The following is a 188,541-nucleotide window of genomic DNA, read 5'->3' on the forward strand; positions in this document are numbered from 1 at the left end:
CGCCGCGGATAGCCGACGGCCGCCTCGACGGCCGCGGCGCCCAGCACCAGCCAGGGGTCAGCGGCCACGCCCGACGATCTCGATCAGCGGACCCGAGGCGCCGCTCACATAGCGGGCCTCGATGTCATAGGCGGCGGCCAGGACGGCGGGCGACAGGGCCTCGCCAGGCGGGCCGTCGGCCAGGATCCTCCCCTCCGCCATCACCACGATGCGGTCGGCGATGCGGGCGGCCAGCGACAGGTCGTGCAGGGTGAGCACCACGCCGCGGCCTTGATCGTGGGCCATGGCGCGGAACAGGGCTCCGGCGTCGAGCTGATGGCCGGGGTCGAGGCCGGTGAGCGGCTCATCGGCCAGCAGCCATTCGGGGTCGCCGGCCAGGGCGCGGGCGATCAGCACCCGGCCCCTCTCGCCGCCCGAGAGCGTGGTGACGTCGCGCTCAGCCAGGGCCTCGACCCCGGCGGCGGCCATGGCCCGGTCGATGGCCGCGGCGTCCTCCAGGGAGAGACCGCTGGCGCCAATGAAGGGGGTGCGGCCGAGGCCGACCAGGATGCGGGCCTCCACCGCCCAGGCGATCTCCGGCGTCTGGGGGATGAAGCCGATGCGCCGGGCCCGGGCGCGGGGGGCCATGGCGAGCAGCTCGGCGTCGTCCAGGCGCACCTGACCCGACAGCGGCTTGCGCAGGCCGGCCAGGCAGGCCAGCAGGGTCGACTTGCCCGCGCCGTTGGGGCCGAGGATGGCGGTGACCGTGCCGGCCTCGAAGCCGGCGGCGACATCGTCGACCGCCAGCTTGTCGCCGAGCCGGACGCTGACCGCATGGGCGCTGAGCCGGCTCATGCGATCCTCTTTCGCAGGGAGAGCAGCAGGGCGAAGAAGAACGGCCCGCCCAGCACCGCCATGGCCACGCCCAGCTTCACCTCGCCGGCGGCGGGCGTCAGGCGCACGGCGATGTCGGCGGCCAGGACCAGGACCGCCCCGCCGATAGCGCTGGGAATCAGCAGGCCGCCGGGCCGCGCGCCCACCAGGGGCCGCAGCAGATGGGGCACGATCAGGCCCACGAAGCCGATGACCCCGGTCACCGCCACGCTGGCTCCGGCCGTGAGCGCGACGCCGATGGCCAGTAGCCAGCGGGTGGCGGTCATGTTGATCCCCAGCGAGCGGGCCCCGGTCTCGCCGAGGGTGAGGGCGTCGAGGCCGCGGCCGATCAGCAGCAGCAGGCCACAGCCCACGGCGATCAGCGGCAGGGCCATCTGGACCTCGGCCATGCTGCGGTCGGCCAGCGACCCCATCAGCCAGTTGACGATCTCGTTCACCGCCCACGGATTGGGGGCCAGGCTGAGCGCCAGGGCCACGCCGGCTCCAGCCACGGTCTGCAGGATCACCCCGGCGAGGATGAAGGTGACGATGCTGGAGGCCGAGCCGGAGAGCCCCAGCAGCAGCAGGACGGCGATCAGGGCCCCGGCCATGGCGGCCGCGGCGATCACCCAGGGCTGGGAGGCGCCGGCCCCAAGATAGAGGGTGAGGACAGCTCCCAAGGCGGCCATGGACGAGACGCCGAGCGCGCCGGGATCGGCCAGGGGATTGCGGGTGTAGCCCTGCATGGCTGCTCCCGACATGCCAAGCGCCGCGCCGACCGCGACGCAGAGCAGGGTGCGGGGCAAGCGCAGCTCGAACACGATGGCCCAGCGCGGATCGCCGGGGTCGGTCCAGTCGCTGAGCGGCACCCAGACCCGGCCGGCGGCCATGCTGACCAGGGACAGGACGATCCCGAGGGCGACGAGGGCGGTGAGGATGGTCAGGCGCCTCATCCCCGGGCCTCCAGGGCCTGGGTCCGCGCCAGGGCCATCATCCTGGCGGTCTCGATCAGGACGGGGCCGCCGCAGAACATCAGCCGCTGCGGAAAGTCGGCGCGGTGCATGCGATGCGCCACCCGGGCCAGGGCCGGATGGGTCAGGACCCGGTCGGCCCAGCTCGGCGCGCCGGGCTTGGCGCGGCCGGCCAGTAGGACGTCGGGCGGATCGGCGATCAGCTGCTCCAGAGGCACATTGCCCGTGCGGGTCAGGCCATAGCGGGTGGCGGCGTTCACGAAGCCGGCGCGACGCATCATCTCGTCCACCAGGGTGCCCGGCGCCGAGGCGAAGCCGTTCGACTGGTAGATCAGGGCGCTCAGCCGCGGCTGGCCGGGCGGCGGGGCGGCGTCGGCTATGGCCTTGCGGATGCGGGCGACCAGGGCCTGGCCGCGAGCCGGCCGGCCAGCCGCGTCGGCGACCTGGGCCACCTGGCGGAGGCTGTCCTCAACGTTTTCCGGCACCGAGAACAGCTCGGCGGGAATGCCGAGCCGCGCCAGAGCGGCGCGGGTGGCGGGCGACGAATGGCGCGCCGCCAGCACCAGGTCGGGGCGCAGGGCGACCACCTCCTCGGCGGTCTCGTAGGTGATGGGGAAGCTGGCCCCGAAGGCCGGGACGCTTGAGGAGAGCGGGTCGCGGGAATAGTGGCTGAGCGCGGCGATCTGGGCGCGGTCGGCCACATGGACCAGGATCACGTCCAGGCAGGGATTGAGCGAGACGATGCGGCGCGGCGTCGCCCGCCCCGCCCCGCCCAGGGCGACGACGGCCCCGGCGGCGAGCGCCGACCTGCGGGTCAGCATCCAGCTCAAAAGTCGATCCCGCGCTGGGCCTTGATCCCCTGATCGAAGGGATGCTTGACCAGGGTCATCTCGGTGACCAGGTCGGCGATGGCCAGCAGCTGCGGCTTGGCGTTGCGGCCGGTGATGACCACGTGCTTGTCGCGCGGGCGGGCTTCCAGGTCGGCCACGACCTGGTCGATGTCCAGATAGTCATAGCGCAGGGCGATGTTGAGCTCGTCGAACAGCACGAGATCGAGCTTGGGGTCGGCCAGCATCTCCAGGGAGACGGTCCAGGCGGCCTCAGCGGCGGCGATGTCGCGGGCCCGATCCTGGGTGTCCCAGGTGAACCCCTCCCCCATCACCTCGTAGCGGACCTCATCGGGAAAGCGCTTGAAGAACTGGCGCTCGCCGGTGACCCACTTGCCCTTGATGTACTGCACGATGCCGACCTTCTGGCCCCAGCCGAGCGCACGGGCGACCATGCCGAAGGCGGCGGTGGACTTGCCCTTGCCGTCGCCGGTGTGGACGAGCAACAGGCCCGGCGCTTGGTCGGTCTTGGTGGCCATCAGGGCCTCGCGCTCGGCCTTCAGGACCTTCATCGCCTGGCGGTGGGCGGCGTTCTTGTCGTCTTCGGGCGTGGTCATAGGGCCTCCAACGCCGCGGCGAGCCGCGACCAGGTCTTGGGCAGACCGAACCTGAGCCAGGTCGGTTGATCGGGAAAGGGGCGGGTGAGCACGCCCTGCTCGGCCAGGCGGGTGAAGCGGGCCTTTGCGTCGGGCGCGGAGGTCAGACGGAAGAGCGACGTCCCGCCCAGAATCTCGAAGCCGGCGGCGGTGAGCATCGCGTCCAGGCGGGCGGCGTCGCGGGCCAGGCGACGGATCGTGCGCTCGCGCCAGGCGACGTCGGCATAGGCGGCGGTCCCGGCGGTTATGGCCTCGGCGGCCACCGGCCAGTCGCCGAACTGGGCGCGCACCCGGGCGGTCAGGTCCGGTTCGGCGATCACGAAGCCCAGGCGCACCCCGGCCAGGCCGTAGAACTTGCCGAAGGAGCGCAGGACGACCAGCCGCCCGCCGGCCTGGGACGCGACACTGAGTTCCGGCGCGGTCTCGCCGAAGGACTCATCGACGATCAGCCAGCGGTCGCCCGCCGCCAGGCTCTCGTGGCGGGCGCCGTCGGGATTGTTCGGATTGACCACAACCACCGCCTCGGCATCGGTCGCGGCTATCTGGCCGGCCGAAATCGCCTCGATCTTGGCCCCGGCCAGCCGCCAGGCCTCGGCGTGGCCGCCATAGGCGGGCGAGACCACGGCGACCGACCGGGCGTCCAGCAGCCTCGGCAGGGCGCGCAGCCCCGCCTCGGCGCCGGGCGTGGCGGCGACCCGGTCGGGAGCGACCCCGAAAGCGCCGGCGGCGGCGGCCTCCAGGGCCGCGACCGCCTCGGGATCGGGCAGCCGCGCCAGATCGGCGGGGGTCGCCCGCGCCCCCTTCCAGGGACGCGGGTTGATCCCGGTCGACAGGTCGAGCCAGGGCGTGGGCGCGTCCGGAAAGGCGCGCTTCGCCGCGGCCAGCCGGCCGCCGTGGCGGAGGAAGACCTCCGCGGCCAGGTCAGAACCGGGCGCGGACACCGACATAGGCCCCTCGCCCGGGGGAGCTGTAGTTGCGGGTGGTCTCATACTCGTCGTCGAAGGCGTTCTCGACCCGGCCATAGACCTCCAGCGCCTCGGTCAGGGGATAGGACGCCCGCAGGTCCAGCAGGGTGTAGCTCTGCAGGACATAGGTGTTGCCGACATTGTCGAAGCTGTCGCCCACATAGCGGATGGCGCCGGTGAGCGCGGCGTCGTTCCCCCAGGTGTAGGTGGCCTGGATATTGGCCTGGCGCTCGGGCCGGCGGGTGAGGCGCTTGCCGCGGTTCACGTTACCGGGCGAGGCGTTCTCGGTGTCGGTCCAGGTGTAGTTGGCGCTGAGTTGCAGCGGGCCGAGATCGGCCGAGCCCTCCAGCTCCACACCGTGGGCCTTGGTGCGCGCGGTGTTGTTGTAGACGCCGGAGCGGCGGACCCCGTTGCGGAAACAGAGCGGATTGGTGGTGGCCGCCGTGCAGGAGAAGAAGTCGATCTGGTTCTCGGTCTCGCGCTGGAACCAGGTGGCCGAGGCCCGGAAGCGGTCGGCGAAGCGATGCTCGATCCCGGCGTCCCAGCCGTCGGCCTCCTCGGGCGCCAGGGCCAGGTTGCCGAAGTCGCTATAGAGCTGGAACAGGGTCGGAGCCTTGAAGCCCTGGCCGAAGCTGGCGCGCAGGATGGTGTCGCCGTCATTGAGCGACCAGGCCGCGGCGAGCTGGCCCAGCGTCTGGTCGCCGAAGGTGTCGTGGCTGTCGCGGCGCAGACCGGCGGTGAGGGTGAGGCCATCGATCACCTCGCCCTGGACCTGAGCGTAGACCCCGTCGATGCCCGCCTTGCCGCGCACCGGGGGCGGGTTGGGCGAGAACGCGCTGGGCGAGACCGTGCGCATCTTCGCGTCCTCGGTCTCGGCGCCGAAGGTTGCGGTCCAGGCCTCGCTGATCGTCCAGACGCCCTGGTACTCCCAGCGCCGGTTCTCGCCGCGGGCGTCGAAGGTGACCGGCGTGACCGCCTGGTCGGGATTGAGGTTCTGGCGGTCGGTGCGGGTGTAGCCGTAGGCGACACGGTTCTTCAGGGCGCCGTCCAACAGGTCGAAATTGACCGCGGCGTAGCCGACGAAGTCCTCGGTGGTCCCGTATTCGGGAGTGTCGTTGAAGGTGAAGGCCGGCGCCGGAAAGCCGTCGAAGTTGTTCTTCCCCCTGGAATAGACCGCGCGCAGGTCGAACGACAGGTTGTCGGTGGCCTGGATCTCGGCGCGCCCGCTGACGCCGGTGTTCTCGTAGCCGTCCGTCTCGGACCCCCGGCGATAGGCGGAGTCGCCATCGGTGTTGTAGCGGCCGGCGGCCAGCCGCCAGGCGAGGCGCTCGCCCTTGCCGCCCAGCGCGGCGCGGGCATAGGCCGTGCCCCGAGCGCCGGCCTCGAGCTGGACCGAGCCCTCGAAGGGCTCGACCGCCTGGGCGGTGATGATGTTGACCACACCGCCGATGGCCTGGCTGCCCCACAGGGTCGACTGGGCCCCGCGCAGGATCTCGATGCGCTCGATGTCACCGGCCAGCATATTGGCGAAGTTGTAACCGCCGCCGGCCTGGGACGGGTCGTTCAACTTCACCCCGTCGACCACGACCACGGTCTGGTCGGTTTCGGCCCCGCGGATGCGCAGCGAGGTCGCGCCCCCGATCCCGCCGTTGCGCGAGACGCTGACGCCGGGGGTCTGGGCCAGCAGGGTGGAGACGTCGGCGACCTGGCTGGAGGCGATGTCCCCGGCGTCGAGGACCGTGACGCTCTGGCCGACCCGGTCGGCCTGCTGGGGCGAGCGGTTGGCGGTGACGATCAGTTCGCTGACGCTGGCCGCGGCGATGGGGCCGACCTGGGCGAGCGCGCCGGTGGACAGGCCGCACAGCAGCGCGGTGGTGGATAGCAATAGGGTCTTCATTCGGGTTTCCCCCTGACACGTGACGACGAGCCCGCGCTTGCACGCGGACCAACGGACGTCGTCTCTCGGGAATACTCCCCGTTCGTACGGCTCCACCGGCCGGACGAAGGACGACCGCGTCAGGCAGGTCTCCTGGCTCACGGGTCACAGCCGTTGCGCGCCGCCTTCCCAGACAGATGTCCAGTGGCTAATGACGCGCGGGCTCGCCGCTCACAGTTGCGGGGACAGCCCAGGTATCTCACCTGAGTTCCCTATTAATCCCCTCGCGGGGAACCTGTCGCAGGGCCGCCATTAGGCTCTGCCATGCGGAGCGTCAATCGTCATGAGCCTGACCCTGGTCCTCGGCGGCGCCCGATCCGGCAAGACTTCATATGCCCTTACGGAAGCAGGAAAACGGCCGGCGGAGCGGCGCGTGATGGTCGCCACGGCCGAGGCCCTGGACGCCGAAATGGCCGAGCGCATCGCCCGCCACCGGGCCGAGCGCGGCGGCGCCTGGGCGACCGTCGAAGCGCCGCGGGAGCTGGCGGCGGCGGTGCGCGAGTTGAGGTCCGGCGAGGTGGCGGTGATCGACTGCCTGACGCTCTGGCTGACCAACCTGATGCTGGACGAGGCCGACCTCGGCGCGGCCGTGGCCGAGCTCGGCCTGGCGCTGAGGGCCAGCCCCGCGGAGCTGTTCGTGATCTCCAACGAGGTCGGCCAGGGCATCGTGCCCGACAATGCGCTGGCCCGACGGTTCCGCGACCAGGCCGGCTGGATGCATCAGGCGGTGGCCGCGGCGGCCGACCAGGTGGTGATGGTCGTGGCGGGACTGCCGCTCGTCCTGAAGGGGTGATCGCATCTCCCTTGGCGGGCGAGCGCGATTGACTCTTAACGAGTGTTAACACACGGATAGCTGGTGGGTGGCTAGGGGCCGAGTCTGGGCCGTTCGCCTGCTGTCCGCTCTGAGTGCGAGAGCGTCTCCCAAGCTTATCGGTTTCAGCAAGTCAGGGGCTATCCGTGCAGACACGCATCCTATCCTTCGCGGCCGCGATGGCGGGCGCGGCCTTCCTGGCCGGTCAGGTCCAGGCGTCTGAGAACTTCGACGGCCCGGTGCTCACCGGCCCGACTCAGGCGGCGGACACCTGGTACACGGACCGCTACGCGCCGGCCGGCTTCGACAGCGGCGTGGCGTTCGACGGGCGCCAGGTCCTGGAGGTCGACATCAGCGCGGCCGACAGCGCGAGCAATCGTCCGGCCGCCTTCAGCAGCTCCTTCTACAACACCCAGGGCCGCAAGCTCGACCTGGCCGACGGCGCCACGTCCATGAGCATCGAGCTTTATATCGACAGCACCTGGGCCAGCGAAAGCCGCCGCATGGCCGGCTTCTGGGGCACGGCCTTCGACGGGGCGGACGCGCTCACCTCCTATCCGATCATCTCGTTCCATGGCACGGACGGTTTCCAGGGCTGGAACGGCGCCTCCTATGTCACCTTTGGCGTGCCGACCGGCTTCGCCTACGGGACCTGGGCGACGCTCAGCATCTCGCTGCAGGGCGACAACTGGCTCTATCAGGTCGGCGACAAGACCCTGCTGGTGGACGCCAACGGCAGCGCCGACCTCGGCAATGTCATCCTGCAAGCGCACAATACGCAGGAGGGCGCGAACTACAGCGTCCGCTGGGACAACCTGATCACGGGCGGCGTGGTCCCAGAGCCCGCCACCTGGGCGATGATGATCACGGGCTTCGGCCTGAGCGGCGCCATGCTGCGTCGCCGCCGCGCGACGGCGATCCTGGCCTAGGACCAACCGCAAGACCGATCGACGAAACCCGGGCGCCTCGCGGCGTCCGGGTTTTTCGTACGCCTAGAGCGCCACGGTCAGTTCGAATCTGAGGCCGCCCTCGGTCCAGTCGAAGCTTGCCGAGCCGCCGAGCTGGCGGGCGAGGTCGGAGATCAGCTTGGAGCCGAACCCCTTGCGCGTCGGGGCGCGCACCAGCGGTCCGCCGATCTCGCGCCAGACCACCCGCACGACCTTGTCGTCTTCCAGGGCCCAGTCCACATGGACCTCCCCGGCCTCGGCCCCGAACGCCCCGTACTTGCTGGCGTTGGTGGCCAACTCGTGGACGACCATGCTGAAGGGTTGAACCTGCTGGGGCGATAGCACCACCGCGGGGCCCCGTAGGTGATAGGCGTCGGCCTTGCCCACCGTGGCGAGCTCCTCGGCCAGGACGTCGGCCACCAGGGCTCCCTCCCAGCGGCGGCTGGCGAGCGTCCGCTGGGCGCGGGCGAGCGCACTGACCCGGCCCATGACGATCTGCTTGTAGCGCGCGACATCGCCGGCGCGGGTCAACTGCATGATCGACTGGACCACCGCCAGCATGTTGCGCGCCCGGTGGTCGACCTCGCGCATCAGCAGCTCGCGGGCGGCTTCATTGCGCTTGCGGTCGGTGATGTCGGTCAGGGTGACGGCGATTCCGCCGCCGTGCATGGGCGCGATCCGCAACTCCACCACACGGTCGGGCCGCAGGCGCGAGGGCGTTTCGAAGACGGTGGTCTCCGCCTTGTCCATGGCCGCCGCGCAGGCGTGCTCGAACGGCGTGCCGCGGCCTTGCGGGAAGACATCCCACATGACCTTGCCCAGCAAGGCCTTGCTGGAAACGTTGAAGTAACGCTCGGCGGCGCGGTTGAAGAGCACGTAGCGCCAGTCGCGATCCAGGGCGTAGAAGCCGTCGCTGACGCTTTCCAGCACCGCGGCCAGGCGCGCCTCGGTCTCCGACGGCTCCGGCGACTGCATGACGCCCATCTCAATCCCCCTCGCCCCCTGGGGAACATGGGAATCGACAGCTCGCGTCGACGAGTCCCCCCGGTTTGAAGCGCCGAGCGGCGACTCTAGTTCCGCGTGCGACAGCTTCAACCTCGGGCGGTCTTGGCCTGGGGCGTGGTTTGGGGCGTGGCTTGGGTCTGGGGCGGATCGAAGGAGCGGCTGGTCTCCAGGGTCTTGAGGCGCGCCGCGAACTCGGCCGACAGCCGCCAGCCGAAGCCGCGGACCGTCTCGATCGCGTCGGCGCCCAGCTTCCGGCGGATCCCGTGGATGACCACGTGCACGCCCGATAGAGTGCGGTCGGCGACGTCGTCCAGCCGCGGCAGGGCCTCGTCGAGCGAGTAGACGTCGAGCAGCCGCGGAAAGGCGCCCTTGAGCGCCGCGATGATCGCGATCTCCTGCGGTCGTAGGCCCACCATCCAGGGGGCCACCTCGATCGCCTCGATATGCACGGCGCGGAGCTGAGTGAGCAGGACGTCGATCTGCGCCCTGGCCTTGCCGAGCTCGTCTTGGAGCTGGCGAACGCGCGGACGGCGCGGCTCCTGGTCTGGCGGCAGTCTCAAATCCGCACCTCGGCGTAGGCGGCGGCGACGGGGGTGTGGAAGGGCAAGGCCTCGCCTTGCGTCAAGTAGTTCGGCATCGGAACCTTGAGGCTAGGGGGGTGGCTGAAGGTCGCCCGAACCTAGCCTCCGATTCCAACCGCCGCCTTGGGGCGGTTCGTCGCACTGGGTCGCCACGATCTTGACGTATTGTTAAACTCGTTGCAGCCAAGCCTTTCCGAGCTTGGGTTTGCGCCCGCTCGCCTGGCCGAATCCACCGCCGGGCCGCACCAAAACTGCGTCAATATGTCGGGAGGCCGACACCGGTGGCGCCAGCCTCCGCCCCTCTAGCGCTTGCTAGGGTTGATCAAGTACTTCTCTCCAGTTGCACGGCGATTATAGGCGGCGATTATTTCGGGGTTGAGGGCCTCGGCCAGCGACACCTCATGCGAGTAATGGCTGGCGAAGGTGGTCTTCAGTTCGGCGGCGACTCGCTCGCGCAGCTTCTGGGCCGCCTCGGGACCGATCTTCATCAGGAACGGGGTCAACAGCCAACCGCCCAGCCCCCAGGCCATGCCGAAGCCGCGATTGAGCTCGGTGGGCCGGGTGTCGAGGCCGCCATAGATATAGACCTGCTTGTGGACCGAGGAGCCGTAGCGGCTGTAGGTCGTGGCGGTCTGGTTGGCGGCCGCCTCCATGCCGCTGAGGATCTGGCCGGCCAGCTTGCCGCCGCCGATGGCGTCGAAGGCCAGGGTCGCGCCGGTGGCGACCAGGGCCTTGATCAGGTCCTCCATGAAGCTGGGCGCGCTGGAGTCGACCACGTGCTTGGCGCCGATGGCCTGCAGGATGGCCGCCTGTTCCGGGCTGCGGACGATATTGACCAGGCCCACCCCCTCGGCGAGGCAGATCTTGTTCAGCATCTGGCCGAGGTTGGAGGCCGCGGCGGTATGGACCAGGGCGGTGTGGCCCTCGCGACGCATGGTCTCGACCATGCCGAGCGCGGTGAGCGGGTTGACGAAGCACGAGGCGCCGTCGGCGGCCGTGGCGCCCGGCGGCAGGACCAGGACGTCGGCGGCTTTCAGGCAGCGGTATTCCGCGTACATGGCGCCGCCCAGCATGGCGACGGTCTTGCCCAGCAGGTGTTGGGCGTCGGCGCCGGCCTTGATGACCACGCCGGCGCCCTCATTGCCGACCGGCATGGACTCGTCGAGCCGCCCGGCCATGGCGCGCATGAAGGCGTCCGGGATCTTGGCGGTGACCACCGGCTGCTCGGCCGTACCGCTCGCCACGGCGGTGGACATGTCGGCGGCGCCCAGCAGCAGGCCGAGGTCGGAGGGGTTGATGGGCGAGCCCTCGACCCGGACCAGGACCTCGTCGGCGGCCGGCTCCGGGATCGCCACCCGCGCCAGAGATAGCTCAAGTTCGCCGCTGGCCTTGACCAGTGAGCGCAGTTGCAGGCCCGTGTTGTCGTTCGCCATGTGGCGTCTCCCATCCCGTGTTTCGTTGCGCGCAAGAGAGCGCGTCGCACCACCCGCCGCAATGCGGGGTTTTCTGTTGGGCGGATGAGAAAGCTTGGGATGGCGCGCGTTGGCGGCGGTCGAACGGGCCTTCCGCGCCAGCGCAGGTCAATCGGTCCCCGGGGCGGTGCGATCACACACGAAGCCGTCCGCGAGCGCCGCGGCCATCACGGTCGAGGCCGCCGCGCCTCGGGCCTCGGCGTGACGAGCGAGGAAGGTCATCGCCGCCCCACGCAGATCCTCGGCGGTCACGTTCGCCGGAGGGCAGAAGGTCCTGAGTTGCGGGGGCGCGCCAGCCTCGGCGGCCAGGATCTGGTCCGCAGACCCGACGACGTAGCCCAGGCAAAGAGCCGACCGCAGATCCGCCAGGTCGTCCGCCGGATCCGGCCGGCAATGCTCGTAGAGCTGCTGGCCATCGAGGAACCCGCGCAGGTCGGGAACGGGCGATGTGGAGATCACCCCGGTGGCGAGCATGACGAGCCAGTTCACCCTGCCACCCGTCGGCCCGGCCTTACGCCCTCCGCCAGCAGGCGCGCCCAGATCTCCTCGGCGGTCTCGGCGAAGTGGAAGAGGTCGAGGTTGGGCGCGTCGATCATGCCGTGGGCCAGCAAGGACTCGAAATTGATCACCGAGTTCCAATAGGCCCGGTCGACCAGGACCACGGGGATGGGCGGACTCTTTCCCGTCTGGCGCAAGGTCAGGATTTCGAAGAGCTCGTCGAGCGTCCCGAAACCGCCCGGGAACACCACCAGGGCGTTGGCGCGCATCGCCAGGTGCATCTTGCGCATGGCGAAGTAGTGGAAGCGGAAGGTCAGGTCCGGCGTGCTGTAGGCGTTGGGGCCCTGCTCCTTCGGCAGGGTGATGTTGAAGCCGATGGACGGAGCCCCGGCGTCGTCCGCGCCGCGATTGGCCGCCTCCATGGCGCCGGGCCCCCCTCCGGTGGCGATGACATTATCACGCTGCCCACCGTCGGGCCGGAGCGCCCCGCCCTCTTCCGACGCCAGCCGGCCGAACCGCCGCGCCTCCTGATACCATCGGCGCTGGTCGGGGCTTCCCGTGTCGCTGATGCGCGCGCTGCCAAAGACGACGATCGTGGATCTCACGCCCCAGGCGCGAAGCGCTTCATCGGCCTTGGCGAACTCGAGCAGGAACCTCACGCCGCGCATGGAGCCGCCCAGCAGGAACGGCTGGTCGAGCGCGGCCAGGGTGTAGGAGGGCGAGGCCCGTTGCGCCCGATTGCCGCGCAAATCGGTTGTCGGGGCTTGAGGTTCGAGATCCGCTGGCATCGGGACGCCTAGTGGGAGACCAGGAGGGCGGTCGGCGGATCGTTCATGAAGTCGCGGCTGACGCCGCCGAGGATCCGCTCGGCCAGCCGCGTGCGGCCATAGAGTCCCATGACCAGCAGATCGGCGTTCCATCCGTTCACCTGGCCGCGCAGCGTGTCGCTGACCGAGGCCTGTTCCGACGTCTCCACGAAGACCTCGACCTTGCAGCCGCGCCTCTCGAAGCGTTGCTGCATGGCCGAGACGTCCGTGCGGTCGAGCCGCGGCGACACCATGGCCACGGCCACCCGGTCGGCGCCCGAGATCAGCGGCCAGGCGTCGCGCAGGGCGCGGGCGGCCTCGCGGCCGCCGTTCCAGGCGACCAGGACGCGGCGTCCGACGCTGGCCGGCTCCGCCGCGTCGGGCAGCACCAGCACCGGCCCCCCGCAGCCGAACGCCAACTCCGTGGGCGAGACCTGGAAATCGCGTTGCGACGTCCGCCCTGGCCCGACGACGACCAGGTCCGCGCCACGCGCGCAATCGATGAAGCGCCGGGTCAAATCCTGCTTGAGCCGAAGCCAATCGCAGCCGACCTGGGCGGTCTGGGCGGCGGCGGCAAGCCAGGCCCGGGCCTGTTGCTCCGCCCGTTTGACAGCCGCCCCGTGGGCCTCGAGCGCGGCGGTCAGCAGCGCCGGCGGAATCCAGGCCCCTCCCGCCGCGGTGCTCGGCATGGCGAAGGCGGGCTCGAGGAAGACCCCCGTGACGTGGCCGCCGAAGGCCTGGGCCAGGCGCGCGGCCTGGTTGCAGCGATCTTGGGCGGCCGGATCGGCGTCCACCTCAACCAGAATGTCACGATAGGTCATTGAACCATCTCCTTGCCGCGCGAGGATGGCGTGGGGTCAACGGCCCCGCTTTGATCGTCCTCAACGGCTGGCGGTCACGGCGTGATCGCCCTTCAGGATGCGGACCAGGGCGCCGAGGCGACCCGCCGGAATTGCGAGCGCCATCGGACCTCCGAGCCGGCAGGGCGCCTTGATCGGCGTCAAGGCCGCTCGTCGCTCGGAAAGCCATGCTGTGCTTGCGTTCCGAGGAGCCTTCCATGGTCAAGCCCGCCCATGCCTGGGCTGTCACAGCGGTTGTTGTCCTGGCGGCGGCGGCGGCGGCGCTGGGCCTGGCGTCGCGACCGCAGGCCGTCAGCCCCACTTCGCTCCGCCTGTCGCCGCGGACGGTCACGATGCCGGGTTTCGGCCGCGAGGAGATGCTGGGCCCCTCGGAAATCGAGGATCTGACCGAGTATGTCCTGGCGCTCTCCATGCGATCGACGGACAGCGCCGCGGTGCTGCGCGCCCTCCCCCTCTACGAACGAAACTGCGCCGCGTGCCATGGCCTGGCTGGCGAAGGCGACGCAATGACCGGCACGCCGGATCTGACCGACGACGTGTGGGTCAACGGCGGCGCGCGTGAGGAAATCCGCGACCAGATCTGGCGCGGCGCTGACGGTCGGGGCCCGCGACGGCAAGCCCGTTCGAGCCCCGCGCCACACCTGCCCTAAGCTTCGCCTGCGGCCCGGCGAAGCCCGGGCCGCCCACGGTGGTTGAAGCGCCTACTTCGGGGCCGGCGCCGCGTCCTTGGACATCATCGTCTCGCACTGCTTGTGGAGTTTCTCCATCTCCTCCGGCGAGAGCTTCTTGCCTTGCGGCCAGGTCGGAGCGCCGGTCTTGTCGCGGCCGTGATCATGCGGCTGCGTCGCCGCCATCTTGGAGGCCATCACGGCCTTGCATTTTTCGTGCATGGTGTCGGCGTCGGCGGCCGGCGTCGAGGCCGCGGGCGGCGTTCCCGCAGTCGTCGGATGATGACCCGCGTGGTCCTGTTGGGCGAGGGTCGGCCCGGCGGCGAAGGCCGCGAGGCTGGCGACAGATATGAGTAGAGCGCGCATGGCAGATCTCCTGGGTGCGAGGTCGCCCAATGTGGCGCGTTCCGCGCTTTGAGCCTTGCGATGCGTCAAGCCGTTCCAAGCGAGCCATCGGAAAGACACCGAACCCCGACCAGACAACCGGGCTTCGGCCGCGCCGGGAACCGCCGCCGGGTCCGGGGGCCGGGTCCGGCGCTTATCGCGGCTGCGCCATGGCGCTTGATGTCGGTCAAAGCCGGCGACGCGCCTCGCGATAAGGTTTCATCAGGCTGACGCTTTCGCCAGCCACCGCCGAGGGTCATTCGATGACCGCCACACCTGCCGGGCCGCTTCGATCGATACTGATCGCAAACGACAGAGGTCGAGCCGCGCTCGGCCCGTCGCCTGGCGGGAATTCGGAAATGGCCAAGTACGACTGGAAACGCCCCGCCCTCCTCGCCGCCGGTTCGGCCGCGCTCATCCTGGTGTTCTACCTGCTCCGCGAGCATCGCGGCCACGCCCTGGGCTACTTGCCCTACCTGATCCTGGCGGTGTGTCCCTTGCTCCACCTGTTCCATGGCGGACATGGCCGAGGAGAAGATTCCCAATGTCCGTGAACCAAACCTCGCCGCTGGCGATGCGAACCCCGGTCGGTCGGCCCCCAGTCCGGCGCGGCAGGACGATCCGGTCCAAACTCCGTCGGCTGCACGTGCGGATCTGCCGCAAGATGCGGCCGGTCTTCGAGGTCGCGGCGTTCTTCGGCGCCGCCTTGTCGGCGGTCTTCGAGCTGTTCTCGGGTCGCCTGCCGAGCTTCTCGGCGACCGAAGTCTCCTGCCCCCCGGAGCCCCCGGAGCCCGAGCCGCCCGCGACGGCCGACAGCCCGCTCGCCCCCTTCCCGATTCACGACTAGCGCCATCAGGCCTCGAGCGTCAGCTCAACGAGGCCGACCGCCACGAGCACGCGGCCGGACTCGAAGAGCGCGTCCAGGAAGGCCTTAGTCGGACGGCTGGGCGCGCCAGAACGCCAGACCGATCAGAGCGATCGCGGCGGCGGCGATGACGACGGCGGTCGCCGGGTGCTGCCTGGCCTGATCCACGGCCTGGCCGGTCAGGTCACGGGACTGCCGGCGGGCCTCCACCGTGAAATCGCGGGCCGCGCGCTGGAGCTTGGCGGACACCCGGGCGAAGTCATCCCGCGCCTCTTCGCTGATGGCCTCCCCGGCCTTCTTCAGTTCGTGACCGATGTCGTCGAGGGCGTCATCGAGGTCGTTGGCGATCCTCTTGGCGACGGACTTGCTCATGGCGCGGTTCCTTGCTGCTGTGCGGCTTCAGGAGACCGAAGCCGGCGCGGCGGCGCCTTGACCACTGTCAACGGGGACCTCCAGGGCCGCGCGCAGGCGGCGGATCAGGGCGCTGCGGGCCTCGTCCGAGCCGGCGAGTTCGATACGCTCGCCGAGATCGAGCAGGAAGGCGGCGCGCTGGTTGTGCCAGTCGGGGCGCGAGACGGCCGCGGCCGCGAGCCGCGGCTTGCCTTCGGTGTCGGCTATGGCCTGGCCCTTGAGGATGACGTAGCACTCGTCCAGGGACGGGATCGCCAGCCGGTCCTCGGCGAAGCCCGCCGCCGCGAGCCGGTCCTTGAGGCCCTCGAGCGCCGGCGGCTCGCCGTGGGCCAGGAATACGCTGCCGCCCACGGGCGCCCGAGCGTTCGCCCAGGCGACGAGACCATCGGCGTCGGCGTGGCCCGAATAGACGTCCAGGGACCGGATCCGCGCCAGCACGCGGACGTCCTCGCCCTGGATGCGCACCCGCTCGGCGCCCTCCTCGAGGATCCGGCCCAGCGTGCCGACGGCCTGGTAGCCGGACAAGAGCACCGTGGCCTGGCGCTGCCACAGGAGTCGTTTCAAGTGCTTGCGGACCCGACCGGCGTCGCACATGCCGCTGGCCGCCAGAATGATGTGCCAGCCCTTGAGCCGTTCGAGCCGGTCGCTTTCCCAGGGTTCGCGCAGGAACTTCAGCCGGTCGTTGGCGTAGAGGCCCTGGAACGGATTGACGTCGGTCGCTCGGTTCCAGCCGCGGCGACGGAAGACCTCGGTGGCTTCGATGGCGAGCGGGGAGTCCAGGAAGATGTCGGCCTCCGGCGCGTGGCCATCGGCCATGATCGCCAGGATGTCGGCCAGCAGCTCCTGCGAACGCTCCACGGCGAAGGCGGGGATCAGCAGCGGCCCGCCGGCGGCGTGGGCGGCGTTGAGTTCCTGCGCCAGCATCTTGCGGCGGGTGGCCGGATCGACGAGCAGGCGGGGCCGGTCGCCGTAGGTCGACTCCAGCACGAGATGGTCGACCCCAGCCGGCCCTTCCGGGTCGGACGAATAGTCCCGGCCGCCCGGCCCGATATCGCCGGAGAACAGGATGGTGACCGGACCTTCCTCGGTCTCGACGCGCACCTCGATGGAGGCCGCGCCCAGGATGTGGCCCGCCTCCCAATAGGTCGCGGTCACGCCGGGCGCGACGGCGACGCTCTCGCCCAGCTTCACCCGCTCGAAGAGCTCGGTGGTCCGGACGGCGTCGCGCACGGTGTAGATCGGCTCGACCTGGTCGCGGCCGCGCCGCTGGTTGCGGCGGTTGAGCTGGCGGACCTCGCTTTCCTGGATGCTGCCGGCGTCGGGCAACATCACGCCGCACAGGTCGCGGGTCGCCGCCGTGGCGAAGATCGGCCCCTCGAAGCCGGCCTTCATCAGCTTGGGCAGCAGGCCCGAGTGGTCGATATGGGCGTGGGTCAGCAGCACGGCGTCGATCTTTGACGCCTCGAATGGAAACGGCTCGTAGTTGAGCGCCTTGAGGGTCTTCGACCCCTGGAACATGCCGCAGTCGACAAGCAGCGTCGCACGCCCGGTCTCGAGACGCGCGCAGAATCCGGTCACGCATCCGGCGGCGCCATGGAAGGTGAGTTTCAGGCTCATGTGGACATCTCCTGGGTGAGCGCGGCCGCCAGGATGGGCGCCATCGCTACGGCGGCGAAGGCCTGGACCACCGCGCTCATGGAATGATCCGGTAGCCGTCGTCCTCGCAGGCGGCCTCGCAGGCGAAGGTGAAGTCGGAGCGCTCCGAGCCGTGGATGCGGAAGAGCGGCTCGCCGCGCGACACGCTCGCCCCGGCCTTGCGCAGCAGGTCCACGCCCGCGCCGGTGTCGGTGGGAGCGCCGGCCAGCCGGGCGATGGAGGCGATCCGCAGGCAGTCGATCTCATGGATGCGGCCAGCCTGGCCGGCGCAGACGACGTGGGTCATGGCGCCGATCCCGGGTGGCTTGGGTGACGGACCCTGGGCGGCCATGATCTCGTCCATCTTGCGGGCCGCCGCGCCCGAGGCGAGCAGCTCGCGCGCGCGGCGTTCGCCCTGGCCGCCCTGCAGGGCCGGATCGGCCTCGAGCACGCGCCCGGCCAGCATGACGGCCTTTTCGGCCAGGTCGGCCGGGGCCTCGGCCCTGCCCTCCAGGACGGCGCGGACATCGCGCGCCTCCAGGGCCGGTCCGACCCCGAACCCGATCGGTTGGACCGTATCGGTCAGCAACACCTCGATCCCGAGACCCAGGCGGCCGGCCACGTGCTCGAAGAGCTTCTTCAGGCGCAGGGCGGCACGCCGGTCGCGGATCTTGGCGGTCGGTCCGACCGGCACGTCGAGGACAAGGTGCGTCGCGCCGGCGGCGAGCTTCTTGGAAAGGATCGAGGCGACCATCTGTTCGGGGGTGTCGATGGAGAGCGGGCGTTCCACGGCGATCAGCACGTCGTCGGCCGGCGATAGGTTCACCCGGCCGCCCCAGACGATGCAGGCGCCGCAGCGTTCCACGACGTCGCGCATCTCGCGCTCGTCCAGGTCGACCCGGGCCAGGACCTCCATGGTGTCCGCCGTGCCCGCCGGGGAGGTGATGGCGCGTGAGGAAGTCTTGGGCATCCACAGGCCGTGCGCCGCCACGATCGGCGCCACGATCAGCGAGGTGCGGTTTCCCGGGATCCCACCGATGCAATGCTTGTCGACGACCACCGGGCGGCTCCACGCCAGCCGACGACCGGCCACGACCATGGCTTCCGTCAGCGAGAGAACCTCGTCGGCGGTCATGAAGCTGGCGCAGCTGATCAGGAAGGCGGCCACCTCGATATCGGACCAGCGATGGTCGGCAAGGTCCCGGGCGATGGCCCGGTATTGCGCGTCGGTGAGCACATCGCCCGCCACCTTCGCGGCCACCGCGCCCAAGGTGCGCGACGGCGGCGCCGGGGTGACCTGAACCAGGGCGCCGGGCGCGGCCCCCAACCGGCGAAGCAGCGGTTGCGGCAGGCCGACCTCGTCGCGCCCGACCAGACCCACATCGTCGCAGATCATGCAGGTGGCCAGCAGGCGGCGACCTCCAAGCGCGATCTCGACCTTTCGCACCCCGGCGAGGCGCTCCGGCCGCACGACCGCGCAGCCGCGCGCCAGCACCACGACATTCTCGCGAACGGTGTCGAGTGGCAGCGGGCGCACCCGCAGGCCAGCCTGCGCGGGAGACGGACCCTTGGCCGTTGGCGGGGCTTCGGCGCGCATCAGCGGGCGATCCGCGCCGCCTGCAGGGCTTCGCGCAACACTTCCTCGGCCAGGCTCGACCTGTCGCGCGGCGCGTCGACCTCGATGCGGCGCGCGGTCTTGGGATCGAGCTCGGCGCGCAGCACGCCCAGCGCGCGGGCCGGCGCCAGCAGCACAAGACGCTCAAACAGCCCGGCCTCGGCCGCGGCGTCCAGGGCGCGGGCGACGCGCGTGAGGAACCGGCGTTCCTGGATTTGGTTCAGCGGCTTATCCCCGCCGCCGTGCTGGCCGAAGCCCGCGCGGTCATGCACCGTGGCCCGATGGGCGTTCGCCGCCGGGCGGTCCTGATTGTCGGCCTCGATGGCGTATTGCGGCAAGGGATGCAGCGGGCCGCCGCGCACGCGTTCCTCGAACACCCGCGCCTGGCGCCCGTCGGCGGCGACGACCCAGGTCGTGACGTCTTCCATCATGGGAACCTCCATCCTTGAGGCGACGATGGAGACCGCCTGTCAGGCGCGCTGTGACGACGATCAAACCCAGGCGCGAGAGTCTGGGTTCCTATCGGCGCGCCCTCGATTGCAGGAGACCCTCCATGAGACACGCGCTGATCATCGCCCACCCCAACCCCAAGAGCTTCACCCACAGCGTGGCGCGCGCCTACAACGCCGCCATCACCGCCCGGGGCCATGAGGCGGTCGAGCGCGACCTCTACGCCATGGGCTTCGACCCATGCCTGAAGCGCGAGGAGGTCCCAACCGGCCGAGGCTACCAAACCAGCCCGGACGCGGCGGCTGAACGCGCCAGGCTCGCCGATATCGATGTGTTCGCCCTGTTCTATCCGTGGTGGTTCAATGCGCCGCCCGCGATCCTCAAGGGCTATGTCGACAGGATTTTCAGCACGGGCTTCGGCTACCGCCCGACGTTCGGCGGGTCCGAGCCCCTGCTCACGGGCCGCAAGCTGATCAGCTTCAGTTCCTCGGGCGCGCCCGACAGCTGGGTGCGCGAGACGGGCGCCCTGAACAACCTGATCGCGGGCTTCGATCGGCACCTGGCGGGGGTCTGCGGCCTGCAGTTCGTCGACCACGTGCATCTGGGCGGGGTCGTCCCCGACATCACCCAAGAGTCGGTCGAAGACATGCTCGCCGAGGTCCGGGCCGCAGTCGCCCAGGCGTTCCCGCAAGTCGGGGTCCCGGCCTCCGTATGACTACCTAGGGGGTGCTGCTTAGGGAGCGTTCCCGAATTTCGAGCCGACCGCCACGGGCCTAGCCATAGGTCAACAGGAGGCTCGACATGACCTATATCCAATCCTTCGACGACACCCGCGCTACCCCCGTCGCCGCCGAGGCCGGTCCCGATGACCTGATGTCGCGCATCGGCGTGCGGATGACCTTCGCCAAGGACGAGGAGATCTACGGCCAGGGCGAGAACGCCGACCTGATCTATCGGGTGATCAGCGGGACCGTGCGCACCTCACGGTTCATGCCCGACGGACGCCGACCGATCGGCGACTTCTACTATGCGGGCGACCTTTTCGGCCTGGAGACCGGCGGCGAGCACGACATGGCCGCAGAGGCGCTCAGCGACTGCACGATCCTCGTGGCCAACCGGCATGCCCTGCGCGGCGCGGGCGGAGAGGACGAACTCAAGCGGCTGGTCTGGGAAGCGACTGTTCGCGACCTGGAAAGCGCCCGCCAACACCTGACCCTGCTGGTGCGCAAGACCGCCTGCGAGCGGGTCGCGAGCTTCCTGCTCGGCCTGGCCAATCGCCGCCGGGGCGGCCACGTGGAGCTCGCCATGGGGCGGCAGGATACGGCCGACTATCTGGGCCTGACCATCGAAACCGTCTCACGGATGATCACCCAGCTCCAGGCCGCCAAGGTCGTGGAATTCAAGGGCAGCCGGCTGTTCCGGATTTGCGACGCCCAGGCCCTGCAGGAGATGGCTGCGGGTTGACCGCCGTCAAGGTCGCCCGCCGCCGGGCGCATGAGCATGGACTGTCCGCAGGCTGCGGGCCGACGAAAAGGGCGAAGGCCATGGAAGATCGCAAGCTCAAGGAACGGGTCGAGCACGAGCTCGAGTGGGATCCAGCCATCGACGCCAGCCGGGTGGGTGTCACCGTCAAGGACGGCATCGTCACCCTGAGCGGACATGTCCCCAACTACGTCCAACGCATCGCCGCCGAACGAGCCGTGAAGCGCGTGAAGGGCTTCCGCGGCCTGGCCCAGGATCTGGAGGTTCGTCCCCCCGATGGGATGGGCGCGCCTGATGACGAGGTCGCGGCCAGCGCGCTCCGGACCCTCGATTGGAACGTTTCGGTGCCCAAGAACGCGGTCCAGGTGCGGGTCGATGACGGCCACATCATCCTCGCCGGCGAGGTGGACTATGACTACCAGCGCAAGGCCGCCGAAGAATGCCTGTTGGGCCTGCGCGGCGTCGTGCGGCTGACCAACCACGTGACCGTGAGGCCCCGGGGGGCCGCGCCGGACCTGAAGCATCGGATCGAGGAAGCGTTGGATCGGCAAGCCCACCTGGACGCCGGCAAGATCGTGGTCCTGGTCCAGGACGGCAAGGTCCGCCTCGAGGGCAGCGTCCGCGCGCCCTATCAGCGCGACATCGCCAAGGCCGCCGTATTGGCCGCACCCGGCGTCACCGCCGTCGACGACCACATCAAGATCGGCGCCTGAGGCGCGACCCACGCCGACCGCGCCGCGGCCGGTCCTCCAGGGAGGCATCCGTGACCTTCACGAGCATTCTCGTCCATGCCGAACCCGAGGTCGCGGCCTCGCCGCGCCTGGCCTGCGCGGCCGCCGTCGCCGAACGCTTCGACGCCCTGCTGATGGGGGTCGGCGCCGAGCTCCTGCAATCGACCGCCGTCGCAGACCCCTTCGGCATGCTCGCCATGGAATGGCAGGGCGTGATGCGCCAGCAGCTGGAAGACAATCTGAAGACCGCCGAACAGGCCTTTCGCCGGCACGCCGGAAATCTGCGGACCGACTGGCGCACGCTCTATCAGCCGCCCACGGAGGCCCTATGCCATACGGCGCGGGGCGCGGACCTGATCGTGGCGGGCGGCGCGCCCCTGACGGGCGCCGACTATTGGCGACAGGCCGATACGGCGGAACTCGCCATCCGCGCCGGCCGCCCTGTCCTCGTGGCGCCCCCAACTCACCGGACGTTCCATGGGGACCGCATCCTCGTGGCGTGGAAAGACACGCGCGAGGCGCGGCGCGCGCTCGCTGACGCCATGCCGTTCCTGAAGCGCGCCGAGGCGGTCGTGGTCATGGAAGTCTGCGCGGAGGATCGGCTTGAGGCCGCGAATTTCCATACCTCCGAGGTGGTCGCCCACCTCAAGCGCCATGGCGTGGAGGCCAGCGCCAAGGTCGAGGTCGAAGCCGATGAACGCGCCTGCGTCGAGCTCAACATCCAGGCCCAGGCGATGGCGGCCGACCTGATCGTGGCCGGCTGCTACGGCCACAGCCGGATGCGCGAGTGGGTGATGGGCGGCGTGAGCCGCGGTCTGATCCACGCCCCGGAGGGGTTCGTGCTCCTGAGCCACTAGCCCAGTCCCTAAGCCGGCGGCGCCATGACCACTCGAAACCTCGACGCCCTGTTCCATCCCGGGGTCATCGCCCTGGTCGGCGCCAGCAATTCGCCAGGCTCCGTGGGCCAAGTGCTATCGCGGAACTTGTTGGAAAGCGGCTTCGCCGGGCCGGTGCTGCCAGTCGCCCTGAACGCCTCCGCGATCCGGTCCGCCGTCGCCTACCGATCCGTCACCGATCTGCCGCTGACGCCGGATCTGGCTGTGATCGCCACGCCGGCCGCCACGGTTCCCGGCCTGATCGCCGAGCTCGGCGCCCGAGGATGCCGCGCCGCGGTGGTGATCAGCGCAGGCTTCGACACGGGCCTCCGCCAGGCCATGCTGGACGCCGCCCGGCCGCATCTCCTGAGGATCGTGGGGCCCAACTGCCTCGGCTTCATCTCGCCGATGGTCGGGATCAATGCGAGCTTCGCCCACCTGACCCCGGCCGCCGGCGGACTGGCCTTGATCTCCCAGTCCGGCGCGGTGGCCGCCGCGGCCCTCGACTGGGCCCACGGCCGCGGCATCGGCTTTTCCCACATCCTGAGCATCGGCGACGCCGCGGATGTCGATGTCGGCGATCTCCTCGACTATCTGGCGCTCGATCCCGAGACCAAGGCGATCCTGCTCTATGTCGAGAGCCTCTCCGACGCCCGGAAGTTCATGACCGCGGGGCGCATCGCCGCGCGCGCTAAGCCGGTGGTGGTCGTGAAGGCCGGGCGCAGCGCTTCGGGCGCCAAGGCGGCGTTCTCGCATACCGGCGCGCTGGCGGGGTCTGACCTGGTCTACGACGCGGCCTTCCGGCGAGCGGGGATGCTGCGGGTCGGCGACCTGCGCGAACTCTTCGACGCGGTCGCGGCCCTGGGCGCGGGCCTCAAGGTCACCGGGGATCGGCTGGCGATCCTGACCAATGGCGGCGGCGCGGGCGTCATGGCCGCCGACGCCCTTGAAGCGCGGGGCGGCCGGTTGGCCGAGCTGTCGCCGGCCACCCTCGAACGGCTGAACGCCGCCGCGCCGGCCAACTGGTCGCACGCCAATCCGGTGGACATCCTCGGAGACGCTCGAGCGCCCGTCTATGGCCGCGCCCTCGAGGCCCTGCTGGCCGAACCCGCCGCCGACGCCATCCTTGTGATGAACTGCCCCACCGCCGTGGGCGACAGCACCCAGGCCGCCGACGCGGTGATCGAGACCCTGCGCGCCGACCGCTCGCATCGGCCGGTGCTCAGCGCCTGGTTGGGCCAGACCGCCGTGGCGGAAGGTCGCCGGCGTCTCTCCGCGGCCGGCGTACCAGCCCATGAGACCCCCGACGAGGCCGTTCGCACCTTCATGCAGCTGGTGGAGCATCGCGGCAACCAGCAGGCCCTGCTGCGCACCCCCGCCGCGCCGGCTGGGCCGGCGTGCGATCACGCCGCGGCCCGCGCGGTCATCGACCGGGCCCGCGCCGAGGGCCGCACCGCGCTCACCGACCCCGAGGCCCGGGCGATCCTGCAGGCCTACGGCGTGCCGGTCCTGCAGAGCCTGCAAGCCGATGACCCCGCCGCCGCGGCCGCCGCGGCGGCCACTTTCGCCGGACCCGTGGCCCTGAAGATCCTGTCGTCCGACATCAGCCACAAGTCCGATGTGGGCGGCGTCGCCCTTGACCTGCAAGGTCCCGCCGCGGCGGAGGCCGAGGCCCGGGCGATGCTGGCGCGCGTCGCGGCGGCCCGACCGGAGGCGCGCATCCAAGGCTTCGTCGTCGAGCCCATGGCGCGCGGCGCTCACGCGCTCGAACTGCTCGCCGGCGTGGCCCAGGACGCCGCCTTCGGGCCGGTCATTGTCTTCGGCGCGGGCGGGGTCGCGGTGGAGGTGGTCGCCGACCGCGTGATCGGCCTGCCGCCCCTCGACGAGGTGCTGGCCAAGGACATGATCGCGCGCACGCGGATTTCACGCCTGTTGGCGGGCTATCGTGATCGCCCGCCGGCCAATCTGGACGCCATCGCCGACGTGCTGGCGCGGCTATCGCGGCTGGCGGTCGACCTGCCGGAGATCGCCGAGCTCGACATCAACCCCCTGCTCGCCGACGCCGAAGGCGTGCTCGCCCTGGACGCGCGCATGGCGTTGCGGCCGATCGGCGCCCAACCGGTCCGGACCGCGATCCTTCCCTATCCAGAGCACCTTCGCCGCGAATTGACCGCCGACGGCGAGCTCCTCGTCGTGAGACCTGTGCGACCCCAGGACGGACCGGGCCTGGCCCACATGGTGGAAAGGAGCGCGCCGGAGGATGTCCGGCTGCGCTTCCGCGCCGGTCTCCGCACCCTGCCGCACGGCTGGCCCGAGCGGCTCTCGCAGATCGACTATGACCGGGAGATGGCGCTGGTGGCCGAAGCGCCCGACGGCTCGATCCTCGGTGTCGCGCGCCTGGTGGGCGATCCCGAAGGCGATACGGCGGAGTTCGCGCTCATGGTGCGCAGCGACCGCCAGGACCATGGTCTGGGCCGCCTGCTGCTCGGCGCCCTGCTGGAGCATGCGCAGGCGCGAGGACTCCAGGAAATCTGGGGCGATGTCGCTCTCGAAAACGCCCGCATGCTGGCCATGGCCGCCGTGTTCGGCTTCGAACGCCACACCGCCAAGGGCGATTTCAGCCGGGTTCGGGTGGTGAAGACGCTGGCTGCGCGGGCGCCGGTTCACGCGGACGCCTGACCTCCGGGATTCCCCTTAGGGGGTGCTCCCGAGTTTCGGCCAACACCTCGCCGATGTACCTCCGCGACCTTCATGGTTCGCCGAATAGGCTGAGGAACAGTATGAACGCGTCCAGCCCGACCCATCAGTCCCCGAATCCCGCCTGGAAGGTCGCGGCTTGACCCAGGCGCAAGTGGCGGCCCGCGGCGACCGGCCCAGGGTGCTGCTGGTCGATGACGACGCCGCGCTTCGCGCGGCCCTGCAGTTCGCCCTCCAGCTTGACGGCCTGTCGGTGGAGACCTTCGCCAGCGCGGAGGAACTGCTCGATAAGGCCGACGTAACGGGCGTCGGATGCCTGGTGCTCGACCAAAATCTCCCCGGGATGAGCGGCCTCGAACTCCTGGCCGTCCTTCGCCGTGGGAACGTCACGGTCCCGGCGCTGCTGATCACCACCCACCCCGCAGCCGCCTTGCGCCGCGAGGCCAAGGCGGCCGACGTCGAGATCGTCGAAAAGCCGCTGCTGTCCGACGCCCTCCTGCGCTCCGTTCTCACCCTCGTGGCGCCCCGACCGTGACCGAAGTCTGAGCCTGAGATGTCCTTCCACCCCGAACCCGAGAATCTGGGCGCCGGCGTCGGACCGCCAAGTACGGCGGCTGAACGTCAGCGCTCGGCGAACCGCCTTGCCGCGACCGGTCTTGGCGCCTACCAGTTGAGGCCATGAAGGATTCCGCCAGAGCCGCAAACCCCGCCGCCCAGCGCCGCGCGCCGCGGTGGGCGGGATATGCCCTGGCGGGCGGCACGAGCATCGCGTCCTTGGCCCTGCACCAGGCCCTGGGGCCGATTTTCGGGGACCAGGTCGTCTTCCTGATTTTTGTACCGGCCGTGATCGTCAGCGCCGCGCTGGGCGGCGCCGGGCCGGCCCTGGCCGCGACCGGGTTGGGGCTTGGCGGAATGCTGATCCTTCGCTGGGCTGACATCCTGGGGAACGCCGCCAGTTCCACCAACGCCGGTCTGTTTCTGGTGATCGGGGCGGCGATCGGTTTTGGCGGTTGGCGGTACCATCGCGGCCGGCGCGAGAACGCCGAGGCCCTGGCCCATCTCGAGGACCGCGAGGCGCACCTGCGCTCGATCCTCGCCACGGTGCCCGACGCCATGGTGGTCATCGACGACCACGGGATCATGCAGTCCTTCAGCGCCGCGGCCGAGCGGCTGTTCGGCTGGACCCCGGACGAGGCGATCGGGCGCAATGTCTCCATGCTGATGCCCTCGCCCTACCGCGAGGGCCACGATAGCTACATCACCCGGTATCTCACGACCGGCGAGCGGCGGATCATCGGTATCGGCCGCGTGGTGGTGGGCGAGCGGCGCGACGGATCGACCTTTCCCATGGAGCTTTCCGTGGGCGAGATGGCCACGACGCCCCGGTTCTTCACCGGATTTATCCGTGATCTCAGCGAACGACAGGCGACGGAACGGCGGCTGCAGGACGTGCAGTCGGAGCTCGTCCATGTCTCGCGCCTCACCGCCATGGGCGAGATGGCTTCGGCCCTGGCGCACGAGCTGAACCAACCACTGTCGGCCATCGCCAACTATGTGAAGGGCTCGGTGCGTCTTCTGGAGGCGGAAGATCCCGATCGCGGCATGATCCGCGACGCGCTGGCCAGCGCCGGCGACCAGGCGCTGCGGGCCGGCCACATCATCCGGCGCCTCAGGGATTTCGTCTCCAAGGGCGAGGCGGAACCACGCATCGAGAGCCTGCCCAAGCTGCTCGAGGAAGCCGGCGCCCTGGCCATGATCGGGGCCAAGGAACGCGGCGTGCGGCTGCAGTACCTCATCCATCCGCAGGTGGAACTGGTCCTGGCCGACAAGGTTCAGATCCAACAGGTCGTGCTGAACCTGATGCGCAACGCCATCGACGCCATGGAGGACGCGCCACGACGGGACCTCACGGTCTCCGCCCGCCTCGCCAAGGAGGGTGTGGTCGAGATCGCGGTCACCGATTCCGGTTCCGGCATCAGCCCCGAGGTCGCCGAACAGCTCTTCCAACCGTTCTTCACCACCAAGGCGCAGGGCATGGGGGTTGGGCTGTCGATTTCGCGTACAATCATCGAAGCGCATGGCGGACGAATCTGGGTCGAGCCTGGTCCCGACGCTGGGTCGGTGTTCCGATTCACGCTGCGCGCGGTGACCGAAGGGGAGCTTGTCGACGGTGACTGAAGCCGTAGTGCATCTGATCGACGACGACGAGGCCGTGCGCGATTCGCTGGCCTTCCTGCTTACGACAGCCGGGATCGCCTCCCGGACCTATGAGTCGGCCGTCACCTTCCTCGACCAGCTGGCGGGCGCGGCTCCCGGCTGCGTGGTCACCGACATCCGCATGCCGGACATGAACGGCCTGGAGCTCGTTCGCCGGCTGAAGGACCGCGGCGCGAGCCATCCGATCATCGTGATCACCGGCCACGGCGATGTTCCGCTCGCCGTCGAAGCCATGAAGGCGGGCGTGGTCGACTTCCTGGAGAAACCCTTCGACGACGACGCCCTGCTCGGTTCGATCCGGGCGGCGCTGGCGATCGGCGGTCAGGCGACGCAGGCGAGCGAGGAGCGCCGCAAGTTCGAAGCCATGCTCGCCGCGCTCTCCCCACGCGAGACCGAGGTGCTGAAGGGCGTGCTCGCCGGCAAGCAAAACAAGGTCATCGCCTTCGAACTCGGCATCAGCGCGCGCACCGTCGAGGTCTATCGCGCCAACGTCATGACCAAGACCTCCGCCGGCAGCCTCTCGGAACTGGTGCGCATGGCCCTGCTGGCCGGCGGCCTTTGAGGCCCGTCAAAGCGGCGCGGCGCGGCGTGGGTAATCTGAACTCCCAACCGCACCTTCCGCCGACCGACCATGTTGAACCGCGTTCATCCCAGACCGACAGTCCTCCTGGTCGATGACGACGCGGCCTTGCGCGCGGCCCTGAAGTTCAATCTCGAGATCGAGGGCTTCGACGTCGAGACCTGCGAGAGCGGCGAGGCCCTGCTGTTGCGGAGCCTTCCGGCCGGGCCCGCCTGCATGGTGCTCGACTACAATCTTCCTGGGATCACCGGCCTGGAGGCGCTGGTCCAGCTTCGGGACCGGCAGGTCGATATTCCGGCGCTGATCATCACCAGCACCCCGTCCCTGCATGTGCGCGAGAGGATTCGGGCGGCCGGCGCGCGCCTCATCGAGAAGCCGTTGCTGGGCGACGCTCTGGTGGGTGGCATCCACGATGCGCTGAAAGGTTAGGTCCCCGCCGCGCCGTGACGTTCCATCGCCGCGAGCCAGCGCCGCCGTACGCGGGGCTCGGCCGTCTCCACGCCGCCGATAAGGTCGTGCCGGATCGGCTTGAAGCCCGATATCCATAGGACGCCCTTCTCCAGGCTTTTCAGACCGTGAGCTCCGAAGATCACCCGGAAGATCATGGTCGGCATGCCCATGGTCACCACCACACGCGCCGACTTGCCCTTGAGCAGGCCGGTCGGCGTCCCCCCGGGCGGGCTCAGGGCGACCCCATAGCGGAAGACCTGTTCAAGGAAACCTTTGAGGAGGGCTGGAGGCCCGCCCAGCCACAGGGGGTGAAGGATCACCAGGTGGTCCGCCCAGCGGAGCGCATCCTGCGCCTCGCGGATGACAGGGTGCGCGGCCTCGGACATGAACTCGTCCCTCGTGCGCACCAGAGGAAAGTCCAGGGCCCCGACATCAATGCGCCGGATCCGATGGCCCGCGCTGCTCGCCCCGCGGACATAGGCGTTGGCCAGCGCAGCGCAGAGACGTTCGCCGCGCGGATCGGGATGGCCGTTGAGAACCAGGATGTTCTTGGCCACTAGAGCGCCCTCGAATGGCGACCCTCGGCCGCCGCGAAATAGCTGTCGAACACCGCGCAGATCGTGCGAACCACCAGCCGCCCGGTCTCGGTGACGCGCACGCGACCGCCGTCGCAGATGACGAGCCCGTCGCGCTCGAAGGCCCGCAGCCGCGCGAGTTCACGGCTCAGTTCGCCCAGCTCCCGGTTGTGCCGCTCGCAGATGTCGAAGAGGTCGACCTGGAGTTCGCACATCAACCGCTCGATGATCTCGCCGCGGAAGCGATCCTCGCGGGTCACCGCCACGCCGCGCGCGACCGGCAGTTGGCCCTTGGCGACCATTTCGCGCCAACCGAGCTCCGGAGTGACGTTCTGAACGAAACCCTGAGGCAGGCTGCCGATCGCCGAGGCGCCGAGGCCCAGCAGGGTCCCTGCCCCGTCGGAGGTGTAGCCCTGGAAATTGCGCCGCAGGCGGCCTTCGGCCTGGGCCCGCGCCAGGTCGTCGCTCGGCAGGGCGAAGTGGTCGAGGCCGATCCGGACATAGCCTTCGGCGGCGAGCCGCTCGGCGGCGGCTTCGCTCTGGTCGAGCCGCTCAGCGGGACCGGGCAGCGCCGCCTCGTGGATGAGTTGTTGGTGGGTCTTCATCCAGGGCACGTGGGCGTAGCCGAACAGGGCCAGGCGCTCGGGGCGCAGAGGCAGCACCTGATCGAGGGTGGAGAGGGTGTTGGCCACGGTCTGATGCGGCAGGCCGTACATCAGGTCGAGATTGATCGAGGCCACGCCGGCCTCGCGCAGCCAGCCCATGCAACGCGCCACCTCTTCAGGGCTGCCCTGGCGATTCACGGCCTCCTGCACGCGCGGCGACAGGTTCTGCACGCCGAGGCTGGCCCGGTTCAGGCCGTGACCGGCCGCGGCCTGCACCCATTCGCGGGTCAGGCCCGGGGGATCGATCTCGGCGGCGACTTCGAGTCCCGGCAGAAGGCGAAACATCCGCCCGAGCCCACCGAACAGCACGGCCAGTTCGTCGACCGTCAGCATGTTCGGCGTCCCGCCGCCGAGATGGATCGCGCCGGCGTCGAGCTTCCCGGGCAGCGCCTGTTCCAGCAAGGCCGCCTCGTCCATCAGATAGCCCACATAATCGGCCACCGGCCCGTGGCGGCGCACCGCGCGCGTGTTGCAGCCGCAGTACCAGCACAGGCGCGAGCAGAAGGGGATGTGGACATAGATCGAGACCGGATCGGCCGTCGGCAGGTCGCGCAGCCAGGTCCGATAGACGGCGGCGTCGACGGCGGGCGTGAACTGAACCGCGGTCGGGTAGCTGGTGTAGCGCGGCGCGCGTCCGTCGTACTTGGCCACCAGGTCGGCCAGGGCGGGCGCGGGGGAATAGGTCGACTGGACGGCGGTCACGGATGGCTCCTGTATCAGGCCGCCAGCTTGGCGACCTGGCCCTCCGGCGCCGTGACATCGGTCAATCGCCGGTCAGGGGCGCGTCCTCGGGGTCCTTGGCCAGGATGCGTTCGGCGTCCCCGGCCGGATCGTCGTACTGGCCGTTCGCCAGCGTCCATCGGAAGGCTGCGAGGCCGAGCAGGGCCAGGAAGACCGAGGCCGGCGCCAGGAAGATCAGGATGTCCATCGCCGCCCGCCTCCGCCGCCCATGCGCAGGGCGTTGAGCGTCACGGCGAGGGAAGAGCCCGACATGGCCAGGGCCGCGACGAAGGGGTTGACCAGGCCCGCCATGGCCGCTGGGGCGGCGATCAGGTTGTAGGCCGCCGCGAAGCCGAAGTTCTGCAGCGCCCGCCGCCGCGCCGTGCGCGCCGTGTCGATGGCCGTGACCACCGCGGCGAGCCCCTCGCCCGAGAACACCAGGTCCGCCGCGTTCTGGCTGGCGTCCAGAGCCGTTCCCGGCGCCATGGCGGCATGGGCGTTGGCGAGCGCGGCGGTGTCGTTGAGCCCGTCGCCGATCATCAGCACGCGCCGGCCCTCGGCCGTCCGCCGCGCCACGATCTGCGCCTTCTCAGCCGGGGTGAGACCCGCGCGCCAGGCGGTCACCCCGAGGGCCTCGGCGACGCGTCGAACCGGGTCGAAGCCGTCGCCGGAGAGGATCTCCACGCTTAGTCCTCGCGCCAGCAGGGCCCGGACCGTGGCGCCGGCGTCCGCCCGGAGCTGATCCTGGAAGACGTAGCGGATCTTGGGCTCGCCCTCGATCGCCAGCCACAGTTCCGTCTCGCTGGGCCCCGCGCCAGTCACGCCTACGAAGGCGGCCCGGCCCAGGCGGGCTCGCCGACCGCGGATGAAACCCTCGACGCCTTGTCCCGGGGTCTCGATCACCTGGTCGGCCAGGATCGTGGGCCCAGCTTCCCGAGCGAGCGCGCGAGCCAACGGATGGGCCGAGGCCCGCGCCAGGGGCGCGGCCATGGCCACGGCCGCGGGGACCGGATCGACGAGGCATGGACGCCCTTCTGTCAGGACGCCGGTCTTGTCGAGGATGACATGGTCGATCTCGGCCAGCCGCTCCAGGGCGGCCCCGGACTTCACCAGCACGCCGCGGCGGAAGAGCCGCGCCGAGGCGCTGACCTGCACCGCGGGGACCGCGAGGCCGAGCGCGCAGGGACAGGTGATGATCAGGACGGCGACGGCCCGCAGCAGCGCCTCGCGCGGTCCCATTCCCAGAATCATGCCGCCGGCGAAGGTCATCGCAGCGGCGCTGTGGACCACCGGCACATAGAGGGCCGCGGCCTTGTCCGCGAGCTGGACGTAGCGGGAGCGTGACTGCGCGCCGGCCTCCACCAGCCGCGCGATGTCGGCGATGGCGGAGTCCTCGGAGGTGGCCGTGGCCAGCAGGCGCAAGGTTCCCGTGAGGTTGAGAGCCCCGGCCCGGCACCTGTCGCCGACGCGGGCCAGGACCGGCGCCGTCTCACCGGTGAGCAGGGCGTTGTCGAGGGACGATTGGCCCGCCTCGATCCGACCATCCACCGGAATGCGGTCACCCGGCCGGACGAGAAGGAGATCGCCGGGCACGATGTCGCCGATCGGTCGACGATGTTCCTGGCCGTCGGGGCTGATGACGGCGGCGGCCGGCGCCTGGAGCGCCAGGATGTCGCCAGCCGCGCTGCGGGCCCGGGCGCGCAGGCGATGATCCAGCCACCGGCCGATGAGCAGCAGGAAGAGCAGCGAAACCGCCGCGTCGAAATAGGTGTCGGCGCCGCCCAGCACGGTCTCGACGAAGCTGATGGCGAGGGTCAGCAGGACGCCGATGGAGATCGGCACGTCCATATTGGCCCGGCCGGCCTTGAGCGAGCGCCAGGCCGAGGTGAAGAACGGCATGCCGGCATAGACCGCGCAGGGCGCGCCGACCGCCGCGCTCATCCACTGCATCATGGTCCGCATCGCCGGACCCAGTTCCTGGCCGAACAGCCCCGCCCAGATCGGCACGGAGAACATCATGGCGTTGCCGGCCCCGAAGGCGGCCACGCCGAGCGCCATGGCCAGGCGACGGCCCTCGGCGTCGTGCGCCGCGGCGGACTTGGCCGGATCGAAGGGCGTCGCGGGATAGCCCAGGCGATCCAGGGTCTCGATCACGAGCGCGGGGTCGCCGCCGCCGTCCGCGAACCCGACCGAGAGCTTGCCGGTCGTCAGGTTCATGCGCGCGGAACCCACGCCGGCGAGCGCCCCAACCTGACCCTCGATCTTCGAGATGCAGCCGGCGCAGCGGGCGCCTCGGACCAACAGGTCGAGGCGTTCGCCGCCGCCCGGATTGTGGCGCAGGAAGGCCGAGAAGTCCTGTCTCGGCGTGAACTCGGACGTCAGGGCCATGTGAGGCGACGCTCCGCTTCGAAGGGCTGCGCCCCGGTGGCCGCGAACCGAAGGTCCCAGACGCCCGGCGCGGGCGTCGCCGCGGCCGCATAGCGTCCCGGTGAGACCTCGGTGAAGGTGAGGACGATGCGTCCCGCCTCGGTCGCTGGCCGCTGCAGCTCGCCCGACAGAGCCAGGCCGCGGATCGGCCGGCCGGTCTGGTCGACGATCTCGACCTCGACTTGACCCTGGGCGGGCGCGGCCAAGGCGCGCCAGCCAAGCGCGGACTGGGCTTTCAGCCGGGCGACGGAGCGGTTGTGCCGCAGACCGTCTTCATAGGGCGTCGCCGAGACCTGGCCCGGGAAGGTGCGATAGGCCTTGATCACGAAGATGCCGTCGACGGCGATCACGATGCCGAAAAAGGCGACCACGACGATGAGGACGTGCCAGCCGGTCACCCGAAAGCCGGCGGCGGGAGGGGCTGGATTCATGGCGTGTTCGCGGCTCCCGACAGGAAGGTGGTCTGGGCGCGCGCCTCGGCCTTTGAGGTGCGCACGACAAAGCTCGCGGGGAGGTTGGGCGCGCTGAGGGCCTCGGGCGGCAGGGTGACGAACACCCGCAGCGCCCGGACCTCGTTGGCCGGCGCCACGACGGTCAGGCTGGCGCCGTTCGAGGCGGCGGCCGGGGTCTTGATCCTGGCGCCCGCGGGGCCGTCGAAGCCGACGATCACGGTCTCGTCCTCGAAGCCACGATTGACGATCTTGAGCGTGTAGCCGTTTCTCACCGCTCCATCGTGCAGGCGCACGAACACCGGATTGCGGTCGCGCAGCACGTGGAGGTCGAGGGTTGTCCGGACGCTGAACCCCCAGGCCATGGCGCCCGACACGGCGGCCAGGGCGACTCCATAGAATATGGTCCGCGGACGCAGCAGCTTGTAGATGGCCGGCCGGCCGGCGGCGCGCGCCTCCACCGCGGCATCGGTGTCGAAGGCGATCAGGCCGGTGGGACGCCCGACGCGAACCATGATCTCGTCGCAGGCGTCGATGCAGAGGCCGCAATTGATGCACTCGAGCTGCGGCCCGTTGCGGATGTCGATCCCCATGGGACAGGCGGTCACGCACTGGGCGCAATCCACGCAGTCGCCCCGGCCCGTCCAGTCGGCGCCCTTCTTATGCGGGCCGCGCGGTTCGCCCCGATCGTAGCGATAGGTGACCTGCAGCGAATGCTCGTCGAGCATCGCCCCCTGGATGCGCGGCCAGGGGCACATGTAGATGCAGACCTGCTCGCGCATGAACCCTGCGAAGACGTAGGTCGTGAAGGTCAACAGGGCGCAGAAGATGTAACCGGTGAGCGGCCCCTGCCCGATCCAGAAACTGCGGATCAGGGTCGGCGCGTCGTGGAAGTAGAAGATCCAGGCGCCGCCGGTGCCGAAGGCGATCCCCAGCCAGACCGCATGCTTGCCGATTTTCCGCCAGGCCTTGTTCAGCGACCAGGGCGCCGCGTCCAGCCGCATGCGCGCGTTGCGGTCGCCCTCGAACAATCGTTCCACGTGAATGAACAGGTCGGTCCAGACCGTCTGGGGACAGGAATAGCCGCACCACAGCCGCCCGAAGAGCGCGTTGCTGAGGAACAGGGCCAGGGCGGCGAGCACCAGCAGGCCGGTCAGGAAATAGACCTCCTGCGGCCAGAGCTGGATCCAGAAGAAGTAGAACCGCCGGCCCGCGAAATCGACCAGCACCGCCTGGTCGGGCAGGCTTCCCGGCCGCTCCCAGCGGATCCAGGGCGTGACGTAATAGATGGTCAGCGTCGCGATCAGCAGCGCCCACTTGATGGCGCGCCAGCGCCCGTGGACCAGTTTCGGATAGATGGGCTGGCGCGGCTTGTAGAGCCCGGTCACATAGGCGGGACCCCGCGCCCTGGCCGCCGCCGAAACCGGCGAGGTCTTGGCGGCGATAGGACTCGACCGGTCGATCACCACGGTCATCGCCGGACTATCGCCCTCCGGCGTTGGCGTGGATGTAGACGGCGAGCGCCTTCAGGGTTTCGGGATCGAAGCGGTCCTTCCAGGTCGGCATGACGCCGCCCCGGCCGTTCCAAATCTGGTCGTGGATGGCTTCACGGCTGGAGCCATAGAGCCACTCCTGGTCGGTCAGGTTCGGAGCGCCCTGCTTCTGGTCGCCCAGCCCCTTCACCCCGTGGCATGAGACGCACTGGGCCACATAGACCGGGGCGGCGCGCCGGACGGCGGCGACATCGGCCGGACGATGCGACAGCGCCACCACGAACTCGGTGAGGTCGTCCACCTGAGCCGGGGTCAGCATCTGGTCGCGCCCGAAGGCCGGCATCTGGGAGAACCGCGCATCGGGGCCGCCCGATCGGACGCCGACCTGGATGGTCCGGTGGATGTCCGCGAGTTCGCCGCCCCAGAGCCAGACGTCGTCGCGCAGGTTGGCGTAGCCCTTGGCGCCGACCCCGCCCGTTCCATGACAGGTGGCGCAGTTGTCGCCGAACACCGACTGGCCGACCGCCTGGGCGTAGGCTTGCAGTTCGGGATCGCGTTCGATCTCGTCCAGCGAGGCGGTGCGCAGGCGGGCCGCCTGGGCGCCCCGCACCGCCGTCAGGGCCTGGAGTTCGCCGACGACCGCCTCGCGATCGGACTGTCCCAGAATCCCTCGGGAATAACCGGTCAGGCCCGGCCAGGCCGGCATCAGCACCCAGTAGACCGCAGCCACCGCGATGCAGGCGTAGAACACCCAGAGCCACCAGCGCGGCAGGGGATTGTCCAGTTCGCGAATGCCGTCCCACTCGTGACCCGTGGTCTCGACGCCCGTGACCTCGTCGGACTCACGCTTCGACATCGGGATCCTCATGGTCTTGCAGGGGAAGGTGGGCCAGGCGCCGGAACGCCTCGCGGTTCTTGGGCCACAGCGCGTAGAGGACCCCTCCGGCGAAGATGACGCCGAAATAGATCAGTCCACCCTGCTGGGCGAACCGCGCCACGGTTTCGTAGGTGAGGCCGCTCATCGCCGGTTCTCCGGGGCCTCGGCCTGGTAGGTCTTGAAGTCCACCAGGGCGCCCAGCATCTGGAGGTAGGCCACCAGGGCGTCCATCTCGCTGACCTGGTCGGGATTCCCGTCGAAGTCGCGCTGCTGGGCCTTGGCGCCGTAGCGGGCCAGGAACTTGGCCGAGCCGGCGAAGGGGTCGGCCTGGGTCTCCAGGTCCTCCTTGGCGCTGTCGATCATCTCCTGGGTGTAGGGGACGCCGACCTTGTTCATGGCCCGGATCTTGGCCTGGATGTCGCGATAATCGAGCGGCTTGTCCGCCAGGAAGGCGTAGGGCGGCATCACCGATTCCGGCACCACCGAGCGCGGATCGATCAGGTGGTCTCGGTGCCAGGCGTCGGAGTACTTGCCGCCCACCCGCGCCAGGTCGGGCCCCGTGCGCTTGGAGCCCCACTGGAAGGGGTGGTCGTACATGCTCTCGGCGGCGAGGCTGTAGTGGCCGTAGCGCTCCACCTCGTCGCGCAGGGGCCGGATCATCTGCGAGTGGCAGAGGTAGCAGCCCTCGCGGACGTAGATGTCGCGGCCTTCGAGCTCGAGTGGCGTGTAGGGGCGTACGCCTTCCACCTTCTCGATCGTGCTCTCCAGATAGAAGAGCGGCGCGATCTCGACCATGCCGCCGATGGAGACGACGATCAGGATCGCGATGACGAGCGGCAGCGAGTTCCGCTCAAGCTTGGTGTGATGCTTCCACATTGTCGGGATCCCCTACTCGGCCGCGACAAGCGCGGGGGCGGGACCGGCGGCCTGGGCGGCGGGCGCCTGGCTCGGCATGCGGATCGTACGCCACAGGTTGTAAGACATGATCAGCGCGCCGGAGAGGTACATGAGACCTCCCAGGGTGCGGATGACGTTCTCGATATGCTTGGCCGAGACGGTCTCGACGAACGAGTTGGCGAGGAAGCCCTGGGGCGTGTACTCGCGCCACATCAGGCCCTCCATGATGCCGGAGACCCACATCGCGCAGATGTAGAGGACGATCCCCAGGGTCGCGATCCAGAAGTGCCACTCGGCCAGGGCGTTGGAGTAGAGCCGGTCCTTTTTCCACAGCCAGGGGACCAGGCAGTAGACCGCTCCGAACGAGATGAAGCCGACCCAGCCGAGCGCGCCGGAATGCACGTGCCCGATCGTCCAGTCGGTGTAGTGGCTGAGCGCGTTGACCTCGCGGATCGACATCAGCGGGCCTTCGAAGGTCGACATGCCGTAGAAGGCGATGGAGACCGCCATCATCCGCAGGACCGGGTCGGTGCGCAGCTTGTCCCAAGCGCCCGAGAGCGTCATCAGGCCGTTGATCATGCCGCCCCAGGACGGCATCCACAGCATGATCGAGAAGGTCATGCCCAGCGTCTGGGCCCACTGCGGCAGGGCCGTGTAGTGGAGGTGGTGCGGGCCCGCCCAGATGTAGATGAAGATCAGCGACCAGAAGTGGACGATGGACAGGCGGTACGAATAGACCGGCCGCTCCGCGCGCTTGGGCACGAAGTAGTACATCATCGCCAGGAAGCCGGCGGTGAGGAAGAAGCCGACCGCGTTGTGGCCGTACCACCACTGGATCAGGGCGTCCTGCACCCCGGCGAACAGCGAAACGCTGTGGCTGCTCAGCAGCCCGATGGGCATGGCCAGGTTGTTGACCACGTGCAGCATCGCGATGGTGACGATGAAGGCCAGGTAGAACCAGTTGGCCACATAGATGTGCGGCTCCTTGCGCTTCCAGAGCGTGCCCAGGAAGACCAGCAGATAGGCGACCCAGACCACGGTCAGCCACAGGTCGACATACCACTCGGGCTCGGCGTACTCGCGCGACTGGGTGATGCCGGCCAGGTAGCCGGTGGCCGCGAGCACGATGAACAGCTGGTAGCCCCAGAACACGAACCAGGGCCAGGCCCCGCCGGCCAGCCGCGCCCTGCAGGTGCGCTGCACGACATAGAATGAGGTTGCGATCAGGGCGTTGCCACCGAAGGCGAAGATCACCGCCGAGGTGTGCAGGGGCCTGAGACGCCCGAAATTCAGCCAACCCGCCTCTGGGAAGTAGAAGACCGTCGGCCAGGAGAGCTGGGCGGCGATCACCACCCCGGCCAGCAGACCCGCGATGGCCCAGAACATGGTGGCGATGACGCCGGCGCGGACCACGCCGTCGGCGTACTGGTCCTGAGGCGATCGGAACCGGCCCGAGGACAGTCCCACCGTCATGGTGCTGAGCGCCACCACGAAGGCGGCGATGAATACCCAGCCATGGAGCCGGAACAGCCGGTCGTCGGAGAACGCCGTGGCCATGAGGGCGCCGAAGGCCAGCAGGCCCGTCAGCGCATAGAGCAGGACGGCGTTCAGCGGCGCCGCGTCGGTTTGTGCCGATTGAGTGGTCATGTTCCCCGCGAGTCGCTGCGATGCCCAGCCGCCAGTCTCACAATCGGCGGCCGGCTGGCTTTGATTTCAGTCAAGGCCGAGGCGTTCGCGCCTCGCGATCCTGTCAGGGACTGGAGGAACACCCATGCACGCGACCGAGCCATTGGACGTGGGAGCCGTCGCCGGAGCGCTGAGCTTGCTGGCGGCGGCCGGCAGCGCCGCCCTGGCCTGGGCTCACATGCGCGCGATCGAACAGATGGGAGTCATCTGCGGCGCGCCGCTGGAGACTCACTGCGGTTGGTGCGCTTCGGCGGTGATCCTGGGTCTGTCCGGCGTCGCCCTGATCGCTGGCGCGCCCCGCCTTACCCAGCGCCGGCTCCCCGCCGCCGCCAAGACCCGCATCTCCGGAGAACGCCTGTGAACAAGCGCCACCTGCTGATCGCCTCGGCGATCCTGCTGAGCTTCCCGGCCTATGCGACCCAGGCCCAGCCCGCCAAACCTCCCAGCCAGGCCGAACAGACGGTGCGCGCCGTGGACGCCCGCGCCCACGAGGCGGCCGACCGCGCCATCGACGCGGCGAGTGCGGCGGCCCAGTCGGCGATCAAGGCGCTGGACACGGCCGAGACGGCGCTGCGCGAGGTGACCCGCGAGAGCGCCGAAGCCTCGAGAACCGCCTCCCGGGAGACCGAGGCCGCCGCCGTGACGGCCGCCGCGCGGGCCAGGGAAGCCTTCGCCCGCGGATCTGCGGACACGCGGATCGCCGCCGACCGGTCGGTGAAAGCCGCCCGCCGCGCGGCGGAGGAAACCGCTCGAGCGGCGCAGGCCGCGCAGGCCGCGGACCGCGCCACGACCGAGGAGACCCTTCGGGCCGCGCGCGACGCCGCCAAGGCGTCCGCCGACGCCGCGGCCAAGGCGCTCGACACCATCCAGGTCGCGGTCCGAAAGGCGAGGAAGGACCACGCCTACTAAGCGCGGCGCGCGGCGCTGGCCGTCAGCGCCTCCCGCTCAGGACGCGCGTCGAACCACCAGCGTCTTGCCCGAATAGGCCTTCACGTCGATCTTCTCCAGCCGCTGCACCTTGCGGCCGGCCGCGCTCATGAACGTCACCTCGACCGTGACCCGCGAGGCGCCGGGCAGCCCGAAGTGAACGGGCGTGGCGCCCTGGGCGCCATAGCCGCCGCCGGTGGAGACCTGGCCCGCGCCCAGCAGCTTGCCGTCGAGACCATAGACGCGCACCTCGGCGCCGGCCTGGGTGAAATGGCCCTTGGCGTCGACGACGGTGACCTGCAGACTCTGCCTTGCGGCGGCCTTGGGAAGCAGGTTGCGGAAGAGGAAATGCCCGCCCACGGGGCTGTAGCCCTGGGTCACCGACAGATCGAGCGCTCCGTCCCGGTCATAATCCACCCAGGCGACGCCGTGGTCCCCGGCGTCGAGCAGACCGCCCTTGGTGAGCACGTTCGTGAAGGTCTTGCCGGCCTGATTGTGGAACAGCCGATCAAACGGCGTCTGCTGGCCGGCCGGGCCCTCGTAGGACATCACCGCCAGGTCGGGATAGCCGTCGTTGTCGTAGTCGCCCCAGGCCGCGCCTACCGCATGGTTCTCGACACCCACACCCGTCGCCGCCGCGGTGTTGGTGAAGCCGCCGTCGCCGGTTCCACGCCACAGGGCGTTATGGCCGTAGTTCGGGACGAAGATGTCCAGGGCGCCGTCATTGTCGTAGTCGCCGACGGCGCAGCCGACGCCGCCCTCGTCGGTGCTGCGGCCCGGGGTGTCCATGCCGAGCGTGGGGGCCACGTCGACGAACGCGGCGCCGTCATTGCGCCACAGCGCGTCGGTCTTGCCCGACTGGTTGGCGAGGAACAGGTCCAGGTCCCCGTCCTTGTCGTAGTCGAGCCAGCATGCGCCCACCGTCGAGCGGGCGACGGTGGGACCCGCCCCCACGAACACCTGGGTGAACTTGCCGCCGTCGTTGCGATAGAGCTTGTTCTCGCCGATCCGATCCGTGGCGTAGAGGTCGAGATCCCCGTCGTTGTCGTAGTCGATCCAGTTGTTCTGGCGGGCCGACCGCCCAGGCAGGGTGAGGCCGATCTCGGCGGCCACGTCGACGAAGGTTTTCCCGGCCCTGTTGTGAAAGACCGCGCTGGGCTTGGCCGGAACGCTTGAGCCCGCCAGCAGGTCGACCCAGCCATCGCTGTCATAGTCGCCCCAGCTCAGGGCCCGGAACTCGCTCCCGGTGGTGGGCAGGCCCATCGCGCCGCCGATACTGGCCAGCGCGCCCTTGTCGTTCCGATAGAGGCGGATCTCGCCGCTCTTCAGGGAGACGGCGAGATCGAGGTCTCCATCGTTGTCGAAGTCCGCCCAGGCGTTGGACAGCGATCCCGGCATCGCCAGCAGATCGCGCTGGATCGGGGCGAACGCCGGGTCCGGCGCGGCGGCGGCCGTGGCGGCGACCGCTAGGGCGGCGCCCGCCATGGCGGCCGGCATCCAGCGTCGAGGCATCGTCATCTCCTGCGGATCAAAAGGGGACCTTCGACTCGAGGTGTTTCTCGACCTCGGCGCGGGTGGTCCATAGGGTACGGTAGGTCTTCTTCGACAGGTGCTCGAGCTGGTCGCTGCGGTGCAGCGACCCCGGCTGGGTCGAGTTGCCGTAGCTCATCAATCCCAGCGCCTTGATCGGCGTCGAGAACTCCACCATCGACACCCAGGTCTCGCCGTGGACGGGCGTGCGCTTGCCGTCCTTGAGCGGGCTCCAGGTCATGACGTGGAAGACGCCGGTATTGCCGAAGCCACCGTTGCCCGGCAGGTCGACCTTGCCGAGCGCGAAGCGGGAGACCTCGCCGAACGGGCGGTCGATCGACCCGTAGCTGGCCTTGGCCTCCTGAGCCGCGGCCTTCAACATGGCCACGGCCTGGGTCGGGTCCTTGAGGCCGACGGGCGTGTCGATGGGCTTGGCCGGGTCCCAGCGGACCCGATAGTTGGCGTCGTTGTTGTAGGTCGGACCGGCGAACTTCCGCGCCCAGGCCTCGAACAGCAGAGCGCCCTTCGCGTCGGCGTCGACGGTGCGGTCCCAGGCCTTGAGCACGGCCGCGGCTTCCAGGATATCAGGGTCGGCGCTCTGCGCGGCGGCGGCCAGCAGTTCGTCCAGCACCCGGTCGGTCATCAGCACGTGGTTGGTCAGCTTGCGGACCACGAAGTCGTCGAAGGTGACCTTCGCCGGATCGGCCATCAGGTGCGACGACTGCTGAGCGCGCAACGACATCGGGCCCTTATTGGCCATGTAGGCCGGATAGTCCTTGGCCTGGATCGCCTGCGGCCAGGTCGAGACCCACGGCGGATCGTTGGTGTTCTGCACGTAACCGCTGGGCGGATCGATGACCTTGGGCAGGTCCTCATAGGGGTGGGTGTCGGTCCACAGGGTGGCCGAGGTGTCGCCGGCCACCAGCCCGCCCCACTTGGCGACGTCGCCATCGGCGTGCTTGGGCAGGATGCCGTTGTAGAGATACTGGACGTGCCCTTCGCGGTCGCCATAGACGATGTTGAACGACGGCACCTGCAGGCGCTGCATGATCGCCTGGTAGTCGGCGAAGCTCTTCGACTTACCCATGTCCCAATACTGGCGAAGTCCGCCGGGACGATCGAGGCCGGCGACACGCACGGCGACCGTCTTGCCGTCGGCCCGCGTGAACACCGGCCCGTGCACCGACGAGCGGAGCTCCAGCGGCTCGGTGCGGAGGGTTCCGTCCGGCTGCTTCACCTTCAGGCTGGCGGCCTTGGTTTCGAACGCCCGCACCTTGCCGTCGAGGAGATAGCCGCCGTCGGCGAGCTTCAATTCGTAGTTGGTGGCCCCCAGGACGCCGTTGACGGTGTTGGTGAAGCCCATCCGGTCGTTGAACGCGAAGCGCAGCACCGGCAGGCCCACCTGCGTCGCCCCGTACATCTTGATGCCCGGCCCGTTCAGGTCGGCTTCGAAATAGGTGAGCTGGCTGGGCGCCCAAGGCAGGTGCGGGTTGGCCAACAGCGGGGTGTTCCCGCTGGCCGACTTCCTGGGCATGACGGCCCAGGCGTTCGAGCCTGCGTCGGCGTTGCCGCCCATGGTCCGCGCCTGGGGCGCCACATAGACGTAGTTCATCAGCCGGTGGCCGTGGGCCATGACATCGACGCCGGTGATCGGGAAGACCTGACGCACCGCGGGGTCGAGCTTTTCCGGGTGGGCCTTCGCATAGGCGTTCATGCCCGCGGCGAAGGCGTCGAGGTTGGCGCGAAAGCTGGCCGGCTCCTGCGCGTACCAGGCCTTGGCGCGCTCATAGATGCCGTTGGCGATCACCCATTTGTCGGATTCGACCTCCGCCGCCCCCCAGTACTCCGCGGCGCGACCGCGAGCCTGGCCGTAGAGCTTCACGACCACGTCGCCGTGGTTCTGCGCCGTGGCGTAGCCGAAGCCATAGAAGACCGAGGCCTCGTCCTTCCCGTAGATGTGGGGCACGCCGTAGGTGTCGTAGAGGATCTCACCCTTGGGAGCGGCCTGGACGGCGGCCGGCGCCGCCGCGAGGCTCACCGCCAACGCGGCGGCGATCATCAGATTCCTGGGAAAATACACAGCGCGTCTCCCGATCCCCGTCCTCAGAACGTGTACTGCACCCGGGCGTACCAGGAGCCGCCGGTGAACCCGAACGGCGAGGTGCCGGGGAAATGGCCGCTGCCCGTGGCGGCGTTGTAGATGCCGTTCTTGTCCGGGTACTCGTTGAACAGGTTGTTGGCGCCGGCGGCCAAGGTGACCTGATCCAGGACCTTGTAGCTGACCTCGAGATCCGTGATCCACTTGGCCCCGTAGCTGCGGTCCTGGGCCGGCAGGTCGGCGATGACCGTGAACTTGCCATAGCGCGTCGAGCGCAGGTTCAGGTTCAGCTTATTCCAGTCCCAGTTCAGGCCCAGCGCGACCTTGCTCTTGGGGAACGAGGTGGTCAGGAAACCCTGGCTGCCGCGCCCGAACAGGACGAACCCGGCGCCGAGCGCGGTCAGTTCGGGCGGGTTCGGGATGATGTCGAGGATCTTGGTCTTGCCGTAGTTGAAGCCGGCGTTCGCCCGCAGCCGGCCCCAGTCGCCGAGGTCGTAGCGGTAGGTCGCCACCACGTCGATGCCGCGGGTCCGGGTGTCGATGGCGTTGGTGTAGTACTGGGCCGACAGGTCGCCGGAGAGACCCTTGGAGATCAGGATGTTGCTCACCGCCGTCCCGGTCAGGGTGCTGGTGATCGCGATCCGGTTGTCCACCTCGATCTGGTAGGCGTCGATGGTGATGTCCAGGCCAGGCGTGGGCTGCAGGGTTAGGCCGGCGCTGAGGTTCTTTGACTTCTCGGGCGTCAGCGGCTTCGCGCCGAGGGCGACGGCCTCGGGCGCGCTGACCGGCAAGGTCTTGATCAGCAGCAGCTGGTTTGGCACCCCGGCCACGGTCCGGAACTGGCTGGACGTGGCGGCGTAGTGCTGTTGGGCCAGGCCCGGCGCGCGGAAGCCGTTGCTGACCGCGCCGCGCAGGGAGAGCCAGTCGGTCAGCTCATATCGGCCGGTCAGCTTGCCCGTGAGGGTGTCGCCCGAGGAGTCGCTGTAGTTCTCGTAGCGGGCGGCGGCGCCGATGAAGAGCCTGGACGTCGCGTCCCAGCCCAGTTCGCCATAGACCGCCCTGGAGTCGCGATGGCTGGTGCTGGCGTCAGCGGGGCGGAAGCCAGGCGTCGCCTGGGCGCCGGTCTGCGGCGCCACGCCAGCAAACGGCTGTCCGGGCGGAGCGCGATAGAGACCCTCGGCGTAGCTCGCGGGCTCCCCGGCCAAAATCTTGTAGCCCTCGCGCCGGTACTGGGCGCCGAAGGACACCTGCAGGCTGGACTCGCCAAGCGCGAAACCGCGGGTCACGTCCAGGTTGCTGGTCAGTTCGTCGGACTGCAGCGTGCCGATGTAGAACGTCTTGGGACTGGCCGGGCCGAGGCTGGCGTTCTCGGTGTTGGAGGTGTGCAGTTCGGCCTTGTTCTTGCCGTAGCCGGTGGAGAGGTCCCACTCCCAGCCGCCCAGGTCGCCCTTCATGCCGCTGGTGAACTCGTAGTCGTCCTCGTTGACCACTTCGTTCGGCCGATAGCCAAGCGGGTAGAGCGCCGGCGTCGTGTTGACGTTGTTGGGCGTGCGGTAGGTGAACGGGAGGTCGGACTCACGCTTCGAGTAGGTGCCGAATGCGTAGAGCGCGATCTTGCCGAAATCGTATTCGCCGTTGAAGCCGAACGTGGTGTTGGTCTGCGGCAACTGGCCGAAGTTCTTGGTCACCAGCCGGTCGATGGTGGCCTCACGCGGATCGCGGACGCCGCCGACCAGCGGGAACAGCTGGATGCTGGGAGCAATGGGATAGGCGCGGTTGGACAGCCGCTGGTCCTTGCGATTCACCGAAACGTTCACGAAGCCGGCGTCGCCGAGTCTGAAGCCCTTGTTGAAGGCGAACTGGGTCAGGTCGCCGTCCTTGCGGTCGAAGTTCAGGCCGTAGGTGGCGCTGAGCAGCCCGGCGTCGGTGTCGCCCTTCATGATGATGTTGATGACACCGGCGATGGCGTCGGAGCCGTACTGGGCCGCCGCGCCGTCGCGCAGGACCTCGATCCGCTCGATCGAGGCGGTCGGGATCATGTCCAGGTCGGCGGGAACCGATCCGTTGTAGAGCGACGAAACCGCGTTGATCAGCGAGGTCTTGTGCCGCCGCTTCCCATTGATCAGCACCAGGGTCTGGTCGGGATTTAAGCCCCGCAGGCCACCTGTCGCGATGATCGTGGAGGTGCCGCCTCCGGCCCGGAACGGCAGATTGAAGGAGGGCGCCAGGGTCTGCAGCGCCTGGAAGACGCCGGCCCGGCCGGACTTCTCCAGCTCGGTGGCCGAGAATGAGTCGATCGGCGTCGGGCTGTCGATGATGGTCCGCGGCGCGCCGCGAACGCCGGTCACGACCACGGCCTCGAGCTCCTGCGGCTCCGCGGGCTTGACCGCAACGCCGCCGCCCTCGTCCTGCGCGGCGGCGGCGACCGCGGCGAAGGCCGGCCCGACGGAGGCCGTCCGGATAAGTTCGGCCCGTGGCCGGGAGGCCGACAGCGCGATGAGGTCCGTCTGCACCATGACCACGCGAAGCGTTGAGCCGGCGATGATCTGGTCGAGCGCCGTGCGCGTCGCCATGCGTCCCCGCACCGGCGGCGAGGTCAGGCCCGAAACCCGCTCATAGGGATAGAGCAACCGCACGCCCGATTGGGCGGAGAGCGCGTTCAGCGCACCCTGCATCGGCTGGGATGCGATGTCGAAGTTCGTGACGGCGTTCTGCGCGGCGACCGGCGCGGCGAACGCCACGGCGGCGACCGCCGTCGACGATGCCCAGAACAGACGGTGGAAATTCGGCATGTTGCAAAGCCCCCTATGCGACGCCCTACCCCATCGAACGGACCGCGGTTGCACCACCGCCATATGGCCCGTGAAAAATTGTCAGCTCACTGGCGTTCCACCAGCAGGACGCCACCGTCGGCCGTCGCTATCGCCTCGATCGGGAAGCTGGTGGTCAAGGCCGCCAGGAACTTGTCGGCCTCGTCGACCTCGAAACGGCCGCCGATCCGCAGCGCCTCAAGTCGGGCGTCGCCGATCACGATGGGCTGTTGGCGATAGCGATTGAACTCGCCCACCACCTGGGCGAGGGACTCGCCGTCGAACTCAAGCACCCCTTCCTGCCAGGCCGTGCGCTGACGAAGGTGCTGGTCGTCGAGGGCGGTGGGGGCCACGGCGCCGGACCGGACCACCGCGCCGCCGCCCGCCCTGACCTTCGCGGCCACCGGCGTCTCGCCGCGACCGGCCTCGGCCACGACGCCGACGACGCCCTGGGTGACGGTCAACTCCACCACGTCGGGTCGCATCCGCACGTTGAACGCCGTGCCCAGCGCCCGGAAACGCGCGGCGCCAGCGTCGACCAGGAACGGACGGGCGGCGTCGTGTGCGACCTCGAACAGGGCCTCGCCCCTCACCAGCCTTATGCGCCGCTGCTTGTCGGTGAAGGCAAGTTCTATGGTGGAGGCGGTGTTCAGGGTCACCCGCGATCCGTCCGCCAGGACGACCTGGCGCCGCTCGCCCACGCCCGTTCGATGTAATTCGACATTGCTGACCAGCCGCCAGCCCACGGTCGCTGCGACGGCCGCGCTCGCCGCGGCCAGTGACCCGAACATCAGTCGCCGCCGGCTCGATCCCTCCGTGGACCTTGTCGGCGCCGACCTGTCGTGGCCGACGGCCTCGACGGCCAGATCAAGCGACGGGGGAGAGGCGCGCAGGCGTTCGGCGGACTCCCACGCCGCCTCCATGCGCGCGAACGCCACGGCGTGGCGCGGGTCGCCGCCCACCCAGGCATAGATTTCCCGACGTTCCGCGGGGCTGACGCCGCAAGCCAGCCTAGCGACGTAGGCGGCCGCCTGATCGTCGATCGCCTGCCAATCGTACGTCCTGTGGGGCGGTTCGCCCAAACTCGTCATCCTCACGTTCCGCTCGCGCCTGAGCCACGAGCTTGAGCGCTTTGACAAGATGCTTCTCGACCGTGGAAACGGACAGGCTCATCTGAACCGCTATGGCGGCGAGAGAAAGGTCATGCACGCGTCGCAGCAAGAAGACCTTTCGCGGCTGCGGCGGCAGGCGGTCGACCAGACGCTGGAGCCAGCGCAGTTCGTCCCGCGCCTGGATCTGCCGCTCCACCGCCGCATCGTCGGAGCGCAGGACATCGAGGTCGGCGACGAAGTCCAGGGACACGATGGTCTCGCGGCGCAGGGCGTCGATCAGCAGGTTGCGGGCGACCGTCATGAGGTAGGCGCGGCCAGCGGTGACCCGTGCAAAATCCTGAACCTGATAGGCGCGGGCCAAGCTCTCGGCCACCAGGTTCTCCACATCAAAGCCAGCCGGACAGATGCGCCGCAGGCGCGCACGCACGGCCGCCTCGTGAGGCAGAATGACGGCTTTGAACCACTCCAACCGAACGAGCAGTTCGCTCATCCCGCGCCCCCGACACGTACTTCCACGACAATGAGATGACAGTCCGCGCACGCTTGCGCGACGATGTCCAGACGCCCCCGCCGTCCCGTCGGCCAGGCGGAATGCGGCGACCGCGCATGGCGGAAAACCAGGCGCCGGTTCGTTCAGGAACCGACAGAAGCGGTTGTCCTGGACGCATTGGCGAGGTGTGGGTGTCGAAATATCTGGCAGGCGGACGCCGCCTGAAATCGATCATCGGGGGGTCCACCGGCAACCTGGTGGAGTGGTACGACTGGTACGTCTACTCGGCGTTCACGCTCTATTTCGCGCCGTCGTTCTTCCCCTCCGACGACCCCACGGCCCAGCTGCTGAGCGCCGCGGCGGTGTTCGCCGTGGGGTTCGTCGTCCGCCCGCTCGGCGCCTGGATCATGGGTGTCTATGCCGACCGGAACGGCCGCAAGTCGGGACTGACGCTATCGGTCACCCTGATGTGCCTGGGTTCGTTGATGATCGCGGTGGCGCCCACCCACGCCCAGGTTGGCGCGCTGTCGCCGCTGATCCTGCTCGCCGCGCGCCTGCTGCAAGGCTTGTCGGTGGGGGGCGAGTACGGTGCGTCGGCCACCTACCTCTCCGAGATGGCCGGACGGGAACGGCGCGGCTTCTTCTCCAGCTTCCAATACGTGACGCTGATCTGCGGCCAGCTTCTGGCGCTTTGCGTGCTGCTGGTCCTGCAGTCGATCCTGCCGCCCGCCGACCTGGAAAGCTGGGGCTGGCGCATACCGTTCGGGATCGGCGGCCTCCTGGCCATCGCGGTGTTCTACATCCGGCGCGGGCTCATGGAGACCGAGAGCTTCCAGAACGTCAAGGCGACCGCCAGCATGGGGTCCAGCGGCTGGATCCTGTTCCGCCACTATCCGCGCCAGGCCTTCCTGGTGATCGCCCTCACCGCCGGCGGCACGCTCGCCTTCTATGCCTACTCGACCTACATGCAGAAGTTCCTGGTCAACACGTCCGGCTTCAGCCGGGAGGCGGCCACCGAGATCACCGCGGCGGCCCTGTTCGTCTTCATGTTGCTGCAGCCGCTGGCGGGTTGGCTGTCGGACAGGATCGGCCGCCGGCCGCTGCTGATCGCCTTCGGGACCTGCGGCGCCCTCTTCACCTATCCGATCTTCCGGCTGCTGGAGGCGGCGGACAACTCCTTCACGGCCTTCCTGCTCGCCCTTGGCGCGCTGGTGATCGTCACCGGCTACACGGCCATCAACGCCGTGGTGAAGGCCGAGCTGTTCCCGGCACATATCCGCGCCCTGGGCGTCGCCCTGCCCTACGCCCTGGCCAACGCCATCTTCGGTGGGACAGCCGAGTACGTCGCCCTGTGGTTCAAGAGCATCGACCTGGAACGCGGCTTCTACTGGTACGTCACCGCGATGATCGCGCTCTCGCTGCTGGTCTATCTGCGCATGCCCGAAACCCGCAAGGCGAGCGAGATCGCCGAGGACTGACGGTTTGGCCGACACGACGGTCCAGGACGGCCGCTCTGGATTTCCGCTAAGTCATTGAAAACATGGAGCGGGCGATGGGATTCGAACCCACGACATTCAGCTTGGGAAGCTGACGCTCTACCCCTGAGCTACGCCCGCATGCGGTCCGCCTGGGCGGCGGCCGGGGGCGGAACATAGACGGGAGATCGCCCGGGGCCAAGCGCCCTCGTTGACCTTCGCGCGCCCTCGCCGCACCATGGCCTGAACAACGATAAGATAGGGAGGCCGCCATGGCCGACGACGCTGCGCCTGACGCCGCCAGGTTCCACGCCATGACCGAGGGCACACTCGAGGACTGGATGGCCATCGGCCGGGCGGGCGCGCCCTATCGCAACGAACTGCCCGACCGGATCCTGGCCCACCTGAAGATGCTGGAGGCCGATAGCGGCGGCTTCGCCGTCACCCGGCTGGAGCACTCCCTGCAGACCGCCACCCGCGCCTTCAAGGACGGCCGCGACGAGGAATACGTGGTCTGCGCCCTGGTGCACGACATCGGCGACATCCTGGGCCCGTCCAACCACGCCGAGATCGGGGCGATCATCATGAAGCCCTATGTCTCGGAGCGGAACTTCTGGATGATGGACAAGCACGGCATCTTCCAGGGCTATTATTTCTTCCATTATCTGGGCCTGGACCGCGACATGCGCGACCAGTTCCGCGGCCATCCGGATTTCGAATACACCGCCCAGTTCTGCCATCAGTACGACCAGAACAGCTTCGACCCGGCTTACCAGTCGATGCCCCTGGAGGCCTTCGAGCCGATGCTGCGCCGCGTGCTGGCCGCGCCGAAACGCTCGATCTACCGGCGCGAGGAAGTGGTCGTCGGCTGACTATTGGATGCGGCGGACCTCGTAGCCCCGCGCGGCCAGCAGGGTCGGCAGGCCGTCGTCGCCGACCATGTGCAGGGCGCCGACATTGACCAGATGGACCCCGCCGGGGGCGGCCATCTCGCGCTCCAGGGTCCGCGCCCAGGCGAGGTTCCGGCGGCGCAGCAGCATGTCGTAGAACTCGGGGCTGGCCTGACGCATGCCCTCCACCAGGCCGGGGCCCAGCCGGGTCATGTCGCCGGCGATCCAGGCCTGCTCCAGGGAGGGCTCGCGGCGGCGGACCGGCGCCGAACGCTCGCGGATCACGTCGGCCAGGTACTGGACCTCCCCCGGTTCGGAGAGGCCCGCGAACATCCGGATCTGGTCTTCCACCGTCTCGAAGGCGCGCACCGTCTTGGCGGCCTGCTTGGCCTGGCGGGTGACGGCGAGGTCGGCGCCGTCCTCCACGGTCCCGCCAGCCTGGCCCAGGGACCGCGTGGACAGCATCAGCGCCGCGGCCCAGGGGCGCATGTGCTCGATCCGCGCCAGGGGCACGCGACCGCGCTCCAGCAGCGGTTTGAGCGCCCGCAGTTCGTGGTTCGCCAGCTTGGTGCTGAGCGACCGTTCGGGATCGACGCCGTAGCGGGCGACCAGGTCGGTAAGGGCCGGCGGATCGGCGGTGGTGAGGTCGGCCTCGAACCAAACGGTCTGGGCCCGCTCATAGGCGGCCTCATAGGCCGGGGTGCGCCAGGCCGCCGCCGGGCTGAGCACGTGCATTGTGCCGAACAGGTAGATCTCGGTGTCGGCGTCGCGCACCAGCCACATGGCCGGGGCCGCGCCAGCCCATCCAGGCAGGAGGCTCAGGAGGAGCGCCACGGCGCTCGAGATCGCCGATAAACGCCCCACAGGCCCCCCTGGGGCTGAAAGCTACGACCAGACCTTGAAGTGCTTTGATAGCTTCAAACCCTGGCGCTGGTAATGCGACCCCTGGTCGCCGTAGAGCCGAGCGGGTTTCTCGGTGAGCGGTTCGTAGACCAGGCGCGCGACCGTCTGGCCGTCCTCCAGCAGGAACGGGGTCTCGTGGCTGCGGACCTCCAGCACCCCCTTGGAGCCGACGGCCTTGGCCTCCTCGGTGCCGAAGCCGGGATCGAAGAATCCGGCGTAGTGGACGCGGAATTCGCCGACCGAGGGGTCGATAGGGGTCATCTCGGCGGCCTGCAGCACCGGGATCTCCACCGCCTGCTTGGAGGCCAGGATGTAGAACTCGCCGGGATCCAGCAGCAGCTCGCCCCGGCGCGGGAACAGCGGCTCCCAGAAATCCTTAGGGTCGTGGCCGTCCACATGGTCCATGTCGACGACGCCGGCGTGGCGGCGGCCGCGGAACCCGGCGATGCCGTCGGTGAGGTCGGAGAGTTCGACCCCCACGCTGCGGATCGAGAGCTTGGGCGGGGCGCCGCGCTTCAGGCGCAGCTGGTTCAGCCGGGTGTTGGTGCGCACCAGGATCGAAAAGGTCTGGGGCGCGACCTCGATATAGGTGGGGCCGGCATAGCCCTCGGCCACATCGTCGAAAGCCACGGAATTGTTGGTCAGCAGCCGCACGAAGACGTCGACCCGGCCGGTGGAGCTCTTGGGATTGGCCCGCGCCGAGACCCCCGGCGGCAGGGCCAGGCCCTCCTGCAGCTCGGCGATATAGACGCAACCGCGCTCCAACACCGCGCCCTTGGTCAGGTCCAGCTCGTGCATGGCCACGTCGGCGATGCGCTGGGGCACCGTGCGGCCCAGGCCCGGCAGGAAGGAGGCCCGCACCCGCCAGGCGCGCGCGCCCAGCCGCAGGTCCAGACTGGCCGGCTGGACCTGGTCATGGTCGAAGGGCAGGACGGACGTGATCGCCCCGCTGGCGATCAGGTCGTCGATGGATTGGCAGGGCAGGATGCCGGCGGCGTCCTTGGATGGGGTGTCGGTCATCGGGGCGACACTCGCCGCCCGGTACGAGTCTGGCAAGGCGCAGACCGCGTTCGCCTGGGCGCCGCGACAGTTTTTCCGCTGTGGCGGCGGTCGTTTTCGCCGGGTAGAAGGCGCTGCCTTGTTTGAACTGGAGATCCCCCATGGCCGAAGATCCGCGCGATTGGCAGCAGGAGACCAAGCTGGTGCGGGGCGGCATGGCCCGCTCGCCCTATGGCGAGATCTCCGAGGCGATCTTCCTGACCCAGAGCTTCGCCTATGAGAGCGCCGGCGCCGCCGACAGGCGTTTCTCGGGCGAGGACCCGGGCTTCATCTACCAGCGGTTCGGCAACCCGACGACCCAGATGTTCGAGGACCGCCTGGCCCTGCTGGAGGGCGCCGAGACCTGCCGCGCGACGGCCTCGGGCATGGCCGCCGTGCATGTGGCCCTGCAGGGCCTGGTCCGGGCCGGCGACCATGTGGTGGCCGCCCGCGCCATGTTCGGCTCCTGCCGCTGGATCGTCTCGGAGTGGCTGCCGCGCTTCGGGGTCGAGGTGACCTTCGTCGACGCCACGGATATCGAGGCCTGGAAGAACGCGGTGCGGCCCAACACCAAGGCCTTCCTGGTGGAGAGCCCGGCCAACCCGCTGCTGGAGGTGACCGCTATCGGCGCCGTGGCCGACGTGGCCCACGCGGCCGGCGCCAAGCTGGTCGTGGACAACGTCTTCGCCACCCCGATCTTCCAGAAGCCCTTGGCACTGGGCGCGGACATCGTCGTCTATTCGGCCACCAAGCACATCGACGGCCAGGGCCGGGTGCTGGGCGGGGCGATCCTGGGCGCCGAGCCGCTGATGACCGAGGCCTATAAGGACATCCTGCGCCATACCGGGCCGGCGCTGTCGCCGTTCAATTCCTGGGTCCTGCTGAAGGGCCTGGAGACCCTGGAGCTGCGGGTCCGCCGCCAGACCGAGAACGCCGGCAAGGTGGCTGACGCCATCGCGGCGCACTCGAAGGCCAAGCGAGTGATCTATCCCGGCCGTCCGGACCACCCGCAGGCGGCGATCATCGCCAACCAGATGAGCGGCGGCGGCAATGTGGTGGCCTTTGACCTGGGTAGCCGCGAGGCGGCCTGGCGGTTCCTGGACACGCTCGCCATCGTCGACATTTCCAACAACCTGGGCGACGCCAAATCCATGGCGACCCATCCGTCGACCACCACCCACCGCTCGATGCCGGAGGAACAACGCCTGGAGATCGGCCTGACCGAGGGCTGGGTGCGGATGAGCGTCGGCCTGGAGGGCTCCGGCGACCTGGTCCGCGATGTCAGCCGAGCGCTGGACGCGGCCTAGTCCCGCGCGGTCGTGCTCAGCCAATCCAGAATCTCCGGGTTCAGCTCCCGGGGATAGGTGTGGCTGAGATCGGCGATCTCGCGATAGGTCACCGCGGCGCCGGCCGCCGACAGGGCCTCGTGCGCCTGGCGCGCCACGTCGATGGGGAACATCCAGTCCAGCTCGCCGTGGGCCAGATGGATCGGCAGGCCCCGAATCCGGTCCGGATCGGCCATCTGGGCGATCATTGGGTGGAATGAGGCGGCGATCGGGGCCAGGTGAGTGAAGGGCGAGTCCCGCTCCAAGCCGGTCACATAGCTGAAGGTCCCGCCGTCGCTCAGGCCGGTCAGCAGCAGGCGGGCGGGATCGATGTTCCACTGGGCGCGCACGCCGTCCACGATCCGATTGAGGTTCGGGGTGTCGTGGTCGGGGCCGGCCAGGGCCCAGGTCCCCCCGACCGCCGTCGGCGCCACCAGGATGGCGCCGTGGCTGCGGGCGTCGCGCAGCCAGCTCCACAGGAAGGCGCGGCCATTGCCGCTGCCGCCATGCAGCGCCACCACCAACGGCCACGCGACATCGGGGGTGTAGTCCTCCGGCACGTACATCGAGAAACCGCCACGGGAGCCGGGCTCGTTGTCCACATGCATGACGCCAGTGTCCGGACGCGGCGGCGCCTGGGCGAAGCGCGCCTGCAGGTCGGCGTCGCCCCGGGTCGCCGGATCGAGGAAGTAGCGGCTGACAGGGGGCAGGACGGCGGCCAGCGGATAGAGCGCCTCCTGGGCGCGCGGCGGGTGGCGCAGGGCGCGGAAGATCGCCCGCAGGTCGCCCGCCTCGCCCAGCTCGTCGAAGGCGGCCAGGGCCTCGGCGCCGGCGGCTTCCAGCGGACCTCGAAGCTGGGCCAGGTTCTCGGGCCAGGTGGCCAGGCGGCCGAGGGCGGCGCGCAGATCGGCGTCCCGCCCCGCCACGGCCTGCATGACCTGCGGCAGGTCCGGGGGGTTCAGGTAGCGGGCGACGAAGCCAAGCGCCTCCAGGGCCTGGAGCAGGGCCGGCGCCACGACGGCCAAGTCTTCGAGCTCATGATCTTCCACATCCGCCTCCCGCGCCTATCATGACATGATCCAATCGTCTCGCGAGGTCACGTCATGTCCCGCACAGAGTCGCTCATCGGATCCGCCGCCTTCCTGATCCTGGCGCCCGGCACGATCGCGGGGCTGCTGCCCTGGCTCGTGCGACAGTGGTCGCCCCCTTCGCCGCTGCTGGAGGGCCCCTTGCCGCTACTGGCCGGCGCCCTGCTGTGCGGGGCCGGCCTCGCCGGACTGGTGGCCTGTTTCCTGCGCTTCGCCTGGCAAGGCCACGGCACGCCGGCGCCGATCGCGCCGCCGGCGGTTCTGGTGGTCACCGGCCTCTACAGGCACGTGCGCAATCCGATGTACCTGGCGGTGACGGCCCTGATCCTCGGCCAGGCCCTCGTCTTCGCCAGCCCCTGGACCCTGGCCTATGGAGCGGTCATCTGGGCGCTCTTCCACGCCTTCATTCTGACATACGAGGAACCAACCCTACGGCGCAGCTTCCCCGATCAGTATGATGCGTATGTGAGAAACGTGCCGCGTTGGCTCCCGCGCCTGAAACCCTGGAGTCCGTCATGAGACTCGCGCTCGCCACCGCGATCCTCGCCTTGGCCGCTGCTCCGGTCGTGGCCGAACCCGCCAAGCCGCCGGCCACGATCCCGACCGTCTATGTGATCCACTACAAGACCGGCCCCGCCTGGCTGGCCGGCAAACCCCTGCGCGACCAACCCATGGGGCCGCACGGCGCGTACATGCGAAAGCTGTTCGCCGAGGGCCGCATGCTGGCCGCCGGACCTACCGTGAACACCGAGGGCGCCGCGCCGCTGGTCGACGGCGGGGTCATCCTGCTGCGCGCGGCCAGCCTGGACGAGGCCAAGGCCGTCATGGCCGCCGACCCGGCCGTCACCGCAGGTCTGTTTGTCGGCGAGGTGCGCACCTGGCGGGTGGCGTTCTCGAAGGGCGAGCCCCTGGCGCCGCCAACCTAGGCGGCGGCGATGGTTTCAGGCTCCACCACATAGACGGTGGAGCAGTATTCGCAGGTCACCCGAATCTTGCCGTCGGGCTCGACCATGTCGGCCTGCTCCTCGGCGCCGAAGGAGCGCAGCACGCCCTCGATGCGCGTCTGCGAGCAGCGGCAGAAGGCCTGCAGGGCCTTGGGCTCAAACACCCGGACCCCGTCCTCGTGGAACAGCCGGAACAGCAGGGTCTCGGCCGAGATGGTCGGGTCCAGCAGCTCGTCCTCGCCGATGGTCTCGAAGAAGGCCTGGGTGCGACGCCAGGCTTCGCCGTGGGAGCCACGCGCCTCGTCCTCGGCGATGTTCTGGATCAGCATGCCGCCGGCCCGCCAGTGCGGCCCGTGGCCGGCGTCGGCCTGGCCCACCGCCAGGCGCACCCGGGTGGGGGTCTGTTCCGACTGGGCGAAATACTGCTCAGCGCAGAGCGCGAGGGTCTCGCCCTCGATGGGGGTGACGCCCTGGTAGCGGTCCATGTCCGCGCCTTGGTCCACGGTCATGATGAACACCCCGCCGCCCAGCAGGGTCTTGGCGCCCGGGCGTATGAAACCCTTGGCCGCCTCGGCCACCGCGTCGGGATCGAAACGGCAATAGCCGCGCAGGGCGCCGGAGGTGTCGTAGTCGGCCACCACGTAGCGCACCGGTCCGTCGCCCTGGGCCTGGATGATCAGCCGGCCTTCGAACTTCAGGCTGGAGCCCACCAGGCCCGCCAGCGCGCAGGCCTCGCCCAGCAGGTTGGCCACCGCCTCGGGATAGGCGTGGGCCTTGAGGATCGTGTCGACCGCGGGACCCAGGCGCACCAGGCGGCCGCGCACGGTCTCGCCCTCGATCTGGAACGGGGCGACGAGGTCGTCGGGGGCGATGGGCAGCGGCGAGTTCGGCATGGTGCGGGGATATAGGGCGCTAGCGCCAGGTTTGCGAGCTTGGCTTCTAGTCACCCAAACTCGTCATCCTCCGGTCGTCTGAAAGACGATCCGGGGGACCCAAGCCGAGTTGCAGAACTTGCCAGGCCGCTTGGGTCCCCCGGATCTCGCTTCGCGAGCCCGGAGGATGACGAGTTGGAAGGTCAGCCGATCTTCCCGAAGCACCAGGCCAGGATCGACTTCTGGGCGTGGATGCGGTTCTCCGCCTCGTCCCAGACCAGGCTGCGCGGACCGTCGATGACCGCGTCGGTCACCTCCTCGCCGCGGTGGGCCGGCAGGCAGTGCAGGAACACCCCCTCCGGCGCGGCCAGCGACATCAGGGCCTCGTCGACCTGGTAGGGCTCGAGCGCCTCCAGGCGTTCGTCATGGTCGGTGTCGCCCATGGAGACCCAGGTGTCGGTGATCACGCAGTCGGCGCCCTCGACGGCGGCGCGCGGGTCGTCGGTGGCCTCCACCTGGCCCTGCTCGGCCTGGGCGCGGGCCAGGTCCATGAGGTCGGGATGGTAGATGGCGGGGCTGGCGATCTTCAGCCGGAAGCCCAGCTTGGGCGCGGCGTGGATGAAGCTGGCGCAGACATTGTTGCCGTCGCCGACCCAGGCCAGGGTCTTGCCGGCCACCGGCCCACGATGCTCCTCGAAGGTCATCAGGTCGGCGAGAATCTGGCAGGGGTGACCCTTGTCGCTGAGGCCGTTGATCACCGGGATGGTGGAGGCGTAGGCCAGCCGCTCCACGTCCTCATGGCTGTTGGCGCGGATCATGATGGCGTCGACCATCCGCGAGAGCACCTTGGCGGTGTCCTCGATGCTCTCGCCGCGGCCGAGCTGCATGTCGGCGGCGGTGGAGATGATCACGTCGCCGCCCAGCTGGCGCATCGCCGCGTCGAAGGAGAAGCGGGTGCGGGTCGAGTTCTTCTGGAAGATCATCGCCAGGGTGCGTTCCGAGGCCGGGGCGTCGGGATCGACGCGGCCCTGGGTCCAGCCGCGGCGGGCGGCCTTGCGAGCGGCGGCGTCGTCCAGGATGGCGCGCAGGTCGGCGCCTGAGAGCCGCCAGAGGTCGACGAAATGTCTCACGGGTTGGGTCATCGGTGGAATTCCAAATACTCCGCTCATCCCGGCGGAGGCCGGGACCCAGATTCATCTGGCGAGAGCGGAGGGTTTCACCTGGGTCCCGGCCTTCGCCGGGATGAGCGGTTGATGTCCTAGGCCGCGGCCTTGGCCTTGGCGCGGGCGGCGTCGCAGGCGCGTTCCAGACGCTCGACCGCCTCGCGGGCCTCGTCGAGGGTCAGGTTCAGCGGCGGCAGCAGGCGCACGCAGTTGTCGCCGCCGCCGGCGATCAGCAGATGCTGGTCGCGGGCGTGCTGCATCATTTCGCGGTTCGGCGTGGCCAGCTTCAGGCCGATCAATAGGCCCTTGCCGCGGATGTCGAGGATGACGTCCGGATAGCGATCCTTGAGGCCGGTGAACTGCTGATTGAAATAGCCGGCGACCTCGCGGACGTTGGCCAGCAGCTCGGGGCTGGTCAGCTCTTCCATGGAGGCCAGCGCCACGGCCATGGCCAGCGGGTTGCCGCCGTAGGTCGAGCCGTGGGAGCCGACGCTCATGCCGGAGGCGGCCTCGGCCGTGGCCAGGCAGGCGCCGACCGGGAAGCCGCCGCCCAGCGCCTTGGCCACCGCCATGATGTCGGGGGTCGCGCCCTCGGCCCACTCATGGGCGAAGAGCTTGCCGGTGCGGCCAAGGCCGCACTGGATCTCGTCGAGGATCAGCAGGGTCCCGGTCTCGTCGCAGAGCTGGCGCAGGTCCTTGAGGCTCTGTTCCGACAGCGAGCGGGCGCCGCCCTCGCCCTGGACGGGCTCGATGATGATCGCCGCGGTGGTCGGGCCGACGGCGGCCTTGAGGGCGTCGAAGTCATCGAAGGGCAGCTGGATGAAGCCCGGCATGCGCGGGCCGAAGCCCTCCAGATAGCTGGCGTTGCCCGAGGCGTTCACCGCCGCCAGGGTGCGGCCGTGGAACGAGCCGTCGAAGCCGATGATGTCGATGCGTTCCGGATGGCCCTTGGACCAATGGTACTTGCGCGCGGTCTTGATCGCGCACTCGATGGCCTCGGCGCCGGAGTTGGTGAAGAAGGCCACGTCCAGGCCGGTGGCCTGCGTCAGCACCTTGGCGAGCTTCTCCTGGCCCGGGATCGTGAAGACGTTGGAGACGTGCCAGAGCTTCTCGGCCTGGTCCTTCACCGCCTGGACCAACTTGGGATTGGCGTGGCCCAGTCCCGTGGTGGCGATGCCGGCCATGCAGTCGAGGTATTCCTCCCCGTCCGTGGTGTAGAGGCGCGCGCCCACGCCTCGTTCGAACGCCAGCGGGGCGCGATTGTAGACGCCCATGATGTGGTCGTTGGGAACGGTCGCGGCTTGAGGCGCGGTCTTTTCGGACACGGGGTAACCCTCCAAAACGGAAGCATCCCCGCCGCTTGAGCGACGGGGACCGGAAGGCCTGGCGTTTTCGGCTTCGAACAGCGGTCTGTCAATCTTCGGTTCGGTGACAGCGCGACGCATGGGGCCTCAAGCGACAAGCCCCTGGCGCTCGAGCTCCGCGAAATCGTTGGCCGGGAGGGTCGGGCGCGCCGCCAATTCGATCACCGCCGCATAGGCCTCCGCCGGGGCGTCCGCCTTCATGCCGCTGAGCAGGCCCGTCCGCTCGGCGGGATTCATCGCCGGAAGCATCAGGCGCATGAACGCGATGACCTCCTCCGGCGCCAGCGATCCGATGATCGCCATCTCCATCCCGGCCAGTTCCTGGTCAGTGAACAGGGCGCAGAGCTGCGGCCAGATGATCGTTTCCTCCTGCCGCATGTGCTCCAGGTCCTCGGCGACGAAGCCGGTGAAGGCCAGGTAGAGCACCCGGCCCAGCATGGGCTGGTCGGCGGGGGCGGCGTGCTGCACGGCGCAGATAGCGATGGCCAGGCTGTCGAACCGTGCCCGGTGATGGTCGTGCTGGGCGTTGAGATCGGCGGTCGCACCTGGCGCGCGGGCCTCCAGCGCGGCGTGGATATGGGTCTCTTCGTGGGCCAGGTGCTTGGCTCCCAGCGCCAGGTGGCCGGCGAGATCGGCCAGCAGCTCGTCCTGGCCGCGGGTGAAGTCTGCGCGGCCGAGCCGGGCGGCCATGTCGCCGTGGGCGAGCCGCAGCCCCTTGTGGATTGGACCATAGATGTCCCAGCGGCCCGCGACGGCCTGGGTGAGGAATTCGGTGTCGGACATGGGGCGTCTCATCATCTGGCCGCTCGGAAGGCGTCGCGGCGGCGGGTTTCGATGGATGCTGTCTAGACGCGGCTCCCAGCGCCCTCATCCTAAATGGTTCCTATCGAGCGAACGGCGTTCCTAAGATTACGCTATGCGGTTAGTGTCGCGGCGAACCGCAATGGGGTGGCGGCGCGTGATCGACCAGGACTTGGCGGCCTTTGTTCAAGGCCCGGTGATGATGATACTCGCGACGCGAAGCGCCGCGGGCCTTCCGGCCATCGGCCGCGCCATCGGCGCCCGCGTGACGTCCGGACGCGACGCCATCGACATCTTCGTTTCCCCCAGCCAGTGGGCCGACGTTCTCAGCGGCGTCGTGGCCGGTTCGCAGATCGCCTTCACCGCCTGCCGGCCCTCCGACTACAAGACCTTCCAGATCAAGGGCGAGGTTCTGGACGTCTCACCCATGGATCCAGCCGATCAGGCGGTGGCAGAGCGATATGCGGACGACATGACTAGGGAGCTGCTGGGTCTGGGGCTGCAGCCTCACCAGATCGACCACTGGCTCACCCGCGTTGGGCTGGTGAGGTTGAGATTGCAGCCCAGGTCGACCTTCGCCCAGACCCCGGGCCCTGGAGCCGGCGCGCAGCTCGCCCAGATCGCGCCATGAGCGTACCCCTCAGCGCCATCCGCGACTGCTTGGAAGGCGTGATCCCGTCGATCGTCGCGACTCTCGACCCCGCCGGCACGCCCAACGTCTCCTACCTCTCCCAGGTCTATCTGGTGGACGAGGCTCACGTGGCCCTCTCCAACCAGTTCTTCTCCAAGACCGTCGCCAACGTGAAGGCCACCGGACGCGCCGCGGTGGTGGTCGTCGATGGGCGGACCGGACAGCAATACGCGCTCGATCTGGCCTACGAACGATCGTTGGCCGAGGGCGAGACCTTCGAGCGCATGGCCGCCCAACTCAAGGCCATCAGTTCCCAGCACGCCGTGGGCGAGGTCATGGCTCTGCGCAGCGCCGACCTCTATCGCGTGATCGATTGCCGCGCGGTGCCCGCCGCCGCCGCCGCAGTCGCCGTAAAGCCGCCGGAACCGGTCCATGATGGGGAGCGCTTGGCGTTGGCCGCGCGGCTGGCGGCGGCGGTCGCCGCCCAGTCGGACGCCGACGCCATGATCGACCGCACACTCGACGGACTGACGCGGGACCTCGGCTTCGCCAACGTCATGGTCCTTTCGCTGGATGAAGGCGCTCCACGCCTGACCACCCTGGCCAGCCGCGGCTATGCGGTCGGCGGGGTCGGCTCGGAGGTGGCGCTGGGGGATGGCTCCATCGGCATCGCCGCCGCGACCTTGCGACCGGTCCGCCTCAGCGACATGAGCCGAGGGCGGCGGTTCGCCGAGGCCGTTCGAGACTCGGCCGAGATCGATGCGGCGCGCTTCATTCCCTTGCCTGGGCTGGTCGAGCCCCAGAGCCAGCTCGCCGCGCCGATGATCAGCCGCGGGAAGGCGATGGGCGTGCTGTTCGCGGAGTCTCCCGATCGGTTCAGCTTCACCGCCGAGGACGAAGACGCCCTGACCCTGATCGGCGCCCAGTTGGCCGCCAGTCTTCGCCTGGCCGAACTTGAGGCCCGCGAAACCGCGCCCGTTGTTCGGACGACGGCCGACGCGGCGGCGGACGTCGTCGCCGGGAGCTTTCGGGTGAAGTCCTTCAGCTTCGACGACAGCCTGTTCATCGACGACGCCTATCTGATCAAGGGCGTGCCCGGACGGCTGCTGTTTCACCTGCTGCAGGTGTTCGTGGAGACGGGGCGGCGCGACTTCACCAATCGCGAGGTCCGACTCGAACCGAGCCTTCGGCTGCCCGACCTGAAGGACAACCTCGAGACCCGGTTGATCCTGCTGCGCCGGCGGCTGGACGAGAAGGCCGCGCCCGTCCGGCTGACGCGGCCGGGGCGCGGTCAGATCCGGTTGGAGGTCCAGGGCACCCCACGCCTGGAGCTGGCGCCGGGCGGCTAGGCTGGCGCGGCGAACATCCGGCCGGCCACGTCGCAGCCTGGGTGCGCGGTCTCAGGTCTTCAGCTTGTAGCCGGTCTCGAACATCCACAGGCAGGTGAAGGCGAAGGCCATGACAAGGCCCGCCGTCATGCCCATGCCGGCGATCAGCGAGCCCTCCGCGTGGCCGATGAAGCCGTAGCGGAAGCCGTCGATCAGATAGAAGAACGGGTTGAAGTGGCTGGCCGTGCGGAACGGTTCGGGCAGCTTGTCGACCAGGTAGAATGTGCCCGACAGGAAGGTCAGCGGCATGATGATGAAGTTGGTCACCACCGCCATGTGGTCGAACTTCTCCGCCCACAGCCCGGCCATGATGCCGAGGAAGCCCAGGATCAGGGCCGCGCCGATCCCGAAATAGAGGATCGCCCACAGGTGGATGATCGGCAGGCTGGCGAAGGGCAGCACCGCCAGCCAGGTGACCGCGCCGACCACGACGCCGCGCGTCGCCGCGCCCAGCGCGAAGGCGCCGACCTGCTCCAGCGGGGTGAGCGGCGGGGTCATGAAGTCGCCGATCAGGCCGTTGAACTTGGCCTGTAGCAGCGATGAGGACGAGTTGGCGAAGGCGTTATTGAGGATCTGCATCATGATCAGGCCCGGCGCCACGAAGGTCGCGAAGGGCGTGCCGTGGATCGGCGGGGCCGCGCCGCGCACGGCCACCACGAAGACCATCATATAGAGCAGGGCCGTGACCACCGGGGCGGCGAGGGTCTGCATCCCCACCTTCCAGAACCGGCGGATTTCGCGCAGGTAGAGGGTCGAGAAGCCGGCCCAGTTGAAGCCGTGATAGTCGCGCGGCAGGGGCGGAATGACCGCCGGGGCGTCGGGAACATCCTTCATGTCCGCCGATGTGCGCTCGCCGCGCGCAGATCGCAAGGGTGTGGCGTGACGACGCTACATCTTGTTCCTGTGGACTAAGCGTGTGGCGCCTATTGTGGCCGTTAGGGATTTGGTTACGATATCTAGTAGTTGATGGAGCCCGCAAAAGCGTGCTGCCACAAGATGTTGATCCCGGACACCACCGCGGGGGCGGCGCCGGGACGTTGCCAAACGGTGGAGGCCAGACATGGGTTGGACCGACGAACGCGTCGAGAATCTGAAGAAGCTCTGGCAGGACGGCCTATCGGCCAGTCAGATCGCGAAACAATTGGGCGGGGTGACCCGCAACGCCGTCATCGGCAAGGTCCACCGCCTGGGGCTCTCGGGCCGCGCCACGCCGTCCAAGCCCGCCCGCCCGGTGTTCAAGGCGCCGCGTCCCGCCCGTCCGGCGGTGCAGCCCGCCGCGCCGCGTCGCCTGGCCGAGCCGGCGACCGCGCAGAACAACATGCCGGTCCCCTCGCCCGTCCGCTATGTCGAGGAAGCTCCCGGCACCGCCACGGTGCTGACCCTGGGCGCCCACATGTGCAAGTGGCCGATCGGCGATCCGTCCAGCGACGGCTTCACCTTCTGCGGTCGCCGTCAGGACGACGGTCCCTACTGCATGGAGCACGCCCGGGTGGCCTATCAGCCGGCCCAGACCAAGAAGCGCTCGGGCGCCAACGAACTGGCCCGCTCGCTGCGGCGCTACATCTAGATTCGAGATCTGAGTTCCGGGGGGATGGGTCGCGGGCGCGTTCATACTGAAGGGCGATGCGTATCGTCGCCGAACGCGCCCCGCCTATTTTGAAGCCCCATCCAAGCTAGGGGGTTGGGTTTGCGCCCGACCCCGCTACCTTCCTCCCCGATGACCGACGTCGACACCGACTCCAACGCCAAGGCCTACTCCGTCTCGGAGCTGGCCTTCGCGCTCAAGCGCACCCTGGAGGACGCCTACGGCTTCGTTCGCCTGCGCGCCGAGCTCTCGAAGGTCACCTTCCACTCCAACGGCCACGTCTATCTGACGCTCAAGGACGAGCGCGCGGCCATCGACGGCGTGGTGTGGAAGGGCTCGGTCCGCGCCCTCTCCGTCCGGCCCGAGCAGGGGCTGGAGGTGATCGTCACCGGCAAGATCACCACCTATCCCGCCGGGTCCCGCTACCAGATCGTCATCGAGACCATGGAGGCCGCCGGGGTCGGCGCCCTACTGGCCCAACTGGAGCGGCTGAAGACCAAGCTGCAGGCCGAAGGCCTGTTCGAGCCGTCGGCCAAGCGGCCCCTCCCCGCCATGCCCGCGGTGGTAGGCGTGATCACCAGCCCGACCGGGGCGGTGATCCGCGACATCCTGCACCGCATCCGTGACCGCTGGCCCTGCCGGGTGATCGTCTGGCCGGTGGTGGTCCAGGGCGAGACCGCCGCCGCCCAGGTCGGGAACGCCATCGCCCGGTTCAACGCCCTCGAACCCGGCGGGCCCGTACCACGACCGGACATCATCATCGTCGCCCGCGGCGGCGGCTCGGTGGAGGATCTCTGGGCGTTCAACGACGAGACCCTGGCGCGGACCGTGTTCGCCGGGACCATCCCGTTGATCTCGGCGGTGGGCCACGAGACCGACACCACCCTGATCGACTTCGTCTCCGACCGCCGCGCGCCCACGCCGACGGCCGCGGCCGAGATGGCCACGCCGGTGTTGGCCGAGCTGCGCGCCGGGATCGCCGACCTCTCGGCGCGCCTGCACCGCGGTGGCGGCCGGGCTGTGGAGGATCGCCGCGGCCGGGTGGAGAACGCCGGCCGGGCGCTCGGTCGCGTGCCTGACCTGGTGGAGATGGCCGCGCAGCGCTTCAACCTGGCCGCCAGCCGCCTGGGCGCGGGGCTGTCGCGCAATGTAGCGGCCCATCACACGGCCCTGGTGCAAGTCTCCTCGCGGCTGTCGCCCGGCCTGCTGCTGCGACCGCAGGAGGTGCGCGCCGATCGGCTGGGCCGCCTGGCGATCCGGCTGCGCCCGGCCATGGACCGCGGGCTGGAACGGGCCGGCGAACGGCTGACAAGCCTCGGCAAGCTCTACGCCTCGGTGAACCCGGACGCGCCGCTGAAGCGCGGCTTCGCCCGGGTCGAGCGCCTGGACGGCTCGCTGGTGCGCCAGGGCGGGTCGCTGGCCAGCGGCGAAGGCGTGCGTCTGGTCTTCGCCGACCAGACCCGCGAGGCGACCATCGACGGAACCCCGACCTCAGCCCCGCCGGCGCCCAGGCCCGCGCGGCCGACGCGCGGCCCCGTCGTCCCGCCAGCCCAGGGCGATCTGTTCTAGACCCGCAGGCCCTGCTGGCGTTGAATTCCGGCATGCAGCGCCACGCCATCCGCCTGAGCATTCATGGCCGCGTCCAGGGCGTGGGCTACCGCTGGTGGGCCACGGAAGAGGCGCTGCGGCTGGGGCTCGACGGCTGGGTGCGCAACCGGCGAGATGGCTCCGTGGAGCTCCTGGCCATCGGATCGGAGACCGGCACCGAACAGCTCGTCGCGGCCTGCCGCCGCGGGCCGCCCTCGGCCCAGGTGAGCCGGGTCGAATGCACCGAGGCGCAGGACGACGGCAGCCGCGGATTCCACGACCAGCCGACCGTATGAGGCGGGGCGACCTGTTCTAAACCGTCCATGGGCGCTAGAATGCCGCCCATGAACGCTCATGATCGTGACCTCGCTGGGCAGCCGGCCGACCTCGCCGTCCTCCACTATGGCGATGGCGAATTCGTCGTCCTCAAGCCCGGCCGCTATGTGCTCTGCGCCGTCACCAAGGCCAAGATCCCGGTGGAGGCTCTGCGTTACTGGAACCCCGCGCTGCAGGAAGCCTACGCCACCCCGGCGGAGGCCACGGCCCGATGGAAGGAACTCAACCCCTGAATCGCCGGGCGGCGCTCACGGGACTAGCCACATTCGCGCTGGTCGGACCGGCCTATAGCGCCCCGCCCCGCCTGGACCTCAGCGGCCGCTACCAGCAGGGCGGCTTCGCGCTGGGCCGCACCGCGCCTCGCGCCCAGATCTTCCTCGACGGCCAGGAGGTGACCCGCGCCTCGGACACCGGCGCCTTCGTTGTCGGCTTCGATCGCGACGCCGCGCCCAACGCCGTGGTCCGCGCCGTCGCCCCGGGGGGCGAAAGCGTGCGGACCCTGTCGATCTCGCCGGGCGACTACGACATCCAGCACATCGGCGGTCTGGGCGGGCGCAGCACTCGCAAGGCCAGTCCAGAGCTGGAGGCCCGCATCGCCTGGGAGGCCCGGCGCAAGCGCGAGGCGTTCGCCAGCCGCGCCGAGCGCGAGGACTTCGCGGCTGGCTTCATCCTGCCGGTCGCCTACACGCGGGTCTCGGGCCGGTTCGGCGGCCAGCGGATTTTCGGCGGCGCGCCGCGTCCGCCGCACTACGGGATCGACCTGGCCGCCCCGCACGGAACCGCCGTCTACGCCCCGGCCGGCGGGGTCGTGACTCTGGCCGAGAACGGCCTGCTCTACGAGGGCGGCCTGATCGCCATCGACCACGGCCAGGGCCTGGTCAGCGCCTATCTGCACCTGTCGCGCGTCGACGTTCTGCGCGGCCAGGTCGTCCGCCAGGGCGAACCGATCGGCGCGGTCGGCGCCACCGGCCGGGCCACCGGTCCACACCTGTGCTGGCGAGTGCTGTGGCGCGGCCGGCATATGGACCCGATGCTGATGGTGGGCGCCCGCGCACCGGCCTGAGGCCTTTCGCGGTAGTTCAACAGGTAAATCACAACCTCAGGTTGGCTCTCGAGGGGCTTTCCCTTCTTGCGCGCGACTGGCAATGTCGTAAACCACCACGTGTATCGTTGCCCCGTGATTCACGCAGTGATTCACTCGTGGGCGGCGGGGAGATTCTTTGCTGAAATCCTGACGATTGCGGGCGGTCGATGAGGCGGGGTCTTGGAAACATCGGTGGACGGCGGGAGTCCCGTTTCGCACGCCTGATCGCCGCTTCCGCCGTCGGCGTGCTGCTTGCGCCACTCAATGCGTTCGCGGCCACCGAACCGAACGCCGGCGCCCTTGCGGACCTAAGCCGGCTCTCGATCGAAGAGCTGGCGAATATCGATGTCTCCTCGGTGTCGAAGACCGACCAGCCGCTGAGCGACGCTCCGGCGGCGATCTACGTCATCACCCATGTCGACGTCATGCGCTCCGGCGCGACGAACATCCCCGACATCCTGCGCCAGGCTCCGAACCTGCATGTGGCGCAGATCACCGCCAGCAGCCACGCCATCTCGGCGCGGGGTTTCAACGGCAGCGCCGCCGACAAGCTGCTGGTGCTGATCGACGGGCGCAGCGTCTACACCCCCTTCTCCCACGGGGTGTTCTGGAACGCCCAGCACGTGCTGCCGGAAGACATCGAGCGGGTGGAGGTGATCAGCGGGCCCGGCGCGACCCTATGGGGCGCCAATGCGGTCAACGGGGTGATCAACATCGTCACCCGCCGCTCGAGCGAGACTGAAGGCGGGGTGCTGGAGGTCGGCGGCGGCAATCTCGAGCGCCGCGCCAGCCTGCAATACGGTGGAGCCCTCAGCGAGGCCCTGGCCTATCGCGTCTATGCCGACGGGGTCGACTACGCCCATGGCGAGACCGCCTCCGGCGCCGACACCCGCGACGGCTGGCGGCGGCGCCAAGCCGGCTTCCGGCTGGACTGGTCGGGCTCAGACGACCTGATAACCCTGCAGGGCGACGTCTATCGCGGGACGGAGCAGGTGGTCGCCTCGCGCCACCAGGAGATTTCCGGTCACAACCTGACCGCCCGCTGGACGCACCCAACAGGTCGCGGCGGGACCCTGCAGTTGCAGGCCTATTACGACCGGCTGGAACGGACGGTGCCGGGCCGGTTCGACAACCGACTACGCACCTACGACCTGGATGTGCAGCACAGCTTCTCATGGGGCGAGACCCATCAGATCGTCTGGGGCGGCGGCTACCGGATCACCGACGACCACTTCCCGATCATGCCCACGCCGCCGCGCACCCAGTTCTTCGATCCCGTCGGACGCCGGCAGGGCCTGGCCAACCTGTTCGTCCAGGACACCATCGCCCTGACCCCGGCGCTCAAGCTGACGCTGGGATTGAAGCTCGAGGACGGACCCTATGCCGGGCTGGAGCCCCTGCCCACGGCGCGCCTTTCCTGGAAGCCCACCGACACGACCTTGATCTGGGCCGCGGTCTCCAGGGCCATACGCGCGCCATCGCGGCTCGACCGCGACTTCGTCGAGTTGACCGGCCTATCCAGCACCTCAAGCGTGCGGCTGACGGGGCGCGACTTCCAGCCCGAGACGGTGATCGCCTACGAACTCGGCTATCGCGCCCAACCCTCGGCGCGGAGCTCGGTGTCCATCTCCGCCTTCTACAACGTCTATGACGATCTGCGGAGTTTCGAGCTAACGGGCGGTAGGTTGCCGATCGTGTTCGACAACCGGATGGAGGGCGAGACCTACGGCGTCGAGGCCTGGGGGGTCTATCAGGTCACCGACTGGTGGCGGATATCCGGCGGCGCCAACTGGCTGCGCAAGCGCCTGCGCTATGAACCGGGCTCCAGCCAGATCGTCGGCACGCAGATCGCCGGGAACGATCCGACGCACCAGGCGTCGATACGCTCGATGATGGATCTCGGCCACGGGCTCAGCCTGGACCTCGACCTACGCAGGATCGGCGCCCTGCCCAATCCAGCGTCGCCAGCCTACACTGAGCTCGGCGCGAGCGTCGCCTGGACGATCTCGCGATCACTTGAGGTGTCGCTGACCGGGGCCAATCTGCTGAACGACCATCACTCGGAGTTCGGCGCGAGCCGCGCCAACGTTCAGATCGGCGCCGCCGGCGTCGAGTCGGCCCGTAGCGTCTTCATCGACTTGCGATGGAGATTCTAGCCATGGCGTTGCGGAGCCTCGATCGCCTACGGCCCGCAGTCCTGCTGGCCCTGATCTGCGCCATCGTCTCCGGCGGTCCTGGACGGGCCCAGGCCAGCGCCTCCGAATCCGCCGTCAAGGCGACCTATCTCTACAAGTTCGCGCCCTTCGTCCGGTGGCCGGCCTCGGCCTTTCCATCCCAATCGAGCCCCTTCCATCTTTGCGTCGTGGGAAACGATCCGTTCGGTACGGTGCTGGAACAGGCGGTCAGCGGCCAACATCTCGACGGGCATCCGATGGCCGTCCGCCGGCTCCGGAGCGCGGAAAGCGGCGCCGGATGCCATATCCTCTATCTCGGCGACGCCGCTGGCCGCTCGTCCGCCGACACGCTTCGCAACGTCAAGGGCGCGCCGGTCCTGACGGTCTCGGACCAGAGCAAGGCCGTAGGGGGGGCGGTCATCCAGTTCGTCGTCAAGAACGGCCGCGTGCGCTTCGATATCGATACGGGCGCCGCCGCCGCCAACGGCGTGACGATCAGCTCGAAGCTCCTGAGCCTCGCTGTCTCCGCCAGGCCGGGAGGTTAGGGATGAAACTGATCCCGCGCCCGGATGCCTGGAAGCAATGGCGGCCCGGTCCGCGCCTGGTGATCGCGCTCGCGGTCGGTCTGGTCGTCGTCGGACTGTCCATGGCCGTTTACAACGAGCGGGTCGCCGGGGACCAGAAGCTCCGCGCGGTCACAGTACAGGCCGACATTCTGTCCGGCAGCGTGACCGCGGCCCTGGCCTTCGACGACCGCCCGGCGGCGCGCGAATACGTGGCGGCCCTCAGCGCCAACCACGACGTGGAGGCCGTCGGCGTCTACGACCTGCAAGGCGGCCTGGTCGCCGGCTATTCCCGCGCCGGGTCGGAACTGCCCGCCACGAACCGCGTCGGGCCGCCCGCCCTGATCAGCGACCGACTGGTGGTGACCCGGCCGGTCACCCAGGGCGCGACCCGGCTCGGCTCGGTCTATCTGCGAACGATCAGCGAGCCATTCGCCCGGCGCGCGGCCCGCTATGGCGGCATCGCCATGTTGATCGTCATGGCCTCGCTGGTGGTGATCGTACTCGGCGTCTCAAACTCGTCCCTCGCCGAAGCCCACCGGGCGCTGCAGGCCGAGATGGAAGAGCGCGGCAAGACCGAGGAGGCGCTTCGGCGCAGTCAGGTGATGGAGGCGGCGGCCCAACTCAGCCTCGCCACCGAGCGCGGTCGCGCGGCGCTTCGCCAGTCCGAGCAGCAGTTGGAATTCGCCCTGCAGGCAGGCCGCCTGGGGAGTTGGGAGCTGGACCTGGAGACCCGCCGCCTGGCCGCCTCGGCCTTCTTCCGCGCGAATTTTGGCTTCGAACCGGACGAGCCCGTCGACCGCTACGAGCAGCTCTTCGCCCGGGTCCATCCAGACGATCGCGAGCGGCTGCAGCGCGCCGTGGACCGGGCCGTCGCCCTCGGGGCGGACCTGGAGACCGAGTGCCGGACGCTCGCCGACGACAGTGAGGTCAAGTGGGTCCAGGTCCGTGGCCGCGCCGTCTATGACGACCGCGGCTCTCCGGTTCGCATGGCCGGAGTGTCGCTGGACATCACGGAACGCAAGCTCGCCGAGGAGCGGCAGCGCGCCTTGCTCGACGAGCTGAACCACCGGGTCAAGAACACCCTGGCGACAGTGCAGTCGATCGCCATGCAGACCAGCCGGACGGCGGAAACGGTGGCGGCGTTCGAGGAGGCCTTCCTGGCGCGGATCGGCGCGCTCGCCCGCGCCCATGACCTGCTGACGGAAGTCGCCTGGGACGGCGCGTCTCTGACCAGGGTCATCAGCCAAACGCTCGCACCCTATGTCGGCCAGGGCCAGTCGAACCGCGTCAACCTCTCAGGCCCCGACGTCCGCCTGGGTCCCAACGCCGCCGTCACCCTGACCATGGCCTTCCACGAGCTGGCGACCAACGCCGCCAAGTATGGCGCGTTCTCCAGCCTGGCGGGCAGGGTGCACGTCAAATGGAACCTGGACAGCTCAAGCGACCCGGTCGCCGTCGAGATCGACTGGCGCGAGACGGGTGGACCGAAGGTCACGCCGCCCGATCGCCGCGGCTTCGGCTCACGCTTCATCGAGAAGGGCCTCGCCCGGGAATTCGACGGCGAGGTTCAGCTGGTCTTCGACCCGGAGGGACTCCGCTGCCATATGCGGTTGCCACTTTCCCCCAAACTGCAGATGGCGGCTTGAGCACATGGGCTCGGCGCTGACAGGCCTGCGCCTGCTGATCGTCGAAGACGAGGCGATGGTCGCCATGATGATCGAATTCATGCTGACCGACCTCGGCTGCGTGGTCGTGGACGTGGCCGGTACGGTGTCGCGCGGCCTCGCCCTGGCCGGGGACGAGGCGCTGGCGCTCGATGGCGCCATCCTCGACGTCAACCTGGGCGGGGAAAAGGTCTATCCGGTCGCCGAGGCGCTTCGCAGTCGGCATGTGCCGTTCATCTTCTCGACCGGCTACGGGATCGACGGCATCACCGAGCAGTTCGCCCAGGTGCCGGCCCTGGCCAAGCCCTATGAACAACAGACGCTCGAGAACATGCTGCTCACCATCCTCGTCCCTGGAGCGCCGCCGACCGGGGACGTCGCGCGCTAGGCCTGTCCGGACATGATTTTGCTGTCGTCCGGGCGCCGGATGGGTTTGGCTACACCCTTGGCGGCCTCGCGCCGCGCATCATTCCGGCGTCGCGTCATGCTCGAACCCAAGAAGCTGAAAAAGAGCGAATCCCTTGAGATCCGCATTCCGCATTCGACCAAGCAGGCCTTCATGGCCCAGTGCCGGGCCGACGGTCGCTCGGCCAGCGACACGCTTCGCGCCTTCATCGAGCGCCACCTGGACAGCGAGGCGGTCCGCCCGGCTCAGGGTCGGCGCCGCCACCTGATCGCCGGGGCGATGATCGCCGCGGCGGTGGGCGCCATCGCCCTGCCCTCGCTCGCCCGCCCCAGCGCCCAGAGCGAATTCTCCCGCCTGGACGCCGATGGCGACCGCCGGGTCACCTTCCAGGACCTGGCGCGCTTCGACCGCGATCGCGACGGCGCGATCAGCTTCGAGGAATACCGCGCCGCAAGCGCCCCGCCCCGGCGATAGGCCTTATCGCAGGGCCTGGAAGGCGCGATCCGGATCGAACCGGCTCACCCAGGTCCAGGGCTGGAAGATCTCGGCGCCGCCCCGCCACGACAGCAGGATGAACCGCGCCTTGCCTACCAGGTTGTCGGCCGGGACGAAGCCGACGCCGACCTCGCTCGGCCAGCGGCTGTCCAGGGAGTTGTCGCGATTGTCGCCCATGACGAAGTAACGGCCCTCCGGCACCACATAGACCTCGGTTTCGTCGCCGGCCCGGCCCGGTCCGCGATCGAAGGTCGTGTAGGTGTGGCCGTTCGGCTTGGTCTCCTGCTCGCGCGTCACCGTCAGGCCCGGCTCGCCCGGATCCTCGACCGGACCCAGGGGCGTTCGCGCGATCGGGACGCCGTTGACCGAGACCGTCCCGCCGACCACCTGCACCCGGTCCCCCGGCAGGCCGATGAGCCGCTTGATATAGGTCTCGCGCACGTCGCGGGGCAGTTTGAAGACCACCACGTCGCCCCGTTGCGGCGGCTTGCCCATCACCCGGCCGGCCGGCAGGGGCGGGCTGAACGGGATGGAGTGGCGGCTCCAGCCGTAGTCGAACTTCGAGACGATGATGTAGTCGCCGGTCAGCAGGGCCGGCTCCATCGAGGCCGTGGGGATCGTGTAGGGCTGGAAGAGGATCACGCGCAGGACCAGGGCGATCAACAGGGCGACGCCGACGGTCTTGAGGGTGTCGGCGACCTCGGCCGCCAAGGACTTGGCGGCGGCGGGGCCGGCGTCGTGGGTGGAAGCGGTCATGAAGCTCTCGCCGAGGCCGATCGAAGGCCTCTTGGATCGGCCCTTCGCGCCGGCGCTTCAAGCCGGGTCGTGTCCGGACGCCCGTCTCGCCTGTCCGGACAGCTTCACCGCACGCGCCGGTAGACCTCGCTGGGCCAGCGCCTGTGGGTCCAGAACCATTCGGCCGGCCGTTCCAACACCTGGGCCTCGATGAAGGCGTTGATCTTGCGCACCCCGGCCTCGATGTCGGCGGCCATGTCGCCGGTCTTGGTGAGGGCGATCGGGTCGTGGACCACCACGCGGAAGCGGGCCTTGTGCTTGCGCTGCACCGACATGGGCTGCAGCACGGTGTCGAACCGCAAGGCCAGGCGGGAGGGGCCCGGCGCGGTGTGGACCGTGCGTCCGAAGAAGGGGGCGGCCACCCCGCCGTTGAACTTCTGGTCGTTCATCAGCGCCACGGACTCGCCGCGGCCCAGGGCCGCCAGGAGTTCGCGCGCGCCGTCGCCGCCCTTGGGCGCGAAATAGCGGACCCCGTAGCGGAAGCGATAGTCACGGACCCGCGCCTCCACATGCGGATTGTTCATCGCCCGGTAGGTGATCTGGCTGACCACGGGCGAATTCACGATCACCGCGGGCATCACCTCGAAGTTCGAGAAGTGGCCCGAAACGAACACCACCGGCTCCTTCTTGGCGGCGATCTGCCGCAGGCGGGCGGCGTTCACCACCTCGACGCGATCCGGATCGCCGATGATCCGGTCCATGATCAGCAGTTCCAGGAAGGTGCGGCCGGTATTGTCCCACTGCGCCCGCAGCAGGCGGCCGATCTCGGCGTCGGAAGCCTGCGGGAAGACGATGCGCAGGTTGGTCTCAGCCACCCGATGGGCGCTGGTCAGCGGGCCTAAGGTCTTGAAAAACCAGGCGCCGAAGTCGGAGACCGTATCCACCGGCAAGGTCCGGGCGAGCAGGATCACCGCATCGAAGGCCACGGCCTCGAGGCGCCAGAGGAAATCCTGCCATCGCGAGGGGCTGGCTTGGGTCATCTCCTCTAGTAGTCGCGTCGTTCCCTTCCGCGCAACGCGAACCCCGCTCGCTTGGCGCGCGATTTGCGCGATCCAGCTCAAGCCGTTTCGTTTTGGGACGGCTCCAAGCAGATGCGAGGGGGCGATATGGAGCCCATGGGCAACAACATCGACGTTCACCTGGGCAAGCGTCTTCGCCGGCGTCGCCGGCTGCTCGGCCTGACCCAACAACAACTGGCCGGCGCCTGCGGCGTCCGGTTCCAGCAGATCCAGAAGTACGAGTGCGGCGCCAACCGCATCTCCGCGGCCCGCCTGTGGCAGCTCTCCGAAGCCCTGGAAGTGCCGGTCGGCTACTTCTACGACGGCTTCGCCGAAGCCGCCCAGCGCGAGACCGCGGGCGAAGGTGAAGCCGGCGGCGAGATGTTCGCCCGCAAGGAAACCCTCGACCTGATCCGCGCCTACTACCAGCTCGGCGAGCGTCCGCGTCGCCGTCTCCTAGACCTCGCCAAGTCGCTCAACGGCGACCATCCCATCGCCTGAGCCCAACGCGACATTGGCGACCCGCGGGCCCTGGGGGGGGATTTCGCGGGGACCGGCGGCGGGGTAAAGCGGGAGCCATGCCCGACTCCAACCTCGCCGCCGGCCGTCTTTCCGAGCTGGACAGCTTCCTGATCGAGCTCAACGCCGCCTCGGCGGCCGCCATCGAGCCGCTGTTCCGCGCCGATCACGGCCTGGAGGACAAGGGCGGAGCCAAGGGCTTCGATCCCGTCACCGCCGCCGACAAGGGCGCGGAAGCCGCCATCCGAAAACTGATCTCGCAGCGCTATCCCGAACACGGGGTGATCGGCGAGGAATACGGCGAGGACCGCCCGGACGCCGAGTTCGTCTGGGTGCTGGATCCCGTCGACGGCACGCGGGCCTTCATCGCCGGCCTGCCGCTGTGGTGCACCCTGATCGGCCTGCGCCACCAGGGTAAGCCCGTGCTGGGCTCCATCGGACAGCCCTATCTCGGCGAGCTCTATATCGGCCATGCCGGCGGTTCGCGGCTGATGTCGCGCGGCGGGAGCCGGCCGCTGAAGGTTAGGCCCTGCCCCAAGCTCACCGACGCCATCATCGCCACCACCGATCCAGAGGGCTGTTTCGACGGGCCGGAGCTGGGCGCCTGGACCCAGGTGCGGGCGGCGGCCAAGCTGGCGCGGCTGGGCTGCGACGCCTACGCCTACGCCATGGTGGCGGCAGGCACGATGGACATGGTCATCGAGGCCGGCCTGAAGTCCTGGGACATCGAGAGCGCCATCCCGCTGATCGCGGGCGCCGGCGGCGTGGTCACCGACTGGCGCGGGGCGCCGGTCGGCCAGCACGGCGGCCAGATCGTCATCGCCGGCGACCGGGCCTGCCTGGACGAGGCCCTGGTCGCGCTTCGGCGGTCGGCGAAATAGCTACGTCTTCGGCGCCGGTTTCTTCGCGGCGGCGGGTTTTTTGGCGGTCGCCGGCTTCGCGGCCTTCGGAGCCGGCTTGGTCGCGGCGGGCTTGACCACCTTGGCGGCGGCCGGCTTCGCGGCGGGCTTGGCGGGCGCCTTCTTCGGCGCGGCGGCCTTGGGCGCGGGCTTGGCGGCGACGGGTTTCGCGGGAGCCTTCTTGGGCGCTGGCTTGGGAGCCGCGGCCTTGGCCGCAGGAGCCGGCTTCGCGGCGGCCTTGGCTGGGGCCTTCTTCACCGCAACGGCCTTTGCGGCCGGAGCCTTGGCGGGAGCGGCGGTCTTGGCGGCCGGCTTCGGCGCGGCGGCCTTGGCCTGGGCCTTCTTCGCCGGGGGCTTCGGGGCCGCAGCCTTGGGGGCCGCGGGTTTCGGAGCGGCGGGCGCGGCGGCGGGAGCCGGAGCGGGAGTTGGAGCCGGAGCGGCGGCCACCGGAGCCGGCGCGGCGGCCGGCTTGGCGGCGGGAGCCGGGGCGGGCGACCTGCCCGTCAGAGCGTCGAACGCCCGCAAGAAGATGTTCCGCATAGTGTCCGTCTCCATCAGGATTTCGTGGTAGGCGCCCGGCACGTCGAGGAACTCACCCTTCGGCAGTTTCGCGGCCACGGCCCGTTGCGCATCGTTGTCGACAAGCTTGTCTTTTTCCGCCGAGCAGATGACGACCGGAATCGTCACGCTTTTCAAGTTCCCGGTCTGGCCGAGATAGGCGGTGGCCCGGAAGGCGAAGTCGAGCCAGCCCCAAGTGGGGCCGCCCAGCGCCAGTTCCGGATGGGCCGCGACCTGGGCTTGGGTCCGCGTCCAGCGGACGCGGTCGTGGGTGAGCACATTGGTCTCGAAGGTCTCGGGCGCGCTCGACGGCGGCCGGGCATAGCGTCCGGCGCGGCCGATCAGCACGTTGAGACCGGCCAGGCCGCGGGCGATCGCCAGGGGGATACTGCCGGTGCGCACGCCCAGCATGGGAGCCGAGAGCAGCGCGGCCTCGAAGTGCTTAGCCTGGCCGTGGGCGAGCGCCAGCAGGGTCAGGCAGCCACCCATGGAGTGGCCGAGCGCGTACCAGGGCTTGGGCAGGCGCGGGCCATAGGCGGCCAGCAGGGCCTCGTAGTCGCGCAGGAAGGACCGGTAGCCATCGGCGTGGCCGGCCAGGCGGTCCTGCAGGTCGCGATGCGACAGCCCCTGGCCGCGCCAGTCGTGGGTCAACACCACGAAGCCGCGGGCGGTCAGCTCGTCGACGACCTCGAAATACTTCTCGATGGGTTCCGTGCGGCCGCCGCTCAGCACCACCGAGCCCACGGCCTTGCCCTTGGCCGGGAACAGGGCCGCGCGAAGGCGGGCGCCGCCGGCGCCGCTGAACCAGTCGGCCTCGCCGCCCTGGGGGATCGGCGCGGTGGGAATGGCGATGAGGGGAGCGGTCACGATCGTCTCATCCGAGCTTCGAAAACAGCGCTTGCATCTGGGGCTGCAGCGACATGGCCAGGCCCATGTCAGACAGCTTCAACCGGCCGGTCATCACCGCGGTCATGGGGTCGAGCTGCCGGCGGCCCAGGGCCTCCAGGTCGGCGTGCTTGACCGACACGGTCAGGTCGGCGGGCTTGTCCTCATTGGTGACCGCGTCGCCGTCGATATGGATGAAGCCTTCGCCGCGCAGATCGATCTTGAAGCTCTTGCCCAGGCCGGCGTCCTCGCCGACCGCGGCCTTCACGCGCTGCGTCAGTTCCTGAAGGGTCGCCATGCGGGGATCGTCTCTCACGGGGAAGTGAGCGGCACCTTCGCCCCTGGCGCGCGGCAAGTAAACGGCGCCGCTAGGGTTTTGGACGACGGCGCCCGTCGATAGCTCGGTCTAGGACGCCGCCGCCGGCGGCGCGGGGCATGTGTCGGATATCCGTTTGGCCTCGGTGGTCGCCCGGCCGCTGAGCGGCAGGCCCGACCAGGAGGTGTCGATATCGGCCACCATCCTGAATGTTGTGGGCGAATAGGAGCCGGTGGCCTCCAGCAGGGCGGTGTGGCCGTTCTTGGTGGCGCACTTGCCCTTCAGCGTGATCTTGCCGCCTTTGAAGACCCGGGTGGGATAGTCGCATTTATAGTGGCGGTTGGACGGCCCCATCATGAACTTCTGCACCTCCGAAGGGGTGATGCAGCGGGTCTCCTTCTTGGTCTGGCTGATCACGGCGCTGACCTTGTTGGTCACCTCCCAGTATCCGGGCAGGATCGCGCCATCCTGGGCGAAGGCCGGGACGGCGAAGGCGCCGGCGACGAGGGTTGCGAAGAGGGTCGTGCGGAGCATGCCTGGCCTTTAGCGTGAAGCGACCGTGTCGTTCTAACGCGGACAAGATGGCCCATTTCTGACGTCGGGCGCGAGCATCCGTTCATCTGGGGTGACAAGGCCGGGTTGCAAGCGCATAGTTGCGAACGCTTCGCAAGTGGAGAGCCGCCATGAAGACCCTGGACCTCGCCGATCTCGACCGGATCTACCGGCCGCCCGGCAAGCTCGTCCTGGAGAAGGCCCTGCCGCACGTGGAGAAGCACGGGAAGAGCTTCATCGCGCTCTCGCCCTTCTGCGTGGTGAGTTCGGCCGGACCGGACGGCTCGATCGACGTCTCGCCGAGGGGTGGGGAGCCGGGCTTCGTCCATGTCAGCGAGGACGGCGCGACCCTGTTCCTGCCGGATAGGCCGGGCAACAACCGCCTCGACACCCTGCGCAACCTGCTGGCCGGTCCTGGCCGCATCGGGGTGATGTTCATGATCCCGGGCTTCGACGACGTTTTCCGGGTCAACGGCCGGGCCTCGGCCTCCGACGATCCGGCGCTGCTGGAGCAGTTCGTGGAGTTCGGGAAGACCCCGCGCCTGGTGGTCAGCATCGCGGTGGAGGAGGCCTTCTTCCACTGTCCGAAGGCGATCATGCGGGGTCGGCTCTGGGATCCCGAGGCCCAGGTGGACCGCGCCGCCCTGCCCTCCGGCGCCGAGATGGTCATGGACCAGCTCAACATGGGCAAGCCAACGGTCAGCGACGAGCAGATCATCGAGAGCTACAAGACGCAGCTCTGAATTTAATCCGCTGGGCACAGCCCAAACCTCGTCATCCTCCGGTCGTCTGCAAGACGATCCGGGGAATGACGAGGTTTGGGCGGGCGCTAGGAGGGTTTCACGAACCGCAGGGTCATCCGGTCGCTCTCGCCGATCTCGTCGTACTTGGCGCGGTCGAAGGCCGGGTCCTCGGGTTCGCCGCGGGGCGCGGTCAGGCGCACGGGCGGCAGGGTCCAGACCCCGAAGGGATGGCTGCGGGTGTCCTTGGGGTTGGCGTTGATCTCGCTGGCCTTGTCGAGGACGAAGCCGGCCTCCTGGGCCAGCCGCACCGCATAGGCCTGGTCGACATAGCCGTCGGCGGCCAGGGCGTCCTGCACCCCGCCCGGCGCGGCGCGGTGCTCCTCGACGCCGAGGACGCCGCCGGGTTTCAGCGCGGCGAAGGCGTCGCGGAACGCCTTCTCGACGATGCCCGCCGCCATCCAGTTGTGCAGGTTGCGCAGGAACAGCACCAGGTCGGCGGTCCCGGCCGGCGCCACCGGGCCGCTGGTCGCTCCGAAGGCGGTGATCTCCACCGGGCCATAGAGCTTGCGGTTGGCCTCCAGCTTGCGGCGGAAGGCCTCGACCGTCTCGGTGGCGGCCGGATCGGCGGGCTCGAGATTGGCGGCGATCAGCTTGCCGTCGTTGGCCGCCAGATAAGGAGCGAGGATGTCGGTGTACCAGCCCGCGCCGGGCCAGAACTCCACCACCGTCTGTCCGGGTTTCAGGCCCCAGAACTCCAGGCTCTCGACCGGATGGCGCCAGGGATCGCGCGCCTTGTCGGCGGCGGTGCGCCAGCTGCCGGCCACCGCGTCCTGCAAGGTCATGGCGCCCTTGGCCGACGCTGCCGGCGTCTCGGCCTTGCGACCGCACGAGGCCAGGGCGAGCCCGCTCAACAAAGCGCTTCGGCGCGAAAGCAGGGCCGTTGAGATCAAGGAATTCGCCCCATCCGAGGAACCACCGTCCGGGTTAGACTGACCCGAGACGGTGGTCAAAGCGTGGCTACTTCTTCACGAAGCGCAGGGTCATCCGGTCGCTCTCGCCGATGGCGTCGTATTTCGCGCGGTCGAAGGCGGGGTCCTGGCTGCGCCCGCCCTGAACGGTCCAGCGCGACGGCGGCAGGGTCCAGACGCCGAAGGGATGGTCCTTGGTGTCCTTGGGATTGGCGTTGACCTCGGACTTGGCGGCCAGCTTGAAGCCGGCCTTCTCCGCGGCGGCGATCACATTGGCGGTGGAGACGTAGCCGTCGCGGGCGTCGGCGATCTGGTCGCGGGTCGGATCGGCGCGGTGCTCCTCGACGGCCAGCACGCCGCCCTTCTTCAGGACCGTGGCGAAGTCCTTCATCGACTTGTCGACCATGCCTTCGCTCCACATCCAGTTGTGGATGTTGCGCGCGGTGATGACCATGTCGGCCGACCCCGGCGCGCCGAGCGGCCCGGACACCGTTCCGAAGCCCACATAGGCGATCTTCCCGAACTTGGCCTCGTCGGCGTACTTGGCCTCGAAGTCGGCGCGGGCCTTGCGGCCCGCGTCGCTCATCTTCGGATTGGCGAGGTCGCCCACCCCGGCCACATAGGTTCCGCCGGTGGCCTTGGCGTAGGGGCCGAGGATCTCGGTCCAGTAGCCGGAGCCCGGCGAGATCTCGATGATCGTCTGCTTGGGCTTCACGCCCCAGAAGGCCAGGGTCTCGAGGGGGTGGCGCGCGGCGTCGCGAGCGAGATGGGCCTCGCCCCGCTGGGCGCCGGCGACGGCGGCCTTCAGCGCCTTGTCCTCGGCCGCCGCGGCAGGCTGGGAAAGCGCCATCAGCGCGCCGGCGGCGAGCAGGACAAATCGACGGGTGGACATCTTTCGAGCGCCTCGGCTGTTTGCGGATTGGGCGCGAGCCTAGTGCGCATCGCGATCCTGGCAAGGCGTCTTGCAAGGTGTCTGGCGAGGCGCCCCTTGAACCAGAATTCAGTCCTCCCACCTAAGCACTCGAAGGCGCTGGACATCCGGGCCTTCCGGGCAATGCACGAGGCCAACTTGGCTCGCGCGCCGTCCGACACGTCGCAACCTTGCTTACTGAAGAAGGCTCAACATGCGTACTATCGACTTCTCCCCGCTCTATCGTTCGGTCGTCGGTTTCGACCGCCTGGCCGACCTGCTGGAAACCGCCCGCGTCGACGCGGCCGCCGGTTATCCGCCCTACAATATCGAGCGCACCGACGAGAACGCCTACCGCGTCGAGATCGCGGTCGCCGGCTTCCGCCCGGAAGAACTGAACATCGAGGTCAAGGAAAACCTCCTGACCGTCCAGGGCCGCAAGGCCGCCAACGACGACCAGCGCAAGTACCTCCACCGCGGCCTGGCCGAGCGCAACTTCGAGCGCCGGTTCCAGCTCGCCGACTACGTGGTGGTCACCGAAGCCGGGCTCGCCGACGGCCTGCTCTCCATCTCGCTGAAGCGCGAGCTGCCGGAGGCCCTGAAACCCCGCCGGATCGAGATCGCCACCTCGACCCAGCCCGACTTGATCGAAGGTGAGAAGGCCGCCTAACCCGCCCCCCAGCTAGGTGGACTTCCCTTCCGGGCGGCGCGCCCCCCACGCGCCGCCCCCCCCCTCTCTCGGACGACTGGCCGGCGCGGGTGATCGCGTCGGCCTTTTCTTTGGGTCTCAGATCCAAGCTGACAGCACGGTGGCGGCAGGACCGCTCTAAGATCGTCTCCGGATTTCAGGGAGAACGACCATGCCCCTCAAGGGAAGCTGCCATTGCGGCGCCACACAGTTCGAGGTTCCCGAGCCGCCGGCTTCGGTGACGAGCTGCAACTGCTCGTTCTGCGCCAAGCGCGGCGCGTTGCACGCCTACTACCCAGTGGCCCAGTTCAAGCTGCTGACGGCCCGCGACCGGGTCTCGACCTATCAGTGGGGCCATTATATCGGCCAACACCACCACTGTGGGATCTGCGGCTGCGGGACCTATTCGGAGTTCCCGAGCTTCGACACCGGCGAGCCCGACTACGACAAGATGCGGGTCTCGGTGAACGCCCGGCTGTTCGGCGACGACCTCGACCTGGCCGCCATTCCCATCGAGTACGTGAACGGCAAGACCGACTGGTAGCTCAGAACGCTCCGCCGCGGCCCTGGCCTGCGACGAAGCGCGCGGCGCCTTCGCGGGCCTCGCCCGACCTCAGGGTCTCGAGGCCGACATCGACCTCGGCCAGCATGGCGGCGTCCCAGTCCAGCGACCACTGGCCGATGGCCGAGAGCCGGTCGTTGCGCAGGCAGGTCTGGGGGAAGGCCGAGAGCTGAGCGGCGAGTTCCAGCGCCGCGTCCAGCGCCCCGCCCCGCGGCGCCAGCCGATTGGCTAGTCCCATGGCGTAGGCCTCCGCGGCGTCCACGGGCCGACCGGTAAGGATCAGGTCCATGGCCCGCGAATGGCCGATCAACCGCGGCAGGCGCACGGTCCCCAGGTCGACCAGCGGCACCCCGAACCGGCGGCAGAACACCCCGAAAACCGCGCCCTCGGCGGCGACCCGCAAATCGCACCAGGCCGCCACCTCGATGCCGCCAGCCACGGCGTAGCCCTCGACGGCGGCGATCACCGGCTTGCCGAGCGCCAGCCGGGTGCAGCCCATGGGCCCGAAGTCGCCCTCGCGCTTGACGGCGTTGCCCCGCGCCTCGCTGACGCCTTTCAGGTCGGCGCCGGCGCAGAAGGTTCCGCCGCGGCCCTGCAGCACCGCCACGTCCAGTGCGGGATCGGCGTCGAAGGCCTTGAAGGCGTCGTACAGGGCCTGGGCGGTGGCGCCGTCCACGGCGTTGCGCCGTTCGGGCCGCTCGATGGTGACGATGGCGGTGCGACCGCGGGTCTCGACGCTGACGGTGTCCATGCTGGGGTCTCCCGTTGAGATGACCCGAGCCTAGCGGCTTGCCCAGGCGTCAGCCCACGGGAGATTAGGCGGCCAGTACGATCTCCAGGCCGACCGAGCCCGCCAGGCCCACGTCGCGCAGGCTGGCGCCGGTCATGATCGCCCGGGTGAAGTCGCTGCCACGCAGGTCGGCGCCGTCGAAAACCACCCCGGTCATGTCGGCGCGCTGGGCGATGGCGTAGCGCAGCTTGGCCCTGCCCAGCTGCGAGGGCTGACTGCGGTTGGGGCCAAGCGGCAAGGGGGCGAAAACCGCGTCGCGCAGGTCGGTCTTGATCAGGTTGACCCCCATCATCCGGACGCCCCGCAGGTCGCCGGAATCCAGGATCGCCCCACGCAGGTCCGCGCCTTCCAGATTGGCGCCCTGCAGCTGGGTCCCGGTGAGGTCCAGACCCACCATGATGGCGCCCTTGGCGCTCATGGCGCTGAGGCGCAGGCCACGCAGCTTGTCGCCGAGCGGCCGCAGGTCCTCGCCGTCCAGCATGGCCGGCCGGCCCTCCCGCCCGCCGGTCTTGCACCACAGGTGGTTGGACAGGGCCTGGTCCAGCAGGGACGGCGCCTTGGCCGTAGCCTCCGAAGTCACCACCCCGATGGAGCCCAGCATGTTGGTGGCGTCCGACAGCCGCGCGGCGCGAACGTCGACGCCGCACAGCACCGTGCCGGCCAGATTGGCGCCCTCCAGGTTCGCGCCGGCCAGGTCCACCCCGTCGAAGATGGCGCCCGCGAAGTTGGCGTCCTTGCAGTTGGCGCGGGCGAGCTTGGCGCCCTTCAGCGAGCAGTCGGTGAAGTCGGCGGCATAGGCCGAGGCCTCGTCCATCTGTGAGCCGTGCAGGGTCGCGCCGGCGAGGACGGCATTGTCGAGTTGACCGTGACGGCGTTCGTGCGACAGGGAGGCCAGGCCCTTGCTGGGATGTGGGATAGCGATTTGGCCGATGCGGAAGTCGGCCTGGCTGAGGTCCGCGCGGCTGAGGTCCGCCCCGCGCAGGCAGGCGCCGCGCAGGTCCGCGCGGGTGAGATTGGCCATCCGCAGGTCGGCCTTACGCAAGTCGCAGCCGAACAGGTTGGCGCGAGAAAGATTGGCGCCGACCAGCTTGGCGCCGTCGAGGATGGAGGCCGAGAGGTCGGCGTCGGAGAGGTCGCGGCCGGAGAGATCGGCCCGGGAGAGGTCGACAAAGCGCAGGGCGGCCCGCTTGCCGCCAGGCTTGCCGGCGACGAAGCGCTCATGCGCGACGACGATCATCTCGATCTCGCCAGCCGATAGTCTGCGCCGACCCATTAGCCCGATGGCGTTCACGAACGACCTCCCTGAAGACCTCACGAAGCCGGTCGTCTACGCGGGCAAGACCGACTGAACCGTTAAGCTTACTGGGAACCGTGCGAACGGCGCGTCAGATCGCGTCTTCCAGGCCCCGGGCGCCCCACTTCTGGGCGTTGGTGAGCACGGTCTGCTTGACCATGGCGTTGGTGAAGTTGGCGCGACTGAGGTCGGCGTCGACCATGATGGCGTGCCGGACGTCGGCGCGGGCGAGGTCGGCGTTCTTCAGGCTGGCCCCGGTCAGGTTGGCCGGCAGCATCCGGTCGGCGCCGATCAGCAGGGGGCCGAGCTGGGCGTCACGCAGGTCCGCGCCCGACATCTTGGCGCCCACCAGGCGCGCGCCGCGCAGGTCGGCCCGGCGCAGGTTGCAGTTGCGCAGGTCGGCGCCGTCGAGCTGCGCGCCCTGCAGCTGCACGCCTTCCATGTCTAGGCCGTAGAAGGTCGCGCCCTTGGCCGAGAGCGCGGTCAGGTTGAAGCCGCGGATGGACTCCAGGGCCCGCAGGTCGGCGTTGTCGAACACGCTGGGCGTCCCCTCGGAGCCGCCGGTCTCGCACCATTTGGCATGGTCGCGGATCATGGTCTTGTACGGCAGGTCCTCGACGGACTTGCCGGCGGGCTCGTCGGTCAGGGCGCCGCGCATGTCGGCCTGGCTGACGTTCCAGGCGAAGGTCTTGGCCCCCACCAGGATGCAATCGCGCATGTCGGCCCCGGCGAGGTCGGCGCCGGACAGGTCCGCGCCAGCCATGTTGGCGCCGGACATATTGGCCTGTTTGAGGTTGGCCCGGACCATCTTGGCGTCCTTCAGGATCGCGTCGCTGAAATCCGCCTTGATCGCCATGACGCCGGACAGGCGCGAGCGCTCCAGATTGGCGCCGGCCAGGATGGCGCCGTTGGCGTCGCCCACCCGGTTGTGGTGCTCCAGCACGCGCAGGCCCTTGTCGCGGTCGACCGCGGCGATGGAGCCTTCGCGCAGGTCGGCCTCGAACAGGTCGGCGCCGGTGAGATTGGCGTTGCGCAGGCAGGCCCCGCGCAGGTCGGCCCGGCGCATGGAAGCGTCGGTCAGGTTGGAATTCTGCAGGTCGGCGCCGAACAGGTTGGCGTGGTCCAGCCGCACGCCCTGCATGTGGCAGTCGGCCAGGATGGCGCCCGTGAAGTCGGCGTCGCAGAGGTTCTTGCCGCGAAGGTCCAGTCCCGAGAGGTCGCGCCAGGCGAACACCGCGCGGGCGCCGCCGGGCTTGGAGGTCCAAAGGCGGTCGTGCTTGGCGCAGATGACTTCGAACTCGGCCTGTCCGAGCTTCGGGAGATCTGGGGTGGGCGCGGTCAGGATCGACATGCGGAACTTGGGAAACCCGGGGAAACTGAGCCGATCCTAGCGCCCGGCAATTAACACGCTCTTTCCGCAACTTAAGCTGTTTAGGGTGAATCGTCGCAGGGTCGATATCCAACATAGAGGACGCTGGCCTCGTCCGCCAAAACCCCCAGTTGAACCTCAATCCCCGCCGCCTGCATCCGCTCGGCGCCCTGACCGGCGGCGAAGGGCGAGGTGTCCTCGCAGGCGATCAGCACCCGCGCCACGCCGGCGGCGACCAGCCGCTCCGAGCACGAAATCCCTCCCGACGAACGCGCGCCACAGGGCTCCAGGGTGACGTAGGCCGTGGCGCCCCGCGCGGCTTCTCCCGCGCGATCAAGGGCTTGTTCCTCAGCGTGCGGGCGCCCGCCCGGCGCGGTCGCCCCCTCCCCCACCACCTGCCCGGCCTTAACGATCACGCAGCCGACCGAGGGGTTGTCGCCGGTCCGGCCGAGATTGGTCCGCGCCAGGTCGATGGCGCGGCTCATATGGTCCTGGTCGGCGGCGCTCATGCCGCCTGGGGCAGGGGCGTGGCGCGGCTCTCGTCGAGGTAGCGCGCGGCGGTGGGCTTGAGGTTGGCGTCCAGGTCGATCAGCAGCGGATTGCCGGTGGGAATCTCGACCCCGATGATCGCCTCGTCGCTCAGGCCGTACAGAAGCTTGACGATGGCCCGCAGGGAATTGCCGTGGGCGGCCACCAGGACGGTCTCGCCGGCCTTGAGGCGCGGGGCGATCTCTGCGTCCCAATAGGGCTGGACCCGCTCCAGGGTGGTCTTCAGGCTCTCGGTGTCCGGCAGGACGGCGCCGGCGTAGCGGCGGTCCTTGGCGAAGTCGAACTCGCCGCCGGGCGCCAGGGACGGCGGCGGAATGTCGTAGGAGCGCCGCCAGATCTTCACCTGCGCCTCGCCGTGCTTGGCGGCGGTCTGCGTCTTGTTGAGCCCGGTCAGGCCGCCGTAGTGGCGCTCGTTCAGGCGCCAGTCGGTGGTCTGGGGGACGAACACCTGGCCGGCGCTGGTCAGGGCCAGCCAGAGCGTGCGGATGGCGCGCGTCAGCACGGAGGTGAAGGCCCGGTCGATGGACAGGCCCGCGGCCTTGATCAATTCCCCGCCCTTGATCGCCTGGGCCTCGCCCTCGGCCGTCAGGTCCACATCGACCCAGCCGGTGAAACGGTCTTCGAGGTTCCACTGGCTCTGGCCGTGGCGGAGGAGGATCAGTTTCGACAAGCGCTTGGCTCCTTCAGCGGTTGCGAGCGGGGCTAAGGGCCAGGGCCGCCAGCGTCAAGGCCCGCTGGCTCCTTGTCTAAGCGCCGTCTATATGTGCGCCGATGCTCAATCGCCTGTTCTTCCCGGCGCTCGCGGCGCTCGCTCTCGGCCTCGTCGCGCTGGCCATGGTCTGGCCCCAGGGGCTGGGCGATCGGTCATGGGGGCCGTTCGGCAGCCCGCCGATCCAGCGCACGCCCGAGATGCAGGCGGCGATGAAGCGCGAGACCGAAGCCTCCGAGCAACGCCTGAGCCAGGCCCGCGCGGCGGTCTCCGACCTGCAGACCCAGGCGATCTCGCCGACCAAATGACGGACCCCCGCCCGATGAGCAACTTCGACGCCGTCGCCGTGGCCCGCCGCGTGCTGAACACCGAGGCCGACGCCCTGCGCCAGCAGGCCGACGCGCTGGGCGATGACATCGTGCGCGCCGTCGACATCCTGGCCTCGGCGAAGGGCCGCATCGTCTGCACCGGCATCGGCAAGTCCGGCCATGTGGCGCGCAAGATCGCCGCCACCTTCGCCTCCACCGGCCAGCCCGCCTTCTTCGTCCACGCCACCGAGGCCAGCCACGGCGACCTGGGCATGATCGGCCAGGACGACGTGATCCTGGGGCTCTCGAAGTCCGGCGAGGTGCGGGAACTGGCCGATGTCCTGGCCTACGCCACCCGCTTCCACATCCCGTTGATCGCGATCACCGCCTCGCCCGACAGCGCGCTCGGCCGCGCCGCCACGGTGGTCCTTGAGCTGGCCGACGGGACGGAGGCCACCGCCGAGGTCAATGCGCCGACCACGTCCACCACCCTGCAGATCGCGCTCGGCGACGCCCTGGCCGTCGCCCTGCTGGAGCGGCGTGGCTTCACGGCCAAGGACTTCAAGACCTTCCATCCCGGCGGCAAGCTGGGCGCCATGCTGCGCACGGTCGGCGACCTGATGCACGGCGCCGATCAGGTGCCGCTGGTGACCCCCGACACCCCGATGCGCGAGGCCCTGATGGTGATGACCGGCAAGACCTGGGGGATCGTCGGCGTACAGGGATCGGATGGGCGGTTGGTGGGGGTGATCACCGACGGCGACCTGCGCCGCCACTTCGACGACCTGGTGACCCACACCGCCGGAGAGGTCATGACCCCCGGCCCCAGGAAGACCGTGCCGCCCGGCATGCTGGCGTCGGAGGCCCTGGCCCTGATGAGCGATCCGCCGCCGTCGGTCACCGTCCTGTTCGTGGTCGACGAGGGCCGGCCGGTGGGAATTCTGCATGTCCACGACCTGCTTCGCGCCGGCGTGATGTAACCAACGTCGCAATCGTGAAGTTCATGGGCGGCGTTCGGATAGTCTTAAGGGTGGAACACCTTTAAACACGACGCCCGACGCCATCCGATGGAGTTCCGATGCTGCCCGTTCCGCGCGCCGACCTGGTCCCCAATACGATCGAGTACGAGAATACGCCGCTGGTGAAGGCCACCGGCTTTCGCGAATACGACGCGCGCTGGATGTTGGGCCCCGACATCAACCTGCTGGGCATCGAGGCCCTGGGCCTCGGCCTCGGGACCTATATCCAGGAACTGGGCCAGACCAAGATCGTGGTGGGCCACGACTACCGCTCCTATTCGACTTCGATCAAGCAGGCCCTGACGCTCGGCCTAGTCTCGGCCGGCTGCGAGGTCGTCGATATCGGCCTGGCCCTGTCTCCCACCGCCTATTTCGCCCAGTTCGAACTGGACGCCCCCTGCGTGGCCATGGTCACCGCCAGCCACAACGAGAACGGCTGGACCGGGGTGAAGATGGGCGCCCAGCGCCCGCTGACCTTCGGCCCCGACGAAATGGGCCGGTTGAAGGAGATCGTCCTCGGCGGACTGAGCCAGTACCGGCCCGGCGGCTCACTGACCCACGTCCAGGGTTTCGCCGAACGCTTCATCGCCGACGTCTCGAGCCGGGTGAACATCAAGCGTCCGCTCAAGGTGGTCTGCGCCTGCGGCAACGGCACGGCCGGCGCCTTCGCCGCCGAGGCCCTGCGCCGGATGGGCGTGGCCGTGGTCGTCGAGATGGACTGCGAGCTCGACTGGAACTTCCCACGCTACAATCCCAATCCTGAAGACCACGAGATGCTGCAGGAGATGGCCAAGGCGGTGCGCGAGTTCGACGCCGACCTGGCCCTGGGCTTCGACGGCGACGGCGACCGCTGCGGAGTGGTGGACAACACCGGCGAGGAGATCTTCGCCGACAAGATCGGCCTGATGCTGGCCCGCGATCTGTCGGAACTGCACAAGGACGCGACCTTCGTGGTCGACGTGAAATCCACCGGCCTGTTCGCCACCGACCCCGTGCTGAAGAAGAACGGCGCCAAGACCGTCTACTGGAAGACCGGCCACAGCTACATCAAGCGCAAGACCGCCGAATTGGGCGCGCTCGCCGGCTTCGAGAAGAGCGGGCACTTCTTCTTCAACGCGCCCTTGGGGCGCGGCTACGACTGCGGCCTGACCGCCGCGGCGGCCATTCTGGCGATGCTGGACCGCAACCCGGACAAGAAGCTGTCGGAGCTGAAGGACGCCCTGCCGATCGCCTACACCTCGCTCACCATGTCGCCCCACTGCGCCGACGAGGTGAAGTACAAGGTCGTCGAGGACGTGGTCGCCGAGTACGAGGCCCTGGCCAAGGCCGGCGGCACGATCCTGGGCCGCAAGATCGTCGAGGTGATCACCGTCAACGGCGTCCGCGTAGCCCTGGAGGACGGGTCCTGGGTGTTGGTCCGCGCCTCGTCCAACAAGCCCGAGATCGTGGTGGTGGTGGAGAGCACCCAGTCGGACGCCGACATGCGCGCCCTGTTCCGCGAAGAGGTGAAGCCGCGCCTGGCCAAGCGGCCGGACGTCGGCGCCTACAACCAGGAAGTCTGATCCCCCAAGCGCGGCGGGCGCGGCTCTTGCTGCACCGCGATACGAATGTGCCGTTCTGGTTCGGCGCGGCGATTGCGGGTGCGGTCGCGGCGTGGTGAAAGGCGGCCGAAGCCATTTATCGAGGATAGTCCATGCACGTTGCGATGATCGGAACCGGCTATGTGGGCCTGGTGAGCGGCGCTTGTTTCGCCGACTTCGGCCACACGGTCACCTGCATCGACAAGGACGCCAGCAAGATCGAGCGCCTGCGCGACGGCGGCATCCCGATCTATGAGCCGGGCCTCGACCTGCTGGTCGCCCAGAACGTCAAGGCCGGGCGCCTCTCCTTCGACACCGAGGCCGCCGAGGCGATCCACAAGGCCGACGCGGTGTTCATCGCCGTGGGCACGCCGTCGCGGCGCGGCGACGGCCACGCCGACCTCTCCTATGTCTATGCCGCGGCCAGGGAGATCGCCGGCCTGCTGAACGGCTTCACCATCATCGTCACCAAATCCACCGTGCCGGTCGGCACCGGAGACGAAATCGAGAAGATCATCCGCGAGGTCCGCCCGGACGCCCAGTTCGCCGTGGTCTCCAATCCGGAGTTCCTGCGCGAGGGCGCGGCCATCGAGGATTTCAAGCGCCCCGACCGCGTGGTGGTCGGCACCGAAGATCCGCGCGCCCGCGCCGTGATGACCGAGCTCTATCGCCCGCTCTATCTGAATGAGACGCCGATCGTCTTCACCACGCGGCGGACCAGCGAACTGATCAAGTACGCGGCCAACGCCTTCCTGGCGCTCAAGATCACCTTCATCAACGAGATGGCCGACCTCTGCGAGGCGCTGGGCGCCGATGTGCAGCAGGTCGCTCGCGGCATCGGTCTGGACAAGCGGATCGGCAACAAGTTCCTCAACGCCGGCCCCGGCTATGGCGGCTCCTGCTTCCCGAAGGACACCCTGGCCCTGGTGCGCACCGCCACCGACGCCGGCTCGCCGGTGCGGTTGATCGAGACCACGGTCAAGGTCAATGACGAGCGCAAGAAGAACATGGCCGGCAAGGTCTCCGACGCACTTTCGGGCGACCTGGCCGGCAAGACCGTCGGGGTGCTGGGCCTGGCCTTCAAGCCCAATACCGACGACATGCGCGACGCCCCCAGCCTCGACATCATCCCGGCGCTGCAGGCCATGGGCGCCCGCGTCCAGGCCTTCGACCCCGAGAGCGGCCATGAGGCGCGCCAACTGCTGCGCGACGTGGACTTCAAGGACAATCCCTATGACGTGGCCCAAGACGCCGACGTCCTGGTGATCATCACCGAGTGGGACCAGTTCCGCGCCCTGGACCTCGACCGGGTGAAGCTGCTGATGAACGCCCCCGTCCTGGTCGACCTGCGCAATATCTACAAGCCCGACGAGGTCCGCTCGCGCGGCTTCAAGTACGCCAGCATCGGGCGTGCCTAGGCTCTTCCACGTCAGCGAGGAGGCCGGCATCGCGCGGTTCGACCCGCGCCCTCCGCCCTCGACCGACTCCGGCGTCACTGGCGACTGCGTCTGGGCGGTGGATGAGGACCACCTGGTCAATTTCCTGCTGCCCCGCGATTGCCCGCGCATCACCTATGGCCGGGGATCGCAGACCACTGACGCCGACGCCGACCGGTTCCTCGGCCGCGCGCGGCGGGTGGTGGCCTTTGAGGCGGCCTGGCTGGAACGGGTTAAGGCCTGCACCCTGCGCGTCTACGAGATGCCGGTCGAGACGTTCGACCTAGCCCTGGGCGACGCCGGCTACTGGATATCGCGCCAGGCCGTGATTCCGCTCGCCGAACAGGTCTGTACAGACCCGATGCGGGCCCTGGTCGAGGCGGGCGCCGAGGTGCGCGTGCTGCAGGATTTCTGGCCGCTCAGCGATACCGTGGCGGCTTCCAGCCTCGAATTCTCCATCATCCGCAAGCGCAACGCCATGCCCCAGCGTTGAGCCGAAGCCGCTAGGACAGCAGCTGGATGAGGGTGTTGGCGATCCATACGGCGCCGGCCCAGAAGGCCACGCCCATGACGCCGACGAAGGCAAGGCAGGCGATAGAGCTCAGGCTCTTCGTCTGACCTCGCGACAAGCGCCCCATGGTGGGGTGTCGCGACATATTTCACTCCCAGTCCGTTTCTAAAGCCGTGCCGGTCGAGCGGCGCGAACATTACGAGGCTGTCACGAAACTCTCCGCTTGGATAGTGGCGTCGCCTCCCTGGAGAAACGCGCCAAACGAGCCGCCAGTTCAGGTCTATGAAGCCAAGCCGTCTGGGCTAGAGTTCGGCCGCACTTCGGGAGGGCGCGCGTGCTGTCGCTGATCGGGATCGTCATTGTCGTGGTGGGCTTCATGGCCCGCCTCAACCCGCTGCTGGTGGTCACCGTGGCGGCCCTGGTCACCGGGGTGGCGGGCGGGATGGGGCCGGTGGAGGTGGTCGAGACCTTCGGCAAGGCCTTCAAGGAAAACCGTTATGTCAGCGTGGTCTGGGTGGTGCTGCCGGTCATCGGGCTGCTCGAGCGGGCTGGACTCCAGGAGCGGGCCAAGACCCTGATCGGCGCCATCCAGGCGGCCACGGTCGGTCGCCTGCTGCTGCTCTATTTCATCCTGCGCCAGGCCACGGCGGCGCTAGGCCTCACCTCCCTGGGCGGCCACGCCCAGATGGTCCGGCCGCTGATCGCCCCCATGGCCGAGGCCGCCGCCGAGACCCACTACGGCGAGTTGGCCGACGACACCCGCCAGACCATCCGCGCCCACACCGCGGCGGCCGACAACATCGCGCTGTTCTTCGGCGAGGACATCTTCATCGCCATCGCCTCCATCCTGCTGATCAAGGGCTTCCTGGAGCAGAACGGCATCATCGTGGAGCCGCTTCAGCTCTCGGTCTGGGCCATCCCCACCGCCGTCTGCGCGCTCGCCATCCACGGGACGCGGCTGATGCTGCTGGACCGCCGCCTGGCCCGCGTCCTGTCGGACGCCCGCCCCGTGGAGGCGGCCCAATGATCGGCCTCGAGGTCCTCTATGTCATCGCCGGCGCTTTCTTCGCGGCCATCGCCGTCTACAGCGCCCGCGACGCGACCAATCCGAAGCGTTGGAAAAACACAGCCTTCTGGGGTCTGTTCGCCGTCTGCTTTCTGTTCGGATCGCACCTGCCCGATCTGGTCAACGGCCTGCTGGTCATCACCATGGTGGCGGTGGCGGGCTTCGGCGGCCTGGGCCACGGCGTCCCGGCCACCAGCACCCCCGAGGAACGCCGCGAGAGCGCCGCGCGGCTGGGGAACAGGCTCTTCCTGCCCGCCCTGGCCATCCCCGCCACGGCGCTTACCGGCACCTTCCTGTTCAAGCGGCCGGAACTGGCAGGCCTGGTCGATCCCAAACAGGCCACCCTGGTCTCGCTGATCCTCGGGGTCTTCGTGGCGCTCGCCATCGCCATGCCGATGCTGCGCGCCAGGCCGGTCACGCCGCTGCAGGAGGGCCGCCGCCTGCTCGACACGGTCGGCTGGGCCGCCGTCCTGCCCCAGATGCTGGCGGCGCTGGGCGCCGTCTTCGCCGCCGCCGGGGTCGGGACCGCCATCGGCGCCCTCGCCTCGGCCTGGCTGCCGGACGGGAGTCAGCTTGCCGCGGTGGCCGCCTACACCTTCGGCATGGCGATCTTCACCATGATCATGGGCAACGCCTTCGCCGCCTTCCCGGTGATGACCGCCGGGATCGGCCTGCCGTTGATCGTCATGCGCTTCGGCGGCGACCCGGCGATCATGGGCGCCATCGGCATGCTGTCGGGGTTCTGCGGGACCCTGATGACCCCCATGGCCGCCAACTTCAACATCGTACCCGCCGCCCTGCTGGAGCTCACCGACCGCAACGGGGTGATCAAGGCCCAGGTCCCCACCGCCCTCCTGCTGCTGCTCGCCAACACGGCCCTGATGTATGTCCTCGTCTTCCGCTTCTGAGCTCACCCCCGACCTCGCCGCAAAGTTCGCGCGGCTAGCGCTCGGCCATGTGACCAAGCCCTATCCCTACAAGCTCGACCATGTGATGGCGGGCGACGAGGACGTGCTGCCGCCCCGGCTGTTGCACCCGATCTTTCACGGCAGCTTCGACTGGCACTCCTGCGTCCACGGCTATTGGTTGCTGGCCCGGCTGCTGCGGCGGTTCCCAGACATGGCGCCGGCCGCCGAGATCCGCGCCTTGTTCGACGCCAGCCTGACCCCGGACAAGGCGGCCGGCGAACTGGCCTACCTCGCCCGCCCGACCAGCCGGGGCTTCGAGCGGCCCTATGGCTGGGCCTGGCTGCTGATGCTGGGGGCGGAGCTGGAACGGCACGAGGCGGCCTGGGGACGGAACCTGCGTCCCCTGGCCCAGGCCTTCGCCGATCGGTTCAAGGCCTTCCTGCCCTTGGCCACCTATCCGATCCGCACCGGCGCCCACGGCAACACCGCGTTCGCGCTCTCGCTGGCGTCGGACTACGCAGCCCAGGTCGGCGACCATGAGCTCGCCCGGCTGATCGCTGTGACCGCGAGGGGTTGGTATCTCGCCGACGCCAGTGCGCCGGCCTGGGAACCCAGCGGCGACGACTTCCTCTCCGCCACCCTGGTCGAGGCCGAGTGCCTGCGGCGCATCCTGCCGGCCGCCGACTTCCGGGTCTGGTTCGCACGGTTCCTGCCGGAGGCCGCGCAGCGACGGCCCGCGACCCTCTTCACCCCGCCCACGGTCAGCGACCGAACCGACGGCAAGATCGCCCACCTGGACGGCCTCTGCCTCAGCCGCGCCTGGTGCTGGCGGTCCATCGCCGGATCCCTGGACGCCGCCGATCCGGTCCGCGCCGTTGCGCTGGCCGCCGCCGACCAGCATCTCGCCGCGGGCCTGGCACAGGTCGCGGGCGACTATATGGGCGAGCACTGGCTGGCGACCTTCGCCCTGCTGGCGCTGGAGGCCGGCTAGGCGGACGCGGTCAGGTAGTTGTCGATCTCGGTCAGGTGAACCGCGATCTCTCCAGGGGTCAGGAACGAGCCGGTGAAGCTGTTGCGGGCCAGGGTCACCAGCTCGTCGCGGGTCAGGCCGAGCGCATGGGCGGTCGAGATCCAGTTCTCGGCCAGATAGCCGCCGAAATAGGCCGGGTCATCGGAATTGATCGTGGCCTTGAGGCCCAGGCGCAGCATCCGCTTCAGCGGATGCGCCGGCAGCTCGTCCACCACGCAGAGCTTCAGGTTCGAGAGCGGGCAGACGGTCAGGGGCACGGCCTCGGCCACCAGGCGCTTGACCAGATCGGCGTCCTCCAGCGAGCGGTTGCCATGGTCGATGCGGTCGACGCTCAGCAGGTCGAGGGCCTCGCGGACATATTCCGGCGGCCCCTCCTCCCCAGCGTGGGCCACCCGCTTCAGGCCCTGCTCGCGGGCGGCGGCGAAGACCCGGGCGAATTTCGAGGGCGGATGACCCAGCTCCGATGAATCCAGGCCCACCCCGGCGATGCGGTCCAGATAGGGCCGCGCCTGGTTCAAGGTCTCGAAGGCGTCCTCCTCGGAGAGGTGGCGCAGGAAGCAGAGGATCAACTTGGAGGTGACGCCGAGCGTCGTCCTGGCCTCCTCCATCGCCGACAGCAGGCCGTCGGCGACAGTGGCGAAGGCGACGCCCCGCTCGGTGTGGGTCTGAGGGTCGAAGAAGATTTCGGCATGGGTGGCGCCGTCCTCGGCCACCCGGCGGAAATAGGCCATGGCCAGGTCGTGGAAGTCGCGCTCGGTCACCAGCACTCGGGCGCCCTGGTAATAGATGTCCAGGAAGTCCTGCAGGTTCGAGAAGGCGTAGGCCGCACGCACCGCCTCCACGTCGGCGAAGGGCAGGTCGATCCCGTTGCGGCGGGCCAGCTCGAACATCAGCTCGGGCTCCAGGCTGCCCTCGATATGAAGGTGGAGTTCCGCCTTGGGCAGGCCGCGGATGAACGCTTCGAGATCGGGCATCACTCGACTCCAGACACCGGTGGGAATCGCCCACTTGGCGAAAGTGTCTTCTCCGGAGGCCGGAAAGGCCAGCCCGTGATCGACCTGTGTTAAACAGCTCAAAGGGACAATCGGCCGAATGCCTTCTCCCCTTGCGGGAGAAGGTGGCCCCGCCCTTGCGGGGTCGGATGAGGGGTCTCTCAGAACGCGCCGGTTGGCGGTCGAGCCGATGAGCTCCGCCTACTTCAATCCAGCGTCCGCTAAGGGTGGGAAGCGGTCGTTCAGCTCCCGGCCCGACGGCGGGCAGCCGACGCTTCCGGGGGTTCATGTCAGCAAGATGATGTCCCACCGGAACGCGGTTACGCCGGGTTCGCTGGTCGTCGCCGGTTGACAGATGGCGGCGTTGGGATCGCGACGTCGTGCCGCCAGGGTCGATAGAAGCAGGTCCTTCGCGTTCAGATCCTCGCCTGGGAAGTACATCTGCGTCACCAGCCGATAGTCTGAGTTTGTCACATCGAAATGGATGTGTGGCGTGCGCAGCGTGCCCGACGGCTCAGGATATGCGCCGGGCTTCACGGTCCGCAGCCGGAAGGCGCCATCACGCGCCACGCCGAACGACGCCACCCCGAGGAAATTCGGGTCCAGCGGCGCAGTGTTCTTGTCGAGCGGATTCGTGTAGCGCCCAGCCGCATTCGCCTGCCAGATCACCAGTTCGGCCTGCGGAAGCGGCCGGCCTGAGGTGTCCAGCACCCGTCCTGTGATCTCGATGATCTGGCCCTGGGCGTGGCCCTTGCGCCCGGGAAAGTGGGTGAGGTCGGGATCATGCGAAGTCGGCGCCCGAACTGGGTAGTATGGGCCCAGGGTCTCCTGACCCGTGGGCTTCAGCACGCCCTGCGCTCGAGCCGCACCTGCGGCGCTCGGCAGTACCAATGCGGCTGCCGCCGCCAAGCCTCGCCGCGATATTTCCATCGGCCCCGCCCTCTGCTGACAGCCTTGACCATAGCTCCGATGGGTCGTGCGGCAAGCTTGGACTTGCCAAGAAGCCGACCTGTGGCAACGTCTGCAACGGGTCGAAAGCCGACGCCCGGTCTGAACGCTCGCAGACTCGCCCGATAGGTCAGCGCGACCCCTCATCCGACCGTTCTCCGAACGGCCACCTTCTCCCGCAAGGGGAGAAGGACGCTGAGGCTACGCCGCGGCCTTCTTCACCGCGCCGACGATTTCCTTGACCACCTGGCTTACCAGCTTCTCGTCGTCGCCCTCGGCCATGACCCGGATCAGCGGCTCGGTGCCCGACGCGCGGACCACGATCCGGCCCGTCCCGTTCAGGCGCAGCTCGGCCTCGGCGATGACCTCCTTGACCTGGGCGGTCTCCAGCGGCTTGCCTCCGGCGAAGCGCACGTTTTCCAGCTTCTGCGGCACCGGCTCGAACTGGTGGGCCAGCATGCTCATGGGCTGGCCGCTCTCCTTCAGCACCGCCAGCACCTGCAGGGCCGCCAGCAGGCCGTCGCCGGTGGTGGAGAAGTCGGACATGATCATGTGGCCCGACTGTTCGCCGCCCAGGTTGAAGCCGCCCTCGCGCATCCGCACCATCACCGCGCGGTCGCCCACGGCGGTGCGCTCCAGTTTCAGGCCGCGCGCGTTCAGGTAGCGCTCCAGGCCAAGGTTCGACATCACCGTGGCGACCACGCCGCCCCCGGTCAGCCGGTCGGTCCTGGCCCAGGCGTCGGCGATGATGGCCATGATCTGGTCGCCGTCGACCACGCGGCCCTTCTCGTCGCAGATCACCAGGCGGTCGGCGTCGCCGTCGAGGGCGACCCCGATGTCGGCGCGGAATTCCTTCACCGCCCGGACCATGGCCTCGGGGTGGGTGGAGCCGCACTCCTCGTTGATATTGGTTCCGTTGGGCTCGACGCCGATCTTCACGACCTCGGCGCCCAGTTCGTACAGCACCACCGGCGCCACCTTGTAGGCCGCGCCATGGGCGCAATCGATGACGATACGCAGGCCCGCCAGGCTCAGCCGGCGGGGGAAGGTGGCCTTGGCGATCTCAACGTATCGCGCCTGGCTATCGTCCACCCGGGCGACGCGACCCAGCTTGGTGGGCGCGGCCAGGCCGTCGGCCAGGCCCTGGTCCATCAAGGCCTCGATCTCCAGTTCGCGGGCGTCCGACAGCTTGTAGCCGTCCGGACCGAACAGCTTGATGCCGTTGTCGGTATAGGGGTTGTGCGAGGCCGAGATCATCACGCCCAGGTCGGCGCGCAGGGAACGGGTCATCATCGCCACCCCCGGGGTCGGCATCGGGCCCAGCAGGCGCACATCCATGCCGACACTGGCGAAACCTGCCACCAGGGCCGGCTCGACCATGTATCCCGAGAGGCGGGTGTCCTTGCCGATCACCACCATGTGACGCCGGTCGTCCTGGGACATGAACAGCTTGCCCGCCGCCAGCCCCACGCGCAGGGCGACCTCGGCGGTCATGGGATGGCTGTTGGCCAGGCCGCGGATGCCGTCGGTGCCGAAATAGGCGCGCTTGCTCATGGGACTTCTCGTGGTGCTCATTAGGGTCGGAAACGATCCGAAACCCAGATTTAGTCGACGCCGCGTTTGCGAATGCTAAAGGCGGCTCAGCGCTGAAGACTATCGACCTGCGCGCGTTTCGACAAAGGATGTGAAAGCCACCATGTGCGGCATCATCGGCATCGTTGGGATTTCCTCCGTCCAGGAGCGGCTGATCGACAGCCTCAAGCGTCTGGAATATCGCGGCTATGACAGCGCGGGCGTCGCCGGGGTCGTGGGCGGCAAGCTCCAGCGCCGGCGCGCCAAGGGCAAGATCCGCGCCCTGGAGGACGTGCTGGCCGAGGCGCCGCTGAACTCGACGGTGGGGATCGGCCACACCCGCTGGGCCACCCACGGCGCGCCCTCGGAAGCCAACGCCCACCCCCACAAGTCCGGCCGGGTCAGCCTGGTTCACAACGGCATCATCGAGAACTTCGCCGAGCTGAAGCGCGAGCTGGAGGCGCAGGGGCGCGTCTTCGAGAGCCAGACCGACACCGAGGTCATAGCCCAGTTGCTGGATTCCGAACTGGCCACCGGCCTCGAACCCCTGGCCGCCCTGAAGGCCACCCTGGACCGGCTGACCGGGGCCTATGCCCTGGCGGTGCTGATCGAGGGCGAGGACGAGTTGGTCATGGGCGCGCGCCGCGGCAGCCCGCTGGTGGTCGGCTACGGCCAGGGCGAGATGTTCATCGGCTCTGATGCGCTCGCTGTCGGGCCGTTCACCAACAAGATCGCCTATCTGGAAGAAGGCGACTACGTCGCCATAGACCACGCCAGCGCCCGCATCTTCGACGAGGCGGGCAAGGCCGTCGAACGCAAGATCCAGAACGTCTCGGCCTCCGCGGCCCTGGTCGAGAAGGGCAACTACCGGCACTTCATGGAGAAGGAGATCCATGATCAGCCGGAAGGATGCCAGCGAACGATCGCCGCCTATGTGGACGCCCTCTCCGACACCACGACGATCCCCGGCGACATCGATTTCGCCAAGCTGGACCGGATCCAGATCGTGGCCTGCGGCACGGCCTACATCGCCGGCCTGCTGGGCAAGTACATGATCGAGCAACTGGCCGGCCTGCCTGTGGACGTCGAGATCGCCTCGGAGTTCCGCTACCGCGACCCCGCGCTCAGCGCAGGGTCCCTGGCGATCGCCATCTCGCAATCGGGCGAGACCGCCGACACCCTGGCGGCCCTGCGCCACTGCAAGGCGGCCGGCATGAAGAGCGCCGCCTTGGTCAACGCCGTCCAGTCGACCATCGCCCGCGAAGCCGACGTGGTCTGGCCGATCCATTGCGGACCGGAAATCGGCGTGGCCTCGACCAAGGCCTTCACCGCCCAGGTCAGCCTGCTGACCACGCTGGCCGTCGCCGCCGCCCGCGCGCGCGGGCGGATCGATGCGGCGGAGGAGAACCGGCTCGTGCGCGTGCTGCTCGAAGCGCCCCGCCTAATGGCGGAATCGATCAATCTCGAGGAGGCGGTCCGCAACATCGCGCTGGAGGTCTCCAAGGCGCGCGACGTGCTCTATCTCGGTCGCGGCCCGATGTATCCCCTGGCCCTGGAAGGGGCGTTGAAGCTCAAGGAAATCAGCTACATCCACGCCGAGGGCTATGCCGCCGGCGAACTGAAGCACGGACCGATCGCCCTGGTGGACGAAGCGACGCCCATCGTCATCCTCGCCCCTTTCGACAGCTATTTCGAGAAGTCGGCGTCGAACATGAGCGAGGTCATGGCCAGGGGCGGTCAGGTGATCTTCATCACCGATCCCGACGGGGCCAAGCATGCGCCCGCCGGGGCCAAGGTGGTGGTCACCGCGCCCAAATGCGATCCGCTGATCGCCCCGCTGGTGATGTCCGCCCCCATCCAGCTTCTCGCCTACTATGTGGCCGTCCAGAAAGGCGCCGACGTCGACCAGCCGCGAAACCTCGCGAAGTCGGTCACGGTCGAGTAACTGGCCCCGGTGGATTTAACGCCCGTGCTCGGCTAGTCCGAGAGGGTGTGACTGGAGAGCTTGCATGACCAGACGCGTGCGCAAGGCGGTATTGCCGGTGGCCGGATTGGGGACGCGGGTGCTGCCCGTGGCCCGGGCCACCCCGAAGAACCTACTGAACGTCTTCGACCGCCCGATCCTCTCCTATGTGGTCGAGGAGGCCCGCGCCGCCGGCATCGAGCACTTCGTGTTCATCACCAGCCGCGGCCAAGGCGCCATCGAGGACTATTTCGACGGCAATCCCGAGATCGAGGGCGCGCTGGAGGCCAAGGGCAAGCACGACGTCCTGGCCGAGGTCCGCCGCGACATCCTGCAGCCCGGCTCCATGAGCTTCGTGCGCCAGATGGCGCCCCTGGGGCTGGGCCACGCGGTCTGGTGCGCCCGCGACATCATCGGCGACGAACCCTTCGCCGTCATCCTGCCCGACATGCTGATGGCCGCCCAGACCCCGGCGCTGGCCCAAGCCGTGGCCGCCCACGACAAGGTCGGCGGCAATATCGTGGTCGTCGAGGCCGTGCCCGACAGCGAGACCCACAAGTACGGCATCGTCGCCCTGGACGGCCGCGAGGGGCGTCTCAACCGCATGACCGGCATGGTCGAGAAGCCGCCCGCCGGGACCGCGCCGTCGAACCTGATCATCTCGGGCCGCTATATCCTGCAGCCGGAGATTTTCGAGTTACTGGAACGCCAGGGCAAGGGCGCCGGCGGGGAGATCCAGCTCACCGATTCCATGGCCGAGCTCATGAAATCCCAGGACTTCCACGCCTTGGAATATGACGGCGTCACCTATGACTGCGGCGACAAGATCGGCCTACTGCGGGCCAATGTCGCCTTCGCGCTCGCCCGTCCCGACATGGGCGACGCCGCCCGCGCCGCGATCACGGCGCTGCTCTAGGCCTGCCCGTTGCGGCTGTTCATCTATGGCTACGGTTTCGCGGCCCAGGCGCTCACCCGCAGGCTCCAGCCGCAGGGCTGGAACATCTCGGCGACCTATCGGACCCCCGACGCCGCCCAGGCGATGACCGACCAAGGGGTCGATCCGGTGGCCGCCGACGACATCGCCGGCGTCGCCGAGCACCTGGCCAGGACCCAGGCCATACTGATCGCCGCCCCGCCCGGACCGGAGGGCTGCCCAGCCCTGCAGGTCCTGGTCCCGGCCCTGGCCCGCGCGCAGGCCTTCCCCGACTGGATCGGCTACCTTTCCACCACCGGGGTCTATGGCGACCGCAAGGGGGGTTGGGTGTTCGAGGACAGCCGCCTGGCCGCCCAGTCCACCGAGGGCGCCCGCCGGGTCGGCGCCGAGCGCGACTGGCTGGAGGTGGGCCGCGGCATGGGCCTGACGGTGACCGTCCATCGCCTGCCCGGCATCTACGGTCCCGGGCGCTCGGCTTTCGACCGCCTGCGCGAGGGCAAGGCCCGGCGCATCGCCGCCCCGGGCCAGGTGTTCAGCCGCATCCACGTGGACGACCTGGCCGCAGGCCTGGACGCCTCGATGGCCCGCCCGCGGGCGGGCGGCGCCTACAACCTCTGCGACGACGAGCCGGCGTCCAACAGCGACGTGGTGGCCCATGCGGCGCGGCTGCTGGGAATGGAGCCGCCGCCGGAGGAGCCCCTGGACCTGGAAGCCATGACGCCCCAGGCGCGGCGCTTCTACGCCGAGAGCAAGCGGGTGGCCAATGCGCGGGCCAAGGCCGAGCTCGGCTGGCGGCCGGTCTATCCAAGCTATCGTGAGGGCCTGGCGGCGATCCTGGCGGCCGGCGGCTGACGTCGCCCCAGTTCCTCCCCCAGCGCGCAGCGCGATTTGGGGGAGGTGGCGCGTCGCCCTCTTCGGCGACGTGACGGAGGGGGTTGCTGCCCACAAACGAGAGTCGAAGTCCCCCTCAGTCAGCTTCGCTGACAGCTCCCCCAGAGGGGGAGCAATTGGGGGCCTAGATCACCCAGCCAGCGCGCTCAACGCCAATCCGCCCACGGCGCAGGCGGCGAGAGTCGGGACCAGGCCCAACTTGAACCGCAGCATGGCGAGCATGGCCGCCACGGTGAGCACCGCCGCGCGCCAGTCGAGGCTGGCGAGGTCCGGCAGGTCGACGCCCCTGACCTCCGCCACCCGCCGGAACAGGACGTGCAGGGCGAACCAGACGGCGAGGTTGGCGATCACCCCGACCACGGCGGCGCTGATCGCCGCGAGCGCCGCGGCGGCGGCCCGATGGCCGCGCAGCGCCTCGGCATAGGGCGCGCCCAGGAAGATCCACAGGAAGCTCGGCGCGAAGGTGACCCAGGTGGTGAGCAGCGCCCCCAGACAGCCGGCCAGCAGAGGGTCCAGCCCGCCCGCGTTGCGGTAGGCCGCCAGGAAGCCCACGAATTGCAGGACCATGATCAGCGGCCCCGGCGTGGTCTCCGCCAGCCCCAGGCCGTCGGCCATCTCGCCGGGATTCAGCCAGCCGAAGCCGTCGACGGCGGCCTGGGCCACATAGGTCAGCACGGCGTAGGCGCCCCCGAAGGTCACGACGCCCATGGTGGAGAAGAAGCCGGCGATCTTGGTCCAGACACTGGTCTCCCCGAACACCGCGAACAGCACGGCGACGGGCGCCAGCCAGATCGGCAGCCAGATCGCCGCCACCCGCAGCGCCCGGCCACGCGACGGGACCAGGTGAGGGGCTTCGCCCCGGGCGATGACCCGGTCCACCAGGCCGGGCGTCTCATCGTCGACGTCGTGGCCGTTGGCGCCGCCGCCGAACAGGCCGGGCGCCGCCCATCCGAGGCCTCCAGCGAGCGCCACCACCAGCGGGAACGGGACGTTCAACACGAACAGGCCGAGGAAGGCCGCCACGGCCACGGCCACGGCCGCGCGCGACTTCAGCGCCCGGCGGCCCACCCGCAGCACGGCCTCGGTCACGATGGCCAGCACCGCGCACTTCACGCCAAGGAACAGGCCCTCGGCCACCGGAGTCGCGCCATAGACGACGTAGAGGATGCTCAGGGCCAGCATCACCGCCGCGCCGGGTAGGACGAAGAATATCCCCGCCAGCAGGCCGCCCGCCGTACGGTGCATCAGCCAGCCGATATAGGTAGCGAGCTGCTGGGCCTCGGGCCCCGGCAGCAGCATGCAGTAGTTGAGCGCGTGCAGGAACCGACGCTCGCCGATCCAGCCGCGCTCCTCGACAAGGACCCGATGCATCAGGGCGATCTGGCCGGCGGGGCCGCCGAAGCTCAGCAGGCCTATCCGGGCCCAGACCCGCGCCGCCGCCCAGAAGCTCGGCAAGGGGGGCTCGCCGATCATGCGACCTCTTCCACCGCGGCGATCAGCCGGGCGATGTCCTGGGGCCGCGACAGTCGGTGGTCGCCGTCCTTGATCAGGCCGAACACCACATCCTGGCCGCGGATCGCCTGGGCCAGCTCCAGGGCGTGGCGCCAGGGCACGTCGGGGTCCTCGCCGCCCTGCAGGATGCGCACCGGAGCGTCCACATTCACCGGCCCGGGGAGGATCGACCAGCGCGCGCCGTCCTCCAGCAGGGCCGCGGTGATCGGATAGGGGTCGCCATAGTCCGACGGCCGCATCCAGACCCCGGTGGCCTTGAGCTCGGCGCGGCCGGCGGCGGCGATCTCCGGGCTCATCAGCTTCTCGGTGAAGTCGGGCGCCGGGGCGATCAGCACCATGGCCTTCACCCGCTCGGGCGCGGCGGCGGCGGCCAGGCAGGCGATCCAGCCGCCCATGGACGAGCCCACCAGCACCACCGGTCCCTGAGCCAGTTCGTCCAGCACCGCCAACGCGTCCTCGCGCCAGCGGGTGATGGTCCCCTGGGCGAAGTCGCCGTCGGATTCCCCGTGCCCGAAATAGTCGAACCGCACATAAGACCGGCCGCGCGTCAGGGCCCAATCGGCCAGGGCCTGGGCCTTGGTTCCCGCCATGTCGGACTTGAAGCCGCCCAGCCACACCACGGTCGGTCCGGCCCCCGCGACGCGGCGCCAGGCGATCCGCGCCCCGTCGCGCCGTTTCAGGAATCCGGATGTCTCGGTCATGGTGCTGTCATAACGCAAGGATGTGACGGCGCGAATGGCGCGCGGGCCTTTACCAAACGTGGGCTTACGCTATGCAAGGCGGCGTGACGCTGCCCCCAGACTTCACCCTATTGCAGGTTGTCCCCGAGCTCGAAACCGGCGGGGCCGAACAGACCACGATCGATGTGGCCCACGCGGTCGTGCGCGCCGGCGGCAAGGCCCTGGTCGCGACCCGCGGCGGACGCATGACCTCTCGGCTGGAGGCCGACGGCGGGCGCCTTGCCCAGATGCCGGTCCAGACCAAGAATCCCCTGGTGATGTTGGGCAACGCCGCGCGGCTGGTGGACCTGATCCGCAAGGAGAAGGTCTCCATTGTCCACGCTCGCTCGCGCGCGCCGGCCTTCTCGGCTCTGTGGGCGGCCCAGGCCACCAAGACGCCGTTCGTGGCCACCTATCACGGGGTCTACAACGCCAAGAGCGGGCTGAAGCGCTGGTACAACGCCGTCATGACCCGCGGCGACCTGGTGATCGCCAATTCCGACTACACCCGCGACCACGTGCTCGCCGAGCACCAGATCGACCCGGCGCGGATCGTCTCGATCCCGCGCGGCATCGACCTGGAGCGGTTCAATCCCAGCTGGGTGACCCCCGACCGGGTCGAGGCCCTGCGCCAGGCCTGGGGGATCGCCCCCGGGGACCGGCGGGTGAAGCTGCTGCTGGCCGGCCGCCTGACCCGGATCAAGGGCCACCTGATGATCGTGGAGGCCGCCGCTCGCCTGAAGCTCCGGGGTCGCGAGGATTTCGTGATCATCTTCGCCGGCGACGACCAGGGCCGCACCGACTACCGGCTGGAGATCATGGCCGCCATCGCCGCCAACGGCCTCGAGCGTGAGATCCTGGTGGTCGGCCACTGCGACGACATGCCGGCCGCCTACCAGGTCTGCGACATCGCCATGCTGCCCACGACCAAGCCGGAATCCTTCGGCCGGACGGCTGTGGAACCCCAGGTGATGGGCAAACCCGTCCTGGCCTCCGATCACGGCGGCACCACCGAGACCGTGCTCTCGGGCGAGACCGGCTGGCTGGTCAAGGTGGACGATCCCGACGCCTGGGCGAGCGCCATGGCCAAGGCCGTCGACCTCGGCCCCGGCCGCCTGGCGGCCATGGGCCAGGCCGCGGCCAACCGCGCCCGGCGGCTCTATTCGGTGGACGCCATGTGCCAGGCCACGCTGGACGCCTATGGACGCGTGCTGGAGGCGCGCGCCGCGTGAGCCGCGACATCCGCAACGTCCTGGTGATCAAGCTCTCGGCTCTGGGCGATTTCATCCTGGCGCTGGCGGCGATGAAGAAGATCCGCGAGGCCCATCCCAAGGCGCGCATCACCCTGCTGACCACTCCGCCCTTCGAGGCGCTGGCCAAGTCCTGCCCCTATTTCAACCGGGTGGAGACCGACGGCCGGCCCGAGGGGCCCAGCGCCTGGCTGCAGCTGCGCGGCCGGCTGAAGGCGGCGCGCTACGACCGGGTCTACGACCTGCAGACCTCGGCCCAGTCGGCCCGCATCTTCCACCTGCTGCGCCCCTTCCCGCCCGAGTGGTCGGGGATCGCGTTGGGCTGCTCGCTGCCGCACAAGAACCGGCGACGCAATTCCATGCACACGCTGGAGCGCCAGGCCGACCAGCTCAAATCGGCCGGCATCTGGCCCGACGCCCCCACCGAGCCCGGCAGCGCCCCGCCGCCGGACCTCTCCTGGGTGGTGCACAACGCCCGCCAGGAACGTCCGGTCCCCGGCGGGGTGAAGCCGCGGCCCTATGTGATCTTCGTGCCCGGCGGCTCGGCCCACCGGCTGGACAAGCGCTGGCCGGCCGAACGCTTCGCCCAGCTCGGCAAGACCCTGCACGATCGCGGCTTCGACATCGTCATCATCGGCGGCCCACAGGAAAGCGCCCTGGCCCGCCAGATCCAGAAGTCGGTCGGCCAGGCCCGCGACCTCACCGGACGCACCGACTTCGCGCGGATCGCCGCCCTGGGCGCCCGCGCGGCCCTGGTGGTCGGCAACGACACCGGTCCGCTGCACCTGGCGGCGGCCACCGGAGCGGCCACCATCGTGCTTTTCTCCAGCGCCTCGAACCCGGCGCTTTCGGCCCCGCGGGGCCACGTGACCGTGCTGCAGTCCCAGAACCTGGCCGATCTGCCTGTGTCCCAAGTCCTACAGGCCGTCAACGCGCTGATGCCTTCTGCCTAGCCGCGCTTGATTGGGGGGACTCCCTTCGTCATATACTGACTGGAACGACCGGCGCTCTCTCGCGCCGGGCGCGTTTCGCGTTGAAACAGCCCTAGGAGCGAAAGCCTATTCGCCGCCCCATGCAGTCGCCGCCCGTCAAAGACGGGCCGCGTATCAATGAAGACATCCGCGTCCCCAAGGTCCTGCTGATCGATCAGCACGGCGAGAAGCAGGGCGTGATGCCCACCTCGTCGGCCATGGAGGCCGCGCAGGAAGCAGGTCTCGACCTCGTCGAGATCGTTCCGAACGCCGATCCGCCCGTTTGCAAGATCCTGGACTACGGCAAGTTCAAGTTCCAGGAGCAGAAGAAGAAGAACGAGGCGCGCAAGCGGCAGAAGGTCGTCGAGATCAAAGAGATCAAGCTGCGGCCGAACATCGACATCCACGACTACGAGGTGAAGCAGCGCTCGATGCACCGCTTCTTCGAAGAGGGCGACAAGGTGAAGGTCACCCTGCGCTTCCGTGGTCGCGAGCTCGCCCACCCCGAACTGGGCATGAAGCTCCTGCAAAAGGTGAAGGCCGACTTCGAGCCGGTGGCCAAGGTCGAGTACGAGCCCCGCATGGAAGGCCGCCAGATGATCATGATCCTGGCTCCGCGCTAGACGCGTCTTCCACCAGATCGAACCAGCGGCCGTCCCGTCGGGGCGGCCGCTTCTTCATGTCCGCTTGCCAGCCGCGGGCCGAATCAATACTTTAGGGCATGCTAAACCAAAGCCACCAGCCCCTCGACATGATGTTCCAGGCCCTGTCTGACCCGGGCCGGCGCAATATGGTCGAGCGCCTGAGCCGCGGGCCGGCCTCGGTCAGCGAGCTGGCCCAGCCGCTCGACATGACCCTGTCGGCGGTGGTCCAGCACCTGGCGGTGCTGGAGGCCAGCGGCCTGGTGAAGTCCGAGAAGATCGGACGGGTGCGCACCTGCACGATCCAGCCGGACCGGCTGCAACTGGCCGAGCAGTGGATCCATGCGCGCCGCACGTCCTGGGAGAAGCGCCTGGACCGGCTGGGCGACTTCCTGGCCGAGACCGACCCCAAGACCTGAAGACGCCGCCATGACCCTGCGGTCCGCGACCTAGCCACTCGGAGAAAATGCTTTAGCAATAACTTGACTATCTCGCGGCCCATAGATACTTAAGTACATGCTACAGCAAGCGACCTCGCTTGATCTCGCATTCCAGGCCCTGGCGGATCCCGTCCGGCGCACCATGGTGGAACGGTTGAGCCGCGGGCCGGCCACGGTCAGCGAACTCGCCCGACAACTGGCCATGTCGCTCTCGGCGATCGGCCAGCACCTGCGGGTCCTGGAGACTAGCGGACTCGTCCGCTCGGCGAAGGTCGGCCGCCTGCGGACCTGCTGGATCGATCCGGCTGGACTGCTCGTGACCGGTCGGTGGATCATCGCGCGGCAAGCAAGCGTGGAGCGCGACCTCGAAAGGCTCGGCGAACATCTCGCCGCGCCGACAGACCCCTGGAGAGACCCATGACCCAACGTTCCGTCGTCCACGCCACCTTCGTCGTGGAACGCACCTATACGGCCACGCCCGCGCGGACCTTCGCGGCCTGGGCCGATCCCAAGCTCAAGGCGCTGTGGTTCCCCGCCGCGGAAGAGGCCGGCTACGAGTTCGACTTCCGCGAGGGTGGCCGGGAATACAGCAAGGGCCGGGACTCCGAAGGCGGCGCGCTCTACGTCTTCGCGGTCGACTATCGCGAGATCGTGCCCAACGAGCGCATCGTCTACGCCTACTACATGGACATGGACGACGTGCGGATCTCAGTCTCCGTCGCCACTATCGAGTTCCACAAGCACGGGGCCGGAACCCGCATGGTGGTGACCGAGATGGGCGCCTTCCTCGACGGTCACGACACCGTCGGCCAGCGCGAGCACGGCACCAACTGGCTGATCGACCGGCTGGGCGAGTCGTTGAACGAGGTCCCCGCCACCGCTTGATCGGTCCGCGCAAGTCCGACCTTGGCGGTCGGACTTGCCGCACGGTGCGGCTCCCCTTAACACCGTTCACATGTCCGACACCGCGCCGCAGAGGGCGTCGCCGCCGTCCTCGATGGCGGCGCCGTCTCTCATCGCCGTCATCTTCATCAATATGCTGGGCTTCGGGATCATCGTCCCGTTGCTGCCTTTCTACGCCAAGTCGTTCGACGCCCCGCCCTGGCAGATCGCCCTGATCTTTTCGGCCTATTCGGTGGGCGCCTTCTTCGGCGAGCCGTTCTGGGGCCGGCTGTCGGACAAGTACGGCCGCAAGCCGCTCTTGATCTCCACCATCACCGGCAACTGCCTCTGCTATCTGGCGCTCGCCTTCGCCCCCAATATCTGGGCGGCCTTCGCCATCCGGCTGCTGGGCGGGCTGGCGGCCGGCAACGGGGCGGTGATCCAGGGCTATATCGCCGACGTCACCCCGCCGGAAAAGCGCACGCGGCTGCTCTCCTACCAGGGGGCGGCCTGGAACGTCGGGCTGATCTTCGGTCCGATGGTGGGCGGGATCTTCGCCCACCCCGACGCCGGTCCCGTCGGCTTTCGCCTGCCATTGTTCATGGCCTCGGGCCTGGCGGCGCTCTGCGTCGTCGGCATCATGGTCTTCATCCGCGAGAGCAAGACGCGCGAGCAGTCCATCACCCACCGGCCCAGCCGCTGGTCGGCCATCGGCGATGTGATCCGCCACCCGATCATCGGCCGGCTGATGCTGCTGACCTTCCTGGTGGGCTTCGCCTTCACCGGCATCGAGAGCACCTTCGGCCTCTGGGCCCAGGCGAAGTTCGACTGGGGGCCACGCGAGATCGGGGTCTGCTTCGCCTTCGTGGGCGTCGCCGCCGCTGTCACCCAGATGTTCGTGACCGGTCGGCTTTCCGAGCGGTTCGGCGAAGGCCGGATGCTGGCTCTCGGAATGGGGATCACCGTGCTCTCGGCCGCCGGCCAGACCATGTCGCCCGGCGGCGGCGTCACGATCGCGCTCATGTGCCTCACCGCCGTCGGACAGTCGGTCGCCTGGCCCAATGTCGGCTCGATGATCTCCCAGACCGCCGACCCGCACCGCCAGGGACAGATCCTCGGCCTCAACAACGCCACCGGCGCCCTGGCCCGTGTGGTCGGCCCCTTCTGCGCGGGACTGATCTTCCCGGTGGCGATCGACGGACCGTTCATCCTGGGCGCCCTGGTGGTGGCCCCGGCCATCTTCCTCGCGCTGGCCGCGAGCCGCCGGGTGGCCGCATCCCGGGCGGATGACCGGCCATGAGCCAGGCCCCGACCACCCTCGGCGACCGCCGCGCCCTGTTCATCCTGCTGTCGGTGACCTTCCTCAACATCGCGGGGTTCGGCCTGGTGATCCCGCTGCTGCCCTTCTTCGGCAAGGCGCTGGCCGCGCCGCCGTGGCAGGTCGCCCTGCTGTTCTCGGCCTTCTCCTTCGGCCAGTTCCTGGGCGAGCCGTTCTGGGGGCGGCTGTCGGACCGCATCGGACGGCGGCCGGTGCTGATCGTCACCATCGCCACCGCGGCGCTCTGCTACATCGCGCTCGCCTTCGCCCCGAACATCTGGCTGGCCTTCCTCGCCCGGTTCGCCAGCGGCGTCTTCTCCGGCAACATCTCGACCCTGCAGGGCTGCATGGCCGACATCACCCCGCCCGACCAGCGCGCCGGCCGCATGGGGGTGATGGGCTCGGCCTTTTCCCTAGGCTTCATGACCGGCCCGGCGCTCGGCGGCCTGCTGGCCCAGCCGGAGCTCGGCCCCATCGGCTTCCACATCCCGCTGTTCGCCGCCGCGGGCTTCGGCCTGGCCTCGGCGCTCGGCGTCTTCCTGTTCGTCAAGGAAACCCGGCCGCCTACCGGAGAATCCCGCCCCCACGGCCGCCCGCCTGCCCTGCGCGAAGCCTTCGGCCATCCGATCATCTCGCGGATCATGATCATCTCGTTCGTCATCGTCTCTGGCTTCGCCGGGATCGAGGCGACCTACGGCCTGTGGACCGAGGCCCGCTTCGGCTGGGGCCCGCGCGAGATCGGCCTGGCCTTCATGGTGATCGGGGTGATCGGCGCCTTCGCCCAGGGGATCGGGACCTCGATTCTGGTCCGCCGGTTCGGCGAGGCCCGGGTGCTGATCGCGGGCCTGACCCTGATGTTCATCGGCATGTTCGTGCAGTTCTCGTCCGTGGTCTGGCCGATGGCGGTGCTGGGCCTGGCCATCGTCGGCTTCGGCCAGTCGATCTGCTTCCCCAACCTGGTGGGCCTGATCTCGCTCTCCACCCCGCCCGACCGGCAGGGGGAGATGCTGGGTCTCAACATGTCCAACAACGCGCTCGCCCGCATCGGTGGGCCGATCTATGCGGGCCAGTTGTTCTCGCTGGTCTCGCCCGGCGCGCCCTTCGCGCTCGGCTGCATCCTGATCCTGCCGGCCCTGGTCCTGGCCTTCCAGGTGCTGAAGCGGGTCCCGCGCCTAGCGGGCGAATAGTCCGGCCAGCAGGTTGATGGTCAGAGCCACCACCACCGTGTTGAAGACAAACGCCACGAGGCCATGCAGGCTGCCGACCCGCCGCAGGGCTTTTGAGGTGAAGGCGATGTCCGCCGTCTGGCACGCCACGCCGATCACCAGCGAGAAATGCAGGAAGTCCCAGTAGTCGGGGGCCTCGCCGCCTGGGAACAGCAGACCTCCAGCGTCCGCCTGGGTCTTGGCGTCCGGCGCGTAGAACTCGTGGGCGTAGTGCAGGGCGAAGACGATCTGCACCAGGAACCAGGACGCCGCCACGGTGACGAACACCAGCGCCACCCGCAGCCCCTTCAGCAGCCCCGACTCGGCGCTGGCGGCTGAGAGCTCGGCGGCGATCACCCCGATGCTGGCGGCGGAGGCGAGGATCACCAACCCCAGGATCACCGCCTGGCCCTGATCCTGAGTGGCCGCAACGGCCCGGATCCGGGCAGGGGGCGCGCCCCACATCATATGCAGGCTGGCGGCGATGAAGCTGAGGCAGGTGGCTGTCCAGCCGATAACCCCTGCGGTGACCGGGTCCAGGCCGGCGGGCGCCGCGGCGCATGCGAGCCCCACCAAGAGGCCGAAGAGGAAGGCCCCCATCAGGCGCGGCCGCGCCCTGAAGACGGCCAGCAGGCTTTTCGAACGGTCGGAACTCATCGAAAGGTCGCTCCCGCGTGCTGGGCCTCTATATCGCATGCCGTCCGGCGGCGAACGCGCGGACACCAAACCCTTGCCTTCCCTCACCCTTTCGCGTATTTGCCCCGCTCTTCGGAGTCGTCTGGCCAAAAGGCATGCCAGGGCGGCTCGTCAATACGCCAGAGGACGGGCCCTCGAGGTCCGCAAGTGAAATGCCCAAACTGAAGACCAAGTCAGGCGCCAAGAAGCGCTTCAAGCTGACCGCCACCGGCAAGATCAAGGCCGGCGTCGCGGGCAAGCGCCACCGGCTGATCAGCCACAGCGCCAAGTACATCCGTCAAAATCGCGGCACCAAGGTGATGAGCGCTTCGGACTCGAAGACGATCAAATCCTACCTGCCCTACGGATTGTAAGAGGAGCGCTGACAGATGGCTCGCGTTAAAAGGGGCGTCACCGCCCACGCCAAACACAAGAAGGTCCTTGAGCAGGCCAAGGGCTTCTACGGCCGCCGCAAGAACACCATCCGCACGGCCAAGGCCGCGGTGGACAAGGCCGGCCAGTACGCCTACCGCGACCGCAAGGTCCGCAAGCGCAACTTCCGTTCGCTGTGGATCCAGCGGATCAACGCCGCGGCCCGCATCGAGGGCCTGACCTACGCCCGATTTATCCACGGCCTGGATCTGGCCGGGATCGAAATCGACCGCAAGGTCCTCGCGGACATCGCGGGCAACGACCCGATCGGCTTCAAGGCCATCGCCGACAAGGTTCACGCCGCGCTGGCTTGAGGTCGTTTGGGAGCTCCCGCTCCGCAAGCATTCAAGAGCCCTTCGGCGTGATCCGCCGGAGGGCTTTTTGCTGCCCTCTTCCCGCGCCTTGCCCGTCCCTCTAAAGCAGCCGTGTCATGACCGATCTCACCCCATTGGAAGCCGAGCTCTCGGCCGCCGTCGAAGGCGCATCCGACCTCCAGGCCCTCGAAGCCGTGCGCGTCGCCGCGCTCGGCAAGTCCGGCTCGATCTCCGAGCTCCTCAAGTCGCTGGGCTCCATGAGCCCCGACGAGCGCCGCGAACGCGGGCCGCTGATCAACGGCCTGCGCGACCGCGTTCAGGGCGCCATCGCCGCGCGCAAGGCCGGGCTGGAAGCCGCCGAGCTGGACGCCAAGCTCGCCGCCGAGCGCGTCGACCTCACCTTGCCCGCCCCGCCGCGGCGCAAGGGGTCCGTCCACCCCACCATGCAGGTGATGGACGAGATGATCGCCGTCTTCGCCGAGATGGGCTTCTCGGTGGCCGAGGGTCCCGACATCGAGACCGACTTCAACAACTTCACGGCGCTGAACTTCCCGCCCAAGCACCCGGCGCGGGAGATGCACGACACGTTCTTCCTGCCCGAGGACGCCAAGGGCGAGCGCAAGGTGCTGCGCACCCACACCAGCCCTGTTCAGGTGCGCGTCATGCACCGGGTGAACGAACAGCTTCCGTCATGGGTCGCCAACGGCCAGGAACCGCCGATCCGCGTCATCGTGCCGGGCCGGACGTTCCGCAAGGATAGCGACCAGACCCACACCCCGATGTTCCACCAGATCGAGGGCCTGGTCATCGATCGCGCCATCCATATGGGCCACCTGAAGTGGACGCTGGAGACCTTCCTTAGCCGGTTCTTCGAGACCCCGGACGTGGTCACCCGCTTCCGCCCGCACCACTTCCCGTTCACCGAGCCCAGCGCCGAGATGGACGTCCAGTGCGACCGTTCCGGCGGCGAGGTGAAGATCGGCCAGGGCTCCGACTGGCTGGAGATCCTCGGCTGCGGGATGGTCCACCCCAATGTGCTGCGCAATGTCGGTCTCGACCCCGACGTCTGGCAGGGCTTCGCCTTCGGCTGCGGCGTCGACCGGCTGGGGGTGCTGAAATACGGCATGCCCGACCTGCGCGACATGTTCGCCAGCGACGTCCGCTGGCTGGAGCACTACGGCTTCAGCCCCTACGCGGCGCCCAATCCGGCGACGGGGCTCTCCTGAGCCTGCGCCAAGATCAGATGCTCCCCCTCTGGGGGAGCTGTCCGCGAAGCGGACTGAGGGGGGACTTTGACTCCTTCGGCGCGCTTCTACCCCCTCCGTCGCGTCGCCGAAGAAGCGACGCGCCACCTCCCCCAAACCGCGCTGCGCGCTGGGGGAGGATCTAGGAAGTCGAGACGATGAAATTCACCCTCTCCTGGCTCAAGCAGCACCTCGAGACCAACGCCACCGCCGCCGAGGTGGTCGAGGCCATGACCATGGCCGGCCTTGAGGTCGAGCACGTGGACGATCCTGCCGCGAAGCTGGCCGCCTTCTCGGTGGCCAAGATCGTCGAGGCCGTCCAGCACCCCAACGCCGACCGCCTGCGCGTCTGCCAGGTGGACACCGTCGACGGCCGCAAGGAGATCGTCTGCGGCGCGCCGAACGCGCGGGCGGGCATCACCGTCGTCTACGCCCCGATCGGCGCCTATGTGCCGGGCCTGGGCGTCACCCTGGTCGAGAAGCCGGTGCGCGGCGTCGTGTCTCACGGGATGCTGTGCTCGGCCGCCGAGCTGGAGACGGCGTCGGAATCCGACGGGATCATGGAACTCTCCGACGATCTCGCCGTCGGGGTGAACGCCGCCCAGGCGCTCGGCCTGGAAGCGGTCATCGACTTCGAGGTCACGCCCAACCGGCCCGACTGGCTGGGCGTGGTCGGCATCGCCCGCGACCTGGCCGCCGCCGGCCTGGGCGTGCTGAAGGACGTCGGCGTCGAGCCGGTCCCCGGCAAGTTCCCCTGCCCGGTCGCCATCCGCCTGGACGGCTCGGACGCCTGCCCGCAGTTCGCCGGCCGGCTGATCCGCGGCGTCAGGAACGGGCCGTCCCCGGCCTGGCTGCAGCAGCGGCTGATCTCCATCGGCCTGCGGCCCATCAACGCCCTGGTCGACGTCACCAACCTGATCACCTACGACCGCGCCCGGCCGCTGCACGTCTATGACCGCGCCCTGTTGGTCGGCGATGTGATCGAGGCCCGGCTCGGCCGGCGGGGGGGCGGGGGCGAGGTCTCCGCCGACCACCCCACCCCGACCGCCCATAGCGACGAGCAACTGATCGCGCTGGACGGCAAGACCTACGACATCACGCCGGAGATGAGTGTCATCGCCGATGCGGACGGCAAACGCCCGATCGGCCTGGGCGGGATCATGGGCGGGACCTCCACCGGCTGTTCGGAGGCCACCACCGAGGTCTTCCTTGAGGCCGCCTGGTTCGACCCGATCCGCACCGCCCAGACTGGCCGGACGACCGGGATCAATTCCGACGCCCAGTACCGCTTCGCCCGCGGCGTCGACCCGGAGAGCCTGGTTCCCGGCATCGAGCTGGCCACCAAGCTGATCCTGGAGCTCTGCGGCGGTGAGGCCTCGGAGATCGTCGTGGCGGGCGAGGCCCTGCCCCGGCCGGCCCCGATCGCCTTCGACCGCGCCTATGTGAAACAGCTCTCCGGCCTCGACCTGCAGCCCCGGCGGATCGACGACATCCTGCGCGACCTCGGCTTCCACCAGGAGGGCGACCTGGTCTTCCCGCCGTCCTGGCGGCGCGACGTGGAGGGCAAGGCCGACCTGGTCGAGGAGGTGGCGCGGATCGAGGGCTATGACGCCCTGCCCGCCCTACCCCTGCCTGAGATGGCCAAACCGGCCGGCGGCGTGCTGACCGTGCGCCAGGCCCGCATCCGCGCGGGGCGCCGGGCCATGGCCGCCAAGGGCTATGCCGAGGCCGTCACCTGGAGCTTCTGCAAGCGCGAGACCGCCTGCCTGTTCGGCGGTGGGGCCGACGAGCTGGTGGTGACCAACCCGATCGCCGCTGACCTCGACTGCATGCGGCCCTCGATCCTACCCAACCTGATCGAGGCGGTGGGCCGCAACGCCCGGCGCGGTTTCGCCGACGTGGCCCTGTTCGAGATCGGCCCCTTCTACCGGGGCGACCAGCCGGCAGACCAGGTGACGGCTGTCGCCGCCGTGGTGGCGCCGCATCCGCCCCGCCGCTGGGATGGGGTGGCGAGCGATCCGCTGTTCGAGCTCAAGGCCGATCTGCTCAGCCTGCTGAACGACCTGGGCGCGCCGGTGGGCTCGTTGCAGGTGGTCCAGGGCGGGCTGTCGGACTGGTGGCACCCTGGCCGCTCGGCGGCGCTACGGCTCGGCAAGTCGACCCTGGTCGAGTTCGGCGAACTGCATCCGCGCGCCCTGAAGGCGCTGGACGTCGAGGGGCCCATCTACGGCTTCGAGCTGATTGTCGACGCCATCCCCGAGCCGAAGAAGAAGGCGACCAAGTCCAAGCCGGCCTTGGAGCTCTCGCCTCTGATGCCACTGTCGCGCGACTTCGCCTTCGTGGTGGACGCGAGCCGAGCGGCGGGAGACCTGGTGCGCGCGATGGCCGGCGTCGACAAGGCGCTGATCTCGAGCGCGCGGGTTTTCGACGTCTATCAGGGACCCGGCGTGCCGGAGGGCGCCAAGTCGGTGGCCGTGGAGATCACCCTCCAGCCCCGCGAGAAGACCCTGACCGACGCGGAGATCGAGGCCCTCTCGGCCAAGGTCGTCGCCGCCGCCGAGAAGGCGGTCGGGGCCAGGCTGCGGGGATAGCGCCAGCTTCCTTCTCCCCTTGCGGGAGAAGGTGGCAGGCGAAGCCTGACGGATGAGGGGTCGAAAGCCCTATCCGCTTGCCCCCGGGCAGCCGCACGCCAGCTGTCGAGTTCTGAGAGACCCCTCATCCGACCCCGCTCTCGCGGGGCCACCTTCTCCCGCTAGGGGAGAAGGAACACAGCTCTCCCGCCATTTGACTTCCGCTGACGTCACCCTGGCCTCCTAACGCCCATGGAGATCAACGGCGTCGCGCACACCTTCATCACCGCGGGCGACTTCGAGGCGTCCGTCGCCTTCTATCGCCAGCTCCTGCCCTTCATGGGCCTGCGCGAAGTCGCAGACAGTGTCGACACCTATTATTGCGTCGGCGGCCGCACCGGGTTCGGCGTCCGCCGCCCCGATCCCGAGCATGCGGGCGCGCGGTTCGAGCAATACCGCGTGGGCCTGCACCACCACTGCTGGCGCGCCCGCGAGCGCGCCGACGTCGACGAGCTCCACGTCTTCCTGGTCTCGATCGGGGCCAAGATCGTCCATCCGCCGCAGGACGAACCCTGGGCGCCGGGCTATTACGCCGTGCTGTTCGAGGATCCCGACGGGGTCCGGCTCGAACTCAACCACGTCCCGGGCCGCGGCCTGTTCGACACGGCAACGCAGCGGGTCGGGGCGAGCCTGGACGAACGCTAGCCCTTAGAAGGGCAGCATCCGGCGGGTGCGGCTAAAGCCGAGATAGCCGACATTGGCGCCCAGCCGCAGGCCGACGCCCGCGCGGATCGGGGCCAGGGTCACGTCGTCGGAGCGCAGGTAATTCACGCCCAGTCCGGCGACCAGATAGGCCGCGCCCTCCACGCCCGGGAACCGCTGGAAGATCACTTCCGGGTATTGGAGATTGTAGCAGAGGGTGAAGACCCGGCTTGCGTTGCCGCCCAGGTCCCAGCCGACCGAAGGCCCCTGCCAGAACACTTCCACGGGTTCCTTGCCCTTCATGTAGAGCAGGCCGCGGCCGTAGCGGGCGCCGATCGTGATGGCCCCGGCGGCTTCCTCGCCGGCGATGTAGGCGGTGGGTCGGCCGTTGTCCTGGAACACGCGCTCGATGGCGCCGCCGGCGGCTTCCGCGGCCACGCCGAGATAGTCCGACGCCGTGGCGACCAGCTCCTCGCGGGTATAGGGTTCGGCCGGCTGGGCCGGATAGCTGGGCGTTCCCTTCGGCGGCGGGCCGCCGGCCGCGGGATCGCGGGTCTGGGCGGTGGCGCAGCCGGCGCTCGCGAGCGTGGCGATGCTGGAAGCGATGAGCGTGCGGCGATCCATGGCGCGGTATCCTTTAGAGCTTGGGCAGCCTCCCATCCCCGAGCGGCATGAATGCGGCGCTCAGGCTTAACGCTGGATTAACCATGGCCGCGCCGGCTACTGAGATCACCTCCTCTCCCCCCGAGAGACGGGTGGAGAGGAGGAGGCATCTGGACACGTGCGCGTAACCCGCGCCATCGCGCCGGTCTCGCCTCGCACGTGGAATGTGCTAAAGCCCGCCCACAATGACGACGCCCCTCTCCCACATCCGCAACTTCTCCATCGTGGCCCACATCGACCACGGCAAATCGACCCTGTCCGATCGCCTGATCCAGGAGACCGGCGGTCTCACCAAGCGTGAGATGACCGAGCAGGTCCTGGACAACATGGAGATCGAGCGCGAGCGCGGGATCACCATCAAGGCCCAGACCGTCCGCCTGGACTACAAGGCCCGCGACGGCGAGACCTATGTCCTCAACCTGATGGACACCCCCGGCCACGTGGACTTCGCCTATGAGGTCAGCCGCTCGCTGGCCGCCTGCGAGGGCTCGATCCTGGTGGTGGACGCTAGCCAGGGGGTCGAGGCCCAGACCCTTGCCAATGTCTACCAGGCCATCGACAACGACCACGAGATCGTCCCGGTCCTCAACAAGATCGACCTGCCGGCCGCCGAGCCCGAGCGCATCCGCCAGCAGATCGAGGACGTGATCGGCATCGACGCGTCGGAGGCCATCCTCTGCTCGGCCAAGACCGGCGAGGGCATCGCCGACGTGCTGGAAGCCGTGGTCACCCGCCTGCCCCCGCCCAAGGGCGACCGCGAGGCGCCGCTGAAGGCCCTGCTGGTCGACGCCTGGTACGACCCCTATCTCGGCGTCGTGGTCCTGGTGCGCGTCCTGGACGGCGTGCTGAAGGCCGGCATGAAGGTGCGGATGATGAACGCCGGGGTCACCCACCAGGTGGATCGCATCGGCGTGTTCAAGCCCAAGCAGACCGAGGTGGCCGAGCTCGGCCCCGGCGAGATCGGCTACATCACCGCCCAGATCAAGCAGGTGGCCGACGCCGCCGTCGGCGACACCATCACCGACGAGAAGCGCCAGACCGCCACGGCCTTGCCCGGCTTCCGCGTCGCCCAGTCGGTGGTGTTCTGCGGCCTGTTCCCGGTGGACGCCGCCGACTTCGAGGACCTGCGCGCCGCCATCGGCCGCCTGCGCCTGAACGACGCCTCCTTCACCTATGAGATGGAGACCAGCGCGGCGCTCGGCTTCGGCTTCCGCTGCGGGTTCCTGGGGCTGCTGCACCTGGAGATCATCCAGGAACGGCTCAGCCGCGAGTTCGACCTCGACCTGATCGCGACGGCGCCCAGCGTGGTCTACAAGATCGGCCTGATCGACGGCTCGGAGATCGAGCTGCACAACCCGGCCGACCTGCCCGACCCGGTGAAGATCGCCACCATCGCCGAGCCCTGGATCAAGGCCACCATCCTGACGCCGGACGAGTATCTCGGCTCGGTGATCAAGCTCTGCCAGGACCGCCGCGGCGAGCAGCGCGAGCTTTCCTATGTCGGGACCCGCGCGCTGGTGGTCTACGACCTGCCGCTCAACGAGGTGGTGTTCGACTTCTACGACCGGCTGAAGAGCGTCTCCAAGGGCTACGCCTCCTTCGACTACGCCATCGAAGGCTACCGGGTGGGCGACCTCGTGAAGATGTCGATCCTGGTCAACGCCGAGCCGGTGGACGCCCTCTCCATGCTGGTCCACCGCGACCGCGCCGAGGCGCGTGGCCGCGGCATGGTCGAGAAGATGAAGGACCTGATCAGTCCGCACATGTTCCAGATCCCGATCCAGGCGGCCATCGGCGGCCGGATCATCGCGCGGGAAACCGTGCGGGCCCTGCGCAAGGACGTCACCGCCAAGTGCTACGGCGGCGACGCCAGCCGCAAGCGCAAGCTGCTGGACAAGCAGAAGGCCGGCAAGAAGCGCATGCGCCAGTTCGGCAAGGTCGAGATCCCGCAGGAAGCCTTCATCGCCGCCCTGAAGATGGACGCGGACTAGGCTGCCACGTCCACGGTATGTCATCCCGGAAAGCGCGAATGCGCTTGTCCGGGACCCATAAGCGCCCGATGGCGCAGAAGGCCGCGCGGCCTCGCCACATTCGGTCTGCCCGGCGTCTATGGGTCCCGGTCTTGCTTCGCAAACCGGGATGACAGCGAGGGGTGATGCCGCACTCCCCAATTGCCCCCCGGCCCCGAAGCCGCCTAAAAACCGCCTGGAAGCTTGGCCATCAATCCGTGGCCTTCGAGGGGAGCAAACACATGCGCAAGACGATTATCCTGGCCATGGCGGCCGTGGCCCTGCTGACCGCCGCCTGCAACACCGTCGCCGGCGTCGGCAAGGACGCCCAGGCCGCGGGCCGGGCGGTGACCGACACCGCCAACGACATGAAGAAATAGCCGGCTCAGGCGTCCTCCTCGCGGGACGCCTCCTCGGCGATCCTGGCGGCGTCCTCGGATGGGACGTTCGGCGCCTCGCGGGCGTTGTCCTCCGCCTGGGTGGTCGGGCCGGTATGGCCGTGCACGGGCTTCTTGACCGGGCGGTCTTCCTGACTCATGGCGAAGCTCCTCTGCATCGTAGGAAGACATGGGCCCGCCGAAGGGTTCCGCAATCGCGCCGCGAGATGCGCGGAGGCGCCCCACAACCTGAAATAAATCACTGATTAGATAGGACGTTTCGCCGCGCATCGACTCAACCCCAGGCGGGAACGGGCGTTGCGGCGAACCCGTTCCCACCTGCGACAGCCGCGACGCTTCCCACGCCGAAATATGGGGCGCATACGGCCAAGCATCCTTTTTCGCAAATGGCGTAACATGTTCGTCAAGTCGATGTTTCGGGGCCTGAAGGGCCGCTGCCCCCATTGTGGGAACGGCAAGCTCTATTGGAGCTACCTGAAGGTCGAACCGCGCTGCAATTCCTGCGGCCACGACCTGACCCGCTACCCGGCTGACGACGGCCCCGCCTATTTCACCATCCTGATCGTCGGCCACCTGATCGTGGCGCCGCTGCTGTTCTTCTCGATCATCTGGCAGGCGCCGACCATGTACGTGCTTCCGGCCACCCTGATCCCCCTGGCCATTGTGACCCTGGCCCTGCTGCCGCGGGTGAAGGGCGCCTTCATCGGCCTGCTGCACGCCATCGCCCACAAGGAGGGCGAGGCGGCCCTGCACATTCGCGACGTCCCCGACCCACGCCACTGAGACGACCGGAGCCACAACAAGGCTTTCGCGCGCGAGCCGAGGCGCCCTAACCTCGCCCCCGCAAACGGTTCGGGGGAGAGCGTATGAGCGAGACAGGGGTCGACACCCAGGCGCCGAGGGACATCCTGACGCCCGGCCTCACCCCGCTCGCCCGCGCCAAGGCGATCCTGGGCGGGTCGGCCGGCAACCTGGTCGAGTGGTACGACTGGTTCGCCTATTCGTCCTTCGCCCTCTATTTCGCACCCCACTTCTTCCCCAAGGGCGATCAGACCGCCCAACTCCTGCAGGCCGCGGCCATCTTCGCGGTCGGCTTCCTGGCCCGGCCCGTGGGCGCCTGGCTGATGGGACTCTATGCCGACCGGGCGGGACGCAAGGCGGCGCTCACCCTGGCGGTGGCGATGATGTGCGCCGGCTCGCTGCTGATCGCCGTCGCCCCGGACCATGCGGCGATCGGGGCCGCCGCCCCGGTGATCCTGCTGCTCGCCCGGCTGTTGCAGGGCCTGTCGGTGGGCGGAGAATACGGCGCCAGCGCCACCTACATGTCGGAGATGGCCGGCCGCGCCCGCCGGGGCTTCTGGTCGTCCTTCCAGTACGTGACGCTGATCATGGGCCAGCTGGTGGCGCTGGCCGTGCTGATCCTGCTGCAGCAGTTCATGGACAAGGCCGACCTGGAAGCCTGGGGCTGGCGCATCCCCTTCGTGATCGGCGCGGGCCTGGCCGTGGTGGTGTTCTGGATCCGCTCGGGGCTCGACGAGAGCGCCTCGTTCCTCGCCGCCAAGGCCGAGGGCGCGCCGCGTTCGACCACCATGCTGCTGTTCATGAACTATCCGCGCGAGAGCGCGATGATCTTCGTGCTGACCGCCGGCGGGTCCTTGGCCTTCTATGCCTACACGACCTACATGCAGAAATTCCTGGTCAATACGGCGGGCTTCGCCAAGGACACGGCCACCGCGATCACCGCCGCGGCCCTCTTCCTCTATATGTGCGCCCAGCCCCTGTTCGGCTGGATGTCCGACAAGCTGGGCCGCAACCGCACCATCGCCTTCGCCTTCGCGGGCGGGGCGCTGGCCACCTATCCGGTGATGTCGGCCATCGCGCGGTCCGAGGCGCCGCTGGCCGCCTTCGGCCTGATGACCTTCCTGCTGGTGATCCTGTCGGGCTACACCTCGGTCAGCGCCGTGGTGAAGGCCGAACTCTTCCCCGCCCATGTCCGCGCCCTGGGCGTGGCCCTGCCCTACGCCATGGGCAACGCCCTCTTCGGCGGCACCGCGGAGTACGCGGCCCTCTGGTTCAAGAAGGAGGGGATGGAGAGCGGCTATTACATCTATGTCTCGGCGATCATGACCGCGGCCTTCCTGGTGGCCCTGCGGCTGCGCAACACCAACCGCGAGAGCCTGATCACCGAGGACTGAGCCGATGAAGTTCCTGGACGCTCTCACCCCGCTCGACACCGTCGCCGTCGCGGTATTCGCGGTGGCGTGGCTGGCCTATGAGCCGCTGCTAAAGGCCATCGCCCGCGGCAAGGGGCTGATCAACACCGACATGACCGTCATCCGTCTGGCCTGGATGCGCAACATGGCCGGGCGCGAGAACAAGTTCATGGACGGCCAGATCCTCGGCCACACCCTGAACTCGGCGTCCTTCTTCGCCTCGTCCAACCTGATCCTGATCGCCGCGGCGGCCGGCGCCCTGTTCGGCGGCGAGCGGACCTTCGAGAGCGCATCCAGCCTGATGGTGCTGAAGACCTCCTCGCGCCTGCTGTTCGAGGCCCAGGTGGCCCTGGTGGTCCTGACCCTGGCCCGCGGGCTGCTCGACTTCATCTGGTCGATTCGCCAGATGAACTACTGCCTGGCGGTGATCGGCGCGGCGCCGGAAACCGAGGACATCGCCTCGACGCGGCCCTATGGCGAGGCCGCCGCCCGGCTGATGAACCCGGCCCTGTCGTCCTTCAATCGCGGCGTGCGCGGCTACTATTTCGCCCTGGCCGCCGCGGGCTGGCTGTTCGGGCCGCAGACCTTCCTGCTGCTGACCTTCCTGGCCGTGGCCCTGCTGGTGACCCGCCAGCGCCGCTCGCCCGCCGCCCGCGCCATCGCCGAGGTGCGGCGGCTGCTGGACCAGCCCTAGAGGCCGAGCTCGGCCCGCTGCGCGCGGGTCAACCGCGCCGCGACCAGGGCGTGCGCCGTGGCCAGCCAGCCGGCCACCTCGTCGTCGTCCAGGCTCTCGAGGTCGTCGAACGCCACCCACTTGGCCCGCGCCAGATAGGGAGCCGGCCTGGCCTGACCGGTCTCGACCAGGACCTCGTAGGCCAGGTCCGTGACCTTGAGCGAGATCGCGCCGCCGAGGCCGGCGATGGCGAAGATCCGGCCGCCGACCTTGAAGACCCGCGCACCACCCCATTGGACGACCTTGGTCGCCGCCGGCAGGGCCAGGGCCGCGGCCTCGAACTGCGAGGGCGTCACGCCAGGCCCAGTTCGGCGCGCGCCTTCTTGGTCAGCTTGGCGGCGATCAGGCCGTGCGCCGTGGCCAGCCAGGAGGTGAGGTCGGCGTCGGTGACCGAGGCGGTGTCGACGGCGGCCCACTGGCCCTTGGCGCAATAGGGCGCCTGGCGGCCGATCCCGGTCTCGGTGAGGGCCACGAAGGCGATCTCGGTTACCTTGAACGACACCGACACGTCGCCGCTGATGGCGAAGACCTTGCCGCCCACCTTGAAAACGTCGGACTCGCCCCATTGGATCACCTTGGTCACCGCGGGCAGGCCCATGGCGAAGGCTTCGAGCTCGAGGCGGGTCACGCGGGCAGGCCCAGCTCGACCCTGGCCTTGCGGGTCAGCTTGGCGGCGACCAGGGCGTGGGCGGTCTTTAGCCAGTCGGCCACATCGTCGTCATCGAGGACGGCCAGGTCGTCGAACATCACCCACTTGGCGCGGGCCATGTAGGGGGCGGGACGCCCCCTGCCGGACTCGGTAAGCGCCTCGAAGGCGATGTCACTCATCTTCATCGAGACGTTCGAGCCCGCGCCATCTGTGCCGGCGAACATCTTGCCGCCGACCTTGTAGATGCGGTCATCGCCCCACTGGATGTCCATGGTCGCGCAGGGCAGGGCCAGGGCGGCGGCGGCGAAGGCCTTCGGCGTCACGCCTGGACGCCGACACCGATCGGGCAGGTCACGCCCGTGCCGCCCACGCCGCAATAGCCGGCCGGGTTCTTGGCCAGGTACTGCTGGTGATAGTCCTCGGCGAAGAAGAACTCCGGCGCCTCGGCGATCTCGGTGGTGATCGGGCCATAGCCCTTGTCCGCCAGCGCCTGCTGATAGGCGCCGAGCGAGGCCGCCGCGGCCGAGGCCTGGGCGTCGTCATAGGGATAGATCCCAGACCGGTACTGAGTGCCGATGTCGTTGCCCTGGCGCATGCCCTGGGTCGGATCGTGGCCTTCCCAGAACACCTTCAGCAGGTCCTCATAGGTCACCACGCGCGGGTCATAGACCACCAGCACCGCCTCGGTGTGGCCGGTGCGGCCCGAGCAGACCTCCTCATAGGTCGGGTTGGGCGTGACGCCGTTCACATAGCCGACGGCGGTCACCCAGACGCCGGGGACCTGCCAGAACTTCCGCTCCACGCCCCAGAAACAGCCCATGGCGAACTGCGCCAGCTCCAACCCGTCGGGATAAGGGCCCTTCAGCGGGCGGCCGTTGATGAAGTGGGTCTCCGCGGTGGGCAGCGGGCTTTGGCGGCCCGGCAGGGCGGTCGCCGCGGTGGGCAGGTCGAGGGGCTTCTTGCCGAAGAACATGATAATGGCGCCTGTTCGCGATCGGGTATCCCAACATAGGAGCAGTCGGGGCCGATTGCACTCGTCGGCGTCGGCTGACGACGGCCGGATTTCGTGGCAAGCTTGCCGAAAGTCCCTAGGGAGGACGCGACATGACGCGGTTTCGGAAGATCCTGTCAGCCGGCGTGGCGTTCAGCCTGGCGCTCGGCGGCGCGGCGTTCGCCGCGGGGGGCGGCGGTGGCGGCGGCGGCGGCATGGACATGCCCTCGGCCTCGGGCCCGACCTATGATCCGGCCGTCGAATACGCCAAGGGCGTCTCGGCCCTGAACGGCCAGAACTACAAGGACGCCGAGAAGGCCTTCAAGCGCGTGGTCGAGGCCGCGCCCACCAGCGCCGAGGCCTGGCGCCTGCTGGGCGTCGCCAACCTGGCGCAGAACGACTTCAAGGGCGCCAAGCGGGCCTATGAAAAGGCCGTGAAGCATGGGCCCGACGACATCGCCGCCCGCCAGGGCCTGGGACTATCGCTGGCAGGGCTGAAGGACGCCAAGGTCCAGGAACAGCTCGACTGGTTGAAGGCCAAGTCCGACGCCTGCGCCGGGACCTGCAGCGACGCCGCGGCGCTGAAGGCGGCGCTCACCGCCGTCGAGAGCGCCAAGGCCGCCGCGCCCAGCGCCGCCGTCCAGAAGCCCCTGCTGTTCGCCCAGGCCGGCGACCGCGCCTATCTGCAGGCGGTCGGACTGATCAACGAGAAGCGCTACGACGAGGCCCTGGCTTCCCTCGACCGGGCCCGCGAGGCCTTCGGCCCCCACCCCGACGTGCTCACCTACCAGGGCTATGCCTGGCGCAAGAAGGGGGCCTTCGACCGGGCCGAGACCTATTACCGCCAGGCCCTGGCCATCGCCCCCGAACATCGCGGCGCGACCGAGTACTATGGCGAGCTGAAGGTCGAACGTGGCGACATGGACGGCGCCAAGGTCATGCTGGCCCGGCTGGACCGGTCCTGCGCCTATGGTTGCGCCGAGGCCGAGGAGCTGCGCCGTTGGATCGACGCCGGCGGCGAACCCACGCACTAGCCGGGCTGGCCGCGGCCCTCGTGGCGAGCGCGGCTCCGGCTGCGGACGTTCCCCTGGCGGCCATGCGCTGGCTGGCCCTGGGCGCCGACCCCGTCGCCAAGCTTACCCAGGAGCCGACCGAGTGCCTGGCCCCGCCCGCCGATCCTGCCCTGGCGCGATCGGTGGAGGTCGGCCGCGCGGCCTTCCGCACCCCGCTGCTGCTGGGCGGCCAGGCGGCGCGAGCCGGGATCAGCTGCGAGAGCTGCCACCGGGCCGGGCGGGCCAATCCCGACTTCCGCTTCCCCGGCGTCTCCGGCGCGCCCGGCACCGCCGACGTCACCTCGTCCCTGTTCTCCTCCCATCGCGGCAATGGGGTGGACGATCCCAAGCCGATCCCCGACCTCTCTGGCCCGCGCGCCGCGCTGAAGGTCGCGCCAGGCAATGTCGCCCCCTTCGTCCGCGGCCTGATCGTCGAGGAGTTCGACGGACCCGAGCCCTCGCCTGCCGTGCTCCAGGGCCTGGCCGACTATGTCCGTGCGCTGGGACCGCAGGCCTGCCCCACGAGCGCGACCCGGCCGCTCTCCGCCCAGGACCTGATGGCCGACGTCCGCCGGGCGGCCGCTGCCGCACAGGCCGCCGAGGACACGAAGACCGCGATTTTCCTGGTCACCGCCACCCGCGCGCGCCTGTTCCTGCTGGACGAGCGCTACGCCCGTCTGGCCGCCGAGCAAGGCGCCCTGCGCCGCGCCGACCGGGAGCTGGCCGACATCGCCCAGGCCTTGCGCGAGGCTCGTCCCGACGCCCGGATGCAACTAGCCCGCTGGCAGGCGCGAACCCCGATCCTGGAGGCCCGCCTGCGCCGCGCCGAGCGCCGTTCCCTGCTGGATTCCAAAACCCTGGCCGCCGCGCTGTAACGCCGCTTGCCCGCGTGGCCGTCATGAGTATATTGCGCGCCTTCCGCTGGGGGCCAAGGCCACCCTCGGTGAGGTGAGGTGGCGGAGTGGTCGATCGCGCACGCTTGGAAAGCGTGTTTACGGGAAACCGTAACGAGGGTTCGAATCCCTCTCTCACCGCCATACGCCCCGACCGGCTTGTTCGCCGCTTCAGGGATCTCGTCGCATAGGGGGCTTCGGCGGGGCGGATGGGCTTATTCCCGTGGGGCCGGCGTCGGCGCGCGGCTCTCCGCGTGAAACGACCACCGCCACCACGAGGTCGCCCGTTACATTCAGCGCCGTGCGGCACATGTCCAACAGGCGATCCACGCCCAGGATTAGGCCTATCCCCTCCGGCGGCACGCCGACCATTCCGAGGATCATCGCCACAACGGGCAGCGAACCTGCCGGCACGCCGGCCGTACCGATCCCGCCCAAGATGCAGACCGCCATCACCATGACCTGCTGTCCAAGTGTCAGCTCCACGCCGAAGAACTGGGCCAGGAAGAGCACGGTCACCCCTTCGAACAGGGCGGTGCCGTTCTGGTTCGCCGTGGCGCCGATGGTCAAGACGAAACGCGAGATGTGGCGCGGCAGGCGCAGCCGCGTCTCGGCGACACGAAGGGCGGTCGGCAGCGTGGCGTTGCTGGACGCCGTCGAGAAGGCCACCAGGATCGCCTCGTGCGAACCCCGGAAGAACGCCACGGGCGACAATCGCCCGAATGTCCAGACGACCAGGGGATAGACGCCGAACAACTGCAGGCCCAGCGCCAGGACGACGACCGCCACATAGGCGCCCAGCCGCTCCAGCAGCTCCCAGCCGAAGAGCGCCGCCATATTGAACATCAGGCACGCGATGGCGATGGGCGCCAGGCGAATGACGAGGTTGATCAAGGTCATCACCACCTCGAAGAGCCCTTGGATCGAAGCTCTTAGGGTGGCCGCCGCGGGGCTGCGATCCTGCACCAGCACCAGCCCGATGCCGAACGCCAGCGCGAAGAACATGACCGAGAGGATTTCGTTCTCCGCAGCGGCCGCGACCACGTTGCTTGGAATGATGCTGACAAAGGCGGCCGATCCTTCCAGCGAGCTCGGCGCACGTTCGAGAATGGCGGCGGCGGATCCGGCCGCCCCGGTAAGCAGCCTCCCCGCCAGGGCTGGATCGACGCCCTCCCCGGGCCTCAGGAGGTTGACCGCGGCGAGGCCGATGCACACCGCGACGGCCGAGAGCGCCAAGGTGAAGGCCAAGGTGCGCCAGCCGGTCCGGCCTAGCGAGCCCAGGTCGCCCATCTCAGACACGCCCATGACCAGGGCTGCGAACAGCAGAGGAATCACCAGCATGAACAGCAGGCGCAGGAAGACTTGGCTTAGCGGTTGGGTGACGTAGGTGGTAAGCGCTGCGACCCACGCAGCGTCGGGGGCGGCGGTGGCGTTTACGACGAGCCCAGCGCCAAGGCCGATCAGGAACCCGATCAACATCTGAAGCTGCAAAGAAGGCCAGCGTATGCTCATCGCGGTCTCTCAACCCAGTGGTTGTCTCCCCAAACTAGCAGGGCTGCCCCGGCGAGGAACGGAAGGTGTCGCACGGCGTTGATTTTTCATTGCTGCATTGCTCTGCGGCGTCCTGACCCACGACGCACGGGCGGCCAGGAGGCGTGATGTCCAGCGCCAGGCACACACAAAAACCGACGCGTGGCGAGCGACCTGCGCATCCCGTCATCTCGGCGCACAGGGTGGAGGGCACGCCGGTCTTCAACCAGGACGGCGCACTGATCGGCAATATCAACGACCTGATGATCGAGAAGGTCAGCGGCCAGATTACCAGCGCGACAATGTCCTGCCGCGCCGTTTTGGGCGTGGGCGGCGGACGCTTCCCCATTCCCTGGTCGATGTTGACCTATGACACCCACTTCAAGGGCTATGTGGTCGACGAGCAGAAGCTGCACGATGCGCGGTCGCTCAAGGGCGATCACGGCCAGGAGAGCGATCTGCCCTGGCGCGACGACGTCTACGGATACTGGGACACCCTGCGGTATTGGAAATGATCCCGCGCGGTCGCGACTCGACGGTCCGCTTTGTCGACTCGTCGCCCAACTCTTGTCGGGCGAACGCTCGCGAGGCAGCTCTGGGACCTCGCCGCTGGCGGACAGTTGCGAAGCCGAGCGGCACCCCAAACTCCGTCGAGGCCCGCCTAGGGAGCCCGCACATCGGTCTCGCGACCGACAGACGGCGGCTCCTGTTGACCAGGCCCCGCGTCGTCCGACGCCCGCGCATCACGGCTCAATCGATGATCGTCCGCCGCCAGCGCTCAAGCGTGGGGTTGGAACAGCCGGTCGCAGGGTAACAAGTCGTCAGGGAACTCCTTGGGCAGGATGTCGCCGGTCGCGAGGCCCGCGAGAAAATCGGTGAGATCGCAATCGAACGCCTCGAATTGGCCAAGGCCCCGATCCCAGACGACGACACCCCAGTCCGTCGGCGCGCCCCGCGCAAGCCAGAAAAGGTAGTCGCCATTGTCGGTCGCCCCGAACGGTATGAGCCCGCCCGGATGCGGCCACCACGGATAAGGCCATTCCTCGTCAAGGGTGAGGAATCCCGCACAGGCAATCCGGACATTGGACTCGAGCCGCATGTTGGGATTCGGAGACCTCGGAATATCGACTCCGAGGAATTCCATGAAGTAGCCGCTTCCGTAGAGTCGAACGAAGTCCTTGTAGTCCTGGGGCAGTGAGGTGCCGAGTTCGGCCTCGACCGCCTCCCAGGGCCCGGTGAAGGCATCGGACGGCAAAGCTGGCGGTGGGACCGCCTTCAGGAGCGTCTCTATGGTCATCGGCGACGCCCCGCGGGATTCTGGATGATGCGGGCCGCGGGCGTGCCGCGGGACCCATACGCCGTCAGCAGGACAGCCGATGGCGGCAGCACCCCGGGGCCGTAGAGCGGCATGACAGAATACTCGAAGACCTCGCCCGCACGGACTCGACGCGCCACCGCGCCCTCGAAACTGCTCATCTGCGGCGTGTTGGCTCCCTTGTGTGTCATCGTCACGATATTTCGCACGTCAGTACCCGAGCCCCCGAATTGGCGCGCGAGAAGGTGGGCCCGGGCCTCGTTATAGCGCCTACCGTGGCCCTGCCAGCCCGGTGGCGTTCCCCGTGCCTTTGTGCCGGCGCCGAGCATGTCAGCCGTGAGGGTTCCGTTCACGCCCGTCGCTTGTCCGTTGGCGTTGACCTCACTGTATCTAACCTTGTCTCGAACCACGGGCGCCGGAGCGGGGGCGCCGCGGAAGGGCGGCGGCACGCCGCGCGCCGGAGCGCCGCGGGCCGCAACCCCGAGCAATGCGCCGTCAGCCATCCCTCCTCCCACAAGGGCTCTGTCACGCGTCGCCGGCGATGCGCCCGCCAGCGTGGCGAGGCCGTAGGCGACGCTCCCGAATGGATGGTCAGCGATGAACGACGCGCGCTCGATGGCGCGCCGCTGCCCAGCCCGTTCGGCCGGCGAAAACCGAGAATCGTCGGCCGGAACCAGGACGTTGGCACGTCCATTGTCGACTTCCCTGTATCTTTGACCGCCGATCGTGACGGTGGGGTCGAGGCGAGAAGCCTGATTGAGGATGTCGAGACGACCTCCGAGGGGCGAGAAAAGAGCCGATTCGGCGAGTTTCCTCTTGAGCTCCTCCCTCTCAACCATTGCGGCCCATGACTTCGCGTCTTGATCCGGAACAGAACGCGGCTCTCCCCGTGGCATCTGCGCCATCAAACACCCTTCGCTTCGTGATCTTTGGTCCGCGAGCGGCCAGCCGCGATGTCCCCACGCTTGGGACACTCGCACAAGCTTGGCCTTAGACCAAGAACAAAACAGGAACATTTGCATCGCAACCGCCGCCGGCGCTAGAGACCACCGTGAGGAGCTGCGCATGGCCGACGCCGATGACGACCACGACGAACACGACGAGGATGGCGGCGGGTTCGACGTCGACGACTGGACGCGGCTGAAGGCTTTCGCCGGCGCCGTGGCGACGCTTGAGGACGTCCAGGCGCGTCGGGCGGTCTTCGCGCTCGGTGACACCACGGGTCCCACCCCGCTCGACATGGAGCTGCCGCAGCCGCTGATCTGGTGGGACGAGGACGGCGAGCAGGCGGCCGTGGCGGTGCAGGCCGAGGCGCATGTCGGCCCCGACGGCGAGACCATGGAGGTGCTCGGCCTCATCCTTCCGGATGGCGGCTCGGCGGTAGCCCTGCTGGACGATGTCGATCTGGTGGACGACACCGATCCGACCTGGCGGGCGCTGGTCGCCGGCGCGCTGGATGGAGCCGAGGCCGACGACGCCTGAAATCGCGCGCGCGGGCAAGGCCGCGGGCCCGCCCAGCCTCACAGCTCCAGGCGATAGATCCGCGCGGCGGTCCCGGAGAACAGGGCGGTCTTCTCGTCAGCCGAACAGCCCCTGGCCAGCACCTTGAAGGCGTTCCAGAGCACGTCGTAGTCGCAGCTGCCGATGTCGACGGGGAAGTTGCTCTCGAACATGCAGCGCTCGGCGCCGAAGGCCTCGATGCAGGTCTCGATATAGGGCTTCCATTCCGCCGCCAGGGCCTCCGACGAGGCCGGCGGGTCGGACATGAAGGAGGCGAAGCCCGGGAACACCATGGCCAGTCCGCCCAGCTTCATCGCCACATTGGGCAGGGCCGCGAGCGCCAGGATGTTCTCCCGCCAGATCGGGAAGCGTTCCTCCCGCCGGCCGGCATAGCTGGCGATGCCCAGCGGGGTGCCGACGTGGTCGAGAACGATCTGGGTTTCGGGGAAGGCCTTGGCCAGGTCGAGCAGGTCGGAAAGCTGCGGCTCCAGCATCCAGGCGTCGAACGAGAGCCCGAGCGGGCTAAGCTGGGCGAACCCCTCGCGGAACTTCGGCGACAGGTAGAGCCCGCCGCCCTGCCGGGCGAGCGGTCCCAGCACGTCCTTGTCCGGGTCGGACGAGGCGCTCTGGCGAATGCCGCGGAACCGGCCGCCGCCGGCCGCGATGTGGGCCTGCAGCACCTCGGCGACCGCCCCGCCGAGATTGCAGTCGGCGTGACCGACGATGCCGGCGCAGGCCAGGACCTCGCCATAGAGGCCGCTGGCCGACATGGCCGCCACCCCGTTCACGAACTCGGTCTCGCCCACGGGCCGCATCGCCGCCGGACCCCGGCTCCGGTACATGGAGCCGCACTCCATGTAGACGGTGGCGATGATGTTGTGGCCGGACTTCATGTCGGCCAGCAGCTCGTCCAGCAGGTAGCGCGGGACCCGGCGGATCACATGCTCGAAGCCGTGCTTGGGCGGCGGCAGGGCGGCGGCCAGGGCCGGCGGCCGGTCCCACAGGTGATGGTGCGGATCGACGATCGGCAGGTCGGGCTCGAGGATGGCTTCGTTCACGCCGCGGCCTCCTGCAGGATGGCGTCGGCCATCAGGGTCTGGGTCATCGCCTGCAATGGCGGGGCGGTCTCGCTCAGCAGCTGGACCATGCCGACGAAGATCAGGTCATTCGCCGGATCGACCCAGAACCAGGTTCCGGCCGCCCCGTCCCAATGATAGGTCCCTAGGCCCACCGGTATGCCGGCCGCCTCGGGATCGGTGAACACCACACCGTTGAAGCCGTAGCCGAAGCCGGGCCGGATCTGCTGCTTTCCGACACCCCAGCCCTGGGCCAGCATCTCGTCCGAGAGCTGGTTGGTCATCATCAGCTTGACGCCCTCGACGCTGAGAATCCGCCGTCCGGCGAACGCGCCGCCGTCCAGCAGCATCTGGGCGAACCGGGCATAGTCGCCCACCGTGGAGATCAGCCCGCCGCCACCGGAGGCCAGGGCCGGCGGCGCCTCGTGATCGGGCAGCAGCGGATTGCCGGCCAGGGCGACCAGGCCCCGGCTCACGCTGGAGCGATAGAGCGTCGCCAATCGCGGCTTCTTTTCCGGCGGGGTGTGGAAGGCCGTGTCGACCATGCCCAGGGGTTCGAAGATCCTCTCCCGCATGAAGTCGGGCAGGCTCTGGCCGCTCAGCCGCTCGATGATCGCCCCCTGGACGTCCATGGCGAGGCTGTAGATCCATTTCGTCCCGGGCTGGTAGGCCAGCGGCAGCCCGCCCAGCTTGGCCGCCATCTCCGCCAGGTCGGTGGAGCGCCAGACGTCGGCGGCCTCGTACAAGGTCTCCAGCCCGTCCATCGGCACGCGGCCGTAGATCAGGCCGGCGGTATGGGTCAGCAATTCGCGCAGGGTCGGGGCGTGGTCGGGATCGTGCAGGGTGACCGCGCCGGTCGCGTCCATCCCGCCGAACACCTTCACATTGGCGAACTCCGGCAGATGCTTGGCGATGGGATCGTCCGGCGACCACAGGCCCTGGTCGTGCAGGATCATCATGGCCACGGCCGTCACCGGCTTGGTCATGGAGAAGATGCGGAACATGGTGTCGGCCGCCATGGGCTCGCCCGTGGCCAGGTCCTTCTTCCCGAGCGTGCTGATGCGCGCGACCTTGCCGTTGCGGGCGGTCAAGGTGACGAGACCGGCCAGCACCCCCTTGTCGACCAGGCCCTGCAGATAGGCGTCGATGGCCGCCAGGCCGGCGGGGGCCAGGGCGACCTGCGCCGGGGTGGCTGGGGAAAGGTCACGCGTCATGGGTCTGCGCCTTGCGAGCCAGCACCGCGGCCGCGATGAGCGGCAGGCGGTCGTTTCCGAAATACATGTCGTCCTTGCCGACGAAGATGGTCGGCGACCCGAAACCGCCGCGGGCCATCACCTCTTCGGTGTTCAGGCGCAGCTGATCCTTGATCTCCGGGGTGGCGATCCCCGCCAGGAAGGCCTGGGCGTCGACGCCCACCGCTTCGCAGATCTCCGCCAGCACCGCGTCCTGCGAGATGTCGAGATTGTCGCCCCAATAGGCCTCGAACACCTTGGTGGCGAAGGGCACGAGCTTGCCCTGCGGCGCCAGCCAGATGCAGCCGCGCATGGCCTTGACGCTGTTCACCGGGAAGACCTTGGGCGGGAAGGTGATGGCGATCCCGGAATGGCGCGCCCAGTCCCTCAGGTCCTTGCCCATGTAGCGGGCCTTGGCCGGCACCGGCGTGGCCCGCTGTTCGTACACGGACGGATTGACCGTGTTGAAGATGCCGCCCACCAGGATGGGCCGCCAGGTCACCTCGACCTCCAGCTCCTTGGCGAGCGGCTGCAGGTTGTGGAAGGCCAGATAGGTCCAGGGGCTGGAGCAGTCGAAAAAGCACTCGATCATGTGGCGGCCCTCTCGCTGGCGATCCCGAACAGGTTCTTCTTGGTCTCGGCGTCCATCTCGCCAGGGCGCGCCATCCTGCCTACCGCCGTGCCGGCCACCACGCCCGGCCGCGCCCGCACCGTGGCGAACCACCGCTTCACGTTCGGATAGTCGTCCAAGGTGAAGCCCTGCGCCTTGTGGGTGATGATCCAGGGGAAGCAGGCCATGTCGGCTATGGTGTACTCATCGCCCGCCACATAGGCCCCGGTCCGCCCGAGCTGGCCATCCAGCACGCCGTAGAGGCGCGCCGCCTCGCGCTCATAGCGGTCGATGGCGTAGGGGATCTTCTCCGGCGCATAGAGCTTGAAGTGGCCGTTCTGGCCCAGCATCGGCCCCAGGCCGCCCATCTGCCACATCACCCATTGGATCGCCGCGCTGCGGCCGCGCAGGTCGGCGGGCAGGAACCGCCCGGTCTTCTCGGCCAGATAGATCAGGATCGCCCCGGTCTCGAAGACGCTCACCGGCGGACCGCCGCCCGGCGGATCCCGGTCGATGATCGCCGGGATGCGGTTGTTGGGGCTGATGGCCAGGAAGTCCGGCGCGAACTGCTCGCCGCGCCCCAGGTTCACTGGATGGACCTCGTACGGCAGGCCGCACTCCTCCAGCATGATGGAGATCTTCCAGCCGTTTGGCGTGGCGGCGTAATAGAGATCGATCAAGCGTGTCCTCCCGGGCCTCTGGTCGGGCCTTGAGGACAGACTACTTGGCTCTCCCCGCCGCGCCAGCCTCCGTGCGCAATCCGGCTGCCGAGCGTGACGCCCAGTCGGCGACATAGGCGCGGATGGCGCGGCTGTCGTCCGGCGTGAGCACGTCGGCGAAGCTGGCCATGCCGCCCTCCTTGTAGGCGCCGCCCAGCACGATGTCGTCGAAGGCCTCATAGGTCTCTGGCGACATGCGCCGCAGGTCCGGCAACACGCTGCGTTCCCCGAACAGGCCGTGACAGCCGCCGCAATAGCGCTGGTAGCGGGCCTTGCCGGTGGCGACCAGGTCCGCAGGTTGCGCGCCCACGCCGGCCAGGAAGGGCTGGTCCTCCACGACCGGCGCCACGGACACCTCGCCCCCGTCCAGCTTGAGCACGATCAGGCGGCCAGCGTTGTCGCGGGGCGGCGGCGCCCCGGCCGGGTCCGGCGCGGTCCTCACCCCATGCCAGCCTGCCGCGATTGCGATGTACTGGACGCCGTCCACGGCATAGCTCACCGGCGGCGCCACCATGCCCGTACCGACAAATATCCGCCGCAGCAGCTTGCCGCTGGCCGTGTCGCGGAACTCGATCCAGCCGTCCTGGGTCCCCTGCACGACCAGGTCGCCGGCGGTGGTCAGGACGCCGCCGCTCATCAGGGTTGGCTGCGGCGCGGTCCAGCGGGGCTTGCGGGCCACGGGGTCCCAGCCGATCAGCACGCCGGTGGTGGCTTTGCGCACGTCGTCCTTGGTCAGGGTCGCGAGATCGGCGCCCTCATAGAACCAGGTGAGGGTCTCGGCGCCCCAGACCCAGCCCAGGTCGCGAGCCGGGATATAGACCAGACCGGTCTTGGGATTGAACGCCATCGGCTGCCAGTTGTGGGCGCCATAGGCGCTGGGGAAGACCAGGCGGGCCTCCCTTGAGTAGTCCCCGGCCGGCGTCGCGGCCGGACGGCCGGTCTTCAGGTCCACATGGCTCGCCCAATTGACCCGGGCATACTTGTCGGCGGCCAGCAGTTCGCCCGTCTTGCGGTCGAGGACGTAGAAGAAGCCGTTCTTCGGCGCCTGCATCAGCACCTGGCGCTTGCGCCCGCCGATCGTGAGGTCGGTGAGCACCATGTTCTGGGTGGCGGTGAAGTCCCAGTTGTCGCCGGGCGTGGTTTGATAGTGCCACGCCAGCCGCCCGGTGTCGGGGTTCACCGCCAGGATGCTGGAGACATAGAGCTGGTCGCCGCCGCCCGGATTGCGGACCTTCTGGTTATAGGGACCCGCGTTGCCCACCCCGACATAGAGCAGGTTGAGCTGGGGATCGTAGGAGAAGGAATCCCACACCGTGCCGCCGCCGCCGATCGACCAGTCGCGGTTGGGATCCCAGGTCTTGGCGGCGGCCGCTAGCTCCGGGTGCTCGAAGGGCTTCCTCGGGTCGCCGGGGACGGTGAAGAAGCGCCAGGCGAGCTTGCCGGTCTCGGCGTCATAGGCCGAGAAGAAGCCCCGCGCCCCGTAGTCGCCGCCGCCATTGCCGATCACCACCTTGCCCTTCACCACCCGCGGCGCGCCGGTGATGGTGTAGGGCTTGGCGCCGCCGGTGGTGTCCGCCGACCAGACGGGCTCGCCGGTCTTGGCGTCCAGCGCGATCAGCCGGCCGTCGAAGGCGCCGACATAGACCTTGCCCTTCCAGAAGGCGACGCCGCGGTTCACCGCCTTGCAGCAGCCGGTGCGCAGCAGTTCCTTGCGGACCTGCGGATCGTAGGCCCAGAGCCGCTTGCCGGTAGCCGCGTCGAAGGCGAACACCCGGCTCCAGGTCGAGGTGACATAGAGCGTCCCGTCGACCACCAACGGGGTGGCCTCGACCCCGAAGCCGCGGCTCTCCAGGCTCTGCTCCCAGGCCAGGCCCAGGCGGTCCACATTGGCGCCCGTGATCTGGTCCAGCGGCGAGTAGCGATCCTCGGCATAGGTGCGGCCGTTGGTGAGCCAGTCGCCCGGACTGTCGGCGGCCGCGGCGAGCCGGGCGGCGTCCACCTCTCGCCCGCCGGGCTTCGAGCAGCCGACGAGCGCCAGCGCCGCCAGGCCCGCGATCAGCCAGATTCGGCCTGGAGCCGCCATGGCCGTCAGGCGACCTCGGCGGCCACCAGCTCCTCGAGTTCGGGATACATCTCCTGGGCCCGCTCCGTCGCCGAGAGCAGGTTGTAGGCCGGGAACAGGTCGTTGGTCGGGCGGTAGTTGCGCAGCACCTGCTTGGCGACGGTGACCTTGTGGACCTCGGTCGGACCGTCGGCGAGGCCCATGATGAACGAGACCGCGATCTGGTTCATGAACGGCATCTCGGTGGAGATCCCCAGCGAGCCGTGGATCTGCAGGGCGCGCGAGGCGATGTCGTGCAGCACCTTGGGCATGGCCACCTTCACCGCGGCGATGTCCTTGCGGACCTTGCGGTAGTCTTGGTGCTTGTCGATCAGCCAGGCGGTGCGCAGCACCAGCAGGCGGAACTGCTCCAGCTCGATCCAGCTGTCGGCGATCTTCTCCTGGACCATCTGCTTTTCGGAAAGACGCGAGCCGGCGGTGGTCCGCGACAGGGCGCGCTCGCACATCATGTCCAGCGCCTTGCGAGCCTCGCCGATGGTGCGCATGGCGTGGTGGATGCGCCCGCCGCCGAGCCGCGTCTGGGCCACGCCGAAGCCGTCGCCGCGATCACCCAGCAGGTGGTCCAGCGGCACCCGCACATCGGTGTAGCGCACATAGGCGTGGGCCGGCTCGCGCTCGCCCTGGAAGCCAACATTGCGCAGGATCTCGATCCCCGGGGTCTCGGACGGCACGATGAACATCGACATGCGCGCGTGCGGCGGCGCGTCGGGGTCGGTCACCGCCAGGACGATCAGGAAGTCGGCCCAGCGGGCGTTGGACGAGAACCACTTCTCGCCGTTGATCACCCACTGGTCGCCGTCCAGCGTCGCGCGGGTGGTGAAGACCAGGGGATCGGCCCCGCCCTGCGGCTCGGTCATCGAGAAGCAGGAGACGATTTCGTTGTTCAGCAGCGGCTGCAGGTAGCGCGCCTTCTGCGCCGCCGTGCCGAAGTGGGCGAGGATCTCGGCGTTGCCCGTGTCGGGCGCCTGGCAGCCGAACACCACGGGGGCGAAGTCGCTGCGGCCCAGGATTTCGTTCAACAGGGCGAGCTTCACCTGGCCGTAGCCGGGCCCGCCCAGTTCCGGACCCAGGTGGCAGGCCCACAGGCCCTGGGCCTTCACCTTGGCCTGCAGGGGCCGAACAAGGCGGATATTGTTGGGGTTCTTGACGTCGTAGACCGCCCCCAGGAGATGGTCGAGCGGCTCGACCTCCTCGCGCACGAAGGCCTCGGCCCAGTCCAGCTTCGCCTGAAAGTCCGCGTCGGTCTCGAAGTCCCAAGCCATATCGTTTCGTCCCTTGCTGAGCGCGCGGCGATCGCACGCGGCCGCTTGAACGCAGCCATTTGTACATTATGATCATTACGATGAATTACCCGGGACCTGTCAATACGCCAGGCGCCGGGCCGGCGTCATGACCGGCGAAAACGGGGAGAAGAAACCGCATGCGCTATCGCCAATTGGGCTCCAGCGACCTCATGGTGTCGGAAATCTCGCTGGGAACCTGGCTCAGCTTCGGCGAAGGCGAGGCCCGGGCGCGTCACATCGCCTGCCTGCACCGGGCGCTGGAGCTCGGGGTCAACCTGATCGACACCGCCAATGTCTATGGCTTCGGCGAGTCCGAGCGGCTGGTGGGCGAAGCCCTGGCCGGACGGCCGCGGGACTCCTATCTCCTGGCCACCAAGCTCTGGGGGCCGATGGCCGATGGCGACCGAGGCCTGTCACGGGCTCAGGTGTTCAAGCAGATCGACGGCTCGCTCCAGCGGCTGCGCACCGATCACGTCGATCTCTACCAGTGCCATCGCTACGACGACGAGACGCCCCTGGAGGAGACCATGGAGGCCCTCAGCGAGGTCGTTCGCCAGGGCAAGGTCCGCTATCTCGGCTTCAGCGAGTGGCCCGCCGACAGGATCGCGGAGGCCCAGGCCATGGTCGGGACCGAACGCTTCGTCTCCAGCCAGCCCCAGTATTCCCTGCTCTGGCGCCAGCCGGAGGCGGAGGTCTTCCCGCTCTGCCGCGCGCAGGGGATCGGCCAGCTCATCTGGTCGCCCCTGGCTCAGGGGGTGCTGACCGGCAAGTACGCCCCCGACGCCGGCCCGCCCGGCGGCCTGCGCGGCGCCAGCGTCGAGATGAGCAAATACACCCGCCACTGGTTCAAGCCGGCGGTTCTCCAGGCCGTCCAGCGCCTGAAGCCCTTGGCCGCCGAGGCCGGGCTGACGCTGGGCCAGTTCGCCATCGCCTGGACGCTCGCCAACGACCAGGTGAGTTCGGCCATCATCGGCGCCTCGCGGCCCGACCAGGTCGACGAGAATGTGGCGGCCTCGGAACGGAGCGTGGATCCGGCCCTGTTCGCCGAGGCCGAGCAGATCCTGGGCGCCGCCTTGGCCGCCGCCGCGGCCAAGGCGACCGCCTGACCGTCATGACCCTCGAGGACCTGGCCAGCCGCGCCGAGATCGCCGAGGTGGCGGCCCGCTATTGCCGCGCCTTCGACCGCTGCGACGAAGCCCTGCTGGCCAGCTGTTTCCACCCCGACGCCACCCACGAGCACGGCGCCTTCAAGGGCCTCTCCCGCGACTTCTGCGCCCTGGGCCTGGCGGCGGTGCGGCAGGTGGTCCTGACCCACCACCAGCTCGGCCAGGTCTCCATCGAGCTCGACGGCGAGCGGGCCTGGGTGGAGAGCTATTTCACCTCCTATCACCGGTTCGGCGCAGAGCCGCCGCCCGGCGGCGCGCCGCGCGAGGACCGCATCATGGGCGGGCGCTACGTGGACCGTTTCGAGCGCCGCGACGGCGTCTGGCGCATCGCCCACCGCCAGGGGGTGAACGAGTGGCTTCGCTACGAGCCGGCCAGCGATCGAGGCTTCTTCGACCGGCCGGCGAGCGAACGCGGCCGGCGCGACCGCGGCGACCCGGTCTACCGGCGGGATTGCTAGGCCCGGTGAATGACCTCGCCACCGACCAGGGTGGCGGCGACCCATGAGGCGTCCGGAGCCGCCAGCGCCACATCCAGAGGACAGCGCAGCAGGCAGAGATCGGCCGCCGCCCCGACTTCCACGCGGCGGCGGTCGCCGCCGGGATCGGCGAAGTCGCCCAGGAACATATTCAGCGCCGCGCGCGGGGCGACGCGTTCGTCGGACCCCAGGAGCCGGCCGCTCGGGGTGGTCCGATTGATCGCCGCGGACATGGCCGCCCAAGGGTCGGCGGCGGCGTAGGGGGCGTCGCTGCTTCCGGCCACCTTGATCCCGGCGCGCATCAGGCTGGCGCAGGGATAGAGGGCGGCGAGATCGGTAGGGTCCACCTCGGCCAGGTAGCGGTCGCCGCGCTCGGCCACGAAACCCGGCTGGGTGACGACGGTGAGGCCCAGCCTGGCGATCTCCCGCGCCGCGTCCGGATGGATGATCCCGCCGTGCTCGATGCGGTCGCCCGGCTCGGCGCCCGCCAGCCCGAAGGCGGCCAGGGCGAAGGCCAGTTCCCCGGCGGCGACGCAATGGATCGCGACCTTGCGCCCCCAGTCGCGGGCCCGGGCGATGGTCGCGCAGACGGCGTCCAGATCCGGCAGGCGGTCGTCGTCGAGCAGCACCTTCACCGGTCCGACCTGGAAGGCGCCGTCGGCCGGGGCCTCCAGGAACCCGCCGCCCATCAGCATCAGCCGCTGACGCCACTCGCCCGCCGCGATGGCGCGGGCGAAGACGTCGGCCTGGGCCGGGTCGTTGGTGACGCTGGCCTCGGTCACGCCGGTCACCCCACGCCGGGCGAGGGCGGCGCTGACCCCGGCCAGGGACGGCGGGCTCTGGGCCAGCCGCCCGCGAAGCCAGTCGTCACCGCGCCAGATGCGCCCGGTCGGCTCGCCCTGATCATCCCGCTCGACACACGGCGGCGTCGCGCCATCGGCGACCTCATCCAGCGCCGCGGAGTTCAGGATCCACAGCCCCCCCGTGCGATGCTGGATGCGCACGGGACGGTCGGCGACCATGATATCCAGAGAGGCCCGGTCCAGCGGCTCGCCGCCGGCCTCGTGATAGCCGACGCCGCGCAGCCACGCGCCTGGCGACAGCTCGCCCGCCTTGGCCCGCAGGGCCCGGCCGATCCCCTCGATGGAGGTCTGACCATCCAGCTCGACGGAGGCCGCCTGGGCCGCCAGGCCGAACAGATGAATGTGGTGGTCGATCAGGCCGGGCAGCAGCGCCCCGCCCCGGCCGTCGAGGTCGGGCTCCTGGCCGGAGAGCCCCGATCCGATCTCGACGATCCGCCCACCGGCCACGCGAACGTCGACACCCGGTCGGTCCTCGACCTCGACACCGCGGATCAGCAGGTCGCCGCTCATGCGAACTCAGCCAGGATCGCGGCCGTGTGGGCGCCCATGATCGGGGCCGACCCGCGCTCCGGCCGCGCTTGAGGCGGGGCGAGCGGTGTGTCGTTCCAGCGCCAGGTTCCCTCGCCGCCGACGACTTCGCCCAGCTCAGCCTCGGCGACCGGGTCGGCGGCGGCCACGAAGGCGGCGGCTTCGCGCAGGGCCACGTCGACCAGCAAGCCGCCGCCCGCCGCCAGGGCCTGGAGCGCGCCCGTCGCGGCGCTCACCCCGGCGATCGGGTCGGCCAGGGCGTCACCGACGAACATCGGCCGCCCCGAACCGTCCCAGACGACCAGACCGGCGGCGGCGGCGGCGTCGTCTCCGAACCCCACCCGATTGCGCCAGGGGCCGGTGCGGCCATAGGCGGTGAGGTTGACCCAGACCAGGGCGGGATTGGCCGCGAAGGCCGCCTCCAGGTCGACGCCGAGCTGTTCCAGGGCGCGGGGGCGGCTGCTCTCGATGACCAGGTCGGCGCGGGCGATCAGCCGGGCGAGTTGGCCGCGGCCCTCCCTCGTCGCGAAATCCAGCACCACGGACTCGTGGCCCGCGTGCAGGCGGTCGAAGAAGGCGCGCGGACCATGGCGCGCCGCGTCGGGACGCCCAGCGCTCTCCACCTTCACCATCCGCGCCCCGGCCAGGCCCAGCAGCTGACCGCAGAGCGGTCCCGCCCACAGGGAGGACAGGTCGATGACAAGAGGATGATGCACGGCCTCCCCGCGCCCCGGCGCCAGCCGGACGACACGGCCGCCGAGGATGTCGCCGCGCGCCTGCTGCTGGATGTCACCCCGGCCGCCGACAACGGCGGCGGGAATGGCCAACTCCTGCCCGGCCTCGGCCAGCTCGGCGGCCGACCGGCGCCGCGCCGCGCGCTCCAGCGCCGCCCAGGGCTCGTCGCCCAGGCCGCAACCTATCCAGGCGGGGACCGCCTCCAGGTCGTCGGCACGGGCCAGGTTCACGACCAGCCAGCCGTCGGCGGTCTCGATCAGGCGCGCGGTTCCATTGGCGGACGTCCGACCCCGACGCGTCAGGCCGAGCTCCGCGGCTCGCTCGCCGAACAACCTCATGTCGATCTCGACCCCAGCGGTCCGCGCCGCCGCGAGCAGGGCCTCGAGCCGTCGGGCATGGTCGCGGCGCGGCAGGGCGGGCGTCGCGTCCCCTGTGAGCAGGGCCAGGCCCGAACGCGCCCATCGCGCCGAGGCGGGCGCCAGGTGCGCCACGCTCATCGGACCGGCTCCAGCCGATCGATCAGCCCCCAGGCCAGGGCCTCGCGGGCGTCGATGTCGAAACCGCTCAGGCCCATGAAACAGGTCCGGTGGCGGCCGATCCGGCGCGGCAGGCTCGCCGTGCCCCCGGCCCCCGGGATCAGGCCCATCCCGACTTCAGGCAGCCGGAACAGGGCCCCGGGATCGGCCACCAGGCTGGCCGCCGCCGCGGCGATCTCGATCCCGCCGCCGATGGCCGCGCCCTGGACGAACACCGTCAGTCTCTCGCCCAGCTCGTCGGCCAGCCGCACCGGCGAACGCTGGGTGCGGATGATGTGGGCCAGGGCCAGGTCGGCGGCCTGGCCGAACTCGTCCAGGTCGCCCCCGGCGCTGAAGGTGGGGCCCTCGCCCCGGAGTTCGACCCGGGCTACGGACGGATCGAGGCGGGCCAGCCGCAGGGCCTGGGTCAGCTCGTCGCGCAGCCGCGCACCGACGGCGTTGCGCGCCTCAGGCCGCGCCAGGGTGATGACCAGGGCGTCGTCGCGCCGCTCCAGGCGCACCTGGGGCGTGTCGGAAACCGGCCGCTGTCGGACCGGACGGCCCGCCCGCCAAGTGCGGAAATCCGCCCCGCCCAGCAGGGCGGAATAGGCCAGGGACTCCAGGGTCAGCGCCCCCTCGAAATCGAGCTGGTCGCCCAGTCGCAGCACGGTGGCGAAGACCGCCGCGGCGGCGGGATTGCCCTGGACGGTTCCGCGCAGGGCCGACAGCACGCTCTCCACGCCACGATCCCCGACCGACACCCAGGGTCGCGGTGGCTGCACGGCAGTTGTCAACACAATGTCAAAGATGTCCGCGACGCCGTCCGGGGTCCGGCCGGCCTCGTCGACGCCCACCAGGATCGGCGCCCCGGCGCGCAAGGAGGCCGCAGACTGGCGTAGGCGCCCACTATCCTCCACGGACACCACGACCAGGGGTTCGCCGCTCAGGGCCGACAGGGCCTCGCCGCCTTCGGGGTCGAGGGCGGCGGCGAGGATCGCGTCAGCTGGCGGCCGCATCCTCATGATCCTTCGCCGAGACGATCTGCTCCTTCAGAACGCGGCGGAGCAGCTTGCCGGTCTCGTTATAGGGCAGCTCGGCGCGGAACAGGATATCGGCGGGCACCTTGGTGGAGCGCAGCCGGCCGCGGACCCAGGCCTTCAGCTCGTCGGAATTGTCCGGCGTGCGCGACACCACCACGGCCGCCACCCGCTCGCCCCACTCGTCGTCGGGAACACCCAGCACCGCCACGTCGGCCACGGAGGGATGGGCGCGCAGGGCGTCCTCGACTTCCCCGGGGGAGATGTTCTCGCCGCCGCGCACGATGACGTCGTCCAGCCGGCCCTCGATGAACAGATAACCGGCCTCGTCCAGCCAGCCGCTGTCCTTGGTGGGGAACCAGCCGTCGTCGCGGATCAGCTTGCGGCCTAGATATTCGCCGGAGATCTGCTCGCCCCGAACCCAGACCTCGCCGCTCTCGCCCAGCGGCACGGGCTCGCCGGCCGGACCGCGGATCTCCAGCTCCAGCCCCGGCAGAGGCCGACCGACCGACCCCAGGCGGCGGCGCACGGCCGGGTCGTCAGACGTGCGGGCCGCGCGATGGTCGTCTGGCCGCAGCACCGAGATGGTCGAGCTGGTCTCGGTCAGCCCATACGCGTTGACGAAGTTCACATGCGGCAGCCGGTTGAGCGCGCGCTCGATCACATTGGGCGGCATGCGCCCGCCGCCATAGGACAGCGAATGCAGGTGCGGCAGGCTCTCGCCCCGCGCCTCCAGCACGTCGAGGACGCGACCCAGCATGGTCGGCACGACCATGGCGTGGGTGATCTTCTCGGTGACGGCGGCCTCGACCCAGGCCTCCGGCGTGAAAGCCGGCAGGTGGACGATGCGCCGGCCGCCATAGACGCCGGTGAGCACCGCGGAGACGCCGGCGATATGATAGGGTGGGACGCTGACCAGGGCGGCCTCGCCCTCCTCGGCGTCGGCAAACTCCACGGTGGAGATCACGTAGGAAGCCAGGTGCCGGTGGCGCAGGACCGCGGCCTTCGGCTCGCCGGTCGTGCCGCTGGTGAACAGCAGGACGGCGATGTCGGGCTCGACCTCGGGAAGCTCGTGCTCGCGGCCAGCGTCGGCCAGGGCCGCCGCCTCGAACCGGCTGCAGGGGATGATCTCGACCCCAGGCACGCCTTCGACCCGGCTCAACATGTCGTCGTCCACCACCGCCACTGCGGGCGCGGTCCTCGCGAGCAGGCGGCGCAGGTCCTCGTCGGGCAGCCGGTAGTTGAGCGGCGCGAACGGCCGGCCCAGCAGGCCGCTGGCGAAGATCGTCAGGGGGACCGCGGTGGAGTTCAGCCCGATGAAGACCACGTTGCCGGCCGGCCGGCGGGCGAGTTCGGCCGCCGCGGCGCGGGCTCGCGCCCAGAGTTCGGCATAGCTGACCGGAGCCGTCGCCAGGCCCATGGCGGGACGGTCGGCCAAGGCCTCGGCGGCCATTTCAAGGAGGAGCGCTGTGTGCATCTGCCGTCAGTCCGAGGACGGCAGTTTCTTGGCGTCCTTGACGACCATCGGCCGGCCGTCGACCGAGAGCGCGCCCTCGCCCGCCTTGGCGCAGAGCGCCTCAAGCCCGGTCTCGGCGTCGATATAGCGCTTGCCCAGCAGGCTGCCGCCGGCATGGTCCGGGGCGACTGCGGCGCCTTGTGGAGGCTCGTCGGCGGGCCCCAGCATCGGGACCCCGCCACAGGCCAGCACGACCTCGGCGTTCGGCGGGCGCACGACCACCGCCTCGGCGGCGCAGACGGCGCTCTTCCAGCGAGAGCCAGGTTTCAGGTTCATGCTCCGACGGCCTCCAACTGCGGCGTGACGCCAAGGTCGCGCGCGACCCGCTCCAGGCCGGCGATCTTTTCCTCGAGGCTGAGTTCGTCGGTGTTCGGCCAGACGTTCGGACCCCAAAGCACGATATTGTCAAAGCCCTCGCGCAGGAACCCGCCAACGTCGTCGGGGTCGGCGGAGTGGGGACGGACATAGTATTCGAACGGCCGCCCAGCGGTCCCCCGGGCCTGGCGTTCGCGCTCGATGACCGCGCGCAGTTCCAGGGCCTCCTCCAGCGACACCATGGCCGAATTGATCCAGGCGTCGGCCACCTCGGCCACGCGGCGCAGGGCCGGGCCGGTGTTGCCGCCGCAGACCAGCGGCACCTTCACCGCGTGGGGCGAGATCTGCAGGGACTCGAAGGCGAAATGCTTGCCCGAATGGGCGAAGAAGCCGCCGGCCCAGGCCTTCTTCAGGATCTCGATGGTCTCGTCCAGCCGCGCCCCGCGCTCGTTGAACGGCACGCCGATGGCGTCGAACTCCTCCTTCAGCCAGCCCGCCCCGGTCCCCAGCAGGAACCGGCCGCCGGAGATGTCGTGGGCGGTCACGGTGTGGCGCGCCAGGATCAGCGGATTGTTCATCGGCACGATGCAGATCGCCGTGCCGATCTTCAGGCGCTTGGTCGCCCCGGCCACGGCCCCCAGCAGGAACCAGGGGTCGTAGATTCGCACGTCGGGCGCGATGATCTTGGATTCGCTGGCGGAGCCCTCCTTGGTCGGGTGGTGGCTGCCGTAGTTCTCCGGGATCACGTAGTGCTCGCCGAACCACAGCCCCTCGAAGCCCAGCCGGTCGGCATGGACCGCGAGGTTCATCATGTCCTGCGGCGAATAGTTGTAGGTGGTGATCCCGACGGTGGGTCTGCGGCTCACGATTGTCTCACTCCCCGATTTTCCTGTTTTGTCACGCAGCCGGCCGCCACTGAGGCAGGGTCGGGCCATTCGGAAGCGCCTGGAACCAGACCTCCATCGGCATGTCGGCCACCAGCGGCGGCGCCCCGTCCATATGGCCGATCAGACGTACCTCCGGCGCGTCGTCCAACTCCACCACCACCAGGGTGTAGGGCGCGGGAAAGGCCGGGTGGATCTGGTGGGTGACCGTGGTCCAGGCGTGTAGCTTGCCGGTACCCTCGGCGTCGCGCCAAGCGGTGTCCCAGGCGCCGCAATAGGGACAGTGGGCGGTCGGTGGGTGCAGGGCGTGGTCGCAGGCGTTGCAGGCCCGGAAGACCAGCCGGCCCTCCGCCGCGGCCTCGAAGAATTCGTGGGTTTCTCGGTCGGTGACGTTCGGGAATAGAGGATGAATGGTCATCATGACGCCTTTCGAAAGACGGCGCTTGAACCGACCGGCAGAGGTCCGCCAGTGACCAAGCAGGTTTCCGCCCCCGCGATCTGCATGTCGGCCTCGCCGCGCAGTTGCCGCACGGCCTGGACGATGTGGTTCATGCCGTGGACATAGCCCTCCGACAGGTGGCCGCCGCCGGTGTTGATCGGCAGGCTCCCATCTCGGCGGATCGCCCCGCTGGCCGCGAAGGGCCCGCCCTCCCCCTTGGCGCAGAAGCCGTAGGCCTCGAGCTGCAGGATGACGCTGATGGTGAAGCAGTCGTAGAGCTGGGCGATGTCGATCTCGGACGGGCCGAGCCCTGCCCGCTTCCAGAGGGTCTCGCCGGCCCGGCGTCCTCCGAGGTCGGTCATGTCCTGCCGCGTCACCACCGGGAACATCATCCCGGCCCGCCGGTCGGGCGGCGCGCCGCCCGCGACGCCGGAGATCAGCACCGGCGGCTTGCGAAGGTCGCGGGCCCGCTCGGCGGAGGTGATCACCACCGCGCAGGCGCCGTCGGATTCCAGGCAGAAGTCGTAGAGCCGCAGGGGCGTGGAGATCATCCGCGCCGACAGGTACTCGTCCATGGTCAGCGGCTTGGACTGCATCTGAGCATGCGGCGTCAGGTTGGCGTGCTCGCGGCAGGCCAGGGCCACCGCGCCCAGCTGCTCGGCCGTGGTGCCGTATTCCAGCATGTGGCGCTGGGCCATGAGGGCGAAGGTCTGCCCGGCGCTCAGCAGGCCGTAGGGCAGGTAGTATTCGTCATAGGTGCCGAAGCCGCCGACCGTCTCGGCGCCCACCCTCTGGCCCGAGCCGCCCAGGCGGGCCTCGGAGCGTCCGTTGAGCGAACGGAAGGCGATCACCGTCTTGGCCTGGCCCGACAGGATGGCGCCGATGGCCAGGCCCATCATCATGCAGGGCGCGACCCCGCCCGGCCCGGTGTCGCCCCAGTAGCTGAGATTGTTCACCCCGAGCGCCGCCGCGAGACTGTAGGGCGTGACCGTGTCGACATCGGCCCGGACGATGCCGTCCACGTCGTCGACGGTCAGGCCGGCGTCCTCCAGGGCCTTGAGCGCGGCCTCGGTGGCGAGCGACAGGACACTGCGGCCGGAGTCCCGCGCGAAGGCGGTCTGGCCGATCCCGACGACGGCGCACTTGTCGCGTCCGAGGAAGGCGGTCTCGTCGTCCAGCATCAGGCGTGCTCCGTGGTCTTGGTCGCGAACTCGGCCAGCACGGCCTCGGTGTCGGCCCCCAGCTTCGGCGCCGCCGTGCGCGTCACCTCGCCGAAGGTCGAGAAGCGATAGGCCGCGCCGGGATAGGGGACGGTTCCGACGCCCTCGTGCTCGACGTCGACGAAGAAGCCGCGGGCGATCAGGTGCTCGTCGGCGAACAGGTCCTCAGGCGCGTTCAGCACCCCGATCGGCAGGCCGTTAGCCTGGCCTTCCTTGTACATTTCGTCCGATCCGTGGACGAGGAAGAAGCACTCCACCAGTTCCTGGATCTGGTCGAAATTGGCCTGCCGATAGGCGACGTCGGAGAAGGCCGGCTCGGTGAGCTGGGCGGCCATGCCGTGGCCGTCCATCCAGCGCACCAGGGCCTCCCAGGACTTGGGCTCAGCGACGATCAGCACGAAATAGACGAAGCGGTCGTCGGCGCAGCGGAACAGCGCCGGCTGGGTCGGCGAGGGCTGGGCGTGACGGCAGGTCTGCCGCTTCACCTGGACCTTGGGATAGAACCAGTAGGGATTGGCCAGCTCGACATTGACCGCGCAAGCCTCGTGCATGGAGACGTCGAGCAGCTGGCCGAAGCCCGTCTTCTGCCGCTCCAGCAGGGCCAGCATCACCGCGATGTGGGCGAAGCTGGCGGCGGAATGGTAGCCCTGGTTGCCGCCCGGCCGGATCGGCGGGATCGAGTGGTCGTCATAGCCGCAACTGTTCAGCGGCCCGCCGGCGGCGAGCGCCACCAGGTCGCTGGACTTGTAATCGGCCCAGGGCCCGGTCAGGCCGAAGGCGGTCACCGACAGCACGATCAATTTCGGGAAGATCCGCGTCAGGGCCTCGAGGTCGAGGCCGACCGCCCTCAAGGCCGCGGGCTGAAGGGTGCAGATGAAGATGTCGGCGCGGCCCAGCAGGGCCATTAGCGGAGCGGTCCCGTCCGGTCCGCCCAGGTCGACGGTCACGCTGGCCTTGTTGGAATTGTAGAACCAGAAATTGAGGCTGGCGTCCGGCCTGGTCTGGCCCTTAGCGAAGGGGCCGACGGCGCGGGACGGCGCGCCCTGCGGCGGCTCGACCTTGATCACCCGCGCACCCATCTCGGCCAGCAGCCGGCCGACATATTCGCCGGCGGGATCCTCGGCCAGTTCGATCACCTTCAGGCCGGTCAGGGGGTGCGGCAGTCCGGATTGCGGCTGCATCTCAGATCACCCCCTCGGCGGCCAGCTCTTCGTATTCGTCGTCTTCCACCCCCAACAGGGTCTTGAAGACATGGGCGTTGTCCTCGCCCAGCAGCGGCGCGGAGCGCCAGTTCTCCTGCACCGTTCGCGAGAACTGGACCGGCGTGCCTTCGAACAGCGCCTCGCCGATCACCGGATGGTCCAGTTCGAAGAACAGGCCGCGGCCGGCGATCTGCGGGTCATGGTCGATGGTGTCCTCGGTGGTCTGCACCGCCCCGGCCGCCACGCCCCGCGCCTGCAGGACGTGCATCAGTTCGTGGCGGTCCTTGTCGCGGGTCCACTCCGCCATCCGGGCGTCCAGCGCCTGCTGGTTGGCGAAGCGCGCCGCCTGGCTGGCGAAGCGCGGATCGCGCGTCCAGTCGGGGTCGCCGATCGCCGAGAGCAGGCCGCGCCAGTCCTGGTCATTGAACACCGCGATGGCGATCCAGCGATCGGTCCCGGCGCAGGGATAGACGCCGTGCGGCGCGGCGTTCGGGTGTTCCAGCCGGTTGCCGGGCGGATAGTCGGGCCCGCGGGTCGAGCGGCCGTTCACCGCCACATCCAGCAGGATCGGGCCCAGCAGGTTGATCCCGGCCTCCACCGCCGAGACGTCGATCTCCGCGCCGACCCCGGTGATGTTGCGGTGATAGATCGCCGTCAGCAGGGCCGAAGCGTTGAAGAAGGCGGCTTCGTTGTCCATGTAGGACAGTCCCCAGCCGGAGGGCTCCTCGCCCGGCAGGCCGCTGATGTGGGAGATGCCGCTGACCGCCTGCACCACCGGCCCGTAGCTGCGGTATTCCGCATGCGGTCCAGAATGGCCGAAGCCGCTCATCCGGGCGAAGATCACGTTCGGCGACAGCTCGTTCAGCCGGTCATAGACCAGGCCCCAGCGTTCCATGACCCCGGGGGCGAAGTTCTCCGTCACCACGCTGGAGGCGGCGATCAGCCGGTCGGCCAGCGCCCGGCCCTTGGCCGTGCGCATGTTGATGGTCACGCCCAGCTTGTTGCGATTGTAGTTGTTGAACAGGCCGCCCTTGTTGGGATCGGGATTGGCGTCCTCCTCCCCATAGGTCCGAGCCTCGCCCTTGTAGATCGGCAGACGCCTGGGCATGTCGAGCCGGTTGCGGTCCTCGATGCGGATCACTTCAGCGCCGAAATCGGCCAGCAGGCGGGTGGCGCAGGCGCCCACCCCCATCCAGCAGAAATCGGCCACCCGCACGCCGGCCAGCGGACCCTGGCGGGCCCTAGGTCGACGCGAATCGGCGGCGATCTGAGATGAGAGACGGGGGGCGCCCGAGGCGCTCGACTGCTGCATGATCACTGCGCCCGGACCGGGGCTCCTCCGCTCGGACATGATTGTTCGCGAGCCGCGGCCCGGTCTCCTGGAGACTGGTGGGGCGCCGCAGATCGCCTTCGTCCGTTATAATCATTATTATGAACTCGGCTTGCGCAATGTCAATGTCACGATGCTGGCGGGAAGTCTCCGTGTGTCCTAATTAGGGTACGTCGCCGGCTTGGTTCGGACCGCCGCGCAGGGCGGGCCGTCAGACGGGATTAGCTGTTAGGGGATTGCGACCATGCCGCCACGTCCAAGGGCTCGCGGTCAGGAAAAAGCGATGCCGGCCTCGCCGCCGGCGAAGGCCGCGCGACCGCTCGGCGCCTGGGAGATGACCCGCCGAACCTCCAAGACGTCCGAGATCGTGGCGCTGGAGATCGTCCGCGACGTGGTCTCCCAGAAGCTCAAGCCAGGCGACCGCCTGCCGCTGGAGGCCGAGATGCTGATCCAGTACCGGGTCAGCCGCTCCTCCCTGCGCGAGGCCTTGAGGCTGCTCGAGGTCCAGGGCCTGATCGCCATCCGCCCCGGGCCGGGTTCGGGCACCGTGGTCGGCCAGGTGCTGCCCGGCAATCTGGCCCGCACGCTCACCCTCTATCTGCACATGTCGGGCGCGACCTATGACGAGCTGCTCAACGCCTGGAGCGCCAGCGAGCCGATGCTGGCCCGGCTGGCGGCGCAGAATCCCGATCGCGCCCTGGTGCGTGAAACCCTCACACCGTTCCTCTCCGAGGACCATGGCGGCAAGCACGGCAAGTGGGAGGTGGTCGAGGGGCTGGACTTCCACGAACGCGTCGCCGACCTCGCCGCCAATCCGGTCCTCGCCCTGGTCCTGAACTCGATCGGCTACATCGTCACCGAACAGGTGCTGACCAACGCCGAGCGCGGCGAGCTGGAGGAGCGGATCGTGCATGATCACAGCCAACTGGCCGAAGCCATCATCGCCGGCGACGCCGACAAGGCCGGCCGCCTGATGGCCGAGCACGTCCGCCACATCGTCGAGGACTTCAAGTCCTTCTGGCCGCGCAAGGTCGGCGAGAAGATCCAGTGGCGCTGATCTAGCCCGCCGTCGCGTCGGCGACCTTCAGGCCGCTCGCCTCGGCGTCGCTGCGATGCAGGGGCGGCAACTCCCGCGGCAGGTGGACGCTCGAGCGGTGAAACAGGATCGCGGCCGCCAGCGCTGGGATCACCACGGTCGGCAGGGCGTAGCGCAGGGAGGCGTCGCCGAACTCGGCGATGAGCAGGTCGCTGATCACGCCCACCACGGTCGGGCCGAGGCCCAGGCCGACGATATTGACCACCAGCACGAAGACCGCGGCGGTGAAGGCCCGCATCTCCGCCGGGACCAGGGACTGCGAGACCGCGTTTCCGGGGGCCATGTAGACATTGACCATCACAGCCGGAACGATGGCCAGGGCCAGCGACAGGTTGACGTCGGCCACGAAGTACTGGGCCAGCGCGAAGGGGATGGTGAGGAAGGCGGCGATGGCCGGGATGCGCATGTACCAACGCACGTCTCCCTTCGCCATGCGCTCTGCGAGCGCGCCGCCGAGGAAGGTGCCCGCCGCCCCACCGAAGCCGGTGATCAGGGCGAGCCAGGTGGCGATCTCGGCCAGCGGCATCTGGTGCACGCGGCTGTAGAATGGCGCGTTCCAGACCATCATGCCGCTCTGGGCCCAGGCCTGGAGCGCCTCGCCGATGACCAGGTAGCGGAACGAACGGATCTTCCACAGATAGGCGACGGACTGGCCGATCGAGCGCGGCTCGGCCGCCGCGCCTTCGGTCGCGGCCCCATCAAAGCGGCCGCGCCGCGGCTCGCGCATGAACAGCAGCACCACCGGGGTCATGACCAGGCCGCTGAGACCCACGATCAGGAAGGTGTGCCGCCAGCCGACCGCGGCGGTGAGTTGGCCGCCGACCGCGAAGCCCAGCATGCCGCCCAGCGGCAGGGCCAGGCCCCAGACCGCCATGGCCAGGGCCCGCTTGTGGCGCGGGAAAAAGTCGGAGATCAGCGACATGGTGGTCGGCACGCAGCCGGCCTCGCCCACCGCCACGCCGATCCGGCAGGCCAGCAAGCTGAAATAGCCTCCAGCCATGCTGCTGGCCGCGGTCATCAAGGTCCAAACCGTCAGCGCCGTGGCCAGCACCTTCTTGCGCGACACGCGGTCGGCCAAGCGAGCGATCGGCAGCGCCAACGTGCTGTAGAAGACCGCGAAGGCCAGGCCCGTCAGGGTGCCGAGCTGGGTGTCGGTGAGTCCCAGCTCCTCTTTCAACGCCACCTGCATGATCGAGAGGATCGTGCGGTCCAGATAGTTGAACAGGGCCACGACGAAGAGGATGGCCAGGGCGAACCAGCTGTAGCGGATCGAGAAATCTGTGGCCGAGGACTTGTTCATGATCGGGCCTGACTGACCTTGCCGCCGCGACGGCGAGGTTGAGCGGGGAGCGAGCGGACCGCGGAGGCCGCGGCCCGCCCATCCGTGACTACTGGAACTTGTAGGTGAGCGTCGCGCCGACCTGGCGCGGCGGATTGATCACGCCGCGATCCACCTCCCGCTGCAGGGCCGCGAACTCGGCGGCCGTGACGAAGTAGAAATAGTAATTCGAGGGCGCGGCCATGTACCACTCGTTGGTGAGGTTCTTGCCCCAGACCTGGACCTTCCACGGCGCGTCCTGCGGCTGGTAGGTCAGCGAGGCGTTGATGATCCCGGTCTTGTCGGTGAACTGCTTGGCCAGCGGCTGGGCGCCCCTGGCGTAGTTCAGGGGGCTCACCTCGGTGGTGCTCGCCCATTGGGCGTCCACGTGGGCCTTCAGGCTGCCGGACTCCCCGAGGTCCCACCGGTAGTCGGCGAAGACCTTGAGGTCCTGCTTGGGCACGAAGGGCACGGTGTTGCCGCTGCAATCCACGCCGCCGGCGGCGCAGCCTTTGAATTCCTTATATTTGGCGTCGGTGTAGGCGTAGTTCGCGCCGATCTGCAGGCCGGAGACCGGCGTGGCCACCGCCTCGATTTCGATCCCCTTCACCCGCTGCTTGCCGGCGTTGGTGTCGGTCAGCACCGGCCCAACCAGCGAACGCACCTGCAGGTTCTTGGTGTCGGCCTGGTAGACGGCGGTGTTGATCGACAGCCGCCGGTCGAACAGCTGGACCTTGGCGCCGGCCTCGTAGCTGGTGCTCTTTTCCGGGTTCAGCGGCTTGACCGCCGCGGCGGGACTGGTGCTGGTCAGCGACCAGCCGCCGCCCTTGAAGCCCGTCGAGACGCCGCCATAGAACAGCAGGCCCTCGGCTGGGGTGTATTCCAGGATCGCGCGCGGGGTGAACGACTTCCAGGTCTTGCTGAACTTCACGTCGAAGGGCGCGCCGTAGAACACCGAGCCGTTGGCGTGGCGGGTGTAGCCGTTCTTGTGCTCGATCGTGTAGCGGGCGCCGACGGTGAGCGCGAACTGGTCGTTGAAGTGGAACTTGCCCTCGGCGAACGGCGCCACGGACTCCACATGGGCGTCGCCGGTGACGGTTTCGTTCTGCAGGGTCCCGCCGGTCAGGACGCCCAGGAAGGATCCCGGCGTCGTGCCGTTGAACCCGAAGCTGATCCGCTTCCGCAGGTTCTCGAAGCTGTAATAGAGCCCAGCCACGTATTCCAGGCGCTCGCCGCTGGGCGAGGTCAGCCGGATTTCCTCGCTGAACTGGAACTCCTTGCTGGCGTTGATGCTGTTGGTGTTCCGCAGCAGGGGGCCGGAGTCGCCGTCGTCGCGGTAGAAGGCGTCTAGGGTCCGGTAGCTGGTCAGCGCCGTCCAGGTCCCATAGGGCTGAGCCCAGTCGACCCGCACCTGGGTGGCGTAGATGTCGCGGCGGTTTGTGCCGTCGATATTGTGGAAGGTGTCCCAGGGATCGTCAGAGATCGCCTTGTGGGCCGCCACCACTCCGCCCTGGCCGAAGAACTGGTAGCCGGACGCGTACATGTTCTCGTGATTGTACTGCAGGAAGGCGTTGACCGTGACGTCCTCGGTCGGCTCCCAGCGGAACGACGGCCGGATGGAATAGCTCTTCTGGTCGCTCAGACTGTTCCCGGTGAGCACATTGTACATGTACCCCTCGACGTTCTTGACGCTGTAGGCGAACCGGCCGGCCATCTTGTCGTTGATGGGCAGGTTGATGAAGCCCTGGCTCTCGAAACCCGTCGACTTGTGGCGGTTGTAACTCTCCAGCGTGATGTTGGTCTCGCCATAGAGTTCGCCAAGGGTCGGCTTGTTGCTGGTGATCTGCAGGGCGCCGCCGACCACGTTGCGGCCGAATGTGGTGCCCTGGGGCCCGCGCAGCACGGCGATCTGCGAGATGTCGAAGAAGTCCGCGTCGAAGGACGCAAGGGTGCCGTAGTAGATGTCGTCCATGAAGATGGCGACCGGCAACTCCAGGGCGGGCGCGTCGTTGGTGGTGCTCTGGCCGCGGATCTGCACATTGGCCGTGCTCTGGCCCTTGGTGCTGATGAAGGTCGCGCCCGGAACCAGGGACGGCAGGTCCGAGAAGTTGCCGATGTGGGCGTCCTTGGCCTGTTCGCCACTGATCGCCGTGACCGCCACCGGGACCTTGCTCAAGGCTTCCTCGCGGCGAGTGGCGGTGATGATGACCTCCTGGACCTCGGTCACCGCCGGCGGAGCCTCGGCCGCCGCCCCGGTAGGCGCGACCATCAGGCCTGCTCCGGCGATCAGGGCCGCGATCGCCACGCGATCCTTGAGCCTGGAAATGTTCGAATTCACTTGAGCCATGTTCGCCTCTCCCCTGTGCGCGATCTCTCCGTCTGTGCGGGACGATCACGGCGTTTCCGGGCGTGCTCGCTGGTGCTGGCGTCAAGCCGCAACTCGCCGGCCCGAGGGCATGCGAGGTCCGATACCGAGACCAAAACCGGTGAGAGCGCTTTCCCTAAAGAACGTTGTTCTATGTCTTATTGGAGGATGATCATGATGATGATCTACCGAATGTCAAGCGCGGCGATCTCGCGGTTGCATCGCGCCTCCAACGCGCTCGACGCGACCCGAGAGAAGGCGTTCAGACATCGTTGAGAGATCAATCATCCCATTGTTTTTGCTTCAAATTTGTCGACCATCGCCTTGACCCGCGCGCGGCAGGCTGTAGTTGAGTCCGAGGCGGCCGCCGTCGGCATAGACGGTCTGGCCGCTCACGAAAGAGGCGTCGTCGCTGGCGAGGAAGGCCGCGACCGCCGCGATTTCGGCGGCCTCGCCGAGCCGGCCCATGGGAGTCCGCTCCAGGACCGGGGCCACGCCCTCGCCGGTGAGGCCCGCCTGGGCCGCCAGTTCGGTGGCGATGGTGCCGGGACCGACCGCGTTGACGCGTATGCCGTGGGGCGCCAGCGCGATCGCGCAGCTGCGGGTGAGCTGGTTCAAGCCGCCCTTCGACACGCAGTAGCTGAGCGAGGTGGGGCCGTTCAGCACCGCGTTGATCGACGAAAGATTGACCACGGCGCCCGGCGTCCCCTGCTCGCGCATCCGCCGCGCGACCGCCTGGGTGAGCAGGAAAGGCGCCCGCAGATTAATGGCCATGACCTGGTCGAACTGCGCCTGATCCAGCTCGAAGAAGTCGGCCGTCGGCGCGATGCCGGCGTTGTTGACCAGGATGTCCACCCCGCCCAATCCACGCACGGCGGCCTCCACGATCCCGGGGATCGCCTCGGGGCGGGATAGATCCGCCGGATGGAATACCGCCCGCAGGTTCTCCCAGCCCATCTCCGCCACGACGGCTTCGCCGGCCGCCGCGTCGAGGTCGACGATGAGAACCCCCGCGCCCTCGGCCGCGAAGCGCCGCGCGCAGGCCAGGCCAATGCCGCGGGCCGCTCCGGTGATGATGGCGCGTCGGCCACGCAGGGCGCCGTGCCGATAGTTGGGATCCGGCATGACAGGTTCAGGCTCCGCCGACCTTGAGCAGCTGCTTGCCGAAATTGCCGCCCTCGAACAGGCGCATCAGGGCCTGGGGCGCGTTCTCGAACCCCGCCTGCATGTCTTCCTTGTAGCGGATCGCGCCGGCCTGGACCCAGGCCAGCAGCCGCGCCTCGGCGGTGGGGTACTGGGCTTCGTAGTGCGGCATCAGGAAGCCCTGGATGGTCGCCCCTGTGAACACCACGTTGAAGTAGTTGCGCGGGCCGGGCGGCATCTGGCTGGGATCGCGGGCGTCGAAATTGTAGCGGGAGATGCCGCCGCAGATCACCACCCGCGCCCCGACGGCCAGCCGGCCCAGGGCGTCGTTGAGAATCTCGCCGCCGACATTGTCCCAGAACACGTCGATGCCGCGCGGCGCCAGTTCGCGCAGCCGCGAACGGACCTTCTCGGCCTTGTAGTCGATGGCCGCGTCGAACCCGAGTTCGTCGGTCAGCCAGGCGCACTTCTCCGGCCCGCCGGCGATGCCGATCACCCGGCAACCGCTGAGCTTGCCGATCTGGCCCACCACCGAGCCCGTGGCCCCGGCCGCGCCGGATATCACCAGGGTGTCGCCGGGCCTGGGCTTGCCGACATTGACCAGGCCCAGATAGGCGGTCTTGCCCGTGGTCCCCAGCACGCTGAGGGCGGCGGTGATCGAGACGCCGTGGGGAACCTTGCCGAGCTTCGACGCCGCCACCATCGCGCGCTCGCGCCAGCCCAGATGGCCGGTCACCAGGTCGCCCACCGCGAAATCCGGACTGTTCGAGGCGATCACCCGCCCGCCGCCGGATCCCGGCATGACCCCGCCGATCTCCACCGGCTCCATGTAGCTGGCGGCGTTCTCCATCCAGCTCTTCTGGGCGGGGTCGAAGCTGAGATAGTGGGTCTCGACCAGCACCTCGCCGGGGCCGGGCTGGGCCAACGGGGCCTCTTCCAGCCGGAAGTCCGTGGCCTGCAGCGCCCGGCCCACAGGCCGGCCGGCGACGACCCATTGACGCTGTGTTGTCATGCGACGGCTCCGGCCTCTTGCGCGTAGCCCCAGGCGGCGTCGGCCAGGACGCGGACCCGGGCGGATTGTTCGGCGGCGTCGACCGAGGCCGCGGCGTTGCCGCCCAGCGCTCGGGCGACGATGCCCTGGATGATGGCCGCCACCCGGAACAGGTTGTAGGCCTTGTGAAAGCCCAGGTTCTCTACCGGAGCGCGGCCGGTCCGCTCGCAGTAGAGCGTCACATAGGCGTCCAGATCAGGGACTCCGAGGGCCGCCAGATCGGCGCCCAGCAGCGTGCCGCGCGCGTCGCAGTGCGGCGGCCGGTACCACTCCATGGTGTGGTACATCAGGTCGCCCAGCGGGTGCCCGGTGGTCGAGAGCTCCCAGTCCAGCACGGCCACGACCCTGGGCTCCGTGGGATGGATCAGCACGTTGTGGAACGAGTAGTCGCCGTGGATCAGGCGGGTCTCGTCGTCCTGCGGCACGGCGCCGGGCAGCCAGGCGATCAGCCGGTCCATGGCCGCCAGGTCCTCGGTGCGCGAGGCCTCGTATTGCTGCGACCAGCGGCCGATCTGGCGGCTGAAATAGTTGCCGCCGCGACCGAAGTCCTCGAGGCCCAGAGCCACGTGGTCGACGCTGTGCAACCGCGCCAGGGTGGCGTTGACGGAATCGAACACAGCCGCCCGGTCCTCGCGGCCGAGGTCGGGCATGGCGTTGTCGAGGAACACCCGGCCCTCCACATGGCGCATGACATAGAAGGCGGTGCCCAGCACGCTGTCGTCCTGGCAGAGGACCAGGGGCTCGGGGACCGGGAAGCCCGTCTCCCAGAGCGCGCGCATCACCCGAAACTCCCGGTCGACCGCGTGGGCCGATTTCAGCAGCACGCCGGGGGGCTTGCGGCGCAGGACGTATTTCCGCCTGGGCGTGGTCAGCAGATAGGTGGGATTGGACTGGCCGCCCTCGAATTGGCGCAGGCTGAGCGGGCCTTCGAAGTCGGCCACCGTGTCGCTCAGGAACTGGACCAGCCGCGCCTCGTCGATCCGGTGGGCGGCCTTCACCTCGACGGTCTCGCCGAGATATTTCCGTGTCGGTGCGGCGGACATCAGAAGGTCCCGCCGTCCAGCTGAAGCACCGCGCCGGTGGTGAAGCTGGAGCGATCGCTGGCCAGGTAGAGCGCGGTGGTGGCGATCTCCTCCGGCCGGCCGATGCGGCGCAGGGCGCCGGTGGAATTCTTGTCGGCCTCCTCGCGCCAGCTCTTGGCGATATCGGTCCAGAAGGGGCCGCACTGGATGGCGTTGACCCGCACCTTCGGCCCGAACTCCAGGGCATGGCACTGGGTCATGATGTTGAGCGCCGCCTTGGCGCCCGAATAGACCGGATAGACGGAACTGGGCCGCGCCGCCGCCATGCTGCTGACATTGATGATGGCGCCGCCGCCGGCCTCGACCATCCGCTCGCCGACCAGGGCCGAGAGCCGGAAGGGCCCCTTGAAGTTCACCCCGACGGTCTTGTCGAACAGGTCCTCGGTGAGCTCGATGGAACTGGGCGCGGTCGGCGCGATGCCGGCGTTGTTCACCAGCACGTCGACCCGCCCGAAGGCGTCATAGGCGGCCTCGACCAGGCCGGGCAGTTCGTCCCAGTGGCCGACGTGGCATGGATAGGCCAGGGCGCGGCGGCCCATGGCCTCGATCTCGGCGGCCACCTCGCGGCAGGCCTCGGCCTTGCGGCTGGTGATGATCACATCGGCGCCGTGGCGGGCGAAGGCCTTGGCCATCTCATAGCCCAGGCCGCGGCTGCCGCCGGTCACCAGCACGACCTTGCCGGTCATGTCGAATTCGTCGCTCATCCCGACGCTCTCCCTCTTCGCGCGGGTTGGCCCCGCGTTCCTACTCTTCCGCCCCCGTTCACGGGGGAGGGGGACCGCGCCGCAGGCGTGGTGGAGGGGGGCGGCCTCAAGCTCTGAGTCCGGCCTCGCCCCCTCCACCATGCTGCGCATGGTCCCCCTCCCCCGCTGCGCAGGGGAGGAAAAACTGCTCAGTCGAGGTGGTAGATCCGGGCGGCGTTGCCGTGGACGATCTTCTCCACATCGGCCCGCGCGACGCCTTCGAAGGCTTCTTCCATGTAGAGCGCCGGATAGGTGGCCGAGGTGGCGGGCCCCGGGCTCATGCTGGTGGGATGCGGGAAGTCGGTCTCGTAGAGGATGTTGTTCGCGCCGATGATGTCGATGGTCGGCTTCAGGGTCTTCTTCTCGAACCAGAACGAGCCATAGATCTGCCGCTTGAAGAACTCGCTCGGCAGCAGCTTGTACTCAGGGTTTTCCTTGTGCGCCCCGCAGTTCAGCCACTGGTAGTCGAGGCTGGCCAACTGATACGGGATCCAGCCCACGCCGCTCTCGACGACCACGAAGTTGAGGTTGGGGAAGCGATGGCAGACGCCGCCGCAGGTCAGCTGCGCGATGGTCTGCGCGAGGTCCAGCGAGAACAGCGCGCCCATCGAGGCGAAGGCCGCATGCGGCTTCACCGAGGGGTGCATCATGTCGAAGTACCACATGTCCCCGGCGCCGACGTGGAAGTTGATCGGCAGGCCGAGTTCCTGGGCCGCGGCCCACAGTCGATCCCAGTGCGGGTCGGTGAGCTTGGGCAGGCCGAAGGTCTCCGGCTCGGCGCAGAAGATTACGCCCTTGTGGCCCAGGCGGGCGCAGCGGGTCATTTCCTTGACGGTTTCGTCGAGGTTCCAGAACGGCAGGGCGCATTGGGCGATCAGCCGCTTGGGGTCGGCGCTGGCCCACTCGGTCAGCCAGTCATTATAGGCCTGCACGCAGAGCAGCATCAGCTCCTGGTCGCCCAGGCCGAGGAAGCGCCCGGCGCCGAAGCCCGCGACGTTCGGATAGAGGATCTGCGCATAGATCCCGTACTCGTCCATCTTCTTCAGGCGCGCCGTGTTCTGGTAGAGCGACGGGTCGACCATCTCGAGCTTCTGGGGCCGCTTGGGCGGATATTCGTGCCAGCCGGCCATGGCCGCGCCGGCCGCGGCGCCGGTGCGCTCGCCGTTAAAATACCAGGCGTCCTCGTTCATGTTCGAGTCCCAGTGAACCTGGGGGACCTTGTCGCCGTACTTGGCGGAGATCCGCGAGGTCCACAGATCGTAGGGCTCGATCACATGGGTGTCCGAGTCGATGACTTTGAATTCTTTGACGATTGCGTTCACTGAGGGCTTCCTCCGTCGGGCCGGCTGCGCCCTGTTCGGAGTGGCGATCGGCCTGGGCGCGGCCGCCATGTCCCTCAGGGCGATGTTGTTCTGATAATTATGACTATGATCATCATCTATAGCAATGCCTTTTGACGGACCTTTTCGTCAAAGTCCCAGGACCACCCGCGCCAGGATGTTGTGCTGCACCTCCTGCGAGCCGCCATAGATCGTCGCGGCCCGGCTGTTCAGGTACTTGGCGGTGGGGGTGACGGCGTAGTCCGGCCCGATGGGCGGGCTGTTGGCGCCGTAGCCGAGCGCCCCGCGCTGGTCGGGCGCCGCGTAACAGCCCAGGGCCTCAAGGGTCAGCTCCGTCGCCCGCTGCAAGAGCTGGCTCACGGTCAGCTTCAGCACCGAGGCGGTGGCGTCGCCGATATTGCGTCCCGCCGAGAGCTGGGCGGCCACGTTGCGTTCGGCATGGTCGAGGCCTCCGACCTCCATCTCCAGCTCCAGCAGCCGGCGGCGGAAATCGGGACTCGAAGCCCAGAAGCTCAACTCGCCCGCTTGCTCGGTCTGGGCGATGCGGCGGGCCTGGTCGACCATCTTGACCAGCCGGCTGCCCATCACTCCGCCGCCGCGCTCGAACTCCAGCAGGGCCTTGGCCACGGTCCAGCCCTGGTTCTCCTCGCCGACCCGATTGGCTACCGGGATGCGGAGACCGTCGAAGAACACCTGGTTGACCTCATGTTCGCCCGAGATGCTGATAATCGGCTGCACCGTGATCCCGGGCGCGTCCATCGGGGTGAGCAGGAAGGTGATCCCGGCCTGAGGCTTGCCCTCCGTCGAGGTCCGCACCAGCAGGAACAGCCAGTTGGCGAAGTGGGCGTGGGTGGTCCACAGCTTGGTTCCGTCGACCACATAGTGGTCGCCGTCGCGCACCGCCTTGCATTGCAGGGAGGCCAGGTCCGAGCCGGACTGCGGCTCGGAGTAACCCTGGCACCAGTAGTGCTCGCCCGACAGCATGCGGGGCAGGAAGAAGGCCTTCTGCTCGGCCGTGCCGTAGGTCATCAGCACAGGCCCGCACATCTGAAGGCCCATGGCCGGGATCACCGGGGCGTCGGCCTTGGCGCACTCGTCGGCGAAGATGTGCCGCTGCATCGGGCTCCAGCCCGGTCCGCCATGCTCCACTGGCCAGCTCGGAGCGATCCAGCCCTTTTCGTAGAGGATGGCGTGCCAGGCGCGGTTCAGCTCGCCCTCGGCGAAGACCCCGGCCTGGCGGGCGTTGGCGGCGCGCAGGTCGGGCGTCAGCTTCTCGGCCAGGAACGCGCGGACCTCGTCGCGGAAGGCCAGGTCCTCGGGGGACAACGCATGTTCCATGGGGGGTCTCCAGAACAAGAGGTCCGCCCGACCGAGGGCTGGCTCGGCCGGGCGGCAGTACGGGCGTGTGATGGGGAGGATTATCCCGCGCCCAATGGATGTCGGCCGCGGCGCGGCCGGAAGGTCAGGCCTCCAGGATGGCCACGGCGGAAAGCCCGGGCGCGCCATAGACCTGGCTGTAGCCGATGCGGGCGCCCTCGACGCCGCGGCCATCCGCCCGGCCGCGCAGCTGCTGGACGTTTTCGTAGACCTGGCGCAGGCCCGAGGCCCCCACCGGCTCGCCGCACGCCAGGCAGCCGCCGTCGGTGTTGATCGGCATGGCGCCGCCGATGCGGGTCGCGCCGTCGCGGATCAGCTTCTCCTGTTCGCCGTGGGCGCAGAAGCCGTTCTCGGCCATGTGCATGATCTCCGCCCCGCTCTCGGTGTCCTGGATCTGGATCACGTCGATGTCGGTGGGCCCGAGCCCAGCCATCTCATAGGCGGCCTTGGAGGCGATCTCCGTGGGCGATGGCCCACGCTCGATCTCAAGCGACGGCGAGAACACCTCGAACGAGCCGTTGACCCGGGTGCGCACCGCGGCGCTGCGGATCTTTGGTCCGGCCAGGCCGAGCTCCCGCATCTTGCGGTCCGAGGCCAGGATCAGGGCGGCTCCGCCCTCCGCCGGGGCGCAGAACATGAACTTGGTCAGCGGGTCGGAGACCATGTCGCTGTTCATGATGGTGTTGAGGCCCACGGGCTCGCGCCGCCAGGCGTGCGGGGTCTTGGCGCCGTTCTGGAACGCCTTCTCGGCGATCAAGCCGAGCGTCTCCGCCCCAATGCCGTGCAGGCCCATATAGCGCTGGATCTTCATGGCGAAGAACTGGGTGGTCAGCATCATGCCGGCCTCGCCGTACCAGGCGGGCAGGCCCCACTCCTCGGGATCGGCGTTGAAGGCGCCGCGCGGATGCTTGTCGAAGCCGACCACCAGACCGAGGTCGAACTCGCCGGACTTGATCGCCCAGTAGCCGGAGAGGATGGCCGACCCACCGGTGGCGCAGCCGTTGGCCACATTGATGAACTGCACGCCGGTCAGGCCCAGGCGCGGCAGGACCGCGTCGGCGTTGCCCGCCGCCGAGGAGCCGCCGAAGGCGAACTGGATGTCGCTCCACGCGATCCCGGCGTCGGCCAGGGCCTCGTGGACCGCGAACACGCCCTGGTCCAGGCCGCTCATGTCGTCATGCCGGCCGAACGGATGGATGCCGGCTCCCACGATATGGACATCGGTCATGGCCGCTCGCCTCCCAGGCTGATGCGAATTTCGGTCTGGCTCATGCCGCGGCCTCGAAGCCGTAGATCATCACCTGCGTCCCGTCGGGATCCTGCCGGAACGGGATTAGGGTGAGGCGGACAGGCAGGCCGATCTTCAGCGCGTTGAAGTCATCGGTGGCGATGTGGCTCTCGACGATGATCTGGCCGGGCAACTCGACATAGCCCACGGCGTAGGGCCGGAAGGCGGCGGCGTCCGGGCCGGCATAAGGTGTCTTCGGCCGGAACCGCTGCACCGTGTAGGACCAGAGGGTCCCCTCGGAGGCGAGCTCCACGGGGTCGTAGAGGGCGGCTTCGCCACCCTGCGGCAGTGGAAAGGCGTACTTGCCGTCGCTCTTGCGTCGCCCGCCGAGCAGGCGTGGGGCGCCATCGACGACCCGATAGAGCCCTTCGGCCAAAGGTCTCTGACCCACCTGGTTCTCCTCCGTCGGCCCGCCGCTGGCCGGCGAACCCATCTTGTTGTTCGTCATAGTTGATCACAATGATTATGAGAGTCTATAGTCATTTTCAAGTGGCGGGGTGCGCTCGGTAGAATGCCCCCACCCATAAGAAGCGGCTCGGAGATCCCGGAGCCGACCATGACCAGGGCGGAGCGTTCGGTGACCAGAATCGCAATCCTCGGAGGCGCGGGCGCGCTGGGCGGCGCGCTTGCCGGGCGTCTCGCCAGGGCCGGCCACGAGATCTGGATCGGGTCCCGTGACGCCGAGAAGGGCCGGGCCTTCGCCGCGGACCTGGCGGCCGGCGCGCCTGGCGTTCGGGTCGATGGCGGCGATCTGCGGACCTGCGCCGCCCAGGCCGAGATCTGCGTCCTGACCGTCCCCTACGCCGCCCACGCCGAGACCCTGGCCCAGGTCAAGGACCTGCTGGCCGGCAAGATCGTGGTCGACGCCACCGTCCCCCTGCGTCCGCCCAAGGTCGGAACCGTGCAGCTGCCCGCCGCCGGCTCGGCGGCGGTGGAGGCCCAGGCCCTGCTCGGCCCAGAGGCCCGTGTGGTCTCGGCCCTGCAGAACATCGGCGCGGAAAAGCTCGCCGCCGGCCAGGCCGTCGACGGCGATGTCCTGGTGGCGGCCGACGACGCCGAGGCGGCCACGACGGTCTGCGACCTGCTGGGCGAGATCGGCCTGCGCGCCTGGCATGTGGGGCCGCTGGCCAATTCGGCGGCCGCCGAGGCCATGACCTCGGTCCTGATCCAGATCAACCGCCGCTACAAGCGCGTCCAGGCTGGGATCCGGATCACCGGCAAGTCCAAGGCCGAAGCAGAGGCCGGCGGCTCGGCCGGGGTCTCCATCCATCCGATCCGGGGCTTGCCGATGTTCGCGGCGGGCGACGACCTAGCCCGCGCCATCGCCGACGGCCTGACCGCCAACGGCCTGGCGCCGGAGGAGGGCGACGTCATCGTGGTCGCCCAGAAGGCGGTCTCCAAGGTCGAGGATCGCGCCCGGCTGTTGGCCGGCGTGACGCCGTCGCCGGAGGGCCGGGCCCTCGCCGCCCAGACCGGCAAGCCCGATGGCCTGGCCGAGCTGATCGTCGCCGAGTCCTCGGAACTCATGCGCGTCCGGGAGAACCTGGTCATCACCCGCCACCGGCTGGGCCACGTGGCGGCCAATGCGGGGATCGACGCCTCCAACGTCGCCGATCCCGAAGGGCCCGAGACCGTGCTGCTCTGGCCGCAGGACCCCGACGCCAGCGTCGAGCGCCTGCGCCAGGCGCTGCAGGCGCGGTTCGGCGTCAGGCTGGCGGTGATCATGAGCGACAGCCTGGGCCGGGCCTGGCGCAACGGCACGACCGGAACCGCCATCGGGGTGGCCGGGATGAGGCCGGTCCGCGACCGGCGCGGCGAGAGCGACCTGTTCGGCCGCGAGCTGAAGGTCACCATGGTGGCCGTCGCCGACGAGATCGCCGCCGCGGCCTCCCTAGTCATCGGCGAGGCGGCGGAGGGGATCCCCGCGGCCCTGGTGCGCGGCGCGATCTATGATCCCGCCGAGGACGGCACGGCGCTGGAACTGCTGCGACCGCTCGAACAGGATCTCTTCCGATGATGAGGCGCCCATCATGGCCCATGTGATCGCGCTCTGCGGCGGCGTCGGCGGCGCCAAGCTGGCCTTCGGCCTCACCCAGGTCCTGTCGCCGGACGACCTGACCCTGGTGGTCAACACCGGCGACGATTTCGAGCATCTGGGTCTGGCGATCTCGCCGGACATCGACACCGTGGCCTACACCCTGTCGGGACTGGCCGATCGGGAGCGGGGTTGGGGCCTGGCCGGCGAGACCTGGGCGTTCATGTCGGCCCTGCGCGGCCTGGGCGGCGAGGACTGGTTCCAGCTGGGCGACAAGGACCTGGCCACCCATGTGGAGCGCACGCGCCGCCTGGCCGCCGGCGAGAGCCTGTCGGCGATCACCGCCCACCTGACCCGCCAGCTCGGCCTGCGCCACGCCATCGTCCCGATGTCCGACCAGCCGGTGCGCACCTGGGTCGACACCGCCGATGGCCCCCTGGCCTTCCAGCGCTACTTCGTCGGCGAGCGCTGCGCGCCGGTCGTCCAGGCCGTGCGCTTCGAGGGCGCGGCCGAAGCGCGGCCCTCCCCGGCCTTCGCCGCGGCCCTGGCGCGGCCCGACCTGGCCGCCATCCTGATCTGCCCGTCCAACCCCTATCTCAGCATCGATCCCATCCTCGCGGTCCCCGGCGTTCGTGACGCGATCCGAAGCGCCGCCGCCCCCTGCGTCGCCGTCTCACCCATCGTCGGCGGCCAGGCGATCAAGGGACCGACCGCCAAGCTGATGACCGAGCTCGGCCTGACGCCAGGCGTCGCGGCGGTGGCGGCCCACTATGGCGGCCTGGTCGACGGCCTGATCCTCGATGACGCCGACGCCGGCGAGGCCCGCGAGGTCGAGCGGCGGGGGATCGCCGCCCACATCACCGCCACGGTCATGCGGACCGACGACGACCGCATCGCGCTCGCCCGCGACACCCTGGCCTTCGCAATGGCGCTGCGGGCGCCCCTGACGGCGAGGGTCGGCTGATGGCCCAGGCGGTGATCGCGGTGCGCGGCGGACCGGACGCCAAATCCCGCTGCGCCGAGGCGCTCAGCGGTCCCGACCGCGCGGGCCTGACCGCCGCCATGCTCGAGGACATGCTGGACGCCATCGCCCGCTGCCCCGAAATCTCCCAGACCTGGGTGGTGACCCCGACCCCCGAGCTCGCCGAGCTGGCCCAGCGTTACGGCGCAAGGGCCATCGCGCAGGGCGAACCAGAGGGCGTGAACGCCGCCTTCCGCCAGGCGATCGCCGAGGTCTCCGAATGCGCGCCCTATGACGCCATGCTGCTGATGCCCGGCGATCTGCCGTTGCTCCAGCCCGACGAGCTGACCGCCGCCGCCCTGCTGTTGCGCACCCATGCCGTGGTGATGGCGCCGGCCCTGGATCGCGGCACCGGACTGCTCGGCCTGCGCGCCGGCGCGGTCCTGCCGCCCGCCTTCGGCGCCGACAGCTTCAAGCGCCATTCGGCGGCCGTGGGAAAACGCGGCCTGCCGGTGGCCATCCTCGCTACGGGCTCGCTCAGCCGCGACGTCGACCGGCCCGAAGACCTGCAGGGCGTCCTGGAACAGGGACCCACCACAAAGACCGCCGCCTTCCTGCGCGGTCGCCTCCAACCCAGGATCAGCTCATGACGGCCGCTCTCGCCGACGCCGCGCTTCGGGGCTTCCTGACCACCGCGCCGCCATCGGAGGTGTTCGCCGCGGCGCGAACGGCCCGCGACAGCGCCTTCGGCTCGAGCCTGACCTATTCGCGCAAGGTGTTCATTCCGCTCACCCAGCTCTGCCGCGACGTCTGCCACTACTGCACCTTCGCCAAGGCGCCGCGGGGCCTGGCCAAGCCCTACCTGACGCCCGACGACGTGCTCGACATCGCGCGAGCGGGCGCGGCGGCCGGCTGCAAGGAGGCCCTATTCACGCTCGGCGACAAGCCCGAGCTGCGCTACGCCAAGGCCCGTGAGGCCCTGGCCGAACTCGGCTTCGCCACCACGGTGGACTATCTCGAACACGTAGCCGGCCGGGTGCTGAAGGAAACCGGCCTCCTGCCCCACATCAACGCCGGCGTCCTGTCGCCCCAGGACTACGCCCGGCTTCGGCCGGTTTCGGCCTCCATGGGCCTGATGCTGGAGAGCGCCGCCGACCGGCTCTGCGAGCGCGGCGGACCCCACCACGGCTCGCCGGACAAGGCCCCGGCCGTGCGCCTGGCGACCATCGCCCAGGCAGGCGAGGCGCAGATCCCCTTCACCAGCGGCCTGCTGATCGGCATCGGCGAGACCCGCGACGAGCGGCTCGACGCCCTGCTGGCCCTGCGCGATCTGCACGACCGCCACGGCCACCTGCAGGAGATCATCATCCAGAACTTCCGGGCCAAGCCCGGGACGCGGATGGCCGCCGCGCCGGAGCCATCGGAGGACGAGCTGCTGTGGACCATCGCCGCGGCGCGGCTGGTGTTCGGCGGCGGCCTCAGCATCCAGTCGCCGCCCAACCTCAACCCGGGACGGATCGAGGCCCTGATCGACGCCGGCTTGGACGATTGGGGCGGGATCTCGCCCGTCACCATCGACCATGTGAACCCCGAGGCGCCGTGGCCGGAGATCGAAGGCCTGGCCGCCCAGTGCGCGGGCAAGGGGCACGTCCTGGCCGAGCGCCTGACCGCCCATCCCCGCTTCGTCGCCGATCCCGAGCGCTGGCTCGATCCGGCGGTGCGCAAGCGCGTCACGGCCCTGTCGGACGCCGACGGACTAGGGCGTGAGGGGTCCTGGAGCCCGGGCGTCGCCGCGCCTGCCCCGGGGCGGCCTGGCGATCCCTTGGGCATGGGTCCCGCGCCGGCGATCGCGCGGCATCGGGCCCTGGAGCGCTGCCTGGCCGACGTCGAGGCCGGACGCGAACCGCAGACCACGGACATCACCGAACTCTTCTCCGCCCGCGGCGCGGCGGCGGCCGACATCGTGGCCGCGGCCGATGGCCTGCGGCGTCAGGTCTGCGGCGAGACCGTCACCTACGCCATCAACCGCAATATCAACTACACCAACATCTGCACCTTCAGCTGCAGCTTCTGCGCCTTCTCCAAGACCTCCACCAAGGCCGGAACCCGCGACCGGCCCTATGTGCTGAGCCACGAGGAGGTGGGCGCCCGCGCCCTCGAAGCCTGGGAGGCCGGGGCCACCGAGGTCTGCCTCCAGGGCGGCATCCACCCGAGCTATACGGGCGAGACCTATCTCTCGATCTGCCGGGCGGTGAAGGCCGCCTGCCCCGACATGCACATCCACGCCTTCTCACCCCTGGAGATCGCCCATGGAGCGGCGTCCCTGGGCCGGCCGGTGGACGACTTCCTCCGCATGCTGAAGGATGAGGGGCTGGCGTCCCTGCCCGGCACCGCCGCCGAGATCCTGGACGACGAAGTCCGGGCCATCCTCTGCCCCGACAAGGTCGACACCGCCCAGTGGCTGGCGATCATCGCCGCGGCCCATGGGGTGGGCCTACCCACCACCTCGACGATCATGTTCGGCCATGTGGACCGGCCGATCCATTGGACCCGCCACCTACTCGCCCTGCGCCGGCTGCAGGCGCGCACAGGCGGGATCACCGAGTTCGTCCCCCTGCCCTTCGTGCACATGCAGTCGCCGATCTATCTGCGCGGCCTGGCCCGCAAGGGCCCGACCTGGCGCGAGAGCGTGCTGATGCACGCCGTCGGGCGCATCGCCCTCCACGGCGAGATTTCCAACGTCCAGGCCTCCTGGGTGAAGCTGGGCCTCGAGGGGGCCGCAGCCCTGCTCGACGCCGGGGTCAACGACCTGGGCGGCGTGCTGATGAATGAGTCCATCAGCCGCGCGGCCGGCGCCGCCCACGGCCAGGGCCTGGAGCGCGAGGACATCGAGGCGGTGCTCGCCCGGATGGGCCGTCCGGCCCGCCAGCGCACGACGCTCTACGGGACGCCGGCGCCGCGGCCGAGCGCCGCGCCGGAGCTCGCGCCGGCCTAGGGACGCTCGGCCTGCGAGGACGACCAGGCGAGATCGCCGCCTGCCGCGAGGCTCTGTTCGAAGAAGGCGATCGCCCGCAGGTGATAGGCGCGGCCGATTCGATGCAGGCTCGCATTGTGTCCGGTGTTCTTCTGAAGATGCACTTCGACGTCGATGCTGCCGCTCAGCATGTCGCGGACCTCGCCCAACGCATCCCAGCCCGTGACCTGCATGACTTCGAACTCCGCCAGCGTGAACCGTACCGGGATGCGGATGGCGGGCAGTAGCTTGTTCCAGCTCGCGGGCATGGCCAGGGCGTCGCGGTATTCGGCGGCCGGCATGGGACGCCGGCACGCGAGATCGTAGCTGTAGATGTCTTCGTCGTGAGTCGTCGGCGGCCCGAAGACCAGGCGGTTATGATCGGCGGCGGCGCCCGCCGGGACATAGTCGCCGAACACCGGCAGGGCGCTCACCTCCGCGCCTTCAGCGCTGGCGGGAAACCGCAACGGCGCGCCCAGCACGTCCACGCCGCCAAGCCGCGCGCCGCGCGGATGCGCCGCCATGCGCAAGGCCAGGATGGCGCCGATCGAGTGGCCGATGACGAAGACCGGTCCATCGAACCCGTTGGTCGCACACCAGGTGTCGATGACGTCGAACAGGATCTCCACCTGGGACGCCAAACCGAGGCTTGAGACGTCGTGGCCATGAGACGCGCCGTAGCCCGGCCGGTCCGGCGCCAGAACGGAATAGCCGAGGCCGGCCCCCAGCTGGAGAAGCGACAGCCCGTCCCCTATCGGACAATCCCAATAGGCCGACGAATAGCCGCCGCCATGAAGCGCCAGGATCAGCCCCCTCGGCGGGGTGCAGACGGCTCTGGACTGCAGCGCCGACAGCGTGATCGTCCCCGTCGCGATCGAAACGTTTTCGGTTCTGGATTCGACTTTCACACCGGCGGCGCTCAACGCATGTACGAGGCCTGGTCAGCGAAGACGACGGTCTCGCTGATCACTGTCCGGGCCAGCAGATCCCGGAAAGCGGGGAACCGATCATCCGCCATGAAGGCCTGCAGCGCCCGGTCATAGTGCTGGAAATCGTCCAACTCCCACAGGTCGATGACATTGCCCAGCCGCCCCGTGCGCTGGACGAAGGCGCCGGCCAGCTTCCAGCCCTCACCTTCGAGGAAGGGCACGGCGGTCTTCTCCATGGCCTCCAGGAAGTCGCCCAGGCCGGCGGCGTGGATCTCCAGCGTCACATGCAGATAGACGGACATCGAGCCTCTCAGTCTAGCGGCATGCCGATCATGGCCGCGATGTTGCGGTGGACGTTCTGCAGGGCGATCTCGTTGCGGCCGTAGACCATCTCGAAGCCTTCCGGCGCGTGCTGCAGGTTGCGCTGGCCTTCCTTGGAGACGCTGTAGTCCTCGGTGCGCACGACGGTTTCGATGTAGTCGTGGGCCGCCTCGAAGGCGGAGTCTGGCGTCTCGGCCGGCGCGTCGGCGACGCGATAGGTAGACATGATGGTGAAGCATCGCCCGGGCTCGTCGCCGGGATAGAGGCGGTACATGCCGATCATGCGGCCACCGCCCTCCATGGGCGCGCCATAGACGATGGAGTTGGGGAACAGCAGGTGGCTGGCGCCATAGGGCGCCGACGGCCATTGGGCCTCGTCCACGCCCACGAGGTCGCGGTAGCCGACATTGGTGAAGCAGACGCGGTAGTGAGGCTCGAGGCTGTCGTAGAGGATCACGTTGGAGATGGAGGACGTGCCGAAGGTGGTCGGATGCAGGGCGCCGAAATGGTAGCCCTCCCCATAGGTGTCCAGGGCGTATTTCCAGTTGGCCTCGACGTCCACGCGGCTGTGCTTGATCAGCCTGGCGCCGGCCAGGTCCAGATTCAGCAGCTCCGGCCCCATGTCCCCCAGCCAGGCCTCGACATCGATCGCCTCGTCGCTGGCGTGAGCCTTGACGAAGACCATCCCGCCCCACTCCGCCACCGGTACGCGGATCAGGCTGCGCGACGCCCGGTCGATCCCCTCGAACGAGGCCTCGCCCGGCATCGCGACCACCTTTCCGTCGAGGTCGAAACTCCAGGCGTGGAACGGGCAGACCAGGAGCTTGCGCCGGCTGCAGTCGGCCACCAGCCGCGCGGCGCGGTGGGTGCACATGTTGAGGAAGGCGTTCAGCGTCCCGTCCCGAGCGCGGACGATCACAATGGCCGGCCCGGCGCTGTCGAACAGCATGACGTCGCCGGGCTTGGCCACCTCGCAGGACAGTCCAGCCAGCAGCGGGGCCTTGCCGAACAGCTCGCGCCGCTCGGCTTCGAAACGGACGGGATCGGTATATTCCCGCGGCGAGATGCGCATGGGCGCATCTCCCCAATCGGTGGTCCCGCCGGCCGTCAAATGAGCGACGGTCCGGCGTTCCAGCGCACGCATGGCCTCGTTCACGGGGGAGGTCTCCGTTTGCTGGGGAGCGTCGAGGGTGTCGGACATGGCCTTACTCCATCTAACGGTCGTCGAGGGCCTCAGTGGCGGAGCGTGAACTGTAGCGCGATCGTGCGCGGCGGATTGGGCGTGCCGATCAGGTCGGAGTGTATCCCGCCGGCCGTGCCCGTGCCGCTGCCTGAGCTCGGCGCATCCCCAAGTGAGGTGAGCACATACTCGTCGGTCAGGTTCTTGCCGATCAGAGCGACGTCCCAGCGTCCATCCTCGTCGGACAGGCGCAGGGAGGCGTCGAACACCGAATAGGCCTCCTGACGGCCGTTGGGATTGCCGAACGGCCCGCCCAGATAGCTGCTGCTGAAGCGCAGGTTGGCCGAGGCCCCGAAGACCATGCCGTTGAAGGCTTGCGACTCGTAGTCGGCCTGGATGGCGCCGGTCCATTTTGGCGCCGCGGCCGTGGACTTGCCGCTGAGGTCCTGCACCGTGCGGCCGGCGACGACCGTACAGCCCTCGGCGATTGTCTGGCCCCCGTAGCAGGGCGCACCGCCGAAGTCCTCATAGCGCGACTTATTGTAGGCCAGGGTCCCGCGCAGGGTCAGACCGCGGGTGAACTGCGGAGCCCATTCGCCCTGGATCTCGACGCCCTTGGTGACCGCCGCGCCGGCGTTCTTGGTGATGTACTGGATCTTGGTGGCGTCGAAATAGTCGATCTGGAAGTCAGAGTACTTGTAGTGATAGGCGTCGATCGCGACCCGCAGCGTGCCGTCCAGCAGCGTGGCGCGCGCGCCGCCCTCGAAGCCCTCGGGCTTTTCGGGGCTGAAGGCCAGGTCCGCGGCCGTGGTGTTGCCCACCGCGCTGTTGAGGGCGCTGATCGAGAAGCCCCCTGACTTGAAGCCCTGCTTATAGGCCGCGAAGACCATCAGGTTCTCAGCCGGCTTCCAGGTGATGGCCGCTTCGGGCGACAGGTTGTCAAAGGTCTGGTCGCCGTTGATCGGCGCGTTTTGGCGGAATACGCCCCGGTAGAGGCTGACCACATAGGGCTGGTTGAACACCGAGTCCTTGGTCTCGTGGGTGTAGCGCGCGCCCACGGTCAGTTCCCAGGCGTCGTTGATCTTCCAGATCGCCTGGCCGAAGCCGGCGAAGGTGGTGCCGTCGGTCTGGGACAGCTTGCGCAGGGTGATGTAGCGCAGCCCGGCCGGGGCCGTCGGATCCTCCAGGGCGCCCGGGAAGATGATCTGCTGGTCGAAGTTCAGCTTGGTGTTCTGGTAGTAGACGCCGACCATGAAGTTGAGCGGCGAGTCCAGCTGGGTCTGGGCGCGGATTTCCTCGGAGAAGGCTCGGTATTCCGACCGCTCCGAACCCCAGGTGCCGCCGTTGGCCGCGCCGGTGAAATCGTAGTCGCCCAGGAAGTAGTTCACGAAGTGGTGGAAGCCGGTGACGGCCGTCAGGGACACCGCGTCGGTGTTGTAGTCGGCGATCCCGGTGAGGGAGTAGGAGTCGTAGTCCTGGTAGAGCTCGCCGCCGTGACGGCCGAGCAGCGAATTGGTGGCCGCGATATCGGCGGGCACGTCGTTCTGCTGGATCTTCCAGTTCTTGTCGCAAGCCGCCCCGGGCTGAACCTGGGCCGTACCCTTGGGGCACGAGACCATCTCATTGTTCCAGGTGGCGTCGGTGACCCGGTAGCGATCGACCGCCGCCTTCAGCGTCAGGCTGAACTGTTCGCTGGGGATCCATTGGGCGGTGAGGCGGGCCACGATATCCCGCTCCCCGGGAATATCCTTCTGGGGCGCGGGCGAGGCGTGCGGGGTCGCCGCGAAGGTGTTGACGTTCAAGGTGGTCAGCGAGGTCGCCGGCGCCAGGTTCTCGACATAGCCGCCCTGCATGTTGGAGGCCCGCACGGCCAGGCGCATGCCGAAGGTGTCGGTGATCGGGCCCGAAACCATGGCCTCGATGGCAGGGGTCTTCGAGTTGAACTCATAGGAGAGGCGGCCGAGGGCCTCGAACTCCGAACCCGGATTGGCGGAAGTGAAGGACAGCACGCCGGCGGTGGCGTTCTTGCCGAAGAACAGGGCCTGAGGTCCCTTCAGAACCTCCACCTGCTTCATGTCGAAGAAGCCCTCGTTGATGATCCGGCCCTGGCCATAATAGACCCCGTCCACGTTCACCGCGACCGACTGCTCGATGCCGATGCTGGTGAAGGACGAGCCGATGCCGCGCAGGCTGATGGTGGCGCCGCTGCCGCTGCTGCCGCGGGTGACCGAGAGCTGGGGCATGGTCGCGGCGATCTCCTCGATGGACCGCAGCGCGAAGTGGTCGAGCTGTTCGCCGGAGATGGCGGTCACCGCGACCGGGATATTTTGGATGTTCTCGTCGCGCTTGCGGGCGGTGACGATGATCTCCTCCAGCGCCGTGGCGGCCGGGGCCTCGTCGGCCAGGGCCACGGCGGGACTGGCCGCCAGGAAGGCGACGGTCGAGGCCGAAAGTAGCAGCGCCTGGGCGCGGCCGATTGATCCTAGTCGTGTGCGCTGGGCGCCTGTGTTGCGGGTCATTGTGGTTTCCTCCCCCTGAATTTTCTTGTGTTCGTCGGTCGCCGCGGTCGCGCCGCGCCGTTAGTCGAAGGTTGGTGGGAATGGACGTCCGAGCTGTTCGCCGATCCGGGCGCCGCCGTATTCGCCGGCGGAGATCAGCTTCAGCCGCGAGATGCGCCAGCCGGCCGGCGTGCGCACGAAGCGGTTCTCGTAGCGCCCCCAGCGGTGGCAGTCGGCGGTGGCCGGAAAGCCCGTGAAGCGCTGCCACGAGTACATGTAGCTGTGGAAGGTGACCTGGTCGGGCGTGTCGAACCGGATCTCGGCGTTGCTGATGTGGTGGCTGCCGCTGACGGTGACCCCCAGGGCGTCGCTCAGCATCTTGCCGAGCTGCGCCTTGCCGCGGAGCGTGTACTCGTCGCTACCGGGCACGAAGTTGGCGACACAGTCGTCGACGAACAACGCCACCATCGACGCTGGATCGAGGTTGTCGGCGTGCCGGCAATACTCGTACATCGTCTCAAGTATGTCGACGCGATCCTTGAGTTCTTGAACCGTCTTTTCCAAAGACACGTCTTTCTCTCCCTGATTTGAGACCCTTCTACGAGGGCTTCAATTCGTTTTTTATCTGATCTTGAGCCATACCGATTTCAACTCGGTGTAGTGGTCGATCGACGCCGCGCCGAGGCTGCGGCCGTAGCCGGATTGCTTGACCCCGCCATAGGGGATGGATGGATTGACCCGCTGATAGGTGTTCACCCAGACCGTACCGACGCGAAGCGCCTGGCTGGCCCGATGGGCGCGCGACAGATCCCGCGTCCAGACCCCGGCGGCGAGGCCGTACTCGGTGTCGTTGGCGATGGCGATCGCCTCCTCCTCGGTGTCGAATGGGATGACGCTCATCACGGGGCCGAAGATCTCTTCCCGCGCGATGGTCATGCGATTGTCGACGCCGGTGAAGATGGTCGGCTGGTGGAAGTAGCCCGCGTCGCCCTGCCGAGCGCCGCCGAGGGCGACATGGGCGCCTTCGGCCCGGCCCAGGCCCACATAGCGGCTGACGCGGTCGAGCTGCTCCTGCGAGATCAACGGGCCCATCTGGGTGTCGGCGCGGAAGCCGGAGCCGATCTTGATCGACCGGGATTTCTCGACCATGGCGGCCACCAGTTCGTCGTGGATTCCCCGCTGGATCAAGACGCGGGTTCCGGCGGTGCAGACCTGGCCCGAATGGCCCCATGCGGCGCCGGTGATGGTGGCGGCCGCCGCGTCCAGGTCGGCGTCGTCGAACACGATCTGCGGGCTCTTGCCGCCCAGCTCCATGCTCAGGCGCTTCAGGGTCGGCGCCGCGGCGGCCTGGATCCGGCGGCCGGTCTCGCCGGAGCCCGTGAAGCTGATCGCGTCGACCTGCGGATGGGCCACCAGGGCCGCACCGACGATCTCGCCGACCCCGTGGACCACATTGACCACGCCGGGGGGGATGCCGGCCTCCAGGCAGAGCTTGGCGACGACGATGGCGGTGAGCGGGGTCTGTTCGGCGGGCTTCAGCACCACGCTGTTGCCGCAGGCCAAAGCCGGAACGATGCCGCAGGGCGCGGCCGAAGGTCCGTTCCAAGGCGAGATGACGGCGCAGACGCCGACCGGTTCGCGCACCTGCTGCACCACCACGTCGTGCGGCGCGGCCGGCATGGAGCCGTGCAGCTTGGTGGGCCAGCCGGAATAATAGTCGACCGTATCGATGCCGAACTGGACGATGAAGGCCGAATAGGCCTGGACCACCCCGCCGTCGAGGACATCCAGGTCCGACAGCAGATCGCGGCTCTGGCCGAGCAGGACGGACAGGCGGCGCAGGCGGCGCTCCTTTTCCTGCGCATCCAGGTTGCGCCAGCGACCGTCCTCGAAAGCCTGGCGCGCCGAGCGCACGGCGCGATCCACGTCCTCGACACCGCCGGCCGCACAGCGGGCGAATTCCAGGCCGGTGGCCGGATCGTAGAGGGCCATGGTCTCACCCGACGCCGAGGCGACGACCTCGCCCTCGATGACGTGGCCGAACTCGCTGCCGACCAGGAAGTTGGTGGCCGCCTGGGACAGCGGCCATTCATCCATGGTCTTCAGGAAGGCTCGGGTGGCTCGCATGATCTGGCTCGAATGCTCTGGCTAGGCGCAGGTCTCCAGCGCGCGGAAGAGGCTTCCGCGCCGGGGGCCGGCTTCGGTGGGTTTGGGGAGGAACGGTGTCGGGCGTCGCGACGAGTGGCGTCGCGGGACGTCCCGGAATCAGTTGGGGATGCAGGCCATCTTCGAACGTTCTCCCTTGTGTGTTTTTGTTATGTTACAGTTGTTATATAACAAGCGTTATATGGAATCGTCAATGGCAATTTCTGTTCATCATCATGCTAGACGACAACAGGTCGTCGATGTCGCCATGCGGCTCACCGCCAAGGCCGGTTTGGATGCGGTGACGGTGCGCGACGTGGCCGAGGGAGCGGGCTGCAGCACCGCCATCGTGTCGCACTATTTCCACAACAAGAAGGAGCTGCTGCACCTTACCTATACGGCCGCCATAGAGCGGGCGACGAGCCGCGCGGAAAGCGCCCTGGCCGCCACGGGCGACCTCAAGGCCTATCTGGCCGAGATCATGCCGCTGGACGACGACCGGCTCACCGAATGGAGCATCTGGCTGGCCTTCTGGGCCAAGGCGGTCTCGGACCCGGACATCGCCGAGGCGCAACGCAACTGCGTCCTGCGCACGCGCGGCAACATCCTGAGGATCCTCGACGACCTGAACGCGCGGGGTGAACTGGTCGCCGGCGTCGACCGCGCGCACGCGGCGCGGCGGGTGCTGGCCACCATCACCGGCATGGCCGTGCAGGTGATGTTCGACCGCGAGGACTGGCCTACCGACCGCCAGCACGGCCTCATCGACCCAGAACTGCGGGCGCTCTACAGGCCCTCGCGCATACCCGCCTCGATCGCCGAACCGGCCACGCCCGCGGGGCGCGAGAACGTGATGGCCATGGCCGGGGAACGCTAGCCGCCTAGCCCGTGTTGCGCAGGCCCGCGGCGATGCCGTTGATGGTCAGGTGGATGCCGTCGCGCACCGCCTCGGTGTCTTCGCCGGCCCGGCGGCGGCGGATCAGTTCGATCTGCAGGTGGTTCAGCGGATCGATATAGGGCAGGCGCGAGCGGATGACCGCGGCCAGGTCCGGGTTCTTCTCCAGCAGGGCGGATTGCCCGGTGATCGCCAGCAGCGCCTCGACAGTGCGGTCCCACTCGGCGCGGATCTCGCCGAACACGTGGTCGGCCAGGGCGCGATCCTCCACCAGGCCGGCGTAGCGGCCGGCGATGGCCATGTCGCCCTTGGCCAGCACCATTTCCATATTGGCCAGGGCCGACGAGAAGAACGGCCAAGTCTCGTGCAGCTCGGCCAGCTTCTCGATCGGCGCGCCCGAACGAGCCACCGCCGAGCCGAATCCGTACCAGCCGGGCAGCAGGGCGCGCGACTGCGACCAGGAGAACACCCAGGGAATGGCCCGCAGCCCCTCGATGCTGCGCTTGGCCTGGCGCGAGGTCGGCCGGCTGCCGATGTTCAGGTCGGCGATCTCGCTGATCGGGGTGGCGGCGAAGAAATAGTCCACGAAGCCCGGCGTCTCGTAGACCAGAGCGCGGTAGGCCGACATCGCCTCCCGCGCCAGACCGTCCATGATCCCGGCGTGCGGCGCCGCCAGTTCCGACTTGGCCGGCTTGCGCAGGGAGGCCAGAACCACCCCAGCGGCCAGGGTCTCGAGGCTCTGCCGCGCCAGCTCGGGATCGGCGTACTTGTTGGCCACCACCTCGCCCTGCTCGGTGATGCGGATGCGGCCGGCGATGGTGCCCTGGGGCTGGGCCAGCAGGGCGTCGAAGCTGGAACCGCCGCCGCGCCCCACCGCCCCGCCCCGGCCGTGGAACAGCTGCAGGCGCAGGCCGGAGTCACGCATGACCTCGGCCAGGGCCAGCGAGGCCTGGTGCAGCTCCCAGGTGGAGGTCAGGTAGCTGCCGTCCTTGTTGGAGTCCGAATAGCCGATCATCACCTCCTGGATGCCCACCGGCCCGACCAGCTGGCGGATCAACGGCAGGGCCAGATAGCGGCGCATGATGTCGGGCGCGGCGCGCAGGTCGGCGATAGTCTCGAACAGCGGCTCGGCGAACACCTGGGTCCGCGCCGGGTCGCCCGGCGTGAACAGCCCGACCTCCTTGAGCAGCAGATAGACCTCCAGCAGGTCCGAGATCGAGGTGGTGTTGGAGACGATGTGTGCGCGGATCGCGTCGCGGCCGTAGAAGTGCTTCAGATCGGCGGCGGCGGTCAGGATGTCGTACTCCCGCCGAGTCTCCTCGCTGTAGTCGGCGAAGGGCGTGTGCAGCAGGCGCCCATGCGACAGCTCGGCCAGCAACAGCTCGCAGCGTGCATCCTCGTCCAGCGCCTCATAGTCCGCGCAGACCGCGGCGCCCTTCAGCAGCTCGGCGACCACCCGCGCGTGCACCGCCGAGTTCTGACGCAGGTCGAGCCGGGCCAGGTGGAAGCCGAAGATCTCCACCGCGCGGATCAGGTCCGGCAGCGGGCCGCGGGCGAAGGACGGACCATGGCGGGTCAGGAGACTGTCCAGCACCGTCTGCAAGTCGCCGCGCAGGGCGTCGGGACCGTCATAGGGCTGGGCGGGTCCGGCGGCGCGCCGCGCGGGCGGCTCCCCGGTCAGCAGCGGATAGGTCGCCGCCAGCCGCGCATAGATGTTGGTGAGCGCCCGGCGATAGGGCTCATCGGCCCGGTGCGGCGAGGGGTCCGGGGAGGCGTCGGCCAAGGCCTGCAGCTCCGGCGTGACGCCGGCCAGGCTGGCGGAGATCGACAGCTCCGCGCCCAGCTGGTGGATGCGATCCAGGTACATGCGCAGCGCCGCCCGCGATTGCCGCGCCATGGCCTGGCGCATCACCGCCTCGGTCACGTTGGGATTGCCGTCGCGGTCGCCGCCCACCCAGGACCCGACCCGCAGGAAGGACGGCAGGCGATCTGGCTCGCCCAACACCTCCAGCCAGTGGGCGTAGAGCCTGGGCAGTTCCGGCAGGAAGCTGCGCTCGAAATAGGAGACGGCGTTCTCGATCTCGTCGCCGACCCCCAGCTTGACGTTCCGCAGCAGCCGGGTGCGCCAGAAGATCGCCACCTGGCGCATCAGTTCGCGCTCGAGCCGCGCGCGGTCGGTGTCGGCATGAGCCTGGTCGTAGGCGTCGAGGTCGTCGGCGATCGCGCCCTGGCGGTCGAGGATGCTCTTGCGCCGCACCTCGCTCGGGTGGGCGGTGATCACCGGCGCCACCAGCGCACCCTCCAGCAACGCCATCACCTGGTCGACGCCGACGCCCTGGGCCTTCAGCACCCGCAGCGCCCCGGCCAGGGTGTCGGATCGCGTGTCGCCCCCGCGTCCACGGCGGCGCTGAATCTGGTCCTCGGCGATATTGGTGATCTGCAGGAAGCAGGCGAACGAATGGGCGAAGCGCACAGTGTCCGGCGGGCTCAGCCCTCCCAGCCGGTCGGCCATCAGCTTGGCGGCCGCCTCCGTGCCCTCCCGATGGAAGCCGACCGACGCCTGGCGGATCTCCTCGATCTGGCTGAACACGGCCTCGCCGTCTTCGGCGCGGATCACGTCGCCCAGGATGCGCCCCAGGAAACGGACATTGGCGCGCAACAGGTCGGGTAGGGACTGGGTCATTCTCGCCCGCGATGTTGACTTAGGGGAAGCGACACGGCTTCCGCGCCCTAAGACCACCCCGCGCTTCCAAAGTGAAGCCTCTTCGCCGCGATTGGCGCGGCTATCCAGCCATGGCCAGCATGGTCGCCCATTCCCTGGCCGTGACCGGCGACACCGAGAGCCGCGACTGGCGGACGATCTTCATCTCGGCAAGCTCAGGGCGAGCCTTGACCTCCGCCAGACTCACCGGTCGCTTGAGGGGACCGACCGGAGCGATCTCCACCGCCACGAACCGCCCGGAGGCGTCGCCGGGATCGGGGAAGGCCTCCTTGGTCACCTTGGCCAGGCCCACCGCGGCGGGACCCGCGCCCGAATGGTAGAACAGCACCTGGTCGCCCACCTTCATGGCCTTCAGGTTGAGCGCCGCGGTGTTGTTCCGCACACCGTCCCACACGGTCCCGCCATCGCGCACCAGGTCGTCGAACGAATAGGTGTCCGGCTCGGACTTCACCAGCCAGTACTGAGCTTCCGCTGCCATGACGTCTCGCCCCTTCGCCGCTGAATGACCGGGCGCAGGATCACCATCCCGATGGCGGCTTGTCGAGCCTAGGCGGTCTGTTCGGCGCTCACGCCCAGCTCACGCATCATCGCCTCGCGCATGACGAACTTCTGGACCTTGCCGGTCACTGTCATCGGGAACTCGGTCACGAACCGGACATGGCGCGGGACCTTCTGGTGGGCGATCTGGCCCTGGCAGAACGCCCGCAGTTCATCGTCGGTCAGCGTCTCGCCTGCCGTCAGGATCACCCAGGCGCAGAGCTCCTCGCCGTAGCGGCTGTCGGGCACGCCGAACACCTGGACGTCCTGGATCGCCGGATGGCGATAGAGGTACTCCTCGATCTCGCGCGGATAGAGGTTCTCCCCGCCGCGGATCACCATGTCCTTGATGCGCCCGACGATGTTGCCATAGCCCTGCTCGTCCAGGGTGGCGAGGTCGCCGCTATGCATCCAGCCCTCGGCGTCCTTGACCGCGGCGGTCTGGCCGGGTTCGTCCCAATAGCCCAGCATCACCGAATAGCCCCGGGTGCAGAGTTCGCCCGAGACGCCGCGCGGGACAATGTCGCCGGCCTCGTCGACGATCTTCACCTCGAGGTGGGGATGCACCCGGCCAACGGTGGAGACACGGCGCTCCAAGGGATCGTCGACGCTGCTCTGGAAGCTGACCGGACTGGTCTCGGTCATCCCGTAGCAGATGGTGACCTCGGCCATGTTCATGCGGGCGATGACCTTGCGCATCACCTCCACAGGGCAGGGCGAGCCGGCCATGATTCCGGTGCGCAGGGAGCTCAGGTCGAACTCGGCGAAGCGCGGGTGGTCGAGCTCGGCGATGAACATGGTCGGCACCCCATAGAGCGCGGTGCAGCGCTCGGCCGCCACCGTCTCCAGGGTCGCCAGGGGATCGAAACCTTCGCCGGGATAGACCATGGCCGCGCCGTGGGTCACCGCGGCCAGGTCGCCCATCACCATGCCGAAGCAGTGGTAGAGCGGCACCGGGATACAGATGCGGTCGTCCGGGGTCAGCTTCAGGGCCTGGCCGACCAGGTAGCCGTTGTTGAGGATGTTGTGGTGGCTCAGCGTGACGCCCTTGGGCGCGCCGGTGGTGCCGCTGGTGAACTGGATGTTGATGGGGTCGGAGGGCGAGAGCCCGGCTTCAACCGCTCTCAGGGCGCCGAGGTCCGCGCCCGCCGCCTCAATGTCGGCGAGGGCCACTGCGCCTCGGATGGTCGGCTCGCCCATCTCGATCAGCAGGCGCAGATCGGGCAGGCGCGCGGCCTTGAGCGCGCCGGGTTCGCTCGTGTCCAGCTCCGGCGCCAGGGCGCGGATCATCGCGCGATAGTCGCTGGTCTTGAACGGCGGCGAGATCACCAGCCCCGCGCAGGCCACCTTGTTCAGCACGAACTCCAACTCCGAGAGCCGGTAGGCCGGATTGATGGTCACCAGGATCAGGCCGGCCTTGGCGGCGGCGAACTGGGTGATCGCCCATTCCGCGCGGTTCAGCGACCAGATCCCCAGCCGGTCGCCCGGCGCCAGGCCGCAGGCCAGCAGGCCGGCGGCGAAGGCCTCGCAACGGGCATGGAGCTGGACCCAGGTCAGGCGCAGTCCTTGGGCGGGACAGACCAGGGCCTCGCGGTCGGCCCACCGGCGGGCCGCCTCGTCCAGCGCCTGACCGATCGTGAGTTCCAGCAACGGCGGCTCGATGGCGCCGCGAACCAGGCTTTCCATGGCGTCTCTCCCCTTGCGGTCCGGCCGCCTTGTCTGAAGCATGTCAGCCAATGGAGCATTGTCCAGCACGCGGTACGGGCAGCCGGCGGCCGGTCGTCACCGGCCGCTAGGCTCTGGACTCGACTCCTCGAGGATGGTGTCACGACGAGGTCTGAGTTTAGGGAGAACGCGCCTTGCGGACCTTCGGCCTGATTCTGTTCCTGGTCCTCGCCAGCGCGGGCCACGCCCAAGCCGCCGACGACCTCGCCGCCTGGAAGCGCCAGGCGGCCGATGTCACCATCGTCCGCGACGACTGGGGCATCGCCCACATCACCGGCAAGACCGACGCCGACGCGGTGTTCGGCCTCGTCTACGCCCAGGCCGAAGACGATTTCAACCGGGTCGAGACCAACTACATCAACGCCATGGGCCGCCTGGCCGAGGCCGAGGGCGAGTCGGCCATCTGGCAGGACCTGCGGATGAAGCTGTTCATCGATCCCGCCGAGCTGAAGGCGCAGTATGCCCGGAGCCCGGCCTGGCTCCGCAAGCTGATGGACGCCTGGGCCGGCGGGCTGAACTACTACCTCGCCACCCATCCGAACGTGACGCCGCGGGTCATCACGCGCTTCGAACCCTGGATGGCGCTGAGTTTCTCGGAAGGCAGCATCGGCGGCGACGTCGAGCGGGTGTCGCTCAGCCAGCTCGAGGCCTTCTACGGCAAGAAAGCCGTGGCGCTGGCCGCCGACGAGACCGGCGCGACCTTCAAGGAGCCCACCGGCTCCAACGGCTTCGCCATCGCGCCCTCCAACACCAAGGACGGCAAGGCCCTGCTGCTGATCAATCCGCACACCTCGTTCTTCTTCCGCTCCGAGGTGCAGGTGACCAGCGGCCAGGGCCTGAACGCCTATGGCGCGGTCACCTGGGGCCAGTTCTTCGTCTATCAGGGCTTCAACGAACACGCCGGCTGGATGCACACCTCCAGCGGCGTTGACGTGGTCGACGAGTTCGCCGAGACCATCGCCAAGTCGGGCGACAAGCTGACATATCGCTACGGGTCAGAGACCCGGCCCGTCACCGTCAAGACCATCGCCGTGCCCTACAAGGCCGCCGACGGGACCATGGCGACCCGGAGCTTCACCACCTACGCCACCCACCACGGCCCGATCGTGCGCGAGGCGGACGGCAAGTGGATCGCCACGGCCCTGATGAACACCCCGGTGGCGGCCCTGCAGCAGTCCTTCCTGCGCACCAAGACCACGGACTATGCCAGCTTCCTCAAGGTCGCCGAGCTCCGGGGCAACTCGTCCAACAACACGATCTTCGCCGACGCCAAGGGCCAGATCGCCTATCTGCACCCGCAGTTCATCCCCAGGCGCGACGACCGGTTCGACTACACCAAGCCGGTGGACGGCTCCGACCCCGCCACGGACTGGAAGGGCCTGCACGCGCTCTCCGAGGCCCCGGCCCTGCTCAACCCGAAGACCGGCTGGCTGTTCAACACCAATGACTGGCCCTGGTCGGCGGCGGGACCCGACAGCCCCAGGCGCGGCGACTATCCGCGCTACATGGATTCCAACGGCCCCAACCCGCGCGGCGCCCACGCCGTCCTGGTGCTGACCGCCCGCAAGGACTTCACCCTGCCCACCCTGATCGAAGCCGCCTACGACCCCTACCTGCCGGCCTTCGCCCGCCTGATCCCCGCCCTGGTCGAGGCCTATGACGCCACGCCCTCGGCGGATCCCCTGAAGGTGCGCCTGGCCGAGCAGGTCGCCGCCCTGCGCGCCTGGGACTATCGCTGGTCGGCGGCCTCGACCCAGACCTCGCTCGCGGTGTTCTGGGGCGAGGCGCTCTGGGCGGAATCCGGTCCCGCCGCTAAGGCCGCCGGGATCAGCGTCTATGACTACATGGCCACCCGCACGACCCCGGAGCAGAAGCTCACGGCCCTGGCCAAGGCGGCCGACCGGCTCACCCAGGACTTCGGGTCCTGGAAGACCCCCTGGGGCGAGATCAACCGCTTCCAGCGCCTGACCGGCGACATCGTCCAGCCCTTCGACGACGCGGGCCCCAGCATCCCCGTGCCCTTCACCTCGGCCCAGTGGGGCTCGCTCGCCTCGTTCGGCGCCAAGCGCTACCCAAATACCAAGCGCTATTACGGAACCGGCGGAAACAGCTTCGTCGCCGCCGTCGAGTTCGGGCCCAAGGTCAAGGCCCTCGCCATCACCGCCGGCGGCGAGAGCGGCGACCCCGAGTCCAAGCACTTCAACGACCAGGCCCTGCGCTACAGCCAGGGCGCCCTGCGGGAGGTGTACTTCTACCCGGAGCAGCTCACGGGGAAGACGGAGCGGACGTATCGGCCGGGGGAGTGAGGGCGGCTGGCTACCATTACAACGGCCGTCTCGACACCGACGCCATCGGTACCGACGCGATGCTCAAGGCCACGACCGGCGAGCGCCTGACCTATCGGCGGTCTAGTGAGCCGCGAACGAGCAAGCAGAAGGCGCACAAGCTTCACGCGAAGCGCCGTCAGCTCCGATCAAAGCCATAGGCGTCAACTTGAGCCTCAGGCTCGTCGTCGTACCCGGTGCCGACCGGAGCGATGCTCCCAAGCTTGATGCTCATTGCGGCCGGTGAGACGTGGAAACGCCGAGCCAACTCCACGGCGTCAGTTATTCCTAGAGACTGCGCAGCCTTAAGCACGTGGTTTGGGATGAGGAAATTTGCCGCGAACGTATTGGCCTGCCACTCCTCGCGCGGGCCAATATTCTTATTGGGATAGTAGTTGGCGGCAATCCGGAACGCCAAAGTATCGCTAGTTCCGTCGCAGGCTTCGAGCTTGGCGCGATGGTAAATGAAGTGGCCGATTTCATGCGCGACCGTGAATCGCTGGCGCGTCACCGCATGCCGGCCATTCACCACAATCTGCCAGTTGTCGTCATCCAAGCGTCGGATGGCACCCGACACCTCGTTCGGCAAGGTTTCGTCTACCAGTGGCCCCAAATGAAGGTCGCGGGCAGCCGCGAACACGTCGACCGGGGCATCGCCCCAGTAACGTTTGACCTTCTCAAGAGCTTCACTGGGCGGGATTTTCACCCTCAGTCTCCAATTGTTCGGCCTGCTGATTTGGTGTCAGCGGACCCCCTTCGCCAGCATCGGGGCCGGAATAAAGAGGAGGCGCGAACTCGGCGATAAGGTCGCCCGCGTTTCGCTCCATCCATTCCCTTGCAGCCTCCTTAGCAGCGTTCTCCGCCCAAAGCTTGACCCAGATGCCCCAACCGATCCCGCCGGCTAGGGCGGCGACGCCGATCAGAAGGGCGATGGCTGCGATGAGGTTGTTCTGTTGAGCTACCGCTAACGCGATCGCGTCGAAGTTGGTCGCCTCCGGAATCGATGCCGCCTGCTGCTGCGGCTGGGGAGCCGAGCAAGCCTTGGTCGCCGCCACGATTATCCGTTCGCACGCGGCGACGGTAAGGCGCTCTGGCATCGGCCTTCCTAAGGATTCGACAGGCTAGAGTTTAGGGTTGAAGCTTCACCACTCACAAGGTGAAAGCGAAATGATCAACTCTGGCAAGTGCCCGAAATGCGAGAAGACCATAAACAAGGTCTCGCTTGAGGCGGTGGACGTATTGGTGGGTTTCCAGACTCAGTACAATGGCGTCAGCTACTCTTGTCCGCACTGCCGTACCGTTCTCGGTGTTGGGATCGATCCAGTCGCGCTAATGAACGACACAGTCTCCAAAACCATCCAACGGCTGGGCGCCGGTTAGCGGCGATGGGGCAAGTTGCTTCGCAGTTGCGGGTGTCAATATTCATCAGGGTCATGGGCCGCGCCGGTAGGTTTGAACCTCCCGCTCAAGCAAGCTTCGGCCTGGCCTGGCTTGGCTTGGCTTGGCTTGGCTTGGCTTGACGGAATTTTTTTGCGGAACGTACGGCTTAGGCGGCATTTTCGGCGCATTCGCCACGCAACGATCAAGGTGCTCTTAAGCGCCAAGTTCGTCTTCGGGATGCTTTTCGGTCATGGCGATAACAGACTACTACGAAATGATGACGGCTCCAGCGAACCGAGAGTTCTATGAGAACTACGGTCGCACCATGGCAGCTTGGGGCTACCTTGAGCGTTGCCTCTCCGAGGCGCTCGCACGTCTTGCCGGGCTCAGCCCCCAGATGGCCGACGCCATCTTTTACTCTGCGAACAGCTTCAGCGGTAGGTCGGCGATGGTGATGGCCTGCGTCCCCTTTGCCCGCACGGTACCGGTCGGAAAGACCTTCCTGACGAAAGCGGTGCTACTCGCCAACGAGTACGCGCTGACGCGCAACACCCTCGCGCACGACCACCATGAACTCGATTGGCCGGAAGGCGGAGAGCCGCAATGGCTCATCCGCTCGCCTCGCGGCGGCCCCACTCTAAGCCCCGATCAAATTCGAAACGCCGACCATAACTTTAGCCTGCTGACCTACATTATAGGTCTGAGTTGGAAGCGCGGCTCCCAGCTTTTGGATCCCGAACTCAGTCTCGCGCTACTTCGGCTAATGCCGAGGGATGCGGCCGCTCCGACAGCAGACCATAACGAAGTAAACCGTCTCTCAGACGAACTTCAGCATCTGTGCGATCTAGATGAAGGCGGATTGTATTCCCGCCCGTTGGCTTGACCTCAGAACCACTCTGACTGTTCGGCTCCTGGGCCAATCTCTCTGTCCTCGAAATGGGACAGCTATACACTCGTTAGATCACCGGCCTGTTACACCGAGGACATCAACCTAGAACCTGCTCTACCGCCTCCACCAACTGCCCCACATCCTCCTCCGTCACATGCAGGTGCGGCGCGAACCTCACCGATGTCCCGCGCTGGCTGACGAACACGTTCTTCGCCCGCAGCGCGCTCACCAGGTCGCCTGAGAACCCCGCCGGCATCCGCGCCCCGAACATATGCGGGCAGCGCAGCTCTGCTGGCGGAAGGGTGAAGCCCAGGGCCTCCAGGCGCTGGGCGACCTCGGCGTTCACCACCCCGAGCGCCTCGGCGATGGCCGGCACGCCCCAGGCCTGGAGCTGTTCCAGGGCGGCGAGCGCGCCAGGCAGGACGGTGGTGATGCAGGTCTCGCCCACGTCGAAGCGCCGCGCGCCGGGGCGGTAGGCGTCGCTGTAGCGGACCAGGTTGGCGAAGTCCTTGGCGTTGTCGCGGACCAGCCAGGTCTCCTCCAGCGGCCGCGCCTCGCGCCAGGCCGGGGCCACGTACATCAGGCCAAAGCCGTAGGGGGCGAGCAGCCACTTGTAGCCGGCGGCCACCAGGAAGTCGGGCGCGACGGCCTCGAGATCCAGCGGCAGGGCGCCGAGGCTCTGGGTGGCGTCCAGCACCAGGGCGGCGCCGGCGGCGCGGCAGGCGGCCCCGATGGCCACGAGGTCCAGCCGCGCGCCGTTGGTCCAGTGGCAGTTGGCCATCGCCGCAACCTTCACCCGCGATCCGAGGTGGGCGAGGACCGCGGCGGTCCAGTCGCCGTCGGCCGGGGTGGGGACAGTGACCACCTCCGCGCCACGCTCCATCGCCGTGCGCCGCCAGGGCAGGACGTTGGAGGGAAACTCCTCGTCCAGCAGCAGGATCTGGTCGCCGGACCGCAAGGTCGGCTCGATGGCGCGGGCCGCGGCGCTGACCCCGTAGCTCGCCGCCGGGATCACCGCCCAGCCGTCGGCCCCGCCGCCGAACAGGGCCGCGGCCAGCTCCCGCGCCCGCTCGGCGTCGGCGAAGAAGTCGTCCGGGGTGCGCTCCCAGGGCCGGCTCTTGGCGCCTGCGGCCGTGAACAGGGCGTCGCGCGAGGCGTTCAGCAGCGGGGCGTTATAGGCCGTGTTGAAATAGGCGATCCCGGCGGGGATTTCGAACAGGGGGCGTTGCGAGGTCAGCATCTCGGCGTCCTAACGCGGGCTACGGCCATCAGCCAGTCAAAGCTCGGCCGACTTGATGCGGCCGCAAATATGTTGCACTGCACCATCGAGAGCCGCACCGCAGCGCTGGAGGATCTCAGATGAGCCCGCGATCGCCGGCTGAAGAAGGCCACCCGCACGCCAGGCGCGTCGGCGTCGCGCCGCCCGAGACCCGCAAATCGTGCGCCACGCCCTTCGAGAGCGTGGCCCTGCTGCTGCAGGGCGGCGGCGCGCTCGGCGCCTATCAGGCCGGGGTCTATGAGGCGCTGCACGAGGCGGGCGTCGAGCCGACCTGGATCGCCGGCATCTCCATCGGGGCGATCAACAGCGCGATCATCGCGGGCAATCCGCGCGAGCATCGGGTGGCCAAGCTCCGCGCCTTCTGGGAGCAGGTCAGCGCGGCGCGGGACGGCGGCTGGGCCGATCAGTGGACCAAGCTCGTGACCTTCGACGCCGCCCGGGGCTGGCTGAACCAGCTGGCGGCGGGGCAGATCGCGGCCAGCGGGGTTCCCGGCTTCTTCACCCCGCGCCTGCCGCCGCCCTATCTGACCCCGCCGGGCGCCCCCGGCGCCACCAGCTGGTACGACACCGCCGCCCTGCGCCCGACCCTGGAGCGGCTGGTCGATTTCGACCGGATCAACGCCAAGGCCATGCGCTTCAGCGTCGGCGCGGTGAACGTCCGCACCGGCAATTTCGCCTATTTCGACAACGAGATCGACACCATCGGCCCCGAGCACATCATGGCCAGCGGCGCCCTGCCACCGGCCTTCGACGCGGTGGAGATCGAGGGCGAATTCTACTGGGACGGCGGGTTGGTCTCGAACACCCCCCTGGACTGGGTGCTGTCGGCGCGCTCCAACCTCGACACCCTGATCTTCCAGGTCGACCTGTGGAGCGCCCGCGGCGAGGCGCCCCGCGACCTGTCGGAAGTGGCGGTGCGGATGAAGGAGGTGCAGTTCTCCAGCCGCACGCGCGCGGCGACGGACACCTTCCGCAAGCTTCAGCACCTCCGTGCGACCTTCAACGAACTTCTGGCCCAGATGCCGCCGGAACTGGCCGCCACACCCCAGGCGCGGCTGCTGGCGGAGGCCTCCGATCCGGCCGTCTACAACATCGTTCAGTTGGTCTACCGATCGCCCACCTATGAGGGCCAGTCGAAGGACTACGAGTTCTCCCGCCGGACCATGGAGGAGCATTGGCTCGCCGGGCGGCGGGACGCGCTCGCCACCCTCGCCCACCCCGAGGTGCTGACCCCGCCCACGGCCGCCCATGGGGTCGAGGTCTACGATTTCGTGACCCCGGCCGCCGCGGACCGCGCCCCCTAGCAAGAAGGAATATCCATGAGCCTCCAGGACAAGGTCGCCGTCGTCACCGGCGCCGCCAGCGGCATCGGCAAGGACATCGCCAAGGCCTTCCTCGCCGAGGGAGCCAAGGTGGTCATCGCCGACCTCAATATCGACGCCGCCAACGCCACCGCCAGGGCGTTCGATCCGACCGGCGAACGCGCCATGGGCGTGGCCATGGACGTCACCGACGAGGCCCAGGTCGAGGCCGGGATCGAGGCCGCGGCGGCCCGCTTCGGCGGGATCGACGTCCTAGTGTCCAACGCCGGCGTCCAGATCGTCGGACCGCTGGAGACCTTCGCGTTCAGCGACTGGAAGAAGCTGCTGGCCATCCACCTGGACGGCGCCTTCCTGACCACCCGCGCCTGCCTCAAGCACATGTACGCCCAGGGCCGCGGCGGCACGGTGATCTATATGGGCTCGGTCCACTCCAAGGAGGCTTCGGTGCTGAAGGCGCCCTATGTCACCGCCAAGCATGGGCTGGAGGGCCTGACCAAGGTGGTGGCCAAGGAGGGCGCCGCCCATGGGGTCCGCGCCAACCTCATCTGCCCGGGCTTCGTGCGCACGCCCCTGGTCGAGAAGCAGATCCCTGAACAGGCCCAGGCCCTAGGCCTCAGCGAGGCGGATGTGATCAAGAAGGTGATGCTCAAGGACACCGTGGACGGCGAGTTCACCACGGTGGACGACGTGGCCCGCACGGCGGTGTTCCTGGCCGGCTTCCCGACCAACGCGCTCACCGGTCAGTCGATCGTGGTCAGCCACGGCTGGTACATGCAGTAGGTCAGACGACGCGGCGCGCCCGCAGCTGGCGGCCGTCGCGGGCCAGGGTCTCGATCTGGCGGTCCAGCGCCTCCAGCTCGGCGCTGACCTGGTTGCGGCGGTTGCGCAGCCGGCGCAGGACATAGTCGAGATTGTTCTCCGGCGGCGCGCCGCTGTCCTGCAGCTCCAGGCCCTCGCGGATCTCCGGGATGCTGAGGCCACAGCGGCGCAGGTCGACGATCTGGGCCAGCCGGGCCTGGGCGTCGGCGTCATAGATGCGGCGGTTCTGGCGGTCGCGGGCGGCGGTGATCAGCCCTTCCTCCTCATAGAACCGGATCGCCCGGGGCGAGACGCCGTAGCGCCGGGTGAGGGCCGAGATCTGCACGCGGCTCTGGATCGACATGTGCATCAGGCAAACTCCACAAGGATTTCATCTGCGGCGACGGAGTCGCCTGCGGCGGCTCCGATGGTCTTGACGGTTCCGTCGCGCTCGGCGCGGATGATGTTCTGCATCTTCATGGCCTCGACGATGGCGACCTGTTCGCCGGTCTTGACCTCCTGGCCGACGGCGACGTCGAGCGAGACGACGAGCCCGGGCATGGGCGAGAGGATCAGCTTGGAGGTGTCGGCGGCCTGTTTCGGCGGCAGCTTCTCGTGCAGCTCGGCCGAGCGGGGGGTGAGCACCAGCACG

193 protein-coding genes, 2 tRNA genes and 1 riboswitch (1 of these 196 cut by a window edge) are annotated in these 188,541 nt (G+C 69.0%); of the genes, 84 read left to right on the forward strand and 111 right to left on the reverse strand.

Features of this window, described 5'->3' with window-relative positions:
* The 7 genes in view from cbiB to V6M51_RS20730 are tightly spaced (at most 5 nt apart) and all read right to left on the reverse strand, a layout consistent with a single transcriptional unit that may run on beyond the window.
* Nucleotides 1-68: the 5' end (the start) of an adenosylcobinamide-phosphate synthase CbiB gene (gene cbiB / locus V6M51_RS20700; protein WP_332770135.1), read on the reverse strand. It extends 862 nt beyond the left edge of the window; the window shows 68 of its 930 coding nt (coding positions 1-68); the start codon lies at nt 66-68; the stop codon falls past the left edge of the window.
* Nucleotides 58-834, reverse strand: a complete 777-nt coding sequence (locus tag V6M51_RS20705; RefSeq protein ID WP_332770136.1) for an ABC transporter ATP-binding protein — start codon at nt 832-834, stop codon at nt 58-60. Before V6M51_RS20705 ends, cbiB begins: the two co-directional genes overlap by 11 nt.
* Entirely contained in the window at nt 831-1,805 is a 975-nt protein-coding gene (locus V6M51_RS20710; protein ID WP_332770137.1) for a FecCD family ABC transporter permease, read from the reverse strand. The genes V6M51_RS20705 and V6M51_RS20710 overlap by 4 nt, the downstream gene beginning before the upstream one ends.
* On the reverse strand, nt 1,802-2,644 hold the full coding sequence (locus tag V6M51_RS20715) for an ABC transporter substrate-binding protein (protein WP_332770317.1): 843 nt from the start codon (nt 2,642-2,644) through the stop codon (nt 1,802-1,804). The genes V6M51_RS20710 and V6M51_RS20715 overlap by 4 nt, the downstream gene beginning before the upstream one ends.
* Nucleotides 2,645-2,649: 5 nt before the next feature.
* A complete protein-coding gene (cobO, locus tag V6M51_RS20720; protein WP_332770138.1) occupies nt 2,650-3,267 on the reverse strand; it encodes a cob(I)yrinic acid a,c-diamide adenosyltransferase in 618 nt (205 codons plus the stop codon).
* Nucleotides 3,264-4,253 (reverse strand): aminotransferase class I/II-fold pyridoxal phosphate-dependent enzyme, encoded by a 990-nt coding sequence (locus V6M51_RS20725; RefSeq protein WP_332770139.1) that lies wholly within the window; start codon nt 4,251-4,253, stop codon nt 3,264-3,266. Before V6M51_RS20725 ends, cobO begins: the two co-directional genes overlap by 4 nt.
* The gene (locus V6M51_RS20730; RefSeq protein ID WP_332770140.1) at nt 4,228-6,168 is read right to left on the reverse strand and encodes a TonB-dependent receptor plug domain-containing protein; all 1,941 of its coding nucleotides are present in this window, start codon (nt 6,166-6,168) and stop codon (nt 4,228-4,230) included. Before V6M51_RS20730 ends, V6M51_RS20725 begins: the two co-directional genes overlap by 26 nt.
* A 105-nt stretch (nt 6,169-6,273) precedes the next feature.
* A riboswitch (cobalamin riboswitch) is annotated at nt 6,274-6,461 on the reverse strand.
* Between the two features lie 29 nt (nt 6,462-6,490).
* On the opposite strand from V6M51_RS20730, the gene cobU reads away from it, so the two are divergent.
* Both cobU and V6M51_RS20740 read left to right on the forward strand, forming a co-directional pair.
* Entirely contained in the window at nt 6,491-7,000 is a 510-nt protein-coding gene (cobU, locus tag V6M51_RS20735; RefSeq protein ID WP_332770141.1) for a bifunctional adenosylcobinamide kinase/adenosylcobinamide-phosphate guanylyltransferase, read from the forward strand.
* Between the two features lie 164 nt (nt 7,001-7,164).
* Complete coding sequence (locus V6M51_RS20740) at nt 7,165-7,947, forward strand: PEPxxWA-CTERM sorting domain-containing protein (protein ID WP_332770142.1); 783 nt, start codon at nt 7,165-7,167, stop codon at nt 7,945-7,947.
* Nucleotides 7,948-8,010: 63 nt separating this feature from the next.
* Here V6M51_RS20740 and V6M51_RS20745 read toward each other — a convergent pair whose 3' ends face one another.
* From V6M51_RS20745 to V6M51_RS20775, 7 genes are all read right to left on the reverse strand, one after another.
* Complete coding sequence (locus V6M51_RS20745; RefSeq protein WP_332770143.1) at nt 8,011-8,940, reverse strand: sensor histidine kinase; 930 nt, start codon at nt 8,938-8,940, stop codon at nt 8,011-8,013.
* A 116-nt stretch (nt 8,941-9,056) separates the two neighbouring features.
* Nucleotides 9,057-9,530 (reverse strand): hypothetical protein, encoded by a 474-nt coding sequence (locus V6M51_RS20750; RefSeq protein ID WP_332770144.1) that lies wholly within the window; start codon nt 9,528-9,530, stop codon nt 9,057-9,059.
* A gap of 323 nt (nt 9,531-9,853) precedes the next feature.
* The gene (locus V6M51_RS20755) at nt 9,854-10,984 is read right to left on the reverse strand and encodes a zinc-binding dehydrogenase (RefSeq protein ID WP_332770145.1); all 1,131 of its coding nucleotides are present in this window, start codon (nt 10,982-10,984) and stop codon (nt 9,854-9,856) included.
* 147 nt (nt 10,985-11,131) lie between these two features.
* On the reverse strand, nt 11,132-11,512 hold the full coding sequence (locus tag V6M51_RS20760; protein WP_332770146.1) for a Rap1a/Tai family immunity protein: 381 nt from the start codon (nt 11,510-11,512) through the stop codon (nt 11,132-11,134).
* Nucleotides 11,509-12,309, reverse strand: coding sequence for an LOG family protein (locus V6M51_RS20765; RefSeq protein ID WP_332770147.1), 801 nt, complete (start codon nt 12,307-12,309; stop codon nt 11,509-11,511). Before V6M51_RS20765 ends, V6M51_RS20760 begins: the two co-directional genes overlap by 4 nt.
* Nucleotides 12,310-12,317: 8 nt before the next feature.
* Nucleotides 12,318-13,148 (reverse strand): universal stress protein, encoded by an 831-nt coding sequence (locus V6M51_RS20770; protein ID WP_332770148.1) that lies wholly within the window; start codon nt 13,146-13,148, stop codon nt 12,318-12,320.
* A 60-nt stretch (nt 13,149-13,208) separates the two neighbouring features.
* Complete coding sequence (locus V6M51_RS20775; RefSeq protein WP_332770149.1) at nt 13,209-13,331, reverse strand: hypothetical protein; 123 nt, start codon at nt 13,329-13,331, stop codon at nt 13,209-13,211.
* 53 nt (nt 13,332-13,384) lie between these two features.
* Here V6M51_RS20775 and V6M51_RS20780 point away from each other — a divergent pair, with 53 nt between their 5' ends.
* Nucleotides 13,385-13,837: a c-type cytochrome gene (locus tag V6M51_RS20780; protein ID WP_332770150.1), complete on the forward strand. Its 453-nt coding sequence runs from the start codon at nt 13,385-13,387 to the stop codon at nt 13,835-13,837.
* Between the two features lie 51 nt (nt 13,838-13,888).
* Here the strand turns inward: V6M51_RS20780 and V6M51_RS20785 are convergent, their stop codons facing one another.
* Complete coding sequence (locus V6M51_RS20785; protein ID WP_332770151.1) at nt 13,889-14,221, reverse strand: hypothetical protein; 333 nt, start codon at nt 14,219-14,221, stop codon at nt 13,889-13,891.
* Nucleotides 14,222-14,598: 377 nt separating this feature from the next.
* Between V6M51_RS20785 and V6M51_RS20790 the strand changes: the two genes are divergently transcribed.
* Nucleotides 14,599-14,793: a DUF2933 domain-containing protein gene (locus V6M51_RS20790; RefSeq protein ID WP_332770152.1), complete on the forward strand. Its 195-nt coding sequence runs from the start codon at nt 14,599-14,601 to the stop codon at nt 14,791-14,793.
* Nucleotides 14,784-15,086, forward strand: a complete 303-nt coding sequence (locus V6M51_RS20795; protein ID WP_332770153.1) for a hypothetical protein — start codon at nt 14,784-14,786, stop codon at nt 15,084-15,086. Before V6M51_RS20790 ends, V6M51_RS20795 begins: the two co-directional genes overlap by 10 nt.
* 84 nt (nt 15,087-15,170) lie before the next feature.
* Here V6M51_RS20795 and V6M51_RS20800 read toward each other — a convergent pair whose 3' ends face one another.
* From V6M51_RS20800 to V6M51_RS20815, 4 genes are all read right to left on the reverse strand, one after another.
* On the reverse strand, nt 15,171-15,476 hold the full coding sequence (locus V6M51_RS20800; protein ID WP_332770154.1) for a hypothetical protein: 306 nt from the start codon (nt 15,474-15,476) through the stop codon (nt 15,171-15,173).
* Between the two features lie 27 nt (nt 15,477-15,503).
* Nucleotides 15,504-17,132 carry an MBL fold metallo-hydrolase gene (locus V6M51_RS20805; RefSeq protein WP_332770155.1) on the reverse strand — a complete coding sequence of 543 codons (1,629 nt, stop codon included), beginning with the start codon at nt 17,130-17,132 and terminating at the stop codon, nt 15,504-15,506.
* Nucleotides 17,133-17,208: 76 nt separating this feature from the next.
* Nucleotides 17,209-18,747, reverse strand: a complete 1,539-nt coding sequence (locus V6M51_RS20810) for a thymidine phosphorylase family protein (RefSeq protein WP_332770156.1) — start codon at nt 18,745-18,747, stop codon at nt 17,209-17,211.
* Nucleotides 18,747-19,196, reverse strand: coding sequence for a host attachment protein (locus tag V6M51_RS20815; protein WP_332770157.1), 450 nt, complete (start codon nt 19,194-19,196; stop codon nt 18,747-18,749). The genes V6M51_RS20810 and V6M51_RS20815 overlap by 1 nt, the downstream gene beginning before the upstream one ends.
* A 122-nt stretch (nt 19,197-19,318) precedes the next feature.
* On the opposite strand from V6M51_RS20815, the gene V6M51_RS20820 reads away from it, so the two are divergent.
* The 9 genes from V6M51_RS20820 (at nt 19,319) to V6M51_RS20860 (ending at nt 28,226) form a co-directional block, all read left to right on the forward strand.
* Nucleotides 19,319-19,930, forward strand: coding sequence for an NAD(P)H-dependent oxidoreductase (locus V6M51_RS20820; protein ID WP_332770158.1), 612 nt, complete (start codon nt 19,319-19,321; stop codon nt 19,928-19,930).
* A gap of 86 nt (nt 19,931-20,016) precedes the next feature.
* Nucleotides 20,017-20,679: a helix-turn-helix domain-containing protein gene (locus V6M51_RS20825; protein WP_332770159.1), complete on the forward strand. Its 663-nt coding sequence runs from the start codon at nt 20,017-20,019 to the stop codon at nt 20,677-20,679.
* Between the two features lie 80 nt (nt 20,680-20,759).
* On the forward strand, nt 20,760-21,410 hold the full coding sequence (locus V6M51_RS20830) for a BON domain-containing protein (protein WP_332770160.1): 651 nt from the start codon (nt 20,760-20,762) through the stop codon (nt 21,408-21,410).
* Nucleotides 21,411-21,460: 50 nt separating this feature from the next.
* Nucleotides 21,461-22,285, forward strand: a complete 825-nt coding sequence (locus tag V6M51_RS20835) for a universal stress protein (RefSeq protein ID WP_332770161.1) — start codon at nt 21,461-21,463, stop codon at nt 22,283-22,285.
* Between the two features lie 24 nt (nt 22,286-22,309).
* Nucleotides 22,310-24,982 carry a bifunctional acetate--CoA ligase family protein/GNAT family N-acetyltransferase gene (locus V6M51_RS20840; protein ID WP_332770162.1) on the forward strand — a complete coding sequence of 891 codons (2,673 nt, stop codon included), beginning with the start codon at nt 22,310-22,312 and terminating at the stop codon, nt 24,980-24,982.
* 157 nt (nt 24,983-25,139) lie between these two features.
* Nucleotides 25,140-25,535, forward strand: coding sequence for a response regulator transcription factor (locus V6M51_RS20845; RefSeq protein WP_332770163.1), 396 nt, complete (start codon nt 25,140-25,142; stop codon nt 25,533-25,535).
* A gap of 143 nt (nt 25,536-25,678) precedes the next feature.
* On the forward strand, nt 25,679-27,178 hold the full coding sequence (locus V6M51_RS20850; protein WP_332770164.1) for a PAS domain S-box protein: 1,500 nt from the start codon (nt 25,679-25,681) through the stop codon (nt 27,176-27,178).
* Nucleotides 27,171-27,779, forward strand: coding sequence for a response regulator FixJ (fixJ, locus tag V6M51_RS20855; protein ID WP_332770165.1), 609 nt, complete (start codon nt 27,171-27,173; stop codon nt 27,777-27,779). The genes V6M51_RS20850 and fixJ overlap by 8 nt, the downstream gene beginning before the upstream one ends.
* A 69-nt stretch (nt 27,780-27,848) precedes the next feature.
* Nucleotides 27,849-28,226: a response regulator transcription factor gene (locus tag V6M51_RS20860; protein ID WP_332770166.1), complete on the forward strand. Its 378-nt coding sequence runs from the start codon at nt 27,849-27,851 to the stop codon at nt 28,224-28,226.
* Here the strand turns inward: V6M51_RS20860 and V6M51_RS20865 are convergent.
* The 10 genes from V6M51_RS20865 to ccoN all read right to left on the reverse strand — a co-directional run bounded on the left by V6M51_RS20865 (nt 28,223) and on the right by ccoN (nt 37,823).
* Entirely contained in the window at nt 28,223-28,804 is a 582-nt protein-coding gene (locus tag V6M51_RS20865) for an NAD(P)H-dependent oxidoreductase (RefSeq protein WP_332770167.1), read from the reverse strand. The genes V6M51_RS20860 and V6M51_RS20865 overlap by 4 nt on opposite strands.
* Nucleotides 28,804-30,189, reverse strand: coding sequence for an oxygen-independent coproporphyrinogen III oxidase (hemN, locus tag V6M51_RS20870; RefSeq protein WP_332770168.1), 1,386 nt, complete (start codon nt 30,187-30,189; stop codon nt 28,804-28,806). Before hemN ends, V6M51_RS20865 begins: the two co-directional genes overlap by 1 nt.
* A 61-nt stretch (nt 30,190-30,250) precedes the next feature.
* On the reverse strand, nt 30,251-30,415 hold the full coding sequence (gene ccoS / locus V6M51_RS20875) for a cbb3-type cytochrome oxidase assembly protein CcoS (protein WP_332770169.1): 165 nt from the start codon (nt 30,413-30,415) through the stop codon (nt 30,251-30,253).
* Complete coding sequence (locus V6M51_RS20880; RefSeq protein WP_442957872.1) at nt 30,403-32,589, reverse strand: heavy metal translocating P-type ATPase; 2,187 nt, start codon at nt 32,587-32,589, stop codon at nt 30,403-30,405. The genes ccoS and V6M51_RS20880 overlap by 13 nt, the downstream gene beginning before the upstream one ends.
* Nucleotides 32,586-33,065, reverse strand: a complete 480-nt coding sequence (locus V6M51_RS20885; protein WP_332770171.1) for a FixH family protein — start codon at nt 33,063-33,065, stop codon at nt 32,586-32,588. The genes V6M51_RS20880 and V6M51_RS20885 overlap by 4 nt, the downstream gene beginning before the upstream one ends.
* Entirely contained in the window at nt 33,062-34,558 is a 1,497-nt protein-coding gene (gene ccoG / locus V6M51_RS20890; RefSeq protein WP_332770172.1) for a cytochrome c oxidase accessory protein CcoG, read from the reverse strand. Before ccoG ends, V6M51_RS20885 begins: the two co-directional genes overlap by 4 nt.
* Nucleotides 34,559-34,565: 7 nt before the next feature.
* The gene (ccoP, locus tag V6M51_RS20895) at nt 34,566-35,432 is read right to left on the reverse strand and encodes a cytochrome-c oxidase, cbb3-type subunit III (protein WP_332770173.1); all 867 of its coding nucleotides are present in this window, start codon (nt 35,430-35,432) and stop codon (nt 34,566-34,568) included.
* Nucleotides 35,419-35,598, reverse strand: coding sequence for a cbb3-type cytochrome c oxidase subunit 3 (locus V6M51_RS20900; RefSeq protein WP_332770174.1), 180 nt, complete (start codon nt 35,596-35,598; stop codon nt 35,419-35,421). Before V6M51_RS20900 ends, ccoP begins: the two co-directional genes overlap by 14 nt.
* Nucleotides 35,595-36,329, reverse strand: coding sequence for a cytochrome-c oxidase, cbb3-type subunit II (ccoO, locus tag V6M51_RS20905; RefSeq protein ID WP_332770175.1), 735 nt, complete (start codon nt 36,327-36,329; stop codon nt 35,595-35,597). The genes V6M51_RS20900 and ccoO overlap by 4 nt, the downstream gene beginning before the upstream one ends.
* A gap of 12 nt (nt 36,330-36,341) precedes the next feature.
* Nucleotides 36,342-37,823 carry a cytochrome-c oxidase, cbb3-type subunit I gene (gene ccoN, locus V6M51_RS20910; RefSeq protein ID WP_332770318.1) on the reverse strand — a complete coding sequence of 494 codons (1,482 nt, stop codon included), beginning with the start codon at nt 37,821-37,823 and terminating at the stop codon, nt 36,342-36,344.
* Nucleotides 37,824-38,121: 298 nt separating this feature from the next.
* On the opposite strand from ccoN, the gene V6M51_RS20915 reads away from it, so the two are divergent.
* Both V6M51_RS20915 and V6M51_RS20920 read left to right on the forward strand, forming a co-directional pair.
* Complete coding sequence (locus V6M51_RS20915; RefSeq protein WP_332770176.1) at nt 38,122-38,397, forward strand: hypothetical protein; 276 nt, start codon at nt 38,122-38,124, stop codon at nt 38,395-38,397.
* Entirely contained in the window at nt 38,394-38,945 is a 552-nt protein-coding gene (locus V6M51_RS20920; protein ID WP_332770177.1) for a hypothetical protein, read from the forward strand. The genes V6M51_RS20915 and V6M51_RS20920 overlap by 4 nt, the downstream gene beginning before the upstream one ends.
* A 36-nt stretch (nt 38,946-38,981) precedes the next feature.
* Here V6M51_RS20920 and V6M51_RS20925 read toward each other — a convergent pair whose 3' ends face one another.
* The 5 genes from V6M51_RS20925 to V6M51_RS20945 all read right to left on the reverse strand — a co-directional run bounded on the left by V6M51_RS20925 (nt 38,982) and on the right by V6M51_RS20945 (nt 47,003).
* A complete protein-coding gene (locus tag V6M51_RS20925; protein WP_332770178.1) occupies nt 38,982-40,475 on the reverse strand; it encodes a CRTAC1 family protein in 1,494 nt (497 codons plus the stop codon).
* A 16-nt stretch (nt 40,476-40,491) separates the two neighbouring features.
* Nucleotides 40,492-42,573, reverse strand: a complete 2,082-nt coding sequence (locus V6M51_RS20930; protein WP_332770179.1) for a penicillin acylase family protein — start codon at nt 42,571-42,573, stop codon at nt 40,492-40,494.
* Nucleotides 42,574-42,596: 23 nt separating this feature from the next.
* Nucleotides 42,597-45,383: a TonB-dependent receptor plug domain-containing protein gene (locus V6M51_RS20935; protein ID WP_332770180.1), complete on the reverse strand. Its 2,787-nt coding sequence runs from the start codon at nt 45,381-45,383 to the stop codon at nt 42,597-42,599.
* Nucleotides 45,384-45,469: 86 nt separating this feature from the next.
* A complete protein-coding gene (locus tag V6M51_RS20940) occupies nt 45,470-46,483 on the reverse strand; it encodes a FecR family protein (RefSeq protein ID WP_332770181.1) in 1,014 nt (337 codons plus the stop codon).
* Nucleotides 46,413-47,003 carry an RNA polymerase sigma factor gene (locus tag V6M51_RS20945; protein ID WP_332770182.1) on the reverse strand — a complete coding sequence of 197 codons (591 nt, stop codon included), beginning with the start codon at nt 47,001-47,003 and terminating at the stop codon, nt 46,413-46,415. Before V6M51_RS20945 ends, V6M51_RS20940 begins: the two co-directional genes overlap by 71 nt.
* 191 nt (nt 47,004-47,194) lie before the next feature.
* Between V6M51_RS20945 and V6M51_RS20950 the strand changes: the two genes are divergently transcribed.
* Nucleotides 47,195-48,481, forward strand: coding sequence for an MFS transporter (locus tag V6M51_RS20950; protein WP_332770183.1), 1,287 nt, complete (start codon nt 47,195-47,197; stop codon nt 48,479-48,481).
* A gap of 63 nt (nt 48,482-48,544) precedes the next feature.
* Here V6M51_RS20950 and V6M51_RS20955 read toward each other — a convergent pair.
* Nucleotides 48,545-48,619, reverse strand: a tRNA-Gly gene (locus tag V6M51_RS20955).
* Between the two features lie 131 nt (nt 48,620-48,750).
* Here V6M51_RS20955 and V6M51_RS20960 point away from each other — a divergent pair.
* Nucleotides 48,751-49,350, forward strand: a complete 600-nt coding sequence (locus V6M51_RS20960) for an HD domain-containing protein (RefSeq protein ID WP_332770184.1) — start codon at nt 48,751-48,753, stop codon at nt 49,348-49,350.
* Here V6M51_RS20960 and V6M51_RS20965 read toward each other — a convergent pair whose 3' ends face one another.
* Together V6M51_RS20965 and V6M51_RS20970 are read right to left on the reverse strand one after the other, a co-directional pair.
* Complete coding sequence (locus tag V6M51_RS20965) at nt 49,351-50,202, reverse strand: TraB/GumN family protein (RefSeq protein ID WP_332770185.1); 852 nt, start codon at nt 50,200-50,202, stop codon at nt 49,351-49,353.
* A gap of 51 nt (nt 50,203-50,253) precedes the next feature.
* Nucleotides 50,254-51,291, reverse strand: a complete 1,038-nt coding sequence (locus V6M51_RS20970) for a 2'-deoxycytidine 5'-triphosphate deaminase (RefSeq protein WP_332770186.1) — start codon at nt 51,289-51,291, stop codon at nt 50,254-50,256.
* 140 nt (nt 51,292-51,431) lie between these two features.
* Here V6M51_RS20970 and metZ point away from each other — a divergent pair, with 140 nt between their 5' ends.
* Nucleotides 51,432-52,616 (forward strand): O-succinylhomoserine sulfhydrylase, encoded by a 1,185-nt coding sequence (gene metZ / locus V6M51_RS20975; protein ID WP_332770187.1) that lies wholly within the window; start codon nt 51,432-51,434, stop codon nt 52,614-52,616.
* On the opposite strand, the gene V6M51_RS20980 is transcribed toward metZ, so the two are convergent.
* Nucleotides 52,613-53,683 carry a hypothetical protein gene (locus V6M51_RS20980; protein ID WP_332770188.1) on the reverse strand — a complete coding sequence of 357 codons (1,071 nt, stop codon included), beginning with the start codon at nt 53,681-53,683 and terminating at the stop codon, nt 52,613-52,615. The two genes, metZ and V6M51_RS20980, sit on opposite strands and share 4 nt — an antisense overlap.
* A gap of 54 nt (nt 53,684-53,737) precedes the next feature.
* Between V6M51_RS20980 and V6M51_RS20985 the strand changes: the two genes are divergently transcribed.
* Both V6M51_RS20985 and V6M51_RS20990 read left to right on the forward strand, forming a co-directional pair.
* Complete coding sequence (locus V6M51_RS20985) at nt 53,738-54,241, forward strand: methyltransferase family protein (RefSeq protein ID WP_332770189.1); 504 nt, start codon at nt 53,738-53,740, stop codon at nt 54,239-54,241.
* Nucleotides 54,238-54,648, forward strand: coding sequence for a YciI family protein (locus tag V6M51_RS20990; RefSeq protein WP_332770190.1), 411 nt, complete (start codon nt 54,238-54,240; stop codon nt 54,646-54,648). Before V6M51_RS20985 ends, V6M51_RS20990 begins: the two co-directional genes overlap by 4 nt.
* Here V6M51_RS20990 and V6M51_RS20995 read toward each other — a convergent pair.
* The 4 genes from V6M51_RS20995 to V6M51_RS21010 all read right to left on the reverse strand — a co-directional run bounded on the left by V6M51_RS20995 (nt 54,645) and on the right by V6M51_RS21010 (nt 58,848).
* The gene (locus tag V6M51_RS20995; protein ID WP_332770191.1) at nt 54,645-55,559 is read right to left on the reverse strand and encodes an Hsp33 family molecular chaperone; all 915 of its coding nucleotides are present in this window, start codon (nt 55,557-55,559) and stop codon (nt 54,645-54,647) included. The two genes, V6M51_RS20990 and V6M51_RS20995, sit on opposite strands and share 4 nt — an antisense overlap.
* 182 nt (nt 55,560-55,741) lie before the next feature.
* Nucleotides 55,742-56,680: an ornithine carbamoyltransferase gene (gene argF / locus V6M51_RS21000; RefSeq protein WP_332770192.1), complete on the reverse strand. Its 939-nt coding sequence runs from the start codon at nt 56,678-56,680 to the stop codon at nt 55,742-55,744.
* Nucleotides 56,681-56,796: 116 nt separating this feature from the next.
* On the reverse strand, nt 56,797-57,975 hold the full coding sequence (locus V6M51_RS21005; protein ID WP_332770319.1) for an aspartate aminotransferase family protein: 1,179 nt from the start codon (nt 57,973-57,975) through the stop codon (nt 56,797-56,799).
* 177 nt (nt 57,976-58,152) lie between these two features.
* On the reverse strand, nt 58,153-58,848 hold the full coding sequence (locus V6M51_RS21010; RefSeq protein WP_332770193.1) for a hypothetical protein: 696 nt from the start codon (nt 58,846-58,848) through the stop codon (nt 58,153-58,155).
* A 175-nt stretch (nt 58,849-59,023) separates the two neighbouring features.
* On the opposite strand from V6M51_RS21010, the gene V6M51_RS21015 reads away from it, so the two are divergent.
* Entirely contained in the window at nt 59,024-59,497 is a 474-nt protein-coding gene (locus V6M51_RS21015) for a hypothetical protein (RefSeq protein ID WP_332770194.1), read from the forward strand.
* The gene (locus V6M51_RS21020; RefSeq protein ID WP_332770195.1) at nt 59,494-60,846 is read left to right on the forward strand and encodes a GAF domain-containing protein; all 1,353 of its coding nucleotides are present in this window, start codon (nt 59,494-59,496) and stop codon (nt 60,844-60,846) included. Before V6M51_RS21015 ends, V6M51_RS21020 begins: the two co-directional genes overlap by 4 nt.
* A gap of 51 nt (nt 60,847-60,897) precedes the next feature.
* On the opposite strand, the gene V6M51_RS21025 is transcribed toward V6M51_RS21020, so the two are convergent.
* Nucleotides 60,898-61,719: an ABC transporter permease gene (locus tag V6M51_RS21025; protein WP_332770196.1), complete on the reverse strand. Its 822-nt coding sequence runs from the start codon at nt 61,717-61,719 to the stop codon at nt 60,898-60,900.
* A gap of 226 nt (nt 61,720-61,945) precedes the next feature.
* On the opposite strand from V6M51_RS21025, the gene gcrA reads away from it, so the two are divergent.
* From gcrA to V6M51_RS21075, 10 genes are all read left to right on the forward strand, one after another.
* Complete coding sequence (gcrA, locus tag V6M51_RS21030) at nt 61,946-62,452, forward strand: cell cycle sigma 70 cofactor GcrA (RefSeq protein WP_305583089.1); 507 nt, start codon at nt 61,946-61,948, stop codon at nt 62,450-62,452.
* 150 nt (nt 62,453-62,602) lie between these two features.
* Nucleotides 62,603-64,039, forward strand: a complete 1,437-nt coding sequence (gene xseA, locus V6M51_RS21035; RefSeq protein ID WP_332770197.1) for an exodeoxyribonuclease VII large subunit — start codon at nt 62,603-62,605, stop codon at nt 64,037-64,039.
* A gap of 32 nt (nt 64,040-64,071) precedes the next feature.
* Complete coding sequence (locus tag V6M51_RS21040; protein ID WP_332770198.1) at nt 64,072-64,353, forward strand: acylphosphatase; 282 nt, start codon at nt 64,072-64,074, stop codon at nt 64,351-64,353.
* Between the two features lie 48 nt (nt 64,354-64,401).
* The gene (locus tag V6M51_RS21045) at nt 64,402-64,626 is read left to right on the forward strand and encodes a DUF2093 domain-containing protein (protein WP_254835950.1); all 225 of its coding nucleotides are present in this window, start codon (nt 64,402-64,404) and stop codon (nt 64,624-64,626) included.
* A complete protein-coding gene (locus V6M51_RS21050; RefSeq protein ID WP_332770199.1) occupies nt 64,605-65,456 on the forward strand; it encodes a M23 family metallopeptidase in 852 nt (283 codons plus the stop codon). The genes V6M51_RS21045 and V6M51_RS21050 overlap by 22 nt, the downstream gene beginning before the upstream one ends.
* Nucleotides 65,457-65,644: 188 nt before the next feature.
* Nucleotides 65,645-67,633: a TonB-dependent receptor plug domain-containing protein gene (locus V6M51_RS21055; protein ID WP_332770200.1), complete on the forward strand. Its 1,989-nt coding sequence runs from the start codon at nt 65,645-65,647 to the stop codon at nt 67,631-67,633.
* Nucleotides 67,634-67,635: 2 nt separating this feature from the next.
* Nucleotides 67,636-68,196 carry a YfiR family protein gene (locus V6M51_RS21060; RefSeq protein ID WP_332770201.1) on the forward strand — a complete coding sequence of 187 codons (561 nt, stop codon included), beginning with the start codon at nt 67,636-67,638 and terminating at the stop codon, nt 68,194-68,196.
* Between the two features lie 2 nt (nt 68,197-68,198).
* The gene (locus V6M51_RS21065) at nt 68,199-69,863 is read left to right on the forward strand and encodes a sensor histidine kinase (RefSeq protein WP_332770202.1); all 1,665 of its coding nucleotides are present in this window, start codon (nt 68,199-68,201) and stop codon (nt 69,861-69,863) included.
* 4 nt (nt 69,864-69,867) lie between these two features.
* A complete protein-coding gene (locus V6M51_RS21070) occupies nt 69,868-70,269 on the forward strand; it encodes a response regulator (protein ID WP_332770203.1) in 402 nt (133 codons plus the stop codon).
* A 96-nt stretch (nt 70,270-70,365) separates the two neighbouring features.
* A complete protein-coding gene (locus tag V6M51_RS21075; protein WP_332770204.1) occupies nt 70,366-70,761 on the forward strand; it encodes a hypothetical protein in 396 nt (131 codons plus the stop codon).
* Nucleotides 70,762-70,764: 3 nt separating this feature from the next.
* Here V6M51_RS21075 and lepB read toward each other — a convergent pair whose 3' ends face one another.
* Nucleotides 70,765-71,538 carry a signal peptidase I gene (lepB, locus tag V6M51_RS21080; protein WP_332770205.1) on the reverse strand — a complete coding sequence of 258 codons (774 nt, stop codon included), beginning with the start codon at nt 71,536-71,538 and terminating at the stop codon, nt 70,765-70,767.
* 104 nt (nt 71,539-71,642) lie between these two features.
* Nucleotides 71,643-72,557: a lysophospholipid acyltransferase family protein gene (locus tag V6M51_RS21085; protein WP_332770206.1), complete on the reverse strand. Its 915-nt coding sequence runs from the start codon at nt 72,555-72,557 to the stop codon at nt 71,643-71,645.
* Between the two features lie 126 nt (nt 72,558-72,683).
* Here V6M51_RS21085 and V6M51_RS21090 point away from each other — a divergent pair, with 126 nt between their 5' ends.
* Both V6M51_RS21090 and hisN read left to right on the forward strand, forming a co-directional pair.
* Nucleotides 72,684-73,076: a helix-turn-helix domain-containing protein gene (locus V6M51_RS21090; RefSeq protein ID WP_254835948.1), complete on the forward strand. Its 393-nt coding sequence runs from the start codon at nt 72,684-72,686 to the stop codon at nt 73,074-73,076.
* A gap of 77 nt (nt 73,077-73,153) precedes the next feature.
* Nucleotides 73,154-73,975, forward strand: a complete 822-nt coding sequence (gene hisN, locus V6M51_RS21095; protein WP_332770207.1) for a histidinol-phosphatase — start codon at nt 73,154-73,156, stop codon at nt 73,973-73,975.
* Here hisN and V6M51_RS21100 read toward each other — a convergent pair whose 3' ends face one another.
* The 3 genes from V6M51_RS21100 to V6M51_RS21110 form a co-directional block, all read right to left on the reverse strand.
* Nucleotides 73,976-75,418, reverse strand: a complete 1,443-nt coding sequence (locus V6M51_RS21100; protein ID WP_332770208.1) for an alpha/beta hydrolase — start codon at nt 75,416-75,418, stop codon at nt 73,976-73,978. It lies immediately after the preceding gene.
* 7 nt (nt 75,419-75,425) lie between these two features.
* Nucleotides 75,426-75,734 (reverse strand): SCP2 sterol-binding domain-containing protein, encoded by a 309-nt coding sequence (locus tag V6M51_RS21105; protein WP_305674731.1) that lies wholly within the window; start codon nt 75,732-75,734, stop codon nt 75,426-75,428.
* 108 nt (nt 75,735-75,842) lie between these two features.
* Nucleotides 75,843-76,286: a DUF3617 domain-containing protein gene (locus tag V6M51_RS21110; RefSeq protein WP_332770209.1), complete on the reverse strand. Its 444-nt coding sequence runs from the start codon at nt 76,284-76,286 to the stop codon at nt 75,843-75,845.
* A 149-nt stretch (nt 76,287-76,435) separates the two neighbouring features.
* On the opposite strand from V6M51_RS21110, the gene V6M51_RS21115 reads away from it, so the two are divergent.
* Nucleotides 76,436-77,047 (forward strand): MSMEG_1061 family FMN-dependent PPOX-type flavoprotein, encoded by a 612-nt coding sequence (locus V6M51_RS21115; RefSeq protein ID WP_332770210.1) that lies wholly within the window; start codon nt 76,436-76,438, stop codon nt 77,045-77,047.
* A gap of 86 nt (nt 77,048-77,133) precedes the next feature.
* Here V6M51_RS21115 and V6M51_RS21120 read toward each other — a convergent pair whose 3' ends face one another.
* Nucleotides 77,134-77,958: a class I SAM-dependent methyltransferase gene (locus tag V6M51_RS21120; protein ID WP_442957871.1), complete on the reverse strand. Its 825-nt coding sequence runs from the start codon at nt 77,956-77,958 to the stop codon at nt 77,134-77,136.
* Nucleotides 77,959-78,064: 106 nt separating this feature from the next.
* Nucleotides 78,065-78,907: a class I SAM-dependent methyltransferase gene (locus tag V6M51_RS21125; RefSeq protein WP_332770211.1), complete on the reverse strand. Its 843-nt coding sequence runs from the start codon at nt 78,905-78,907 to the stop codon at nt 78,065-78,067.
* Nucleotides 78,908-79,139: 232 nt separating this feature from the next.
* Between V6M51_RS21125 and V6M51_RS21130 the strand changes: the two genes are divergently transcribed.
* On the forward strand, nt 79,140-79,595 hold the full coding sequence (locus tag V6M51_RS21130) for an Hsp20 family protein (RefSeq protein ID WP_332770212.1): 456 nt from the start codon (nt 79,140-79,142) through the stop codon (nt 79,593-79,595).
* Nucleotides 79,596-79,785: 190 nt separating this feature from the next.
* On the forward strand, nt 79,786-80,157 hold the full coding sequence (locus V6M51_RS21135; protein WP_332770213.1) for a GFA family protein: 372 nt from the start codon (nt 79,786-79,788) through the stop codon (nt 80,155-80,157).
* Between the two features lies 1 nt (nt 80,158).
* On the opposite strand, the gene V6M51_RS21140 is transcribed toward V6M51_RS21135, so the two are convergent.
* From V6M51_RS21140 to gpmA, 5 genes are all read right to left on the reverse strand, one after another.
* Nucleotides 80,159-80,926 carry a crotonase/enoyl-CoA hydratase family protein gene (locus V6M51_RS21140; protein ID WP_332770214.1) on the reverse strand — a complete coding sequence of 256 codons (768 nt, stop codon included), beginning with the start codon at nt 80,924-80,926 and terminating at the stop codon, nt 80,159-80,161.
* Between the two features lie 64 nt (nt 80,927-80,990).
* Nucleotides 80,991-82,202 (reverse strand): pentapeptide repeat-containing protein, encoded by a 1,212-nt coding sequence (locus tag V6M51_RS21145; protein WP_332770215.1) that lies wholly within the window; start codon nt 82,200-82,202, stop codon nt 80,991-80,993.
* A 148-nt stretch (nt 82,203-82,350) separates the two neighbouring features.
* The gene (locus V6M51_RS21150) at nt 82,351-83,610 is read right to left on the reverse strand and encodes a pentapeptide repeat-containing protein (RefSeq protein ID WP_332770216.1); all 1,260 of its coding nucleotides are present in this window, start codon (nt 83,608-83,610) and stop codon (nt 82,351-82,353) included.
* A gap of 80 nt (nt 83,611-83,690) precedes the next feature.
* The gene (locus V6M51_RS21155; protein ID WP_332770217.1) at nt 83,691-84,137 is read right to left on the reverse strand and encodes a bifunctional diaminohydroxyphosphoribosylaminopyrimidine deaminase/5-amino-6-(5-phosphoribosylamino)uracil reductase RibD; all 447 of its coding nucleotides are present in this window, start codon (nt 84,135-84,137) and stop codon (nt 83,691-83,693) included.
* The gene (gpmA, locus tag V6M51_RS21160) at nt 84,134-84,847 is read right to left on the reverse strand and encodes a 2,3-diphosphoglycerate-dependent phosphoglycerate mutase (RefSeq protein ID WP_332770218.1); all 714 of its coding nucleotides are present in this window, start codon (nt 84,845-84,847) and stop codon (nt 84,134-84,136) included. Before gpmA ends, V6M51_RS21155 begins: the two co-directional genes overlap by 4 nt.
* 101 nt (nt 84,848-84,948) lie before the next feature.
* Here gpmA and V6M51_RS21165 point away from each other — a divergent pair, with 101 nt between their 5' ends.
* The 5 genes from V6M51_RS21165 (at nt 84,949) to V6M51_RS21185 (ending at nt 89,722) form a co-directional block, all read left to right on the forward strand.
* The gene (locus V6M51_RS21165; protein ID WP_332770219.1) at nt 84,949-85,194 is read left to right on the forward strand and encodes a hypothetical protein; all 246 of its coding nucleotides are present in this window, start codon (nt 84,949-84,951) and stop codon (nt 85,192-85,194) included.
* Between the two features lie 14 nt (nt 85,195-85,208).
* Nucleotides 85,209-86,174 carry a KpsF/GutQ family sugar-phosphate isomerase gene (locus V6M51_RS21170; protein WP_332770220.1) on the forward strand — a complete coding sequence of 322 codons (966 nt, stop codon included), beginning with the start codon at nt 85,209-85,211 and terminating at the stop codon, nt 86,172-86,174.
* A gap of 98 nt (nt 86,175-86,272) precedes the next feature.
* Entirely contained in the window at nt 86,273-87,775 is a 1,503-nt protein-coding gene (locus V6M51_RS21175; RefSeq protein WP_332770221.1) for a phosphomannomutase/phosphoglucomutase, read from the forward strand.
* Nucleotides 87,776-87,906: 131 nt separating this feature from the next.
* On the forward strand, nt 87,907-89,211 hold the full coding sequence (locus tag V6M51_RS21180) for a UDP-glucose dehydrogenase family protein (protein ID WP_332770222.1): 1,305 nt from the start codon (nt 87,907-87,909) through the stop codon (nt 89,209-89,211).
* Entirely contained in the window at nt 89,204-89,722 is a 519-nt protein-coding gene (locus tag V6M51_RS21185; protein ID WP_332770223.1) for a DUF6886 family protein, read from the forward strand. Before V6M51_RS21180 ends, V6M51_RS21185 begins: the two co-directional genes overlap by 8 nt.
* 10 nt (nt 89,723-89,732) lie before the next feature.
* Here the strand turns inward: V6M51_RS21185 and V6M51_RS21190 are convergent, their stop codons facing one another.
* A complete protein-coding gene (locus V6M51_RS21190) occupies nt 89,733-89,885 on the reverse strand; it encodes a hypothetical protein (protein ID WP_332770224.1) in 153 nt (50 codons plus the stop codon).
* A gap of 189 nt (nt 89,886-90,074) precedes the next feature.
* On the opposite strand from V6M51_RS21190, the gene V6M51_RS21195 reads away from it, so the two are divergent.
* From V6M51_RS21195 to V6M51_RS21205, 3 genes are read left to right on the forward strand one after another with little or no spacing between them, the layout of a single operon-like run.
* Entirely contained in the window at nt 90,075-90,767 is a 693-nt protein-coding gene (locus V6M51_RS21195; protein ID WP_332770225.1) for a DUF969 domain-containing protein, read from the forward strand.
* Nucleotides 90,764-91,714 (forward strand): DUF979 domain-containing protein, encoded by a 951-nt coding sequence (locus V6M51_RS21200; protein ID WP_332770226.1) that lies wholly within the window; start codon nt 90,764-90,766, stop codon nt 91,712-91,714. Before V6M51_RS21195 ends, V6M51_RS21200 begins: the two co-directional genes overlap by 4 nt.
* Nucleotides 91,692-92,705, forward strand: a complete 1,014-nt coding sequence (locus V6M51_RS21205) for a DUF2891 domain-containing protein (protein ID WP_332770227.1) — start codon at nt 91,692-91,694, stop codon at nt 92,703-92,705. Before V6M51_RS21200 ends, V6M51_RS21205 begins: the two co-directional genes overlap by 23 nt.
* On the opposite strand, the gene V6M51_RS21210 is transcribed toward V6M51_RS21205, so the two are convergent.
* From V6M51_RS21210 to glmM, 3 genes are all read right to left on the reverse strand, one after another.
* Complete coding sequence (locus V6M51_RS21210) at nt 92,702-93,718, reverse strand: adenosine deaminase (RefSeq protein ID WP_332770228.1); 1,017 nt, start codon at nt 93,716-93,718, stop codon at nt 92,702-92,704. The two genes, V6M51_RS21205 and V6M51_RS21210, sit on opposite strands and share 4 nt — an antisense overlap.
* 303 nt (nt 93,719-94,021) lie before the next feature.
* The gene (locus V6M51_RS21215) at nt 94,022-94,585 is read right to left on the reverse strand and encodes a protocatechuate 3,4-dioxygenase (RefSeq protein ID WP_332770229.1); all 564 of its coding nucleotides are present in this window, start codon (nt 94,583-94,585) and stop codon (nt 94,022-94,024) included.
* Nucleotides 94,586-94,885: 300 nt separating this feature from the next.
* Nucleotides 94,886-96,238 (reverse strand): phosphoglucosamine mutase, encoded by a 1,353-nt coding sequence (gene glmM / locus V6M51_RS21220; protein ID WP_332770230.1) that lies wholly within the window; start codon nt 96,236-96,238, stop codon nt 94,886-94,888.
* Nucleotides 96,239-96,380: 142 nt separating this feature from the next.
* Between glmM and glmS the strand changes: the two genes are divergently transcribed.
* The 3 genes from glmS (at nt 96,381) to V6M51_RS21235 (ending at nt 100,005) form a co-directional block, all read left to right on the forward strand.
* Nucleotides 96,381-98,201 carry a glutamine--fructose-6-phosphate transaminase (isomerizing) gene (gene glmS, locus V6M51_RS21225; protein WP_332770231.1) on the forward strand — a complete coding sequence of 607 codons (1,821 nt, stop codon included), beginning with the start codon at nt 96,381-96,383 and terminating at the stop codon, nt 98,199-98,201.
* A gap of 64 nt (nt 98,202-98,265) precedes the next feature.
* The gene (locus tag V6M51_RS21230) at nt 98,266-99,135 is read left to right on the forward strand and encodes a UTP--glucose-1-phosphate uridylyltransferase (RefSeq protein WP_332770232.1); all 870 of its coding nucleotides are present in this window, start codon (nt 98,266-98,268) and stop codon (nt 99,133-99,135) included.
* A 9-nt stretch (nt 99,136-99,144) separates the two neighbouring features.
* On the forward strand, nt 99,145-100,005 hold the full coding sequence (locus V6M51_RS21235; protein ID WP_332770233.1) for an SDR family oxidoreductase: 861 nt from the start codon (nt 99,145-99,147) through the stop codon (nt 100,003-100,005).
* A gap of 168 nt (nt 100,006-100,173) precedes the next feature.
* On the opposite strand, the gene chrA is transcribed toward V6M51_RS21235, so the two are convergent.
* Entirely contained in the window at nt 100,174-101,517 is a 1,344-nt protein-coding gene (gene chrA / locus V6M51_RS21240) for a chromate efflux transporter (protein WP_332770234.1), read from the reverse strand.
* The gene (locus V6M51_RS21245) at nt 101,514-102,257 is read right to left on the reverse strand and encodes an alpha/beta fold hydrolase (RefSeq protein ID WP_332770235.1); all 744 of its coding nucleotides are present in this window, start codon (nt 102,255-102,257) and stop codon (nt 101,514-101,516) included. Before V6M51_RS21245 ends, chrA begins: the two co-directional genes overlap by 4 nt.
* 83 nt (nt 102,258-102,340) lie before the next feature.
* Between V6M51_RS21245 and V6M51_RS21250 the strand changes: the two genes are divergently transcribed.
* The 8 genes from V6M51_RS21250 (at nt 102,341) to V6M51_RS21285 (ending at nt 108,964) form a co-directional block, all read left to right on the forward strand.
* Nucleotides 102,341-103,507: a glycosyltransferase family 4 protein gene (locus V6M51_RS21250; RefSeq protein ID WP_332770236.1), complete on the forward strand. Its 1,167-nt coding sequence runs from the start codon at nt 102,341-102,343 to the stop codon at nt 103,505-103,507.
* Complete coding sequence (locus V6M51_RS21255; protein WP_332770237.1) at nt 103,504-104,478, forward strand: glycosyltransferase family 9 protein; 975 nt, start codon at nt 103,504-103,506, stop codon at nt 104,476-104,478. Before V6M51_RS21250 ends, V6M51_RS21255 begins: the two co-directional genes overlap by 4 nt.
* Before the next feature lie 119 nt (nt 104,479-104,597).
* On the forward strand, nt 104,598-105,119 hold the full coding sequence (gene infC, locus V6M51_RS21260) for a translation initiation factor IF-3 (protein ID WP_254835918.1): 522 nt from the start codon (nt 104,598-104,600) through the stop codon (nt 105,117-105,119).
* Nucleotides 105,120-105,217: 98 nt separating this feature from the next.
* Nucleotides 105,218-105,556, forward strand: coding sequence for an ArsR/SmtB family transcription factor (locus V6M51_RS21265; RefSeq protein WP_332770238.1), 339 nt, complete (start codon nt 105,218-105,220; stop codon nt 105,554-105,556).
* Nucleotides 105,557-105,653: 97 nt separating this feature from the next.
* Nucleotides 105,654-105,998 carry an ArsR/SmtB family transcription factor gene (locus tag V6M51_RS21270; RefSeq protein WP_332770239.1) on the forward strand — a complete coding sequence of 115 codons (345 nt, stop codon included), beginning with the start codon at nt 105,654-105,656 and terminating at the stop codon, nt 105,996-105,998.
* Nucleotides 105,995-106,462, forward strand: a complete 468-nt coding sequence (locus tag V6M51_RS21275) for an SRPBCC family protein (protein WP_332770240.1) — start codon at nt 105,995-105,997, stop codon at nt 106,460-106,462. Before V6M51_RS21270 ends, V6M51_RS21275 begins: the two co-directional genes overlap by 4 nt.
* Nucleotides 106,463-106,532: 70 nt before the next feature.
* Nucleotides 106,533-107,759, forward strand: a complete 1,227-nt coding sequence (locus V6M51_RS21280) for an MFS transporter (RefSeq protein WP_332770241.1) — start codon at nt 106,533-106,535, stop codon at nt 107,757-107,759.
* On the forward strand, nt 107,756-108,964 hold the full coding sequence (locus V6M51_RS21285; RefSeq protein ID WP_332770242.1) for an MFS transporter: 1,209 nt from the start codon (nt 107,756-107,758) through the stop codon (nt 108,962-108,964). Before V6M51_RS21280 ends, V6M51_RS21285 begins: the two co-directional genes overlap by 4 nt.
* Here V6M51_RS21285 and V6M51_RS21290 read toward each other — a convergent pair.
* Nucleotides 108,950-109,639: a DUF1345 domain-containing protein gene (locus V6M51_RS21290; protein WP_332770243.1), complete on the reverse strand. Its 690-nt coding sequence runs from the start codon at nt 109,637-109,639 to the stop codon at nt 108,950-108,952. The genes V6M51_RS21285 and V6M51_RS21290 overlap by 15 nt on opposite strands.
* 191 nt (nt 109,640-109,830) lie before the next feature.
* Here V6M51_RS21290 and rpmI point away from each other — a divergent pair, with 191 nt between their 5' ends.
* The 5 genes from rpmI to V6M51_RS21315 all read left to right on the forward strand — a co-directional run bounded on the left by rpmI (nt 109,831) and on the right by V6M51_RS21315 (nt 114,922).
* Nucleotides 109,831-110,031 (forward strand): 50S ribosomal protein L35, encoded by a 201-nt coding sequence (gene rpmI / locus V6M51_RS21295; RefSeq protein ID WP_254835911.1) that lies wholly within the window; start codon nt 109,831-109,833, stop codon nt 110,029-110,031.
* A 15-nt stretch (nt 110,032-110,046) separates the two neighbouring features.
* Nucleotides 110,047-110,403 carry a 50S ribosomal protein L20 gene (gene rplT, locus V6M51_RS21300; RefSeq protein ID WP_254835910.1) on the forward strand — a complete coding sequence of 119 codons (357 nt, stop codon included), beginning with the start codon at nt 110,047-110,049 and terminating at the stop codon, nt 110,401-110,403.
* Nucleotides 110,404-110,519: 116 nt separating this feature from the next.
* Entirely contained in the window at nt 110,520-111,629 is a 1,110-nt protein-coding gene (gene pheS, locus V6M51_RS21305) for a phenylalanine--tRNA ligase subunit alpha (protein WP_332770244.1), read from the forward strand.
* Between the two features lie 176 nt (nt 111,630-111,805).
* Nucleotides 111,806-114,238, forward strand: a complete 2,433-nt coding sequence (gene pheT / locus V6M51_RS21310; RefSeq protein WP_332770245.1) for a phenylalanine--tRNA ligase subunit beta — start codon at nt 111,806-111,808, stop codon at nt 114,236-114,238.
* 231 nt (nt 114,239-114,469) lie between these two features.
* A complete protein-coding gene (locus V6M51_RS21315) occupies nt 114,470-114,922 on the forward strand; it encodes a VOC family protein (protein ID WP_332770246.1) in 453 nt (150 codons plus the stop codon).
* Between the two features lie 3 nt (nt 114,923-114,925).
* Here the strand turns inward: V6M51_RS21315 and V6M51_RS21320 are convergent, their stop codons facing one another.
* Complete coding sequence (locus V6M51_RS21320) at nt 114,926-115,543, reverse strand: DUF1134 domain-containing protein (protein ID WP_332770247.1); 618 nt, start codon at nt 115,541-115,543, stop codon at nt 114,926-114,928.
* A 224-nt stretch (nt 115,544-115,767) separates the two neighbouring features.
* Here V6M51_RS21320 and lepA point away from each other — a divergent pair, with 224 nt between their 5' ends.
* Nucleotides 115,768-117,573, forward strand: a complete 1,806-nt coding sequence (gene lepA, locus V6M51_RS21325; RefSeq protein ID WP_332770248.1) for a translation elongation factor 4 — start codon at nt 115,768-115,770, stop codon at nt 117,571-117,573.
* Between the two features lie 260 nt (nt 117,574-117,833).
* The gene (locus V6M51_RS21330) at nt 117,834-117,971 is read left to right on the forward strand and encodes an entericidin A/B family lipoprotein (protein WP_332770249.1); all 138 of its coding nucleotides are present in this window, start codon (nt 117,834-117,836) and stop codon (nt 117,969-117,971) included.
* Between the two features lie 5 nt (nt 117,972-117,976).
* On the opposite strand, the gene V6M51_RS21335 is transcribed toward V6M51_RS21330, so the two are convergent.
* Entirely contained in the window at nt 117,977-118,129 is a 153-nt protein-coding gene (locus V6M51_RS21335; RefSeq protein WP_332770250.1) for a hypothetical protein, read from the reverse strand.
* Nucleotides 118,130-118,385: 256 nt separating this feature from the next.
* On the opposite strand from V6M51_RS21335, the gene V6M51_RS21340 reads away from it, so the two are divergent.
* The 3 genes from V6M51_RS21340 to V6M51_RS21350 all read left to right on the forward strand — a co-directional run bounded on the left by V6M51_RS21340 (nt 118,386) and on the right by V6M51_RS21350 (nt 120,896).
* Nucleotides 118,386-118,772, forward strand: a complete 387-nt coding sequence (locus tag V6M51_RS21340) for a DUF983 domain-containing protein (protein ID WP_332770251.1) — start codon at nt 118,386-118,388, stop codon at nt 118,770-118,772.
* 83 nt (nt 118,773-118,855) lie between these two features.
* Nucleotides 118,856-120,184, forward strand: coding sequence for an MFS transporter (locus V6M51_RS21345; RefSeq protein WP_332770252.1), 1,329 nt, complete (start codon nt 118,856-118,858; stop codon nt 120,182-120,184).
* A 4-nt stretch (nt 120,185-120,188) separates the two neighbouring features.
* Nucleotides 120,189-120,896 (forward strand): DUF599 domain-containing protein, encoded by a 708-nt coding sequence (locus V6M51_RS21350; protein WP_332770253.1) that lies wholly within the window; start codon nt 120,189-120,191, stop codon nt 120,894-120,896.
* On the opposite strand, the gene V6M51_RS21355 is transcribed toward V6M51_RS21350, so the two are convergent.
* From V6M51_RS21355 to msrA, 4 genes are read right to left on the reverse strand one after another with little or no spacing between them, the layout of a single operon-like run.
* Nucleotides 120,893-121,231 (reverse strand): MmcQ/YjbR family DNA-binding protein, encoded by a 339-nt coding sequence (locus V6M51_RS21355; RefSeq protein WP_332770254.1) that lies wholly within the window; start codon nt 121,229-121,231, stop codon nt 120,893-120,895. The two genes, V6M51_RS21350 and V6M51_RS21355, sit on opposite strands and share 4 nt — an antisense overlap.
* The gene (locus tag V6M51_RS21360; protein ID WP_332770255.1) at nt 121,228-121,563 is read right to left on the reverse strand and encodes an MmcQ/YjbR family DNA-binding protein; all 336 of its coding nucleotides are present in this window, start codon (nt 121,561-121,563) and stop codon (nt 121,228-121,230) included. The genes V6M51_RS21355 and V6M51_RS21360 overlap by 4 nt, the downstream gene beginning before the upstream one ends.
* Entirely contained in the window at nt 121,560-121,907 is a 348-nt protein-coding gene (locus V6M51_RS21365; protein WP_332770256.1) for an MmcQ/YjbR family DNA-binding protein, read from the reverse strand. Before V6M51_RS21365 ends, V6M51_RS21360 begins: the two co-directional genes overlap by 4 nt.
* Complete coding sequence (gene msrA, locus V6M51_RS21370; protein WP_332770257.1) at nt 121,904-122,557, reverse strand: peptide-methionine (S)-S-oxide reductase MsrA; 654 nt, start codon at nt 122,555-122,557, stop codon at nt 121,904-121,906. Before msrA ends, V6M51_RS21365 begins: the two co-directional genes overlap by 4 nt.
* Nucleotides 122,558-122,688: 131 nt before the next feature.
* On the opposite strand from msrA, the gene V6M51_RS21375 reads away from it, so the two are divergent.
* The 3 genes from V6M51_RS21375 to V6M51_RS21385 all read left to right on the forward strand — a co-directional run bounded on the left by V6M51_RS21375 (nt 122,689) and on the right by V6M51_RS21385 (nt 124,664).
* Nucleotides 122,689-123,609 (forward strand): tetratricopeptide repeat protein, encoded by a 921-nt coding sequence (locus V6M51_RS21375; protein ID WP_332770258.1) that lies wholly within the window; start codon nt 122,689-122,691, stop codon nt 123,607-123,609.
* Nucleotides 123,576-124,502 (forward strand): hypothetical protein, encoded by a 927-nt coding sequence (locus V6M51_RS21380; RefSeq protein WP_332770259.1) that lies wholly within the window; start codon nt 123,576-123,578, stop codon nt 124,500-124,502. Before V6M51_RS21375 ends, V6M51_RS21380 begins: the two co-directional genes overlap by 34 nt.
* Nucleotides 124,503-124,574: 72 nt before the next feature.
* Nucleotides 124,575-124,664: transfer RNA gene (locus V6M51_RS21385), tRNA-Ser, on the forward strand.
* 27 nt (nt 124,665-124,691) lie between these two features.
* Here the strand turns inward: V6M51_RS21385 and V6M51_RS21390 are convergent.
* The gene (locus V6M51_RS21390; protein ID WP_332770260.1) at nt 124,692-125,999 is read right to left on the reverse strand and encodes a dicarboxylate/amino acid:cation symporter; all 1,308 of its coding nucleotides are present in this window, start codon (nt 125,997-125,999) and stop codon (nt 124,692-124,694) included.
* Nucleotides 126,000-126,178: 179 nt separating this feature from the next.
* Between V6M51_RS21390 and V6M51_RS21395 the strand changes: the two genes are divergently transcribed.
* Nucleotides 126,179-126,565 carry a PRC-barrel domain-containing protein gene (locus V6M51_RS21395; protein ID WP_332770261.1) on the forward strand — a complete coding sequence of 129 codons (387 nt, stop codon included), beginning with the start codon at nt 126,179-126,181 and terminating at the stop codon, nt 126,563-126,565.
* Between the two features lie 263 nt (nt 126,566-126,828).
* On the opposite strand, the gene V6M51_RS21400 is transcribed toward V6M51_RS21395, so the two are convergent.
* Both V6M51_RS21400 and V6M51_RS21405 read right to left on the reverse strand, forming a co-directional pair.
* On the reverse strand, nt 126,829-127,347 hold the full coding sequence (locus tag V6M51_RS21400) for an SMI1/KNR4 family protein (protein WP_332770262.1): 519 nt from the start codon (nt 127,345-127,347) through the stop codon (nt 126,829-126,831).
* Nucleotides 127,344-128,270, reverse strand: a complete 927-nt coding sequence (locus V6M51_RS21405) for a DNA/RNA non-specific endonuclease (protein WP_332770263.1) — start codon at nt 128,268-128,270, stop codon at nt 127,344-127,346. Before V6M51_RS21405 ends, V6M51_RS21400 begins: the two co-directional genes overlap by 4 nt.
* Before the next feature lie 160 nt (nt 128,271-128,430).
* Here V6M51_RS21405 and V6M51_RS21410 point away from each other — a divergent pair, with 160 nt between their 5' ends.
* Nucleotides 128,431-128,847, forward strand: coding sequence for a hypothetical protein (locus V6M51_RS21410; protein ID WP_332770264.1), 417 nt, complete (start codon nt 128,431-128,433; stop codon nt 128,845-128,847).
* A 38-nt stretch (nt 128,848-128,885) separates the two neighbouring features.
* Here the strand turns inward: V6M51_RS21410 and V6M51_RS21415 are convergent, their stop codons facing one another.
* The 6 genes from V6M51_RS21415 to V6M51_RS21440 are packed head-to-tail and all read right to left on the reverse strand — an operon-like array spanning nt 128,886 to nt 135,886.
* Complete coding sequence (locus V6M51_RS21415; RefSeq protein WP_332770265.1) at nt 128,886-129,923, reverse strand: amidohydrolase family protein; 1,038 nt, start codon at nt 129,921-129,923, stop codon at nt 128,886-128,888.
* Nucleotides 129,920-131,155 (reverse strand): serine hydrolase domain-containing protein, encoded by a 1,236-nt coding sequence (locus V6M51_RS21420; protein ID WP_332770266.1) that lies wholly within the window; start codon nt 131,153-131,155, stop codon nt 129,920-129,922. Before V6M51_RS21420 ends, V6M51_RS21415 begins: the two co-directional genes overlap by 4 nt.
* Nucleotides 131,145-131,765, reverse strand: coding sequence for a 2-hydroxychromene-2-carboxylate isomerase (locus tag V6M51_RS21425; RefSeq protein WP_332770267.1), 621 nt, complete (start codon nt 131,763-131,765; stop codon nt 131,145-131,147). The genes V6M51_RS21420 and V6M51_RS21425 overlap by 11 nt, the downstream gene beginning before the upstream one ends.
* A complete protein-coding gene (locus tag V6M51_RS21430) occupies nt 131,762-132,463 on the reverse strand; it encodes a glutathione binding-like protein (RefSeq protein WP_332770268.1) in 702 nt (233 codons plus the stop codon). Before V6M51_RS21430 ends, V6M51_RS21425 begins: the two co-directional genes overlap by 4 nt.
* A gap of 40 nt (nt 132,464-132,503) precedes the next feature.
* Nucleotides 132,504-134,585, reverse strand: coding sequence for a PQQ-dependent dehydrogenase, methanol/ethanol family (locus V6M51_RS21435; RefSeq protein ID WP_332770269.1), 2,082 nt, complete (start codon nt 134,583-134,585; stop codon nt 132,504-132,506).
* 5 nt (nt 134,586-134,590) lie between these two features.
* Nucleotides 134,591-135,886 (reverse strand): acyl-CoA dehydrogenase family protein, encoded by a 1,296-nt coding sequence (locus V6M51_RS21440; RefSeq protein ID WP_332770270.1) that lies wholly within the window; start codon nt 135,884-135,886, stop codon nt 134,591-134,593.
* A gap of 158 nt (nt 135,887-136,044) precedes the next feature.
* Between V6M51_RS21440 and V6M51_RS21445 the strand changes: the two genes are divergently transcribed.
* Both V6M51_RS21445 and V6M51_RS21450 read left to right on the forward strand, forming a co-directional pair.
* Entirely contained in the window at nt 136,045-137,013 is a 969-nt protein-coding gene (locus V6M51_RS21445) for an aldo/keto reductase family protein (RefSeq protein WP_332770271.1), read from the forward strand.
* A 5-nt stretch (nt 137,014-137,018) separates the two neighbouring features.
* Nucleotides 137,019-137,531 carry a nuclear transport factor 2 family protein gene (locus V6M51_RS21450; protein WP_332770272.1) on the forward strand — a complete coding sequence of 171 codons (513 nt, stop codon included), beginning with the start codon at nt 137,019-137,021 and terminating at the stop codon, nt 137,529-137,531.
* On the opposite strand, the gene V6M51_RS21455 is transcribed toward V6M51_RS21450, so the two are convergent.
* The 10 genes from V6M51_RS21455 to V6M51_RS21500 are packed head-to-tail and all read right to left on the reverse strand — an operon-like array spanning nt 137,528 to nt 148,115.
* The gene (locus V6M51_RS21455) at nt 137,528-138,922 is read right to left on the reverse strand and encodes an amidohydrolase family protein (protein WP_332770273.1); all 1,395 of its coding nucleotides are present in this window, start codon (nt 138,920-138,922) and stop codon (nt 137,528-137,530) included. The two genes, V6M51_RS21450 and V6M51_RS21455, sit on opposite strands and share 4 nt — an antisense overlap.
* Nucleotides 138,919-140,172, reverse strand: a complete 1,254-nt coding sequence (locus tag V6M51_RS21460) for a CoA transferase (protein ID WP_332770274.1) — start codon at nt 140,170-140,172, stop codon at nt 138,919-138,921. The genes V6M51_RS21455 and V6M51_RS21460 overlap by 4 nt, the downstream gene beginning before the upstream one ends.
* On the reverse strand, nt 140,169-141,206 hold the full coding sequence (locus V6M51_RS21465) for an enoyl-CoA hydratase/isomerase family protein (protein ID WP_332770275.1): 1,038 nt from the start codon (nt 141,204-141,206) through the stop codon (nt 140,169-140,171). Before V6M51_RS21465 ends, V6M51_RS21460 begins: the two co-directional genes overlap by 4 nt.
* On the reverse strand, nt 141,190-142,704 hold the full coding sequence (locus tag V6M51_RS21470; protein ID WP_332770276.1) for a class I adenylate-forming enzyme family protein: 1,515 nt from the start codon (nt 142,702-142,704) through the stop codon (nt 141,190-141,192). The genes V6M51_RS21465 and V6M51_RS21470 overlap by 17 nt, the downstream gene beginning before the upstream one ends.
* Before the next feature lie 6 nt (nt 142,705-142,710).
* The gene (locus V6M51_RS21475; protein WP_332770277.1) at nt 142,711-143,019 is read right to left on the reverse strand and encodes a hypothetical protein; all 309 of its coding nucleotides are present in this window, start codon (nt 143,017-143,019) and stop codon (nt 142,711-142,713) included.
* The gene (locus V6M51_RS21480) at nt 143,016-143,924 is read right to left on the reverse strand and encodes a TIGR03619 family F420-dependent LLM class oxidoreductase (RefSeq protein WP_332770278.1); all 909 of its coding nucleotides are present in this window, start codon (nt 143,922-143,924) and stop codon (nt 143,016-143,018) included. The genes V6M51_RS21475 and V6M51_RS21480 overlap by 4 nt, the downstream gene beginning before the upstream one ends.
* A gap of 31 nt (nt 143,925-143,955) precedes the next feature.
* Entirely contained in the window at nt 143,956-144,360 is a 405-nt protein-coding gene (locus V6M51_RS21485) for a Zn-ribbon domain-containing OB-fold protein (RefSeq protein WP_332770279.1), read from the reverse strand.
* Nucleotides 144,360-145,562, reverse strand: coding sequence for a thiolase C-terminal domain-containing protein (locus V6M51_RS21490; protein ID WP_332770280.1), 1,203 nt, complete (start codon nt 145,560-145,562; stop codon nt 144,360-144,362). The genes V6M51_RS21485 and V6M51_RS21490 overlap by 1 nt, the downstream gene beginning before the upstream one ends.
* The gene (locus tag V6M51_RS21495; RefSeq protein ID WP_332770281.1) at nt 145,562-146,782 is read right to left on the reverse strand and encodes a CaiB/BaiF CoA transferase family protein; all 1,221 of its coding nucleotides are present in this window, start codon (nt 146,780-146,782) and stop codon (nt 145,562-145,564) included. Before V6M51_RS21495 ends, V6M51_RS21490 begins: the two co-directional genes overlap by 1 nt.
* 1 nt (nt 146,783) lies before the next feature.
* Nucleotides 146,784-148,115 carry a CaiB/BaiF CoA transferase family protein gene (locus V6M51_RS21500; protein WP_332770282.1) on the reverse strand — a complete coding sequence of 444 codons (1,332 nt, stop codon included), beginning with the start codon at nt 148,113-148,115 and terminating at the stop codon, nt 146,784-146,786.
* 301 nt (nt 148,116-148,416) lie between these two features.
* On the opposite strand from V6M51_RS21500, the gene V6M51_RS21505 reads away from it, so the two are divergent.
* Complete coding sequence (locus V6M51_RS21505) at nt 148,417-149,190, forward strand: FadR/GntR family transcriptional regulator (RefSeq protein ID WP_332770283.1); 774 nt, start codon at nt 148,417-148,419, stop codon at nt 149,188-149,190.
* Nucleotide 149,191: 1 nt separating this feature from the next.
* On the opposite strand, the gene V6M51_RS21510 is transcribed toward V6M51_RS21505, so the two are convergent.
* The 10 genes from V6M51_RS21510 to V6M51_RS21555 form a co-directional block, all read right to left on the reverse strand.
* Nucleotides 149,192-150,529, reverse strand: a complete 1,338-nt coding sequence (locus V6M51_RS21510; RefSeq protein ID WP_332770284.1) for a spinster family MFS transporter — start codon at nt 150,527-150,529, stop codon at nt 149,192-149,194.
* A gap of 88 nt (nt 150,530-150,617) precedes the next feature.
* Nucleotides 150,618-152,894 (reverse strand): TonB-dependent receptor, encoded by a 2,277-nt coding sequence (locus tag V6M51_RS21515; protein ID WP_332770285.1) that lies wholly within the window; start codon nt 152,892-152,894, stop codon nt 150,618-150,620.
* A gap of 321 nt (nt 152,895-153,215) precedes the next feature.
* On the reverse strand, nt 153,216-154,037 hold the full coding sequence (locus V6M51_RS21520; RefSeq protein ID WP_332770286.1) for an SDR family NAD(P)-dependent oxidoreductase: 822 nt from the start codon (nt 154,035-154,037) through the stop codon (nt 153,216-153,218).
* 7 nt (nt 154,038-154,044) lie between these two features.
* The gene (locus V6M51_RS21525) at nt 154,045-155,067 is read right to left on the reverse strand and encodes an NADP-dependent oxidoreductase (RefSeq protein WP_332770287.1); all 1,023 of its coding nucleotides are present in this window, start codon (nt 155,065-155,067) and stop codon (nt 154,045-154,047) included.
* Complete coding sequence (locus V6M51_RS21530) at nt 155,064-156,149, reverse strand: phosphotransferase family protein (protein WP_332770288.1); 1,086 nt, start codon at nt 156,147-156,149, stop codon at nt 155,064-155,066. The genes V6M51_RS21525 and V6M51_RS21530 overlap by 4 nt, the downstream gene beginning before the upstream one ends.
* Nucleotides 156,149-156,892 (reverse strand): SDR family NAD(P)-dependent oxidoreductase, encoded by a 744-nt coding sequence (locus tag V6M51_RS21535; RefSeq protein ID WP_332770289.1) that lies wholly within the window; start codon nt 156,890-156,892, stop codon nt 156,149-156,151. Before V6M51_RS21535 ends, V6M51_RS21530 begins: the two co-directional genes overlap by 1 nt.
* A 188-nt stretch (nt 156,893-157,080) precedes the next feature.
* Nucleotides 157,081-158,253 (reverse strand): amidohydrolase family protein, encoded by a 1,173-nt coding sequence (locus V6M51_RS21540; protein ID WP_332770290.1) that lies wholly within the window; start codon nt 158,251-158,253, stop codon nt 157,081-157,083.
* A gap of 147 nt (nt 158,254-158,400) precedes the next feature.
* Nucleotides 158,401-159,609 (reverse strand): acyl-CoA dehydrogenase family protein, encoded by a 1,209-nt coding sequence (locus V6M51_RS21545; RefSeq protein WP_332770291.1) that lies wholly within the window; start codon nt 159,607-159,609, stop codon nt 158,401-158,403.
* A gap of 124 nt (nt 159,610-159,733) precedes the next feature.
* On the reverse strand, nt 159,734-160,876 hold the full coding sequence (locus V6M51_RS21550) for a thiolase family protein (RefSeq protein WP_332770292.1): 1,143 nt from the start codon (nt 160,874-160,876) through the stop codon (nt 159,734-159,736).
* Nucleotides 160,877-160,916: 40 nt separating this feature from the next.
* Nucleotides 160,917-161,384, reverse strand: a complete 468-nt coding sequence (locus V6M51_RS21555; protein ID WP_332770293.1) for a Zn-ribbon domain-containing OB-fold protein — start codon at nt 161,382-161,384, stop codon at nt 160,917-160,919.
* A gap of 129 nt (nt 161,385-161,513) precedes the next feature.
* Here V6M51_RS21555 and cofE point away from each other — a divergent pair, with 129 nt between their 5' ends.
* The 4 genes from cofE to cofH are packed head-to-tail and all read left to right on the forward strand — an operon-like array spanning nt 161,514 to nt 166,927.
* Nucleotides 161,514-162,953 carry a coenzyme F420-0:L-glutamate ligase gene (gene cofE / locus V6M51_RS21560; RefSeq protein ID WP_332770294.1) on the forward strand — a complete coding sequence of 480 codons (1,440 nt, stop codon included), beginning with the start codon at nt 161,514-161,516 and terminating at the stop codon, nt 162,951-162,953.
* Between the two features lie 13 nt (nt 162,954-162,966).
* A complete protein-coding gene (cofD, locus tag V6M51_RS21565) occupies nt 162,967-163,935 on the forward strand; it encodes a 2-phospho-L-lactate transferase (protein WP_332770295.1) in 969 nt (322 codons plus the stop codon).
* A complete protein-coding gene (gene cofC / locus V6M51_RS21570) occupies nt 163,935-164,582 on the forward strand; it encodes a 2-phospho-L-lactate guanylyltransferase (RefSeq protein ID WP_332770296.1) in 648 nt (215 codons plus the stop codon). The genes cofD and cofC overlap by 1 nt, the downstream gene beginning before the upstream one ends.
* Nucleotides 164,579-166,927, forward strand: coding sequence for a 5-amino-6-(D-ribitylamino)uracil--L-tyrosine 4-hydroxyphenyl transferase CofH (gene cofH, locus V6M51_RS21575; RefSeq protein WP_332770297.1), 2,349 nt, complete (start codon nt 164,579-164,581; stop codon nt 166,925-166,927). Before cofC ends, cofH begins: the two co-directional genes overlap by 4 nt.
* On the opposite strand, the gene V6M51_RS21580 is transcribed toward cofH, so the two are convergent.
* Genes V6M51_RS21580 through V6M51_RS21605 form a run of 6 tightly spaced genes read right to left on the reverse strand, consistent with a single transcriptional unit; the run spans nt 166,924 to nt 174,000 of the window.
* Nucleotides 166,924-167,868, reverse strand: a complete 945-nt coding sequence (locus V6M51_RS21580) for an alpha/beta fold hydrolase (protein ID WP_332770298.1) — start codon at nt 167,866-167,868, stop codon at nt 166,924-166,926. The two genes, cofH and V6M51_RS21580, sit on opposite strands and share 4 nt — an antisense overlap.
* Nucleotides 167,865-168,176 carry an NIPSNAP family protein gene (locus V6M51_RS21585; protein ID WP_332770299.1) on the reverse strand — a complete coding sequence of 104 codons (312 nt, stop codon included), beginning with the start codon at nt 168,174-168,176 and terminating at the stop codon, nt 167,865-167,867. The genes V6M51_RS21580 and V6M51_RS21585 overlap by 4 nt, the downstream gene beginning before the upstream one ends.
* 8 nt (nt 168,177-168,184) lie before the next feature.
* Nucleotides 168,185-169,396, reverse strand: a complete 1,212-nt coding sequence (locus V6M51_RS21590; protein ID WP_332770300.1) for an aromatic ring-hydroxylating oxygenase subunit alpha — start codon at nt 169,394-169,396, stop codon at nt 168,185-168,187.
* 32 nt (nt 169,397-169,428) lie between these two features.
* Nucleotides 169,429-171,894 (reverse strand): TonB-dependent receptor, encoded by a 2,466-nt coding sequence (locus V6M51_RS21595; RefSeq protein ID WP_332770301.1) that lies wholly within the window; start codon nt 171,892-171,894, stop codon nt 169,429-169,431.
* A 60-nt stretch (nt 171,895-171,954) separates the two neighbouring features.
* Complete coding sequence (locus tag V6M51_RS21600) at nt 171,955-172,443, reverse strand: nuclear transport factor 2 family protein (RefSeq protein WP_305673535.1); 489 nt, start codon at nt 172,441-172,443, stop codon at nt 171,955-171,957.
* A 51-nt stretch (nt 172,444-172,494) separates the two neighbouring features.
* Nucleotides 172,495-174,000 (reverse strand): aldehyde dehydrogenase family protein, encoded by a 1,506-nt coding sequence (locus V6M51_RS21605; RefSeq protein WP_332770302.1) that lies wholly within the window; start codon nt 173,998-174,000, stop codon nt 172,495-172,497.
* A 286-nt stretch (nt 174,001-174,286) separates the two neighbouring features.
* Between V6M51_RS21605 and V6M51_RS21610 the strand changes: the two genes are divergently transcribed.
* A complete protein-coding gene (locus V6M51_RS21610) occupies nt 174,287-174,895 on the forward strand; it encodes a TetR/AcrR family transcriptional regulator (RefSeq protein WP_332770303.1) in 609 nt (202 codons plus the stop codon).
* A 4-nt stretch (nt 174,896-174,899) separates the two neighbouring features.
* Here the strand turns inward: V6M51_RS21610 and ppc are convergent, their stop codons facing one another.
* From ppc to V6M51_RS21625, 3 genes are all read right to left on the reverse strand, one after another.
* On the reverse strand, nt 174,900-177,596 hold the full coding sequence (ppc, locus tag V6M51_RS21615; protein WP_332770304.1) for a phosphoenolpyruvate carboxylase: 2,697 nt from the start codon (nt 177,594-177,596) through the stop codon (nt 174,900-174,902).
* A 100-nt stretch (nt 177,597-177,696) separates the two neighbouring features.
* Nucleotides 177,697-178,113: an EVE domain-containing protein gene (locus V6M51_RS21620; RefSeq protein ID WP_332770305.1), complete on the reverse strand. Its 417-nt coding sequence runs from the start codon at nt 178,111-178,113 to the stop codon at nt 177,697-177,699.
* 68 nt (nt 178,114-178,181) lie between these two features.
* Nucleotides 178,182-179,858, reverse strand: coding sequence for an AMP-binding protein (locus V6M51_RS21625; protein ID WP_332770306.1), 1,677 nt, complete (start codon nt 179,856-179,858; stop codon nt 178,182-178,184).
* Nucleotides 179,859-180,031: 173 nt separating this feature from the next.
* Here V6M51_RS21625 and V6M51_RS21630 point away from each other — a divergent pair, with 173 nt between their 5' ends.
* Nucleotides 180,032-182,203, forward strand: a complete 2,172-nt coding sequence (locus tag V6M51_RS21630; RefSeq protein ID WP_332770307.1) for an acylase — start codon at nt 180,032-180,034, stop codon at nt 182,201-182,203.
* Nucleotides 182,204-182,360: 157 nt separating this feature from the next.
* Here V6M51_RS21630 and V6M51_RS21635 read toward each other — a convergent pair whose 3' ends face one another.
* Complete coding sequence (locus V6M51_RS21635; protein WP_332770308.1) at nt 182,361-182,927, reverse strand: ImmA/IrrE family metallo-endopeptidase; 567 nt, start codon at nt 182,925-182,927, stop codon at nt 182,361-182,363.
* On the reverse strand, nt 182,908-183,318 hold the full coding sequence (locus V6M51_RS21640) for a hypothetical protein (protein ID WP_332770309.1): 411 nt from the start codon (nt 183,316-183,318) through the stop codon (nt 182,908-182,910). Before V6M51_RS21640 ends, V6M51_RS21635 begins: the two co-directional genes overlap by 20 nt.
* A gap of 533 nt (nt 183,319-183,851) precedes the next feature.
* On the opposite strand from V6M51_RS21640, the gene V6M51_RS21645 reads away from it, so the two are divergent.
* Nucleotides 183,852-184,484 carry a hypothetical protein gene (locus V6M51_RS21645; RefSeq protein ID WP_332770310.1) on the forward strand — a complete coding sequence of 211 codons (633 nt, stop codon included), beginning with the start codon at nt 183,852-183,854 and terminating at the stop codon, nt 184,482-184,484.
* A gap of 103 nt (nt 184,485-184,587) precedes the next feature.
* Here the strand turns inward: V6M51_RS21645 and V6M51_RS21650 are convergent, their stop codons facing one another.
* Nucleotides 184,588-185,730 carry an aminotransferase class V-fold PLP-dependent enzyme gene (locus V6M51_RS21650; protein ID WP_332770311.1) on the reverse strand — a complete coding sequence of 381 codons (1,143 nt, stop codon included), beginning with the start codon at nt 185,728-185,730 and terminating at the stop codon, nt 184,588-184,590.
* Between the two features lie 119 nt (nt 185,731-185,849).
* Between V6M51_RS21650 and V6M51_RS21655 the strand changes: the two genes are divergently transcribed.
* A complete protein-coding gene (locus tag V6M51_RS21655) occupies nt 185,850-187,073 on the forward strand; it encodes a patatin-like phospholipase family protein (protein ID WP_332770312.1) in 1,224 nt (407 codons plus the stop codon).
* Nucleotides 187,074-187,088: 15 nt separating this feature from the next.
* Nucleotides 187,089-187,871 carry a 3-hydroxybutyrate dehydrogenase gene (locus tag V6M51_RS21660; RefSeq protein WP_332770313.1) on the forward strand — a complete coding sequence of 261 codons (783 nt, stop codon included), beginning with the start codon at nt 187,089-187,091 and terminating at the stop codon, nt 187,869-187,871.
* A 1-nt stretch (nt 187,872) separates the two neighbouring features.
* Here V6M51_RS21660 and V6M51_RS21665 read toward each other — a convergent pair whose 3' ends face one another.
* Both V6M51_RS21665 and V6M51_RS21670 read right to left on the reverse strand, forming a co-directional pair.
* Nucleotides 187,873-188,259 carry a MerR family transcriptional regulator gene (locus V6M51_RS21665; protein WP_332770314.1) on the reverse strand — a complete coding sequence of 129 codons (387 nt, stop codon included), beginning with the start codon at nt 188,257-188,259 and terminating at the stop codon, nt 187,873-187,875.
* Nucleotides 188,259-188,541 (reverse strand): acetyl-CoA carboxylase biotin carboxyl carrier protein subunit (locus tag V6M51_RS21670; protein ID WP_332770315.1); only part of this gene is annotated, 283 nt, incomplete at its 5' end. The genes V6M51_RS21670 and V6M51_RS21665, both read right to left, overlap by 1 nt.

The organism is Phenylobacterium sp., assembly GCF_036677185.1.
Taxonomy (GTDB): domain Bacteria; phylum Pseudomonadota; class Alphaproteobacteria; order Caulobacterales; family Caulobacteraceae; genus Phenylobacterium.

Bases quoted from the DNA above. Each gene is read 5' to 3' on its own strand.
- V6M51_RS20705 (WP_332770136.1), bottom strand. From the start codon at position 834: ATGAGCCGGCTCAGCGCCCATGCGGTCAGCGTCCGGCTCGGCGACAAG.
- V6M51_RS20710 (WP_332770137.1), bottom strand. From the start codon at position 1,805: ATGAGGCGCCTGACCATCCTCACCGCCCTCGTCGCCCTCGGGATCGTC.
- V6M51_RS20715 (WP_332770317.1), bottom strand. From the start codon at position 2,644: ATGCTGACCCGCAGGTCGGCGCTCGCCGCCGGGGCCGTCGTCGCCCTG.
- cobO (WP_332770138.1), bottom strand. From the start codon at position 3,267: ATGACCACGCCCGAAGACGACAAGAACGCCGCCCACCGCCAGGCGATG.
- V6M51_RS20725 (WP_332770139.1), bottom strand. From the start codon at position 4,253: ATGTCGGTGTCCGCGCCCGGTTCTGACCTGGCCGCGGAGGTCTTCCTC.
- V6M51_RS20730 (WP_332770140.1), bottom strand. From the start codon at position 6,168: ATGAAGACCCTATTGCTATCCACCACCGCGCTGCTGTGCGGCCTGTCC.
- cobU (WP_332770141.1), top strand. From the start codon at position 6,491: ATGAGCCTGACCCTGGTCCTCGGCGGCGCCCGATCCGGCAAGACTTCA.
- V6M51_RS20745 (WP_332770143.1), bottom strand. From the start codon at position 8,940: ATGCAGTCGCCGGAGCCGTCGGAGACCGAGGCGCGCCTGGCCGCGGTG.
- V6M51_RS20755 (WP_332770145.1), bottom strand. From the start codon at position 10,984: ATGGCGAACGACAACACGGGCCTGCAACTGCGCTCACTGGTCAAGGCC.
- V6M51_RS20765 (WP_332770147.1), bottom strand. From the start codon at position 12,309: ATGCCAGCGGATCTCGAACCTCAAGCCCCGACAACCGATTTGCGCGGC.
- V6M51_RS20770 (WP_332770148.1), bottom strand. From the start codon at position 13,148: ATGACCTATCGTGACATTCTGGTTGAGGTGGACGCCGATCCGGCCGCC.
- V6M51_RS20780 (WP_332770150.1), top strand. From the start codon at position 13,385: ATGGTCAAGCCCGCCCATGCCTGGGCTGTCACAGCGGTTGTTGTCCTG.
- V6M51_RS20785 (WP_332770151.1), bottom strand. From the start codon at position 14,221: ATGCGCGCTCTACTCATATCTGTCGCCAGCCTCGCGGCCTTCGCCGCC.
- V6M51_RS20790 (WP_332770152.1), top strand. From the start codon at position 14,599: ATGGCCAAGTACGACTGGAAACGCCCCGCCCTCCTCGCCGCCGGTTCG.
- V6M51_RS20795 (WP_332770153.1), top strand. From the start codon at position 14,784: ATGTCCGTGAACCAAACCTCGCCGCTGGCGATGCGAACCCCGGTCGGT.
- V6M51_RS20800 (WP_332770154.1), bottom strand. From the start codon at position 15,476: ATGAGCAAGTCCGTCGCCAAGAGGATCGCCAACGACCTCGATGACGCC.
- V6M51_RS20805 (WP_332770155.1), bottom strand. From the start codon at position 17,132: ATGAGCCTGAAACTCACCTTCCATGGCGCCGCCGGATGCGTGACCGGA.
- V6M51_RS20810 (WP_332770156.1), bottom strand. From the start codon at position 18,747: ATGCGCGCCGAAGCCCCGCCAACGGCCAAGGGTCCGTCTCCCGCGCAG.
- V6M51_RS20815 (WP_332770157.1), bottom strand. From the start codon at position 19,196: ATGATGGAAGACGTCACGACCTGGGTCGTCGCCGCCGACGGGCGCCAG.
- V6M51_RS20820 (WP_332770158.1), top strand. From the start codon at position 19,319: ATGAGACACGCGCTGATCATCGCCCACCCCAACCCCAAGAGCTTCACC.
- V6M51_RS20825 (WP_332770159.1), top strand. From the start codon at position 20,017: ATGACCTATATCCAATCCTTCGACGACACCCGCGCTACCCCCGTCGCC.
- V6M51_RS20830 (WP_332770160.1), top strand. From the start codon at position 20,760: ATGGAAGATCGCAAGCTCAAGGAACGGGTCGAGCACGAGCTCGAGTGG.
- V6M51_RS20840 (WP_332770162.1), top strand. From the start codon at position 22,310: ATGACCACTCGAAACCTCGACGCCCTGTTCCATCCCGGGGTCATCGCC.
- V6M51_RS20850 (WP_332770164.1), top strand. From the start codon at position 25,679: ATGAAGGATTCCGCCAGAGCCGCAAACCCCGCCGCCCAGCGCCGCGCG.
- V6M51_RS20860 (WP_332770166.1), top strand. From the start codon at position 27,849: ATGTTGAACCGCGTTCATCCCAGACCGACAGTCCTCCTGGTCGATGAC.
- ccoS (WP_332770169.1), bottom strand. From the start codon at position 30,415: ATGGACATCCTGATCTTCCTGGCGCCGGCCTCGGTCTTCCTGGCCCTG.
- V6M51_RS20885 (WP_332770171.1), bottom strand. From the start codon at position 33,065: ATGAATCCAGCCCCTCCCGCCGCCGGCTTTCGGGTGACCGGCTGGCAC.
- ccoG (WP_332770172.1), bottom strand. From the start codon at position 34,558: ATGACCGTGGTGATCGACCGGTCGAGTCCTATCGCCGCCAAGACCTCG.
- ccoP (WP_332770173.1), bottom strand. From the start codon at position 35,432: ATGTCGAAGCGTGAGTCCGACGAGGTCACGGGCGTCGAGACCACGGGT.
- V6M51_RS20900 (WP_332770174.1), bottom strand. From the start codon at position 35,598: ATGAGCGGCCTCACCTACGAAACCGTGGCGCGGTTCGCCCAGCAGGGT.
- ccoO (WP_332770175.1), bottom strand. From the start codon at position 36,329: ATGTGGAAGCATCACACCAAGCTTGAGCGGAACTCGCTGCCGCTCGTC.
- ccoN (WP_332770318.1), bottom strand. From the start codon at position 37,823: ATGACGGTGGGACTGTCCTCGGGCCGGTTCCGATCGCCTCAGGACCAG.
- V6M51_RS20915 (WP_332770176.1), top strand. From the start codon at position 38,122: ATGCACGCGACCGAGCCATTGGACGTGGGAGCCGTCGCCGGAGCGCTG.
- V6M51_RS20925 (WP_332770178.1), bottom strand. From the start codon at position 40,475: ATGCCTCGACGCTGGATGCCGGCCGCCATGGCGGGCGCCGCCCTAGCG.
- V6M51_RS20935 (WP_332770180.1), bottom strand. From the start codon at position 45,383: ATGCCGAATTTCCACCGTCTGTTCTGGGCATCGTCGACGGCGGTCGCC.
- V6M51_RS20945 (WP_332770182.1), bottom strand. From the start codon at position 47,003: ATGAGCGAACTGCTCGTTCGGTTGGAGTGGTTCAAAGCCGTCATTCTG.
- V6M51_RS20960 (WP_332770184.1), top strand. From the start codon at position 48,751: ATGGCCGACGACGCTGCGCCTGACGCCGCCAGGTTCCACGCCATGACC.
- V6M51_RS20970 (WP_332770186.1), bottom strand. From the start codon at position 51,291: ATGACCGACACCCCATCCAAGGACGCCGCCGGCATCCTGCCCTGCCAA.
- metZ (WP_332770187.1), top strand. From the start codon at position 51,432: ATGGCCGAAGATCCGCGCGATTGGCAGCAGGAGACCAAGCTGGTGCGG.
- V6M51_RS20985 (WP_332770189.1), top strand. From the start codon at position 53,738: ATGTCCCGCACAGAGTCGCTCATCGGATCCGCCGCCTTCCTGATCCTG.
- V6M51_RS20990 (WP_332770190.1), top strand. From the start codon at position 54,238: ATGAGACTCGCGCTCGCCACCGCGATCCTCGCCTTGGCCGCTGCTCCG.
- V6M51_RS20995 (WP_332770191.1), bottom strand. From the start codon at position 55,559: ATGCCGAACTCGCCGCTGCCCATCGCCCCCGACGACCTCGTCGCCCCG.
- argF (WP_332770192.1), bottom strand. From the start codon at position 56,680: ATGACCCAACCCGTGAGACATTTCGTCGACCTCTGGCGGCTCTCAGGC.
- V6M51_RS21005 (WP_332770319.1), bottom strand. From the start codon at position 57,975: ATGGGCGTCTACAATCGCGCCCCGCTGGCGTTCGAACGAGGCGTGGGC.
- V6M51_RS21010 (WP_332770193.1), bottom strand. From the start codon at position 58,848: ATGTCCGACACCGAATTCCTCACCCAGGCCGTCGCGGGCCGCTGGGAC.
- V6M51_RS21020 (WP_332770195.1), top strand. From the start codon at position 59,494: ATGAGCGTACCCCTCAGCGCCATCCGCGACTGCTTGGAAGGCGTGATC.
- V6M51_RS21025 (WP_332770196.1), bottom strand. From the start codon at position 61,719: ATGAAGGATGTTCCCGACGCCCCGGCGGTCATTCCGCCCCTGCCGCGC.
- gcrA (WP_305583089.1), top strand. From the start codon at position 61,946: ATGGGTTGGACCGACGAACGCGTCGAGAATCTGAAGAAGCTCTGGCAG.
- xseA (WP_332770197.1), top strand. From the start codon at position 62,603: ATGACCGACGTCGACACCGACTCCAACGCCAAGGCCTACTCCGTCTCG.
- V6M51_RS21040 (WP_332770198.1), top strand. From the start codon at position 64,072: ATGCAGCGCCACGCCATCCGCCTGAGCATTCATGGCCGCGTCCAGGGC.
- V6M51_RS21045 (WP_254835950.1), top strand. From the start codon at position 64,402: ATGAACGCTCATGATCGTGACCTCGCTGGGCAGCCGGCCGACCTCGCC.
- V6M51_RS21050 (WP_332770199.1), top strand. From the start codon at position 64,605: ATGGAAGGAACTCAACCCCTGAATCGCCGGGCGGCGCTCACGGGACTA.
- V6M51_RS21055 (WP_332770200.1), top strand. From the start codon at position 65,645: ATGAGGCGGGGTCTTGGAAACATCGGTGGACGGCGGGAGTCCCGTTTC.
- V6M51_RS21060 (WP_332770201.1), top strand. From the start codon at position 67,636: ATGGCGTTGCGGAGCCTCGATCGCCTACGGCCCGCAGTCCTGCTGGCC.
- V6M51_RS21065 (WP_332770202.1), top strand. From the start codon at position 68,199: ATGAAACTGATCCCGCGCCCGGATGCCTGGAAGCAATGGCGGCCCGGT.
- V6M51_RS21070 (WP_332770203.1), top strand. From the start codon at position 69,868: ATGGGCTCGGCGCTGACAGGCCTGCGCCTGCTGATCGTCGAAGACGAG.
- V6M51_RS21075 (WP_332770204.1), top strand. From the start codon at position 70,366: ATGCTCGAACCCAAGAAGCTGAAAAAGAGCGAATCCCTTGAGATCCGC.
- lepB (WP_332770205.1), bottom strand. From the start codon at position 71,538: ATGACCGCTTCCACCCACGACGCCGGCCCCGCCGCCGCCAAGTCCTTG.
- V6M51_RS21085 (WP_332770206.1), bottom strand. From the start codon at position 72,557: ATGACCCAAGCCAGCCCCTCGCGATGGCAGGATTTCCTCTGGCGCCTC.
- V6M51_RS21090 (WP_254835948.1), top strand. From the start codon at position 72,684: ATGGAGCCCATGGGCAACAACATCGACGTTCACCTGGGCAAGCGTCTT.
- hisN (WP_332770207.1), top strand. From the start codon at position 73,154: ATGCCCGACTCCAACCTCGCCGCCGGCCGTCTTTCCGAGCTGGACAGC.
- V6M51_RS21105 (WP_305674731.1), bottom strand. From the start codon at position 75,734: ATGGCGACCCTTCAGGAACTGACGCAGCGCGTGAAGGCCGCGGTCGGC.
- V6M51_RS21110 (WP_332770209.1), bottom strand. From the start codon at position 76,286: ATGCTCCGCACGACCCTCTTCGCAACCCTCGTCGCCGGCGCCTTCGCC.
- V6M51_RS21115 (WP_332770210.1), top strand. From the start codon at position 76,436: ATGAAGACCCTGGACCTCGCCGATCTCGACCGGATCTACCGGCCGCCC.
- V6M51_RS21125 (WP_332770211.1), bottom strand. From the start codon at position 78,907: ATGTCCACCCGTCGATTTGTCCTGCTCGCCGCCGGCGCGCTGATGGCG.
- V6M51_RS21130 (WP_332770212.1), top strand. From the start codon at position 79,140: ATGCGTACTATCGACTTCTCCCCGCTCTATCGTTCGGTCGTCGGTTTC.
- V6M51_RS21135 (WP_332770213.1), top strand. From the start codon at position 79,786: ATGCCCCTCAAGGGAAGCTGCCATTGCGGCGCCACACAGTTCGAGGTT.
- V6M51_RS21140 (WP_332770214.1), bottom strand. From the start codon at position 80,926: ATGGACACCGTCAGCGTCGAGACCCGCGGTCGCACCGCCATCGTCACC.
- V6M51_RS21145 (WP_332770215.1), bottom strand. From the start codon at position 82,202: ATGATCGTCGTCGCGCATGAGCGCTTCGTCGCCGGCAAGCCTGGCGGC.
- V6M51_RS21150 (WP_332770216.1), bottom strand. From the start codon at position 83,610: ATGTCGATCCTGACCGCGCCCACCCCAGATCTCCCGAAGCTCGGACAG.
- V6M51_RS21155 (WP_332770217.1), bottom strand. From the start codon at position 84,137: ATGAGCGCCGCCGACCAGGACCATATGAGCCGCGCCATCGACCTGGCG.
- V6M51_RS21165 (WP_332770219.1), top strand. From the start codon at position 84,949: ATGCTCAATCGCCTGTTCTTCCCGGCGCTCGCGGCGCTCGCTCTCGGC.
- V6M51_RS21170 (WP_332770220.1), top strand. From the start codon at position 85,209: ATGAGCAACTTCGACGCCGTCGCCGTGGCCCGCCGCGTGCTGAACACC.
- V6M51_RS21175 (WP_332770221.1), top strand. From the start codon at position 86,273: ATGCTGCCCGTTCCGCGCGCCGACCTGGTCCCCAATACGATCGAGTAC.
- V6M51_RS21180 (WP_332770222.1), top strand. From the start codon at position 87,907: ATGCACGTTGCGATGATCGGAACCGGCTATGTGGGCCTGGTGAGCGGC.
- V6M51_RS21190 (WP_332770224.1), bottom strand. From the start codon at position 89,885: ATGTCGCGACACCCCACCATGGGGCGCTTGTCGCGAGGTCAGACGAAG.
- V6M51_RS21200 (WP_332770226.1), top strand. From the start codon at position 90,764: ATGATCGGCCTCGAGGTCCTCTATGTCATCGCCGGCGCTTTCTTCGCG.
- V6M51_RS21205 (WP_332770227.1), top strand. From the start codon at position 91,692: ATGTCCTCGTCTTCCGCTTCTGAGCTCACCCCCGACCTCGCCGCAAAG.
- V6M51_RS21210 (WP_332770228.1), bottom strand. From the start codon at position 93,718: ATGCCCGATCTCGAAGCGTTCATCCGCGGCCTGCCCAAGGCGGAACTC.
- glmM (WP_332770230.1), bottom strand. From the start codon at position 96,238: ATGAGCAAGCGCGCCTATTTCGGCACCGACGGCATCCGCGGCCTGGCC.
- glmS (WP_332770231.1), top strand. From the start codon at position 96,381: ATGTGCGGCATCATCGGCATCGTTGGGATTTCCTCCGTCCAGGAGCGG.
- V6M51_RS21230 (WP_332770232.1), top strand. From the start codon at position 98,266: ATGACCAGACGCGTGCGCAAGGCGGTATTGCCGGTGGCCGGATTGGGG.
- chrA (WP_332770234.1), bottom strand. From the start codon at position 101,517: ATGATCGGCGAGCCCCCCTTGCCGAGCTTCTGGGCGGCGGCGCGGGTC.
- V6M51_RS21245 (WP_332770235.1), bottom strand. From the start codon at position 102,257: ATGACCGAGACATCCGGATTCCTGAAACGGCGCGACGGGGCGCGGATC.
- infC (WP_254835918.1), top strand. From the start codon at position 104,598: ATGCAGTCGCCGCCCGTCAAAGACGGGCCGCGTATCAATGAAGACATC.
- V6M51_RS21265 (WP_332770238.1), top strand. From the start codon at position 105,218: ATGCTAAACCAAAGCCACCAGCCCCTCGACATGATGTTCCAGGCCCTG.
- V6M51_RS21270 (WP_332770239.1), top strand. From the start codon at position 105,654: ATGCTACAGCAAGCGACCTCGCTTGATCTCGCATTCCAGGCCCTGGCG.
- V6M51_RS21275 (WP_332770240.1), top strand. From the start codon at position 105,995: ATGACCCAACGTTCCGTCGTCCACGCCACCTTCGTCGTGGAACGCACC.
- V6M51_RS21280 (WP_332770241.1), top strand. From the start codon at position 106,533: ATGTCCGACACCGCGCCGCAGAGGGCGTCGCCGCCGTCCTCGATGGCG.
- V6M51_RS21285 (WP_332770242.1), top strand. From the start codon at position 107,756: ATGAGCCAGGCCCCGACCACCCTCGGCGACCGCCGCGCCCTGTTCATC.
- V6M51_RS21290 (WP_332770243.1), bottom strand. From the start codon at position 109,639: ATGAGTTCCGACCGTTCGAAAAGCCTGCTGGCCGTCTTCAGGGCGCGG.
- rpmI (WP_254835911.1), top strand. From the start codon at position 109,831: ATGCCCAAACTGAAGACCAAGTCAGGCGCCAAGAAGCGCTTCAAGCTG.
- rplT (WP_254835910.1), top strand. From the start codon at position 110,047: ATGGCTCGCGTTAAAAGGGGCGTCACCGCCCACGCCAAACACAAGAAG.
- pheS (WP_332770244.1), top strand. From the start codon at position 110,520: ATGACCGATCTCACCCCATTGGAAGCCGAGCTCTCGGCCGCCGTCGAA.
- pheT (WP_332770245.1), top strand. From the start codon at position 111,806: ATGAAATTCACCCTCTCCTGGCTCAAGCAGCACCTCGAGACCAACGCC.
- V6M51_RS21315 (WP_332770246.1), top strand. From the start codon at position 114,470: ATGGAGATCAACGGCGTCGCGCACACCTTCATCACCGCGGGCGACTTC.
- V6M51_RS21320 (WP_332770247.1), bottom strand. From the start codon at position 115,543: ATGGATCGCCGCACGCTCATCGCTTCCAGCATCGCCACGCTCGCGAGC.
- lepA (WP_332770248.1), top strand. From the start codon at position 115,768: ATGACGACGCCCCTCTCCCACATCCGCAACTTCTCCATCGTGGCCCAC.
- V6M51_RS21330 (WP_332770249.1), top strand. From the start codon at position 117,834: ATGCGCAAGACGATTATCCTGGCCATGGCGGCCGTGGCCCTGCTGACC.
- V6M51_RS21335 (WP_332770250.1), bottom strand. From the start codon at position 118,129: ATGAGTCAGGAAGACCGCCCGGTCAAGAAGCCCGTGCACGGCCATACC.
- V6M51_RS21340 (WP_332770251.1), top strand. From the start codon at position 118,386: ATGTTCGTCAAGTCGATGTTTCGGGGCCTGAAGGGCCGCTGCCCCCAT.
- V6M51_RS21345 (WP_332770252.1), top strand. From the start codon at position 118,856: ATGAGCGAGACAGGGGTCGACACCCAGGCGCCGAGGGACATCCTGACG.
- V6M51_RS21350 (WP_332770253.1), top strand. From the start codon at position 120,189: ATGAAGTTCCTGGACGCTCTCACCCCGCTCGACACCGTCGCCGTCGCG.
- msrA (WP_332770257.1), bottom strand. From the start codon at position 122,557: ATGTTCTTCGGCAAGAAGCCCCTCGACCTGCCCACCGCGGCGACCGCC.
- V6M51_RS21375 (WP_332770258.1), top strand. From the start codon at position 122,689: ATGACGCGGTTTCGGAAGATCCTGTCAGCCGGCGTGGCGTTCAGCCTG.
- V6M51_RS21390 (WP_332770260.1), bottom strand. From the start codon at position 125,999: ATGTTGATCGGGTTCCTGATCGGCCTTGGCGCTGGGCTCGTCGTAAAC.
- V6M51_RS21395 (WP_332770261.1), top strand. From the start codon at position 126,179: ATGTCCAGCGCCAGGCACACACAAAAACCGACGCGTGGCGAGCGACCT.
- V6M51_RS21400 (WP_332770262.1), bottom strand. From the start codon at position 127,347: ATGACCATAGAGACGCTCCTGAAGGCGGTCCCACCGCCAGCTTTGCCG.
- V6M51_RS21405 (WP_332770263.1), bottom strand. From the start codon at position 128,270: ATGGCGCAGATGCCACGGGGAGAGCCGCGTTCTGTTCCGGATCAAGAC.
- V6M51_RS21410 (WP_332770264.1), top strand. From the start codon at position 128,431: ATGGCCGACGCCGATGACGACCACGACGAACACGACGAGGATGGCGGC.
- V6M51_RS21420 (WP_332770266.1), bottom strand. From the start codon at position 131,155: ATGACGCGTGACCTTTCCCCAGCCACCCCGGCGCAGGTCGCCCTGGCC.
- V6M51_RS21425 (WP_332770267.1), bottom strand. From the start codon at position 131,765: ATGATCGAGTGCTTTTTCGACTGCTCCAGCCCCTGGACCTATCTGGCC.
- V6M51_RS21435 (WP_332770269.1), bottom strand. From the start codon at position 134,585: ATGGCGGCTCCAGGCCGAATCTGGCTGATCGCGGGCCTGGCGGCGCTG.
- V6M51_RS21440 (WP_332770270.1), bottom strand. From the start codon at position 135,886: ATGGCTTGGGACTTCGAGACCGACGCGGACTTTCAGGCGAAGCTGGAC.
- V6M51_RS21445 (WP_332770271.1), top strand. From the start codon at position 136,045: ATGCGCTATCGCCAATTGGGCTCCAGCGACCTCATGGTGTCGGAAATC.
- V6M51_RS21450 (WP_332770272.1), top strand. From the start codon at position 137,019: ATGACCCTCGAGGACCTGGCCAGCCGCGCCGAGATCGCCGAGGTGGCG.
- V6M51_RS21455 (WP_332770273.1), bottom strand. From the start codon at position 138,922: ATGAGCGGCGACCTGCTGATCCGCGGTGTCGAGGTCGAGGACCGACCG.
- V6M51_RS21460 (WP_332770274.1), bottom strand. From the start codon at position 140,172: ATGAGCGTGGCGCACCTGGCGCCCGCCTCGGCGCGATGGGCGCGTTCG.
- V6M51_RS21465 (WP_332770275.1), bottom strand. From the start codon at position 141,206: ATGCGGCCGCCAGCTGACGCGATCCTCGCCGCCGCCCTCGACCCCGAA.
- V6M51_RS21470 (WP_332770276.1), bottom strand. From the start codon at position 142,704: ATGCACACAGCGCTCCTCCTTGAAATGGCCGCCGAGGCCTTGGCCGAC.
- V6M51_RS21475 (WP_332770277.1), bottom strand. From the start codon at position 143,019: ATGAACCTGAAACCTGGCTCTCGCTGGAAGAGCGCCGTCTGCGCCGCC.
- V6M51_RS21485 (WP_332770279.1), bottom strand. From the start codon at position 144,360: ATGACCATTCATCCTCTATTCCCGAACGTCACCGACCGAGAAACCCAC.
- V6M51_RS21490 (WP_332770280.1), bottom strand. From the start codon at position 145,562: ATGCTGGACGACGAGACCGCCTTCCTCGGACGCGACAAGTGCGCCGTC.
- V6M51_RS21495 (WP_332770281.1), bottom strand. From the start codon at position 146,782: ATGCAGCCGCAATCCGGACTGCCGCACCCCCTGACCGGCCTGAAGGTG.
- V6M51_RS21500 (WP_332770282.1), bottom strand. From the start codon at position 148,115: ATGCAGCAGTCGAGCGCCTCGGGCGCCCCCCGTCTCTCATCTCAGATC.
- V6M51_RS21505 (WP_332770283.1), top strand. From the start codon at position 148,417: ATGCCGGCCTCGCCGCCGGCGAAGGCCGCGCGACCGCTCGGCGCCTGG.
- V6M51_RS21510 (WP_332770284.1), bottom strand. From the start codon at position 150,529: ATGAACAAGTCCTCGGCCACAGATTTCTCGATCCGCTACAGCTGGTTC.
- V6M51_RS21515 (WP_332770285.1), bottom strand. From the start codon at position 152,894: ATGGCTCAAGTGAATTCGAACATTTCCAGGCTCAAGGATCGCGTGGCG.
- V6M51_RS21520 (WP_332770286.1), bottom strand. From the start codon at position 154,037: ATGCCGGATCCCAACTATCGGCACGGCGCCCTGCGTGGCCGACGCGCC.
- V6M51_RS21525 (WP_332770287.1), bottom strand. From the start codon at position 155,067: ATGACAACACAGCGTCAATGGGTCGTCGCCGGCCGGCCTGTGGGCCGG.
- V6M51_RS21530 (WP_332770288.1), bottom strand. From the start codon at position 156,149: ATGTCCGCCGCACCGACACGGAAATATCTCGGCGAGACCGTCGAGGTG.
- V6M51_RS21535 (WP_332770289.1), bottom strand. From the start codon at position 156,892: ATGAGCGACGAATTCGACATGACCGGCAAGGTCGTGCTGGTGACCGGC.
- V6M51_RS21545 (WP_332770291.1), bottom strand. From the start codon at position 159,609: ATGGAACATGCGTTGTCCCCCGAGGACCTGGCCTTCCGCGACGAGGTC.
- V6M51_RS21550 (WP_332770292.1), bottom strand. From the start codon at position 160,876: ATGACCGATGTCCATATCGTGGGAGCCGGCATCCATCCGTTCGGCCGG.
- V6M51_RS21555 (WP_332770293.1), bottom strand. From the start codon at position 161,384: ATGACGAACAACAAGATGGGTTCGCCGGCCAGCGGCGGGCCGACGGAG.
- cofD (WP_332770295.1), top strand. From the start codon at position 162,967: ATGGCCCATGTGATCGCGCTCTGCGGCGGCGTCGGCGGCGCCAAGCTG.
- cofC (WP_332770296.1), top strand. From the start codon at position 163,935: ATGGCCCAGGCGGTGATCGCGGTGCGCGGCGGACCGGACGCCAAATCC.
- cofH (WP_332770297.1), top strand. From the start codon at position 164,579: ATGACGGCCGCTCTCGCCGACGCCGCGCTTCGGGGCTTCCTGACCACC.
- V6M51_RS21585 (WP_332770299.1), bottom strand. From the start codon at position 168,176: ATGTCCGTCTATCTGCATGTGACGCTGGAGATCCACGCCGCCGGCCTG.
- V6M51_RS21590 (WP_332770300.1), bottom strand. From the start codon at position 169,396: ATGTCCGACACCCTCGACGCTCCCCAGCAAACGGAGACCTCCCCCGTG.
- V6M51_RS21595 (WP_332770301.1), bottom strand. From the start codon at position 171,894: ATGACCCGCAACACAGGCGCCCAGCGCACACGACTAGGATCAATCGGC.
- V6M51_RS21605 (WP_332770302.1), bottom strand. From the start codon at position 174,000: ATGCGAGCCACCCGAGCCTTCCTGAAGACCATGGATGAATGGCCGCTG.
- V6M51_RS21610 (WP_332770303.1), top strand. From the start codon at position 174,287: ATGCGGCTCACCGCCAAGGCCGGTTTGGATGCGGTGACGGTGCGCGAC.
- ppc (WP_332770304.1), bottom strand. From the start codon at position 177,596: ATGACCCAGTCCCTACCCGACCTGTTGCGCGCCAATGTCCGTTTCCTG.
- V6M51_RS21620 (WP_332770305.1), bottom strand. From the start codon at position 178,113: ATGGCAGCGGAAGCTCAGTACTGGCTGGTGAAGTCCGAGCCGGACACC.
- V6M51_RS21625 (WP_332770306.1), bottom strand. From the start codon at position 179,858: ATGGAAAGCCTGGTTCGCGGCGCCATCGAGCCGCCGTTGCTGGAACTC.
- V6M51_RS21640 (WP_332770309.1), bottom strand. From the start codon at position 183,318: ATGCCAGAGCGCCTTACCGTCGCCGCGTGCGAACGGATAATCGTGGCG.
- V6M51_RS21645 (WP_332770310.1), top strand. From the start codon at position 183,852: ATGGCGATAACAGACTACTACGAAATGATGACGGCTCCAGCGAACCGA.
- V6M51_RS21650 (WP_332770311.1), bottom strand. From the start codon at position 185,730: ATGCTGACCTCGCAACGCCCCCTGTTCGAAATCCCCGCCGGGATCGCC.
- V6M51_RS21655 (WP_332770312.1), top strand. From the start codon at position 185,850: ATGAGCCCGCGATCGCCGGCTGAAGAAGGCCACCCGCACGCCAGGCGC.
- V6M51_RS21660 (WP_332770313.1), top strand. From the start codon at position 187,089: ATGAGCCTCCAGGACAAGGTCGCCGTCGTCACCGGCGCCGCCAGCGGC.
- V6M51_RS21665 (WP_332770314.1), bottom strand. From the start codon at position 188,259: ATGCACATGTCGATCCAGAGCCGCGTGCAGATCTCGGCCCTCACCCGG.